The organism is Methylobacterium sp. 13MFTsu3.1M2 (assembly GCF_900112625.1).
Taxonomy (GTDB): Bacteria; Pseudomonadota; Alphaproteobacteria; order Rhizobiales; family Beijerinckiaceae; genus Methylobacterium.
Window position 1 is genome coordinate 56,941 of the sequence record NZ_FOMM01000011.1, and the last position, 173,485, is coordinate 230,425.

145 protein-coding genes, 1 tRNA gene and 2 pseudogenes are annotated in these 173,485 nt (G+C 72.8%); 66 read left to right on the plus strand and 82 right to left on the minus strand.

The window, feature by feature from the left end; translation table 11 throughout:
- Positions 1–261 precede the first annotated feature (261 nt).
- The 3 genes from BM314_RS11970 to BM314_RS11980 form a co-directional block, all read right to left on the minus strand.
- A complete protein-coding gene (locus tag BM314_RS11970) occupies positions 262–879 on the minus strand; it encodes a uracil-DNA glycosylase family protein (RefSeq protein WP_056523320.1) in 618 nt (205 codons plus the stop codon).
- 137 nt (positions 880–1,016) lie between these two features.
- Positions 1,017–3,212, minus strand: coding sequence for a xanthine dehydrogenase family protein molybdopterin-binding subunit (locus BM314_RS11975; RefSeq protein WP_091978261.1), 2,196 nt, complete (start codon positions 3,210–3,212; stop codon positions 1,017–1,019).
- A gap of 59 nt (positions 3,213–3,271) precedes the next feature.
- On the minus strand, positions 3,272–3,727 hold the full coding sequence (locus tag BM314_RS11980; RefSeq protein WP_020093218.1) for a (2Fe-2S)-binding protein: 456 nt from the start codon (positions 3,725–3,727) through the stop codon (positions 3,272–3,274).
- Between the two features lie 284 nt (positions 3,728–4,011).
- Between BM314_RS11980 and BM314_RS11985 the strand changes: the two genes are divergently transcribed.
- Positions 4,012–5,547: a sensor histidine kinase gene (locus BM314_RS11985; protein ID WP_020093219.1), complete on the plus strand. Its 1,536-nt coding sequence runs from the start codon at positions 4,012–4,014 to the stop codon at positions 5,545–5,547.
- A 27-nt stretch (positions 5,548–5,574) separates the two neighbouring features.
- On the opposite strand, the gene BM314_RS11990 is transcribed toward BM314_RS11985, so the two are convergent.
- The gene (locus tag BM314_RS11990; RefSeq protein WP_020093220.1) at positions 5,575–5,991 is read right to left on the minus strand and encodes an EVE domain-containing protein; all 417 of its coding nucleotides are present in this window, start codon (positions 5,989–5,991) and stop codon (positions 5,575–5,577) included.
- A gap of 224 nt (positions 5,992–6,215) precedes the next feature.
- On the opposite strand from BM314_RS11990, the gene BM314_RS11995 reads away from it, so the two are divergent.
- On the plus strand, positions 6,216–8,591 hold the full coding sequence (locus BM314_RS11995; RefSeq protein ID WP_091978262.1) for a bifunctional diguanylate cyclase/phosphodiesterase: 2,376 nt from the start codon (positions 6,216–6,218) through the stop codon (positions 8,589–8,591).
- Between the two features lie 25 nt (positions 8,592–8,616).
- Here BM314_RS11995 and BM314_RS12000 read toward each other — a convergent pair whose 3' ends face one another.
- The 5 genes from BM314_RS12000 to BM314_RS12020 form a co-directional block, all read right to left on the minus strand.
- Positions 8,617–9,615 (minus strand): NAD(P)H-dependent glycerol-3-phosphate dehydrogenase, encoded by a 999-nt coding sequence (locus BM314_RS12000; RefSeq protein ID WP_091926355.1) that lies wholly within the window; start codon positions 9,613–9,615, stop codon positions 8,617–8,619.
- Entirely contained in the window at positions 9,612–10,469 is an 858-nt protein-coding gene (locus tag BM314_RS12005; RefSeq protein WP_091978263.1) for a GNAT family N-acetyltransferase, read from the minus strand. Before BM314_RS12005 ends, BM314_RS12000 begins: the two co-directional genes overlap by 4 nt.
- Positions 10,466–11,530, minus strand: a complete 1,065-nt coding sequence (tsaD, locus tag BM314_RS12010) for a tRNA (adenosine(37)-N6)-threonylcarbamoyltransferase complex transferase subunit TsaD (protein ID WP_091978264.1) — start codon at positions 11,528–11,530, stop codon at positions 10,466–10,468. The genes BM314_RS12005 and tsaD overlap by 4 nt, the downstream gene beginning before the upstream one ends.
- A gap of 133 nt (positions 11,531–11,663) precedes the next feature.
- A complete protein-coding gene (locus tag BM314_RS12015; protein WP_010686190.1) occupies positions 11,664–11,873 on the minus strand; it encodes a TOBE domain-containing protein in 210 nt (69 codons plus the stop codon).
- 95 nt (positions 11,874–11,968) lie between these two features.
- A complete protein-coding gene (locus BM314_RS12020) occupies positions 11,969–12,307 on the minus strand; it encodes a DUF2293 domain-containing protein (protein WP_042670839.1) in 339 nt (112 codons plus the stop codon).
- A 102-nt stretch (positions 12,308–12,409) separates the two neighbouring features.
- On the opposite strand from BM314_RS12020, the gene BM314_RS12025 reads away from it, so the two are divergent.
- Entirely contained in the window at positions 12,410–12,712 is a 303-nt protein-coding gene (locus BM314_RS12025; RefSeq protein ID WP_020093227.1) for a hypothetical protein, read from the plus strand.
- Between the two features lie 111 nt (positions 12,713–12,823).
- Here the strand turns inward: BM314_RS12025 and rpsD are convergent, their stop codons facing one another.
- The gene (gene rpsD, locus BM314_RS12030; RefSeq protein ID WP_010686187.1) at positions 12,824–13,441 is read right to left on the minus strand and encodes a 30S ribosomal protein S4; all 618 of its coding nucleotides are present in this window, start codon (positions 13,439–13,441) and stop codon (positions 12,824–12,826) included.
- Between the two features lie 193 nt (positions 13,442–13,634).
- On the opposite strand from rpsD, the gene BM314_RS12035 reads away from it, so the two are divergent.
- The gene (locus BM314_RS12035; protein ID WP_091926353.1) at positions 13,635–14,114 is read left to right on the plus strand and encodes a GNAT family N-acetyltransferase; all 480 of its coding nucleotides are present in this window, start codon (positions 13,635–13,637) and stop codon (positions 14,112–14,114) included.
- Positions 14,115–14,244: 130 nt separating this feature from the next.
- Here the strand turns inward: BM314_RS12035 and BM314_RS12040 are convergent, their stop codons facing one another.
- Positions 14,245–15,879, minus strand: a complete 1,635-nt coding sequence (locus tag BM314_RS12040) for an alpha-D-glucose phosphate-specific phosphoglucomutase (RefSeq protein ID WP_091978265.1) — start codon at positions 15,877–15,879, stop codon at positions 14,245–14,247.
- Between the two features lie 217 nt (positions 15,880–16,096).
- Here BM314_RS12040 and BM314_RS12045 point away from each other — a divergent pair, with 217 nt between their 5' ends.
- Positions 16,097–17,209, plus strand: a complete 1,113-nt coding sequence (locus tag BM314_RS12045; RefSeq protein ID WP_091978266.1) for an alpha/beta hydrolase — start codon at positions 16,097–16,099, stop codon at positions 17,207–17,209.
- A gap of 55 nt (positions 17,210–17,264) precedes the next feature.
- Here the strand turns inward: BM314_RS12045 and scpA are convergent, their stop codons facing one another.
- From scpA to BM314_RS12090, 9 genes are all read right to left on the minus strand, one after another.
- Complete coding sequence (scpA, locus tag BM314_RS12050) at positions 17,265–19,430, minus strand: methylmalonyl-CoA mutase (RefSeq protein WP_056523306.1); 2,166 nt, start codon at positions 19,428–19,430, stop codon at positions 17,265–17,267.
- A gap of 117 nt (positions 19,431–19,547) precedes the next feature.
- On the minus strand, positions 19,548–20,267 hold the full coding sequence (locus tag BM314_RS12055) for an SURF1 family protein (protein WP_091978267.1): 720 nt from the start codon (positions 20,265–20,267) through the stop codon (positions 19,548–19,550).
- A gap of 74 nt (positions 20,268–20,341) precedes the next feature.
- Positions 20,342–20,746 carry a cytochrome o ubiquinol oxidase subunit IV gene (cyoD, locus tag BM314_RS12060; protein WP_091677584.1) on the minus strand — a complete coding sequence of 135 codons (405 nt, stop codon included), beginning with the start codon at positions 20,744–20,746 and terminating at the stop codon, positions 20,342–20,344.
- Positions 20,743–21,375: a cytochrome o ubiquinol oxidase subunit III gene (gene cyoC / locus BM314_RS12065; protein WP_020093234.1), complete on the minus strand. Its 633-nt coding sequence runs from the start codon at positions 21,373–21,375 to the stop codon at positions 20,743–20,745. Before cyoC ends, cyoD begins: the two co-directional genes overlap by 4 nt.
- 4 nt (positions 21,376–21,379) lie before the next feature.
- Entirely contained in the window at positions 21,380–23,380 is a 2,001-nt protein-coding gene (gene cyoB / locus BM314_RS12070; RefSeq protein WP_020093235.1) for a cytochrome o ubiquinol oxidase subunit I, read from the minus strand.
- A gap of 75 nt (positions 23,381–23,455) precedes the next feature.
- Entirely contained in the window at positions 23,456–24,688 is a 1,233-nt protein-coding gene (gene cyoA, locus BM314_RS12075; RefSeq protein WP_056523297.1) for a ubiquinol oxidase subunit II, read from the minus strand.
- Positions 24,689–24,827: 139 nt separating this feature from the next.
- Positions 24,828–26,159, minus strand: a complete 1,332-nt coding sequence (locus tag BM314_RS12080) for an MFS transporter (RefSeq protein WP_020093237.1) — start codon at positions 26,157–26,159, stop codon at positions 24,828–24,830.
- A 168-nt stretch (positions 26,160–26,327) separates the two neighbouring features.
- Positions 26,328–28,514, minus strand: a complete 2,187-nt coding sequence (locus BM314_RS12085) for a glycosyltransferase family 2 protein (RefSeq protein ID WP_091978268.1) — start codon at positions 28,512–28,514, stop codon at positions 26,328–26,330.
- The gene (locus BM314_RS12090) at positions 28,514–29,557 is read right to left on the minus strand and encodes a hypothetical protein (RefSeq protein ID WP_091978269.1); all 1,044 of its coding nucleotides are present in this window, start codon (positions 29,555–29,557) and stop codon (positions 28,514–28,516) included. The genes BM314_RS12085 and BM314_RS12090 overlap by 1 nt, the downstream gene beginning before the upstream one ends.
- Before the next feature lie 476 nt (positions 29,558–30,033).
- Between BM314_RS12090 and BM314_RS12095 the strand changes: the two genes are divergently transcribed.
- Positions 30,034–30,108, plus strand: a tRNA-Val gene (locus tag BM314_RS12095).
- Positions 30,109–30,325: 217 nt separating this feature from the next.
- Here the strand turns inward: BM314_RS12095 and BM314_RS12100 are convergent.
- Both BM314_RS12100 and BM314_RS12105 read right to left on the minus strand, forming a co-directional pair.
- Positions 30,326–30,544: a hypothetical protein gene (locus tag BM314_RS12100; RefSeq protein WP_020093240.1), complete on the minus strand. Its 219-nt coding sequence runs from the start codon at positions 30,542–30,544 to the stop codon at positions 30,326–30,328.
- A gap of 39 nt (positions 30,545–30,583) precedes the next feature.
- Positions 30,584–30,913, minus strand: a complete 330-nt coding sequence (locus tag BM314_RS12105) for a hypothetical protein (RefSeq protein WP_020093241.1) — start codon at positions 30,911–30,913, stop codon at positions 30,584–30,586.
- Positions 30,914–31,210: 297 nt separating this feature from the next.
- On the opposite strand from BM314_RS12105, the gene BM314_RS12110 reads away from it, so the two are divergent.
- The 5 genes from BM314_RS12110 (at position 31,211) to BM314_RS12125 (ending at position 34,888) form a co-directional block, all read left to right on the plus strand.
- Positions 31,211–31,714, plus strand: a complete 504-nt coding sequence (locus tag BM314_RS12110; protein WP_020093242.1) for a hypothetical protein — start codon at positions 31,211–31,213, stop codon at positions 31,712–31,714.
- Complete coding sequence (locus BM314_RS12115) at positions 31,711–32,208, plus strand: hypothetical protein (protein ID WP_056523291.1); 498 nt, start codon at positions 31,711–31,713, stop codon at positions 32,206–32,208. The genes BM314_RS12110 and BM314_RS12115 overlap by 4 nt, the downstream gene beginning before the upstream one ends.
- A 247-nt stretch (positions 32,209–32,455) precedes the next feature.
- Positions 32,456–32,593 carry a hypothetical protein gene (locus BM314_RS30570; protein WP_020093244.1) on the plus strand — a complete coding sequence of 46 codons (138 nt, stop codon included), beginning with the start codon at positions 32,456–32,458 and terminating at the stop codon, positions 32,591–32,593.
- Between the two features lie 170 nt (positions 32,594–32,763).
- On the plus strand, positions 32,764–33,543 hold the full coding sequence (locus BM314_RS12120; protein WP_020093245.1) for an SDR family oxidoreductase: 780 nt from the start codon (positions 32,764–32,766) through the stop codon (positions 33,541–33,543).
- A gap of 61 nt (positions 33,544–33,604) precedes the next feature.
- Positions 33,605–34,888, plus strand: coding sequence for an amidase (locus BM314_RS12125; protein WP_091978270.1), 1,284 nt, complete (start codon positions 33,605–33,607; stop codon positions 34,886–34,888).
- Between the two features lie 24 nt (positions 34,889–34,912).
- Here the strand turns inward: BM314_RS12125 and BM314_RS12130 are convergent, their stop codons facing one another.
- Positions 34,913–36,118 (minus strand): serine hydrolase domain-containing protein, encoded by a 1,206-nt coding sequence (locus tag BM314_RS12130; RefSeq protein ID WP_091978271.1) that lies wholly within the window; start codon positions 36,116–36,118, stop codon positions 34,913–34,915.
- Between the two features lie 233 nt (positions 36,119–36,351).
- Here BM314_RS12130 and BM314_RS12135 point away from each other — a divergent pair, with 233 nt between their 5' ends.
- From BM314_RS12135 to BM314_RS12150, 4 genes are all read left to right on the plus strand, one after another.
- Positions 36,352–36,702 carry a GCG_CRPN prefix-to-repeats domain-containing protein gene (locus BM314_RS12135; RefSeq protein WP_234082999.1) on the plus strand — a complete coding sequence of 117 codons (351 nt, stop codon included), beginning with the start codon at positions 36,352–36,354 and terminating at the stop codon, positions 36,700–36,702.
- 124 nt (positions 36,703–36,826) lie between these two features.
- Complete coding sequence (locus BM314_RS12140) at positions 36,827–37,081, plus strand: hypothetical protein (RefSeq protein ID WP_020093249.1); 255 nt, start codon at positions 36,827–36,829, stop codon at positions 37,079–37,081.
- Positions 37,082–37,146: 65 nt separating this feature from the next.
- Positions 37,147–37,749 (plus strand): nucleoside deaminase, encoded by a 603-nt coding sequence (locus BM314_RS12145; protein ID WP_091978272.1) that lies wholly within the window; start codon positions 37,147–37,149, stop codon positions 37,747–37,749.
- A gap of 246 nt (positions 37,750–37,995) precedes the next feature.
- Positions 37,996–38,799, plus strand: a complete 804-nt coding sequence (locus BM314_RS12150) for a class II aldolase/adducin family protein (protein ID WP_091978273.1) — start codon at positions 37,996–37,998, stop codon at positions 38,797–38,799.
- Between the two features lie 227 nt (positions 38,800–39,026).
- On the opposite strand, the gene BM314_RS12155 is transcribed toward BM314_RS12150, so the two are convergent.
- A complete protein-coding gene (locus tag BM314_RS12155; protein WP_091978274.1) occupies positions 39,027–39,926 on the minus strand; it encodes a LysR family transcriptional regulator in 900 nt (299 codons plus the stop codon).
- Positions 39,927–40,068: 142 nt separating this feature from the next.
- Here BM314_RS12155 and BM314_RS12160 point away from each other — a divergent pair, with 142 nt between their 5' ends.
- On the plus strand, positions 40,069–42,231 hold the full coding sequence (locus tag BM314_RS12160) for a malate synthase G (protein ID WP_091978275.1): 2,163 nt from the start codon (positions 40,069–40,071) through the stop codon (positions 42,229–42,231).
- Positions 42,232–42,434: 203 nt separating this feature from the next.
- Here BM314_RS12160 and flhB read toward each other — a convergent pair whose 3' ends face one another.
- Entirely contained in the window at positions 42,435–43,496 is a 1,062-nt protein-coding gene (gene flhB, locus BM314_RS12165) for a flagellar biosynthesis protein FlhB (RefSeq protein WP_091978276.1), read from the minus strand.
- Positions 43,497–43,600: 104 nt separating this feature from the next.
- Positions 43,601–44,296: pseudogene (locus BM314_RS12170) on the minus strand (FliG C-terminal domain-containing protein); the annotation flags it as partial.
- Positions 44,297–44,439: 143 nt separating this feature from the next.
- Between BM314_RS12170 and BM314_RS12180 the strand changes: the two are divergent.
- From BM314_RS12180 to BM314_RS12190, 3 genes are read left to right on the plus strand one after another with little or no spacing between them, the layout of a single operon-like run.
- Positions 44,440–45,687 carry a chemotaxis protein gene (locus tag BM314_RS12180; protein ID WP_091978277.1) on the plus strand — a complete coding sequence of 416 codons (1,248 nt, stop codon included), beginning with the start codon at positions 44,440–44,442 and terminating at the stop codon, positions 45,685–45,687.
- Entirely contained in the window at positions 45,684–47,252 is a 1,569-nt protein-coding gene (locus BM314_RS12185) for a flagellar hook-length control protein FliK (RefSeq protein WP_091978278.1), read from the plus strand. The genes BM314_RS12180 and BM314_RS12185 overlap by 4 nt, the downstream gene beginning before the upstream one ends.
- A complete protein-coding gene (locus BM314_RS12190) occupies positions 47,212–47,757 on the plus strand; it encodes a transglycosylase SLT domain-containing protein (RefSeq protein ID WP_091677548.1) in 546 nt (181 codons plus the stop codon). The genes BM314_RS12185 and BM314_RS12190 overlap by 41 nt, the downstream gene beginning before the upstream one ends.
- Before the next feature lie 236 nt (positions 47,758–47,993).
- On the opposite strand, the gene BM314_RS12195 is transcribed toward BM314_RS12190, so the two are convergent.
- Entirely contained in the window at positions 47,994–48,401 is a 408-nt protein-coding gene (locus BM314_RS12195; protein ID WP_042670689.1) for a hypothetical protein, read from the minus strand.
- Positions 48,402–48,599: 198 nt separating this feature from the next.
- Positions 48,600–48,791, minus strand: coding sequence for a hypothetical protein (locus tag BM314_RS12200; protein WP_091677546.1), 192 nt, complete (start codon positions 48,789–48,791; stop codon positions 48,600–48,602).
- 87 nt (positions 48,792–48,878) lie between these two features.
- On the opposite strand from BM314_RS12200, the gene BM314_RS12205 reads away from it, so the two are divergent.
- Positions 48,879–49,151 (plus strand): hypothetical protein, encoded by a 273-nt coding sequence (locus BM314_RS12205; protein WP_020093263.1) that lies wholly within the window; start codon positions 48,879–48,881, stop codon positions 49,149–49,151.
- 55 nt (positions 49,152–49,206) lie between these two features.
- Here BM314_RS12205 and BM314_RS12210 read toward each other — a convergent pair whose 3' ends face one another.
- Both BM314_RS12210 and BM314_RS12215 read right to left on the minus strand, forming a co-directional pair.
- Positions 49,207–49,833 carry a cell wall hydrolase gene (locus BM314_RS12210; RefSeq protein ID WP_056523258.1) on the minus strand — a complete coding sequence of 209 codons (627 nt, stop codon included), beginning with the start codon at positions 49,831–49,833 and terminating at the stop codon, positions 49,207–49,209.
- A gap of 136 nt (positions 49,834–49,969) precedes the next feature.
- Positions 49,970–50,296 carry a DMT family transporter gene (locus tag BM314_RS12215; RefSeq protein WP_020093265.1) on the minus strand — a complete coding sequence of 109 codons (327 nt, stop codon included), beginning with the start codon at positions 50,294–50,296 and terminating at the stop codon, positions 49,970–49,972.
- A 336-nt stretch (positions 50,297–50,632) separates the two neighbouring features.
- On the opposite strand from BM314_RS12215, the gene BM314_RS12220 reads away from it, so the two are divergent.
- Complete coding sequence (locus BM314_RS12220) at positions 50,633–51,862, plus strand: serine hydrolase domain-containing protein (RefSeq protein WP_091978279.1); 1,230 nt, start codon at positions 50,633–50,635, stop codon at positions 51,860–51,862.
- 49 nt (positions 51,863–51,911) lie between these two features.
- Here BM314_RS12220 and BM314_RS12225 read toward each other — a convergent pair whose 3' ends face one another.
- Positions 51,912–53,324, minus strand: coding sequence for a DUF4105 domain-containing protein (locus BM314_RS12225; RefSeq protein WP_056523253.1), 1,413 nt, complete (start codon positions 53,322–53,324; stop codon positions 51,912–51,914).
- Between the two features lie 623 nt (positions 53,325–53,947).
- Between BM314_RS12225 and BM314_RS12230 the strand changes: the two genes are divergently transcribed.
- Positions 53,948–54,376 carry a Ros/MucR family transcriptional regulator gene (locus BM314_RS12230; protein WP_020093268.1) on the plus strand — a complete coding sequence of 143 codons (429 nt, stop codon included), beginning with the start codon at positions 53,948–53,950 and terminating at the stop codon, positions 54,374–54,376.
- Positions 54,377–54,593: 217 nt separating this feature from the next.
- Here BM314_RS12230 and BM314_RS12235 read toward each other — a convergent pair whose 3' ends face one another.
- Positions 54,594–55,547 carry a PAS domain-containing protein gene (locus BM314_RS12235; protein ID WP_244539922.1) on the minus strand — a complete coding sequence of 318 codons (954 nt, stop codon included), beginning with the start codon at positions 55,545–55,547 and terminating at the stop codon, positions 54,594–54,596.
- 63 nt (positions 55,548–55,610) lie between these two features.
- Between BM314_RS12235 and BM314_RS30145 the strand changes: the two genes are divergently transcribed.
- From BM314_RS30145 to BM314_RS12245, 3 genes are all read left to right on the plus strand, one after another.
- Complete coding sequence (locus tag BM314_RS30145; protein WP_139237823.1) at positions 55,611–55,829, plus strand: hypothetical protein; 219 nt, start codon at positions 55,611–55,613, stop codon at positions 55,827–55,829.
- A gap of 489 nt (positions 55,830–56,318) precedes the next feature.
- Positions 56,319–57,254 carry a sugar kinase gene (locus tag BM314_RS12240; RefSeq protein ID WP_091978281.1) on the plus strand — a complete coding sequence of 312 codons (936 nt, stop codon included), beginning with the start codon at positions 56,319–56,321 and terminating at the stop codon, positions 57,252–57,254.
- Positions 57,255–57,363: 109 nt separating this feature from the next.
- Positions 57,364–58,158, plus strand: coding sequence for a DUF502 domain-containing protein (locus BM314_RS12245; protein WP_091978282.1), 795 nt, complete (start codon positions 57,364–57,366; stop codon positions 58,156–58,158).
- A gap of 336 nt (positions 58,159–58,494) precedes the next feature.
- Here BM314_RS12245 and BM314_RS12250 read toward each other — a convergent pair whose 3' ends face one another.
- Positions 58,495–58,818, minus strand: coding sequence for a hypothetical protein (locus tag BM314_RS12250; RefSeq protein WP_091978283.1), 324 nt, complete (start codon positions 58,816–58,818; stop codon positions 58,495–58,497).
- 297 nt (positions 58,819–59,115) lie between these two features.
- Positions 59,116–61,335 carry an ATP-dependent DNA helicase RecG gene (gene recG, locus BM314_RS12255; protein ID WP_244539923.1) on the minus strand — a complete coding sequence of 740 codons (2,220 nt, stop codon included), beginning with the start codon at positions 61,333–61,335 and terminating at the stop codon, positions 59,116–59,118.
- 98 nt (positions 61,336–61,433) lie between these two features.
- On the opposite strand from recG, the gene BM314_RS12260 reads away from it, so the two are divergent.
- Positions 61,434–62,318: an alpha/beta fold hydrolase gene (locus BM314_RS12260; RefSeq protein WP_091978285.1), complete on the plus strand. Its 885-nt coding sequence runs from the start codon at positions 61,434–61,436 to the stop codon at positions 62,316–62,318.
- A 281-nt stretch (positions 62,319–62,599) separates the two neighbouring features.
- Complete coding sequence (locus tag BM314_RS12265) at positions 62,600–63,814, plus strand: UbiH/UbiF family hydroxylase (protein ID WP_091978286.1); 1,215 nt, start codon at positions 62,600–62,602, stop codon at positions 63,812–63,814.
- A gap of 177 nt (positions 63,815–63,991) precedes the next feature.
- On the opposite strand, the gene BM314_RS12270 is transcribed toward BM314_RS12265, so the two are convergent.
- Positions 63,992–64,336 carry a hypothetical protein gene (locus tag BM314_RS12270; RefSeq protein WP_020093275.1) on the minus strand — a complete coding sequence of 115 codons (345 nt, stop codon included), beginning with the start codon at positions 64,334–64,336 and terminating at the stop codon, positions 63,992–63,994.
- A gap of 161 nt (positions 64,337–64,497) precedes the next feature.
- Positions 64,498–65,841 carry an AMP-binding protein gene (locus tag BM314_RS12275; protein ID WP_244539924.1) on the minus strand — a complete coding sequence of 448 codons (1,344 nt, stop codon included), beginning with the start codon at positions 65,839–65,841 and terminating at the stop codon, positions 64,498–64,500.
- A gap of 487 nt (positions 65,842–66,328) precedes the next feature.
- On the opposite strand from BM314_RS12275, the gene BM314_RS12280 reads away from it, so the two are divergent.
- A complete protein-coding gene (locus BM314_RS12280; protein WP_020093277.1) occupies positions 66,329–67,108 on the plus strand; it encodes an invasion associated locus B family protein in 780 nt (259 codons plus the stop codon).
- Positions 67,109–67,197: 89 nt separating this feature from the next.
- Here BM314_RS12280 and BM314_RS12285 read toward each other — a convergent pair whose 3' ends face one another.
- From BM314_RS12285 to BM314_RS12300, 4 genes are read right to left on the minus strand one after another with little or no spacing between them, the layout of a single operon-like run.
- Entirely contained in the window at positions 67,198–68,292 is a 1,095-nt protein-coding gene (locus BM314_RS12285; protein ID WP_091978287.1) for a DUF4424 domain-containing protein, read from the minus strand.
- Positions 68,293–68,304: 12 nt separating this feature from the next.
- Positions 68,305–68,643 (minus strand): heat shock protein HspQ, encoded by a 339-nt coding sequence (hspQ, locus tag BM314_RS12290; protein ID WP_012318638.1) that lies wholly within the window; start codon positions 68,641–68,643, stop codon positions 68,305–68,307.
- A gap of 47 nt (positions 68,644–68,690) precedes the next feature.
- Positions 68,691–69,068, minus strand: a complete 378-nt coding sequence (locus BM314_RS12295; protein ID WP_091978288.1) for a nuclear transport factor 2 family protein — start codon at positions 69,066–69,068, stop codon at positions 68,691–68,693.
- 10 nt (positions 69,069–69,078) lie between these two features.
- On the minus strand, positions 69,079–69,801 hold the full coding sequence (locus BM314_RS12300; protein WP_091978289.1) for a DJ-1/PfpI family protein: 723 nt from the start codon (positions 69,799–69,801) through the stop codon (positions 69,079–69,081).
- A gap of 53 nt (positions 69,802–69,854) precedes the next feature.
- Here BM314_RS12300 and BM314_RS12305 point away from each other — a divergent pair, with 53 nt between their 5' ends.
- Positions 69,855–70,838, plus strand: coding sequence for a GlxA family transcriptional regulator (locus BM314_RS12305; protein WP_091978290.1), 984 nt, complete (start codon positions 69,855–69,857; stop codon positions 70,836–70,838).
- Here the strand turns inward: BM314_RS12305 and BM314_RS12310 are convergent, their stop codons facing one another.
- The 7 genes from BM314_RS12310 to BM314_RS12340 form a co-directional block, all read right to left on the minus strand.
- The gene (locus BM314_RS12310; RefSeq protein ID WP_020093282.1) at positions 70,839–71,192 is read right to left on the minus strand and encodes an endonuclease domain-containing protein; all 354 of its coding nucleotides are present in this window, start codon (positions 71,190–71,192) and stop codon (positions 70,839–70,841) included. It lies immediately after the preceding gene.
- 353 nt (positions 71,193–71,545) lie between these two features.
- Positions 71,546–72,595 carry an HpcH/HpaI aldolase/citrate lyase family protein gene (locus BM314_RS12315; protein WP_091978291.1) on the minus strand — a complete coding sequence of 350 codons (1,050 nt, stop codon included), beginning with the start codon at positions 72,593–72,595 and terminating at the stop codon, positions 71,546–71,548.
- A 142-nt stretch (positions 72,596–72,737) separates the two neighbouring features.
- Positions 72,738–74,129, minus strand: coding sequence for a DUF2778 domain-containing protein (locus BM314_RS12320; RefSeq protein ID WP_091978292.1), 1,392 nt, complete (start codon positions 74,127–74,129; stop codon positions 72,738–72,740).
- 187 nt (positions 74,130–74,316) lie between these two features.
- On the minus strand, positions 74,317–75,669 hold the full coding sequence (locus BM314_RS12325) for an AmpG family muropeptide MFS transporter (RefSeq protein WP_091978293.1): 1,353 nt from the start codon (positions 75,667–75,669) through the stop codon (positions 74,317–74,319).
- A gap of 65 nt (positions 75,670–75,734) precedes the next feature.
- Complete coding sequence (gene mfd / locus BM314_RS12330) at positions 75,735–79,331, minus strand: transcription-repair coupling factor (protein ID WP_091978294.1); 3,597 nt, start codon at positions 79,329–79,331, stop codon at positions 75,735–75,737.
- 381 nt (positions 79,332–79,712) lie between these two features.
- Positions 79,713–79,943 (minus strand): hypothetical protein, encoded by a 231-nt coding sequence (locus tag BM314_RS12335; protein ID WP_020093287.1) that lies wholly within the window; start codon positions 79,941–79,943, stop codon positions 79,713–79,715.
- A 25-nt stretch (positions 79,944–79,968) separates the two neighbouring features.
- Positions 79,969–80,265: an FAD assembly factor SdhE gene (locus BM314_RS12340; RefSeq protein ID WP_020093288.1), complete on the minus strand. Its 297-nt coding sequence runs from the start codon at positions 80,263–80,265 to the stop codon at positions 79,969–79,971.
- Positions 80,266–80,455: 190 nt separating this feature from the next.
- On the opposite strand from BM314_RS12340, the gene BM314_RS12345 reads away from it, so the two are divergent.
- The 3 genes from BM314_RS12345 (at position 80,456) to BM314_RS12355 (ending at position 82,369) form a co-directional block, all read left to right on the plus strand.
- Complete coding sequence (locus BM314_RS12345; protein ID WP_020093289.1) at positions 80,456–81,433, plus strand: quinone oxidoreductase family protein; 978 nt, start codon at positions 80,456–80,458, stop codon at positions 81,431–81,433.
- A 9-nt stretch (positions 81,434–81,442) separates the two neighbouring features.
- A complete protein-coding gene (pncA, locus tag BM314_RS12350) occupies positions 81,443–82,069 on the plus strand; it encodes a bifunctional nicotinamidase/pyrazinamidase (RefSeq protein WP_042672749.1) in 627 nt (208 codons plus the stop codon).
- 99 nt (positions 82,070–82,168) lie between these two features.
- A complete protein-coding gene (locus tag BM314_RS12355; protein ID WP_056523028.1) occupies positions 82,169–82,369 on the plus strand; it encodes a hypothetical protein in 201 nt (66 codons plus the stop codon).
- Positions 82,370–82,417: 48 nt separating this feature from the next.
- Here the strand turns inward: BM314_RS12355 and BM314_RS12360 are convergent, their stop codons facing one another.
- The 3 genes from BM314_RS12360 to rimO form a co-directional block, all read right to left on the minus strand.
- Positions 82,418–82,642 carry a hypothetical protein gene (locus tag BM314_RS12360; protein WP_091978295.1) on the minus strand — a complete coding sequence of 75 codons (225 nt, stop codon included), beginning with the start codon at positions 82,640–82,642 and terminating at the stop codon, positions 82,418–82,420.
- A gap of 284 nt (positions 82,643–82,926) precedes the next feature.
- Complete coding sequence (gene dinB, locus BM314_RS12365) at positions 82,927–84,009, minus strand: DNA polymerase IV (RefSeq protein WP_020093293.1); 1,083 nt, start codon at positions 84,007–84,009, stop codon at positions 82,927–82,929.
- 212 nt (positions 84,010–84,221) lie between these two features.
- On the minus strand, positions 84,222–85,568 hold the full coding sequence (gene rimO, locus BM314_RS12370) for a 30S ribosomal protein S12 methylthiotransferase RimO (protein WP_091978296.1): 1,347 nt from the start codon (positions 85,566–85,568) through the stop codon (positions 84,222–84,224).
- Positions 85,569–85,925: 357 nt separating this feature from the next.
- On the opposite strand from rimO, the gene pabB reads away from it, so the two are divergent.
- The 6 genes from pabB to BM314_RS12400 all read left to right on the plus strand — a co-directional run bounded on the left by pabB (position 85,926) and on the right by BM314_RS12400 (position 90,258).
- Positions 85,926–87,299 carry an aminodeoxychorismate synthase component I gene (gene pabB / locus BM314_RS12375; protein ID WP_091978297.1) on the plus strand — a complete coding sequence of 458 codons (1,374 nt, stop codon included), beginning with the start codon at positions 85,926–85,928 and terminating at the stop codon, positions 87,297–87,299.
- A complete protein-coding gene (locus BM314_RS12380) occupies positions 87,296–87,910 on the plus strand; it encodes an anthranilate synthase component II (RefSeq protein ID WP_091978298.1) in 615 nt (204 codons plus the stop codon). The genes pabB and BM314_RS12380 overlap by 4 nt, the downstream gene beginning before the upstream one ends.
- On the plus strand, positions 87,897–88,760 hold the full coding sequence (locus BM314_RS12385; protein WP_091978299.1) for an aminotransferase class IV: 864 nt from the start codon (positions 87,897–87,899) through the stop codon (positions 88,758–88,760). The genes BM314_RS12380 and BM314_RS12385 overlap by 14 nt, the downstream gene beginning before the upstream one ends.
- A gap of 35 nt (positions 88,761–88,795) precedes the next feature.
- Positions 88,796–89,287: a DoxX family protein gene (locus BM314_RS12390; protein WP_085986781.1), complete on the plus strand. Its 492-nt coding sequence runs from the start codon at positions 88,796–88,798 to the stop codon at positions 89,285–89,287.
- 126 nt (positions 89,288–89,413) lie between these two features.
- Entirely contained in the window at positions 89,414–89,596 is a 183-nt protein-coding gene (locus BM314_RS12395) for a hypothetical protein (RefSeq protein ID WP_026604943.1), read from the plus strand.
- 116 nt (positions 89,597–89,712) lie between these two features.
- On the plus strand, positions 89,713–90,258 hold the full coding sequence (locus tag BM314_RS12400; protein WP_091677482.1) for a YciE/YciF ferroxidase family protein: 546 nt from the start codon (positions 89,713–89,715) through the stop codon (positions 90,256–90,258).
- A gap of 79 nt (positions 90,259–90,337) precedes the next feature.
- Here BM314_RS12400 and BM314_RS12405 read toward each other — a convergent pair whose 3' ends face one another.
- From BM314_RS12405 to BM314_RS12430, 6 genes are all read right to left on the minus strand, one after another.
- Entirely contained in the window at positions 90,338–90,667 is a 330-nt protein-coding gene (locus tag BM314_RS12405; protein ID WP_091677480.1) for a hypothetical protein, read from the minus strand.
- Positions 90,668–90,849: 182 nt separating this feature from the next.
- Positions 90,850–91,227 carry a hypothetical protein gene (locus tag BM314_RS12410; protein WP_091978300.1) on the minus strand — a complete coding sequence of 126 codons (378 nt, stop codon included), beginning with the start codon at positions 91,225–91,227 and terminating at the stop codon, positions 90,850–90,852.
- A 136-nt stretch (positions 91,228–91,363) separates the two neighbouring features.
- Positions 91,364–92,281, minus strand: a complete 918-nt coding sequence (mazG, locus tag BM314_RS12415; RefSeq protein ID WP_091677476.1) for a nucleoside triphosphate pyrophosphohydrolase — start codon at positions 92,279–92,281, stop codon at positions 91,364–91,366.
- A gap of 72 nt (positions 92,282–92,353) precedes the next feature.
- Complete coding sequence (locus BM314_RS12420) at positions 92,354–92,590, minus strand: hypothetical protein (protein ID WP_020093304.1); 237 nt, start codon at positions 92,588–92,590, stop codon at positions 92,354–92,356.
- Between the two features lie 127 nt (positions 92,591–92,717).
- On the minus strand, positions 92,718–92,963 hold the full coding sequence (locus tag BM314_RS12425; RefSeq protein WP_042672728.1) for a hypothetical protein: 246 nt from the start codon (positions 92,961–92,963) through the stop codon (positions 92,718–92,720).
- 130 nt (positions 92,964–93,093) lie between these two features.
- Positions 93,094–94,977 (minus strand): glycosyltransferase family 2 protein, encoded by a 1,884-nt coding sequence (locus BM314_RS12430; RefSeq protein WP_091978301.1) that lies wholly within the window; start codon positions 94,975–94,977, stop codon positions 93,094–93,096.
- Positions 94,978–95,022: 45 nt separating this feature from the next.
- Between BM314_RS12430 and BM314_RS12435 the strand changes: the two genes are divergently transcribed.
- The 4 genes and pseudogenes from BM314_RS12435 (at position 95,023) to BM314_RS12450 (ending at position 98,979) form a co-directional block, all read left to right on the plus strand.
- Complete coding sequence (locus tag BM314_RS12435) at positions 95,023–95,970, plus strand: transporter substrate-binding domain-containing protein (RefSeq protein WP_042672727.1); 948 nt, start codon at positions 95,023–95,025, stop codon at positions 95,968–95,970.
- 73 nt (positions 95,971–96,043) lie between these two features.
- Positions 96,044–96,257, plus strand: a pseudogene (locus tag BM314_RS30975) (hypothetical protein); the annotation flags it as partial.
- A 396-nt stretch (positions 96,258–96,653) separates the two neighbouring features.
- Entirely contained in the window at positions 96,654–98,360 is a 1,707-nt protein-coding gene (locus BM314_RS12445) for a lysine--tRNA ligase (RefSeq protein WP_091978302.1), read from the plus strand.
- Between the two features lie 7 nt (positions 98,361–98,367).
- Entirely contained in the window at positions 98,368–98,979 is a 612-nt protein-coding gene (locus BM314_RS12450) for a pyridoxamine 5'-phosphate oxidase family protein (RefSeq protein ID WP_091978303.1), read from the plus strand.
- A 123-nt stretch (positions 98,980–99,102) separates the two neighbouring features.
- On the opposite strand, the gene BM314_RS12455 is transcribed toward BM314_RS12450, so the two are convergent.
- From BM314_RS12455 to BM314_RS12465, 3 genes are all read right to left on the minus strand, one after another.
- On the minus strand, positions 99,103–100,002 hold the full coding sequence (locus tag BM314_RS12455) for a transglutaminase family protein (protein WP_091978332.1): 900 nt from the start codon (positions 100,000–100,002) through the stop codon (positions 99,103–99,105).
- A 115-nt stretch (positions 100,003–100,117) separates the two neighbouring features.
- Positions 100,118–102,655, minus strand: coding sequence for a circularly permuted type 2 ATP-grasp protein (locus tag BM314_RS12460; RefSeq protein ID WP_091978304.1), 2,538 nt, complete (start codon positions 102,653–102,655; stop codon positions 100,118–100,120).
- A gap of 163 nt (positions 102,656–102,818) precedes the next feature.
- Positions 102,819–106,097, minus strand: a complete 3,279-nt coding sequence (locus tag BM314_RS12465) for a transglutaminase family protein (protein ID WP_091978333.1) — start codon at positions 106,095–106,097, stop codon at positions 102,819–102,821.
- Positions 106,098–106,294: 197 nt separating this feature from the next.
- On the opposite strand from BM314_RS12465, the gene BM314_RS12470 reads away from it, so the two are divergent.
- Complete coding sequence (locus BM314_RS12470) at positions 106,295–107,491, plus strand: zinc-binding metallopeptidase family protein (RefSeq protein WP_026604947.1); 1,197 nt, start codon at positions 106,295–106,297, stop codon at positions 107,489–107,491.
- 80 nt (positions 107,492–107,571) lie between these two features.
- On the opposite strand, the gene mntR is transcribed toward BM314_RS12470, so the two are convergent.
- The gene (gene mntR, locus BM314_RS12475; protein WP_020093314.1) at positions 107,572–108,033 is read right to left on the minus strand and encodes a manganese-binding transcriptional regulator MntR; all 462 of its coding nucleotides are present in this window, start codon (positions 108,031–108,033) and stop codon (positions 107,572–107,574) included.
- A gap of 173 nt (positions 108,034–108,206) precedes the next feature.
- Here mntR and BM314_RS12480 point away from each other — a divergent pair, with 173 nt between their 5' ends.
- Positions 108,207–109,535 (plus strand): Nramp family divalent metal transporter, encoded by a 1,329-nt coding sequence (locus tag BM314_RS12480; protein ID WP_091978305.1) that lies wholly within the window; start codon positions 108,207–108,209, stop codon positions 109,533–109,535.
- Positions 109,536–109,568: 33 nt separating this feature from the next.
- On the opposite strand, the gene BM314_RS12485 is transcribed toward BM314_RS12480, so the two are convergent.
- On the minus strand, positions 109,569–111,257 hold the full coding sequence (locus BM314_RS12485) for a thiamine pyrophosphate-binding protein (protein WP_091978306.1): 1,689 nt from the start codon (positions 111,255–111,257) through the stop codon (positions 109,569–109,571).
- A 216-nt stretch (positions 111,258–111,473) separates the two neighbouring features.
- Here BM314_RS12485 and BM314_RS12490 point away from each other — a divergent pair, with 216 nt between their 5' ends.
- Together BM314_RS12490 and BM314_RS12495 are read left to right on the plus strand one after the other, a co-directional pair.
- Complete coding sequence (locus BM314_RS12490; RefSeq protein ID WP_170868094.1) at positions 111,474–111,908, plus strand: DUF1236 domain-containing protein; 435 nt, start codon at positions 111,474–111,476, stop codon at positions 111,906–111,908.
- A gap of 117 nt (positions 111,909–112,025) precedes the next feature.
- On the plus strand, positions 112,026–112,313 hold the full coding sequence (locus tag BM314_RS12495) for a hypothetical protein (protein ID WP_020093318.1): 288 nt from the start codon (positions 112,026–112,028) through the stop codon (positions 112,311–112,313).
- Positions 112,314–112,355: 42 nt separating this feature from the next.
- Here BM314_RS12495 and BM314_RS12500 read toward each other — a convergent pair whose 3' ends face one another.
- Positions 112,356–113,240, minus strand: coding sequence for a LysR family transcriptional regulator (locus BM314_RS12500; RefSeq protein WP_091978307.1), 885 nt, complete (start codon positions 113,238–113,240; stop codon positions 112,356–112,358).
- Between the two features lie 443 nt (positions 113,241–113,683).
- Between BM314_RS12500 and BM314_RS12505 the strand changes: the two genes are divergently transcribed.
- From BM314_RS12505 to BM314_RS12515, 3 genes are all read left to right on the plus strand, one after another.
- Positions 113,684–115,114 (plus strand): HD domain-containing phosphohydrolase, encoded by a 1,431-nt coding sequence (locus BM314_RS12505; protein ID WP_091978308.1) that lies wholly within the window; start codon positions 113,684–113,686, stop codon positions 115,112–115,114.
- 9 nt (positions 115,115–115,123) lie between these two features.
- Positions 115,124–116,149 carry a histone deacetylase family protein gene (locus BM314_RS12510; RefSeq protein WP_091978309.1) on the plus strand — a complete coding sequence of 342 codons (1,026 nt, stop codon included), beginning with the start codon at positions 115,124–115,126 and terminating at the stop codon, positions 116,147–116,149.
- Positions 116,150–116,354: 205 nt separating this feature from the next.
- Positions 116,355–117,704 carry an MFS transporter gene (locus BM314_RS12515; RefSeq protein WP_091978310.1) on the plus strand — a complete coding sequence of 450 codons (1,350 nt, stop codon included), beginning with the start codon at positions 116,355–116,357 and terminating at the stop codon, positions 117,702–117,704.
- 51 nt (positions 117,705–117,755) lie between these two features.
- Here the strand turns inward: BM314_RS12515 and BM314_RS12520 are convergent, their stop codons facing one another.
- Positions 117,756–118,466 carry a DUF1013 domain-containing protein gene (locus BM314_RS12520; protein WP_020093323.1) on the minus strand — a complete coding sequence of 237 codons (711 nt, stop codon included), beginning with the start codon at positions 118,464–118,466 and terminating at the stop codon, positions 117,756–117,758.
- 210 nt (positions 118,467–118,676) lie between these two features.
- Positions 118,677–119,372, minus strand: a complete 696-nt coding sequence (locus tag BM314_RS12525) for a TetR/AcrR family transcriptional regulator (RefSeq protein ID WP_234080757.1) — start codon at positions 119,370–119,372, stop codon at positions 118,677–118,679.
- Between the two features lie 57 nt (positions 119,373–119,429).
- Here BM314_RS12525 and BM314_RS12530 point away from each other — a divergent pair, with 57 nt between their 5' ends.
- Together BM314_RS12530 and BM314_RS12535 are read left to right on the plus strand one after the other, a co-directional pair.
- Positions 119,430–120,668, plus strand: a complete 1,239-nt coding sequence (locus BM314_RS12530; protein ID WP_091978311.1) for an HlyD family secretion protein — start codon at positions 119,430–119,432, stop codon at positions 120,666–120,668.
- Positions 120,669–120,694: 26 nt separating this feature from the next.
- Positions 120,695–122,287 carry a DHA2 family efflux MFS transporter permease subunit gene (locus BM314_RS12535; protein ID WP_091978312.1) on the plus strand — a complete coding sequence of 531 codons (1,593 nt, stop codon included), beginning with the start codon at positions 120,695–120,697 and terminating at the stop codon, positions 122,285–122,287.
- A 12-nt stretch (positions 122,288–122,299) separates the two neighbouring features.
- Here BM314_RS12535 and BM314_RS12540 read toward each other — a convergent pair whose 3' ends face one another.
- The gene (locus BM314_RS12540; RefSeq protein ID WP_020093327.1) at positions 122,300–123,340 is read right to left on the minus strand and encodes an ABC transporter substrate-binding protein; all 1,041 of its coding nucleotides are present in this window, start codon (positions 123,338–123,340) and stop codon (positions 122,300–122,302) included.
- 176 nt (positions 123,341–123,516) lie between these two features.
- Here BM314_RS12540 and BM314_RS12545 point away from each other — a divergent pair, with 176 nt between their 5' ends.
- Complete coding sequence (locus BM314_RS12545) at positions 123,517–125,193, plus strand: cache domain-containing protein (protein ID WP_091978313.1); 1,677 nt, start codon at positions 123,517–123,519, stop codon at positions 125,191–125,193.
- A 58-nt stretch (positions 125,194–125,251) separates the two neighbouring features.
- Here BM314_RS12545 and BM314_RS12550 read toward each other — a convergent pair whose 3' ends face one another.
- Positions 125,252–125,878, minus strand: coding sequence for a TetR/AcrR family transcriptional regulator (locus BM314_RS12550; RefSeq protein ID WP_026604950.1), 627 nt, complete (start codon positions 125,876–125,878; stop codon positions 125,252–125,254).
- A 105-nt stretch (positions 125,879–125,983) separates the two neighbouring features.
- Between BM314_RS12550 and BM314_RS12555 the strand changes: the two genes are divergently transcribed.
- Together BM314_RS12555 and BM314_RS12560 are read left to right on the plus strand one after the other, a co-directional pair.
- Complete coding sequence (locus tag BM314_RS12555) at positions 125,984–126,658, plus strand: PspA/IM30 family protein (RefSeq protein WP_020093330.1); 675 nt, start codon at positions 125,984–125,986, stop codon at positions 126,656–126,658.
- A gap of 48 nt (positions 126,659–126,706) precedes the next feature.
- The gene (locus BM314_RS12560; protein WP_020093331.1) at positions 126,707–126,982 is read left to right on the plus strand and encodes a YiaA/YiaB family inner membrane protein; all 276 of its coding nucleotides are present in this window, start codon (positions 126,707–126,709) and stop codon (positions 126,980–126,982) included.
- A gap of 92 nt (positions 126,983–127,074) precedes the next feature.
- On the opposite strand, the gene BM314_RS12565 is transcribed toward BM314_RS12560, so the two are convergent.
- Positions 127,075–127,944 carry a hypothetical protein gene (locus BM314_RS12565; protein WP_091978314.1) on the minus strand — a complete coding sequence of 290 codons (870 nt, stop codon included), beginning with the start codon at positions 127,942–127,944 and terminating at the stop codon, positions 127,075–127,077.
- 285 nt (positions 127,945–128,229) lie between these two features.
- Between BM314_RS12565 and treZ the strand changes: the two genes are divergently transcribed.
- The 5 genes from treZ to glgB all read left to right on the plus strand — a co-directional run bounded on the left by treZ (position 128,230) and on the right by glgB (position 144,284).
- On the plus strand, positions 128,230–130,035 hold the full coding sequence (treZ, locus tag BM314_RS12570; RefSeq protein WP_091978335.1) for a malto-oligosyltrehalose trehalohydrolase: 1,806 nt from the start codon (positions 128,230–128,232) through the stop codon (positions 130,033–130,035).
- Entirely contained in the window at positions 130,032–134,939 is a 4,908-nt protein-coding gene (locus tag BM314_RS12575) for a malto-oligosyltrehalose synthase (RefSeq protein WP_091978315.1), read from the plus strand. The genes treZ and BM314_RS12575 overlap by 4 nt, the downstream gene beginning before the upstream one ends.
- A 242-nt stretch (positions 134,940–135,181) precedes the next feature.
- Positions 135,182–138,577: a maltotransferase domain-containing protein gene (locus tag BM314_RS12580; RefSeq protein WP_091978316.1), complete on the plus strand. Its 3,396-nt coding sequence runs from the start codon at positions 135,182–135,184 to the stop codon at positions 138,575–138,577.
- Between the two features lie 149 nt (positions 138,578–138,726).
- Positions 138,727–142,005, plus strand: coding sequence for a maltose alpha-D-glucosyltransferase (gene treS, locus BM314_RS12585; protein WP_042672719.1), 3,279 nt, complete (start codon positions 138,727–138,729; stop codon positions 142,003–142,005).
- On the plus strand, positions 142,002–144,284 hold the full coding sequence (glgB, locus tag BM314_RS12590; protein ID WP_091978317.1) for a 1,4-alpha-glucan branching protein GlgB: 2,283 nt from the start codon (positions 142,002–142,004) through the stop codon (positions 144,282–144,284). Before treS ends, glgB begins: the two co-directional genes overlap by 4 nt.
- 233 nt (positions 144,285–144,517) lie before the next feature.
- Here glgB and glgA read toward each other — a convergent pair whose 3' ends face one another.
- Positions 144,518–146,056: a glycogen synthase GlgA gene (glgA, locus tag BM314_RS12595; protein WP_091978336.1), complete on the minus strand. Its 1,539-nt coding sequence runs from the start codon at positions 146,054–146,056 to the stop codon at positions 144,518–144,520.
- A 350-nt stretch (positions 146,057–146,406) separates the two neighbouring features.
- A complete protein-coding gene (locus tag BM314_RS12600; protein ID WP_091978318.1) occupies positions 146,407–147,993 on the minus strand; it encodes an alpha-amylase family glycosyl hydrolase in 1,587 nt (528 codons plus the stop codon).
- Between the two features lie 317 nt (positions 147,994–148,310).
- Between BM314_RS12600 and BM314_RS12605 the strand changes: the two genes are divergently transcribed.
- Positions 148,311–150,935, plus strand: coding sequence for a glycogen/starch/alpha-glucan phosphorylase (locus BM314_RS12605; RefSeq protein ID WP_244539926.1), 2,625 nt, complete (start codon positions 148,311–148,313; stop codon positions 150,933–150,935).
- A 46-nt stretch (positions 150,936–150,981) separates the two neighbouring features.
- Here BM314_RS12605 and BM314_RS12610 read toward each other — a convergent pair whose 3' ends face one another.
- From BM314_RS12610 to thrC, 8 genes are all read right to left on the minus strand, one after another.
- A complete protein-coding gene (locus BM314_RS12610) occupies positions 150,982–152,679 on the minus strand; it encodes a methyl-accepting chemotaxis protein (protein ID WP_170868095.1) in 1,698 nt (565 codons plus the stop codon).
- Between the two features lie 210 nt (positions 152,680–152,889).
- Positions 152,890–153,954, minus strand: coding sequence for an SGNH/GDSL hydrolase family protein (locus tag BM314_RS12615; protein ID WP_091978320.1), 1,065 nt, complete (start codon positions 153,952–153,954; stop codon positions 152,890–152,892).
- Positions 153,955–154,053: 99 nt separating this feature from the next.
- The gene (locus BM314_RS12620) at positions 154,054–155,001 is read right to left on the minus strand and encodes a ferredoxin reductase domain-containing protein (RefSeq protein WP_091978321.1); all 948 of its coding nucleotides are present in this window, start codon (positions 154,999–155,001) and stop codon (positions 154,054–154,056) included.
- A 29-nt stretch (positions 155,002–155,030) separates the two neighbouring features.
- Entirely contained in the window at positions 155,031–155,411 is a 381-nt protein-coding gene (locus tag BM314_RS12625; protein WP_020093344.1) for a hypothetical protein, read from the minus strand.
- A 154-nt stretch (positions 155,412–155,565) separates the two neighbouring features.
- Complete coding sequence (locus tag BM314_RS12630) at positions 155,566–155,979, minus strand: globin family protein (protein WP_091677354.1); 414 nt, start codon at positions 155,977–155,979, stop codon at positions 155,566–155,568.
- 67 nt (positions 155,980–156,046) lie between these two features.
- Complete coding sequence (locus BM314_RS12635; RefSeq protein ID WP_091978322.1) at positions 156,047–158,977, minus strand: EAL domain-containing protein; 2,931 nt, start codon at positions 158,975–158,977, stop codon at positions 156,047–156,049.
- A 191-nt stretch (positions 158,978–159,168) separates the two neighbouring features.
- Positions 159,169–160,464, minus strand: a complete 1,296-nt coding sequence (locus tag BM314_RS12640; protein ID WP_091978323.1) for a M16 family metallopeptidase — start codon at positions 160,462–160,464, stop codon at positions 159,169–159,171.
- An 88-nt stretch (positions 160,465–160,552) separates the two neighbouring features.
- A complete protein-coding gene (gene thrC, locus BM314_RS12645) occupies positions 160,553–161,965 on the minus strand; it encodes a threonine synthase (protein ID WP_091978324.1) in 1,413 nt (470 codons plus the stop codon).
- 220 nt (positions 161,966–162,185) lie between these two features.
- On the opposite strand from thrC, the gene BM314_RS29970 reads away from it, so the two are divergent.
- On the plus strand, positions 162,186–162,515 hold the full coding sequence (locus BM314_RS29970) for a hypothetical protein (RefSeq protein ID WP_107353635.1): 330 nt from the start codon (positions 162,186–162,188) through the stop codon (positions 162,513–162,515).
- A 68-nt stretch (positions 162,516–162,583) separates the two neighbouring features.
- On the opposite strand, the gene BM314_RS12655 is transcribed toward BM314_RS29970, so the two are convergent.
- Entirely contained in the window at positions 162,584–162,997 is a 414-nt protein-coding gene (locus BM314_RS12655) for a DUF4864 domain-containing protein (protein WP_091978325.1), read from the minus strand.
- 484 nt (positions 162,998–163,481) lie between these two features.
- On the opposite strand from BM314_RS12655, the gene rutA reads away from it, so the two are divergent.
- The 4 genes from rutA (at position 163,482) to rutD (ending at position 166,665) form a co-directional block, all read left to right on the plus strand.
- Positions 163,482–164,576: a pyrimidine utilization protein A gene (gene rutA / locus BM314_RS12660; RefSeq protein ID WP_091978338.1), complete on the plus strand. Its 1,095-nt coding sequence runs from the start codon at positions 163,482–163,484 to the stop codon at positions 164,574–164,576.
- 23 nt (positions 164,577–164,599) lie between these two features.
- On the plus strand, positions 164,600–165,385 hold the full coding sequence (gene rutB / locus BM314_RS12665) for a pyrimidine utilization protein B (RefSeq protein ID WP_280142550.1): 786 nt from the start codon (positions 164,600–164,602) through the stop codon (positions 165,383–165,385).
- Positions 165,386–165,499: 114 nt separating this feature from the next.
- Positions 165,500–165,886 carry a pyrimidine utilization protein C gene (rutC, locus tag BM314_RS12670; RefSeq protein ID WP_020093352.1) on the plus strand — a complete coding sequence of 129 codons (387 nt, stop codon included), beginning with the start codon at positions 165,500–165,502 and terminating at the stop codon, positions 165,884–165,886.
- Positions 165,883–166,665 (plus strand): pyrimidine utilization protein D, encoded by a 783-nt coding sequence (rutD, locus tag BM314_RS12675; protein ID WP_170868098.1) that lies wholly within the window; start codon positions 165,883–165,885, stop codon positions 166,663–166,665. The genes rutC and rutD overlap by 4 nt, the downstream gene beginning before the upstream one ends.
- A 7-nt stretch (positions 166,666–166,672) precedes the next feature.
- Here rutD and BM314_RS12680 read toward each other — a convergent pair whose 3' ends face one another.
- The 4 genes from BM314_RS12680 to BM314_RS12695 all read right to left on the minus strand — a co-directional run bounded on the left by BM314_RS12680 (position 166,673) and on the right by BM314_RS12695 (position 170,268).
- Positions 166,673–167,617: a DUF2142 domain-containing protein gene (locus BM314_RS12680; RefSeq protein ID WP_091978327.1), complete on the minus strand. Its 945-nt coding sequence runs from the start codon at positions 167,615–167,617 to the stop codon at positions 166,673–166,675.
- 76 nt (positions 167,618–167,693) lie between these two features.
- A complete protein-coding gene (locus tag BM314_RS12685) occupies positions 167,694–168,650 on the minus strand; it encodes a glycosyltransferase family 2 protein (protein WP_091978328.1) in 957 nt (318 codons plus the stop codon).
- The gene (locus BM314_RS12690) at positions 168,647–169,639 is read right to left on the minus strand and encodes a glycosyltransferase family protein (RefSeq protein ID WP_244539927.1); all 993 of its coding nucleotides are present in this window, start codon (positions 169,637–169,639) and stop codon (positions 168,647–168,649) included. Before BM314_RS12690 ends, BM314_RS12685 begins: the two co-directional genes overlap by 4 nt.
- Positions 169,636–170,268, minus strand: coding sequence for a PadR family transcriptional regulator (locus BM314_RS12695; protein WP_020093357.1), 633 nt, complete (start codon positions 170,266–170,268; stop codon positions 169,636–169,638). Before BM314_RS12695 ends, BM314_RS12690 begins: the two co-directional genes overlap by 4 nt.
- A gap of 339 nt (positions 170,269–170,607) precedes the next feature.
- Here BM314_RS12695 and BM314_RS12700 point away from each other — a divergent pair.
- On the plus strand, positions 170,608–173,485 hold a 2,878-nt coding region (locus BM314_RS12700; RefSeq protein ID WP_091978329.1), incomplete at its 3' end, for a glycosyltransferase.

Consider the following 173,485-nt stretch of genomic DNA (forward strand, 5'->3'; position numbering starts at 1 on the left):
GATCACGCGCCGGCGATGCCTGTCAATGCGGGCGGGTCCGGGCGACGCCGTCCCCGACCCGCCGTGCGCGCCCCGCCTCGCGCGCCGTCCTTGCGAGCGCAGCGAAGCAATCCAGGGCGGCGCGCCGGTCTCGGATTTGATGTGTCGCTGGATTGCTTCGCTGCGCTCGCAAAGACGGGCGCGACCCTTCAGTCCCGAGGGATATGGGATGCGCATGTCGTCGCTGTCGCGACGAGGCCCCGATGGCCCCTCATCCCGCCATCACCCCGCCATCACCCGCGCCACCTCGGCGCGCAGCACCGGCAGCAGCTCCGCCTCGAACCAGGGCTCGCGCTTCAGCCAGCCGTTGTTGCGCCAGGACGGGTGGGGCAGGGGCAGGACCCGGGGGCGGCGCGGCTCGGCCAGGATCTCCCGCCAGCGCCGCACCGTCCCGGTGAGGCCGCCCTCCATCCGTCCGAGGTGCCAGCCCTGCGCGTACTGGCCGATCACCAGGATCAGCTCCAGATCCGGCAGGCCGGAGAAGAGTTCCGCCCGCCAGCGCTCGGCGCATTCCCGGCGGGGCGGCCGGTCGCCGCCCTTGGCGTCGAGGCCGGGGAAGCACGACCCCATCGGGACGATGGCCACCCGGGCGGGATCGTAGAACCGCGCCGCGTCGAGGCCGAGCCAGGCGCGCAGCCGCACGCCCGACGGGTCGGTGAAGGGCTGCCCGGTGCGGTGGGCGCGGGTGCCGGGGGCCTGGCTGGCGATGCAGAGGCGGGCCGTGGCCGAGCCCTGGACGATCGGCCGGGGCTCCTGGGGCAGGGGCGGCCCGTAGCGGGGCGTGTCGCGGCAGAGGCGGCAGGCGCGCAGGCGCGCGGCGGTGTCGTCGAAGGCGGGCATGGCCCGGAGATGGCGTCGCGGCGCGCGAAAAAGAAACGGCGCGGTGTCGCGCCGCGCCGTCGTCAGTCGGGTCTCTTGCCTTGGGGGGAAGGCCCACCCTTCCTACGCCGATCCGGGCCGGCGGAACGTGCGTTTCCTCACGCGCCCTTCACGCCGGAGAGGTCGAGCGGCAGCGAGCGCAGGCGCCGGCCGGTCGCGGCGAAGACCGCGTTGGCGATCGACGGCCCGAGCACGGGCACGCCCGGCTCACCGATCCCGGTGGGCGCCGCCTGGCTCGGCACGATGTGCACCTCCACCTTCGGCATCTCGCTCATCCGGGTCGGCTCGTAGGCGTCGAAATTGTGCTCCTGCACCTGCCCGTCCTTGAGGGTGATGCGGTTGCGCAGCACCGCCGACAGGGCGAAACCGACCGCGCCCTCGACCTGCGCGCGGATCACGTCCGGGTTGACCGGAACGCCGACATCCACCGCCGCCACGATCCGGTTGACGCGGATCGCGGCGTCGTGCGCCGTGACGTCGGCCACCATGGCGACGTAGGAGCCGAAGGATTCGTGGACCGCCACGCCGAGGCCGCGGCCCGGATCCTGCGGCTTGGCGCTCCAGCCGGCCTTCTCGGCGGCGAGCTTGAGCACGCCGGACAGCCGCGGCGCCTGGGTCAGGAGAGAGAGCCGGTAGGCGACCGGATCGACGTTGGCGGCGTGGGCCAGCTCGTCGATCATCACCTCCATCACGTGGGCCGTGTGGGTGTGGCCGACCGAGCGCCACCACAGGACCGGCACGCCCTCGCGGCCGTTATGGACGCCGAACCGGTAGGCCGGCAGCGCGTAGGCGGTGTCGGAGGCGCCCTCCACGGTGGTGGCGTCGATGCCGTTCTTGACGATCATCGCCTCGAAGGGCGAGCCGATCATGATCGACTTGCCGACCATCACGTGGTCCCAGCCGACCACCGCGCCCTTGCCGTCGATGCCGGCCCGGACCCTGTGCAGCACGGTCGGGCGGTAATAGCCGCCGGCCATGTCGTCCTCGCGGGTCCAGACGAGGTGGAGCGGGGCCTTCTCGCCGGACGCCTTGAAGACGGTGGCGGCTTCCGCGAGGTAGTCCGCGGTGGGCGTCGCCCGGCGCCCGAACGAGCCGCCGGCCCAGTTGCTGTGCAGCCGGACCCGGTCGGCCGTCACGCCGAGGATCGCCGCCATGGTGGCCTGCTCGACGGTCTGGAACTGGAAGCCCGCGTAGACGTCGTAGCCGCCGTCGGCCCCCTTCTCGATCGTGGCGTTCAGGGGCTCCATCGCCGCGTGGGCGAGGTAGGGGAAGGTGAACTCGGCCTCGACGACCTTGGCGGCGCCCTTGAGCGCCGCCTGCGGGTCGCCGCGCTCGGAGGCCGTCAGGCCGGGACCCTTGGCGCGCTCGCGGTACTCGGCCAGGATCGCGTCGGACGAGCGGGTCTCGGCGGTGCTGTCGTCCCAGGCGACGGTCAGCGCCTCGCGGCCCTTCATGGCCGACCACGTGTCGCGGGCGATCACCGCCACGCCGGTCGGCACCTGCACCACGTCGAGGACGCCCGCGACCTTCCGGGCGGCCGCGGCGTCGAAGCTCTTCACGGTGGCGCCGAAGCGCGGGGCCCGGGCGACGAGGGCCGTGACCTGGTTCGGGCGGCGGATGTCGAGGGAGTAGACCGCCGTGCCGTTCGTCTTGGCGACGGAATCGAGGCGCGGCACCGTCTGGCCGATCAGCGTCCACTCGCTCGGGTCCTTGAGCCGCGGCTCGGACGGCACCGGCAGCGAGGCGGCCGAGGCCGCGAGCTCCCCGAACCGGGCCTGCCGGCCGGACGGGGCGTGGCGCACGAGACTGTCGGCGACCGTGATCTCGGAGACCGGCACCTTCCAGCGGAAGGCGGCCTCGGCCATCAGCATCTCGCGGGCGGCCGCGCCGGCCTTGCGCAGCTGGAACCAGGAATTGGCCACCGCGGTCGAGCCGCCGGTGCCCTGGATCGGGCCCATCAGGCTGTTGTTGTAGAGCGCCGCGTCGGCGGGGGCGAACTCGGTGCGGACGTGTCGCCAGTCGGCGCCGAGCTCGTCGGCCAGGATCGTGGCGAGCCCGGTCGTGTTCCCCTGGCCCATGTCGAGGTGCTTGATCACCACCGTGACGGTGTCGTCCGCGCCGATCCGCACGAAGGCGTTGGGCTGCGCCTTCACGTCGGCGAGGTTCGGGCCGGGCGCGGCGCGGGCGGGTTTCGGGTCGAGCCGGAACGCGACCACGAGGGCGCCGGCGCCCGCGAGCAGGCCGCGGCGGCTCGGACGGACGGGGAGGGGGTTCGGTCGACGGGCGTTCAGCATGGCGGCGAGGCTCCGGTCGGGACCGCGGGGGAGGGCGGGAAGGTGGGCGCCGGGACGGATCAGGCGAGGCTGCGCGCGGCTTCGTGAATCGCCGCGCGGATGCGCTGATAGGTGCCGCAGCGGCAGATGTTGCCGTCCATGGCGCCGTCGATGTCGGCGTCGGTGGGCTTGGCGTTGCCCGAGAGCAGGCCGATCGCCGACATGATCTGGCCGGACTGGCAGTAACCGCACTGGACCACGTCGAGCTTGCGCCAGGCCGCCTGGACGGCCTCGGCCACCCGGCCCGACACGCCCTCGATGGTCGTCACCTGCGCCGCGCCGACATCGCCCAGCCGCGTCTGGCAGGCCCGGACCGGCTGGCCGTCGAGGTGGACCGTGCAGGCGCCGCACTGCGCGATGCCGCAGCCGTACTTGGTGCCGGTGGCGTCGAGCCGGTCGCGCAGCACCCAGAGCAGGGGCATGTCGGGATCGGCGTCGATCGCGTGCGCGACGCCGTTGACGGTGAGATTCGGCATGGTCGGCGACCCTCTCTCGACGCGCGTGTCCGGGCGCCCCGGATCGCGGCGTGCGACCGCGCTCGGGCCGGCGGGCCTCCACCCGAGACTAGCGGGCGCGGGCCCCGACACGATGTGCGGCACCGCACGTCGATCCGACGGCACGACAGTCTCGATACAGCCCGCGATGCTTAAGATTGCAGGGATGTCGGCAGCCGCTTCTTAACATATCCGCCCCATCCTCACGGAGTGCTTCCCCGCCACCGCCGCCCGTCCGCGCATTCGAGCCGAGTTTGAAGACGCGCATGTCCGATCTCACCGTCGAGATGGTCCAGCGCGGTCGCGGCCCCTCGACGGAGGAGGCGGCGCGCCGCCGCGGGGTCGCCCGGGAAATCCGCTCGGCCCGGGAGAAGCTGACCTCGCGGACCGGCCTCGAACGGGCCTTCGACTACGAGCTGCTGCGCCACTACGCCCAGTACCGGGTCGGCGCGGGCATCCCGCTGGTGGGGTTCGCGGCGGTGCTGGCCGCGGCGTCGACCTTCTGGATCGCGCCGCCGGTGGCGGCGATCTGGGCGCTCGGCGTGGTCCTGATGATCTCGCTCAACACGACGTTGAGCCGGCGCTTCCTCCGCGCCGACCCGGCGACGATCCCGCTCGCCCGCTGGCGCCGCCGCTTCCTGGTCGGCGAGGTGCTGCAGAGCCTGTCGTGGGCCGCGATGATCGGGCTCGGAACCACCGGCGGCTGGACCTTCGCGCTGTTCGGCCTCGTCATCGCCTCCGCGGTCACCACCATGCTGGCCGCGACGGTGCCGCTCGCCGCCGTCGCCGCCCTGGTGCCGCTGGCCCTCGCCACCGCCTCGCTCGCGGCCTTCTCCCGCGGGATGGACCTGCTGATGCTGGTGGTGATGGCCGGCGGCGCGCAGGTCTTCTTCCTGGGGCTGTCCCGCCGCCTCTACACCTCGACGGTGGGCGCCCTGCGCTCCCGCGCCGAGAAGGACGCGGTGTTCGGCGAGCTGGAGCAGGCCAAGGCCAACTCGGACGAGGCCCGCCGCCGGGCCGAGGAGGCCAACCTCGCCAAGTCGCGCTTCCTCGCCACCATGAGCCACGAGCTGCGCACGCCGCTCAACGCCATCCTGGGCTTCTCGGAGGTGATGAAGAACGAGGTGTTCGGCACCCACACGGCGCCGTCCTACCGCGAGTACTCGCACGACATCCACGACAGCGGGATGCACCTCCTGAACCTGATCAACGAGATCCTCGACCTGTCGCGGATCGAGGCGGGGCGCTACGAGCTCAACGAGGAGCCGGTGCAGCTCGCCCACGTGGTCGAGGAGTGCCGCCACATGATGGGCCTGCGGGCCAAGGCGAAGAACCAGACTTTCCACGACCTCGTCGACGGCTCGCTGCCGCGGCTCTGGGCCGACGAGCGGGCGCTGCGCCAGATCGTCCTGAACCTCCTGTCGAACGCCGTGAAGTTCACGCCCCCGGGCGGCGAGATCTGGCTGAAGGTCGGCTGGACCGCCTCGGGCGGGCAGTACGTCTCGGTGAAGGACAGCGGCCCGGGCATCCCCGAGGACGAGCTCGGCACGGTCCTGTCCTCGTTCGGGCGCGGCTCGCTCGCGATCAAGACCGCCGAGCAGGGCTCCGGCCTCGGCCTTCCGATCGTGAAGGGCCTCGTGGAGCTGCACGGCGGGCAGTTCCAGCTGTCCTCCAAGCCCCGCGAGGGCACCGAGGTGGTGGTGACCCTGCCGGCCGCCCGGGTCATGGACACGCTGCCGCCGGTCGAGGTCGAGCCGGACTTCGTGGGCCCCGTGCGCGGCCCCCTCAACCGCGCCGCCTGAGCGGCCCGTCGGGCCGCGCGCCCCGGCTCAGCCGAGCCCGCCGAGGGCGCAGACCCGCGCCCACTCGGCCTCGGTCACCGGCTGCACCGACAGCCGGGAATTGTTGACCAGCACCATGTCGGCGAGCGCCGCGTCGGCCTTGATCGCCTCGAGCGTGACCGGGCTCGGCAGCGCCCGCACGGCCCTGACGTCGACCATGCCGAAGCGGCCGGTCTCGTCGGTGTGGTCGGGATAGTAGGCGCGGATCACCGCCACGATGCCCACCACCGCCTTGCCCTCGTTCGAGTGGTAGAAGAAGCCCTCCTCGCCGACCTGCATGGCCATCAGCTGCTTCTTGGCGAGGTGGTTGCGCACGCCGTTCCAGTGCGTGCCGGCCTCCCCGGCCGCGACCTGCTGATCCCACGACCAGGTCGCGGGCTCGGATTTGAACAGCCAGTACGCCATCGCTGAAGTCCCAGTAGACCGCCCGGCCGGGCGGCGCGCCCCGCCATAGCCCAGCTTCGCCTCCCGGGAACAGGCCGGTCCGGCCCCGGCCGCGCGCGGGACCGGCGGTCAAGCAGAACCCGCGTAGAACGCCGCAGCTCTGCTATCGCAAGCCTTGGGCAAATATTAAATTCTGCATGCAAATAGCCGTATAGCGCGTCACGCACCAATCGCCGGTTGCATACATGATCTCAGTCATCGGTTGCTTTATCGGTGAACACAACCTGTGGCTGGTAGGCCTCGCGGCCCTGGTCTGCGCGCTGGCGAGCGGCACCGCGATCGAGCTCCTCACCCATGCCGGCCGGACCGGCGGCCGCGGCCGCTACGTCTGGGTCGCGGTGGCCGCCGCCGCCGGGGGATCGGGGATCTGGGCGACGCATTTCCTGGCGATGCTCGCCTTCGAGCCCGGGCTGCCGTCGGGCTACGGCGTCGGGCTGACGCTCCTCTCCTACGTGGACGCCGTCGCGATCACCGGGCTCGGCTTCGCCCTGGCCGTCTCCGGCCGGGCGGTCCAGGCGGGCCTCGGCGGCGCCGTGGTCGGCGGCGGCATCGCGACGATGCACTACACCGGCATGGCCGCCTATCAGGTGGCGGGGCACCTCGCCTGGACTCCCGCGCTGGTCGTGGTCTCGGTCGGCCTCGGGGCGGGGCTCGGCGCCGCCGCCCTGGTGGTCGGCCTGTCGGCCACCACGTTCCGGGGTCGGTACGGCGGCGCCGCGCTGCTGATCCTGGCGATCTGCGGCCACCACTTCGCCGGCATGGGCGCGGTGACCCTGCATCCCGACCCCACCGTGGCGATCCCCTCGGGCGCGATCCGGAGCGGGTGGCTCGCCGCGGCCGTGGCGGTGGCGAGCTGCCTGATCCTGCTGCTCGCCGGCGCCGCCCTCGTGGTCGACCTGCGCGAGCGCCGCCGCGCCGATCTCGAGCGCGAGCGCCTGCGCAGCCTCGCCAACGCGGCCGTGGAGGGCCTCGTCGTCTGCCGCGGCGGCGAGATCGTCAGCGCCAACGAGGCCTTCGCCCGGCTCGCGGGCCTGGAGGCGGCCGTCCTGACGGGCCGGAGCCTCAGCGCCTACCTGCCGGACCTCGTGCCCGGCTCAGGGACGGCCGACCAGCCCCTGGAGACCGAACTCGTCCCGGCGGCGGGCGCCCCCATTCCCGTCGAGGTGATCATGCGCCCGGTCGCCGAGTACGGGCGCCTGCCGCACCACGCCGTGGCGGTGCGCGACCTGCGCGCGCGGCGCCGGGCCGAGAGCGAGATCCACTACCTCGCCCACCACGACGCGCTCACCGGCCTCGCCAACCGCACGAGCTTCCACGCCCGGCTCGAGCGCGCGATGCGCGCCGCGGACGCCCAGGGCGGCCGGCTCGCGGTGCTGTGCCTGGACCTCGACCGGTTCAAGGAGGTCAACGACCTGTTCGGGCACGCCGCCGGCGACGCGATGCTGCGCGACCTCGCGCTGCGGGTCGGCGGTCTCCTCGATCCCGAGCAGCTGATGGCGCGGCTCGGCGGCGACGAGTTCGCCATCCTGACGCCGCAGGCGGAGGGACAGGCGGAGCGGCTGGCCGAGCGAATCCTCGCCACCCTGGCGGCGGTTCCGGCCGCCTCCGGCCCGGTGATCGCCACCAGCATCGGCATCGCGGTCTATCCCGACGACGCCGCGGACCTGCGCGCGCTCCTGAGCCACGCCGACGCCGCCCTCTACCGGGCCAAGAGCGAGGGGCGCGGCACCTGCCGGCGCTACGACGCCAGCATGGGCGCCGAGATCCGCGACAGGCGCCAACTCGAGCACGACCTCCGCCACGCGGTGGCGCGGGGCGAGCTGGAGCTCGTCTACCAGCCGCAGAGCCAGATCGAGTCCGGCACGGTCACGGGCTTCGAGGCGCTGCTGCGCTGGCACCATCCGGACAGGGGCGGCATCTCGCCGGCCGTGTTCATCCCGATCGCCGAGGAGACCGGGGCGATCCTCGAGATCGGCGCCTGGGTGCTGCGGGAGGCCTGCCGGGCGGCGGCCGGCTGGCCGAACCCGCTGGCGATCGCCGTCAACGTCTCGGCGGTGCAGCTCCACAACCCGCACTTCGTCCCGTTCGTCCACGGGACCCTGTACGAATCCGGATTGCGGGCGGAGCGCCTGGAGATCGAGATCACCGAGACCGCGCTGATCCGGGATCCGGCCCGGGCGCTCCTCACCCTGCGCCAGCTCAAGGCCCTCGGCGTGCGGATCGCCATGGACGATTTCGGCACCGGCTACTCGTCGCTGTCGAACCTGCGCGCCTTCCCGTTCGACCGGATCAAGATCGACGGCTCGTTCATCAGGGCGGTCCACAGCAACCCGCAGGGGGCCGCGATCGTGCGCTCCGTCCTGGGGCTGGGGCGCGGCCTCGGGCTCGCCGTGGTGGCGGAGGGCGTGGAGACCGCCGAGGAGCTGTCCTTCCTGGCCGGCGAGCAGTGCCACCTCGCCCAGGGCTACCTGCTGGGTCGGCCGGCGCCGATCGCGCGCTTCGCGGCCCACACCCACGGTCAAGGACAAGGCCACGCTGTGCCGGCGGCCTCGGTGGCGTGACAGGGGTTGCGGGGCGGGGCCGGCGTCAGTCGGTCTCCCCGCGCAGCGGACGGGCCAGCAGGCCGGCGATCACGTCGTCGACGCTGGCGGTGCCCGCCACGATGGCGGCGACGGCCGCCGCCACCGGCATCTCGATGCCCCTGGCGGCGGCCAGCCCGGCCAGCGCCGCGGCCGTGAACGCCCCCTCGGCGAGCTTGCCGCCCGCGGCCTCGGCCGGGCTCGCCCCGGCGCCGAGGCGCTGGCCGAAGGCGAAGTTGCGCGATTGCGGCGAGGAGGCGGTGAGCACGAGGTCGCCGAGGCCGGAGAGCCCCATCAGCGTCTCGGGCCGGCCCCCGAAGGTGCGGGCGAAGCGCATCAGCTCGGCGAAGGCCCGGGCGATCAGCGCCGCCCGGGCGCTCTCGCCGAGCCCGCGCCCGGCCACGATCCCGCAGGCGATGGCGAGCACGTTCTTGCCGGCGCCGCCGATCTCGACGCCGCGCACGTCGTCGGTGTGGTAGAGGCGGAAGCTCGGTCCCGACAGCAGCGCGCTCAGGGCGGCGGCGCGGCCGGCATCGGCCGCCGCCAGGGTCACGGCCGTGGGCAGGCCGCGGGCGACGTCGATCGCGAAGCTCGGGCCGGACAGGACCGCCACGGGCGTTCCCGGCGGCAGGACCTGCTCGGCCACCGCGCTGAGGAAGCTGTCGCTGCCGCGCTCGATCCCCTTGGCGCAGAGGATGACCGGCCCGGCCGTCGCCAGGGGTCCGCGCAGGGATTCCAGCACGCCGCGCACGGTCTGGGCGGGCACGACCAGGAGCGTCGCCCGGGCACGGGCGAGGTCGGCGGCCTCGCCCGTCGCCCGGATCGCCGGGTGGAGCGGCACGCCCGGCAGGTAGCGCGGATTCTCCCGCTGGGCCTGCAGGGCGGCGGCGGCCCCCGGGTCGCGCAGCCAGAGGGTGACGGGATGGCCGGCCCCGGCGGCGGCGTTGGCCAGCGCCGTGCCCCAGGCCCCGCCGCCGACGACGTTGATCGGGGTCTCGGCGCTCATGCCGCTTCCTCCCTGTCGGCGCAGTCCAGCCGGTAGAGCACGTGGTCGCGCAGCGGCCCCTCCGGCACCGCCGGATGCGGGAATGTCCCGGCCGGGCGCATGCCGAGACGCTCCATCACGGCGCGGGAGCGGCCGTTGCCGGCCGCCGTGAAGGCCACGACGCTGCGGATCCCGCAGCGCTCCGCGAGGTCGGCGCGGGCGAGCCGCGCGGCGCGCGTGGCGAGGCCGCGGCCCCAGGAGTCCCGCGCGAGGCGCCAGGCCAGCTCGACCGTCGAACCGGGCCGGTCGCCGCCGGGGAAGGGCAGGGGCCGCAGGATCCGCATCGCGCCGGCGAAGCCGACGAACCGGCCCGCGTGTTCCAGGGCCCAGGGGCCGAACCCGTCCGCCACGAAGCGGCGGTCGAGGAGGCCGGCCTCGGCCTCGCTCTCCGTCGCGGTCCGGGTCCGGGGACAGTGGGCCATCACCGCCGGATCGGCGTTGAGCGCCGCGAACGGCGCCGCGTCCTCCGGGCGCCAGCGGCGCAGGGTCAGGTCGCCGTCGCGGAGAGCCGCGGGCACCGGCGCGAGGGCGATCTTGCCGCGCCACGCGAGCGAGCGGCGGTTGAGGAGGGCGAGATCCGCGCGCCCCGCGAGCACCGCCTCGCCGAGCGCGATCGCCAGCTCCAGCTGCGCGAGGGGCATGGTGGCGTGGGCGGGCGGGCGGACATGGTCGCGCCAGGCACCGCCGCAGGCGTGGTCCAGGAGGATGCGGGCGAAGCAATGGTCGAGCCGCACCGGCCAGCCCGGCCGGGCGGCCCCGGGCAGGCGGCGCTCCACCAGGTCCCGCCAGTGGGCGCGCCGGTCCGCCGCGCTCATCCGGCCGGGACCGCCGCGCGGGCCGGGGCGGCCGCCAGCGGCCAGCGGGGCCGCGCCGGGGCGGTGAGGTCGTCCACCAGCCCGAGGCGCAGGCGCTCCAGCCCGGCCCAGGCGATCATCGCGCCGTTGTCGCCGCAGAGGGGCAGGGGCGGGGCCACGAAGCTCAGGCCCGCCTCGCCCGCGAGGGACGCCAGCGCCCGCCGGACGGCGCCGTTGGCCGCCACGCCCCCCGCCGCCACCAGGGCGGTCGGGCGTCCGGCGACGTCCGAGAAGGCGCGCAGGGCGACCCGAGCGCGGTCCACCACCACGTCGACCACGGCGGCCTGGAAGCTCGCGCAGAGATCGGCGACGTCGCGCTCGGCCAGCGGGGCGATCCGCTCGGCCTCGATCCGCACGGCGGTCTTGAGGCCCGAGAGGGAGAAGTCGGCCTCGCGGCGGCCGAGCATCGGCCGGGGCAGGGCGAAGCGCTCGGGATCGCCGGCCTCGGCCACGCGCTCGACCTCGGGGCCGCCGGGATAGCCGAGGCCCAGGAGCTTGGCGACCTTGTCGAAGGCCTCGCCGATGGCGTCGTCGACGGTGGAGCCGAGGCGCACGTAGTCGCCGACGCCGCGCACAGCGACGAGCTGGGTGTGGCCGCCCGAGACCAGGAGCAGCAGGTAGGGGAAGGCGATGCCGTCGGTGAGCCGCGCCGTGAGGGCGTGGGCCTCCAGGTGGTTGACGGCGAGCAGGGGCTTGCGGGTCACGAGCGCCAGGGTCTTGGCGGTGACGAGGCCGACCAGCACGCCGCCGATCAGCCCGGGCCCGGCCGCCACCGCGATGCCGTCGAGGTCCCGGAAGCCGGTCCCGGCCCGGTCGAGGGCGCGGGCGATCAGCCGGTCGAGCACCTCGACATGGGCGCGGGCGGCGATCTCCGGCACGACGCCGCCGTAGGCCGCGTGCTCGGCGATCTGACTGAGCACCTCGTTGGCGCGGATCTGAGCGCCACCCTCCTCGTCGACCGACACCACCGCGGCGGCGGTCTCATCGCAGGTGGTCTCGATGCCGAGCACGGTCTTCTGCACGCGCGGAACTCCTTGTCCGGGCTCATCCTATCCGGCGGCGGCGGCGGCGCGAAGGCGGCCGGCCCCCGCCCGGGCCCGGAGCGTGGTGAATGGGCGCCGCCCTTCGTCCAGGAGGGCGGCGCGCGAGCCGTCGTCAGTCGACGGCGACCATGACGTCGGAGGCCTTGATCACCGCGTAGGCGGGACCGCCGGCGACGAGCTTGAGGGACTCGACGGCCGCGTTGGTGATCGAGGCGGTGACCACCTGGCCGGGGCTGATCTCGATCTTCACGTGGGAGGTTGTCGCCCCCTTCTCCACCGAGACGACCGTACCCTTGAGGACGTTGCGCGCGCTGATCTTCATGGTCTTCTGCCAATCTCCACGAGCGGCACCGGAACGGGCCGCGGGGCGGCCCCGGGCCGGTCTCCTACAGCATGGCGGAGCCCGGCGCGACCGCCTCAGCGCGGATCGGCCCCGGGCGCGCCGGGCTCGTCCTCGGGGACCGGCGCGGCGCCCCAGGCGGCGAGCGCGGCGTTGAGGTCTTCGAGGACGAAGTGCCGGGCGCTGTCCCGGTCGTAGCCTTCCGCGAGGAGTTCGTCGTAATCCGTGAAGACGTGGCGCGCGTAGGCCACGAGGGCGAGGCGGGCCGCCGTCTCGGGGGCGGCCCGGCGGAGGCCGGGGCTCGCCAGCGCCCGGTCGAGGGCGGCCTCCGCCTCGAAATCCGGCAGGCGCGGGGCGAGGCGGGCCAGGGCCGCGGCGACGGCCTCCCGGCGGTTCAGGGGCGGACCGGCGCTCACCGGGGATCTGCCGTCGGCATGATTTTAAAGGTGTGATCGGGTAGGATCGCCGCCAGATGAGGCGGGGCCGGCACAGGATCCTCCGCCGGGGAGATCACGTCCATGGCAATTCTTCGTCCCGCGCTGCTTCTCGGCCTCCTGCTCGGGGCGACGCCGGCGCTGGCCCAGAGCCCGGCTCCGGGCGCGGGCCCCGGCCCCGCCGCCCCGGCCGGCCCCATCGTGGGCGGCCGCCGGGTCACCCCCATGAGCCAGACCAAGCCGACGGGCAACGCCGCGGCCACCGGACTGCCGCAGCCCGTGAGCCAGGCCGAGATGATCAAGGCTCAGAAGGCCGCCGAGGCCCGCTCGAAGGCCTGGGACAGCAAGATGCGGCACACGATGGGCTCGATCTGCCACGGCTGCTGAGGCCCGCGCCCCGTCCCGGGTGCCGGAGGCCGGCCTTCGGGACTGAGGTATCGAAACGCGAAGGGGCCGCCCGAACGGGCAGCCCCTCCATCGGTCGCCGGGGCGACAGGATCAGCGGGAGTAGAACTCGATGACGAGGTTCGGCTCCATCTGCACCGGGTAGGGCACCTCGGACAGGCTGGGGATGCGGGTGACGCGGGCGGTCATCTTGGCGTGGTCGGCCTCGATGTAGTCCGGCACGTCGCGCTCGGAGAGCTGCGTCGCCACGATGACGATCTCGAGCTGGCGGGACGACTCCTTGACCTCGATGAGGTCGCCGGCCTTCACTTGGTAGCTCGGGATGTTGACGCGGACGCCGTTCACCTTGACGTGCCCGTGGTTGACGAACTGGCGCGCGGCGAACGGGGTCGCGACGAACTTCGCCCGGTAGACCACGGCGTCGAGGCGGCGCTCGAGCAGGCCGACGAGGTTCTCGCCGGAATCGCCGCGCAGGCGGATCGCCTCGGCGTAGTAGCGGCGGAACTGCTTCTCGGTGATGTTGCCGTAGTAGCCCTTGAGCTTCTGCTTGGCGCGCAGCTGCGTGCCGAAGTCGCTCATCTTGCCCTTGCGGCGCTGGCCGTGCTGGCCGGGGCCGTACTCGCGGCGGTTGACGGGGCTCTTCGGGCGGCCCCAGATGTTCTGGCCCATGCGGCGGTCGAGCTTGTGCTTCGCCTGAATCCGCTTCGACATATCTTCCGCGTCCTCTCGTGACGAGAATGAGGAACGCGCCCTCCTTTTCCCGGCCCATCGCGGTCCGGGACGACAGGGCGGGAGGATCCCGCCCACGGGTGCGCGTGAAAACGCGACGGGGCCCCGTGCGGAGCCCCATCGACGGGCGGGTCTTTAGGGGACGGACGCGCCGCGGTCAACCGTGAGAGGTCAGATGAACGAGTCAGTCGCGCTCCGGCGCGGTGCGCCCGCGGACGCGGACGCGATCCGGGCGCTGGTGGAGGCGGCCTACACGAAGTGGATCCCGGTGATCGGCCGCCTGCCGATCCCCATGCGGGCGGACTACGCGCAGGCTCTGCGGGACCACCGCTTCGACCTGCTGGTGGCCGGCCCGGATCTCGCCGGCCTGATCGAGACGCGGACCGAGGCCGATCACCTTCTGGTCGTCAACGTCGCGGTGCATCCGACCTTCCAGGGCCGGGGCTTCGGCAGCCGGCTGATGGGACGCGCCGACGCGGTCGCGGGCGAGGCCGGGCTGACGCGACTGCGCCTCTACACCAACAAGAAGTACACGGCGAACCTGCGCCTCTACGGGGCACTCGGCTACCGGGTGGAGCGGGAGGAGCTCTACGACGGACCGGGCCGGACCCGCGACGACGACGTCACCGTGCACATGGTGAAGGACCTGGTTTGAGGAAATCGGCGCCGGCCCTGCCGCCATCGCGCGCGCAGCGAAGCGACCCGGAGTCGCGCGCCGCCGTCGAGCGTGGCGCCTCTGGGTCGCTTCGCTCCCCGCGCAGAGACGGGTCGTCTCCCGGCTCCCCTCAGGTCACCACGCTCGGCTCAGGCCTTCCGGTGCGCGGCGCGATCTCGGCGATCGCGCGGGCTGCGGCGGCCACCGGGGCCAGCACCTCGGCCACGGCCAAGTCGAGCCGGTCCGGCGCGTTCTCGTAGCGCTCCAGGTAGACCCGCAGCGTCGCCCCGGCGGTGCCGGTGCCCGAGAGCCGGAACACCGCCCGCGCGTCCTCGGCGAAGCCGATCCGGATGCCCTGGCGCTCGGTGAGCGAGCCGTCGACCGGGTCGCGGTAGGCGAACTCGTCGGCCGTCGACACCGTGAGGTCGCCGATCCGCGTGCCCGGCAGCCCGGCGAGCTTCTCGCGGAGCGCGTCCATCAGGCCGTTGGCGGCGTCGGAATCGACCTCCTCGTAATCGTGGCGGGCGTAGTAGTCGCGCCCGTAGGCGCGCCAATGCGCCCGCACCAGCGCGTCGGCCCGCTCGCCGGTGGCCGCCAGGATGTTGAGCCAGAGCAGAACCGCCCAGAGCCCGTCCTTCTCGCGCACGTGGTTCGAGCCGGTGCCGGCGCTCTCCTCGCCGCACAGGGTGATGAGGCCCGCATCCAGCAGGTTTCCGAAGAACTTCCAGCCGGTGGGTGTCTCGTAGGCCTCGATGCCGAGGGCGGCGGCGACCCGGTCGGCGGCGCGGCTCGTGGGCATGGACCGCGCGACACCGGCGAGCCCGCCGGCGTAGCCCGGCGCCCGGTGGGCGTGGGCGGCGAGCAGGGCGAGGCTGTCGCTCGGCGTCACGAACAGGCCCGGCGCCACGATCATGTTGCGGTCGCCGTCACCGTCCGAGGCCGCGCCGAAATCCGGCGCGTCCGGGCCCTGCATCAGGTCGAACAGGTCGTGGCAGTGGACCGGGTTCGGATCCGGGTGGTGGCCGCCGAAATCCTCCTTCGGCACGGCGTTGACCACCGTGCCGGCGGGGGCGCCGAGCATCCCTTCGAGGATCGCCGTCGCGTACGGCCCCGTCACCGCGCTCATGGCGTCGAAGCGCATGCGGAAGCCGGAGGCGAACAGCCGCGACACCGCGTCGAAGTCGATCAGCGTGCGCATCAGTTCGGCGTAGTCGGCCACCGGGTCGATCACCGTGACCGTCATGGCGCCGAGGCGGGTGTCGCCGAGCGTGTCGAGGTCGAGGTCCGGGGCCTCGACGACGCGGTACTCGGTCAGCGCCTTGGCCCGCGCGAAGATCGCGTCGGTGACGGTTTCCGGTGCCGGGCCGCCGTTGGCGGCGTTGAACTTGATGCCGAAATCGCCCTCCGGGCCGCCCGGGTTGTGGCTCGCCGAGAGGACGATGCCGCCGAGCGCCTTGGCCTTCCGGATCACGCAGGAGGCGGCCGGCGTCGAGAGCAGGCCGCCCTGCCCGACCAGGACCCGGCCGAAGCCGTTTCCGGCGGCCAGCCGCAGCGTCTTCTGCACCACCTCGCGGTTGAGGAACCGGCCGTCGCCGCCGAGCACCAGGGTGGCGCCCGCCTTGTCGGGCAGGGTGTCGAAGATCGCCTGGACGAAGTTCTCGACGTAGTTCGGCTGCCGGAACACCGGCACCTTCTTGCGCAGGCCGGAGGTGCCCGGCTTCTGGTCGGGGAAGGGCGTGGTGGCGACGGTGGTCGGAGTCGTCATAAGCGGGCGTCTCCCGGGATCCTGCGCCTCAATGCCCGCCCGGAGGCGCGGCGTCACCAGCCCCGGCGACAGGGGCGGGCTTTTTTCACGCGGATTCGCCGGATCGGGCGACGGAACCCGCGGCCTGTCCGCCGCCTGCCGCTCCGGAGCGTTGCGCCCGCCGGTACCCGCCGGTTCAATCGCCCGAGCCGCCGGACAAGGCGGACCGGAGGAAACCATGGCGGACAGACCGATGCGGACAGATGCGAACGCGGCACGAATGGGCCGGGGCCTGGCCCGGCGCGAGTTGGTCGGGGCGCTCGCCGCCGGAGCGGCGCTCGCGGCCTCGGCGGCCCCTGCCGTCGCGGCTCCCGCGGCCCGGCTGGCCATGGAAGAGTTCCGCCTGCCCTGGAGCGAGCATGGCGTGGACATCTACGTGCGCAACAAGCGCCCGGCCGGCACCGACACGTTCCCGGGCGACCGGATCCTGCTCTACGTGCACGGCTCGACCTACCCGTCCTCCACGGCCTTCGACCTGCCGCTCGGCGGGCTGTCGGCCATGGACTACCTCGCGGGCCTCGGCTTCGACGTCTACTGCGTGGACCTGCCGGGCTACGGCCTGTCGGGGCGCCCGGCCGCCATGGACGCGCCGCCGGACGACAACCCGCCGCTGATGCGCACGCCCGACGCCGCCAAGGTGGTGGGGCAGGTCGTCGACTTCATCAAGAAGCGGCGCGGCGTCGAGAAGATCGACCTGATGGGCTGGTCCTGGGGGACCTCCACCATGGGGCTCTACACCAGCACCCACAACGACAGCGTCAACCGCCTCGTCCTCTACGCGCCGCAATGGCTCGCGCGCACGCCGGGCCTGATCGGCGGCGGCGGCAAGGTGGGGGCCTACCGCACCGTCAGCCGGGACAGCGCCCGGGCCCGCTGGCTGACCGGGGTGCCCGAGGACAAGAAGGCCGACCTGATCCCGGCGGGCTGGTTCGACCAGTGGGCCGACGCGACCTTCGCGACCGACGCGGCCGGGGCGAAGCGGTCGCCGCCGGTCCTGCGCGCGCCGAACGGCACGGTCGCCGACAAGGACGCCTACTGGGCGGCCGGCAAGCCGCTCTACGACCCGGGCGAGATCCGCGTGCCCGTGCTGATCATCCACGCCGAGTGGGACGCCGACCTGCCGAGCTACCAGGCCCAGGAATACTTCGCCAAGCTCACCCACGCCCCCTACAAGCGCTTCGTCGAGCTGGGGGAGGGCACCCATACGGTGATGATGGAGAAGAACCGCATGCAGTTCCTCCACGCCGTCGGGGCGTTCCTCACCGAGGCGGACCCGCAGGCGCTGAACTGAGGCGCTTTGGAATAAGGTCCGCGGCGGCCAGCCCGGCCGCCGCGGGAGGCTCGCCCTACTCCGCCGCCTGCCGGGCCGCGTAGCCCAGCCGCTCGTTCAGCGCGCGGATCAGCTTGGCTGCCGCCTCGGCGATCACCGTGCCGGGCGGGAAGATCGCCGCCGCGCCGGCCGCCGTCAGCGCCTCGTAGTCGCCCGGCGGGATGACGCCGCCGATGGCGATCATCACGTCGTCGCGGCCCTGCTCGGTGAGCGCCGCCTTCAGCTCCGGCACCAGCGTCAGGTGGCCGGCCGCCAGCGACGAGACGCCGACGATGTGGACGTCGTTCTCCACCGCCTGCCGGGCGGCCTCCGCCGGCGTGGCGAAGAGCGGCCCGATATCCACGTCGAAGCCGAGATCCGCGAAGGCCGAGGCGATCACCTTCTGGCCGCGGTCGTGACCGTCCTGGCCCATCTTGGCGACCAGGATGCGCGGCCGGCGGCCGTCGTTCTCCTCGAACGCCTCGACCAGCGCCCGGACTTCCTCGACCACTGGCGACATGCCCCCCACCTCGCGCTTGTAGACGCCGGAGATCGAGCGGATCTCGGCGCGGTGCCGGCCCCAGGCCTTCTCCAGGGCCTCGGAAATCTCGCCCACCGTCGCCTTGGCGCGGGCCGCGTCGACGGCGAGTTCGAGCAGGTTGCCGGTGCCGTCGGCGGCCTTCGTGAGCGCGTCGAGCCGGTCCGCGACCGTCGCCTCGTCGCGCTCGGCGCGCAGGCGCTTGAGCTTGTCGATCTGGAGCCGGCGGACGTTGCCGTTGTCCACCCGCAGCAGCTCGATCGCCATCTCGTCGTCGGCCCGGAACTTGTTCACGCCCACGATGGTCTGGCGGCCGGAATCGATCCGGGCCTGGGCCCGGGCCGCGGCCTCCTCGATGCGCAGCTTCGGGATGCCGGCCTCGATCGCCTTGGCCATGCCACCGAGCCCGTCGACCTCGCGGATGTGCTCCCAGGCGCGCGCCACCATGTCGGCGGTGAGCTTCTCCACGTAGTAGGAGCCGCCCCAGGGATCGACGATCCGGGTGGTGCCGCTCTCCTGCTGGAGGAACAGCTGGGTGTTGCGGGCGATCCGGGCCGAGAAATCGGTCGGCAGCGCCAGCGCCTCGTCCAGCGCGTTGGTGTGGAGCGACTGCGTGCCGCCCTGCGTCGCCGCCATCGCCTCGATGTTGGTGCGGGTGACGTTGTTGAACACGTCCTGGGCGGTGAGCGACCAGCCCGACGTCTGCGAGTGGGTGCGCAGGGCGAGCGACTTCTCCGACTTCGGATCGAACCCCTTCACGAGCTTCGCCCAGATCAGGCGCGCGGCCCGCATCTTGGCGACCTCCATGAAGAAGTTGGTCGAGATCGCCCAGAAGAACGACAGGCGTGGGGCGAACTGGTCGATGGTCAGCCCGGCCGCCAGCCCGGCCTTGATGTACTCGACGCCGTCGGCGAGCGTGTAGGCGAGCTCCAGGTCGTTCGTGGCGCCGGCCTCCTGCATGTGGTAGCCGGAGATCGAGATCGAGTTGAATTTCGGCATGTTCTTCGACGTGTAGGCGAAGATATCGGAGATGATCCGCATCGATCCCTTGGGGGGATAGATGTAGGTGTTGCGGACCATGAACTCCTTGAGGATGTCGTTCTGGATCGTGCCCGCGAGCTTCTGCGGCGGCACGCCCTGCTCCTCGGCGGCGACGATGTAGAGGGCGAGGATCGGCAGCACGGCGCCGTTCATCGTCATCGACACGGTCATCTCGTCCAGCGGGATGCCGGAGAACAGCGTGCGCATGTCGTAGATCGAGTCGATCGCCACGCCCGCCATGCCGACATCGCCCGAGACGCGGGGATGGTCGGAATCGTAGCCGCGGTGGGTGGCGAGGTCGAAGGCCACCGACAGGCCCTTCTGCCCGGCCGCGAGGTTGCGGCGGTAGAAGGCGTTCGAATCCTCGGCCGTGGAGAAGCCGGCATATTGCCGGATCGTCCAGGGCTGGGTGACGTACATGGTCGGGTAGGGGCCGCGCAGGAACGGCGCGATCCCCGGATAGGTGTCGAGGAACTCGATGCCCTCCCGGTCCTCCGGCCCGTAGCGGCCCTTCACCGGGATGCCCTCCGGCGTCATCCAGGGCTCGCCGAGCGCCGGGGCCGACACCGCGAGCGATTCGCCTGAGAACGGGACTTCGGCGAAGTTCGGGATGCGGGAGGTCATGGCGTTGACTCGTTGTGGCGTTTGTCACGCCATTATAGGGACCCGCTCGGAGCGGGCTACTCCCCTATCGGTCAAGCCTCGCGCGGAGGCCGCGCGGCGCCGGCGCCCCAGCAGGCCTCAGCGCGCCTCGGCGTCCCGGTCCCCCGGGCCGCGCCGCAGCAGGTAGATCACGGCGCCGGCGAGCATCAGCGCCATCCCGTACCACGTGATCGCGTAGACGAGGTGGTTGTTGGGGAAGGCGATCACCGTCAGGCCGCCCACCGGCAGGCCGCCCGGATTGGGTGTCGCGTCCGCGTCCACGAAGTAGGGGGCGACGTCGGTCAGGTCCCGGGCGGCGGCGATCGCCGCCACGTCGCGGGAATACCAGCGGCCGTCCTTCGGATCGTTGGCGCGCAGGAACGCCCCCCCGGGCTCGGTCAGCCGCAGGAGGCCGGTCACCGCGGTCTCGCCCGCGACCTGCCCGGCCGCCCGGGTCGCCGGGTCCCGACGGTCGCCGGGCACGAAGCCGCGATTGACCAGCACGACGGTCCCGTCCGGCCGCCGCAGGGGCGTCAGCACCCAGAAGCCGCCGCCCAGCTCGGTGACGGCCTGAACCAGGGTCTCGCGATCGTGCAGGAAGGTGCCGGAGAGCCGGACATGCCGGTAGGCGTCGTCGGGGCCGACGCGCGGCCACGCGGCGGCGCCGGGCGCCGGCACGGGCGGCGCGTGGACCCGGGCATCGACCCGGGCGATCAGGTCGAGCTTCCAGGCCCGCCGCTCCACCTGCCAGGTCCCGAGCCCCAGCAGCACCAGGAAGACGAGGCCCGCGCCGGCGCCGAACACGGCGCGCCGCAGCAACGAGAGCGGGGCCGGGGAGGGGCCCGGATCGGACCCCCCTCCCGACCCCGCGGGTCTCGAAACCGAACGCGCGCTCAGCGGGCGTTCTTCATGACGTCGTGGGCATCCATCGGCATCATGTTGTGGTTGAGGTGGTACATGACCCACACCGAGCCGGCGAGCATGATCACCACCAGCGTGATGGTGAAGATCAGCGCCATGAAGGTCCAGCCGCCCTCCGACTTCGTGCTCATGTGCAGGAAGTAGATGACGTGCACGACCATCTGGACGCCGCCGAGCGCCAGGATCACCAGGGTGGTGACGAGGCTGTTGTCGAGCACGTTGCCCATCACCAGCCAGAACGGGATCACCGTCAGGATCACCGACAGGACGAAGCCCGTCATGTAGCTCTGGAAGGTGCCGTGCCCGCCCTCGCTGTGGGCGTGGGGGTCGTGCGTGTCCTGACCGTGGCCGGTGAGGTGGTGTGCGTCGGCGCTCATTCGAGCACTCCCATCAGGTAGACGACGGTGAAGACGCCGATCCAGATCAGGTCGAGGAAGTGCCAGAACATCGACAGGCACATCAGCCGGCGCTTGTTCTCGACGATCAGGCCGCGCTTGCTGACCTGCACCATCAGCACGACGAGCCACAGGATGCCCATCGAGACGTGCAGGCCGTGGGTCCCGACGAGGGTGTAGAACGAGGACAGGAACGCGCTGCGCCAGGGCGGCGCGCCCTCGTGGAACAGGTGGACGAACTCCCGGATCTCCAGGGCCACGAAGGCGACGCCGAACAGGCCGGTGATGGCGAGCCAGATCTGCGTCTGCTTCACCCGGTCCCGGTCCATCTCCAGCATGGCGAAGCCGTAGGTGATGGACGAGAACAGCAGCATGGCGGTGTTCACCGCGATGCCCGGCAGGTCGAACAGCTCCTTCGGGGTGGGGCCGGCCGCGTAGCTGCGCCCGAGCACCCCGTAGGTCGCGAACAGGGTCGCGAAGATGAGGCAGTCGCTCATCAGGTAGAGCCAGAACCCGAGCATGGTCGAGCCCTCGGAATGATGGCCCTCCTCGTCGGTCTGGTAGAAGACCGGCGCCGCGGCGCCGGGGGGTGCAGTCTCCGCGTGCATCATCGGATCACGCCATCTCCAGTTCGCGCGTCCGCTGACCTTCCGTCCGACTGACGACGTCGGCGGGAATGTAGTAGTCGCGATTGTAATTAAAGGTGTGGGCGATCGCCACGACGAAGATCGCCACGAAGCTGAGGATCGCCAGCCACCAGACGTACCAGACCATGGCGATGCCGAAGGTGAAGTTCAGCGCCGCCAGGATCGCGCCGGCCGCGGTGTTCTTGGGCATGTGGATCGGCCGGTAGCCCTTGAGCGGGCGGTCGAAGCCGCGGTTCTTCATGTCCCACCACGCGTCGGAATCGTGGACCACCGGCGTGAAGGCGAAGTTGTAGTCCGGCGGCGGCGAGGAGGTGGACCATTCCAGCGTCCGGCCGCCCCACGGGTCGCCGCTGAGGTCGCGCAGCTTGTCGCGGTTCCGGATCGAGACCACGAACATGATGATCTGCGAGGCGATGCCGCAGGCGATCAGCGCCGCGCCGAAGGCCGCGATCACGAACCAGATCTGCAGCGACGGGTCGTCGAAGTGCTGCATGCGCCGGGTCACGCCCATCAGGCCGAGCACGTAGAGCGGCATGAAGGCGACGTAGAACCCGGTCACCCAGAACACGAGGGCCATCTTCCCCCAGAACTCGTCGAGCTTGAAGCCGAAGGCCTTGGGGAACCAGAAGGTCACGCCGGCGAACATGCCGAACAGCACGCCGCCGATGATCACGTTGTGGAAGTGCGCGATCAGGAACAGCGAGTTGTGCAGGACGAAGTCCGCCGGGGGCACAGCGAGCAGGACGCCGGTCATGCCGCCGATCACGAAGGTGACGATGAACGCCACCACCCACAGCATCGGCACCTCGAACCGGATCCGGCCGCGGTACATCGTGAACATCCAGTTGAAGATCTTCGCGCCCGTCGGGATCGAGATGATCATGGTCGTGATCCCGAAGAACGAGTTCACGTCCGCGCCCGAGCCCATCGTGAAGAAGTGGTGCAGCCACACGAGGTAGGCGAGGATGGTGATCACCACCAGCGCGTAGACCATCGAGGTGTAGCCGAACAGGCGCTTGCCGCAGAAGGTCGAGGTGATCTCCGAGAACACGCCGAAGGCCGGCAGGATCAGGATGTAGACCTCCGGGTGACCCCAGATCCAGATCAGGTTGAAGTACAGCATGGCGTTGCCGCCGAGGTCGTTCGTGAAGAAGTGCGTGCCGACGTAGCGGTCGAGCGACAGCATCGCGAGAACGGCCGTGAGGATCGGGAAGGCGGCCACGATCAGGATGTTGGTGCACAGCGACGACCAGACGAAGATCGGCAGCTTCATCATGGTCATGCCGGGCGCCCGCATCTTCACGATGGTAGCGATCAGGTTGATCCCTGAGAGCAGCGTCCCGATGCCGGCGATCTGCAGGGCCCAGATGTAGTAGTCGACGCCCACGCCGGGGCTCATCGCCGCCCCCGAGAGGGGCGGGTAGGCCAGCCAGGTGGCGCGGGAGAACTCGCCGACGAACAGCGAGACCATCACCAGCATGCCGCCGGCGACCGTCATCCAGAAACTGAAGTTGTTCAGGAACGGGAAGGCGACGTCGCGGGCGCCGATCTGCAGCGGCACGGCGAAGTTCATGAGCCCCGTGACGAACGGCATCGCCACGAAGAAGATCATGATCATGCCGTGGGCGGTGAAGATCTGGTCGTAGTGGTGCGGCGGCAGGAAGCCCTGCTGGTCGCCGAACGCGACCGCCTGCTGCGAGCGCATCAGGATCGCGTCGGCGAAGCCGCGCAGCAGCATGATGCCCGCGAAGATGCAGTACATGATGCCGATCTTCTTATGGTCGATCGACGTGATCCAGTCACGCCACATCGGCCCCCAGAAGCGGTAGTAGGTGATGACGCCGAGCACGGTGAGGCCGACGACGGCCACGCCGGCGAACGTCCCCTGCAGGATCGGCTCGTGATAGGGGATCTGCTCGATCGTGAATCGCCCGACGAGCAGCTGCTGTAGGTCCAGGTTTGCGAACATGGGATCGGCCCGTTCAGTGGGTTCGACGGCGACCGCCGGTTGTGTGTGTGGAGTCCGCTGTCAGCACGCGCGGCCTCACTGGTTCAGCTGCTTCGGGGCGATCTGGATGCCCCCGCTCCGACCCCCGCCGGAGCCCTGGCCCGTGGCGTCGGGCGGCGTCGTCTGGCCCCGGACGTCCGGGTTGCCCATGTCGGGCCGCGGCTGCATGCCCTGCGGCTGCGTCTGGCCGTGCGGCGCGGTCCCGGAGGCCGGCGCCGTCGCGCCCGGCCCCTCGACGCCGCGCTCGGCGAGCCGGTTGTCGTACCGGAGACGCGCGTAGTTCTCCGCGGCCTCCGCGCCGGTGGCGCCGCCCTGCGCGTCGATCTTCGCCATCTCGCCGACGCACATCTGGTCGGGCCGGGGGCACATGCCGATGATCCGGTCGTACAGGCCCTTCATGTAGGACTTGTAGAACCGTGCCGGCTCGGCCTCGCTCGGCTCCTCCAGCTTCAGGTAGGCCTCCTGGGTCAGCTCGCCGCCCTCGGCCTTGGCCTTGGCGATCCACTGGTCGAACTTGTCGTCGGTCAGGCCGTGGAACTTGAAGAACATGTTGGAGAAGCCGGCGCCGCTGTAATGCGCCGAGCGGCCCTCGTAGGCGCCCTCGCGGTTGATCACCGCGTGGAGCTGGGTCTGCATGCCCGGCATCGCGTAGACCATGCCGGCGAGCGTAGGCACGTAGAACGTGTTCATCACGTCGGTGGCGGTGATCTTGAAGCGGATCGGCCGGTCCACCGGCGCGGCCAGCTCGTTGACCGTGGCGATCCCGTATTGCGGGTAGAGGAAGAGCCACTTCCAATCCATGGCCACGGCCTCGACCTCGAGCGGCACCGTCCCGGCCGGGACGTCGCGCTTCGGGTCGATCTTGCTGAGCGGCCGGAACGGATCGAGGGTGTGGGTCCCGATCCACGTGAGGGCGCCCAGGGCGATGATGATCATCAGCGGCGCCGTCCAGATCAGCACCTCGAGCTGCGTCGAGTGGTGCCATTCGGGATCGTAGACCGCGTCCTGGTTGCTGGCGCGGTAGCGCCACGCGAAGATCAGCGTGAAGGCGATCACCGGGACGATGATCAGGAGCATCAGCCCGGTCGCCGCCAGCACGAGGTTGCGCTGCTGCTCGGCGACGTAGCCGGCCGGGTGCAGGACCACGAAGTTGCAGCCGCCGAGCAGGGTCAGGAGCGGCAGGGCGAGGAGCGGCAGGAGGCGCCGAGCGCGACCGCCTCGGCGGGTCGCGGTGTCGGTCCTGTCCGGTCGATGGATCGTGGATGTCACAGCACGCGTCTCGTCATCCCAGGCCGCTGCCGCGGCACTTCTGCCATGCCGCTGCCGCGGCGCTTCTGCCGTACCGCGCGAGGCGGCGTTCCAGTCAGCTCACGGGCGGGCCGGGCGGCCTGCGCCGCCGGCCGCCGACTCACATCTGGCGCAGTTCCGACCGGTCGGTGAACAGGGCCACGAGGCTGCAGACCGCGCCGGAGAGGAGGTAGACGCCGATCATCGCCAGGCCGTAGCGCTGCGACAGGAACAGGGCCACCAGGGGCGCGAAACCGGCCCCGATCAGCCACGCGAAGTCGGAGGTCAGCGCCGCGCCGGTGTAGCGGTAGCGGTTGCCGAGGCGGGCGCTCACCGCTCCCGCGGTCTGGCCGTAGGCGAGGCCGAGCAGCATGAAGCCGATCGTGACGTAGATGGTCTGGCCGATGGCGCTCTCGCCGAACAGGAGCGGCGCGATGATGCTGCCGACGGCGAAGAAGCCGATCAGCGAGCTGCTCATGATCAGGCAGTTGCGGCGGCCGATCTGGTCGGCGATCAGCCCCGAGGCCGCCACCGCGCCGGCGCACACGATCGCGCCGGAGAACTGCACGATCAGGAACTCGCCCGGCGAGCGGGTCGTGCTGTTCAGCGCGAGCCACGCGATCGGGAAGATCGTCACGAGGTGGAACAGCGCGAAGGCGGCGAGCGGCACGAAGGCGCCGCGGACCACGTCGCCGGCGTGGTGGCGGAACAGCTCCAGGGCCGGGACCGGGCGCAGCCGGTCGAGGTCCATCATCCGGGCGAACTCGTCGGTGGCGACGAGGCGCAACCGGGCGAACAGCGCGACCACGTTGATGGTGAAGGCGCAGTAGAACGGGAAGCGCCAGCCCCAGTCGATGAAATCGGCCTCGTCGAGATTGACGATGAAGAACGCGAACAGGGCGCTCGCCACCATGAAGCCCAAAGGCGCGCCGAGCTGCGGGATCATCGCGTACCAGCCGCGGCGCTCCCGCGGGGCGTTCATGGCGAGCAGCGAGGCGAGGCCGTCCCAGGCGCCGCCGAGGGCGAGACCCTGCAGGATCCGCAGGCCGGCCAGGATGTAGACCGCCGAGATGCCGATGCTGTCGTAGCGCGGCAGGAAGCTCACCGCCGCCGTCGACCCGCCGAGCAGGAACAGGGCCGTGGTCAGCTTGACGCTGCGGCCGTGGCGCCGGTCAATCGCCATGAACAGCACGGTGCCGAGCGGCCGGGCGATGAAGGCGAGGGCGAAGATCGAGAAGGCGTAGAGGGTGCCCTTCAGCGGGTCGACGAAGGGGAAATACACCTTCGGGAAGACCAGCACGCAGGCGATGCCGAACACGAAGAAGTCGAAGTATTCGGACGCGCGTCCGATCACCACGCCGATAGCGATCTCGTTGGGGTGGACCTTGTGGTCTCCCATCGCCTGCTGGGCGTCGCGCTCCAAGCCCGCGACCGTAGGGGTGTTCGCACTCATCTCTGATTGTCGCCCTCGCCGCGCGCCCGTGGGGACGCCTTGGCCGGAACTGCCTCTTGCGGCATGTCCAGAGGTACCGCAACCGGCTCCGGACGCAAGTTTACCCACTGACGCATGCATAGCACCGCGCGGTCGCGACCACCGGTGTCGCCACCGGGTGAGGACCGCTCACACGCGGTAATGGGCGGAATTCCGTGACAGGTTGATGTTGTAATAGGGGTCGGCACGCAGCTCCGGGCCCCAGCGGTCGAGCATGGTCAGCACCTCGCCCTCGAAGCGCTTCTGCTTCTCCGGCGTGTCCTCGGCCCCGCGGCTCTTCGACTCGTGATGAATCAATTTCGCGAAGGGGGTCCAGACGATCCGGTAGCCGGACCGGCGGATCTTCAGGCAGAGGTCGACGTCGTTGAAGGCGACCTTCAGGGCCTGCGCGTCGAAGCCGCCGACCTCCGCGAACACGTCCGCCCGCATGGCCAGGCACGCGCCGGTGACCGCCGAGACCTCGTGGGCGATGACCATGCGGCAGAAATAGCCCGGATCCGCGTCCGCGACGCCGAGATGGCTGTGGCCGGCCACGCCCCCGATCCCGAGGACGATGCCGCCGTGCTGGATCGTGTGGTCCGGGTAGAGGAGCTTGGCCCCGACGGCCCCGATCTCCGGCCGCACGGCGTGGCGGACCAGCTCGGCCAGCCAGCCGGGCTCGAGCACCTCGATGTCGTTGTTGAGGAACAGGAGCACCGCGCCGGTGGCCGCGGCCGCGCCGCGATTCGACAGATCCGAGAAATTGAACGCCCCCGGCACCGGCACGACGCGCACCCGCGGATCGTCCCGGTAGCGGGCGAACAGGGCGGCGGTCTCGGGCTCGCGGCTGTCGTTGTCGACGATGATCACCTCGATGTCGGGGTAGTCGGTCGCGCCGAGCAGCCCGTCGAGGGTCACCGACAGGATCTCGGCCCGGTCGCGGGTCGGGATGATCGCGGAGACCCGCGGCGGCGACGCCGGCAGCGGCCGGACCAGGCGGTTGAAGCCGCCGGGACCGCGCTCCGCGCGGCCGCCCCAGGGCGCCACGACCTCCTCCAGGGCGCGCAGGCGCGCGGCCTCCGCCCGGGCGAGCGCCCGGTCCGAGAAGGTCCCGGAGCCCTGCGCGGCGCGCCAGTGATAGAGCACCCGCGGGATGTGGCGGATGCGGGCGGGGTCGAGCCCGTCGGTCAGCCGCAGCAGCAGGTCGTGGTCCTGACTGCCCTCGAAGCCGGGGCGCAGGCCGCCGACGGCGCGCAGCGCCTCGGTGCGCACGACCGTGAGGTGGTTGATGTAGTTCTGGGCGTAGAGCAGCTCGCGGTCGAAGCAGGACTTGAAGTGCGGGTCGAACCGCCGGCCGCGCCCGTCGATCTTGTCTTCGTCGCTGTAGATCAGCACGAGGCCCGGGTCGCGGCGCAGCGCCCGGGCGACCTCGTAGAGGGCGTCCTCGGTGAGCGCGTCGTCGTGGTCCATGAAGGCGCAGACCGCCCCCCGGGCCATGCCCAGCGCGTCGTTGGTCGCCCGGGCGATGTGGCCGTTCTCCGTCCGGGCGAGGACGCGGATGCGCGGGTCGGCCTCGGCCGCCCGGCTCAGGATCCGCGGGATCTCGGGGCGCGTGGAGGCGTCGTCCACGGCGCACAGTTCCCAGTGGGGGTAGAGCTGCGCGCGCAGCGAGGCCAGGGCCGCGCGCAGCACCTTCGGGTCCGGATCGTGGACCGGCATCAGCACGGAGATCAGGGGCGGATCGGTCCAGGCGGCGATCTCGGCGGCGATCCCGTCCCGCTCCGCGCGGCGCAGGGTGTGGGTCCCGAGCCAGGCCTCGTAGCCGCTCACGCGCCGGTGGCGCAGCGCCCGGCCCAGGAAGCCCCGCGCGCGCACCTTCTTGCCGAGGATCCGCCAGGTGAAGGCCTGCACGGTCAGGCCGGGATCGCGCAGGAGCCCGCGGGCGGCCAGGACCGGCCGGGCGAGGCGGCGCACGGCGATCCGGCGCAGCCGGACCGGGACGCGCCCGGCCGGGTCGGCGACGCGCAGCTCGACGACGTCCTCGGGCAGGCAGCCGATCCACGCGAAGGCGCCGCCGCCTCGGGCCTCCTGCGGCAGCAGCGTGCCCGCCCGTCCGTCGGGACCGACGAAGCTGATGTCGGGGAGGGTGTCGCGGGCCTCGGCCGGGTCGTTGGACAGGATGATCTCGACCCAGCGGCCCGCGAGATCCGGCAGCGCGACGCGCAGCCCGTCGGAGCCCGCCCGCGCCGGGAGGGCGCGCCGCTTGCCCCAGAGCCCCGCGACCTGCGCCGTCGGGAGGCGGAGTTCGGGCACCGCCGGCCCGGTCGAACGCACCATCAACTCCAGCTCTTGTCGACCGAGGCCTTCACGGCATCCGACATGGCCACGTCGAACACGATCATGTCCTCGACCGCCTTGACGCTCTTCAGGCGCTCGGCCAGCGCCAGCGTCTCGGCCGGCACCGGCGGCGGCGTCGGGATCGGCGCGCCGATCCCGAGGCGGTCGAACAGCGTCGACGCGAAGGCGGGGAAGCGGGTCTTGTGGCCGACGATCCCGACCCGGGCGAGAATCTCGATCGCCGCGATCGAGTTGCCCGGATGCAGCCGGTCGTCCGGCATGCGGGTCCCGAGCTGGCGGGTCAGGGGGTTGTAGAGCAGCCGGTAGGCGGGCTCGGGCAGCATCCGGAAGAAGCGCTTGAGGCTCTTCACGTCGGAGAAGTCGTACCCGTCCGCGAAGGCGGCGGCCTCGGCCAGCGGCCCCAGGCGCCAGCTGCGCGCCGGATCGGCCGCATCCGCGGCCCGGGCCTTCAGCCAGCGCATCCGGGCCGCCATCTCGATCTGCGGTTCCTGGAGCAGGATGGCCGTGACCATCAGGTCCGGCGTCATGAAGTTCTCGTAGCGCGGGATGGTCACGGCGCCCGACAGGAAGGCCGACGGGGCGGCCGGGCCGGCCAGGACGCAGCTCAGGATCTCGTCCGGCAGCTTGTGGATGCCGAAGTAGCAGTGCTGGAAATACGGGAAGAGCGCCGTCTGGAGGACGGTCTCGGGCTCGATGCCGGTGTTGATCAGCATGGTCCGCAGCCGGATCTGACCCTCGACCGGCATGCGACGGTAGACCAGCACGTTGGTGTCGGCATCGTAGAGTTCGAGCCGCGGGATCTCGGACAGGCCCGGCACCTCGGCCTCGCTGACCACGAAGGTGCATTGCCCGGTGGCGTGCCAGCCGTTGCGCTTGAACGCCTCGTCGATGACGCTGGCCGGGACCTCGGCCACGCGTCGGCCGTCGACCGCGACCACGACCCGGCTGATGGCGAGGGGATTGTCCGGCACGATCCAGCCGCGGATCGAGTCGCCCTGATCGTGGTCGATGAAGTAGCGCATGTCCTGAAGCGTGAGGCGGCGGCATGCCGGCGCCGAGTGTCCGCCATGTGTCGCGGCGCGGCCGGATGCCGAGCGGCAGGGCCATAGCGCATTTTCCCGTCGGCGTGCACCATGGCGCGTTCGGCCCGGAGACGGATCCCGGCGGGTTGCCCCCGCCGGCTCGTTCTCCCCGTCTCTAAGCCATTGACGCAGAATGCGCTATCCGCGCGCGGCGCGGGGCGATCGGGTCGGCGCGCGCCGCGGCCGGACCATTGAGGGACGCGATCGATCGGCCTGGTCACGCAGGTTCCGCTTGCGCCCTCGCCGGGCAGCCGCTATAGGCCCCGCCCACCGGAGCCCGAACGGCGCCGGCCCGGACGCGCAGCTCGGGGGGAGAGCACTACCTTGACACGGTAGTCGGCACTCTCATAAGTTACTGAGCGGTCTGGACTATTTCGATGGCTTGCAGGTTCGTCGAACCTGATCGCGGTCGATACGGAGACGTAGCACAGCGGTAGTGCATTCCCTTGACATGGGAAAGGTCACAGGTTCGATCCCTGTCGTCTCCACCATTCGACGCCGTGACTCCCGGCCCGTCTCCAGATTGAACGCCCCAGACTGACGTCACGGCAGGATCGCCCACCGAGAGGGGTTCTCCGAACCCGTCGCGGCCTCCGGCATCGCGCCTGCCCGCTCCTTCCTCACGGCGTCGCTCGTGCCTCCTCTCGCGTGGCGAGACGGCGAGGCTCGAGCAGAACCGATGCCCGCCCCGTCGGCGGGACCGGGATCCTACGGGATCGCGGCGCGGGCGAGGGCCGCGCGGCGCAGCCGACAGGCGGCCTCCGTGACACGGCGCGAGCGGTCCCGTCCCGCGTCCGGCCGCGCGCGGTCGCAGGTCTTCGCGACCGCGTCCAGCACGGCCGAGGCCGCCGCCATGAGGGCCAGCGTCGTCGCCGAACCGACCGAGACCAGGAAGAAGATCGTTGCGATGACTTGCGGAGCGGTCATGACGCACCTCCTCGGGTGCTTCGCGGTGATGCGGGAGACTTATGGCCGGTGCGGCGGGAACAGCGTGCGGCCGAGCACGGGCCGTGTCGCGTCGGGCGCACCGCCCGCGGGCTCCGGACGGGGGGAGAACCTCAGCTCGATCGTCCGGCCCTCGCGCGCGACGACCTCGCAGGCCTGGTTCAGCAGCAGGGCGATCGAGACGAGCCGGACGGCCTGCGGTGGCACCGCCTCCGGCTGGACCTCGATCCGCGCCCCGGATGTCCTGAGCTCCCAGATCAGGCAGTCACAGCATTCCTGCGGGTGCCCGAAGAAGATCTGTCCGGTCTTGAAGGCCGGCCTCCAGGCCTCTTCCATGCGGTTCCCGGCCATCGCGATCTCCTGCAGAACAACCATTTCAGCCCGTACCGATGAGCTGAATACGCGGTCATTCCGGGCGCGAATTCCGTATCAAACAGCACATCCGGCGAGCGCGCCGGCAATCCTGCCGCCGGCTTCGATCCGGCGATCCGGGGCCCGGCGCGAGGCCCGCCCGGCCGTGGCCGCCGCGCGCGGATCGGCCGCCGTCATCAATTGTCCAATACCCGATCGCCCGTCGTTTAATCCTTCGTTAACCATTCTAAACAGCTTAGTCGGATCAGAATCGCGTACACAGGGAGCAGGGGATCCGTGAGCGAGCTGCAGAGGCTTCTGAGCGATCCTCGGTTCCGGCCCGCAGACAAGGCCAAGCGCGGCGCCGCGTCCGAACCCGACCTCGGCAACGTCCTGCGCGCCGTCGCGTCGCTGCACGCGCGGGCCGAGTCCCCGACACCGCCGGCCGCGCCGCGGGACTGGGACGCGCTGATCCACCGGGTGCAGACCGCCGCCCGCCAAGCGCGCGTGATCGAGGCCCAGGCGCGCGAGCGGGAGGCGCGGATCGAGCAGGTGCTGGATCAGGTCCGCGAGGAGGTCCACGCCTCCAACGAGCGCGCCCGGATGGCCGAGATGCAGGCGCGCGAGGCCCAGCTGCGCGCCGAGGCGCAGGTCGTCGCCGCCGAGGAGCGCGCCAAGGCGGCGGAGGCCCGCGCCCGCGCCGCCGAGGATCGGGCCCGGCAGGCAGAGGACTGGCTGGACCGTGTCCAACAGGCGATCCTGTCCGAGTTCTCGGACCTCACCGAGCAGGCCGCGGCATGAGCGCCGCCCGCGCGTGGGCCGAGCCGACGGCGCCCCATCCCCTGTCCGACCCGGCCCTGCCGCGCGACGGCCACGCCGACCCGATCGACCGGGTCGTGGCGCTGTTCTCCGGCGCCGCGGCCGCATCCCCCGCGCCCGCCTCCCCGGCGGCCGAGGATGACTGGTCGACCTCCCTGACCGCCGTGCGCGGCGCCGCGGCGCGGGTCCGCGCCCTGCAGGCGAGCGCCCGCGACTCCGTCCGGGAGGCTCAGAGTTCCGTGCGGGCGGCCGAGACGGCGCTCCGCGCGGCCGAGGAGCGGGCCCGCCACGCCGAGGCGCTCCTGCAGGCGGCACTCGCCCGGGCCGAGCGGGCCGAGGCGCAGGCCCGCGCGTCGGACGAGCGGGCCGAACGGGCGGAGGCCCAGCGGGCCGAGGCGCGGGCGTGGCTGCGCCGGATGCACGAGTGCATGGTCAACGAGTTCGGCGCCCTGTCCGGAGCGGCGGATCAGCCCTGAGCCGGCGCGCACCGGCCCCGGTCGCCCGGACATCCGGCCGGGATCGCGCGGACCCGCGATGCGTCGGCCTCGGCCGAGCGTCCGACGCCACCATGACGCGCGATGGCCGCCGCGACGCGGGCCGGCCGCGCAGATCTCCTCCGGGGTCCCGCAATTACGAGCACTCGCCTTAAGTCGTCGAAAACAATTCTCAGGATATGGAATTCTGATCTCGTCGCCTCGACACCGTCCGCCTGGCAGGATCGCCGTGACCCTCAGCCTCGTCCTCAGCACGTCCCTTCCGCTCCTCACCGGGGCGGTGGCCCTGCTGTGGGCGGGCTTCGTCGCTCCGGAGCGGGAGGAGCGTCCGGACGTGCCCGGCGCCCGCGACCTGCGCACGTGGTGAGCGCCGGATCCCGGTTCCGGCCGTGAGGCGCCCGCCGAACCGGCCCTCCGGAGGCGGAGAGACCCCGAGAGGCCCCGCGCCCCGTCCCGGGCCGCTTCCGGGGACGGCACCCGGCGCGCTATGACGCGCCGGACGCCCTCGCGGCGAGGGCCGGCTCACGGAGGCTTCCCATGGATCTCGGCTTGAGCGGACGCCGGGCGCTCGTCTGCGCGGCGAGCAAGGGACTGGGCAAGGGCTGCGCCCTGGCGCTCGCCCGGGAGGGCGTCGCGGTGACGATCACGGCCCGCACCGCGGAGACGCTGGAGCGGACCGCGGACGAGATCCGCGCCGCGACGGGCGTCACCGTCACCGCCGTCGCGGGCGACATCGCCACCGAGGCCGGCCGGGCCGCCGCGCTCGCCGCCTGCCCCGAGCCCGACATCCTGGTCAACAATGCCGGCGGCCCGCCCCCCGGCGATTTCCGCGAGTGGGACCGCGACGCCTGGATCCGGGCGCTCGACGCCAACATGCTGGCGCCGATCGCGCTCATCAAGGCGACGGTCGACGGGATGATCGACCGCGGGTTCGGCCGGATCGTCAACATCACCTCCGGCGCCGTGAAGGCGCCGATCGAGCATCTCGGCCTGTCGAACGGCGCCCGCTCGGGGCTGACGGGCTTCGTGGCCGGCCTGGCGCGCAAGACCGTGCGGCACGGCGTGACGATCAACAACCTGCTGCCCGGCCCCTTCGACACCGACCGGATCCGCGGCAACGCCGCCGCGGGGGCCGCCAAGGCCGGCACCTCCGTGGAGGCGTTCCTGGAGGCGCGGGCCCGCGACAACCCCGCCGGCCGCTTCGGCCACCCCGACGAGTTCGGCGCCGCCTGCGCGTTCCTGTGCAGCCAGCAGGCGGGCTTCATCACCGGGCAGAACCTGCTGATGGATGGCGGCGCCTATCCCGGCACGTTCTGACGCGGACCGGCCCGACCGGCCCTCCGCTTGCAGGGCCGGATCAGATCATGCGGTGAGGACCATGAGCGTACGCGAGACCCTCGAGGCCCGGCTGGCCCGGATCGCCGCGGGGGACCCGGCGGTCTTCACCCGCCTCTACCCGGAGCAGGCCCGCGCGGCGGCGGACGCCGCCGATGCGCGCCGCCGGGACGGGATCTCCCTCGGCCCCCTCGACGGCGCGATGGTCTCGATCAAGGACCTGTTCGACGTGGCGGGCGAGACGACGCGCGCCGGCTCGGTCCTCTTGGCCGACGCGGCGCCGGCGCGGTCCGACGCCCCGGTGGTCGCCCGCCTGCGCCGCGCCGGCGCGGTGATCCTGGGCAAGACCAACATGTCCGAGTTCGCCTTCTCGGGGCTCGGCCTCAACCCGCATTACGGCACCCCCGGCAACGCCGCCGATCCGGCGCGCATCCCGGGGGGCTCGTCCTCCGGCGCCGGGGTCTCGGTGGGGCAGGGGACGAGCGACATCGCGATCGGGTCCGACACGGGCGGCTCCGTCCGGATCCCGGCCTCGCTGAACGGCGTCGTCGGCTTCAAGCCGACCGCGAGCCGCGTGCCGCTGGAGGGGGCGTTCCCGCTGTCCTACGCCCTCGATTCCCTGGGGCCGCTCGCCCGGACGGTCGCGGATTGCGCGGCCGCCGACGCCGTGATGGCGGGCGAGGAGCCCGCGCCGCTGGAGGCGCTCGCCGTCGCCGGCCTGCGCATCGGCGTGCCGCGGGGCCTGCTGTTCACCGAGACGGAGGCGCCGGTCGCCGAGGCCTTCGAGCGGGTGCTGTCCCGCCTGTCCCGGGCCGGCGCCCGGATCGCCGATCACCCGATCGACGACCACCTCGCCGCCATGGACGCGGCGCTCCCGGACGGCTCCCTCGCGGCGATCGAGGCCGCGGCGATCCACGCCGACTGGCTGGACAGCGCGGCCGGCCGCTACGACCCGCGGGTGCATCGCCGCATCGTGGCCGGCCGGAATGCGACGGCCGCGGGCTACATCCGGACGATGCGCCGGCGGGCCACGCTGATCGCCGCCTTCGACCGGCACCTCGCCCCGCTCGACGTGCTGGCGCTCCCGGCGACCGCCGCGACGGCGCCGCTCACCGCCCCGCTGGCGGCGGACGACGCGGCCTTCCTGGCGGCCAATCGCCTGATGCTGCGCAACACCGCCTTCGGCAATTTCTTCGATCTCACCGGCCTGTCCCTGCCGATGCCGGGCCTGCCCCGGCCGGCCGGCCTGATGCTGCTGGCCCGGCACGGACAGGACCGCCGGCTCCTGGCGATCGGGGTCGGGATCGAGGCCGCGCTGGCGGGGTGAGCGCCCCGCGCGGCCCGGGCCCGCTCAGCGGATCTGGCGGGACAGCGCCACGCCGAGGCGCTCCGCGCCGATCTTCGGCTGGCCGCCGGCCACGAAGACGACGAGATCCTTGCCCGGATTGACGACGACCACGCTGTTGAAGCCGTCGGTCCCCCCGACCTTCAGGAAGACCGGCCGCTGGCCCGCGTCCGGGTCGCCGATCTCCTCGATCCAGGCCATGCCCTGCCGGAAGGTCTGTCCCTCCGGCTGGTAGAGCGGCGTCATCGCCTCGCGCAGCGCCCGGGTGAGCGCTGGCGGCACGGGCGCGCCGTTCACCGCCTCGTGCCCGAGCGCCGCCTCGCCGAAGGCGAGCATGTCGGTGGCGGTCGAGCGGAGCGCTCCCGCGGCGTACCACGCGAAGACCGGCCAGGGCATGACCGGCTGGCCCTCCATCCCGTAGCCCTGCGCGAGACGCGCGCGGTCGGCCGGCTTCACGGTGACCGCCGTGCTGGTCATCCCGAGCGGCCCGGTGATCCGCTCGTGCACGAGGCTCTCCCACGGCGCGCCGAGACGTTCGGAGAGAACGTAGCCGAGCAGGCCGATGCCGGCATTCGAGTACCGGTAGGGGGCGGGCAGGGCGCAGCCGCCCGCCTCGGATCCCTCCGGGCTCCAGCGCGACACCCAGGCCAGGAACGCTTCCGGCGGGTAGGTCCGGACGCTGCGCTCCGCCAGGGCACGCGGCAGGTCGCCCGGCAGCGTAGGCATCCCCGAGGTGAAGTCGGCGAGCTGCAGCGGCGTGATCTGGGCCGTGCAGGGCCGGAGCCGCAGGTTCGGCAACAGCTCCTGCAGCGGCGTGTCGGGACGCAGGCGGCCCGCATCGACGGCCTCGGCGAACAGTGCGGTCGTGAACACCTTGGTGATCGAGCCGATCTCCACGATCGTGTCGGACCGGTAGGGCGCGCCGCCGGCCCCGTTAAACCCGAAGTAGCTGCGCCGCCCCCGGTGGCTCACGCCCACGATCAGGCCCGGGATCGCCCCGCGCGCGACCCAGGCGCCGGCCAAGCGCTCGACGACCGCCCGCAGCGCGTCCACCTCCGCGCCGGCCGCGAGGTCGGCCGGGCGCCCGGCCCCCTCACCGAAGCCGTCCTGCGCGCCGCCGGGACCGGCGGCGAGCGCGAGGACGAGGGCGGCGAGGCCGGCCGTCACGATGGGTCGAGACCGTCCGCCGGCCCGACGATCCGTGCTGTTCATGGTCCTCCTCCCGATCCGTCACCGGCGCGCCAGGTGCGTCAGATTGGAACGGATGCATTGACGAACACTGAATACAGAACGGAAATCGCGCAGCTCATAAATGATGATGCGTAGTTGATACAGGTATTGACTGAATGCGGGCCATTGACATTAATCTTGGCTCGCAAGCAGCATGATGCACGATCCGGACGCGGACAGCGCGCCGGTCGCGGGAGGATCACGCCGTGCATTTCATGCGGATGATGGGGCTCGTGGCCCTTGTGTTGAGCGGCCTGGGCCTGGCGGGCCCGGCGTCGGCGGCCCCGCTCTCACCGGCGCCGCTGGCCGGCGACGCGAGCGGGCTGACCCGGGTCGGCTACTGGTGCGGGCCCGGATTCCACCTCAACCCGTGGGGCCGGTGCGTCCCGAACGCCCGCCGGTTCTACGGCCCGGGCCCGGCCTTCTACGGAGCCCGCTACTACGGAGGCCGGCGCTTCTACCGGACCTACAACTATCGCTGGCACCGCAATTACCGCTGGCATCGCAACTATCGCTGGCACCGCAACTATCATTGGCATCGCAGCTACCACTGGCGTCGCCGCTGACGAACGCGCCGGCGGCGCTCCGGACGGTCTCGCCCGGAGCGCCACCGGCCCCACATACCGCTTCCCAGATCCGCGGCCGGCCGAACAGCGGCCACCGCGGCGCCGTATTCGGAGACCTGTGACGATGCGCCTCCCGCTGATTGCCTTCGCGACCGCGATTGCCCTGACCACGGGGGCGGCGGCGCAATCCGTGCCGGAGCCACCCATCCAGAGCCCGCAGGACGCCGCCTGCCGCGAGCAGGCGCGGGCCCAGATCTTCAGCTACCCCAACCCGAACAACCTCAGCCTCTACGACCTCGGTTCGCAGATCTGGCACCTGTGCATGGCGTCCTATCACGGCCGCGGCCCCAACCCCGGCCGCACGGAGCAGCGCTTCTAGGACGGCCCCGGGCCGCGGTCGCGGCCGCCGGGACGGCCCCTCGAGACAGCTCAGCGGAACCGATCATGACGAGCAAGCTCCGCGGCACCGGGCCGCACGGCCACGAACCGCCCGTCGCGCCCGATGCGGGCCGGCGCGCGTTCCTCGGGGCCGCGGCGCTCGGCGTGGCGCTGTCGACCGGCGCGCGCCCCGCGTCGGCGACCACCGCCGCGCCGGCCACGGCCGCGGACGAGACCTTCATGCGGGCGGCCATCGCCGAGGCGCGCCGCGCCGACTTCCCGTTCGGCGCCGTCATCGTCGCGGAGGGCGAGATCCGCGCCCGGGGCCTGAATCTCGGGAAGCAGCAGCGCGATCCCACGGCGCACGGCGAGATGGTGGCGATCCGCCGCTTCCTCGCGGAGCACGGGCCGGAGGCGCTGCGGGGGACGACCCTCTACACGTCCGGCGAACCCTGCGCGATGTGCATGGGCGCGATCGTCTGGTGCGGGATCTCGCGCGTCGTATTCGCCGCCTCGCTGCAGCAGCTCGCCACGAAGATCGACCAGATCATGATCACCTGCACGGAGGTCGCGGACCGGTCGGCGTTCCGCCCGATCGCGATCACGGGCGGCGTCCTGGCGGAGGAGGCGCTCGCGCTCTTTCCGCCCGGCGACCGCCCGTCCAAGTAAGGGACTGGAAGACGGCTCGGGCGACCGCCCGCGCGGCCCGGCAATCCGGTGGGACGCGGCCGTCGCTCCCCCGGAGGTCCCGCCGCATCCCACCGGATTGCCGGGCCGCCCGCCCTGGTGCACCCTGCCGGCGATTCCCGGACCTCGCCCCGAGCCCCCGCCTCGGGCGCCCGGGGATCGCGGGACCGCCTGCGCCGGGCGGCGATCCCGGAGGGCCGACAGGGCCGACCGGCAGGGAGCCGTCGCATGAGCGCAGCCACACCGTCGACCGTCGCGGACCGGGATACGGACCCCGCCGATCGCGCCGCGATCCGCGCGATGCGCGTCGACCTCGCGGCCGCCTACCGGCTGATCCACCGGCTGGGCCTCGACGACAGCATCTACACCCACATCTCGGCCCGGCTGCCGGGCGCCGGGCACCGCTTCCTGATCAACCCCTACGGGATGCGCTTCGAGGAGGTGTCGCCGGAGAACCTCGTCACCGTCGACATCGACGGGAAGGTGCTGGAGGATCCGATGGGGCTCGGCATCAACCCGGCCGGGTTCACGATCCACAGCGCCATCCACGCCGCGCGCCACGACGCGATCTGCGTGCTGCACACCCACACGGTCGCGGGCGTGGCGGTCTCCTGCCAGGAGGAGGGGCTCCTACCCCTGAACCAGTGGTCGATGCAGTTCACGGGGCGCGTCGCCTACCACGCCTACGAGGGCATCGCCCTCGACCTCGACGAGCGGGAGCGGCTGGTGGCCGATCTCGGCGACAAGCCCGTGATGGTGCTGCGCAACCACGGCCTGCTGACCTGCGGCCGCACGGTCGGCGAGGCGTTCCGGCTGATGCACAACCTGGAGCGCTCGTGCCGGGCGCAGCTGGCGATCCAGGCGGCGGGCGCGCCGGTGATCCGGCCCTCCTCCGCCATCGCCACCAAGACCGCCGGGCAGTACGCCGCCGGCTACGACCGCGTCGTGGTCCAGGGGGCGCCCGACAACGAGTGGGCGGCGTTCAAGCGGATGCTGGCGCGGACGGATCCGGATTTCTTCGCGAACGGCTGAGGGCGGATCGGTCGCCAGCTGACCGATTCGGTCGACGCGCCCCTCTCCGTCATCGCGAGTGCAGCGAAGCGACCCAGGGCAGCGCGCGATCGGTGAGCGTGGCGCTTCCCTGGATTGCTTTGCTCCGCTCGCAAGGACGGCGGTCCCGCACGCATCGACAGGAGTTGGTATGAGACGTCCAACGGACATCTCATACCCTGCAGGAGCGATACGCCGCAGCACGGGCCTCACCCCTCCGCCCAGGCCCCGCTCGACCGGTAGGTCTGCTTGAGGAACGCGATGAAGGCCCGCGTCTTGGCCGGCACGAAGGCCCGGCTCGGGTAGACCGCGAAGATGCCCGCCGAGGCCGCCGCCGCGTAGGCCGGCAGCACCACCTCCAGCAGGCCGTCGCGCAGCTCCGCGTGCACGTCCCAGGTGGAGCGCAGCGCGATCCCGAGGCCGCCGATCACGGCCTCGCGCACCACCTCGTTGGAATGGGTGCGCAGCGGCCCCGACGCGCCGACCGTGCAGGGGCCCTCCGGCCCGACCAGCCGCCAGGGATTCTGGTTCTCGGTGGCGAGGCAGACATGGCCGCGCAGGTCGTCGAGGCTCCGCGGCCGCCCGGCCGCGTCGAGGTAGCTCGGCCGCGCGCAGAGGACCCGCTGCACCGGCGCGAGGCGCACCGCCGTCAGCCCGGAACTCTCCAGCGCGCCGACCCGGATCGCGAGGTCGTAGCCGCGCTCGACGATCGACTCGAAATCGTCGCTCAGCTCCAAGTTGAGCACGATGCCGGGATGGAGGGCGAAGAAGGCCCGCAGGTGCGGGACGATGTGCAGGCGCCCGAAGGAGCTCGGCGCCGTGACCCGGAGCGTCCCCCGCGCCCGCGTCGCCGTCTGCGACACGAGGCTCTCGGCCTCCGCGATGGCGTCGACGATCGGGGCGATCCGCTCGAAGAAAGCCGCCCCGACATCCGTGGGCGCCACCCGCCGCGTGGTGCGATGCAGCAGGCGCACGGCGAGCCGTTCCTCCAGCCGCTTCAGCCGCTTCGAGACCACCGCGACCGACAGGCCGAGCTCCGACCCGGCCTGGGTGAGGCTGCCGGTGCGGACCACCCGGGCGAAGATCTCTAGGTCGCTCTGGTCGTGCATTGTCAACGCTGCGGAAAAAATCAAATCCCTTTTGCCGCCTTTCTCGCGGATGCCAAGCGATCTATTGAGGAAACATCAAAAATTTTTCACGGCGCGTTCGATTTTTTCTGACGCGCGTCGCCACGCATCCCCGAGGATCGCCATGTCGAAGCTCGTCGTCGCCGAGGATCTCCGCACCTTCGTCTCCGAGGAAGCGCTGCCCGGGACCGGTCTCTCGGCCGACCAGTTCTGGTCGGGCTTCGCCGCGATCGTCCGCGATCTCGCACCGCACAACCGGGCGCTGCTCGACCGGCGCGACGGCCTCCAGGCCGACATCGATTCCTGGCACCGCGACCATCGCGGAGCGCCGCACGACCCGGCGGCCTACGCGGCCTACCTGACGCGGATCGGCTACCTGCAGCCGGAGCCCGAGACCGTGCGGGTGACCACCGAGAACGTGGACGCGGAGATCGCCGCCATCGCCGGGCCGCAGCTCGTGGTGCCGATCTCCAACGCCCGCTACGCGCTGAACGCCGCCAATGCCCGCTGGGGCAGCCTCTACGACGCCCTCTACGGCACCGACGCGATCCCGCAGGACGGCGAGCTCGCGCCCGGCGCCGGGTTCAACCCGGCCCGCGGCGCCGCGGTGGTGGCCAGGACCAAGGCGTTCCTCGACGCGACCGCGCCGCTGAGCGTCGGCTCCTGGGCGGATGCCGTGGGCTTCTCGGTGACGGACGGCCGCCTCGCCGCCGATCTCGGCGCCGGTCGCAGCGCCGGCCTGACCGGATCGTCCGCCTTCGCGGGCTACACCGGCGACGCCGCGGCGCCGACCGCGCTCCTGCTGCGCCACAACGGCCTGCACATCGAGGTCGTCATCGACCGCGCGAGCCCGATCGGCCGCACCGACCCGGCCGGCATCGCCGACGTGGTGCTGGAGGCCGCCCTCTCGACCATCATGGACATGGAGGATTCGGTGGCGGCCGTGGACTCGGCCGACAAGGTCGCGGTCTACCGGAGCTGGCTCGGCCTGATGCGCGGTGATCTGACCGCCACCCTGTCCAAGGGCGGCCGCACGGTCGAGCGGCGGCTCGCCGAGGACCGGACCTTCACGGCCCCCGACGGCGGGCGCCTGACCCTGCCGGGACGGTCGCTGATGCTGGTCCGGCATGTCGGCCACCACATGTACACCGACGCCGTGACCCTCGACGGCGCCGAGATCCCGGAGACGATCCTCGACGCGGCCGTCACCGCGCTGATCGCCCTGCACGACCTGAAGGGCACCGGTCCGCTCCGCAACAGCCGGACCGGCTCGGTCTACATGGTCAAGCCCAAGCTGCACGGTCCCGACGAGGTCGCCTTCGCGGTGGCGCTGTTCGGGCGGGTCGAGGCGCTGGTCGGCCTCGCGCCGCGGACGCTCAAGATCGGCGTCATGGACGAGGAGCGGCGCACGACGCTCAACCTCAAGGCGGCGATCGCCGCGGCGTCGGACCGGCTGTTCTTCATCAACACCGGCTTCCTCGACCGGACCGGCGACGAGATCCACACCTCGCTGGAGGCTGGCCCCGTGGTCCGCAAGGATGCCATGAAGGCGACCGCCTGGATCAAGGCCTACGAGGACGGCAACGTCGATGCCGGCCTCGCCTGCGGCCTGCCCGGCCACGCGCAGATCGGCAAGGGCATGTGGGCCGCCCCCGACCGGATGGCGGCGATGCTCGACGCCAAGGGCGCCCACCCGGAGGCGGGCGCCAACACCGCCTGGGTGCCGTCGCCGACCGCCGCGACGCTCCACGCGCTCCACTACCATCAGGTGGATGTCCGCGCCCGCCAGGCGGCGCTTGCCGGCCGGGCGCCCGCGACCCGCGCCGCCATGCTGACCCTGCCCCTCGCCGAGGGCGCGTTCGCGCCGGAGGCGGTGCGGGAGGAGCTCGACAACAATTGCCAGGGGATCCTGGGCTATGTGGTCCGCTGGGTCGACCAGGGCGTCGGCTGCTCCAAGGTGCCGGACATCCACGAGGTCGGGCTGATGGAGGACCGCGCCACCCTGCGGATCTCCAGCCAGCACATCGCCAACTGGCTGCGCCACGGGATCGTGGACCGCGACGAGGTCGCCGCGGCCCTGCGGCGCATGGCCGAGGTCGTCGATCGCCAGAACGCCGGCGACCGGGCCTACCGGCCGATGGCCCCCGGCTTCGACGGGCCGGCCTTCCGCGCCGCCGAGGCCCTGGTCTTCGAGGGCGCCGGCCAGCCGAACGGCTACACCGAGTTCGTGCTGCACCGGTTCCGCCGGGAGGCGAAGCGGCTGGACGCCCGCGTTCGGGCGGCCTGAGGCCGCTCCCGGATCCCGGACGCGCAGCGCCCCGAGACCGCCCCAAGACTGCCCCAAGACCGCCCCGGGCCCGCCGACGGCCTGCGCGGCCCGAAACGCCGCGCCGCGGATCTGCCAGGGTCCGCGGCCTCTGCCGGTCGGGACGGGCCGACCGGTCAATGCCGCTGCCACGCCGCTGCCACGCCTCGGCCACGCCGCGCCGGTCAGCGGCGCTTGCGGGTCATCACGTAGACCAGCAGGTTCGCCACCGCCCGGTAGAATTCCGCCGGGATCGCCTGGTTGACCTCGACATGGTCGTACATCGCCCGGGTGAGCGCCTTGTCGACGACGACCTCGATCCGGTGCTTCTCGGCGATCTCGCGGATGCGGAGGGCGATCAGGTCCGCGCCCTTGGCCAGAACCGTCGGGGCGTCGTTCTCGCTCTGGTCGTAGCGCAGCGCGATCGCGTAGTGCGTCGGGTTCGCCAGGATCATGGTGGCGCGGGGCACCGCCGCCATCATCTGCTTGCGCAGCCGGTCCTGCGCCAGCGAGCGCATCTTCGCCTTCACGAGCGGGTCGCCCTCGAGCTGCTTGAACTCGTCCTTCACCTCCTGCCGCGACATCCGCAGATCGCGCTGCCAGCGCACGCGGGTCCAGACCAGGTCGCCGGCGACCAGCGCGATCGTCGCGACGCTCACGGCCGAGACGAGGCGCACCGACAGGGTCAGCAGGAATTCGGGCAACCCGACTGGATCCACGAACATGACATTGACGATCTCGTGGCGATCCGCGTGCAGGACCATGTAGGACATGCCGCCGATCGCGAAGAACTTGAACAGATTTTTCCCGAACTCGACGAACCCCTGCAGACTGAAGAGCCGATTCCAGCCGGCGACGGGGGAGATGCGGGACCATTTCGGCTGGATCCGATCGAACACCACGCGCGGCGCGTTCTGGAAGATCGAGGCGGCGATGCCGGCCACGAGCAGGATGACCAGGACCGGCAGCAGGAAGCGGCCCATCTCCAGGGCGAGGGCGTGGACGAGGCGCATCGCGTCGTGGCTCGTCTCCACGCTGAAGTTGCGCGGCTGCTCCAAGATCAGCGCGAGCCTCTGCACCAGCGGCAGCCCCTGATCCCGCGCCACGAAGACCAGGAAGATCAGCAGTCCCAGGATGGAGGCGAAGACGGGCGCTTCCCGCGAGAACGGCGTGTTTCCTTCCGCGATCGCGTCGCTGATCTTCTTCTCGCTCGCCGCCTCGGTCTTGCTCTCCCTGTCCTCAGACATCGCGGCGCCCCGAACTCGGGCCGCCGACGGCACCGCGCCGGTCGGCCCGGCGGGACGCGTCCGCCGGAGCGGCGCCCCGGAGCCGTCCCCGACCGGGGACGGTGCTAGCGGAAGTAGGTCTCATCCGAGTCGGCCGGGGTGAGTTCGATCTCGCCGCGCGACGCCATTTCGAGCGCCTGGTCGGTGATCGCGCGGCGCGCGTCGAGCACGTCCCGCTGGGCGGCGGGCTCGCCTCCCTCCAGCTCGTGCTCGACGAGGCGCCGGGCGCGGGCGGTCAGCGCGCTGAGCACGACGTTCCGCAACGGCCCGTTCGTGCCCTTCAGGGCGAGGATGACCTTCTCGTGGGGAACCTGATCGAAGAGCGTCGTCCGCGCCCGCGGCGTCATGTGGATGATGTCGTCGAAGGTGAAGAGCAGGCTCTTCAGGATCTCGGCCGATTTCGGGCGCGTCTGCGTGAGGTTGTCCAGGACCTCCTCCATGCTCTGGCGCTCCATCTTGTTGACGATGTCGGCCATGCGCGAGTGGGTATCCGCCGCGGCATTGCGCGCCAGGTTGATCATGAAGTCCTCGTGGATGGTCTGCTCGATCATCTTCATGGTCGCGTCGACGATCGGCTTGAACGTCAGCATCCGCCGCATGACGCCGTTGCGCAGCGGCGCCGGCAACTGCGCCATCACCTTGGCGGCGCAGGCCGGCTTGACCTTGGACAGCACGAGCGCCGCGGTCTGCGGGTGCTCCTTGATCAGGTAGCCCGCCAGGGCGGTCTCGGACCCGTTGGAGATGCGGTCCCAGATCGAGCGGCGTACATGCTCACCCGGGCCGGGATCGACGAAGCGCGGATCTGGCGCGTCGAGGGCGCCGCGGACCGGACGCCGCGCAATGCCGCGGATCCGAAGGCTCCGGAGAACCGGCGGATCGAGATTCTCCTGCAGGGATCTCCAGGATGAAGGTGTCCCGGACCGGGCGGATCGTGGCGGCCGCCCTCGGCCTGCTCATCGCGGGGAGGGCCGCCCCCGTCGCCGCGGAACCGGCGGGCGGCCCTCCCGCCGCCCCGGCCGCCGAGCCGCAGGCGCCGACGGGCGATCCGGTGCAGTGGGTGCGCACGCTCCAGTTGCTGCAGGATCGGGTCGCCGCCGGCTCCCGGGCCGCCCACGAGAGCCAGCCGCTGCTGATCGCCCGGATCAACGCGGATCTCCTGGCCGCCCCGCCCGAGATCTGGGGCCGCCGGAGCAATCTCCGGGCCGCGATCACCTTCGCCCTCAGCGGCGGCGGTCCTTCCGTCCTGCGCCGGCTGACGGCTCAGGACGGCCTCGGCGAGCCCGAAGCGACGCTCGCGCGCGGGGCGCTCGCCTATGTCGAGGGGCGGGAGGCCGAGGCGCGGCGCCTGCTCCAGGACGTCGACACGACGGATCTGCCGCCGACGCTCGCGGGCGCCATCGGCCTGACGCAGGCGTCGCTCGCCGTGCCCGACCAGCCGATCCGGGCGATCGCCCTGCTCGACCGCGTCCGGGTGCTGCTGCCGGGCACTCTGACCGAGGAGGGCGCCCTGCGCCGCGAGATCTTCACCCTCGGTCAGATCGGCGACCTGAAGACGTTCGAGGCGCTGGCGATCCAGTACCTGCGCCGCTTCCCGCACTCGATCTACGCGGGCAACTTCCGGCAGCGACTGGCCTATCAGCTGACGCAGTTCGATATCGGCCACGACGCGGAGCGCTTCGCGACCCTCAACAGGATCCTGGACGAGCTCGGTCCCGAGAGCCGGCGCGACCTGTATCTCGTGGTCGCCCAGACGGCGATCCAGGCGGGTCAGACGGCCGCGGCGCGCCGCGCCAGCGAGAAGGCCCTCGCGCTGTGCGCGCCCGGAAGCGCGGAGGCGACCCGGGGCCAGCTCTACCGGGCTGCCGCCGAGATCGTGAGCCTGGCGACGTTCCAGTCCGGGTCGCGGACGCTGAGATCGCTCGACAGGGCCAAACTCACGGCCCGCGACCTGCCCCTCCTCGAGACGGCCCTGTCGACCGCCGAGGCGATCGGACGCGGGCTCGCCGGCCGGCCCGGCCTGCCGGAGGCCGACGCCGCCGCGAAGCCGGCGCGGGCGGCGCCGGATCCCGCCGACGGGCCCGCGAGCCTGATCCCGAAGGCGCAGGCCACGATCGACCGGATCGATCTGATGCTCAGCAAGGCGACCCCGTGAACACGATCTCCACCGCGGTCCAGAAACCCGTCCCCAAACCCGATCGGGATGTCGCACCGTCCCCGCATCCGGCGGCCGACCTTCAGGCGCTGCCGGATCCGGCGGTGCGGGGCGCCTTCGACCTGGTCCTGCGCGCGGTCTCAGGGGGAATTCCCGCGGCCCGACCCGAGACCGACGGGGGTGAGATGGACGAACCGGAGGGCGCGACCGGGGAGGATCGGCGGCCCGAAGCCGGCGCATCGCCCGCGCCGCCGCCGTCACCGGGCGATCCCGGCAGCGCCGCCGCGGCGCTCGCCGAGATCCTGAGCGCGGCCGTCCTGTCGGCCCGTCCGGAACTGCCCACGGGACACGGAACCGGTGCTCCGGGACCGGCCCCATCCGCCGCATCCCCGGCGGGCCCCGACGCGGCCCCGGAGACCAGCCTCGTGGGAAATCTCGAGGCGGCCCGCGCGGACGCGTCGCCGCGCGCCGGGCCGAGCCCGGGCACCCTGCTGCAGGGCGGCCCCCCGCAGGTCGAGGTCCTCGACCGGGCGGTTCACTTCAAGCCCGTCCTGCCCGAGGCGGCCCGCCACGCCCTCCCGGCCGCCGCAGCGGCAACGTCCCCGTTGCCGGCCGTCCCGAACGCGGCGGACGCTCAGCCTCGACCCGTCCGCCCGGGACCGGTGGCTCCGGCCGTCGCCGGGCCCGATCCTGCTCCGATCGCGCTGGCCGCCCAGATCGCCGCCCAGATTGCCGCGCAAGTCGCCACCCAGATCGCCGGGACGGTCGCCGGGAAGGTGAACGCAGCGCCGCCGAAGGCGACGGTCGCCCTCGCGACCGATCCCGAGCCTCGAGCCGGCGATGCGTCGGCCCGCGCCGATGCGTCGGCCCGCACCGCGACGGGGATCGATGGGCCGGGGGGGCTCACGGCACGCGAGGACAACCGTCCCCGCTCCGGCATCGCCGGACTCCTCCTCGCCCCCGCCGGCCGGCAGGGGCCGCCGGGCGTCCCCATCCCGGGTCCCGGCAACGGATCCGGGACCGAGCCGGCCCGACTCGCCGCCGTCCTGCCGACGATCGCGGCGGCCATCACGGAGGAGCTCGAGCGCGCAACCGCGGCCGGACCGGAGCGTCGCGTCGGCGCCGATCCGGCGATCCCCGCGGCTCAGGACGGGCCGCTCCGGGTGCTCAAGATCCAGCTCCGGCCGGAGAGCCTCGGGATCGTCACGGTGGAATTGCGGCTCGTCGACGGTCAGCTCGAGACCCATCTGCGCGCCGCGCGCCCCGAGACGGCGGCGATGCTGCAGCGGGATTCGGCGATCCTCACCGAACTGCTCAAGCACGCGCATTACCGGCCCGAGATCATTGTCGAGCCGGTTCGCCCCGGCGACGCCGGGTTCTCCGCGGGCGGATCACCGTCCCAGGGCCAATCCGGGCTCACCGACGGCGGCGCCCGGCCGGGTCACGGCGGGGACGGGCAGCGGCAGGCAGACCAGCGCGCGGCGCAGCGGCCGACGCTCGGCAGGCGCGACGGGGAGCGGACAGATGAGACGGTACGTCCTCGCGACGGCGGCGTTTATCTGTAGCGCCGCCCCGGTCGCCGGGACCGTGTGCGAGGCCGAGATGGGCCGTGCCGCGGCCCGTTACGGCGTGCCCCTCGGCGTGCTCTACGCGGTCGGCCTCACGGAGACGGGTAAGCGCGGCTCGCTCCAGCCCTACGCCATGAACATCGAAGGGGCGGCCTATTTCGCGACCGGGCCCCAGGACGTGCTGGCCCACTTCGCCGCGGCGCGCCGCCGGGGCGCGCGCCTGATCGATCTCGGCTGCATGCAGATCAACCACCACTATCACGGCGAAAAGTTCGCCTCGGTCGAGGCCATGATCGACCCGCGCACGAACGTGGACTACGCGACGCAATTTCTCCGGGATCTGAAGCGGCGGGAGGGCAGCTGGACGATGGCCGTGGCGCGCTATCATGCCGGCCCGCACAACAACGCCGCGCAGAAGATCTACATCTGCCGGGTCGTGGCCAACATGGTCGCCACGGGCTTCGGCCAGTGGACGCCGGCCGCGGCGCATTTCTGCCGGTGATCGTCCCGGCCGGGGCGGAAGAATGCGGACCGGGCCCCGCCAGGGAACCAACCGAAGGACCGGGCCCTTTCGGCAGAGGCCCCGTCACCGGCCCGGAGGAGCCGCATGACCGACGCCCCAGACCCGCCGGAAGGACCGCCCGGGAAGACGGCGCTGCTGGTTGTCCTCACCCTCACGGCCGTTGCCGCCGCCGCGTACGTTCTGATCCACATGGACTAGGTTGCCCGGCGACGCCCCTACAGGGTCCGACAATTCCCGTAGCTGACCTTGACGTCGTTGCGCTCCTCGGGATTGAGCTGCGCCTCGACGAAGTTCATCTTGTTGAGGTCGATCAGAAGGAAGTAGACGCCGTTCTGACACTTGATCGCGTTGCGCGGCGTGCGCTCGTTCAGCCGCGGCGAGGCCGTCTGGCACTCGTAATAGTCGGAGCGCCCGGCCGAGATCACGGTCAGCAGGCCGCCGCTGGAGACCAGCGAGAATGTCCGGGCCTTCTGGGATTGCGGTTTGGCGCCTTCGGGTGCGGCGACATCGAGACTGGTCGACGCCTCCACCGTACACGTCATCGGACGGCGCAGCTGGGGGACCGCGGGCGTGATGCTCAGCAGGAGGAGCGCACCAGCGAGCGCTACCCGTTCGGCGATCATCGGCGAGGGATCCGTGATTCGTGGGTAGTTTCTACCCAGAAGCTAGACCGTTATCCGTCCTTGTAAATGCCGCCTGCTCGGATCGGTGGGCCGATCAACAGATTTGCCGCCCGCTCCATTGCATCGCGCCAAGGATTACGGGCCAGGCCGGTTCTTCCGCCGGGACCCGATCCGACCGGAATGCCGGCGAAGCGCGCTCTAATCCTCCAGGGCGTCCGGATTGTCGTTGGCGGCCGGATCGGGATCGCGCCGCGCCGCGATCTCCGTACCGATCTCCATGAGCAGCAATCGGGACAGGAGCTGCATCGTCGCCGTGCCGTGCGCGGCCACGAGTTGATGGGCTAGGATCGTCGCCTCCACCATGCGGTCAAAACCGTCGTCGTCGGACATGGCGGTGCAGTAACCTGGTTGAATGCCGAGCATACAACTTAAAGGTAAGGATCCGGTTCGACCGCCCGCGCAGAAACAGGATTTCCCATGATCCCGACCGTCCAGGCCGACGCGCTCCTGGGGAGACTGGCCGAGGCCCTGGGGAGCCCGGTCGAGATCTTCTTCGCCGAATGCGCGCCGGCGACCGGGCGCACATCCGGGGACGCGTCGCCGGATTGCGACGCGCTGCCGACGCTGGAACTGCTCCGTCTGTGGGAATCGCTGCGGGAGCCGGTGCGCCGGGAGCGGGTGCTGGCCGCCGCCCGGCAGGAGGCCCGAACCCTGCGGGCGAGCCGCGCGGAGGACGCGGCGGCCGGCTGACCGGAGCTCACCGCGCGCAGATCCGGGACGCGGCTGTCGGATCGGGCCGTCTCGATCAGGGGCCCGCGGCGGGCGGCGCGGGTACGGCCGCGAAGGTCAGGGCCGTCGCGGGCAGGGCGGGCGTGGCCGGCCTGTCCTGCTGAGCCGGCTTCTCCGGCTTCTCCAGCTTGGCCGTTCGCCTGTCGCGCTTCTCGTAGAAGGCGTTGCCGCCGGCGACGGCCACGTAGTGCATGTTCGTGTAGGGGAAGCGGTGGCCCGCGGTGTGGAAGAACATCGCCTTCCCGACCTTCGGGTGCCGCTCGCCGGCCAGGACGGCGTCGGCGGCGTCGGCGACCTTCTGCAGGTCCTTCTCCTGCATCGGCTTGGTGAGGACGCCCGGCGCGAACTGGCCCGGCTGCCCGACCACCGCGCAGATGCCGCCCGGGAAGATCGCGTTCTCGAGCCGGTTCATCACGACCGTGCCGACGGCGACCAGCCCGTCGCTGTCGCTCCTGTTCGACTCGAAGTACATGGCGCGGCCCAGACAATCGCGCTCGGCGTCGCTGACGACCATCGGCGGCTTGCGGTCGGGGATCGATCCCGTCGTGAGCACCGGCGACGCGGTGTTGCAGGCCCCCAGGCCGCCGGCCGCCGCCAGAACGATCAGTGCAGGACCGACCTTCGTCCTCTCGCTACCCCGCATGCATCCGCGCTCCGTGCTCCTCCAGCCTGACCAGCCGGGCGGTGTTCCGCTCCGACCGGACGAAGGCCAAGCTTGACGGCACGTTCGCGGCGAGGATGTGGCGAGGCTGTCCCGTTTCGGGACCGGACCGGGAGCCTCAGTGCTGGCCCTGGCCCGCGGCCAGGACGGTCACGCCCAGGGCGATCACCCCGATGCCCACCAGCATCGTCGGGTTGAGCGCCTCGCCGTACAGCCACGCGCCGCCGAGCGCCGCGCCGATCATGCCGATCCCCGACCAGATCGCGTAGACCACGCCGATCGGCAGCATGTCCATGCTGGTCGACATCAGCCACAGGGCGGTGCCGTAACCGAGCGCCACGATCACCGTCGGCCCCGGGCGGGTGAGGCCGTCGGCGGCCTTCAGCGCCAGGGTGGCGGTCACCTCCGCGCCGATGGCGAGCCCGAGGATCAGGTACGGATTCATGGCACGGCGGACTTTCGGGCTGCGCGGGCTGGGTGAGTCGGGCGGTCGAGGCGTGTAGAACCAGGTTCGAATCGGACGCCCGCGCGGACGGGGCGGCGCTGGGCCGGCCCGGATCCGCGTCGAAACGGCCGCGGACGTCGGCGGCCGCCGGACACAAGGCCACAGATCCGTGAACATTTCCGAACCGGCGGCTCGCCGCTTCGCGGGCGACGGACCGGCCCGGCGCCGGGGCCGATTGGGGCTTTCGTTAAGGCCTGCTGATCATGGTGACCGCGCGCCGTCCCGCCCCGGGGCCGGCCGCGCGACAGCGACGATCCAGAGCGACACAGATCCAGCATGACCGCGTCCTTGGCGATCCCGGATTCTCCGGCCCGCGCGCGCCGGGGCCGCCGCTGGGGCGCGATCGCCGCGGCGGGCGGCGCCGCGATCGCGGGCTGCGCCTGGACCGCGGCCGCGCTGATCAACGTCCCCGATCCCGTCACCCTGACGGCGCTCGCGGTCATCGAGCCGTCGTCGGTGGGCACGTGGTTCCCGAGCCGGATCGTCCAGGCCCCGGCCCGGGCGAGCGACCTGCCGGCGCGGCCGCGCCCGATCCTCGACCGCGTCCCCTGGAAGGGGAAGACGGTCCCGCTGATGACGGTGCTGGAGGCGACCCACACCAACGCGTTCCTGGTGCTGCAGGACGGCGTCCTGATCCACGAGTGGCAGCGCGCGGGCACCGGACCGGAGACGCTGTTCCCCTCGTGGTCGGTGGCGAAGTCCATCGTCTCGCTGCTGGTCGGCGCCGCGGTGGCGCGGGGTCAGCTCGCCGAGACCGACCGGGTCTCCACCCTCCTGCCCGAGCTGCGGAACGGCGCGGTCTTCGGCCAGATCACCGTGCGCAACCTCCTCGACATGGCGAGCGGCATCGCCGTGCCGGAGAACTACGACCCCCGGCATCCCCTGACCGGCACCGCCGGCATGTACCTGACGCGCGATCTCACGGCCTTCGTGCGCGACAACGCCCACCTGGCGTTCAAGCCCGGCACCAAGGGCCGCTACCGCAGCATCGACACCGAGCTGCTCGGCCTGATCCTCGCCCGGGTCGAGGGCAAGCCGCTGGCCGACATCCTCTCGGAGCGGATCTGGAAGCCGATGGGCGCCCAGGCCGACGCCACCTGGAACCTCGACCGGCCCGGCGGCATCGAGAAGGCGTTCTGCTGCATCAACGCGACGGCCCGCGACTTCGCCCGCCTCGGCCTTCTGGTGGCCGACCAGGGCCGGTCGGGCAATCACCGCATCATCCCGGGCCGCTGGATCGAGCGGATCATGACGCCGGCCCGGCGCGACGTCGACGGCTGGCAGTACTCGGCCCAGTGGTGGCACGCCCCGGGCGGCGAGGACGACGACATCTCGGCGATCGGCGTCTACGGCCAGTACATCTACGTGAACCGCGCGACCGGCACGGTGATCGTGAAGCTCAGCGACCACGGCGCCGAGCAGGACGAGGTCGACACGCTGGCGGTGATGCAGGCCATCGCGGGCGACCTCGCCGCCGGCCGCCCCGCCGCCCGCAAGGACCCCTGAGCGGGCGACCGCGGTCCCGAGTCCCGATCGGGCCGGGATCAGGTCGGGATCAGGCTTCTGTCGGGCCAGCTCCCGGCACGGAGGGCTGCCGGGCGATCGGGCTCAGGGGCGCGAGGTCCCGCGCCCGCCAGTTGCGCAGGAGCCGCCAGCCGACCCGCTTCCAGGCGATCGACGGCACCGGCGAGGCCGGATCCACGAGGGCGCTCAGCGCCCGCGTGTAATCGAGCACGAGGCCCGGGGTCCAGGTCATGGACCGCGCCCCGTTGCGCAGGAAGGCCGCCGCCCAGAACTCCGGCGTGGTCAGCGCCGCCGCGAGCCGCCGCCAGGGATGCCCGCCGCGGCTGAACGCGCCCTCCACGGCGATGTCCAGCGCCCGCGCCACCGTGGTGGAGCAGTTGCGGCTGATGAAGTTGTAGGTGGTGTCGCGGCTGTACTGCGCCCAGAACGCCCGCAGCCGGGCGGCGTCGATGCCGTTCAGCGTCACCGCCACCGTCGCGGGGCACCAGTCCGCCACCTCCGCGGCGTGCGAGGGCAGGAAGCGCCCGGGCACGTCGTTCTCCGGGCCCGCGCGCAGGCTCGAGCGCAGGTTGGCGGGGGAGCGGTCGATCTCCACCGCGGGGTAGTGGCTGACGTAGAGGTCGTCGCCCTGCTGCAGGGCCGCGTGGCCGGTGGAGAAGCGCCCGGCCTTGTCGACGGAGGCGACGTAGCGCCGGATCAGCCGCTGGCCGGCGGGGGTGGTCGCCTGCCCGGTGGGCGTCCAGACATAGACCGTCAGGCTGCCGGGCTCGTCGCCGCCGACCGACACGGCCGGCTCGGCGGTGCCCAGGCGCCGGGTGCGCAGCCCGACCAGCGCGAGGTTGGCGCCGTTCAGGATCAGGAACATGCCGATGCAGTAGCCGACCGTGCCGGCGTACCAGGTCGGCCAGGGCTGGAGATGGAACAGGCCGAAGGCGATGCTGAGGCCGCCGAGGGCGACCGACATCCGCCAGCCAGCGAATTTCAGCAGGCCGGCGATCGTGATCCGGACGAGGCCGTCGACCACGAAGGCGACGCCGAAGATCATGGCGAGCAGGAAGGTGCTGTGCTTCGTGGCCATCATGATCAGCACGGCCATGACCGACAGCAGCGCGCCCTTGGCGAGGCGCAGGCGGCGCGCGGCACCGATCGCGGACGCGCCGACGAGGAGGGAACTCACGCCCTCGGCCAGGAGGATCAGGCCGAACCACCGGTCCGGGACGTGGAGCGCACCGTCAAGGGAATCGATCACCACCAGGAGGCCGAGCGACGACCACAGCAGGCCGGTGGCGGCGATGAGGTGCCAGTGACGGCGGACCGCGGCCCGGCCGACGAGCAGCATCCAGAGGGGCGGCATCCGGCCGCCGACCGCGTCCGCGGCGCCCGGTCCGGGCGCTTCGAGCGCGGAGAGCGCGCGCGGGATAGTGGTCGCACAGGGTCCGGACATAGGGGTCGCCCTCGATAGCGCGCGTCGACGGGCCTCTCGCACGGATGCCGCCGTGCCGTCACGGCCGGAACGAGGCTCCCAACGCGCGAGCGTTTCGCGACGCGCCCGGCGCGCACGATCCACGCCTTGCCTGAGAACTTTGTTAATCGCGGCCCGGTCGCGGCGCGAGAGGCCGTGGAGAAGCGCCACGGCCCCCGGGATCCCGTCGCGCGCCGCCCGACCGATGGTCAGCAGGGACGCGGGCCGCGGTCCGATCGACCCGTAACCGGGCGGCATCCGCGATCCGTCCCTGTCTCCGCCGCTGATTCGCGCCCCTGCAGCCCGTCATCGCGCGGCCGTTCGCAGTCATCGCGGACAGCCTCACGGACCGGAGGCCGAAACTGCGCACTGTTTGCGAGACGCCGCAGGCCTGGCAACCTCATGTTGCCTCGCAAGAACAGAAAATGTTCAAAGAACATCCTAAGATAAAGTATAGACAAAATAGACAGTTTTTGTATAGTTACGCGCCAATCTTGGCACACTCGAAGCAATTCGGCGCATGCTTGGGCGGTAAAAGCTGATCCTAGCCTCAGCTTTATCGATGCGCCGGTTTTCATGACTCGAATTTCGGTACTGGGGGATTCATGAACACCATCGATCTGAACGAAAAGACCTCGGACCTGAACACAGACCTGATCAAGTGCACGGCATCACTGGTCGCGGCCTACGTGTCTCGGAATGCGGTGGGCGTGGGCGACCTGCCGGTTCTGATCGACCAGGTGCACACGGCCATATCGGTGCTGCAGGGCGGCGGCTCGGGATCCGGTCCCGGCTGGACCGGCCCGACGGCGGCGCAGATCGAGGCTTCGATCCAGCAGGACGGCCTGATCAGCTTCATCGACGGCCGGTCCTACAAGACCCTGAAGCGTCACCTCACGGCGCACGGCCTCACGCCGGAGCGTTACCGGGCGAAGTACGGCCTGCCGGCCGACTACCCGATGGTGGCCCCGGGCTACGCCGCCAAGCGCTCGGAGATCGCCAAGGCGATCCAGCTCGGACACAAGGCGGCCTGAGGCGGCCAGGCCCGCACCGCCCTGGATCGGCGGCCCCGTCCGGGCCGCCGCGGGACACGGGCGCGGGGATGCCTGACGGCGGATCGCCCGATCCGCCCGTCCCGGTCTCCGCGCTGGGGTCGGGGGGGCCCAGGGGGCCAGCGCGGAGACCGACCCCGATGACCCGGTGGGCGGGGCAGGGCGGATCCCGCGAGCGCCCGCCGGTCGCGGGATCCGCTCAGACCCGGGCGACCGCCAGGGTCCCGTCATCGATGGGGACGAACCGGACGCTCGCCCGGCGCAGCGCCTCGACCGCGTGCAGGCGGGACCGGCTTCCCCGATGCTCGCTGTCCTCTTCCAGACGCCGCACGGTGGAATGCGACAGGCCGCTCGCCTGAGCGAGCTCCATCATCGACCAGTCGAGGAGCGCCCGCGCGGCCCGCAGGTGGTGGCCGCTCACGGAATGCTCCAGCCCCTCGTGCAGGCCGCCGGGGGGCGGGGCGTGGTTGCGGACGGGGTATTTGAGCCCGCAGCGCCCGAGATAGGTCCCGTCCGGATCCCAGACCGGCATCGTGAGGATCCGGAAGTGCCAGAGCTCGCCGTTGGCGAGGCGCTCGTGGGCGCCCCCCTGGAAGAACGCCCGCCGCTCGATCTGCTCCAGGGCCGCTGCCCGGAAGCCCGCGCGCTCCTCGGGAACGATCAGGATATACGGCTCGGCGCAGATCTCCTCCAGCGGGAGCCCGTGGACCTGGGCGACGGCGAACGGGATGTCCCGGACGCGGTCGAGCCCCATCGAGAAGGTCGTGATGTGCTCCGTGAGGTAGAGCGCGCTCTGCCGGCGGCGCTCTTCCTGCCGCAGGCGCGCCAACTGCTCGCGGTCGCTCACGTCGAGCGCCGTGCCGCTGAGGGCGACGGGCCGCCCCTCCGCCGAGACGCGCACCTCCATCGTCAGCGAGAGCGTGCGCACCGTGCCGTTCGTCCGGATCACCCGGACGATGACCTCGCGGGGCACGTGCCCCTGCCGGATGTCCGCCAGCGCCGGCATGAGAGGCCGGTCCTCGGGATGGATCAGGCTCAGCAACAGGTCGTAGCGCGCCTTCGCGGCGTTCGGAACGAGCCCGAGCAGCCGGTAGAACCCGGGCGACCAGACCTGCTCCTCGCCCGCGAAGATCCAGCTCCAGGCCCCACTCACGCCCCGACTTTCCGTGAGAGTCAGGAACTCTCCCGACGAGAAAGTCAGAGCGCTTAAAGCAGTATGGAACATCTCAGCACCGCTCGAACCGTATCACCGTTCCCGCCGTTCGGCCACGAGAATTTTTCCGGCACAACACTTCACCATTCATCCGGTATTTCTTCAGATACGGCACGTATCTCCATTGAGATGGCGCCCGCGATCGACAAACATCTTGCATCGACATTCCAGCCCGAGGCGATTTGTTCCCGATCGAACGGATTCGTTCCTGCCGCGCTGTGAACGGAGGTTTCCGGGATCCCCGACCGCATCCCGCCCCTCGGCGCGTTCGGCACACACCGTCACGACAGCAACGCGACCGGATCTCGCTCGACAATGACCCCTGTCGCGAAGGAGGTTCTCTGACCTTCGGTGTTTAAGAATGGTGATTTTCCGCTCCGGCATTGAATCAAACTTCATAAAAGCGTGACGTCGAGGTTCTATGACGAGTCATGCACGAATATTACAGATTTTATTGCGAATTCTATTGATTGTATATGATTAATAATCGGTCATTGTGCGAATATTACAATACATTGCCAAATTATCGATATGCACATCCCACGAAATCGAGCGACTGGCGCGCTGATCCTTGGATCGTCGAGGCTCCTCAGACGGGCGCGCGACGGGGCCATGCGAGCGCGGCCGGCGCGGCGAGGTCGGGACCGGTGGCGATTGACAGGCCGGGCCGTACAATGCGGGGACACGGGGTCGCGCACCGGGAGGAACCGCATGAGGGTCGCCTGCATCGGCGAGTGCATGGTCGAACTGTCCGAACGCCCGGACGGGAATCTGGTCCGGGGCTTCGGCGGCGACACGCTGAACACCGCGCTCTACCTCGCGCGCCTCGGCGTCGCGGTGGACTACGTGACCGCGCTGGGCGACGACATCTGGAGCGACGAGATGGCGGCGGCCTGGGGCCGCGAGGGCATCGGCCTCGACCGGGTCCGGCGCCTGCAGGGCCGGATGCCGGGCCTCTACATCATCCGCACGGATGCCGACGGCGAGCGCAGCTTCCACTACTGGCGCGACCGGGCCGCGGCCCGGGACCTCTTCACCGAGCCGGGCGCCGCCGAGACGGAGGCGGAGCTGGAGCGCTACGACCTCGTCTACCTGTCCGGCATCAGCCTCTCGCTCTACGGCGAGACCGGGCGCGCCGCCCTGTTCGAGACGCTGTCGCGCCTGCGGGAGCGGGGCGGGCGGGTCGCCTTCGACACCAATTACCGTCCCCGCGGCTGGCCCGACCGGGACGAGGCCTGGGCGGCCTTCCGCGCGGCCCTGGACCTCGCCGACGTGATCTTCGCCTCGGCCGAGGATCTGGACTGGCTGTTCGGCGCGGCGGGCGAGGACGAGGTGCTGCGCCACCGCGGCCGGGCCGAGATCGTGCTCAAGACCTCGGACGGATCCGGCCCCGTCGCCCGGGTGCTGCACGGCCGGGCCGACACCGCGGTGCCGGCCGGGCGGGCCGCGCGGGTCGTCGACACGACGGCGGCGGGCGACAGTTTCGCGGCGGGCTACCTCGCGGCGCGCATCGCCGGGCTGGCACCGGAAGCCGCCGCCGCCGAGGCGCACCGCCTGGCCGGGGCGGTGATCGGGCATCGCGGCGCCGTGATTCCCCGGGACGCGATGCCGGTCCCCGCCGCCCGACCGCCGGGTGCGGACGCCTGAGGGAGGCGGGGCCGCCCTTGAGGCGGACAAGCGCAACCGCTACCTCTCTGCCAGCGGGGGACGGCCCCGCAGCGTCATCGCCGCGCGTGGTGCGGCCGAGAGGGCACCCGTGGCGCCGATTCCCCCGCCGATCCAGGTTCCCGAGCCCGACGCCGCGGCGGGCGGCGGCACCCCGAAGACGCGGGTCAGCGCGCGCGGCCGGCTGCGCACCTATTTCCTCACCGGCATCATCGTCGCCGGCCCGCTCGCCATCACGGCCTACATCACGTGGTGGTTCATCGCGCTGATCGATTCGTTCGTGAAGCCGCTGGTCCCGGCGAGCTACCTGCCGGACCACTACCTGCCGTTCTCGATCCCGGGCCTCGGCCTCGTGATCGCGTTCCTGGCGGTGACCCTGCTGGGCTTCCTCACGGCGAACCTCGTCGGACGCTCGGTGATCGAGTTCGGCGAGGTCCTGCTGGCGCGGACCCCCGTGATCTCCGGCCTCTACAAGGGCCTGCGGCAGATCTTCGAGACGCTGTTCTCGGCCAACGGCACCTCGTTCCGCACGGTGGGGCTCGTGGAGTTCCCCGTGAAGGGCACGTGGTCGGTGGTGTTCCTGTCCGCCCCGGCGGCCCACGAGGTCGAGGGGGCGCTGCGGGCCCGGGGGGCGCCGGCGGACGACCTCGTCGGCGTCTTCCTGCCCTGCGCGCCGAACCCGACCACGGGCTTCTTCTTCTACCTGCCGCGCGCGGAGGTGGTGGAGCTCGCCATCAGCGTCGACGACGCCGCCAAGCTGGTGATGTCGGCCGGGGTGATCCAGCCGGAGGACCCGCAGGGCCGCCTCAACGCCATGGCGGCCACCTTGCGGGCGGCCCAGCAGGCCGGCGGACCGCTGCCCCGCCGGGAGCCGCAGGACGCGTGATGCGGCGCCCGGTCGCCGGCTTCGTCGCCGGCTTCGTCGCCGTCTCGGCGGCCTGAGCCACCCCGTCTCGCGCCACGGTGCAGGACGTCCCGCTGCCCTGGGTCGCTGCGCTGCGCTCGCGATGACGGCAGCGTCGACCGGAACCGTCGAAGCGGGGACGACCTCCGGTCCGCTCAAGGGGCCTTCCCGAGGCGCCGGCGCGCGATCCAGGCCTCCTGCGCGCCGAGCTCACCGCTCCTCGGCTTGCGGGAGACCGTGGGATTGGCGGCCATCGTCCACGAGAAAGGCCGTCCCGCGCACGCGGGACGGCCTCTGATAGTCGGGCTGCTGTTCGGCTCAGCGCTGCAGCGAGGCGGTCTGCGGCGCGATGGTCGGCGGCGTCGCCTGCGCGACCGTCACGGCGCTGCGGGGCGCCGCCGGGCCCCAGCCGGAGGCGCATTGCAGGGTGAGGGCGAGGCCCAGCGCGATGCAGAGCCCGTTGGCGGCCAGCCAGAAGGGCCGGGACGCCCGACGCACGGCGGCCTGCAGCTCGTCCGCGGTCTTGCCCGCCGCCTCGGCGGCGCGATCCGAGATCGGCAGGAGCCAGGGCTCGGTCGGCAGGGCGTGGGCACCGGCCATCTCGTGGGAGCCCGGCAGGCCTTGGAACAGTCCGTTCGACATGTCCGTCCTCCAGATTCGTCCGTGATGTCCCGGCTTACCGGGCCATTCGTTCATCTCCAGTTAAGGGAAGAATATGGCTGATGCAAGATCACGAGGCCTGTCCGGAGCCTCTCGGACCGCCCGTACGGCGCCGCCAAGCTTCCGCGCGATCCCGTCAAACCTCTGAAACGAAACACTTTTTCAGAGAGCCTGTGACATCGGCGCATCGGAGTACCGATCCGGTCGCGCGACGGCGATTCCGGATCCGGCCGTTCAGGAAGGCCGGACTTTCCTGAACGAATCCGTTCAGGAAACCGTTCATCCGGCCCCGATCAGCCGGATCGCGGCCTCCCGCTCGAACAGGTAGAGCAGCGCCCGCAGCGCCTGTCCCCGCGGGCTCTTGAGGCCGGGATCGCGCTCCACGATCATCCGCGCGTCGTCGCGGGCGGCCTCCAGCAGGGCGGCGTCGCTCTCCAGCCGCGCCAGCCGGAACGCCGCCATGCCGGATTGGCGGGTGCCGAGCACCTCGCCCTCGCCGCGCAGCTTCAGGTCGGCCTCGGCGATGCGGAAGCCGTCCTCGCTCGCGCGCATCATCTCCAGCCGGGCCCGGGACACCTGCCCGAGGGGCCCCCGGTAGAGCAGCAGGCACGAGGAGGCCTTCGAGCCGCGCCCGACCCGGCCGCGGAGCTGGTGCAGCTGCGCCAGCCCGAAGCGCTCAGCGTGCTCGATCACCATGATGGTGGCCTCGGGCACGTCGACTCCGACCTCCACCACCGTGGTCGAGACCAGGAGCTTGGTCTCCCCGGCGGCGAACCGCGCCATGGCGGCGTCCTTCTCGGGGCCGGGCATCTTGCCGTGGATCAGCCCGACCGCGTCGCCGAAGTGCTTCCGCAGATCGTCGAAGCGCTCGGCCGCGGCGGCGAGGTCGACGAATTCCGATTCCTCCACAAGGGGGCAGATCCAGTAGACCCGCTCGCCCCCGGCGATCGCCCGGGCGAGGCCGGCCACGACCTCGTCGATCCGCTCGGTCGGCAGCGTGATCGTCCGGATCGGCTGGCGGCCGGCGGGCTTCTCGTCGAGGATCGAGACGTCCATGTCGCCGAAGAAGGTCAGCGCCAGGGTGCGGGGGATCGGCGTCGCGGTCATGACCAGGAAGTCCACCGCCTCGCCCTTGGCGCCGAGCGCGAGGCGCTGGTGCACGCCGAACCGGTGCTGCTCGTCCACCACCGCGAGGCCGAGGTCGCGGAACGTCACCGCCTCCTGGAACAGGGCGTGGGTGCCGACCAGGATGTCGATCTCGCCCGCGGCGAGGTCGGCCAGCGTCGCCTTGCGCTCCGCGGCCCGGTCGCGGCCGGTCATCAGGCGCAGGCGTAAGGAGCCGGCCAGCGGCCTCAGCCGCTCGAAATGCTGCCGCGCCAGGATCTCGGTGGGCGCCATCAGGGCGGCCTGACGCCCGGCCTCGACCGCCGAGGCCATGGCGAGCAGGGCCACCGCGGTCTTGCCCGAGCCGACATCGCCCTGGAGCAGGCGCAGCATCCGCCGGGGCGCCGCGAGGTCGGCGCGGATCTCCGCCACCGCCCGGCCCTGCGCGCCGGTCAGCGCGAAGGGGAGGGCGGCCTCGAGGCGCCCGCTCAGGGCGCCGTCGCCGGCATTGACGCGGCCGGCCTTGCGCCGCTGGCGGGCGCGCAGGAGCGCCAGCGCCAGCTGCGAGGCGAGGAGCTCGTCGTAGGCGAGCCGCTTCCGGGACGGCGTCGCGGGCGGCGGCTGGAGCGGGTCCTCGGCCTTCGGGGGCGCCTCCTCGGGGCGATGCTCGAGGCGGAGCGCGTCCGCGAAGGCGGGCAGGCGGTTCCGCTCCAGCCAGGCCGGGTCCTGCCATTCCGGCAGGACCGGCAGCCGGTCGAGGGCCGCGACCGCGAGCTTGTTGATCGCCCGGGAGGTCAGCCCCTCGGTGGCGCCGTAGACCGGCTCGACGGCGGGGAGTTCCGCGAGGCCCGCCTCGTCCACGATCCGCGACGGGTGGACCATCTGGCGGGTGCCGTCCCAGAGGTCGATCCGGCCGGTGATGTAGCGGTGCGACCCGAGCGGCAGCATCTTCTCCACCCGGGCGCGGGGCATGCCGAAGAAGACCAGGGAGATGTCGCCGGAGGCATCCTCCACCAGCACCCGGTGCGGGCGCCGGCCGGGCCCGGCCTGGGCCGGGCGGTGCGCCACCACGGTGACGCCGATCGTCACCGGCTCGCCGGTGGGGGCCTCGCTGATCGAGCCCATGAGCTTCCGCGCCACGCCGCCCTGGGGCAGGTGGAACAGCAGGTCCACGACCCGGGCCTCGCGCTCGGGGGTGCCGAGCAGCTTCTCGATGAGCGGCGCCATCTTCGGCCCGATCCCCGGCAGGGCGCGGGCCGGCGCGAAGAGCGGGTCGAGGATGCTCGGCCGCAGGGGCGGGGCGACGGCAGGCGCGGGGGCGGCCTCCGCCGCCGGCGCCTCGGCCGCGTCGGAATCCTTCAAGGCCGGGTCCTGAGTCGCGCGTGCATCTGTCATGGCGGTTCGGCGGACATGGTGCCGGAGGCGCCTTATCATCCGGTGCATCCCGGCGCGCCAGTGCGGCAGGATGGAGACCGACCCCGGAGACCGAATCCATGGCCCGCGACTTCCTGCCGGGTTTCGACCGGCACCGGATCGAGACCGCGCCCGGCGTGACGATCAACGCCCGCTCGGCCGGGTCCGGGCCGCCGGTGCTGCTCCTGCACGGCCATCCGCAGACCCTGTCGACCTGGCTCCACGTCGCGCCGCGGCTTGCGGAGACCCGCACCGTCGTGGCCATGGACCTGCGCGGCTACGGCGATTCGGCCAAGCCCCCGGGCGGCGAGCGCCACGTCGCCTATTCCAAGCGCGCCATGGCGGCCGACGCGGTGGCGGTGATGCGCGCGCTCGGCCACGAAAGGTTCGCGGTGGTCGGCCACGATCGGGGCGGGCGCGTCGCCCACCGCCTCGCCCTGGATCATGCGCAGGCCGTGGAGCGGATCGCCGTGTTCGACATCGCGCCGACCGCGACCATGTACGCGCGCACCGACAAGGATTTCGCCACACGCTATTTCTGGTGGTTCTTCTTCATCCAGCCCTATCCCCTCCCGGAGACGCTGATCGGGGCCGATCCGGAATACTTCCTGCGCCACCACGTCGAGGGCCAGTCGAAGACCCCCGGCTCGACCCCGCCGGAGCTCTTCGCCGAGTACCTGCGCTGCTATTCCGACCCGGCGTGCCGCCACGCGATCTGCGAGGATTACCGGGCGGCCGCCGGGATCGACCTGGAGCACGACGCGGCCGATGCCGAGGTCCGGATCACCGCGTCGCTGCTGGCGCTCTGGGGCGCGAAGGGCGTAGTCGGCCGGACCTACGACGTGCTGGAGACGTGGCGCGAGAAGGCGACCGACGTCTCGGGCCGGGCGCTGGATTGCGGTCACACCCTCCAGGAGGAGCGGCCGGACGCGGTTCTCTCGGAGCTTGCGGCGTTCCTGGGTTGACGGGCTGCGGCGCCGTGGCCCCGCGTCGCCGGTCTTGGCAGATCCGCTGAAAAGCGCAGATACGAGACGTGCCGGGCTCGCGAACAGCGTCCCCGGTTGATGACTTCGACACCGCCGTCATCGCGAGCGGAGCGAAGCGACCCAGGGTGGCACCGCGCTTCCTGACGTCCCGCTGCCCCGGGTCGCTCCGCTCGCGATGACGGGGCCGCGCATCAACCGGAACCTTGGGAAGCCCGACGCCACACTGTCCCGAGTGGGACGCGTCGATCGTGCAGGACACCATGCCGGAGGACACCAACACCGTCTTCGAGGTCGCCGTGGTCGGGGCCGGGGCCGCGGGGCTCGCCGCCGCCCTGGCGGTCGCCCGCGAAGGGATCCCCACGGCGCTGGTCGGGCGCCACGCCCCGGTGGCGGACGGACGGACCGTCGCGCTCCTCGACGGGTCGGTGCGCTTCCTGGACGCGCTCGGCGCCTGGGAGGCGGTGGCGCCGCACGCGAGCCCGCTCTGCACGCTGCAGATCGTCGACGACACCGGCAGCCTGTTCCGGCCGCCGCCGGCGCGGTTCCGCGCCGCCGAGATCGGCCTCGACGCCTTCGGGTGGAACGTCGAGAGCGCCCGCTTGGTCGAGAGCCTGCGCGCCCGCGCCCGGGCGCAGGACAACCTCACCCTGGTCGAGGCGGACGCCGCCGGCGCCGTGCCCGGCGAGGCGGCCGCCCGCGTCGCGCTGGCGGACGAGCGTGCCGTCGAGGCCCGGCTCGTGGTGGGGGCCGACGGGGCCCGCTCGCCGCTGCGGGCCGCCAGCGGCGTCCGCGTGCGCGACTGGACCTACCCGCAGAGCGCCATCACCACGATCCTGGCCCACGCGCGCCCGCACCGCGACGTCTCCACCGAGTTCCACACCCGGTCGGGGCCCTTCACCCTGGTGCCGCTGCCCGGCGGCCACCGGTCCAGCCTCGTCTGGGTGACCGGGGAGGGGGCGGCCCGGCGGCTCGCCGCCCTCGACGACGCGGCGCTGGGGCAGGCGGTGGAGCGGCAGGCCCGGGCGATGCTCGGCGCCATGCGGGTCGACGGCCCCCGCGGCCTCGTGCCGATGCGCGGCCTCGCGGTGGCGACCCCCGTGGCCCCGCGGCTGGCGCTGATCGGGGAGGCGGCCCACGTCTTCCCGCCGATCGGCGCGCAGGGGCTCAATCTCGGCCTGCGCGACGCCGCGACCCTGCGCGACGCGGTGCTGGCCGCCGCCCGCGACCGCCGCGATCCCGGCTCCCGCGCCGTGCTCGACGGCTACGCGCGGGCGCGCCGCGTCGACACGGCCGCGCGCACCGCCGCGGTCGATCTCCTCAACCGCAGCCTGCTCACCGACCTGCTGCCGGTCGACGCGCTGCGCGGTCTCGGCCTGCTGGCGATGACGCAGCTCGGACCGCTGCGGCGCCTGGTGATGCGGGAGGGCGTGCTGCCCCGGATCGGCGCGCCGGAGCTGATGCGCGCGGCGCGCTAGGACCGTTCCCGATCGTCTCGCGCCAGCGGCGCCCCCTTTCCCGCGCGGGAGAGGGGACCCGCGCCTCGTGCGGCACCGGCAGTGACAGGGAGCGGTCGGACGGCGTTTCCCGGAGGCGGCCTCAGTCCCGGCGCGAGCGCCCGGACGCCGCGACCTCGGCGCGCGCCGGGGCGGGCCTCAGAGATCCGGCTGGGCGGCGACGTAGGCGCCGAGCCGGGTCGCGAGATCGACCGGGCCGCCGCCTCGGGCCTCGCCCGAATCACCGATGAGGATCACCGGGATGCCGCGCTCGCGCAGCTGGCCGCGGAGGCGGGCCGCTCGGCGGGCGTAGGCGGGATTCCGGCGGGTGGGCGCCTGGAGCAGCACGGCCGCCGGACGGGCGATCACGGTCAGGACGTCGTCGGCCGCCTCCATCGAGGCGGTCACGCTCGCGTATCCGAGGCTGGCCAGCTCGCCCGAGAGGGACCGGTCCACGGCGCGGACGCCGTCGTCGACCACGAGCACTTGTTGCAGCGCACCCATAAGCTTGAGCGGTACTCCATCCCGGACGGCTTGGAAAGATAGCCGTCACGACAATCCGATGCAGAACCCGCGAAGAGGCGGATCGGATCCGTCGGTTCGTGTGCAGATGCGAGATTATCCGCGCCGCCTGAGTGCCGGATGAACCGGCGATCGTCCGCCGTTCAGGCGGAGGGGACGGTCGCGACGGCGGCGGCGATCGCCGCGACCGCCCCGTTCGCGCGCCCGTCCACGCGCCCGTCCGCGCGGAGCGGGCGGAAGCCCGTGCTCCGCCACGCCAGGGGGTCCGTCGCCGGGATCGCGCCGCGGGTGAGCGGGGAGGCCGCACAGGCCGCCCCCCGGCAGGCGAGGTCGCCGTCGGCGCCGGCGGCGAGGTCCAGGAGATCGCGGGGCAGGAAGGCCTGCCCGGGCTCGGCCAGGGTCGCGGCGAGGTCGTCCGGGCCGGGGCGGGTCAGCACGAGCGCCTCACCCAGGACCAGCGAATCGAGGCGCTGCGGGCCCGCGGGCCCGGCGCCCCGCGGGGTCAGCCGGGCGGGCGCGCGGTGGACCACGTCGAGGACCCGGACGGTCCAGGGCAGCGGCAGGGCGGCGAGGGCCGATTCGACCCGCGCCGGGACCACCAGCCGGGTCGGAACCGGCCGCAGCAGGGCGGCGCGGAACCCGGTCTCGTCGAAGGGCAGAACGGTCTCCAGGCCGGCGCCGGCCGCCAGGGCGGTGCCCAGGCCGGTCACGAGGCCGCGCAGGTCGTGGCCGGGCAGGAGCGTCAGGACCCGCTCGTCCGCGGTCAGGGGCAGCGCGTCGAGATGGGCGGCGACCGCCGCCGCCAGCGCCGCGGCGGTGCGGTAGACCGGCCGGCCGGGATCGCCGCCCGCGAAGGTGACGAGGCCGCGGCCCGGCGCCGGCTCGACCACGCCCCGCTCCAGGGCCATCGCGTCGAGGCTGATCACACCGTCCGGCACGCTCGGGCCGAAGGCCGCGAGGTAGCGCAGGGCGAAATGGCGCATGGCCGCGCGGGTGAGGTCCTCGGCGGGCCGGCGCGCGCCGCGGCGGCCCTCCGTCAGCACAGCGACGAGGCCCGCGGCCTCGATCCCGGCGGAGAGCTCCGCCTCGTCCCAGAGGGCGGGCATCGCGCAGGGCAGGTGGCCGGCCGCCTCGACGGCGAGGTGGGCGAGGGCCGATTCGGCACCGCCCGAATACCACAGCCCGATCCGGCTGCCGGCCGGGAGCCGCCACGCGGCGATCCCGCGGGCGAGCCGCCCGACGATCTCGGCGGCGGCCGCGTAGGTCCAGGTGATGGACGGGCGCCCGCACCACGCGACCCGGTCCCCCGAATCACGCAGGAGGGTGCGCTGCGGGCCCGCCAGGGCGGCGGCGAACAGGCGGGTCGCGAGACCGTCGGACAGGCGTCCGGACAGGACTCCGGACAGGCCGTCGGGCGCGTCCTCGGATCGCGCGGACGCGTCCGGTGCGGCGTCTTCCGCCCACTCCGCCACCGCCAACGCGCTCAAACCCGCCGCCCCCGCCGATCCTGCAGAACGCCTATCATCTCGGCCCGACAGGGTTAACCGACCGCTAAGAGCGGCCGCGCCGCCGATCGCTGCCGATCGCTGCCGGAGGGCGTCCGGAAGGCCTTCGGCGGCGTCCGGCGGCGCGGCCCGATCACGCGCTCGTGCCTCGCGGCCGCGCAACGTCGCGCTTGCGGCCGGGCGGATGGGAGCCTATCGGGGGCCGGGCGCGGTCGGGACGGTTCCGACAGCTTCCCCGGCCGCGGTGTCATGCCTTCGCCTCATTCGAGGGGAAAGGCAGGCCGCCCGGTCGCCGGGGAGAGGGATGCGCGCAGACGGCGCCCGTCCCGCCCGATGGCCGGACCGATTCATCCGGAGTTCCGGGCGGCGCGCCAACGCGGCGGGCAGCCGGACGCTCCGGCGGACCTGCCGCCAGGCCGGCTCCGCATCCTGCCAGCCACACCACGTCTCTTCCAAGGGGTCAGAGCCGATGTCCTTCACCCGCACCGCGACGCTCGCCCGCGCCGCCCTCCTCGGCCTCGCGGGCCTCGGCCTCGCGGCCGCGCCGGCCCTGGCGCAGCCGAAGAAGCCCGCCGCGCCCGCGCCGGCCGCCCCGGCGCCGACCGCTCCGGGCACCCCCGCGGCCAACACCCCGGCCGCCCAGACGGGCCCGCAGATCGTCGCGGTGAAGTCCGAGCCGAGCCAGGCCGACTGGACCAAGGTCTGCGGCAAGGACCAGGGTTCGGGCACCGACATCTGCTACACGACCCGCGACTTCGTGTCCGACCAGGGCCAGCCGGTGCTGGCCGTGGCGGTCTACGAGATGAAGAACGCCGCCCAGAAGCAGGAGGTGCGCGTGGTGCGCTACCTGCTGCCGCTCGGCCTGCTGCTGCAGCCGGGCATCCGCTTCAGCGTCGACGGCCAGGCGGCGACCGCCGGCCGCTTCGCGGTCTGCTTCCCGAACGGCTGCTTCGCCGAGGCCGGCGGCGTCGATGCCGGCGTGATCGCCGCGATGAAGAAGGGCACGACCCTGAACGTCTCGGTCCAGAACCAGACCCAGCGCGAGGTCACCTTCGCGGTGCCGCTGGCCGGCTTCGGCAAGGCCTTCGACGGCCCGGCCATCGACCCGAAGGTCCTCGAGGAACAGCAGAAGAAGCTCCAGGCGGAGCTGGAGAAGCGCTCCGAGGATATGCGCAAGAAGCTCGAGCAGCAGCAGGGCGCCGCCCCGGCCGCCGGCGCGGCCCCGGCGCCGGCCCCAGCCGCCAAGTAAGCGCCATCGACCCGCCGCGCGGCGGGTCCGTACCGGGGGCCGGGCCGCGAGGTCCGGCCCTTCGCGTTCGAGCCGCCCGGCGACGGGACCTAACGCGTCCCCGGGGTCGCCGAAGCCGGCTGGACGATCAGCACGCGCAGGTCCTGGTCGGGCACGTAGTCCCGGGCCTCCCAGCGGAACGTGGTCGGCCCGGTCTTCCGGATGTCCGTGCGGCAGAAGCTGACGACCGCCTCCGGGCTGCCCTTGTCGACCGTCAGGGTGAAGCGCCCGATCGGCGCGGCCCAGTTGCGCGCCGTGGTGACGATGTAGGGCACCACGGTCGCCCGCAGGGAGCCGCCGGGATCCGGCGCCTTCGCGTGCAGGCGCCGGATCGCCGCGAGCCCCGCCTCGTCCAGGCAGTAGGTCGCCCGGTAGGCCGCGCGGGACGCCGCCTTCGGCTCGAGCAGGTGGAAGCCGGTCACCGGCGCGTAGCTGTGCGCGATGCGGACCTCCTGCCCGGGCGGGAAGGTCTGGAGCCAGTGGAACTTGGCCTCGCCGCGCCACAGCCCCTCGGTCATCCGGTCCGGCGTGTCGGGGACGTCGGGGAAGAGCCCGGCCTTGACCAGCGCGGCCCATTCGGGCGCGCCGATCCGCTTGGCCGCCGCGCTGATCGCCTCGAAGCGCAGCGGGTTCAGCGGCAGGCCGTGACGGCGCAGCAGGTCCGTCACCTCGCGCTCGCCCACGAAGGCGCGCTCCTCCAGCTCGGGCTCGAGGGGCTTGCCGTCCACCGTGACGGTGAAGCCGACGAAGTTCGGGCTGTCGGGCCGGGGCAGCGCCAGGGCCGAGAAGCTGAGTTCCCGCCCGTCGATCGGCGGCAGCGGGAAGGCGATCCGGACCGTGCGCGCCTCCTGAACCTGATTGCGGAACAGGTAGGACACGTCGATCCGGTCGCGGGCGATCGACAGGTCCTCGCTCACCAGCGCGATCCCGGGCTCGCGCCGCAGGACGAGGCCGCCGGCATCGAGTTCGGCCGCGCTGTCGTTGGCGCGCGCCGTGCCCGTGAGCAGGCCAGCGAGCAGGCCAGCGCGCAGGCCAGCGCGCAGGAACGCGGCGGCGAAGCGCGGTTTGGCGACTATCGGGCGGGCTCGTCCGACGGCACGGGCCGTCGCGGCAGACGAGCGCCCGCCGCTTGCCAGGACCTTCACGGACCGGGCGCCTCAGTTCGTGGCGCGGTCGCGCATCCGGTACGCGCCGGCGGCGTCGCGCTCGAACATCTCGGCGATGCCGGCGTGGCGCAGGGCCTCGCCCGACGTGTCGGGCAGGAGGTTCTGTTCCGACACGTAGGCCACGTACTCGGTCTCGGCGTTCTCGGCGAGCAGGTGGTAGAACGGCTGGTCCTTGCGCGGCCGGACCTCCTCGGGGATCGACAACCACCACTCCTCGGTGTTGTCGAACACCGGGTCGACGTCGAACACGACGCCCCGGAACGGGTAGATCCGGTGGCGCACCACGGCGCCGATCGCGAATTTCGCGGTTCTCAGTGTTACGTCCGACATGGTTCAACCCGTCCAGATCGGACAGATAGGTCCGATGACGGATCGTGTCACCCGGTCGCCGCGGAAGTCGGCGTTTCCGCGGCGCGGGCCAAGCGGTCCCGGACGGCGATCGCCTCCGGCAGCGGCCGCCACGGGACGGTCATCTCGGCGATGCGCCCGGCCGCGTCGAGGCGCCGCTCATCCATCCCGTCGAGCCGGTGCGGGCCGGCCGCCGCGCCGAAGAAGGCGGCGGCGTGCACGGGGCCTTCTAGGATCGCGCGGCTCTCGAAGGCGTCGACCACCGGCCGGATCGCCGCCGTCCCGCGCACGGGCTCGGCGGCGAGCGGGGTGTTGAGCACGCCCCCCTCGGCCATCTGCGCCAGCATGGCGTCCCGGTCCTTCGCCGCCAGGACGGCCGCGAAGGCGCGAACGCGGGTCAGGTCCATCGGAGGTCTCCTACGGGATCCGGATGCCGAGCTCGGTCGCGATCGCCCGGGCCGTGGCCTCGCGCCGGGCCGTGATGTCGGCCGCCGCCGCCCGCACCCGCGCCACGGTGTCCGGGGAGGCCGTGTGGGGCGTGCCGCTGTCGAAAGGGGGCTCGGGGGCGTACTGGATGCCGAGCTGGATGGTCCGGGCGGCCTCCTCGCCGCGCAGCGCGGCGGCGAGCTGCAGCGCCCCGTCGATGCCCGCGGTGACACCGGCCGCGAACACCCAGGTGCGCCCGTCCGCGTCGCGGTCGATCACCACGCGCGCGTCCACCGGCTCGGCGCCGAAGAACGGCAGCAGGTGCACGGCGTTCCAGTAGGTCGTGGCCCGCCGCCCGACCAGCAGGCCGGCCGCGCCGAGAATCAGGGCGCCGGTGCAGACCGAGAGGACGTGGCCGGCCCCGGCCGCCTGGCCGCGGATCCAGCCGAGCACGGCCGGGTCCCGCATCAGGGCCTCCTGGCCGGTGCCGCCCGGGACGTGCAGCACGTCGAGCCGCGGGGCTTCCGCGAGCGTGGCATCCGGCAGCATCCGGAGGCCGCGGACGTCGCGGACGGGCTCCGGGCCCGGCGCGTAGACCCGGTAGGTGCTGTTGGGCACCCGGGACAGGACCTCGAACGGGCCGGTGAGGTCGATCTGGTCCAGCCCCTCGAACAGGAGCGAGCCGATCTGCAGGTGGGTGTCGGGCGGGATCATGCCGGGTCTCCGTGGTGGACAGGGTGATCCTAGCGCGCCAGGATCTGGCCGAAATGCCAAAGAGCCCTCGTTTCTCGCCAGATCCGCCGCGCCCGGTCGAGGTGCTGGCCTTCCCGTCGGTGCAGCTCCTCGACGTGGCCGGGCCGCTCCAGGTCTTCGCCACCGCCAACGAGCACGGCGGCGCCGGGATGCCCTACGGGCCGCGGGTGATCGCGGCCGGCGACCCGGGGCTCACCGCCTCGGCGGGCCTGCGGCTGGTCGCCGACCCATTGCCGGATCCCGACGCGCCGGTGGACACGCTGGTGATCGCGGGCGGCCCCGGCGTCGTCGCGGCCTGCGACGACGCCGCTCTGGTGGCCTGGGTGCGGGCCCGGGCGGGCCGGGCCCGCCGGGTCGCGTCGGTCTGCACCGGCGCGTTCCTGCTCGGGGCGGCGGGGCTCCTCGACGGGCGGCGGGCCGTGACCCACTGGAAGCATTGCGGGGCGCTCGCCGCCCGCTACCGGCGCGCCCGGATCGAGCCCGACCCGATCTTCGTGCGCGACGGCCCGGTCTGGTCCTCGGCGGGGGTGACGGCGGGCATCGACCTGGCCCTGGCGCTGGTCGAGGAGGATCTCGGCCGCGCGACCGCGCTGACGGTGGCGCGCCACCTCGTGATGTTCCTCAAGCGCCCCGGCGGGCAGGCGCAGTTCAGCGCGGCGCTGGCGCTGCAGGCGGGCGAGGAGCGGTTCGGGCGGCTCCACGCCTACATCGCCGACAACCTGTCCGGCGACCTGTCGCTGCCGGCGCTCGCCGCGGCGGCCGGGATGAGCGCGCGCAGCCTGAGCCGGCATTATCACGCGGCGACCGGTCTGACCCCGGCCAGGGCCGTGGAGCGCCTGCGGGTGGAGGCGGCGCGGCGCGCGCTGGCCGAGACGGCGCAACCGGTCAAGCGCGTCGCCCGGACCTGCGGCTTCGGCTCCGAGGAGACGATGCGGCGCAGCTTCCTGCGGCACGTCGCGGCGACACCGCAGGAGTACCGGGCGCGGTTCGGCGGGTGATCACACGGTCTCGCGGCGTTCAAGAGCCGCCAGGATGGTCTCGCGCACGCCTTCAAGATGTTTGTGGATGTCCGCATTCGGGATGCGGAGGAGGGCGAAGCCGAGCGACTCAAGGATTTCGGTCCGCGCGGCATCCCGAGCGATCTCGGCGTCCGTCGAATGCGTCGCCCCGTCCACCTCGACGATGAGTCCGGCCTCGATGCAGGCGAAGTCGATGATGAATCGGTCGATCGGGTGCTGTCGGCGAAACTTCCAGCCGTTCAGGGCGCGGTTTCGCAGGACGCGCCAGAGCTTGGCTTCGGCCGAGGTTTGAGTGCGGCGCAGGTTGCGGGCCTGCGGGATTGACTTATTCACCGCCCGGCTCCGGCAGTTCGGCCGCTCATTCAGCGAATGATTTGGCCGTTCCGCTTGCGTGGGCCTGTCTCGACGAACCTCTCGGATCGGAGGTCGACGCTGGCGGCAAAGCGCGACGCGCCCCCTCTCCCGTGCGGGAGAGGGTTGGGGTGAGGGTCGAGAAAGTCCAGGATAGGGCACGCCGTCGACGCGCGTGTAGGCACACGCCTTCTTCGGACAGACTTGATCCCTCACCCTGTCCCTCTCCCGCACGGGAGAGGGGACCCGCGCTTCATCCTGCCGCTGCTGTGCCGCACACGATGCGCCAATCGAGTAGTCCGCACGGGAAAGGCGTATCGCGGGCTCGGTAACCCTCACCCCAGCTTGTACACTGCCGCCAGCTCCGGGTCCTTCGCGGCCACGAGCTTCGCCAGGTCCACGATGACCTTGGCCTGCTTCCAGGTGGCGTCGTCCTGCATCTTGCCGTCGAGCATCACGGCGCCGGTGCCGTCCGGCATGGCCTCGACGATCCGGGCCGCGAAGGCCACCTCGGCCGGGTCCGGCGCGAAGACCCGCTTGGCGATCGCCACCTGGCTCGGGTGCAGCGTCCAGGCGCCGGCGCAGCCCATCAGGAAGGCGTTGCGGAACTGCGCCTCGCAGGCGTCGCCGTCGGAGAAGTCGCCGAACGGGCCGTAGAAGGCCTTGATGCCGTTGGCCATGCAGGCGTCGACCATCCTGGCGATGGTGTAGTGCCAGAGATCCTGCTGGGCGGTGGCGCGGGGGGCATCGCCGGAGGGATCGCTGAGCACCCGGTAATCCGGGTGGCCGCCGCCGACCCGGGTGGTCTTCATGCCGCGCGACGCCGCGAGGTCCGCCGGCCCGAGGCTCATGCCGTGCATCCGCGGCGAGGCCGACGCGATCGCGTCGACGTTGGCGACGCCCTCGGCGGTCTCCAGGATCGCGTGGACCAGGATCGGCTTCGTCACCCCGTGGCGCGCCTCGAGCTGGGCGAGCAGCTGGTCGATGTAGTGGATGTCCCACGGTCCCTCGACCTTGGGCACCATCACGACGTCGAGCTTGTCGCCGACCTCGGCCACGATCGTGAACAGGTCGTCCAAGATCCAGGGCGAGTTGAGGGCGTTGATCCGGGTCCAGAGGCCGGTGCCGGTGGCGGCGAAATCGGTGGCCTGGGCCATGGCGACGAAGCCCTTGCGGGCCGCCTCCTTCTGGTCGGCCGGGACCGCGTCCTCCAGGTTGCCCAGCACCACGTCGACGGTCCCGGCGAGCTCCGGCACACGGGCCCGGACCTTGTCGTTGTGGGGCGGCACGAAGTGGATCATCCGCTCCAGCCGCACCGGCAGTTCGCGGAACGGGGCCGGCGCGCCGGTGGCGAGGGGCTGGAAGAAGCGGCGGGGCAGTTTCATCGGGTGCCTCTTGTCAGGGCTGGCGTCTGAGCCCCGTTAAGGCAGCTTGGGCGGGCGCGTAAAGCCGCGCCGCGCGGAAGTCATCTCGGACTTTCGTGACGCTCGGGCTTCCGGCCCGGCGCGCCGCAGGGCCCGCGGAGCCTCAGCCCCGGCCGCCCCGGCGCCCGGCGAGGCCGATCCGGTTGAGGATGCCGCCGCCGTCGCCGCTGCCGGCCACCACCACGAGGCGCCGGACCTCGCCCCGCAGGAAGGCCTGCAGGAAGCGGTTGTAGTCGCGGAACGAGACGCAGCCGTTCGAGGCGCCGGGCTGCCGCAGCATGTAGGTGTGGGCCAGCAGGCCGTCGCGGCCGTGGATCGCGGCGCTGCCGCCCACCGGGTTGAGCCGGATCGCCCGGACCCCGTGGAACAGGCGCTCGCGCTCGGTCAGCGTGTAGGTGCCGGGCGGGGTCGAGCCGCGCATGCGCAGGTGGACGTAGCGCGGGTTGTCCATGTGCTCGCCGAGGCCGGAATGGGCCTCCAGCACCTCGCCGGAGGGCAGCGTCACCGTGCGGGCGGTGATGTCGTAGACGGCCGTTCCGGCCACCGAATCGGGCTCCGGGCTGATCCGGGTGCGCGGCGCCTCCTGCGGCAGGGCGTCCGGGCTGGCATAGGCCAGCGCCTGACGGGGCTCCTGGCGGCTGTCCTGGCGGTTGTCCTGGCGGTTGTCCTGAGACGGCGCCGCGGCGCCGACGCCGAACAGCTTCTCGAAGAAGGACGGCTCCTCGGCCATCGCGGCGCGGAACACGTCGCGGGTCCGGGGCAGGGCGCGGCTCGCCACCCGCGCGGGCGGCGCCGGTGCGCGCCGCAGCTCGGGCGGGCGGGCCACCGGCAGCGGCACGAGGGCGGGAACGGGGGCGGGTGCGACGGCGGCGGGCGTGGGCTCGGCCGCGGCCATCCGGACCGGCGCCCCCGTCCCTTTCTCGCCGGTCCTCTCGCCGGTCCTGTCCGCGACTCTCTCGGCGACTTTCTCTGCAGCTTTGGCCTGGGCCATCCGGACCTGGGCGGCCCGCGCCCGCTCCGCCTGCGCGACCTGCCGGGCGATCTCCCGGACCGCCGGGGACGGGGCGGCGGCGGCGACCTGGAAGCCGGCGACCGGCGGGGTTTCGCCCCCGAAGGCCGTGGCGGTGCCGGCGCCCAGCGCCGGGCTCCGGTCGAGCATCCAGGCGAGGCTCGGCCGCGGCGCCGCCGCGGCCTGCGGGACCGGGACGGCGGCCGGCCCGGCCGCCGCGACGGACTCCGCCTCGGGGCGGGCCGGCCCCTGCGGGTGGCTGAACACGGCCCAGCCGGCGAGGCTCACGCCGGTGAGAGCGATGAGCGTCGTCAGCCGGGCGCGGCGACGGGCGCGCCGCATGGCGCTCGGGTAGGGCGCCCGGGTGCGGACGACCGGGTCGTAGGCGGTCTCGACGTAGCTGGGGCGCGGGGGCGCCGGTCGCCGGGATTCCGCGCTCGGATACGCGGTCTGGAACGCGGCGAGGGACAACGCAGCCTGGGCCATTCGGGAACTCGCGTACGCGCTTCCCCAGGGCAGCCGCCGCCGTTCGCCCGCGAGAGCCGTTCTCGCGCACGTGGCCCGGGTCACCCGTCTGGGGAGGACATCAACCGTCCACCCCATTAAGCCGTGCTGTGGTTAATCCCCGCTAAAGAGACAGTTTCCGCGGGCGTTCCCGTGTTGGGACACAGCCTCAGGTGGCCCGATTCGGCGCGTCCCCGGCCGCGTCGGCCGCCGGCTCCATCGGCCCGTGCCGGCGCGCGACCAGCAGGCAGAGCAGGGCCACCGGCACGCCGATGAGGGACGTGCCGACGAAGAACCACGCGAACCCGGTCCACTCGATCACGAAGCCCGAGAACCCCGCGAGCAGGCTGCCGGGCAGGGCGCAGAGCGAGGTCAGCAGGGCGTACTGGCTCGCCGCGTGGGCGGTGGCCGAGAGCCGCGACATGTAGGTGATCAGCACGATCGACGCGAAGGCGTAGGCGAAGCCGTCGATCCCGACGGTCAGCGCGAAGGTCCAGAACGCCGCGCCGCCGTGGCCGCCGTGCCAGGCGAGGTAGGCCAGCGCGAGGTGGGAGGCCGAGGCCGTCACGGTGCCGATGAGCAGGCTCGCCATCATGCCGATCCGCGGGATGATGGCGCTCGCCAGGAAGGTGCCCCCGAGCGCGATCCAGAAGCCGAACAGCTTCGTCACCGTCGCGATGTCGGTGTTGGTGTAGCCGAGCGTCTTGAACAGCGGGATCGCCATGGCGTTCGAGACGTAGCCGGGCATCCGGAAGCCCGCGACCAGCGCCAGCACCGGCAGGGCGAGCGGCCCGAGCCGGGCGAGGAGGTCGCGGATCGGCGCCCAGACGGTCTCGACGAAGCCGCCGGTGGCGGGGGTCTCGGGGACGGGGGGTTCGGGCGCCAGCAGGGCCGCGACCGTGCCGGGCGCCATGAGCGCGGCCATGCACAGGTAGGCCACGCGCCAGCCATACGCGTCGGACAGGTAGAGCGCGCCGGCGCCCGCCGCGAGGTTGCCGACCCGGTAGCCGATCTCCGACCAGGACGACATCAGCGCCTGCTGCTCGGGCGGCGCGGCGGTGATGCGCCAGCCGTCGATGACCACGTCCTGGGTGGCGCCCGCGACGCCGAGCGCCAGGGAGAACGCCACCGTCCAGGCGAGCCAGTGGGCGGGGTCGCCGAAGGCGACGCCCGCCAGCGCCAGGGCGACGAGGATCTGCGTGGCGACGATCCAGCCGCGGCGCCGCCCGAGCCAGCGGCCGATGAGCGGCGCGTCGTGGCGGTCGAGGAAGGGGGCCCAGAGGAACTTGAGCTTGTAGGCGATGGTGAGCTCGCTCATCAGCCCGATCGTGGCGAGCGGCACCTTCGCCTGGACGAGCCACGCCGACTGCGTCGCGTAGACGAGCAGGAACGGGATACCCTGCGCGAAGCCGAGCCCCAGCACCGCGGCGACGCGCCGGTCGGTGAACAGGGGCGTGAGGAAGGCGCCCGGGGCGGCCTTCACCGGCTCGGGCGCGCCGGTGATCGGCGCCGGGTCTGCCATCCACGCGTCTCCTCAAGCCGCCCCGCAGGATGAGGGGTCTCGCCGGGGCGCGACGCCCCCGCCCCTCACGCCGCCTTCTTCCCCCGCTCGGCGATCTTCACCAAGCTGCGCAGCACCTCGGTGGCAGTCTTGAGCCGGGCCGGGACCGTGTTCAGCTCGCGGACGAACACCACGCTCATGTCGGGCCGCACCTTCGCGAACGACGCCTGCTCGGCCACGTAGGCGACGAGCCCCTGCGGGTTGGCGTAGGAGCGGTCGCGGAAATGGACCACCACACCCTTCGGCCCGGCCTCGACCTTCTCGACGTTCGCCTTGAGGCAGAGGATCTTGATCGTGCCGATCTTGAGGAGCTGCTCCACCTCCGGCGGCAGCGGCCCGAACCGGTCGATCAGCTCGGCGCCGAAGCTCTCCATCTCGGCATCGTCCTGGATGGTGGCGAGCCGCCGGTAGAGCGCCAGCCGGACGCCCAGATCCTCGACGTAATCCTCCGGGATCGTGACCGGCGCGCCGAGCGCGATGGTCGGCGACCACGCCTCCTCGGGCACGTCCTCGATGCCGGCCTTGAGCGCCGTCACCGCGTCCTCCAGCATCTGCTGGTAGAGCTCGTAGCCGACCTCCTTGATGTGGCCCGACTGCGCGTCGCCGAGCAGGTTGCCGGCGCCGCGGATGTCGAGGTCGTGGGAGGCGAGCTGGAAGCCCGCGCCCAACGTGTCGAGGCTCTGGAGCACCTTGAGGCGCTGCTCGGCCTGGGCGGTGAGCTGGCGGTTCGCCGGGGTCGTGAACAGCGCGTAGGCGCGCGCCTTCGAGCGCCCGACCCGGCCGCGCAGCTGGTAGAGCTGCGCGAGGCCGAACATGTCGGCCCGGTGGACGATCAGCGTGTTGGCGGTGGGGATGTCGAGGCCGGATTCCACGATCGTGGTCGAGAGCAGGACGTCGAACTTGCCCTCGTAGAAGGCGGTCATCACGTCCTCGAGCTGGCCGGCCGCCATCTGGCCGTGGGCGACCGCGACCTTGATCTCGGACATCTCGGCGTCGAGGAATTTCTTGACCTCGGCCAGATCCTCGATCCGCGGCACGACGTAGAAGGACTGGCCGCCGCGGTAGCGCTCGCGCAGCAGGGCCTCGCGGATGGTCAGCGGGTCGAACGGCGTCACGAAGGTGCGCACCACCAGCCGGTCGACCGGCGGGGTGGCGATGATCGAGAGCTCGCGAACCCCCGTCATAGCGAGCTGGAGCGTGCGCGGGATCGGCGTCGCCGAGAGCGTCAGCACGTGGACGTCCGCCTGGAGCGCCTTCAGCCGCTCCTTGTGGGCGACGCCGAAATGCTGCTCCTCGTCCACGATGATCAGGCCGAGATCCTTGAAGGCGATGTTCTTCGCCAAGAGGGCGTGGGTGCCGACCACGATGTCGACCGTGCCGGCGATGAGCCCGGCGCGGGTCTGCTTCATCTCCCCCGCCGAGACGAAGCGGGAGAGCTGCGCCACCTGGACCGGCAGCCCTTTGAAGCGCTCGGCGAAGGTCCGGTAGTGCTGGCGGGCCAGCAGCGTGGTCGGAACGATCACCGCCACCTGCTTGCCGGAGATCGCCGCCGCGAAGGCGGCGCGGAGCGCCACCTCGGTCTTGCCGAAGCCGACATCGCCGCAGACCAGCCGGTCCATCGGACGCCCGGCATTGAGGTCGTCCAGCACCGCGTCGATGGCGTTGGCCTGATCCTCGGTCTCCTCGAACGGGAAGCGGGCGGCGAACTCGCCGTAGAGCCCCTCGGGCGCCTGCAGGGACGGGGCCTTCCGGACGAAGCGCTGGGCCGCGACCTTGATCAGCTCGCCCGCCATCTCGAGGATGCGGCGCTTCATCTTGGCCTTGCGGGCCTGCCACGCGCCGCCGCCGAGCCGGTCGAGGGCGACCTCGGAATCCTCCGAGCCGTAGCGGGTCAGGAGCTCGATATTCTCCACCGGCAGGAGCAGCAGGCCGCCGGTGTATTGCAGTTCCAGGCAATCGTGCGGGGCGCCGGCGGCGTGGATCGTCTTGAGGCCCACGAACCGGCCGATGCCGTGGTCGGCGTGGACCACGAGGTCGCCGGGCTGGAGCGCCTGCACCTCCAAGATCACGTCCTGGGGCCGCTTGGCCTTGCGCTTCTGGCGGACCAGCCGGTCGCCCAGGATATCGCCCTCGGAGACGACGGCGAGTTCGCCCGCGGTGAAGCCCGCCTCCAGGCCCCAGACGGCCACGGCCGCGTCGGTGCCGCGCTTGAGCGCGTAGACGTCGGTGAGACGGGTGATCGCCACGGGCTTCCTCAGGCCGTGGTCGGTGAGCACGCCGCAGAGCCGGTCGCGGGAGCCGTCGGACCACGCGCCCAGGATCACGTGATGACCGGATCCCTGGAGGTCGCGGATATGCGCCACCGCGGCGTCGAACACGCTGGCGGTCTCGTCGGCCCGCTCGGGGGCGAAGCTCCGTCCGGCCTTGGCGCCGCAATCGATCACCGCGCGCTCGGACGATTCGGGCTGCGCGAACGGGGTCAGCCGCGCCACGGTGGCGGTGGCGATCCGCTCCTTCAGCTCGTTCGGCATCAGGTACAGGGCGCGGGGCGGCAGCGGCTTGTAGGGGGCGACGCCGGCCTGCGGCGTCTTCATCGCGCCCTCACGGGCCTGGTAATAGTCCTGAACGAGGCTGATCCGCTCGGCGGCGGCATCCTCCACCTGCGGGTCGAAGACCAGCGGCACGCCGCCGAGATAATCGAACAGCGTGTCGAGGTGGTCGTAGAACAGCGGCATCCAATGCTCGAGGCCGGCGTAGCGCCGCCCCTCGCTCACCGTCTCGTAGAGCCGGTCGTCCCGCGTCGCCGCGCCAAAACTCTGGATGTAGTTCTGGCGGAAGCGCCGGATCGTCTCGGTGGTGAGCTGGACCTCGCTCATCGGCATCAGGTCCAGCGAGCGGAGCTGGCCGGTGGTGCGCTGCGTCTCCGGGTCGAAGGCGCGGATCGATTCCAGCGTGTCGCCGAAGAAGTCGAGGCGGATCGGCGCCGCAAGGCCGGGGGGCGACAGGTCGAGGATGCCGCCGCGGACCGCGTATTCGCCGGTGTCGCGCACCGTCCCGGTGCGCAGGAAGCCGTTGGCCTCGACCCAGGCGACCACGTCGTCCATCGCCACGACGTTGCCGATCGCCGCCGAGAACGCCTCCCGGGCGATGTGGGCCCGGGGCGGGACCCGCTGCACCAGGGCGTTGACCGTGGTGCAGAGGATGCGCGGCCTGTCCTCGGCCGAGCGGGTCCGGGCGAGGCGGGCGAGCGCCGTCATCCGGGCGGCGGCGACCGCCGTCGTCGGCGAGACCCGGTCGTAGGGCTGGCAGTCCCAGGCCGGCAGGCTCATCACGTCCATCTCGGGCGCGACGAAGCCGAGGGCCGCCTGGAAGGCCGCCGAGCGCCCGGAATCGCGCGCCACGTGGACCAGCACCGCCGGCGCGTCGACGGTGGGCGCCAGGGCGCGGGCGAGGTCGGCGAGCGCCAGCGCGTCGAAGCCCTCCGGGGCGTTCGCCAGGACCGGGCTGTCGCCGCGCTTCAGGGCGTCGATCGCCCGGGCGAGCGCGGAGGATTTCGGCAGCGCGAAGCGCGCGACCTGCGGCTTGGCGGCGGGGGCGGGGGGCTTCGGCTGAGGCTTGGCCATCGGGTCTTTCGCGGGAAATCCCGCCGGGCGCGTCAGGGGAGGAGGTCGGGTGGCGTTAGCCGATCGGGCCGCCGCGATAAAGCGTCCCCGCGGTCACGGCTGAACGCATCCTATATGGCGGTTCTGCCGCGGCATGGAACGGCTGTTCGGCCGCGCTTCGGGGACACGCATGGCCGGGCGCAGAGCACCTTGCGGATCGCCTCTCCCAGGGGGGAAGAGACGGCCCCATCGTCTTTGCGAGCGCTGCGAAGCAATCCAGCGGCGCCGCACCTTCGGACGTCGCGCTGCCCTGGGTCACGTCGCTGCGCTCGTGATGACGGAGCGGGCCGCATCGGCCGAGCTTTTCGATCGGATGCGACGGAAGCCCGCGGCTTACGCCCCTCAGGCGTCCGGCCCGACGATCTCCGCCAGCGCCGCCTCGACCCGGCCGCGGAAGAAGTCCGCGTTGGGCATGTGCTCGGTCATCGCGGCGGCGCGCGCCGTCGCCTGCCGCAGGATCTCGGCGCGGAGTGCCGGATCGGAGCGCTCCATCATCTCCAGCATGATGCGCACCACCAGCTCGGTGGCGATCGACCGGGCCGGGTGGTCGTAGTTGGGCTTCGGTTCGTCCATCGCGGGCTCTCTCGACCGGTCGCTCTCAGGAGTGGATCGGCGCGTCGTGCCGGTGGAACGCCCGCACCCGCCGCCAGACCGACGTGTCGTAGTTCGTGGGCGTCTCGACCTCGCCGGTCAGCCACTTGAACAGGTCGCGGTCCGGCACCTCGATCAGCGCCTCGAACTGGTCGAGCTCCGCCTCCGACAGGTCGCCGATCTCGGCATCGGCGAAGCGGCCCATGATCAGGTCCATCTCGCGGATGCCCCGGTGCCAGGCGCGGTAGAGGAGGCGGCGGCGGCGCGGATCGAGGTCGGCGCTCGTGCGGGTGGTGCCGGACATGGATGTCGGACCTCGGCTCAGGGAATGGCAGGGCCTAGATAGGCGTCCGGGTCCGGCGGATCCAGAACGGGGCCGCGGCCGGGCGGGTTACAACCGGGGCGCGAGAGGCCAAAAACGAATTGCCTCCGGCGGGCGGTCCGTTATCTCGGGCTGCAACGCCCCGGACGGGGCGGCGAGCGGGAGTCCAACGATGCCGAAGGCGATCCGGGTCTACGAGTACGGCGGTCCCGAGGTGATGCGCTTCGAGGACGTGCCCCTGGCCGAGCCGGGTCCCGGGCAGATCCGGGTCAGGCAGGCCGCCATCGGCGTCAACTTCATCGACATCTACTTCCGCACCGGCGCCTACAAGTCCCCGCACATGCCCTACACCCCCGGCAAGGAGGGCGCCGGCACCGTCACGGCGGTGGGCGAGGGCGTGACCCAGTTCAAGGCCGGCGACCGGGTCGCCTACGGCTCGGTGGCGGACGGCTGCTACGCCGAGGAGCCGGTGATCCCGGCCTCGGCGGCCGTGCCGATCCCCGACGGGGTCGACGAGAAGACCGCCGCCGCCATGATGCTCAAGGGCCTGACCGTCGAGTACCTGCTGCACCGGACCTACGCGGTGAAGCCCGGCGACACGATCCTGTGGCAGGCCGCCGCCGGCGGCGTCGGCCTGATCGCGTGCCAGTGGGCCAAGCACCTCGGCGCCACCGTGATCGGCACCGCCGGCAGCCCCGAGAAGGCGGAGCTCGCCAAGCAGAACGGCTGCGACCACGTCATCCTCTACCGCGAGGAGGACGTGGCCAAGCGCGTGCGCGAGATCACCGGCGGCAAGGGCGTGCCGGTGGTCTACGACGGCGTCGGGCAGGCGACCCTGATGGGCTCCCTGGACAGCCTCGCGCCGCTCGGCCTGCTGGCGAGCTTCGGCTCGGCCTCCGGGGCGATCACCGGGCTCGACCTCGGCCTGCTGGCCCCGCGCGGCTCGCTCTACGTGACGCGCCCGACGCTCGCGACCTTCTCGTCGAACCGCGCCACCCTGGAGGAGGCGGCCGCCCGCCTGTTCAAGGTGGTCCGCGACGGCGCGGTGAAGATCGCGGTCAACGCCACCTACCCGCTGGCCGAGGCGCAGCAGGTGCACCGCGACCTCGCGGGCCGGGAGACCACCGGCTCGATCGTGATGCTGCCGTAGGGACCGATCGTGACGCCCGGCAACGCCGACCTGCTCCTCGTCGTCGACGTGCAGGTCGACTTCCTGCCGGGCGGGGCGCTCCCCGTCCCGGGGGGCGACGCGGTGATCGGCCCGATCAACGACCTCCAGCACCGCTTCCGGCACGTGGTGCTGATGCAGGACTGGCATCCGGCCGATCACGTCTCCTTCGCCGAGACCCATCCGGGGCGGGCCCCGTTCGAGACCGTGACGCTGCCCTACGGGCCGCAGGTGCTGTGGCCGCGCCACTGCGTCCAGGGCAGCCCCGGGGCCGCCTTCGCGCCGGACCTCGCCACCGACCGGGCGAGCCTGGTGGTGCGCAAGGGGCTGGATCCGCGGGTCGACAGCTACTCGGCCTTCCTGGAAGCCGACCGGGCCACGCGCACCGGCCTCGCCGGGGCGCTCCGGGAGCGCGGCATCACCCGCGTCGCCGTGTGCGGCCTCGCCACCGATTTCTGCGTCGCCTGGAGCGCGCTCGACGCGCGCGACGCGGGGTTCGACGTCCTCGTGGTGGCGGACGCGGTGCGCGGGATCGACGTGGACGGGTCGCTCGCGCGGGCCTGGGCGCGGATGGAGGCGGCGGGCGTCCGCCGGATCGCCGCGGCGGAGATCGGCTGAGGGCGTGCGGGGACCGGGAGGCGAACCGCCGCACGCCGCGCGGGAGACCGGCCCCGCGCCGACGCGTTGGCCCGACATCAGCATCCGACAGGAGCCTGCATGTCATCCAAGCACCCGAAGACCGACACGCCCACGGACGCCGACCTCAAGGGCAATCCCGGGATCGGCACCTCGAAGGGGATGAGCGGCGCCGACCCGGCGGATCTGCAGGCGGATTCGACCTTCGAGGGCGACGTCGACAACGAGACGAAGCTCGACGGCGGCGTCGACCCCGACCACCGGCCGCGCAAGAACGCGTGACCGAGAACGCGTGACCGGATGCCCGGGCCGGTGCGGCCCGGGTCGATCTCAGCGACTGCGCGCCGGCGCCTTCGGCCGCTGCGGTGCGGGGGCCGCGGGCCTGGCGCTCGGGCCGCCTGCCGGAACGTAGACCTGGGCCGGGCTCGCGGTGTAGCCCCGGAGCTGGGCCGCGTTGGCGGCCCCGAAAGCGGATGTGCCGTCCGCGCGGGCGGCGCCCGCCGCGAGGGCCGATAGAAGCGCGGCGGCCAGGGCCAGGCGGGCGTGCTTCGGCATCGACAGGGTCCTCGTGTTCGCGCGGGCTCGAGAAACCCTGATCCAGACTGGATCGCTCCGCTCTGCGATCGACCCGGCCTTCCCGACGTGCGGAACCGCACAGGCGCCGTGTCGTGCATGACGGCGGCGGCACTATCGCTTTCCGGTTGATCGCTTCCCCACCGTCGTCGTTGCGAGTGGAGCGAGGCGATCCAGGGCAGCGCCACGCTGACCGATGTCCTGCTGCCCGGGGTCACTTCGCTGCGCCCGTGATGACGGAGCGTGGGCCTGCCCCTGAGGCCGTGTCAGAGCGCCAGCCCGAGCTGGAGCGGCGCCTCGGGCGCGTCCTGCGCGAAGCCCGACAGCGACACCCCGATCAGCCGCGCGCTGCGGCGCAGGGGGAACAGGCCGGCGAGCAGGTCGAGGCCGATCCGCTCCAGGGCGGCCCGGTCGGCCACCGGCACGGCGAGGGACTTCGCCCGGGTGACCTGCGCGAAATCCGAGAACTTGAGCTTCAGGGTCACGGTCCGGGCGCGCATGCCCTTGGCGTCGGCGCCCGCCCAGACCTTGTCGAACAGCGGCGCCAGCCGGGCGGCCAGGACCTCGAAGGCGGCCGTGTCGTCCGAGAAGGTGGTCTCGGCGCCGATCGACTTGCGCACCCGGTGGGCGCGCACCGGCCGCGCGTCGATGCCCCGGGCGACCGCGTGGTAGTAGGCGCCCGCGGAGCCGAAGGTCTCGCGCAGGCGCTCCGGCGTCCAGGCGCGCAGATCCGCCCCGGTCTCGATCCCGAGCCGCTTCATCTTCGCCTCGGTGACCGGGCCGACGCCGTGGAACCGGCCGATCGGCAGCGCCGCCACGAAGTCCGGCCCCATGGCGGGGGTGATGACGAACAGGGCGTCGGGCTTGCGGTGGTCGGACGCCACCTTGGCGAGGAACTTGTTGTACGAGACCCCGGCCGAGGCGATGAGTCCGGTCCGTTCCAGGATCTCGGCCCGGATCGCCTTCGCCACGGCCGTCGCCGTCGGGAGGCCCAGGAGGTTCTCGGTGACGTCGAGATAGGCCTCGTCGAGGGCCACCGGCTCGATGATGGCCGTGTGCCGGGCGAAGACCGCCCGGATCTCCTCGGAGACCGCCCGGTAGACCTCGAAGCGCGGCTTCACGAACAGCAGGTCCGGGCACAGCCGCCGCGCGGTGGCCGACGGCATGGCGGAGCGGACACCGAATTTTCGGGCCTCGTAGCTCGCAGCGGCCACCACCCCGCGCTCCCGGGAGCCGCCGACCGCCAGCGGCCGGCCGCGCAGCGACGGGTCGTCGCGCTGCTCCACGGAGGCGTAGAACGCGTCCATGTCGATGTGGATGATCTTTCGGAGCGCGACCTCCGGATCCATCGCCGCCTCGGAGATCCGCCGTGTGTTCCCGATCTGTTCCGAAAAAGCGCGGCGGGACGGCGGGGTCAAGCTGCGCCGGACGCGGCGTCAACAGGAGTCCAGGCCGCGCCCGTCATCGCGAGCGCAGCGAAGCGACCCAGGGCAGCCGGACATTTCCGAGCGCAGCGCATCCCTGGATTGCTTCGCTCCGCTCGCAAAGACGGAGCCTGCCGTCAGGCGACGCTGCCGTAGAGGTCGTAGGCCTCGGCCCGGTCGATCTTCACCGTGACGATGTCGCCGACCCGCACCGGGCGCCGGAACGCGGCGTGGACGGTCCCGTCGATCTCCGGTGCGTCGGCCTTGGACCGGCCCCGCGCCACCCCGCCCTCGACGGAATCGACGATGACGGGCAGCCGCTTACCGACCTTGGCCCGCTGCAGCCGGAGCGCGATGCCGTTCTGGGTCTCCATGAACCGGCGCTTGCGCTCGGCCTTCACCGCCGGCGGCACGAGGTCGCCCAGCGCGTTGGCGGTGGCGCCGGCCACCGGCTCGTACTCGAAGCAGCCGACCCGATCGAGCTTGGCCTCCTGCAGCCAAGCGAGCAGCTCCTCGAACTCGGCCTCGGTCTCGCCGGGGAAGCCGACGATGAAGGTCGAGCGGATCGTGAGGTCCGGGCAGGTCTGCCGCCAGCTGCGGATCCGGTCGAGCTGGCGCTCCTGGTTGCCGGGGCGGCGCATGCGCTTGAGCACGGAGGGGCTCGCGTGCTGGAGCGGCATGTCGAGGTAGGGGAGCACCTTGCCCTCGGCCATCAGCGGGATGACCTCGTCCACGTGCGGGTAGGGGTAGACGTAGTGCAGCCGCACCCAGGCGCCGAGCTCGCCGAGTTCCTTGGTGAGGTCGTAGAACTTGGCGCGGACCTGGCGGTCGCGCCACGGGCTCTCACTGTAGCGGATATCGACGCCGTAGGCGCTGGTGTCCTGGCTGACGACCAGCAGCTCCTTCACGCCGGCCTTCACCAGCTTCTCGGCCTCGCGCAGCACGTCGGCGGCGGGGCGGCTGACGAGGTTCCCGCGCAAGCTCGGGATGATGCAGAAGCTGCAGCGGTTGCTGCACCCCTCCGAGATCTTCAGGTAGGCGTAGTGGCGCGGGGTGAGCTTGATCCCCTGCGGCGGCACGAGGTCGAGGAACGGGTCGTGGGCCGGCGGCACCGCCTCGTGGACGGCCGCCACCACCGACTCGTAGGCCTGGGGCCCGGTCACCGCCAGGAGGTCGGGGTACTTCTCGCGGATCTCCTCCGGCTGCGCGCCCATGCAGCCGGTGACGATGACGCGGCCGTTCTCCGCCATGGCCTCGCCGATGGCCGAGAGCGACTCCGCCTTGGCGGAATCGAGGAAGCCGCAGGTGTTGACGATCACCACGTCGGCGCCGTCGTGCCGCCGGGCCAGCTCGTAGCCCTCCGCGCGCAGGTGGGTGAGGATCCGCTCGGAATCGACCAGCGCCTTCGGGCAGCCCAGCGAGACGAACGAGATTTTCGGGGCGGCGCCGGGAGCGGGGCCGCGGGGAGCGGGCGTGGCGGTCATGGCATTCGGGTCGGACAGTCCGGCGGGGCGATCGGCCGCCCGGCGCGCGGGACCAGGAATTCGGGGTCGCGCTCCTATACAGGCTCCCGCGCCTCCGCGCGAGGCCGGCCGCCGCAGGGGTGCCCGGCCCTGCGCGCGAGCCTGAGCTCTGACAAAGATCCTATCGCTACGGCAAAGCTTTGCGGCCGGCTCCTCAGACCCCACATCAGGATTGGGCGGCGCGGCCCTGCGCCCCGGACACGGCCCGCCCGCGCGCGGCGGCGGGGCCTGCGTGGAACTGCCGCTTCCCCCGCGGCATCGCCTGTGCGACGGCAGCGGATGACGCACAGCCCGAGGATAACGGCCCCGAACCCGGTCATGTGGACCCGAGAGATCCCCTTCATCGATCCCGTCGCGGCGGCGGCCCGGCTGCGCGCCCTGCCCGGGCTCGCCTTCCTCGACAGCGCCATGCGGCACGACCCGCTGGGGCGGCACTCGATCGTGGCCGCCGACCCGTTCGCGCGGTTCCGCTACCGCGACGGGCGCGCGACCCTCGACGGGAGGCCGGTGGCGGGCGGCCCGATGGCCGCGCTCCGGGCCTGCCTCGAACCCTACCGGCTCGAGGCAGGCCCGGAGCCGTTCCCCGGCGGGGCGATCGGGTACCTCGCCTACGACCTCGGCGCGGCGCTGGAGCGGGTGGCGCCGCCCGCCCGGCGGGCGGGGCTCACCGACGACATCGCGCTGAACCTCTACGACACCGCGCTGGTCGTCGACCACGCCGCCGGCACGGGCCGGCTCGTCGCCACGGGTTTCCCCGAGACCGCGCCGGACGCGCGGCGGGCCCGCGCGGAGGCGCGGCTCGCCCGCTTCGCCGACCTGCTCGGCGGCGCGGAGCCGCCGGTCCCGGCCCCCGCCCGGCCGGCCCAGCCGCTCGCGTGGCGCTCGAACTTCGACCGCCAAAGCTATGAAGAAGCAGTCGAAAAGGTCCGCGCCTACATCCGGGCCGGCGACATCTACCAGGCCAACATCGCCCAGCGCTTCGTCGCCGACCTGCCGGCCGGCTTCGACCCGTTCGCCCTCTACCGGCGGCTGCGCGAGACCAACCCGGCGACCTTCGGGGCCTACCTGGAACAGGAGGGCCTGACCGTCGCCTCGTCCTCGCCGGAGCGGTTCATCCGCCTCGACGGGCGGCACGTGGAGACGCGCCCGATCAAGGGCACCGCCCGCCGCCTCGACGACCCGGCGGCCGACCGGGCGGCGGCCGAGGCGCTCCAGGCCAGCGTCAAGGAGCGGGCCGAGAACGTCATGATCGTCGACCTGCTGCGCAACGACCTGTCGCGGGTCTGCCGGCCGGGCACCGTCGCCGTGCCGACCCTGTGCGGCCTGGAGACCTACGCCAACGTCCACCATCTGGTGTCGGTGGTGACCGGCGACCTCCGCGACGGGCTCGACGCCCTCGACCTCCTGGAAGGGACCTTCCCGGGCGGCTCGATCACGGGCGCGCCGAAGATCCGCGCCATGGACATCATCACGGAGATCGAGGGCGACGCGCGGGAACTCTACTGCGGCGCCATCGGCCGGATCGGCTTCGACGGGGCGCTCGACACGTCGATCGCGATCCGCACCGTGTTCATGGACGACCGGCAGGCGGTCCTGCAGGCCGGGGGCGGGGTGACGCTGCTGTCGGAGCCCGGCCCGGAATACGACGAGACCCTGGCCAAGGCCGCCCGCGTGTTCGAGGCCTTCGCATGATCCTCGTCCTCGACAATTACGACTCGTTCGTCTTCAACGTCGTCCGTTACCTGGAGGAGCTCGGCGAGACGGTCCGGGTCGTGCGCAACGACGCGCTGGACGTCCCCGGCATCCGGGCGCTGGAGCCGGAGGCCCTGGTGGTCTCGCCCGGGCCCTGCACCCCCGCGGAGGCCGGGATCTCCCTGCCGGCGATCCGCGACCTGTCGGGCGCGGTGCCGATCCTCGGCGTCTGCCTCGGCCATCAGGCGATCGGCGCGGCCTTCGGCGGCACGGTCGCGCGGGCACAGCGCCCCCTCCACGGGCAGATGACGCCGATCGCCCATACCGGCGAGCGCCTGTTTTCCGGAATCCCGGCGCCGATGCCGGTCGGGCGCTACCACTCGCTGGTCGTGAATCCCGGCCCCGACATGGAAAAGCACCTCTCGGTCGACGCGGTCTCGCAGGAGGGGGAGGTGATGGCGCTGTCGCACCGGACCCACCCGACCTACGGCATCCAGTTCCACCCGGAATCGGTCCTGACCGAGGGCGGCCACGCCCTGTTCGCCAATTTCCTGGATCTCGCCCGCGCGTGGCGGGAGAGGCCGGAGGGGCGCCGCGATGCTGTGGCGTGACGGGGCGCTTCTGCTCGGAACCACGGCTCCGCTCGACCACACCGACCGCGGCCTGACGCTCGGCGACGGCCTGTTCGACACCGCACTGGCGCTCGGCGGCCGCGTCGCCTTCGAGGACGCCCATATCGCCCGGCTCGTGGCCTCCGCGGAGACGCTGGGGATCCCCGCCGAACCCGAGCGGATCCGTGCGGCCATGCGGGACCTCGCGGGTCAGGGGGAGCGGCTCGCGATCCGGACCACGCTGACGCGCGGCTCCGGCCCGCGCGGCCTGAGGCCGCCGGACGCGCCGAACCCGACCCTGTTCGCCACCGCGGCCGCGAGCGCCAGGGCCGCGTCCTTCGCGCCCCTGCGCCTGTGGCCGACGGCCATCGCCCGCAACGACACCTCCCCCGCCGCCCGCCTGAAGACGCTGGGCTATCTCGACGCGGTGCTGGCCGCCCGCGAGGCCGCCGCCGCGGGGTTCGACGAGGCGCTGTTCCGCAACACCCGGGGCCGCGTCGCCTGCGCGGGCACCGGCAATCTCTTCGCCCTGTTCGGCGCCAATCTGGTGACGCCCCCGCTCGGGGACGGCGTGCTCGCCGGCATCGTGCGGGCGGAGGTGCTGGGTCTCGCCGCCGGATGCGGGCTGCGGGCCGAGGAACGGTCGCTCGGCCTGCCCGATCTCCTCGGCGCGGAGGCCGTGTTCCTGACCAACTCCCTGCGGCTCCTGGCCCCCGTGACGGCCATCGGCGACACGGCCTTCCCGAGCGCCGGCCCGGGCGCCGGCCATCCGGCGGTGACCCGCCTCGTGGCGGCCCTGCGCGCCCGCGTGGCGCAGGCCTGCGGCGTCACGGAGGACGCGGTCGCGTGACCGAGGGAGCGATCGAGGGAGCGATCGAGGCGTCAATCGAGACTTGGCGGCGCCGGCTGCGCTACGCGCTCGCGGCGATCTACGGGTTCATCGGCGTGGTCCACCTCGTGGCGACCGACGCGATGCTGCCGCTCATGCCCGACTGGGTGCCGCAGCCGCGGCTCGTCATCCTGGCGACCGGCCTGTGCGAGATCGCGGGCGCGGTCGGCCTCCTCACCGGGCGGTTCCGCCGGGCGGCCGCGCTCGGCCTCGCCCTCTACGCGGTCTGCGTCTACCCGGCGAACCTCAAGCACGCGTTCGAGCACGTCCACGTCGAGGGCATCCCGGATTCCTGGTGGTACCACGGGCCGCGGCTCGCGTTTCAGCCGGTCTTCGTCTGGGCGGCGCTCTGGGCCGGCGGCCTGATCGACTGGCCGTTCGGCGGCCGCCGCGGGTCCGGACAGGGCGCGACCGAGATCTCCGGTGATCCGGCACGGCCGCCGAAAGGTCCGGGTCCCGACGCGCCGGCAACCATCCGCGAACCTTGATCACAGGATCCCGGGATCCCCGGATCCCGGCAGGCTTTGATCCCAGGATCCTGGCCGATTGACCGGCCGGAAGCCGCCGCGCGGGCCGGAAGACCGGTCGGCCCGGCGGCGATACGGGCGGACGACATGCCGAAGCGCCGCGACCCGGGCCGATCGCCCCCGCCTCCGCCGGACGCGGTGCCGGAGACCGTGCCGGACCGCGACGCGGTGGAGCGCGCCCTGGAAACGGTCCTCGACCGCCTGCGCCCGAAGCCGGGCGGCGCGCCGCGGGGCAGCCGGAAGCCGCGCCCGGACGGGGCGGGCGGCTGAGCCCCGAAAGGTTCCTCCACAGGGCGAAGATATCGCCCGGATACGGCCGGCCGGACCGGAGTTCCCCGGAGGACGCCGCCGAACACGGCGTGTGGACCCCAGCGGAGACAGACCGAATGGCCAAGCAGAAGACGCTGCAGGACGCCTTCTACGAGACCCTGAAGGACGTCTACTACGCCGAGAAGCAGTCGGTGAAAGCCCTCAAGAAATCCGCCAAGGCGGCGGAGCACGACGAGCTGCGCCAGGCCTTCGAGACCCACGCCGAGGAGAGCGCCCAGCAGGTGGAGCGCCTGACGCAGGTCTTCGAGATCATCGGCAAGCCGGCCCGGGCCAAGACCTGCGAGGCGATGCAGGGCATCGTCTCGGAGATGGAGGAGGACCTCGACGACTTCGCCGACAGCCCGGCCGCCGACGCGGTGCTGGCCGCCTGCGCCCAGGCGGTGGAGCACTACGAGATCGCCCGCTACGGCACCCTGAAGACCTGGGCGGCCCAGCTCGGCTACGCGGACGCCGCCGAGCTCCTGGACGAGACCCTGCAGGAGGAGAAGCGGACCGACGCGCTGCTCTCGAAGATCGCCGAGTCGATCAACGCCGCGGGCGAGCCGGGCGGGGCGGAGCCGGACGCGGAGCCGTCGAAGGGCCGGGGGAAGAAGGCCGCCTGACCGCGGACCGGCCGCGCGGGCGGGCCGGCGCCCCCGGGCGCCGGTTCGCCGCGGCCCCGGGGGCGACGTCAGTTCGCCGTCAGTTCGTCTTCTCGATGGCGCTCAGCGGCGTCCAGTAGCAGCGATCCTGCGTGTCCTTCAGGGCGAGGCAGCCGTAGCTCATCGTCCGGGACTCGAGCCGGACCTCCTCGCCGGGCTTGAACGACCGGCACTCGCCGCTGGCGAGGCTGCCCTGCAGCAGCTGGCCGAACCCGGACTCGTCGCCCGCCATGACCAGCTTGAACAGGCGGTCCGTGACCTCCTGGGTGTGGCAGCCGAACCGCTCCTGGAGGATCGTCTCGGCCGCGGCGGGCCGGGACAGGGCGGCGGTGACGGCGAGGGCGGCGAGGACGGGCAGGGTGAAGCGCATGCGCGGAACATATCCGCGCGCCGCGACGTGTCGAGCCCTCGCCGCGCGGGGGCGCCGCGGAGGATCGCCGCGGGGATCGCCGCGGGGATCGCCGCGAAGGCAGCCGCGAAGACAGCCGCGAAGACAGCCGCGAAGGCAGCCGGCCCGGTCGGGCGGCGCGTCCGGGCGAGGGCCGATCCGCGCTACCCGGCGACGGGCCTGACCACGACGTCCTCGGCGTAGACGAGGGTTGCCATGACGCCGGACCGGATCCGATCGAAGACCGCGTCGAGATCCCCGACGCTCTGCATCAGCACGGCGCACGAGAGGGCGACGATCTGCGGGGTGCGCTCCGTCCCTTCGGCGAGGAACTCGCGGATCGCGTCGACGAGGGACGTGGTGGCGTCCGCCTCCTCGGTGGCACCGAGGACGTGCAGGCAATCCTGCCGCAGGGACACGAGATCGCCGTCCACGACCGAGACCCATTGCCGGTCGTGATCGTAGATGAGCCAGCGCACCGACCCCGCCGCCACGGGGGCCAGTCCCGCGAGGTAGCGCCGAGCGGCCGCGTCGTCGAACATGGCACGGGTTTAACGCCCGCCCGCCGGAACGCCAACGCGTCGGATCACCGTTTCGGAGCCCGACGGATCCGCCGCGACGAGCCGGCATCTCGGGCCGCGAGCGGGCAGGGCGGGGCGGGGCGGCCTGACAGCGCCGCTACGCCTGTCCCGCCGCCTCGTCGCGCTTGGCCGCCTGCCACGCCGCCTCCATGGCGGCGAGGTCGGAGCGGCCGAGGGCGCCCCCGGACGCCGCGAGATGCCGCGCCATGGCGGCGAAGCGCCGCTCGAACTTGGCGGTGCCGTCGCGCAGGGCGGTCTCCGGGTCGATCCCGGCGTGCCGCGCGAGGTTCGCCACCGAGAACAGGAGGTCGCCGATCTCCTCGGACAGGGCCTCCGGGTCGCCCGCCGCCAGGGCCTCGGCGACCTCGTCGGTCTCCTCGCGGACCTTGTCGACGACCTGGGCGGCGTCGTCCCAGTCGAAGCCGTAGGCGGCCGCCCGCCGGGAGATCTTCTCCGCCCGGGCGAGGGCCGGCAGCGCCCGCGCGACGCCGCCGAGGGGGTCGGGCGCCGGGTCCGGCGCGAGCCCCGCGTCCCGCCGCTCCGCCTGCCGGGCCGCCCGCTCCTGCGCCTTGATCGCCGCCCACTGGGCCTCGACCGCCGCGGGGTCGCGCAGGGGCGAGCCGGCAGGCAGGGGCGCGCCGTCCGGGGTGAAGACGTGGGGGTGGCGCCGGACCAGCTTGTCGCCGATGGCGCGGGCCACGTCGTCGAACGCGAAGGCGCCCCGCTCCTCGGCCATGCGGGCGTGGAACACCACCTGGAGCAGCAGGTCGCCGAGCTCGTCGCGCAGGTCGCCGAGGTCCCCCCGCGCCACCGCGTCGGCGACCTCGTAGGCCTCCTCGATCGTGTAGGGCACGATGGTGGCGAAGCTCTGCGCCACGTCCCAGGGGCAGCCGGCGACGGGATCGCGCAGGGTCGCCATCAGGCGCAGGAGCCGGCCCAGGGGCGCCTCCGCGGCGGGATCGGCGTCCCGCCCCCCGCTCGCCCCGGACCGGCCCGCGTCGCGTGTCTCGCTCATGCGGACGGGGTTAGCGCACGGCGCGGCGCAGGGAAATGCGTCTCGCGGATCGCCGGTCCTCAGCGCCGGTCCTCAGACCCGGCTCGGGTCGCGCTCGCGCACCTGCTCGGCCTGCAGGCCGTTCAGGTAGCCGGTGAGGCGGCCGCTGACCGCCGGGTCGGCGCACTGCACCCAGAGCGGCGCCGGGAGGGCGCGGACGGGCAGGCGCAGCAGGAAGGCCTCGGCCGAGAGGGCCGCCTCCCGCTCGGAGGCGGCGGCCAGGAGGCGCGCCCCCGCCTGCGTGCCGATCAGGATCGCGATCGTGCTCATGGCAGCTCTCCCGGCAGCTCGCTCGGCCGCGCTCTCGGCCTCTCCGGGCCGCGCCCGTGCGGGACAACGGCGCGCGGGCCGCGGGCGTTGCACGGCGCGCCGATCCGCGCGGGTTCCGTCGGGGCCCTCAGCTCGTCGGCCGGACGCAGAGCGGCTCCCGGGCCAGCGCCAGGGTGAACGACCACAGGATCCGGCCGAGGGAATCGGTCAGCACCGCCCCGGTCAGGAGCATGTTGGCGGCGGTCCGGCACAGGTCGCGGGCGCGGCGGATCGCCGCCTCCGCGTCGTCCGCCTCCAGGCGGTCGCTGGCGAAGGCGAGGCCGCAGCGGCCGTCCGCGTGCTCGAGGGTGCGTCGGAGGTGATAGGCCGGCATCGCTTGGACCACCGCGAGGCGAATCACCGGCCGCCCGCGGCGCGGGCGGGAGCCGGCTGGCCAAGCTAGCGGCCCGGCGCGGGCCCGCGACTGATCCAGATCAAGCCGACGCGCATCCGCTGCCGCCCGGTCACGTCCCGGTGTCGCAGGCTGTCGCAGGGTACGCCCGCCGCCGGCGGCCGCTGCGGGAGGTCCGCGCGAGGCCGTGCCGGGTCTTGTTCCAGCGCAGCGGCGCCCGGACCAGCTCGATCAGCGCCAGCCACGCGGCGAGGCTGACCAGCAGGAAGTAGACCGGCATCCACGGGACCGACCGGGCGAGGTCCCCCCAGCCGCGCCGGGCGCAGCCGACGAGGGCGGGCAGGACCAGGGCGGCGAGTCCCGTCCCGAACAGCGTGATGGCGAGCCCCGTGGAGAGGTTGTCCAGGAAGACGGGGGCGGCCGGGATGTCCCGGACCAGGAAGGACCACGCCGCCGCGGCGAGGCAGGCCGGGTAGGCCAGCGCCGAGACCACCGTCCCGGGGACCAGGGCGGCGGCGCAGAGCGTCTCCAGGCCGCCGAGCCTGCGGGCGTTGGCCAGCGGGTGCCGCCCGTGGGTGAGGCTCGTCTGGACCAGGCCCTTAAGCCAGCGGGTGCGCTGGCCGAGCCAGGGCCCGAGGCGGGCCGGCGCCTCCTCGAAGGTCGGGCTGGGAAGGTCGCCGACGGTGTAGCCCGCCAGCGCGAGGCGCAGGCCGAGATCCGCGTCCTCGGTGACGTTGTGGGCGTCCCAGCCGTGCAGAGCCCGCACCACGTCGGTGCGCAGGTGCATCGAGGTGCCGCCCAGCGGGACCGGCAGGCCGCAGCGGGCGAAGGCCGGGTTCAGCACGTCGAACAGCCCGGCATATTCGAGGGCGAAGGCACGGGCGAGGCGCGAATCGCCGGCATTGTCGATCACGAGCCGCCCCTGGAGGCAGGCGGTCCGCGCGGGCAGGCGCGCGAACAGGGCGGCCGCCAGCCGCAGTTGCCCGGGATCGGGCACGTCCTCGGCGTCGTAGACCGTGATCAGGGTGCCGCGAGCCAGCGGCAGCGCGGCGTTGAGCGCCCGCGGCTTGGTGCGCGGGCCGCCCGGCGGCACCGTGATCACCTCGAACCGGGCCGGGAGGGTGTCGCGGGGGAGGGCCGCGGCGGTCTCCGCGTCGTCCGCCTCGAGCAGCAGCTTGATGTCGAGCTTGGCGGCCGGATAGTCGAGGGCGGAGAGCGCCCTGAGCAGGTCCGGCACCACCGCCGCCTCGCGGTGGAGGGGGACGAGGATCGTGTAGACCGGCAGGTCGGCCTCGGCGAGGGGCACCACCGCCTCCGCGGCGACCGGAGCCGCGATGGCGAGGGCCGCGATCCGCAGGGTCGCCATGGCCAGGAACAGGACCTGCCCGGCCGTCATCACCGCGCGCGCCAGCGGGGCCGGCAGCGCCGCGCACAGGCAGAGCGCGGCGGTCCCGCCGAGGGCGAGGACCAGCAGCCAGCGGAAGGCCGGCTCGGGGGCGGCCGCCCACTCGGGGCCGTGCCGCCGCAGGTCGTGCGCCGCGTGATCCGCCACCTGCCCGGGCACGGACGCGAACACGGCCTCGCGCAGGCGGGTAGGGCTGGTGATCGCCGGCACGGCGGCGTGGCCAGCGGCGCGGCCGGCGGCGTCGAGGAGGTCCGCGATCGCCCGCCCGCGGGGCGCCAGGACCCAGGGCGCCACCGCGCCCGGCGCCAGCGGCGCGAGGCCGGCCACGAGGCTGTCGGGGAAGCGCAGGCCCAGGCCGAACGGGATCGGGCCGTCGAGGTAGGGGGCGCCGAGCGCCCGGGCCAGGGCCGCGTAGTAGGCCGATTCCGCGATCAGGCCGGCATTCATCAGCGCGGTCGCCGCGTCGGTCCCGGCCGCGGCCGCCGCGGCGGCGGCCCGGGCCAGCAGCCGCGCATCGACGCCCTCGTCCAGCAGGAAGGCGATCTCCGGCGGCAGGCCCTCCGGCCCCGCGGGCGGGCGCTGGAACGACACGCCGCGCGCTCCCCCGGCGGCCCGAGGACGTGGTAGAGGAGGGGGGTGAGCCAGTCCCCGCCCCCGCGCTCCGAGAGGAGCACCGCCCCGTCCCCGTCGTCAAGAGGCGATAGGACAGCCATCCCATCCCGGATCGCGGCGGCCGCGGTCGCGGCGCTCCTCGCGGGGCCGGCCGCCGCCGCGGCGCCCCCGGCCGCGCCGGCCACGGGCGTCACCGCCACCCCCGCCGTCACGATCCCGGATTTCTGGAACCCGCGCAGCCGGGGCGAGCGCGTGGAGGCGCCGCAGACCGGCCGGGCGGTCCGCTTCCTCACGGACGACGAGTTCCCGCCGCTGCACTTCGCCGGCCCCGACGGCAACCCGACGGGCTTCGTGGTCGAGCTCGCCCGGGCGGTCTGCGAGAAGCTGACGATCACCTGCACGGTGCAGGCGCGCCGCTTCGACACCCTGCTCGACGCCCTCGACGGCAAGCAGGGCGACGTGGTCGCGGCCGCCATCCCGCTGACCGCGTCCCTGCGGTCGCGATTCCTGGCGACGCGGCCGTATTTCCGCTGGCCGGCGCGCTTCGCGGCCCGGGCCGACAAGGGCCTGCCGGTCCCCTCCGCGGCGGCGCTCGCCGGCCGCAGCGTCGGGGTCATCGCCGGCAGCGCCCACGCGGCCTACCTCAAGGCGTTCTTCCCGAAGGCCGTACCGAAGGACTTCACCGATCTCACGGCGGCCGAGAGCGCGCTCAAGCGCGGCGAGATCGACTACCTGTTCGCCGACGGCCTCAACCTCGCCCTGTTCGTCGGCGGCCAGGACGCGGAGAGTTGCTGCGCGCTCACCGGCGGCGACTACCTCGAGAACCGCTATTTCGGGGAGGGGATCGGCCTGATCACCCGCCAGGAGGACGCCGCCCTCTCCCGGGCGCTGGACGACGCGCTCCAGCGGGTCTGGGACGACGGCAAGTACACCGAGCTGTACCTGCGGTTCTTCCCCGTCAGCCCGTTCTGAGGGCTTTCGTCGCCACCAGGAATGGGGATCCTGCTGCCGGGCTTCGGTTGTCGGACGGCACGCGGACGGCACCGTGGCGGATCTGCTCGAGCAGGCGGTGGCGAAGGCGCGACCCGTCCCCGGACCTTCAGGACGAGAGCGCGCGGCTCATGCTGGCCTTCGCGGGGGACGAGGCCCCGGTTTACCGGTTCACCCCGGAGGAAGAGGCGGAACTCGACGAATCCGGGGCCGCCGAGGCGCGCGGCGATCGCGCCACCGATGCGGAGATCCGCGCCATCTGGGCCAAGGTTCGGCGCCGAGAGCCTGTTCGACTCGGGACTTCCCCTCCTCGCCCTCATCCTGAGGTGCCGCGCAGCGGCCTCGCAGGAGAGCTCCAGCCAGCGCAGCGGTCACTGGAGGGCTCCTTCGAGGCCTCCGCTGCGCTGCGGCACCTCAGGATGAGGGCGAGATTCGGAGATCCGGGATTCGCGACTCGGCCTGGCACGCGCAGGAAGCCGAGCGGATCGGGCGTGCGTCTGCCAACCCGAAACCGGCCCACGCTGTCATAGGCCGCACGCACTGGCCTCACGCGCGAGCCCGCGATGGAACCCCGCATTGCACCTCCGGGCGTTCCGCTCCGATGCGAACCGCTCTAGGGTGCGCGCTCCCCAACGCGTTCAGCCCTGAAGATCGTCTCCAACGACATGCCCGCCGCTCCCCCAGCCCTGACCCTCGACGCCGACGTGATCGAGGCCGCCGCCAACGCCGCCGCCTGGCCCTTCGAGGAGGCGCGCAAGCTCGTGGCGCGGCTGGAGAAATCCGGCAAGACCGAGGTGCTGTTCGAGACCGGCTACGGCCCGTCGGGCCTGCCGCATATCGGCACGTTCGGCGAGGTCGCCCGCACCTCCATGGTGCGCCACGCCTTCCGGGTGCTTACCCGCGACGCGGTGCCGACCCGGCTGATCGCCTTCTCGGACGACATGGACGGGCTGCGCAAGGTTCCCGACAACGTCCCGAACCGGGAGATGCTGGCCGCGCACCTCAACCAGCCGCTCACCCGCGTGCCGGACCCGTTCGGCACCCACGACAGCTTCGGCGCGCACAACAACGCCGAGCTGCGCCGCTTCCTCGACGCCTTCGGCTTCAGTTACGAGTTCCGCTCGGCGACCGAGTGCTACCGCGCGGGCGTGTTCGACGCGACGCTGCTGCGCGTGCTGGAGCGCTACGATTCCGTGATGGAGATCATGCTGCCGTCGCTGCGGGCCGAGCGCTCGGCGAGCTACTCGCCGTTCCTGCCGCTCCACCCGGTCACCGGCCACGTGATGCAGGTGCCGATCGACGAGGTGAGGGCGGAGAGCGGCACGATCGTGTGGCGCGATCCCGCCACGGGCGAGCGCTACGAGACTCCGGTGACCGGCGGCCACGCCAAGCTGCAGTGGAAGCCCGACTGGGCGATGCGCTGGGTGGCGCTCGGCGTCGATTACGAGATGGCCGGCAAGGACCTGATCGACTCGGTGAAGCTCTCAGGCAAGATCGCCCGGGCGCTCGGCGGCGAGCCGCCGGAGGGCTTCAACTACGAGCTGTTCCTCGACGAGAAGGGCCAGAAGATCTCCAAGTCGAAGGGCAACGGCCTGACGATCGACGCGTGGCTCACCTACGGCACGCCGGAATCGCTCGCCCTGTTCATGTACAACAAGCCGCGCGAGGCCAAGCGCCTGTTCTTCGACGTGATCCCCCGGCACGTCGACGAGTATATCGGCTTCCTCGACCGCTACGCCGGCCAGGACGCGAAGCTGCGGCTGGGCAACCCGGTCTGGCACCTCCACGCCGGCACCCCGCCGGAGCCCGAGCGGGTCGAGGGCGCGAGCCTGACCTTCGCGATGCTGCTCAACCTCGCGGCGGTCGCCAACACCGAGGATCCGGCGGTGCTGTGGGGCTTCATCCGCCGCTACGCGCCGCGGACCGGGCCGGAGACCCATCCGGGCCTCGACCGGCTGGTGAAGCACGCCCTGAAGTACTTCTCGGACTTCGTGCGGCCGGCCAAGACCTACCGGGCGCCGACGCCCGAGGAGCGGGCGGCCCTGGAGGACCTGTCGGAGACGCTGGCCGAGCATGCCGGCTCCACCGATCCCGAGGCCCTGCAGGCGGCGGTCTACGAGGTCGGCCGGCGCCACTTCCCCGACACGTCCGGCAAGGCCAAGAGCCCGGACGGGCGGCCCGGCGTGTCGCAGGCGTGGTTCACGAGCCTCTACAACGTGCTGTTCGGCGAGGCGCGCGGACCCCGGTTCGGCTCCTTCGTGGCCCTCTACGGCGTCGACGAGACCCGGGGCCTGATCGCCTCGGCGCTGTCGGGGGCGCTGGTCGCCGAGCACGAAGCCTTCGCGGCCGGCAAGGCCGCCCCGGTCGCGTGAGGGCGCGATGATCGTCGACGATCTCGCCGCGCTGGAGGCGCTCTACAGCGCGCCCCTGGCGCCCGCCTCGACGGTGAAGGTGGCGGCCGCGATCACGCCGGACTACGCGGCGCTGATCGCGGCCTCGCCCTTCGCGGTGCTGGCGACCGCCGGCCCTGAGGGGCTCGATTGCAGCCCGCGCGGGGACCGGCCGGGCTTCGTGCGGGTCGCCGACCCGCGCACGCTGATCCTGCCCGACCGGCGGGGCAACAACCGGATCGACTCGCTCCGCAACGTCGTGCGCGACCCGCGGGTGGCGCTGCTGTTCCTGATCCCGGGCTCCGGCACGACGCTGCGGGTGAACGGCCGGGCGGTGATCTCGGCCGACCCGGACCTGCTCGCCTCGTTCCGGGTCGACGGCCACGCGCCGCGCACCGCCCTCGTGATCACCGTCGCGGAAGTGTACTTCCAGTGCGCCCGGGCGATCATCCGGGCCGGGCTGTGGGATCCGGAAGCCCGCGTCGACCCGGGAAGCCTGCCGACGCCGGGGGCGATCCTGGCGGCGCTGACCGCGGGCGAGATCGGCGGCCAGCGCTACGACGCGGAATGGCCGGAGCGGGCGGCCAAGTCGATGTGGTGAGGGTGGCGTCCGCGACATCCCCGTCCTTGCGGGCGGAGCGGAGCGATCCGGTGTCGCGCCACCTTCGGGGATGTCGCGCCGCCCTGGGTCGCTTCGCTGCGCTCGCGATGACGGAGCGTCACCTCACCCCACCAGCGCGAGATCCCGCGTCTCGGTGTCGGGGATGACGTCGACCTCGACCTTGAGGCGCTGCTTGCCCGAGCCGCTGACGATGCCGTCGACCGGCGCCACGTCGCCGTAATCGCGGCCGCGGGCCACCACGATGTGGTCGTCCCGCACCGCGACGCCGTTGGTCGGGTCGAGGCCGAGCCAGCCGGCGCCGCACCAGACCGCCACCCAGGCGTGGCTCGCATCCGCCCCGCGCAGGCGCGGCCGGCCGGGCGGCGGCACCGTGCGCAGGTAGCCGCTGACATAGGCCGCGGGCAGGCCCATGCCGCGCAGGGCCGCGATCATCACGTGGGCGAAGTCCTGGCAGACCCCGGCCCGGAGCGCGAAGGAGTCGGCGAGCGGCGTCGAGACGGTGGTGGCCTTGGAATCGAAGCGGAAATCCCGGCCGATCCGCAGCATCAGGTCGTGGGCCGCCCCGTAGGCGCTGCGGCCGGCGGCGAAGCTCGGCCGCGCGTAGTCGGTGATCGCGGGCAGCAGCGGCACCCGGCCGCTCGGGAACAGGAAATGCACCGGCGCCCGGCCGCCGAGGTCGCGCCCGGCGAGAACGGCGTCGCGGACCCGCTCCCAGGCCATCCCGGATTCGGGCGGCGGCGGGGCCGGGCGCTCGACCCGCACGGTGGAGAGCGCCTCGACGCTGAAGGTGGTGTGGGGCGTCTCCAGGGTGATCGCCACCGCGTCGATCCCGAGATAGTCGCTCCGCATCACCGCGCGGGCGGGGCTCGGGTCGATCGTGACCGCGCTCGCCAGCACGCTCTGGCCCTCGCAATCCTGCGGCTTGAGCCGCAGGGTGCAGCGGGCGAAGTGCACCGGCCGGCCGTAGCGGTAGGCGGTGCGGTGGCGCAGCGTGTAGATCATCCCGGCCACCGCCCATCGCGACGTCCGTCGCCTGCGGTCGCCGGCAAGCGCGAAGGCGCGCCGCAGCCCGTGCTGCGGATCGTCCTTGAGGCGGCAGCGTCAAGGACACACAGCATCAAGCCAGCCCCGTCAGCTTCTCGGGGCGCAGCGCGTTCGGCCCGGTGGGGAAGTAGCGGGCCGCGATGCCGTCGGCGAGGCGCTCGAGGTCGGTCGCGAGCGCGGTCAGGCGCACGGCGTCGAAATCCGCGGCCTCGCCGCTGCGCAGCTCCGCCAGGATCCGGGTCGCGAGGCGGCAATGGGGCTCGGGGATCCCGTCCGCGGCGAGCGCCGGCAGGTCGGCGAGGTGCCGGGTGATCGCCTCCGCCTGGAAGGCGATCGAGCGCGGGTTGTAGGGGTCGAGCAGCACCATGTCGCGCACGGGGTCGAGGGCCGCCCCCTGCAGGTAGCGCCGCCCGTAGCTGATCTGCGAATCGCACAGGGACAGTATCACCCCGAGGCAGCCGGGGGTCGCCTCGTCGTTGGCGAAGGCCAGCGCGAAGGCGCCGGTGTTGATCGCCCGCTCGATCCGCCGCCCGAGCTCGATGAAGTGCCAGCCCTCGGCGCGGCTCATGTTCTCGTGGGTGAGGCCGGCGAGCGCCGCGAGCTGGCTCAGGGCCCGCTCGGCCCGGCCCGCGAGCTGCGACTCGGTGAAGGCCCGCTCGGTGTTGAGGGACAGGAACTCGTTCAGGTCGGCGAGCACCCGCCACGCCTCGCCCGACAGGCGGGCGCGGAGCGCGGCGGCGTTGCGGCGGGCCGCGATGACGTGGGACCGGGCCGAGCCCGGCCGGTCGCGCCCGGCCAGCGCCTCCTGGGCGAGGCGGGCGGTGGGCAGGTCGGCCGCACCGATGGCGCCCCACTCGTGCAGCAGGGCCCGGAGCGCCAGGGCCGCCGGCGTGTCGAGGGCGCCCGAGATGTCGGTCCCGACGGCGTCGCCGACGCTGCGCAGGTGGGCGAGCACCAGCCGGATCACCGCCTCGCCGCGCTCCAGGTAGCGGCCGAGCCAGAACAGGCCGTCGGCCGCCCGGGCGGGGAGGTGCCCGCCGACCCGCCGCACCCGCGGCGCCGCCTGCGTGCCGATCAGGGGCGCGGCGACCGGCTCCTCGGACAGGACCCAGACGTCGGCGGAGCGGATGCCGAGCCGCAGCTCGATCGGGTCGACGTCCTCGCGCTCCGAGACCCGGCAGAAGCCGCCGGGCATGACCTGCCAGCCGAGGGGCGTCCGCGCGGCGAAGACGCGGACCACGAAGGGGCGGGGCGTCAGGAACAGGCCGTCCGGGCCGCGCTCCCAGCCCGGCATCGTCGAGAGCGGCGCCGCCTCCTGGGCGACGTAGTCGAAGGGCCGGTCGCGCAGGGCCGCCACGACCCGCTCGCGCTCCGCCGCCAGGACCGGGCCGGCCAGGATCGCGTCGCGCCCCGCCCCGCGCTGGGGCGTGGCGGCCGGGCGCAGGGTCAGGCTGTCGAGGTTGGCCCGCGCGTGCGCCAGGCCCTCGAGGTCGCCGCACCACCACGTGCGCGGGTGGCCGAGCCGCAGGGGCTCACCGAGGACGCGCCGGGCGATGCCGTCGAGATAGGGGGCGAGGGCGGCCGACTCGACGAGCCCCGCGCCCGGCATGTTGGCCATCACCAGGGAGCCGTTGCGCAGGGCGTCGAGGATGCCGGGCACGCCGAGGCGCGAGGCCGGGTTCAGCTCCAGGGGGTCGAGGAAGTCGGCGTCGATCCGCCGCCACAGGGCGTCGGCCCGCTTCAGGCCCGAGACGGTGCGCACGTGCAGGCGCCCGTCGCGCATGACGAGGTCGTCGCCCTCCACCAGCATCAGGCCGAGGTAGCGGGCGAGCGCCGCCTGCTCGACGTAGGTGCTGCTGTAGGGGCCGGAGGTCAGCAGGCAGATGCGCGGGTCGGCGCGCTCCGCCCCCAGCGCCAGCCCGTCGCGGAACGCCTGGAAGAAGGCCGGCAGGCGCTCGACGTGGAGGTCCTGGAAGAAGTCCGGGAAGGTCCGGGCCAGGACCATGCGGTTCTCCAGCGCCCAGCCGAGGCCCGAGGGCGCCTGGGTCCGGTCGGCGAGCACCTGCCAGCGCCCGTCCGGTCCCCGGCCGAGATCGGCCGCGTAGAGCTTGAGGTAGTGGCCGCCGGGGGGCGCGACCCCGTGGAGCGGGTGCAGGAACTCGGGCGTGCCGGCCACGATCGCGGCGGGGAGGAGCCCCTCGGCGACCAGCCGGCCCTCGCCGTAGGCGTCGGCGAGGATCGCCTCCATCAGCTCCGCGCGCTGGACGATGCCGGCACTCAGCGCCGCCCATTCCGGCCCCTCGATCACCAGGGGCAGGCAGCCCAGCGGCCAGGGGTGCTCGCGCTGGTCGCCGGCGATGCGGAACGAGATGCCCGCGTCCCGGATGTGCCGCTCCGCCGCGACGAACCGGGCCATGATCTCCGGCTCGGTGAGGCCGCCGAGACGGTCGAGCAGGCGCGGCCATGCCCCGCGGGGCGCGCCGTCGGGGCCCAGGAACTCGTCCGGCCGGCCGGGGGCGGGGCGGTAGCCCGCGCTCCAGCGGGCGACGCGCTCGCGCGCGCCCTCCGGCCGCTCGGCCCGGCCGCGGCTGCCCGCGAGCGCCGCCTCCATCACGGATCCCGGGTCATCGCGGCTCGCGGATCCACGCAGCGTGGACGACGACGCGGCCGCAGAGCGGAGCGCGGGTCCCTCTCCCGCACGGGAGCGGGGGCGGGGGCGCGTCGCGCTCTGTCGACCGCGCCGGTGTCCGCCCCGGATGTCCGAACATCGCGGGTCATTGCGGGGCCGGCGTCCGCAGGTCGAGGGTCAGCGGGAACTCGGCGCTCGATTCCGGGCGGGGCATCTCCATCCGGCCCGGCGTGTGGCCGTTCGGCTGGAAGCGGGCGAGGCGCCGCCCCTCCGCCTCGTAGGCGTTGACCGGGTGGGTCTCGTAGTTGCGCCCGCCCGGATGGGCGACGTGGTAGCGGCAGCCGCCGAGGGAGCGGCCGCTCCAGGCGTCGAGGATGTCGAAGGTCAGCGGCGAGTGCGCGGGGATCGTCGGGTGCAGGGAGGAGGCCGGCTGCCACGCCTTGAAGCGCAGGCCCGCCACGGCCTCGCCGCCGCGGCCGGTGGAGGTCATGGGCAGGCGGCGGCCGTTGCAGGCGATGACGTGCCGCTCGGGCACGAAGCCCTCGACCCTGACCTGCAGCCGCTCGACTGAGCTGTCCACGAAGCGCACGGTGCCCCCGCTGGTCCCTTCCTCGCCCATCACGTGCCAGGGCTCCAGCGCCTGGCGGAGTTCCATCCGGACCCCGCCCTGCTCGACCGTGCCGAAGACCGGGAACCGGAACAGGGCCTGCGCCTCGAAGGCGACCGGATCGAAATCGTACCCCGCCGCCCGGAGATCCTCCAGCACCGCGAGGAAGTCGGACCAGAGGAAATGCGGCAGCATGAACCGATCGTGGAGGTTCGTGCCCCAGCGGACACAGCCGCCGGTCTGCGGCTCGCGCCACAGCCACGCCACGAGGGCGCGGAGCAGGAGCTGCTGCGCGAGGCTCATCCGCGCGTCCGGCGGCATCTCGAAGGCGCGGAACTCCAGGAGGCCGAGGCGCCCGGTCGGGCCGTCCGGCGAGTACAGCTTGTCGATGCAGATCTCGGCCCGGTGGGTGTTGCCGGTGACGTCGACGAGGATGTTGCGGAAGATCCGGTCGACGAGCCAGCGCGGGATGTTGGGCGCGTCCGGGGCCGGCACCTGGGCCAGCGCGATCTCCAGCTCGTAGAGCCCGTCGTGGCGGGCCTCGTCCATGCGCGGCGCCTGGCTCGTGGGCCCGATATAGAGGCCCGAGAACAGGTACGAGAGCGCGGGGTGGCGCTGCCAGTAGAGCACGAGGCTCTTGAGCAGGTCGGGCCGGCGCAGGAACGGGGAATCGTCCGGCGTGACGCCGCCCATGACCACGTGGTTGCCGCCGCCGGTGCCGGTGTGGCGCCCGTCGGTCATGAATTTCTCCGCGCCGAGCCGGGTCTGGCGGGCCTCGGCGTAGAGGTCGGTGGTGATGGCGACCGCCTCCCGCCACGAGGCGGCCGGGTGGACGTTCACCTCGATCACGCCGGGATCGGGCGTCACCTTGATGACGCCGATCCGCGGGTCGTAGGGCGGCTCGTAGCCCTCGAGGTGGATCGGCAGCTTCAGCGCGGCGGCGGCCGCCTCCAGGTGGCCGGCGAGCTCCAGATACTCGTCGGCGCGCTGCACCGGCGGCATGAACACCCGCACCACCCCGTCCCGGGGCTCGAACGACAGGGCCGTGCGCACCGCCACGCCGGTGACGCCGGCGCCGTTGACCACCGTGGCGCCTTGATGACCGTTGGGGAGGGCGGCGCGGGGCTCCAGCGGGTCCTGCGGCTGGTAGTAGGGGTAGTGCTCCGGCGGCACGTAGGGCAGGGACGACAGCGGCAGGCGGAAGCCCACGGGCGAGTCCCCCGGCACCAGGAAGGCGGCGCCGCGCCGGAAGTCCCACTTCTCCGAGATCCAGACGCGGTCGGGCTCGCCGCCCTTGCCGGTGGGCAGGCTCGCCAGCGGCAGGACGTAGCCGGCCGCCTCCCCGAGGCCCCGCGCGTAGACCCGCCTGATCCGGGCGTCGAACTCCACCGAGCCCGACTTGGCGTCGGCCGGCGTGACGTTGACCGGCAGCTCCGCGGTCTTCCGCTCCCAGAGCTCCCCGTCCTCGAAGGCCGGGAAGACGTAGTCGGCGAGGCCGAGGCGGCGGGCCAGCGCGTCGGCGAGCGCTTCGGCCTGCGCGATGGTGGCCTGGCCTTCCTCGCCCACGATCATCTCCGGGGCGATCAGGTCCGGATTCTGCCAGATCGGCTTGCCGTCCTTGCGCCAGTAGAGCGCGAAGGCCCAGCGGGGCAGGCTCTCGCCGGGATACCACTTGCCCTGACCGTAATGGAGCAGCCCCCCCGGGCCGAACCGGTCACGCAGGCGCCGGATCAGCTGGTCGGCGAGCCCGCGCTTGGTCGGGCCGACGGCCGCGATGTTCCACTCGGGCGATTCGAAATCGTCCACCGACACGAAGGTCGGCTCGCCGCCCATGGTCAGCCGCACGTCCTGCGCGGCGAGGTCGGCGTCGACCCGCTCGCCCAGCGCGTCCATGGCGGCCCAGACGTCCTCCGAGAACGGCTTGGTGATCCGTGGCGTCTCGGCGACGCGGGTGATCGTCATCGCGAAGTCGAAGGTGGTCTCGGCCGGCTCCATCGCCCCCGAGATCGGCGCGGCGGAGTGGTAGTGCGGCGTCGCGGCGAGCGGGATGTGGCCCTCGCCGGTGAGCAGGCCCGACGTGGCGTCCATGCCGACCCAGCCGGCGCCCGGCAGGTAGACCTCGGCCCAGGCGTGCAGGTCGGTGAAGTCCGCCGACGCGCCGGTCGGCCCGTCGACCGCGGTCGTGTCGGGCACGAGCTGGATCAGGTAGCCGGAGACGAACCGGGCGGCGAGGCCGATCCGGCGCAGCACCTGCACGAGCAGCCACGCCGAGTCGCGGCAGGAGCCGCTCTTCAGCCGCAGGGTCTCGGCGGGGGTCTGCACGCCCGGCTCCATGCGGACGCCGTAGGCGGTCTCCCGGGCGATCAGGCCGTTCAGCGCCACCAGGAACTGGACCGTGCTGGTCTCCTCCGGGAGACGGGCCAGCAGCGCCTCCATCTCGGGACAATCCGCGTCGACGGGCGTGAGATACGGGGCCAGCTCCCCGGCGAGGGCGGGGTCGTACGCGAAGGGCCGGACCTGGGCGTAATCCTCCACGAAGAAGTCGAACGGGTTGATCACCGCCATGTCGGCGGTGAGGTCGACCTCGATCCTCAGCTCGTCGGTCTTCTCGGGGAAGACCAGGCGGGCGAGCCAGTTGCCGCTCGGATCCTGCTGCCAGTTCAGGAAGTGGTTGGCGGGCGTCACCGTGAGCGCGTAGGCCGGGACCTTGGTACGGGCGTGGGGGGCCGGGCGCAGGCGGATCACCTGGGGCCCCAGGCTGATCGGCCGGTCGTAGCGGTAATGCGTGACGTGGTGCAGGGCGGCTCTGATCGACACGATGGCTCCGTCGAAAGGATCGAACGCGGTCGCGCTGCCGGTCCCTGGCGCCGGCGCCCACCGCACGGTTATGCGACACGGATCGCGCAACAAGCAATTTCCGTGCGTCGCCCGGCCGTCCGGGCCGCTGGCAGGAACTTTGCCGCCCGGCCCCGCTTGACCGGCAGGTGGGCCGGCCGCCGGCCCGGGACCGCGCGATGAAGATCTTCCAGTGCCAGGCCTGCGACCAGCCGGTCACCTTCGAGGCGACCGCCTGCGAGAGCTGCGCGCGGCCGCTGGGCTACGCCTGCGCGGTCCACGAGGTCTCGGCGCTGGAGCCGCAGGGGCTCTCGGCCCACCCGCTGATGGGCGGCGCGCAGATCTTCCACGCCTACGCGGATCCCGGCCGGCGCTACCGGCTGTGCAACAACGCCCTCGCGCAGGCCTGCAACTGGCTGGTGCCGGAGGACAGCCCCGACATCTACTGCACCGCCTGCCGCCACAACCGCGTGGTGCCGGACCTGTCGCAGCCTTGGAACCTCGCCCGCTGGCGCCAGATCGAGGCGGCCAAGCACCGGCTGTTCTACTCGCTGCTGCGCCTGGAACTGCCGCTCGCCACCCGCGCCCAGTACACGGACGGGCTGGCCTTCGACTTCCTGGTCGACCCGTCCGAGAGCGTCTCCGGCGGGCCGCCGGTGCTGACGGGCCACATCAACGGCCTGATCACCATGAACATCGCCGAGGCCGACGACGTCGAGCGGGAGCGCCGCCGGATCCTGTTCGGAGAGCATTACCGCACGCTGCTCGGCCATTTCCGGCACGAGATCGGGCATTACTTCTGGTACCTGCTGGTGCTGAACAGCCCCGACTGGGACGCCTTCCGGGCGCTGTTCGGCGACGAGCGCCGCGACTACGTCCAGGCGCTGCAGGACCACTACGCGAGGGGCGCCCCCGCCGACTGGGACGAGGCCTACGTCTCGGCCTACGCCACGGCCCATCCGTGGGAGGATTTCGCCGAGACCTTCGCGCACTACCTGCACATCGTCGACACGGTGGAGACCGCCTCGACCTTCGAGCTGCACGTGCGCCCGCGCCTGCGCCAGCGGGGGCCTTCCGGGCCGCAGGCGCCGACAGTGATCGACTTCGACCCGTACAACACGGCCGACCTCGACCGGCTGATCGCCGCGTGGCTGCCGCTCACCTACGCGATCAACTCGCTGTCCCACAGCATGGGCCAGCCGGCGCTCTACCCGTTCAAGCTGACACCCGCGGTGATCGCCAAGCTCGCCTTCGTGCACGAGCGGGTCTACGCCTCCCGCACCGGCACCCTGCCGGATGCCGGCGCGGCGGGCGCCGAGATGCTCCGGGCGGTGATCCTGGGCCTGCGCCAGAAGGTGGCGGCGCCGACGGCGTGAGGGTGGCGGTCGCGGCAGACACGCCGTCTCTGCGAGCGTCTCCGCGAGCGGCGCGAGGCGACGACGGTCGGAGGGGCGCCTCACGCCCCCCCGTGCCGCTCCGCGAAGGCGCGGAACGCCGCGAGCGTCTCGGCGCTGACGTGGTGCTCGATCCCCTCCGCGTCCCGCCGCGCGGTCTCGGGACTCACGCCCAGCGCGCACAGGAAGCGCTCGACGATGCGGTGGCGCTCCCGGGCCTGGGCGGCGAGCCGGCGGCCGGCCTCGGTCAGGAACACGCCGCGATAGGGCCGCTGCTGGACGAACCCGTCCTCGCACAGGCGCTTCAGCATCTTGGCGACGGTCGGCTGCGCCACGCCGAGCCGGGCCGCGATGTCCACCTGCCGCGCCTCGCCGCCGTCGCCGATCAGGTCGTCGATCAGCTCGACGTAATCCTCCACGAGTTCCGAGCGCCGGGCCTCGCGGGCCTGGCGGAAGCTCTCCACGTGGCGCTCGGGATCGACCAGCGCGGTCTCGGGCGAGCCCGGCTCGGACGGTTCCTGCATCGGCTCTCCCCCACCGCGGCCCGCGCGGGCCGCCCCGACCCCTGTCTAGCAAACACCGCCACCTCGAGGGGAGTCCCGCGGGGCCGATACCGGCGGCCGCTGCCAGCCCCTTGAATCCTGGCCGCGAACCCTGAATATAGCCTCCGCTATATCTTTGAGGAGAGGGTTCGAGCATGGTGGCGCCGAACGCCGCGACGGCCCCCGGGCGCGCCGCGCCCGGGGCGATGAGCCGGCGGACCGAGGGCGCGATCCGCGACGTCCTCGACGGCCGTCCCGGCGGCCGGGCCCGGTTCCTGCTGTTCGCCGGCCCCGCCGTGACGGCGTCGATCGCCTACATGGACCCCGGCAATTTCGCGACCAACATCCAGGCCGGCGCCCGCTACGGCTACGGCCTGCTCTGGGTGGTGCTGCTCGCGAACCTGACGGCGATGCTGTTCCAGGCCCTGTCGGCCAAGCTCGGCATCGTCACGGGCAAGAACCTCGCCGAGCACTGCCGGGACGCGACGACGCGGCCGGTGCGCCTCGCCCTGTGGGGCATCAGCGAGGTCGCCGCCATGGCGACCGACCTCGCGGAGTTCCTCGGCGGCGCGATCGGCCTGTCGCTGCTCACCGGCATGCCGCTCATGGCCGGCATGGCGATCACCGCGGTGGTCACCTACGCGATCCTGCTCCTGGAGCACGAGGGCTTCCGGCCGCTGGAGATCGCCATCGGCGCGATGGTCGGCACGATCGGCCTCTGCTACGCGGTCGAGCTCCTGATCGCGCCCGTGGCCTGGGGCGAGGCCGCCAAGGGCCTCGTCACCCCGCGGATCCCGGACGCGCAGGCGCTCACCATCGCGGTCGGGATCATCGGCGCCACCGTGATGCCGCACGCGCTGTTCCTGCATTCGGGCCTGACCCAGGGCCGGGGCAATCCCCGCACCGAGGCCGACCGGCGCCTGCTGGTCCGCTACTCGAACCGCGAGGTGGTGGTGGCGCTGCTGCTGGCGGGCCTCGTCAACATGGCGATGGTGATCATGGCGGCGGCCGCCTTCCACGTCGGCCACAGCGAGGTGGCGGAGATAGGCGAGGCCTACCGCACGCTGACGCCGCTCCTCGGGCCCGCCGCGGGGGCGGCCTTCCTGGTGTCGCTGCTCGCCTCCGGGATCTCCTCCTCGGTGGTGGGCACGCTCGCCGGGCAATTGGTGATGCAGGGCTTCACCGGCTGGCGCATCCCGCTCCTCGTCCGCCGGCTCGTGACCATGCTGCCGGCCTTCGCGGTGGTGGCGATCGGCGTCGACCCGACGCAGGCGCTGGTCCTGTCGCAGGTGGTGCTGTCGCTCGCCCTGCCGGTGCCGATGGTGGCCCTGGTGGTGTTCACCCGGCGCCGCAGCGTGATGGGGCCCTTCGCCAACGGCCAGCTCACCCAGGCCGCGGCCGTGGCGGGGGCCGCCCTGGTGCTCGCCCTCAACATGGTGCTGCTGGCAGTCGCCTTCGGGGTGCCGGTGCCGGGACTGGAGTGAGAGCCCCGCCGGCAGCCCTGACGACGGCCCCGCTCAGGTCGCCCGCACCACCACCTCCACGAGGTTGGCGCCCCCCGAGCGGATCCCGGCCTCGATCGCCGGGGCGATGTCGGCCGCCCGGGTCACCCGCCGGGCGGGCACGCCCATCGAGGCGGCCAGCGCCGGGAAGTCGATCCGCGGGTCGGTGAGGTCCATGGCGATGAAGCGGTTGGCGCGCACCGAGGCGTAGTGCGCCTGGCCCTTCATGAAGGTTTTGAGGATGTTGTACTCGGCGTTGTTGATCACCACGAAGGTGACCGGCAGCTTCTCGTGCGCCGCCGTCCAGAGGGCCTGCGGCGAGTACAGCGCGGCCCCGTCGCCGACCACGCAGACCACGGGCGCCCGGTCGAGCCCGAGGGAGAAGCCGACCGCGGCCGGCATGCCCCAGCCGAGCACGCCGCCGCGCATCGCCGCGTACTGGTGCGCCGAGGGGCTGTCGAGGAAGGTGCGCAGGTGGGTGAGCGTCGCGGGCGCCTCGTCCACGATGGTGGTCTCGGCCCCGACCGCGCGGGCCACCTCCCGGGCGGCGACCAGCGGCGCGATCACCGGATCCTCGAAGGCCGCGTCGGCGGCGGCGGCGAGCTTCGCCCGGCGCTCGACCCGGGCGGTCACCGCCCCGGCGCGCAGGCCCGCGAAGGCGTCGGCCCGGTCGGCGAGGCGGGGCGCGAGCAGCGGCAGCAGGGCGTCGAGGGAGGCGCGGATGTCGCCCACCGTCGACAGGCAGGTGGCGTAGGTGCGCCCGAGGTCGCGCACGTCCGCCGAGAGCTGGAACACCTGCACCCCCGGCGGCACCGCCGAGACCTCCGAGTAGAGCACGGTGATCAGCGACTTGCCGCCGAGCGCGAACACCGCGTCGTAGCGCCCGAGGATGTCGGCGATGGCGTCGGCCCGGGTCGGCAGGTTCCCGGCCCAGAGCGGGTGCGCGGTGGGGAAGGGGATGTGGGCCGGCCAGGACGAGCCGTAGACCGGCGCCGCCAGCAGGTCGGCGAGCGCCACCATCTGCACCGAGGCGTCCGAGGCGTCGATCTCGTCGCCCGCGATCAGCGCGAGGCGGCCCGGCGCGATGGCGGCGAGCTTCTCCGCGAGGCGGTCGAGGGAGCCCGCCACGGCCCGCTGGTCGATGGTCGAGGTCTCGCCGGCCGGCACCGCCGACAGCGCCTCCATCACGTCCATGGGCAGGGACAGGAAGACCGGCCCGGAGGGGGCGGCCCCCGCGTCGTGGAAGGCCCGGCGCAGCAGGATCGGGATCTGGTCCGGGCTCGTCACCTCGCGGGCCCACTTCATCACCGGGTCGGCGATGGCGACCAGGTCGCCCATCAGCAGCGGGTCGGTCAGGGCGTGCCGGAGATCCTGCTGCCCGGCGGTGACCACCAGCGGCGTGCCGGAGACCTGGGAATTCACCAGCCCGCCCATGGCGTGGCCGAGGCCGCCCGCCGTGTGCAGGTTGAGGAAGGCGGGCCGGCGGGCGCCCTGCGCGTAGCCGTCCGCCATCGCCACGGCGGTCGCCTCCTGCAGGGCGAGGATGTAGGCGATGTCCGGCGCCTCGGTGAGCGCGTCGATGAGCGGCAACTCGGTGGTGCCGGGATTGCCGAAGATGTAGCGCACGCCCTCCGAGCGCAGCACCTCCACCAGGAGGTCGGCGCCCCGGCGGCGGCCGGCGGTCTCCACGGTCTCGATCGGCATGCCCTGTCCTCTCCGACGGAATCAGCCGGAGGCTACCCCATGGGCGGACCGGGGCAATGCCGGCGCCGCCCCGCGCCGCCCCGCGCCGGGCGGCAACTGACCGGCAACTGACCGGCAACCGATCGGCAGCCTTTTCGGCGTAGCCTCCGGCCGGGACGCGCCCGCGCCCCCGGGCGCAGGCCCGCCGATCCACGCCACCGACCAGGACGACACATCATGCGGATCGCGGCGCCCCTCGCGCTCCTCGCCACCCTGGTGGCTCCCCCGATAGCCCTCCTGAGCCTCGCCGCGGACGCGCGGGCGCAGGGGCTCGAGCGCGGGGCCCAGGAGGGCGCCTCGCGCGGCGAGGAGATGGCGGGCCCTCTCGGGGCGATCGTCGGCGGCGCGATCGGTGCGGCCGTGGGCACCGCCAACGGCATCCTCGGCGTCGACCGGCGGGAGCGGTTCCGCATCTACGCCCGCGGCGAGCGCCGCCCCTCCATCGCGCTCGCGGGACCCGTGCGGGTCGGCACGGTGCTCCCGGAGGACGGCATCGTGTACTACGATGTCCCGCGGGAGTTCGCCCTGCCGGATTACAGCTACACGATCGTCAACGACCACCCGGTCCTCGTCGACCCGCGGTCGCGCCGGATCGTTGAGGTGATCGACTGACGGCCCGGGCGGCCGGCCGGGGATCCGGCGCGAGGGAGAGGGCGAGCCGATGCCGAGAAGGGTGGGGATCCGGGCGGTGCTCCCATCGGCGCTCCCGGTGACGGGCCTGGTGACGGGATGAGCGCGCGCGACGCCGCGGATGCCGGACGGCGGCACTGGTTCTACGACAGCCGGATCCTGGTCTGCACGTTCTGCCTGCTCGCGGTCATGGTCATCTTCTGGCAAGTGAGCCGGTTCGAGGGTTTCCAGCCGATCTTCACCTGCGCGCGAAATCAGGACGTCGATCGCGACCTGCTCTCCGTCGGGATGCGCGCCTGCATGGGCGACGCGCCCTCGCAGGCCGCCCAGGCGCGCTGCATGCACGTCGTCTACCTGCTGGCCTGCACGGACGAGCGGTGGCGCTGACGTCGCCGCGCGCGGGCCCGTCCGCGGCGGGGCGGGTTCCGCTCAGGCGCGCAGCTCCGCCACGAAGGCCCGGATGAACGGCGGCAACCCGTCGAGGTCGCGCAGGCACAGGGTCAGGTCGCGCCGCGCCCAGGCGTCGGCGAGGGGCACCACCGCGAGGGCGAGGCCCTGCGCGGCGCGGGCGGCGGCGCTCTCGGGCAGGATCGCCAGCCCGACCCGGGCCTCGACGAGACGGCAGACGGCGTCGAAGTCCCGGAGTTGGACGCGCAGGCGCATCGGTCGCCCCTCGCGCACCGCCTGGGCGACGAGGAAGCGGCTGATGGCGCTGCGCCGGTCGAGGCCGACGAGGTCGTGGCCGAGCACCTCGGCGAACGGGATGGTCCCGCGCGCGGCCAGGGGATGGTCCCGGGCCGCCACCAGCACGAACCGGTCCTCCCGGAACGGGAAGGTCCGCAGCGAGCCGGTATCCACCGTGCCGGACAGGATGCCGAGATCGGCCGCCCCCTCGGCCACCAGCCCGACGATCTCCTCGGAGGTGCGCTCGTCGATCTCGACGCCGATCCCGGGGTGATCGGCCAGGAAGGCCGAGAGCGCCTCCGGCAGGAATTCGGTGAGCGCGTTGGTGTTGGCCAGCACCCGGATCTGCCCGAAGGCGCTCCCCGAGAAGGCCGCCATCTCCTCGCGCAGGCGCTCCACCCCGGCCAGGACCTCCCGGGCATGGACGAGGAGCGCGCGCCCGGCCGGGGTCGGGCTGACGCCCTGCCGGCCCCGGGTCAGCAGGGCGGCGCCGAGGGATTCCTCCATCAGCCGGATCCGCGTCGAGGCGGCCGCCAGGGCGAGGTTCGCCCGCGTGGCCCCGTGGGTGATCGAGCCGGCCTCGACCACGTGCCGGAACAGGCCGAGATCGACGAGATCGAACCGCATCATCGCGAAGGCGCCTCCCGCCGCGCCGTCCGGCCGGCGCGTCCCGGGCCGCCCGGGACCCGTCCTGATCCGCGTCTCCGTCGGGGGGCTTGGCGACCGCGTCAACCCCGCCATCCCGGGGCCGCGCCGGGGCCGCCGCGGCGATCCCGGTTACAGACACGCCGATCCCTCAGGCGCCCCGGAGCGGGCGAAGCCAACTCTCCGCGGGTCGATCGCCGCGGCCCCACCGGTCTCCGACAAACGAAGACCCGAATTCGCACCCGCCAAGGCTCCGAGTAAAGTAAATCTCCTCAATATAGCCGAGAACGACGATTTACCGCCCGTTAATGCCGCATCCTTCAATGCTGCTCGACAGTCTTGCGAGGCGTCGCGGCGATGGTTCCTGTGTCGACATACCCGGTCCAGCGGCCGCCCCGGGATCGCCTGCGCCGGCCCGGGAGCCGCTGATGGACGCGCTCCTCGTCGACGACAGCGCCACCATGCGGATGCGGCTGCGCCTCCTGCTGGAGGCCAAGCCGGACGTGTCCGTCACCGATCACGGCGACCCGGTCGCCGCGATGGTCGAGGCGCGGACGCGGGCCTTCGACCTCGTCCTGGTCGACTGCCACATGCCCGACATCGACGGGATCGCCTTCATCCGGGAGATGCGGACCATCCCGCACTACGCGCAGGTGCCCATCGTGATGGTCACCAGCGACATCTCGGACGCGGTGCGGCTCGCCGCCCTGGAGGCGGGGGCGACCGATTTCCTCGACAAGTCCATGCGGGGCGTCGAGCTCACCGTCCGCCTGCGCAACATGATCCGGCTCGCCCGGGCGGTGCGGCGGCTGGCCGAGCAGGCGGCCTGGCTCGACGGCGAGGTCGAGGCCGCCCTGCGCCACATGCGCGAGCGCGAGGAGGAGATCATCTTCCGCCTCGCGCTCGCGGTCGAGTACCGCGACAACGACACCGGCGATCACACGTGGCGGGTGGCCCGCTACAGCCAGATCGTGGCCGAGGGGCTCGGGCTGGCGCCGGAGGTCTGCCGCAACCTCTACCTCGCGGCGCCGCTGCACGACGTCGGCAAGGTCGGCATCCCGGACGGCGTCCTGCTGAAGCCCGGACGGCTCGACCGGGACGAGTTCGACCTCGTCAAGACGCATCCGGCGATCGGACGGCGCATCCTGGGCGGCAGCGCCTCCGAGCTGATCCGGCTGGCCGCGGAGATCGCGGAGTATCATCACGAGAAATGGGACGGCGGCGGCTACCCGCACGGGCTCGCGGGCGCCGCCATTCCCCTGTCGGCCCGGATCGTCGCGGTGGCGGACGTGTTCGACGCCCTGACCACGGCGCGGCCCTACAAGGACGCGATGTCCTTCGACGCCGCCCTGGACTGCATCCGCGCCGAGAGCGGCCGCCATTTCGACCCGGCCTGCGTGGCGGCGTTCTGCGCGCGCTTCGCGGACATCCGCGTGGCCGGCGGCCAGAACCGGTCGGCGGTGCGGCCGAGTGCCGGGCCGGTCACGGAACCCTGGGCGCGGGTCCCGACCCTGCTCCGCGAGGTCGCCCCCGCGGCGCCCGTACCGACGGGGTGGTGCGCCGACGCCCTCGACACGCTCCTGGTACCGTCCCCGGCACCGTCGGCGAACCCGGACGCGTCTGCGCCGTTGATCCCCGACCCGCACGGATCGCGGACGGAGCCGGACCATGACCCCGACCTGGAAGACGCTGCCGCAGATCGCCCTGGCGCACGGGATCTCCCTGGAGGATGCCCAGCGCCTCGTGGACGGGGCGAACTGCCCGAAGGTGTTCCGCGCGGACGGCACCGTCTACCTCATCTGAGCCCGTCTCATCCGACTCCGTCCCGGGCGGATGACGCGCATCCCGGCGCGCCCTAACCTGCCGGCATGCGCATCGTCCACACGCCCGATTCGAGCCGGCACGATCCCGAACGCTACATGCGGCGCGGGGCACCGATCCCGCATCCCGAGCAGGCGGCCCGCTACACGATCCTGCGGGACGCGGCGCTGCGGGGCGGCCACGACCTCGCCGAGCCGGCCGATCACGGCCTCGAGCCGATCCGGGCGGTGCACGATCCGGACTACGTGGCGTTCCTGGCCGAGGCCTGGGCGCGCCGGGGCGAGATCCCCGACATCGGCGACGAGATCCTGACCGGGGCCTTCGCCCGGCCGCAGATGCACCGGAAGCCCGCCGGCCTCCTCGGGCGCCTGGGCCTCTACACCGCCGACACCTCGACGCCGATCCGCGCCGGCACCTGGGCGGCGGTCTACGGATCGGCGCAGTGCGCGGTCGCGGCCGCCGACGCTGCGCTGGCGGCGGGGCACGCCTACGCCCTGTGCCGCCCGCCCGGCCACCACGCCTACGCGGATTCCGCCGGCGGCTTCTGCTTCCTCAACAACAGCGCCATCGCGGCCGAGCGGATGCGCGCCGCGACCGGCGGCCCGGTGGCGATCCTCGACATCGACGTCCATCACGGCAACGGCACGCAGGGGATCTTCTACGCCCGCGCCGACGTGCTGACCGTCTCGGTCCACGCCGACCCGTCCGACTACTTCCCGTTCTTCGCCGGCTACGCCGACGAGACCGGCGCCGGGGCGGGGGCGGGGTTCAACCGCAACCTGCCGCTGCCGCCGGGCTCGGGGGACGCGCCCTGGCTCGAGGCCGTCGAGGCGGGCCTCGCACTGATCGCCGCGCACCGGCCCCGGGCGCTCGTGGTGGCGCTCGGCCTCGACGCCGCCGCGGACGACCCGATCGGCGCCCTCGCGGTCTCCCGGGGGGGCTTCGTCGGGGCGGCGGAGCGGATCGCCCGGGCCGGGCTGCCCACGGCGCTGGTCCAGGAGGGCGGCTACCTCTGCGCGGCCCTGCCGGACAACCTCGCGGCCTTCCTCGCCGCCTTCGACGCCGCGCGCTAGGCCGAACGCCGCGGGCGCGCAGAAGGTGCCCAGTGCAAGGTGCGCAGTGCAAGGTGCGCAGTGAAGCTGCGCAGTGAAGGCGTGATGCGATCGTGATCGCCGGGGCGCCGGATCGGCCGCCCGGATATGGTCGACCCGATGCCACAACCGACCTATCAGGGCGGGGCGGGCGCCGCAGACGCGTCCCGGGCGGGAGGAGCGGGCGATGGACGCGGGCGACGTGGGCATGCGCGAGGCGGCCGGCGCACCGTGGCACGCGGGTCTCACCCGGCGCCACTGGCGGATCCTGTGGGGCAGCTATCTCGGCTGGATCTTCGACGGCTACGAGGCGGTGGCCCTGGTCTACGCCCTGCGCCCGGCGCTGGCCTCGATCCTCACCCCCGAGCAGGCCCAGGCGCCGGCCTTCTACGTGGGCCTCGCCATCGGCATCACGCTGCTCGGCTGGGGGATCGGCGGCCTGATCGGCGGGATCGCGGCCGACTACATCGGCCGCAAGCGCATGATGATGGTGTCGATCCTGGGCTACGCGCTGTTCACGGGGCTCACCGCCTTCGCGGAGAGCTTCACGCAGCTCGCCGTCCTGCGCTTCATCACCGGGCTCGCCATCGGCTCGGAATGGTCCACCGGCATCGCCCTCGTGGCCGAGACCTGGCCGAACCGGGCCCGCCCGAAGGGCTGCGGCTTCCTGCAATCGGGCTTCGGCGGCGGCGCGGTGCTCGCCGCCATCGTGTGGGCCGTGCTCGCCGCCACCGAGCCCCTGGGCGCGGAATCCTGGCGGATCCTGTTCGCGCTGGGCGCGCTGCCGGCCTTCGTGTGCCTGTACCTGCGCCGGGCGCTGGAGGAATCCGAGCAGTGGATGCGGGCGCTCAAGGCGCAGCGCTGGGCGGCCACCGCGGAGGACGCGGACCGGGCCCCGCGGAGCGCGCGGCGCCCGTTCTCCCTGACGGAGATCTTCCGCGAGCCCGAGAGCCGGCGGCGGGTCCTCCTCGCCACGCTCCTGTCCTTCGTCACCACGGTGGGCTGGTGGGCGGTCTCGTCCTGGCTGCCGGTCTACACGGAGGGGCTCGCCAAGGCCGCGGGCGCGCCGGCCAATGTCTGGGGCCCGCGCATGGGCATCGTCTACAATATTGGGGCGATCACCGCCTACGTGATCTCGGGCTTCGTGGCCGACGCGATCGGGCGCCGCGCCTTCCTGCTCGTGACCTATGCCGGCTGCATCGCCACGTCGCTCGCCTGCTACCTCTGGACCGGCGGGCTGGTGCCGTTCATGGCGCTCGCCTTCCTGAACGGGTTCTTCACCCTGGGCTTCGCCTTCTCGTGGATGGCGATCTACCTCGCGGAGCTGTTCACCCCGGCGGTCCGGGCGACGGCGTCGAGCGCGGTCTTCAACGGCGCGCGGCTGATCGCCTGGATCTTCCCGATCATCGCCGGCCAGATCGTGACCGCCTTCGGGGGCGTCGCCGCGGCGGCGCTGACCCTGTCGAGCGTCTACGTGATCGGCCTCGTCGTGCCGTGGTTCATGCCGGAGACGCGGGGCCGGCCGCTGCCGGAATAGGTCGGTCCGGCCCCCGCTCGGTCGGAGCGGGGGCCGGTCCTAGTCCTGGTCCTAGTCCTCGTCGTCCTCGTCCTGGTGCCGGCCCTTGAGCTTGGCGAAGACCGAATCGGCGTCGAGCCGCTCCTCGCGGCCGCCGTGATCGTCCTCGTGGTCCCGCTCGTCGGCGTCGCGGGCCGTGGAGACCTCGGTCGGCAGCAGCGAGGCGCCGGACTCGGCCGCCACCGCGGCCGGGCGGTCGGCCGCCGCGCGCTGGACCTCGAAATCGAGGTTGATCTGGGTGGTCAGGCCGAGGGTGACCGGGTCCATCGGCTGGAGCGAGCCCGAGTTCCAGTGGGTGCGCTCGCGGATCTGCTGGATCGTCGACTTGGTGGTGCCCACGAGCCGGATGATCTGCGAATCCTTCAGCTCGGGGTGGTTGCGCAGCAGCCACAGGATGGCGTTCGGCCGGTCCTGGCGGCGGGAGAGGGGGGTGTAGCGCGGGCCCTTGGTGGTGCGCTTCACCTCCGGCAGCTTCACCTTCGAGACAGCGGGCTTGAGCTTGTAGTGCGGCGCCTTCTGGGCCTTCTCGATCTCGTCGCGGGTGAGCTGGCCGGTGGAGACCGGGTCGAGCCCCTTGATGCCGGCCGCGACCTCGCCGTCGGCGATGCCCTTCACCTCCAGCGGGTGCAGCTTGCAGAAATCGGCGATCTGCTCGAAGGCGAGCGAGGTGTTCTCGACCAGCCAGACGGCGGTCGCCTTCGGCATCAGCGGACCCTGGGACATGCTTCTCGTGCTCCGGCCTGGCGGGACGGGGGCCGGGCATCGGGCCGCGGGCTCCGGATGACCGATCCGGATGTCCCGTCTCACGCTGTCGAATGGGGATGACGCACTATAGGCCCGGGCGGGGAGGGGCGCAATCGCGGGTTGGACCCGTTCGGAGCCCGGCGTGCCGATTCTACCGGCGGCCGGATCACCGGCGCCGACTGGTCGCCCTCAGCGGGGGCGCACCCCGTCGAGGAACAGCCGCACCGCCGCCTGCCGCCGCCGCTCCTGCGCCTCCGGGTCGGTGGCGATGCCGTAGAGGGTCGCCTGGGACGACCGGCCGAGGACGAGGCTGAGGAACAGGTCGGCCGCGATCTCCGGATCCGCCACGGCGATCCGCCCGCGCCGGGCGAAGGCGTCGAGCAGCTGCGCCACGGCGCGCACGCCGCGCAGCCAGCCCTCCTCGTGGGCGAGGCGGGCGAGTTCGGGAAACTGCAGCGCCTGGGCCACGAGGTTGCGCTTGAGCATCGCCGCGCCCGGCGACTGGCCGTGGGCCAGCAGGGTGCGGCTGAGATCCTCCAGGGCGGTCTCGACGTCGTCGCTCCCGCCCTGCGCGGCCTGGGCCTCGGCCGCGGCGGAGAGCGGCGCCAGCCACGCGGCGATCCGCTCGCGCAGGACCGCCTCGAACAGGGCCCGCTTGTCGCGGTAGCGCGCGTAGACCGTCGGCTTGCTCATCCCGGCGGCCTCGGCCACCGCGTCGATGGAGGTGGCGTCGAAGCCGCGCTCTAGGAACAGGGTCGTGGCGACGGCGATCAGGTGCGCCTCGCGCCGGGCCGCCTCCGCGCGGGTCGGCCGGCCGCCGCGCCGCGGGCCCGCCTCCACCCGCTCGATCTCCGTGACCGTCACCCCGCGATCCTCCTTGCTCACCACCGCCGTTCGTCCTATTAAAACGATACCGTACCGTTTTGATTCTGGCCAGACCCGATGGACGCACGTCGCAGCGACAGCTTCAAGAGCGCCGACCCGGTCGCGGGTGCGCCGGTCACCGCCCCGACCACCGCGGCTGTCACGCCCCCGGTCTCCGCGCCGGTCCCGGCCACCGTCTCCGCACCGGCGCCGCGCCGCCGCCGCGCGCGGATCGTGCTGCCTCTCCTCGGCCTGCTCGCGCTGGGCGGGGCCGGGACCTACGGCTGGCACTGGTGGAGTGTCGGGCGCTTCCTCGAGGTGACCGACGACGCCTATCTCCAGTCCGACAAGGTCACGGTGGCGCCGCGCATCGCCGGCACCGTCGCGGCGGTGCTGGTCGGCGACAACCAGCCGGTGAAGGCCGGGGACGTCATCGCCCGCCTGGACGACCGGTCCTACCGGGTCCAGCTCAGGCAGGCCGAGGCCGAGGTCGAGAAGGACCGGGCGCAGATCCTGGGCGTCGCCTCGGCGATCGTCCAGCAGCGGGCGCAGGTCGCCTCGTCGCGGGCCGACCTCGCCAACGCCGAGGCCGCCCTCACCTTCGCGCAGCAGGAATACACCCGCTACCAGAACCTGCTGCAGACCGGGTCCGGCACGGTGCAGCGCCAGCAGCAGGCGGAGTCCGACCTGCGCCAGCGCCACGCCGCCCGCGACAAGGCCGCCGCCTCGCTCGACGCCGCGCAGAAGCAGATCGACAGCCTGCAGGCGCTCGAGGCCAGCACCCGCGCGAGCCTGGAGGGCGCGCAGGCCAAGGTCGAGGGGGTGAGGCTCGACCTGAGCTACACCACCATCGTGGCGCCGATCGACGGCGTGGCCGGCGACCGGGCGCTGCGGATCGGGCAGGTCGTCTCGGCCGGCACCGGGCTCCTGACCCTCGTGCCGATGGGCCGCGACATCTACCTCGTGGCGAACTTCAAGGAGACCCAGACCGGCCGCATGGTCGAGGGCCAGCGCGTCACCTTCACGGTCGACGCCTTCGGCGACCACGCGTTCCGGGGCCGGATCGAGAGCTTCTCCCCGGGCACCGGCTCGCAATTCGCGCTGCTGCCGCCGGAGAACGCCACCGGCAACTTCACCAAGGTGGTGCAGCGCGTGCCGGTGCGCGTCGCCCTCGACCCGTCGGATCCGCTCATCGCCCGCCTGCGCCCGGGCCTGTCGGTGGAGGCCACGGTCCACACCCAGGATCCGGTCGAGCCGGTGCGGCCCGCCCGGCCGAGGCCCGCTCCGGCCCTCGTCAGCGAGGCCCTGCCCCGATGAGTCCGGCCCCGATGAGTCCGGCCCCGATGAGTCCGGCCCCGACGAGCCCCGTGCCGGCCGTGGCCGTGCCCGAGGCGAAGGCGAGCGCCCGGGACTGGCTCGCCGTGTTCGGCGCGATCCTTGGCGCCTTCACGGCGATCCTCGACATCCAGATCACCAACGCGTCGCTCGCCGACATCCAGGGGGCGCTCGGCGCCTCCACCGAGGAGGGCAGCTGGATCTCCACCGCCTACCTGATGGCCGAGATCATCGTGATCCCGCTCACCGGCTGGCTGTCCTCGGTGATCGGCCTGCGCCGCTACCTCGCGGTGAACACCATGCTGTTCACCGCCTTCTCGCTGGCCTGCGCGCTGTCGACGACCTTGGGCCAGATGATCCTGTTCCGGGCCGGCCAGGGTTTTACCGGCGGCGTGCTGATCCCCACCGCCATCGTGATCGTGCGCACCCGGCTCTCGAAGGCGCAGCAGCCCATCGGCATCGCGCTGTTCGGGCTGACCGCGACCTTCGCGCCCGCGATCGGCCCGACGGTCGGCGGCTGGCTCACCGACAACCTGTCGTGGCACTACATCTTCTACCTGAACCTGATCTTCGGACCCGTGGCGGCGGCGATCCAGCTCGGCGCCTTCGACAGCGTGCCGGCGCGCTGGGGCGAGCTGCTCAAGGGCGACTGGATCGGCATCGGCCTGATGGCGATCGGCCTGCCGGCCCTGACCTACGTGCTGGAGGAGGGCCAGCGCAAGGACTGGTTCGGCTCGCAGGTCATCGTGAACATGTCGCTGCTGGCGGTGGCCGGCATCGCCGGCTTCATCGTCCGCGAGCTCACGACCGAGCGCCCGTTCATCAACCTGCGGGTCCTGGCCAACCGCTCGGTCGGCGGCGCCTGCGTGCTGATGACCGTGCTGGGCGCGGTCTCGTTCGGGTCGATCTACATCATCCCGGTCTACTGCGCGCAGATCCAGGGCTACAACGCCCAGCAGATCGGCTACGTGGTGATGTGGTCGGGCCTGCCGCAGCTCGTCCTCTTCCCGATGATGCCGCTGCTGATGCGGACCTTCGACGCCCGGGTGCTGGTGGTCACCGGCACGCTGTTCTTCATCGCGAGCTGCTGGATCAACGTCGGCCTGACCCACGATGTCGGCGCCGACCAGCTGATCCTGCCGCAGCTGATGCGGGCCGTCGGCCAGCCGCTCTTCACCATCCCGCTGTCGCAGCTCTCCACCGTCGGCCTCGCCCCGCGCGACACCGCGGACGCCTCCGCCCTGTCGAACATGATGCGCAACCTCGGCGGCTCGATCGGCATCGCCTTGCTGTCGACGATGATCGACCGGCGGGAGCACTTCCACTTCTCGATGCTGGCCGAGGCGATCACCGTCAACGCCACCCGCACCCAGGACCGGCTCGCGGCGCTCGCCGCCGGGATGCACACCCGCATCGCCGACCCGCTGGCCGCCAAGGGCGTCGCGCTGGGCCAGCTCGCCGCCCAGGTCCGCCGCGAGGCCTACGTGATGGCCTACGCGGACGGGTTCTGGCTGGTGGGCGTGAGCCTCGTGGCGAGCCTCGCCGTGGTGGCCATCCTCAAGAAGCCGCAGCGCGCCGCCGGGCCCGTGGAGGCGCACTGAGCGGCCGGGGTCCTACCGCCCCGGCAGGTTGTGGACGATCGGGAAGAACGTGTCCTTCCAGTCCTTGGGCTCGGTCTTGATGGTCTTCATCGCGTAGAAGTGCCGGGCCTGGAGCATGATGCCGTAGGGCGTGGTGGAGAAGTTCGTCCCGGGCTCCTTCATGATCTCGACCAGGGTCTCGGGGGGCGTCTTCTCGTTGGTGGCCGCGACGTAGTCCTTGGCGGCCTTCAGCGGATCCCGGGCGATCTCGGCATTGGCCTCGTCGATGGCGGCCACGATGGCGGCGGCGAGCTTCGGGTTGCGGTTGTACCAGCCGGTCCGGGCGTAGAAGATCGCGTTGCTCACCGGCTCGCCGACCATCTCGTAGGAATTGAGCACCTTGTGGATCGCCGGGTCCTGCAGCTCGCGCTGCTGGAACGGCGGCAGCGAGAAGTGGCTGTTGACCTCGTTGTGCGGGCTCGCCAGCGCCGCCACGGCGTCGGGATGGCCGAGCTGGACGGTGAGCGGGTCGAGCTTGGTGGCGTTCTCGGGCCCGAACGCCTTCTTGGCGGCGATCTGCAGCAGCACCGCCTGGGACGAGACCTTCACGGAGGGCAGGGCGATCTTGTCCTTGGACGAGAAGTCCTTGAGTTCCTTCACGTCCGGATTGCGGGTGAGCAGCATCATCGGCGTGGTGCCGACCCCGCACAGGCCCTTCACGTCGCCCTTGGTGCGGTCGTTGAGCAGCAGCATGTTGGTCGAGCCGCTGTCGACGATGTCGATGTTGCCCGAGAGCAGCGCGTCGTTGCCGGCGGCGCCGCTCGTCAGGTTGACCCACTCCACCGTGACGTCCCCGAGGCCCGCGGCCTTGGCGTGCTTCTCGATCAGCTTGTGCTGCTCGGCCAGCACCGCGGGCAGGTAGACGAAGCCCGGCTGCCGGCTGATCCGGACCTTGGCATCGTCGGCCCGGGCGGGGGTGGCGAGCGCCAGCCCGGCCAGCAGGAGGACCGATCCCGCCCGCAGGAGCCGACGGCGGCCCGGCAGCAGCGAGCCCGTCCGAGACGTACGCACCATGACGCTTCTCCCTGTGGCCCGGCGCGATCCTGAGCGGCGCCGGGCTTTCGTTGGACGGGGAGTGGACAGGCTCGAGCCGGCGCGCGCAAGGCCGTCTTCACGCTCCGCTAACGCAGAAGCTGCAAAATATCGCAGGTTGAAATCATCTTCTTGCAATCATCATCGCGGGGGCGTGGGTGAAGATCGGGCTCGGAGCGAAGCTCCACACCATCACGGCCACCGCGCTGGTCGGCATCGTCGCGGTCTCGGGCATCGGGCTCGTCAGCCTGAAATCCCAGGTCGAGCAGGACCGGATGGCCAAGACGCGGAACCTCACGGACGTCGCCTACGGGGTCGCGGCCTATTTCGAGGGCGAGGAGCGGGCCGGGCGCCTGTCCCGGGCGGACGCGCAAGGCGCCGCGATCCGGGCCCTCAAGGCCCTGCGCTACGACGACAAGGAGTACTTCTGGGTCAACGACATGCAGCCCCGCATGGTCGCCCACCCGATCAAGCCCGAGCTGGAGGGCAAGGATCTCGCCGCCGTGCAGGATCCCACCGGCAAGCGCCTGTTCGTCGACTTCGTCGAGACGGTGAAGCGGCAGGGGCAGGGCTTCGTCGACTATTACTGGCCGAAGCCCGGCGCCGACGCCCCCGTGCCGAAGCTCTCCTACGTGCGCGGCTTCGCCCCCTGGGGCTGGGTGATCGGCACCGGCATCTACGCCGACGACACCGCGGCGATCCTGCGGGACGCGGCCTGGAAGGCGGCGGCCGGCATGCTCGTGGTGGTGGCGCTGATCGGCCTGCTCGCGGCGCTGATCGGCCGGCGGCTGACGCGGCCGCTGCGCGCGCTGAACGGCGCCATGCACCGCCTCGCGGCCGGCGAGACCGCCGTGCCGGTGCCGGCACGGGAGCGCCGGGACGAGATCGGCGCCATGGCGGGCGCCGTGCAGGTGTTCAAGGACGCGCTGATCGCCAAGGCCGAGACCGACGCCCGCGCCGCCGCCAGCGCCGACGGGGATGCCCGGCGGGCCGCCGCCCTCGACCGGCTGACCCGGTCCTTCGAGACCCGGGCCGGGACCCTGAGCCGCGGCCTCGCGACGGCGGCCGCCGACCTCGAGGCGACGGCGCGGACGCTGACCGTCACGGCCGCCCACACCACCGAGCGCACCGGCGCGGTGGCCGCGCAGGCGGCCGGCACCTCCGCCGACGTCCAGACCGCCGCGGCGGCCACCGAGGAGATGTCGGCCTCGGTCCAGGAGATCGCCGGGCAGGTGAACCGCGCCTCGGAGATCGCCGGGCAGGCCGCGATCAGCACCCGCCAGGGCGAGGCGACCGTGCGGGCGCTCGCCGCCGGCACCGAGAAGATCGGCGACGTGGTCGGGCTGATCGCCTCGATCGCCGGCCAGACCAACCTGCTGGCGCTCAACGCCACGATCGAGGCGGCCCGCGCGGGCGCGGCCGGGCGCGGCTTCGCGGTCGTCGCCTCCGAGGTGAAGGCGCTGGCCGAGCAGACCGCCAAGGCGACCGAGGAGATCTCCGGCCAGATCGGCCGGATCCAGGGCGAGACCCGGGACGCGGTCGCGGCGATCGGCGCGGTCGGCCGGACCATCGAGGAGATGCGCGGCATCGCGGTCGGGGTCGCGGCCGCCATGGAGGAGCAGAACGCTGCCATCCAGGAGATCGTCCGCGGCGTGGCGAGCGCCGCCACCGGGGCGCAGGGCGTGTCCGAGAACGTCGTCGACCTGCGCCGCGGCGCCGACGAGACCGGCAGCGCCTCCGAGCAGGTGCTGGCGGCCGCACGCGACCTCACCCGCGGCTCGGACGAGCTCGACCACGCCGTGAAGGCCTTCCTGGCGGAGATCCAGGCTGCCTGAGGGCGCGGCCTGAGGGTGGCCTGAGGGGCGGGGCCCCCGCGGGCGGGCAGGACGGCGCTCAGCCCGCGGAGAAGCCCCGGACCGCGGCCCGCACCAGCGCGTCGATCATCGGCCGCACGTCGCTGACCCCGAGGGGACCCAGGCTGCCGAGATCGGCGAGATAGGTCATGCCGTGGACGCTGGACCACAGCGCCCGCGCCATCACGGGGATCGCCGCCTCGCCGAGGCGGCCACCGTCGCGCAGCACCCCCTCCAGGATCCCGAACAGGGCCGCGATGTCGGCTTGCACCGAGTCCGGCGCCGCCACCGTGCGCCGCTCGAAGATCGCCGCCCAGGCGGCGTGGTGTTCGGCCGCGAAGGCGAGATACGCGTCGGCCAGGCACAGGAGCCGCGCCTCCGTCTCCCGCGACGGACAGGCTGCCAGCGCCCCCGCGAGGGTGTCCCGGAGCCGGCGCATGGTGACGGCGTTCGCCTCCAGGCGCAGCACTTCCAGGCTGTCGAACTGCGTGTAGACCGAGCCGACCGCCGTGCCGGCCCGCTCCGCGACGCCGCGGGCGGTCAGCGCCGCCGCGCCGCCCGCGTTCAGGATCGCCACCGCGGCCGCGATCAGGGCCTGGCGATCGGCCGCCCGATCGCCGGGCTCCTTCCGCGGCCGCCCTCTCACTTTTTTATGAACTTCGTTCATTTTATCCCTTGCGGCCCGGCGCGTCCCGTGTTTACTTGTTTCATGAACGACGTTCAATCAAATCCGGACGCGGTCCGGCCCGTCGTTCCCGCGAGGTGAACCGTGATGAGGACCCTCTCCTTCCTGATGCGCGGCGTGATCGCCGACAACGCCCAGGCGATCCACGACGCCCATGCCGTGACGATCCTGCGCCAGCAGATCCGGGACGCCGCCGGCGCCCTGGCGACCGCCCGGCGGGAACTCGCCGTCGCCATGGCCTACCACGCCGCCGAGGCGCGCGCCCTCGACGCCATCGGCACCCGCATCGACACCCTGTCGGACGGGGCGCGGCGGGCGCTCAGCGACGGGCGCGAGGATCTCGGGACCGAGGCGGCGATCCACATCGCCGCCCTGGAGGACGAGCGGGCCGACCGCCGGGCCGCCGCCGAGCGCTTCGCCGCGGAGGTCGAGCGGCTGAAGGGCCTGGTCGCGCAGGGGGGCGAGCGCCTGCGGGACCTCGACCGCGGGCTCCAGACCGCCCGCACCACCGAGGCGCTGCGGCGGGCCGGACTGGAGGGCCGCCGGGTCACGACCCTGTCGGCGGGGGCGCTCGGGGAGGCCGAGCGGACGCTGGCGCGCCTGCGCGAGCGGCAGGCGGCCGAGGCGGACGTCGCCGCCGCGCTGACCGCGCTCGAGGCCGAGGCCGCGGGCGGGATCGAGGCCGACCTCGAGGCGGCGGGCTACGGCCGCCCCCGCACCGACCCGCGGGCCGTGCTCGACCGCCTCAGGGCCGGCGCCTGACCGGCGCCGCACCGCTTCCCCTTCGATCATTCCTCAGGAGACCGCACCATGACACCGCAGATGCCCCATACCGGCGCCTGGAAGACCTTCACGCTGGTCAGCTTCGCCGTCGCCGCCGCCATGCTGACGTTCGGCATCTTCTTCCTGCCCGCCGACATCTGGATCAAGGGCTACCTCGCCATGGCGTCGCTGTTCCTCACGGGCACGACCTTCACCCTGGCCAAGACCCTGCGCGACGAGCACGAGGCGAAGCGGCTGATCAACAAGATCGAGGACGCCGCCACGGAGCGCGTCCTGCGCGAGGTGGTGCCGGGTCGGCTCTGAGGCCCGGCAGGCCCGCGCCCCGACCCGGGCGGCGCGCGTCCCGGGGCGGGGGAGGCGGCGCGCGGCGGAGCGCGGCCCGCTCCCCGGAGCCCTCAGGCCGCGGCGTTCAGGAACCCGGCCACGACCCGGGCGAATTCCGGGGTCCGCAGGTAGCCGTAGGATTTGTGCCGGTTCTCGGCGCCGTCCGGCCTCCGGTAGGCGTTGATCACCGGCACGTCCCGCACCCGCACCCCGGCGGCGTTCGGCGCGTAGAGGGCCGCGAGGTCGTCGCCCACCGTGGCGATGTCCTGGCGGTCCATCAGGTTGTTCCAGGCAGCGAGCGCCGCAGGCACCCGGAGGTCGCCGTGCTCGTCGGCGAGCTTCAGCTTCAATTCGGCGAGCCCGAGGGGCGCGCCGAGGGTGACGAGGTCGCAGCGGGGCATCGGCGTCCCGTCCGCCTCGGCGGCGCGCAGCACGTCGTAGGCGATCAGGCCGCCCATCGAGTGCGCGGCGATCAGCACGGTGTCGGATGCGGCCGCCGCCAGGGCATCGCGCAGGCGCGCCCGCGCCGCCGCCCGGAAGTCCGCGTCCTCGTAGTAGCCCCAGAGGTCGTCGAGGCGGTATTCCAGGATCAGGTCGTCCACCGGCGTCAGCCCGGCGGCCTCCTGCAGGTGCGACAGGCCGCGGTAGATCCGGTCGGTGAGGGTCGGCTCGGCGCGCTCCGGCTCCCCCGCTGGGGAGGGGAACGGCCCGAGGCCGTGATCGGGGCGGTAGGGCTCGCGGTTGCGGTCGCCCGCGAGCGGCTGCGGGTAGCGCAGGTCGGCCCAGTAGACGAAGGTGAAGGGCAGGTCGGGCTCCGCGACCCGGAGCCCGAGATTGCGGTCGAGCCCCTCGTGGATCGCGGCGCGCCACCAGGCGGCCTTCTCGTCCCGGGGCGGCTTGTTGGCGAGCCCGTGGATGCCGATGATATGCGCCCGACCCAGTGTCCGCTCCCAGACCGACGAGAGTGCCGGCCGGGCAAGATAGGGCCGCCCCGCGCGGACGGAACTGCGGCTTAGTTTCCGCGCGGCCCGCCGTCACGCCGCTGCCCTCCGCCGTCACCTGGCCGTCACCTCGCCGTCACGCCCGCCGATACCCCATTGCCACGCGGCCGCTCCGCCATAGCTGCGCTGCGGGAACCGGATCGGGCCCGGGGCCTTCTCCCACGACAGATGATCCTGCCGCGCTTGCGTCCCGGTCGCGCGGCCAATGACGAGGACGGTGGCCCGATGCGGCGCGCCCACAGCATGGATTTCGGGGCCGAGATGGTCGGGGGCGGCGTCCGCTTCGCCCTCTGGGCGCCCACCGCCCGGAGCGTCGACCTCGTCGTCGACGGCGTCGACCACCCGCTGCCCGAATCCGGCGGCGGCTGGCGCCGCACGGCCCTGCCGGGGGTGAAGCCCGGCGCCCGCTACGGCTTCCGCGTCGACGGCGACCTCGTCGTGCCCGATCCCGCCTCCCGCTTCCAGCCGGACGACGTCTCGGGCCTCAGCGAGGTGATCGACCCGCGGAGCTTCGAGTGGTCCGACGCGGGCTGGACCGGGCGACCCTTCGAGGAGGCGGTGATCTACGAGTGCCATGTCGGCACCGCGACGCCGGAGGGCACCTATGCCGGCCTGCAGGCCCGGCTGGCCGACCTCAAGGCGCTCGGCGTCACCGCCCTCGAGCTGCTGCCGCTCGCCGACTTCAAGGGCTCGCGCAACTGGGGCTACGACGGCGTCCAGCCCTACGCGCCGGACGGCGCCTACGGTCGACCGGACGACCTCAAGCGCCTGATCGACGCCGCACACGGGCTCGGCCTGATGGTCTATCTCGACGCGGTCTACAACCACTTCGGGCCGGCCGGGAACTACCTCCACGCCTATGCCGGGACGTTCTTCACCGAGCGCCACCAGACCCCCTGGGGCGCGGGCATCAACTTCGACGGCAAGGAGAGCGGCGCCACGGTGCGGCAGTTCTTCATCCAGAACGCCCTGTACTGGCTGGAGGAGTACCATTTCGACGGCCTGCGCTTCGACGCCGTCCACGCCATCCTCGACGATTCGCCCCGCCACTTCCTGGCCGAGCTCGGCGAGACGATCCGGAGGATCTTCCCGAACCGGCAGATCCACCTGATGCTGGAGAACGAGGCCAACCAGGCCCGCTGGCTGGAGCGCGACGCCGCCGGGCGCCCGAAGATGCACGACGCCCAGTGGGCCGACGACCTGCACCATTGCTGGCACGTCCTGCTCACCGGCGAGGACGCCGGCTACTATAAAAGCTTTGCCGACAAACCGGTCGCCCACCTGGCCCGCTGCCTCGCCGAGGGCTTCGCCTACCAGGGCGAGCCCTTCCCGACGCTCGACAACCACCCGCGCGGCGAGCCCTCCGGGCACCTGCCGCCCTCCGCCTTCGTGACCTTCCTGCAGAACCACGATCAGGTCGGCAACCGGGCGCTCGGCGAGCGGCTCAACCACCTCGCGGATCCCAAGAAACTCGACCTCGCCCGGGCCGGGCTCCTCCTGGCACCGCAGATCCCGATGCTCTGGATGGGCGAGGAATGGTCGGCCTCGGCGCCGTTCCTGTTCTTCGTCGACTTCGCGCCCGACGCGGACCTGAACAAGGCGGTGCGCGACGGCCGCCGCCGGGAGTTCAAGAGCTTCGCGGCCTTCGCGGACGACACCTCCAAGATCCCGGACCCGACCGAGGCCGAGACCTTCGCGGCCTCGAAGCTCGACTGGTCCGAGCGGGAGCGCTCGCCCCACCGCGAGGTGCTGGCCGAGACGACGCGGCTCCTGGGGCTGCGCCGCGACGTGGTCGTGCCCCTGGCGAAGTCCGGCTACGACGGCGCCGCCGCCGCGATGCCGCGCCCGGACGTGGTCGACTGCACGTGGCGCTTCGGCGCCGGCACCCTGCGCTTCGTCGCCAATGTCGGGACCGAACCCTTCGCGCTGGATCCGGGCGGTGCCCGGCCGGTCTGGACCAACGCCCCGGACGGGGCCGGACGCGATCTCCCGTCCTGGACGGGCGTGTTCCTGACGGAGTCCCGCGCGTGAGCCGCCTCGAGACACTCGCCGACCTCGTCGGCGTCGCCCCCGGCTACACCGACGCCTTCGGCCAGCCCGTCGAGACGTCGCTGGAGGTGCGCCGCGGCCTGCTGGCGGCCCTCGGCTTCGCGGTGGAGGACGAGGCGGCGATCGCCGCGAGCCTCGCGGAGGTCGAGCGCCTGCGCCGCGGCCTGATCCCGCCGCTCCTGCCGGTGGAGGCCCGCCGGGCCGCCCGGGTGCCGGTGCGCCCGCAGGACGGCGCGCCCCACACCCTGGTCTGGCGCCTCGTCGACGAGCGCGGCGCCGCTCGCGAGGGCCGGGCCAACCCGCAGGGGTCGGAGCCCGGCTTCGAGCTGCCGCCGCTGACCCCGGGCTATCACCGCCTCACCGTCCAGGCCGGGCAGACCCGCGCCGAGGCCTGGGTGATCGCCGCGCCGCAGCGCTGCTGGCGCCCGCGGCCCTACACGGAGGAGGGCGCCTCCGACTGGGGCATGGCCGCCCAGCTCTACGGCCTGCGCTCGGCCACCAATATCGGCATCGGCACCTACGCGGATGCCGGCGAGGCCGCCCGCGAGGCCGCCCTGCGTGGGGCGGCGTTCTTGGGGCTCAGCCCGGTCCACGCCCTGTTCGGCTCCGACCGGACCAAGATCTCGCCCTACTCGCCCTCCTCGCGGCTGTTCCTGGAGACGCTGTTCATCGCCCCGCGCAGCCTGGCGGGGCTCGCGGGCTCCCGGGCCGAGGCGCTGCTCGCCGAGCGCGCGGACGCGATCACGGCTCTGCGCGAGGCCGCCCTCGTCGACCACCAGGGCGTCCACGACGTGCTCGACCCGGTGCTCCGGGCGCTCTGGGCCGAGTCACCGGCCCGGGCCGGCACCGACGCGGGCTTCGAGCAGTTCCGCCAGGAGGGCGGGGAGGATCTCGAAGCGCACGCCCTGTTCGAGGCGCTGTCCGAGCATTTCCGGGGGCAGGGGGCGCACTGGCTGGGCGACTGGCCGGAGGCGTATCGCCGCGCCGGCACGGAGGCGGTCCGAGCCTTCGCGGCGGGGAACGCGGACCTCGTCGGCTACCACGCGTGGCTGCAGTACCTCGCCGACCGGCAGCTTGCCGAGGCCTCCGCGGCGGCGCTTGGGGCCGGCATGCGGGTCGGGCTCTACCGCGACCTCGCGGTCGGCGCCGACCGGGGCGGCTCCGAGATCTGGTCGCATCCCGAGCGCTTCGCCGACAAGGTCTCGATCGGCGCGCCGCCGGACCTGCTCGCACCGAAGGGCCAGAACTGGGGCCTGCCGGCCTTCGATCCGCTGGCGATGGAGCGCGACGGGCTCGCGGCCTTCCGGGCCCTGGTCCAGGCCAACATGCGCCACGCCGGCGCGATCCGGATCGACCACGCCTTCCAGCTCGCCCGCCTGTTCCTGATCCCGCTGGGGGCGGGGGCCCAGGCCGGCGCCTACGTGGCCATGCCGTTCGAGCCGATGCTGGCGGTGCTGCGGCTGGAGAGCCACCGCAACAAGTGCCTCGTCATCGCGGAGGATCTCGGCACGGCGCCGGAAGGCTTCTCCGACGCGCTGATGCGGGCCGGGGTGCTGAGCTACCGGATCCTCGCCTTCGAGCGCGAGGCCGACGGACGCTTCAAGCCGCCCTCGGCCTACCCGCGGGACGCGCTCACCGCCATCACCACCCACGACCTGCCGACCTTCGTCGGCTGGTGGCGCGGGGTCGACACCGACACCCGCCAGTCGCTCGGCCTCTACGATCAGGAGCGGGCCGAGGTCGAGCGGGGCGAGCGCGTCGTCGAGCGCCGCCGCCTCGCCGAGGCGCTGGCGGCCGAGCAGCTGCTGCCCTCCGCCGAGCCGCCGGATTCCGCGCCCTTCGAGGCCGCCGCCCGCTACCTCGCCCGCGCGCCCGCGATGCTCACCGCCGTCCAGTACGAGGACGTGGTCTCGGAACTCGCCCAGGCCAACGTGCCCGGCTCGACCGAGGGCTACCCGAACTGGCGGCGCAAGCTCGACCGGGATCTCGTGGACATCGCCGCCCCCGGCGGGCCGCTGGCGAAGCTCGCGGCGTCCCTCTCGGCCGAGGCGCGGGGCCCGCGCTCGGGCGCCGCGCGGCTCGCCGCGCCGCCGCCGCGCGCGACCTACCGGCTGCAGTTCCACAAGGACTTCACCTTCGCGGACGCGGGCCGGATCGTCCCCTACCTGCACCGGCTCGGGATCAGCCACGTCTACGCCTCGCCGCTCCAGAAGGCGCGGCCCGGCTCGACCCACGGCTACGACATCGTCGATCACGGCGCGATCAACCCGGAGCTCGGCGGCGAGGAGGGCTTCATCGCGCTCTCCGAGACGCTCCACGCCCACGGGATCAAGCTCCTGCTCGACATCGTCCCGAACCACATGGGCGTCGGCGGCTCCGACAATCCGTGGTGGCTCTCGGTGCTCGAATGGGGCTCCCTGTCGCCCTTCGCCGACGCCTTCGACATCGACTGGCAGCGGCTCGGGGCCGGGCGCAACCTCGTGATCCCATTCCTCGGCGACCGCTACGGTGAGGCCCTGGAGAAGGGCACGCTAGAATTGAAGTTCGACCCCGAGAAGGGCGCCTTCAGCGTCTGGCACTACGAGCACCAGCTGCCGATCCGCCCCTTGAGCTACCCGACCATTCTCAACCGGGTGATCGCCGCGATCGGGGCGGTGGACGACGACACCACCGCGGAACTGCTCGCCATCTCCGAGCGGCTGCGGGCGATGTCGATCGATACCGACGAGACCCGCCGCAAAGGCTTCCCCGAGGAGGCCGAGGGGCTGAAGCGCCGGCTCGCCGAGATCTACGGCGTGTCGCCGCTGATCCAAGAGGCCACCGCCAGCACGCTGGCGCTGCTCAACGGCTTCAAGGGCCGCCCGGACAGTTTCGGGCCGTTGCACCGGCTGCTGGAGGCGCAGGCCTACCGGCTGGCCCACTGGCGGGTGGCGTCGAGCGACATCAACTACCGCCGCTTCTTCGACGTGAACTCGCTCGCCGGCCTGCGGGTCGAGCTGTCCGACATCTTCCACCGCTCGCACGAGACCGTGTTCCGGCACGTCCGCGAGGGCCGGATCGACGGCCTGCGCATCGACCATATCGACGGCCTCGCCGACCCGCTGGGCTACGCAAGGGCGCTCCAGGCGGCTGTCGGACCGGGCTTCTACGTCGTCGTCGAGAAGATCCTGGAGCCGGGCGAGCGGCTGCGGCCCTGGCCGGTGGCCGGGACCACGGGCTACGACGTGCTCAACCAGCTCGACGGGATCCTGGTCGACAAGAGCCGGCGCGGGAAAATCGAGCGGCTCTACACCTGGGCCACGGGGTTCGACGAGCCCTACGGCTTCCAGCTCCGCGCCGCCAAGGCCGAGATCCTCGAGATCAGCTTCGCGAGCGAGCTGGAGGTGCTGACCACCGACCTCAAGGAGGTCGCCGACGCCGACCGGCGCACCCGCGACTTCACCGTCAACGCGCTCCGCCGGGCGCTGATCGAGATCATCGCGCGCTTCCCGACCTACCGGAGCTACCTGCCGTCGGATCTGGAGGAGGGCGAGGTCGAGCCCGAGGATGTCCGCCTGATCGAGAGCGCCGTCGCCAAGGCCAAGCGCTGGTCGAGCCTGCCGGACCGCTCGGTCCACGACTTCGCCGCCGACGTCCTGCTCGGTCGGGTCGAGACGGCGGGCCCCGGCCGGCCGGACCCGCGGGTGGTGCTGCGCTTCCGCCGCCGGTTCCAGCAGCTCACCGGCCCGGTCATGGCCAAGAGCCTGGAGGACACGCTGTTCTACCGCTACGCCTGTCTCCTCGGCCTCAACGAGGTCGGCGGCGATCCGGGCGAGTACGGGATCGACGCGGAGCACTTCCACGATCTGCAGATCGCCCGCGCCCGGGACTGGCCGAGCGCCATGATCACCACCGCGACCCACGACACCAAGCGGGGCGAGGATGCCCGCACGCGGCTGCTCGCCCTCTCGGAGATCCCCGAGGAATGGGCCAAGGCCTGGGACTTGTGGCAGCGGGTCGCCGGCCCGCACCTCGCCCGGATCGACGGCGAGCCGGCCCCGGACGCCAACGACCAGTGGATGTTCTTCCAGGCGATCCTTGGCGCCTGGCCGCTGGATCTGCTGGAGCGGGACGAGGCCGGGGCGATCGCGGATTTCCGGGACCGGCTGATCGCCTACGGCGAGAAGGCCATGCGGGAGGGCAAGCGCCGGTCGAGCTGGGTCAACGTCGACGAGGTCTACGAGGGCGCGGTCAAGCGGCTGTTCACGGCGCTGATCGCCCCGGGGTCGGATTTCCTGAGCGAACTCCGGCCCTTCGCCCGACGGCTCGCCCATCTCGGCATGCTGGCGAGCCTCGGCCGGACGGTCCTGAAATGCACCCTGCCGGGCCTGCCCGACACCTACCAGGGCACCGAGATCTGGGACTTCTCCTTCGTCGACCCCGACAACCGGCGCCCGGTGGACTACCCGGCCCTGGAACGGATGCTGGAGGAGGGCGGGGCGCCCGCGGACTTGCTGGCGCACTGGCCGGACGGGCGGGTGAAGCAGGCGACGCTGACACGGCTCCTCGCGGAGCGGACCGAGCGTCCGGATTTCTACGCCAGCGCCGCCTACGAGCCCGTCGCCGCGACGGGGCCGCGGGTCAACCACGTCATCGCCTACCGGCGGACCGATCCGAGCCTGGAGGGTGGCGACCTGTTCGTCGCCGTGCCGCGGCTCTTCGCAGGCTTGGTCGGTGAGGCCGGCTGGTCGGGCGAGGCGTTTGCCGGCACCCGGGTGGATCTCGGGACGGGGACTCGCTGGCGGGATCTTGTCTTCGAACGGGTGGTTGAGAGCGACGGGGAGGGCGCCGATCTCGGCGACCTCCTGCGCGACCTGCCCTACGCGGTGCTGCGGCGGGAGCCGTGATCCCTCCGTCATCGCGAGCGCAGCGAAGCGACCCACGGCAGCGCAGCCTGGATCAGCGTGGCGTTGCTGGATTGCTTCGCTCCGCTCGCAAGGACGAGGGCGGTTCTGCCGGTGCCGCCTCCGCAGCCCTGTCACGCAAGTCTGCTGAGACACGTCTCTGCTGAGACACGTCGGACCGGATCGCGAGGCACACCGGGGCGGTTCGGGCGTTACGATCCAGAGAACGGGAGCCGAAGGGCCGCATGAACGCACCGACCAAAGCCGCCGCGACATCTGGAGCCGAAGCCGTCCTCCCGGCCTCGCTGGCCCCCCGGGCCGAGGGGCCGCGGATCTACAACCTGTTCCCGCTCCTGGTCGGGCGCGTCTCGGACTGGACGGCCGAGTTGCCGCGGATCGCCGCCCTCGGCTTCGACTGGGTCTACCTCAACCCGTTTCACCAGACCGGCGGCTCGCGGAGCCTCTACGCGGTCGCCGATCCCGAGCGCCTGGACGAGCGGTTCCGCGACCCCGACGGCACGCCCGACGACGAGCAGATCCGCCGCTTCTGCACCGCCGCCGCGGCTCTGGGCCTGTCGGTGATGACCGACCTCGTGATCAACCACACCGCCGACAACGCCCGGCTCGCCACCGAGCGGCCCGACCTGTTCATGAAGGAGCCCGACGGCTCGATCATGCACCCGGCCGCCGTCGACCCGGACGACCCGTCGATCCGCACCGTCTGGGGCGACCTGGCCGAGCTCGACTACCACACCCCCTCCGCCCGGGACGAACTCACCCGGATCTGGGGCGCCTACGTGGCGCATCTCCAGGGCCTCGGCGTGAAGGGCTTCCGGTGCGACGCCGCCTACAAGGTGCCACCGGAGACCTGGCGGGTGCTGATCGGGCAGGCCAAGAGCCAAGACCCCGCCTGCCTGTTCGCCGCCGAGACCCTGGGCTGCACCTTCGAGGAGGCCCGGGCCACGGCCGGCGCCGGCTTCGACTACCTGTTCAACTCCTTCGCGTGGTGGGACCTGAGGAAGCCCTGGGCGCTCGAGCAGTACGAGCGCCTGCGGGTGCTGGCCCCCTCGATCGCCTTCCCCGAGAATCACGACATGACGCGGCTCGCCGCCGAGATCGGCGGCGGCCCGGAGGCGGTGGCGGCGCACCTGCGCACCCGCTACGCGCTCGCGGCCTTCTTCTCGGCCGGCGTGCTCATGCCGATCGGCTACGAGTGGGGCTACCGGCGGGCGCTGCACGTGGTCGAGACCACCCCGCGCGACCGCGAGAATGAGACCGGCATCGACATCTCCGCCTCCATTCGGGCGATCAACGCCCTGCGGGCGGAGCTGCCGGCCGCCAATGTCGAGGGCGCGCAGATCCGGATCTCGGCCCCCGACAGCGATCTGGTGGCGCTCGCCCGCTTCGACACCGGCCACCCGGCCTCGGCGCGGCACGGGTTGATCGTGCTCTACAACCCGACCGACCGGCCGGTGCCGGTCGAGGCCGGGTCGCTCATCGCCCGCACCGGCGGGATGCTCGGCGCCTTCGTCGACCGGACCCCGGAGGCCGAGCCGATCGCGTTCCATCCCGGCAGCGCCATCGACCTGATGCCGGGCGAGCTCCGCATCCTCGCGGCCAGCGCCCAGCAGGTCGCCCGGCTTCCCGCGCGCGGCACCCCGGACGGGGAGGGGCGGGTGGTGATTGAGGCCGTGAGCCCCGAGATCGACGGCGGCCGCTCGCCGGTGAAGCGGATCGTCGGCGAGTCCCTGCGGGTCGAGGCCGACATCTTCTCCGACGGCCACGAGATCATCGACGCCGCGATCCTGTCGCGGGTCGCCGGCACCGAGGCGTCTGGAGGCGAGACTTGGCGCGAGGACCCGATGGTCTTCGTCGACAACGACCGCTGGGCCGGGCACTTCCCCCTCGAGCGGAACGCCCGCTACGAGTTCACCCTGATCGCGTGGCGCGACGCGTTCTCGTCCTGGGTGCGCGACACCCTGAAGAAGCGCGCCGCCGGCGTCGACGTGCGGCTCGAGACGATCGAGGGCGTGGCGCTCGTCGGGACCGCGGCCTCGCTCGCCCGGACCCGCGGCGGCCGCGACGCCGAGCGCCTTGCCGCGCTCGTGGCCGCGCTGGCCGCCGAGGAGACGGGCTCGGCCGCCCAGCTCGACCGGATCCTTCAGCCCGAGGCATCGAGCCTCGTGCGCCGCAACGCCGAGCGGGTGAACCTGACCCAATACCCCGTGACCCTGCCGGTGATCGCCGACCGCCTCGCGGCCCGGTTCTCCGCCTGGTACGAGATCTTCCCGCGCTCCCAGTCGATGGACGTGAACCGCCACGGCACCTTCGACGACGTGATCCGGCGCCTGCCCGAGATCCGCGAGCTCGGCTTCGACGTCCTCTACTTCACGCCGATCCACCCCGTGGGCCGCACGAACCGCAAGGGGAAGAACAACACCCTCAAGGCCGAGCCCGGCGATGTCGGCTCGGTCTACGCGGTGGGCGCCGAGGAGGGCGGCCACGAGGCCGTGCATCCCGACCTCGGCACGCTCGCGGATTTCGAGCGGCTGGTTGCGGCGAGCCACGCCTACGGCATGGAGATCGCCCTCGACTTCGCGATCCAGTGCTCGCCGGACCATCCCTGGATCAAGAACCACCCGGAATGGTTCGAGTGGCGCCCCGACGGCACCCTGAAATTCGCCGAGAACCCGCCGAAGAAGTACGAGGACATCTCGAACGTCCACTTCTACGGGGGCGCCCTGCCCTCGCTCTGGATCGAGCTGCGCGACATCCTGCTCGGCTGGTGCGCGCGCGGCGTGCGCATCTTCCGGGTCGACAACCCGCACACCAAGCCGATCCCGTTCTGGGAATGGGTGATCGGCGAGGTCAACGGCCGCTACCCGGACGCGATCTTCCTCGCCGAGGCCTTCACCCGGCCGAAGATGATGAAGAAGCTCGCCAAGGCCGGCTACCAGCAGAGCTACACCTACTTCACGTGGCGCAACACCAAGCAGGAGCTCACCGACTACGCCCTGGAGCTGGCCGGCGAGATGGGCGAGTACTACCGCCCGAACTTCTTCGCCAACACCCCCGACATCAACCCGTACTTCCTCCAAACCAGCGGGCGGGCGGGGTTCGTCATCCGCGGCACGCTCGCCGCGACCCTGTCGTCGGTCTACGGCATCTACAACGGCTTCGAGCTGTGCGAGGCCGCGCCGTACCCGGGCAAGGAGGAGTATCTCAACTCCGAGAAATACGAGCTCAAGGCCTGGGACTACGACCGGCCCGGCAACATCCGCGAGCACATCGTCAAGCTAAACAAGATCCGGCGCGAGAACCCCGCTCTCTGGGATTTCCGCAACGTGACCTTCACGGGCGCCTGGAACGACAACATCATCGCCTACGCCAAGGCGACGCCGGAGCGCGACAACTGCGTCTTCACCATGGTCAACCTCGACCCGAAGAACCGCCAGGAATGCACCTACGAGGTGCCGCTCTGGCTGTTCGGCCTGCCCGACGACGGCGCCGTCGAGGTCGAGGACCTGCTCCAGGGCTACACGTTCGAGTTGCGCGGCAAGACCCACCGCATCGCCCTCGATCCGGCCGAGCGATCCTGCGTGATCTGGCGCCTCCGGGCGCCGCGGCGGGTTGCGGGCTGAGGCCGCGCGTGGCACTCGGCCATGGCCCTTGAATGCGGCGGCGGGAATTCCCGTCGCCGACCCTCGCACCCGCGCGGCGGCCCGCCGCCCGCGCCCCGGCCGGGTCCCCCGCCGGTCCCGTCAGACTCGACCGATGAGGCAGCGACGCGATGATCGATCGCAGCGACCCGCAATGGTACCGTGACGCCATCATCTACCAGATCCACGTCAAGTCGTTCTTCGACTCGAACAACGACGGGATCGGGGATTTCGAGGGCCTGACCCAGCGCCTCGACTACGTGCGCGATCTCGGCGTGACGGCGATCTGGCTGATGCCGTTCTATCCCTCGCCGCTGCGCGACGACGGCTACGACATCGCCGATTACCGGGACATCAACCCGTCCTACGGGACCATGGAGGACTTCAAGGCCTTCGTGGAGGCGGCGCACGAGCGCGGTCTGCGGGTCATCACCGAGCTCGTCATCAACCACACCTCGGACCAGCACCCCTGGTTCCAGGCCGCCCGCGAGGCCCCTCCCGGCTCGCCCGAGCGCGACTTCTACGTCTGGTCGGACACCGACGAGCCGTACAAGGACACGCGGATCATCTTCCTCGACACCGAGGCGTCGAACTGGACCTGGGACCCGGTCGCCAAGCAGTATTTCTGGCACCGGTTCTACAGTCACCAGCCGGATCTCAACTTCGACAACCCGAAGGTGCTGGAAGCGGTCATCGACGTGATGCGCTACTGGCTCGACATGGGCGTCGACGGCCTGCGGCTCGACGCGATCCCCTACCTGATCGAGCGCGACGGCACGAACTGCGAGAACCTCGCCGAGACCCACGACGTCATCAAGGCGATCCGCGCCGCGCTGGACGCGAGCTACCCCGACCGGATGCTGCTCGCCGAAGCCAACCAGTGGCCCGAGGAGACCGCGCAGTATTTCGGCGACGGCGACGAGTGCCACATGGCGTTCCATTTTCCGCTGATGCCGCGGATGTACATGGCGATCGCCCGGGAGGACCGGCACCCGATCACCGACATCATGCGCCAGACCCCGGAGATCCCGGAGGGCTGCCAGTGGGCGATCTTCCTGCGCAACCACGACGAGCTGACGCTCGAGATGGTCACGGCCGAGGAGCGTGACTACCTCTGGTCGTTCTACGCCGCCGAGCGGCGCGCCCGGATCAACCTCGGCATCCGCCGACGCCTCGCGCCGCTCCTCGAGAACGACCGGCGCAAGATCGAGCTGATGAAGTCCCTCGTCCTGTCGATGCCCGGCACGCCGGTGCTCTACTACGGCGACGAGGTCGGCATGGGCGACAACATCTACCTCGGCGACCGCGACGGCGTGCGCACGCCGATGCAGTGGTCGCCCGACCGGAACGGCGGCTTCTCCCGGGCGAACCCGCAGAAGCTGTTCCTGCCGGCGATTCAGGACCCGATCTACGGGTTCGACGCGATCAACGTCGAGGCGCAGACCCAGGCCCAGACGAGCCTGCTGAACTGGACGCGGCGCATGATCGCGATCCGCAACAACAGCGTCGCGCTGGGGCGCGGCACCATCCAGTTCCTGTACCCGTCGAACCGGAAGGTGCTCGCCTGGATCCGCGAGCACGAGGACGAGCGGATCCTGTGCGTGGCGAACCTGTCGCGCGCGCCGCAGGCGGTGCAGCTCGACCTGTCGGAGCTGCGCACCGCGGTGCCGATCGAGCTGACCGGCGGCACCGAGTTCCCGCCGATCGGCGACCTGCCCTACCTGCTGACCCTGCCGTCCTACGGCTTCTACTGGTTCTCCTTGAGCGCCGCCCGGTCGGGGGTGATCGGCCCGCAGCAGGAGCCGCCCGAGCTGTTCACCCTCGTGCTCACCGGCGGGATCGAGACCCTGATGAGCGGGCGCGAGCGCGTCGCCTTCGAGCGCACCGTGGTGCCGCCGTTCCTGACGAGCCGGCGCTGGTTCGGCGCCAAGGGCTCGCGGATCAAGGCCACGAAGGTCGTCGACTGCGCCGCCCTGAAGGACGTCGACGGCAGCGCGCGCTTCCTGCTGCCGCGGCTGCAGGTGCAGCTCGCCAGCGGCGAGACCCAGGAATACTTCGTGCCCGTGGGCGTCGAGGAGGGCCGCGAGGACGAGACCCTCATGCCCTTCGCGGTGGCGCGGGTGCGCCGGGGGCCGCGCACCGGCCTGCTCTACGGGGCGGCCGGCTCCAACGACTTCGCCGCCTGCCTGATCGACGACATGCGGCAGGCCCGCGAGATCCCCACGGAAACCGGGCGGCTCGTCTTCGCCGTCACCTCGGCCTTCGACCCGGACGTCACGGTCGACGTGGCCGACATCCGCCGGCTCTCGGGCGAGCAGAGCAACACCTCGATCGCCATCGGCTCGAAGATGATGCTCAAGCTGCTGCGCCGCCTGCAGCCAGGCCTGCACCCCGAGATCGAGGTCGGGCGCTTCCTCACCGAGAAGGCGGGGTTCTCGAACACCCCCGCCCTGCTCGGCACCCTGGAGCATGTCGCCGAGGACGGCACCCGGACCGCCCTGGCGGTCCTGCAGAAGTTCGTGATGAACCAGGGCGACGCCTGGACCCTGATGCTGGAGGGCCTGCGCCGGGACTTCGAGACCGTGGTGCTCACGCCCGAGAGCGAGGCCGCGACCCCCGAGGAGGCGTTCCAGGCCCACCGGCCCTGGGCCGACCTGCTCGGCCGGCGCACCGCCGAGCTGCACGCGGCGCTCGCCATCGAGACCGACGACCCGGCCTTCGCGGCCGAGCCGTTCACCGGGGACGACCTCGCCGTGCTGGCGCGCGACGCCCGCCACCAGGCCGAGCGCGCCTTCCGGGCGCTCAAGGGCCTCGCCGACCGCGGCCTCGACGCCGGCAAGCCGGCCTGCGCGGAGCTCGGCCAGCGCCGGGGCGAGGTCGAGGCGCTGATCGCCGCGCTCACCGAAGCGCCGGTCCGGGGCGCCCACAAGACCCGCATCCACGGCGACTACCACCTGGGCCAGGTGCTGGTCGCCGAGAACGACCTGATCATCGTCGATTTCGAGGGCGAGCCCTCGCGGCCGGCCGACGAGCGCCGGGCCAAGTCGATGCCCCTGCGGGACGTCGCCGGGCTGATGCGCTCCTTCGCGTACGGCGCCGAGACGGTGATCCGGGAGATCACCGCGCGGTTCGCCGATTCCGAGGAGCGGGCGCGGGACGCGGCGACCGCGTGGCGCGGCATGATCGAGGCGGCGTTCCTCGCCGGCTACGAGACGGCGGTCGAGGGCTCCCGGGCGGCGGTGACCGATCCGGAGAGCCGGACCCGTCTGCTGCGCCTCTGCCTGCTGACCAAGGCGCTCTACGAGGTCGACTACGAGGCCAACAACCGGCCGGACTGGATCGAAATCCCCGCCCGTGGGGTTCTCACCATTCTGGACACGGACGGACACGAGCCCGGAGCATCTGAATGACGGCGATCGACGAGACCTTCGCACGACGGGCCGACCCGGGCGCGGGGACGGCGCGGACCGCGGATGTCCCGGACTCCGGCGCCGCGCAGCCGCCGAGCGTCCACCCGGACGCGATCGCCGCGCTGATGGCCGCCAACCACGGCGACCCCTTCGCGGTGCTCGGGCCCCACAGGGTCGGGCCGAAGGCCTGGGAGGTGCGCGCCGTGCTGCCCGAGGCGCGGGCCGCCACCCTGGTGATGGATGGCCGCACCGCGCCCTTCGAGAAGCGCCACCCGGACGGGTTCTGGGTCGCGAAGGCCGAGGGCGAGCACCGGCCCCTCTACGAGATCGAGGTCGAGTCCTGGGACGGGACGAAGCGCCGCCGCTACGACCCCTACGGCTTCGGCTCCTCGATCGAGCAGTACGACGTGGCGGCGCTCCGCGAGGTCGGCACCAACCTCGTCTACCGGATGCTCGGCGCCCAGTCGGGGCAGCTCGACGGCATCGACGGCTTCCGCTTCGCCGTCTGGGCGCCCAACGCCCGCAAGGTCAGCGTCGTCGGCGACTTCAACGACTGGGACGGGCGGCGCCACCCGATGCGCCTCTGGCAGGACGGCGGCATCTGGGAGCTGTTCGTGCCGGGCCTCAAGGCCGGCGTGCGCTACAAGTTCGAGATCCGCGGCCCCGACGGATCCCTGGTCCCGCTCAAGGCCGACCCGGTCGCCTTCGCGGCCCAGCACCCGCCGGAGACCGCCTCGGTCACCCACGGGTCGAGCGACTTCGACTGGCGCGATTCCGGCTGGATGAGCACCCGCGGCGCCAAGGACCCGCGCCACGCGGCGATCTCGATCTACGAGGTCCATCTCGGCTCCTGGGCGCGGGTGCCCGAGGAGGGCAACCGCTACCTCACCTACAAGGAACTCGGCGACCGGCTGATCCCCTACGTGAAGGATCTGGGCTTCACCCATATCGAGATGCTGCCGATCACCGAGTTCCCGTTCGACGGGTCCTGGGGCTACCAGCCGGTCTCGCTGTTCGCGCCGACGAGCCGCTTCGGAAGCCCTGAGGACTTCGCCGCCTTCGTGGACGCGGCCCACGAGGCCGGAATCGGCGTGCTGCTCGACTGGGTGCCGGGCCACTTCCCGCTCGACGCCCACGGGCTCGGCCTGTTCGACGGCACGCATCTCTACGAGCACGCCGACCCGCGCCAGGGCTTCCACCAGGACTGGGGCACCTACATCTACAATTTCGGGCGGACCGAGGTCGCGACGTTCCTCGCCGCCAACGCCCGGTTCTGGCTGGAACACTACCACCTCGACGGCCTGCGCGTGGATGCCGTCGCGTCGATGCTCTACCTCGACTACTCGCGCCGCCAGGGCGAGTGGATCCCGAACCGCTACGGCGGCAACGAGAACCTCGACGCCATCGACTTCCTGCGCAAGACCAACGAGGCGACCTACAGCCACGCCCCGGGGACGATCACGGTGGCGGAGGAATCGACCTCCTGGCCGGGCGTCTCGCACCCGACCTACACGGGCGGCCTCGGCTTCGGCTTCAAGTGGAACATGGGCTGGATGCACGACACCCTGCATTTCATGCAGGAGGATCCGATCCATCGCCGCTACCACCACCACAACCTGACCTTCGGGCTGCTCTACGCCTTCTCGGAGAATTTCATCCTGCCGCTCTCCCACGACGAGGTCGTGCACGGGAAGGGCTCGCTGCTCGGCAAGATGCCGGGCGACCGCTGGCAGAAATTCGCGAATCTCCGGGCCTATTACGGCTTCATGTGGGGGCATCCCGGCAAGAAGCTGCTGTTCATGGGCGGCGAGTTCGGCCAGGAGCGGGAGTGGAACCACGACAACAGCCTGGACTGGCACCTCCTGGACGATCCCCTGCACGAGGGCGTCCAGAGCGTGATCCGCGACCTGAACCGGCTCTACGTCTCGACCCCGGCCCTCTACGGCCGCGACGTCGAGCATACCGGCTTCCAGTGGCTGGTGGCGGACGACCAGGACAACAGCGTCATCGCCTGGGCCCGCAAGGGTGCCAAGCCCGGCGAGGTGGCGATCGTGGTGTCGAACTTCACGCCGGTGCCGCGCGAGGGCTACCGGATCGGCGTGCCGCAGGCGGGTTTCTATCGCGAGGCGTTCAACTCGGATGCCGGGGTCTACGGTGGGTCCAACCTGGGCAACCAGGGCGGCCGCCACACCGACGATCAGGCGAGCCACGGCCAGGGTCAGAGCCTGTCGCTGACCCTGCCGCCGCTCGCCACGATGATCTTCCTGCTGGAGGGGTGAGGGGCCGCGCGGCGGAACCCGGGATCCGGACCCGCCGGCGCGCCGCGTTCCGCGCCGACAGCGGGTCCGGATCCCGCCTCCGATGACCGCTCCGGGTCCGGGCTCGCCTGCGGAGCCCAGCGAGGCGGCGCGCCGGGAAGCGCCCGCCCCGCTGGCAGGGATGATCTGACCCGAACGGGCTCACCCGCCTCGCGGAGCGGAAGAGAAGAGAAGAGAGGGGCCGCGAGAAGTCCCTACGCCGCCCGCCAGCGCAGCCCGACGCTGTTGCCGATGGCCCGGCCGTAGAGCCCGGCGTAGTTGTCGGCGGCCTGGTCCCAGCCGAAGCGGGCCGCCATGGCCCGCCGCCGCATGGCGTTGAGGCGCTTCTTCTGGCCGAAGGCCTCCAGCGCCCGCCGCACCGCCGCCCCGAAGGAGGCGGCCGAAGCCTCCCCGAAGGTGAAGCCCGTCACGCCGTCCTCGACCGTGTCGGCGAGGCCGCCGGTCCGGCGCACGATCGGCAGGGAGCCGAAGCGCTGCGCGTACATCTGGGCGAGGCCGCAGGGCTCGAAGCGCGAGGGCATCAGCAGGAAGTCGCTGCCGGCGAACATCCGCCGGGCCTGCGCCTCCTCGAAGCCGACATGCACGCCGACCGCGTCGGGATGGCGCTGGGCGAGGCCGCGGAGCGCCTGCTCGAACCGGCCCTCGCCCTGGCCGATCACCACGAGCTGGCCGCCCCCGGCCACGATGGTCTCGGCCGCCTGCAGGCTCAGGTCGATGCCCTTCTGGTGCACGAGGCGCGACACGATGGCGAAGAGCGGCCCGCGGGAGACCGCGAGGCCGAATTGCTGGCGCACCGCCTCGGTGTTGGCGCGCTTGCCCTTCCAGTCGTCGATCTCGAAGCGCGTGGCGAGGTGCGGGTCGGTGGTCGGATCCCAGCTCTCGTCGATGCCGTTCAGGATGCCGGCGAGCCGGCCCTGGCCGGCGCGGGTGCGCAGCAGCCCGTCGAGGCCGCAGCCCAGCTCGGGCGTCTGGATCTCCCGCGCGTAGGTCTCGCTCACCGTGGTGACCTGCGAGGCGTAGAAGATGCCGGCCTTCAGGAAGGAGAGCTGTCCGTAGAACTCGGCGCCGTCGACCTGGAAGGCCGAGTCCGGCACGCCGAGCCGGGGCAGGGCGTCCCGGGGGAACAGGCCCTGGTAGGCGAGGTTGTGGATGGTCAGCACGCTCGGGACCCGCCGGCCGCGCCACGCGAGATAGGCCGGCGCCAGGGCCGCCTGCCAGTCGTTGAGGTGCAGGATGTCGGCCGCCCAGTCGGGATCGGCGCCGGTGGCGAGGTCCGCCGCCGCGAGGCTGAGGCGGGCGAAGCGCAGGTCGTTGTCGCCGAAATCGCCGTGCTGGTCGCCGTAGGGCGTGCCGTCGCGCTCGTAGAGGTCGGGGCTGAGCAGGACGTAGATCCGCAGGCCGTCGGCCGCCTCGACCAGGCCGAGGTCGCAGGCGGGAATGCCCGCGAAGCCCTCGAGGCGGGCGACGACCGGGATCTCCGGGAAGGCGGCCCGGACCTGCCGGTAGCCCGGGATCAGGACGCGGATGTCGTAGTGCGGGACCAGGGCCCGGGGCAGGGCGGCCGAGACCTCGCCGAGGCCGCCGGTCTTCACGAAATCCGCCATCTCGGGCGTCGCGTAGAGGATGCGGCGGCGCAGCGAGGCCGGCCGGGCCGGAACCGGTACGGGACCGACGCCGTTCCCCTCGCCGGACGACCACTCGGCGAAGGGACCACCACGGCGCGCATCGAGCATCAGCATTGATCCTGGCCGGGCGGAATGCCCCGGTCTGGCAGTCGACCGGGCAGGCACGGCTGTCACGATCTCAACCACGGCCAATGCTCCTTCGCCGCGACGGTTCCGTTGCGACGCACAAAATAGGCCACCGTGGTGATTAAGCGTCACTTACCTATGTGGCATCGCAGCGAGAAATCGCGCCGCCACGGCGGATTTCGGCCGCTGGATACAGATCTTCGGCCCGGAACGACGGCGCCCGGCGTAACCGGACGGGTCCCGCTCGTCCGTCTTCGACCGATCGGCGGTGCCCGCCGAGCCCCTGATTCGGTCCCCGGCCTGACGGGTGCCGGAGCCGGGGCGGCCTCGCGTCACCCGGCGCGGCGCAGAATCACCCCCTCGGCGGGCTCCAGCGCGAGGGTGAGGCCGGCCGGCTCGCCCGCGCGCCCCGGACGGGTCGAGAGCAGCACGGTCCAGGCCCCCTCGGGCAGCGGCAGGTCCTGCGACGCCGCGCCGAAATTCAGCAGCACGCGCAGGACGGCCCCGTCGGCGAAGCGCTCGTAGGCGAACACCTCGGCGATCCCGAGCGGCACCTCGCGGTAGCCGCCCACGGCGAGCGCCGCGTGGTCGCGGCGCAGGGCGAGCAGCCGCCGGTGCAGGGTGAGCATCGAGCCCGGATCCGAGCGCTGGCTCTCGACGTTGCAGGCTGCCCAATCCGCCGCCAGCGGCAGCCAGGGCTCGGCGGTGGAGAAGCCGGCCTGGGGACTGTCGTCCCACTGCATCGGCGTGCGCTCCGGGTCGCGGCCGTGCCCGGGCTCGTTGTGCTCCCAGGGATCCCGGGCGCGGTCGGGCGGGATCGGCACGTGGCCGAGGCCGATCTCGTCGCCGTAGTAGAGGGTCGGCGTGCCTCGAAGGGTCAGCAGCAGCATCGCGGCGATGCGGGCCTGCGCCGGCCCGACCCGCGCGGCGATGCGCGGCTGGTCGTGGTTGCCCAGCACCCAGTTCGGCCAGCCGCCCTCGGGCAGGGCCGCCTCGTACTGCGCCACGAGGTCGGCCACCGCGTCGGCCCGCCACGGGGTCTGGATCAGCTGGAAATTGAACGGCAGGTCGGCCCCGGTCAGGTCCGGGCCGTAATAGGCGACCAGCCGCTCCACCGGCAGGTAGATCTCGCCGATCAGCACGCGCTCGCCGTACTGGCGCAGCACCGCCCGCATCCCGGCGATCACGTCGAAGATCTCGGGCCGGTCGGCGGAGTAGACCTGGGTGAAGCGGTTGATCTCGGGCGAGCCCGGCGCGTAGTCGGGATTGGCCGGGTTGTCGCGGAATCCCGCATCCTTCATCAGGTGCCAGATCACGTCGACCCGGAACCCGTCGACCCCGCGCTCCAGCCAGAAGCGGAGCACGTCGTGCATGGCCGCCCGCACCGCGGGGTTGCGCCAGTTCAGATCCGGCTGCTCCGCCAGGAAGGCGTGGTAGTAGTACTGGCCGGTGGTCTCATCCAGCGTCCAGGCCGGGCCGCCGAAATTCGACAGCCAGTTGTTGGGCGGGCCGCCGCCAGGCGCCGGGTCGCGCCAGATGTACCAGTCCCGCTTCGGGCTCGCGCGCGACGACCGGCTCTCGGAGAACCAGGGATGCGCGATCGAGGAGTGGTTCGGCACGAAGTCGAGGATCACCTTCAGCCGGCGCCGATGGGCCTCGGCCACGAGGGCGTCGAAATCGGCCAGCGTGCCGAACAACGGGTCGATCCCGCAGTAATCGGCCACGTCGTAGCCGAAATCGGCCATGGGCGAGGGGTAGACCGGCGAGATCCACACGGCGTCGACCCCTAGCCATGCGAGGTAGTCCAGCCGCGCCGTGATGCCCGGCAGGTCGCCGACCCCGTCGCCATTCGTGTCCTGAAAGGAGCGCGGGTAGACTTGGTAGACGGTCCCGCGCTTCCACCAGACGGTGTCGGTCATGCTGCGCCCCTCGCATCGGCGGCCCACGCTTAACCGCTGACCCGCGCGCTGGCGACCGGCGATGGATGCGCTCAGAGCGCGCGCCGCGCGCGAAACGCCCCGACGCGGCGTCGCCCAGGGAATGGCTGCGGCCCCCAAAACCTGTGCGCATGCCCCTTGTGCAGGGCGACGCCGCGCGGCTGTGCCTGGAATGTCACGCCGCCCTGCCATATCTCCTCCGCCGTGCCCGTGCGCTCCGCCGGAGCGGCGCTGCCACGACTTCGCCGGAAGCCGACCGCATCGTCGGACGCTTCGGGGCACGGATCGCCCGTCCGTTCATGCGGCGGCAATCCATCAAAAGAGATAATCCGCCCACGATACCCCCGGCGCTAGAATCCGGGGCGACGACTTTGGGGGACCCGCACGTGTTGAACGATGTTCTGACCCGGCCTGTGCCACAAGATGTCTCGCGCGACGAGCGCGCAACCGAGGCGCCCGCCCCGGCCGCCTGGACCGCCCCGGTGCTGTCCGGCAGCGGCGACGCGGTGGTGGACCTGCGCGAGGCGATCCGCGCCAAGCTCACCTTCACGCTCGGCCGCACGCCCGAGACCGCCCGCCCGCGCGACTGGTTCGCCGCGACGGCGCTGGCCCTGCGCGAGCGGATCGTGGCCGCCGCGCTGGCCTCCGAGCGGAGCGTGCCGAACAAGCGCGTCTACTACCTGTCGCTGGAATTCCTGATCGGCCGGCTGATGTCGGACGCGCTGAACAATCTCGGCCTCACCGAGACGACCCGCGGCGCGCTCCGGGAGCTCGGGATCGATCTCGACGCCGTGCAGGACGCCGAGCCCGACGCGGCGCTGGGCAATGGCGGCCTCGGGCGGCTCGCCGCCTGCTTCATGGAGAGCATGGCCAGCATCGGCATCCCGGCCATGGGCTACGGCATCCGCTACGACCACGGCCTGTTCCGCCAGTCCTTCGAGGACGGCTGGCAGCGCGAGGCGCCGGAGACCTGGCTGGCCGAGGGCAACCCCTGGGAATTCGCCCGGCCCGAGGCGACCTACGCGATCGGCTTCGGCGGCACCGTCACGCTGTCCTCGCCGGAGGAGGGCGTGATCCGGCGCCACTGGCAGCCGGCCGAGACCGTGCGGGCGGTGGCCCACGACGTGCCGGTGGTCGGCTGGCGCGGCCGCCACGTCAACGGCCTGCGCCTCTGGAAGGCCGAGGCCGGCGAGCCCGTCGACCTCGCCCGCTTCAACGGCGGCGACCATGTCGGCGCGGTCGCGGCGCGGATGCGCGCCGAGGCGATCTCGCGGGTGCTCTACCCGAGCGATTCCTCGGCCGAGGGCCAGGAGCTGCGCCTGCGCCAGGAATACTTCTTCACCGCGGCCTCGATCCAGGATCTCGTGGCCCGCCACGTGGCCGAGCGCGGCGACGTCCGGTCCCTGCCGGACCACGCGGCGATCCAGCTCAACGACACGCACCCGGCCATCGCGGTGCCGGAGCTGATGCGCGTCCTGCTCGACGTCTACGGCCTCTCCTGGGAGGATGCGTGGCACGTCACCACGCACACGCTGCACTACACGAACCACACCCTCCTGCCCGAGGCCCTGGAGACCTGGCCGGTGGAGCTGATGGAGCGGCTGCTGCCGCGCCACATGCAGATCATCTACCTGATCAACTGGATGCACCTGGAGGAGCAGGCCAAGCACGGCCGGCAGGAATCGGCGGATGCCGCGGCCTACCTCGCGTCGATCTCGCTGATCGACGAGTCGCACGGGCGGCGGGTCCGGATGGGGCACCTCGCCTTCCACGGCGCGCGCCGGGTCAACGGCGTCTCGGCCCTGCACACCGACCTGATGCGCTCGACGGTCTTCTCCGACCTGCACGCGCTGGATCCGGACAAGATCGTCAACAAGACCAACGGCATCACCTTCCGCCGCTGGTTCCACAACGCCAATCCCGGTCTCACCCGGCTCGCCGTGGAGACGGTGGGCGCGGGCGTGCTCGACAATCCCGAGCTGCTCCGGGGCCTGGAGGCCCACGCCGAGGATCCGGCCTTCGTGGCGCGCTACGCGGCCGTGCGCCGGGAGCGCAAGGAGGCCCTGGCGGCGATCATCGCCGAGCGCACCGGCATCGACGTGGATCCGGCCGCTTTGTTCGACATCCAGGTCAAGCGCATCCACGAGTACAAGCGCCAGCTCCTCAACGTGGTCGAGACCGTGGCGCTCTACCAGGCGATCAAGGCCGAGCCGCACCGGGACTGGACGCCCCGGGTGAAGATCTTCGCCGGCAAGGCGGCGCCGAGCTACGTCCAGGCCAAGCTGATCATCAAGCTCGCCTGCGACGTCGCCAAGGCGGTGAACGACGATCCCGAGGTCGCGGACCGGCTGAAGGTGGTGTTCCTGCCGAACTACTCGGTGAGCCTCGCCGAATCGATCATCCCGGCCGCCGACCTGTCGGAGCAGATCTCCACCGCCGGCATGGAGGCCTCGGGCACCGGCAACATGAAGTTCGCCCTCAACGGCGCCCTCACGGTGGGCACCCTCGACGGCGCCAACATCGAGATCCGCGACCATGTCGGGGCGGACAACATCTTCATCTTCGGCCTGGAGGCCGACGGCGTCCGCGCCCGGCAGGCCGAGCCGGACTACGCGGCCCGGGCGATCCAGGCCTCGCCGCGGCTGGCCGCCGCCCTCGACATGATCGCCTCGGGACGGTTCTCGCCGGAGGAGCCGGGCCGGTTCCGGCCGCTCACCGACGACCTGCGCCGGCGCGACCAGTACCTGCTCACCGCCGATTTCGACGATTACTGGCGGGTGCAGCGCGCCATCGACGCCGCGTGGCGCGATCCCCGCGGCTGGTGGGCGAAGGCGATCCGCAACACGGCCCGCATGGCGTGGTTCTCCTCCGATCGCGCCATGCGCGAATACGCCGAGGAGATCTGGCGGGTCCGCCTGGGCTGAGCCGCCACCGGCCCGCTCCCGCGCGGGAGCGGGCCGCGCGCCGCCCTCAGGCTGCGCGCACGTCGGCCAGGAACCGCCCGACCTCCGCCGAGAGCCCCTCGGACTGACGGGACAAGGCGGTGGCTGCCGTGAGCACGTGGTCGGCCGCGACCCCCGTCCGCTCGGAGGCCTCGGCCACCCCGGCGATGGTGCCGGTCACCTCCGCGGCGCCCCGCGTTGCCTGGGCGATGGTGCGCACGATCTCCCGGGTCGCGGCGCCCTGCTCCTCCACGGCCGCGGCGATCGCGATCGCCACCCCGTTGATCTCGCGGATCCGGTCGATGATCGTGCCGATGGCGCCGACCGCGGATCCGGTCACGCCCTGGATCCGGCCGATCTGCGCGGCGATCCCGTCGGTCGCCCGCGCGGTCTTCTCGGCCAGGGCCTTCACCTCGCCCGCCACGACCGCGAAGCCGCGGCCGGCCTCGCCGGCGCGCGCCGCCTCGATGGTGGCGTTGAGGGCCAGCAGGTTGGTCTGTTCGGCGATGGACGCGATCAGCCGCACCACGTCGCCGATCTCGGAGGCCGCCTGCCGCAGCTCGGCCACGAGCCCGGCGGTCTGGTCGGCTTCGCCGACCGCCTGCTGGGCGAGTTCGGACGAGCCGCCCGCCTGACGGCCGATCGCCTGGATGGCGCTGCCGAGCCGCTCGGTCGCGGCCGCCACCGCGCCGATGTTGACCGCCGCCGCCTCGGCCGCCAGCGCCACCGCGCCGGACTGGCTGGCCGTCTCCTGGGCGGTCGCGGTCATCTGGTGGGCGGTGCCCTCGAGTTCGCCCGCGGCGGTCGAGACCCGATCCACGATCCTGGCCACCGCCGCCTCGAAGGTCCGGGCGAGACCGATCGTGGCCTCCTTGCGGGCCGCGGCCGCGGCGGCGTCCGCGCGCCGCCGGCCCTCGGCTTCCGCCTCGGCGTTGCGGATGATCAAGCTCCGGATCGCCTCGACCGCCCGGCCGACCGCTCCGATCTCGTCGCCGCGCCGCGCCTCCGCGATCGTGGCCGCGCCGTCGCCCTGCGCCACGCGCCGCAGCGCGGCGACGAGGCGGTGGAGCGGCCGCGTGACACCGACCACGACGATGGCCGCGGAGAGTCCCAGGGCGACGAGCAGGCCCGCCACCGTGGCGCCGATCAGGACCGTCCGGGCCTGCTCGGCCCCCTGCTGCGTGGCGATCTTCGCCTCGCCGAGGCGGGCCGCCGCCGCCGCCTCGTACGCCTGGGCCGCGCGATCGAACTGCGCCCGGACCTCCCGGCTGGCGACCACGCCGACCTGGATCGCCGCCGGCCGGTCATTCCGGAGCGCGAGGTAATTGGAGCGGTCGAGCAGGTCGAAATAGTCCCGGGCGACGGTGCCGATCTGGCGCTGCAGAGCCGCGATCTCAGCGCGCCGCGAGCCCTGTTCCAGCGTCTCGATGCCGTCGGCCACGGCCTTGACGGAGGCGTCGTAGCGCTTGCGGAAGAGGGGGATGTCGCCTTTCGGCTCGCCGATGATGAGGTTGCGGTTCATGAGCGCCGCATCGACGAATTTTTCGCGGACACGTGAGAAGATCTCGAGCCTCGCGAAATAGTAATCCACCAAAAATCTATCTCTCTCCTCGATCGCTCTGAGTTCTCTGAGCGAGTACGCGGCAGAGGCAGCGCACACGATCACCATGAACAAGAGCGGCGCGGACATTTTTACATGCAGGTTCGCATCGCGCAGGATCCGCATTCCGTTCGATCTCCGCCGGCGTCACCGGCACAGCTTATCACACGCTACGAACAGGAAGCCACGATCGATCAGATCACTCTTCGCGCGCATGAGTACGCGAACCGATACAGAGACTGAATTGATAATTACAGAGATCGATAAATCGAATGCCATAATGGTGCGTTATTCAAACGCTGGTGCCTGCATGACTATGCCCGAACGGGGCCGGGGTCAGGCGCCTCGGACGAGCCCGAGCCGCAACCCGACGCGGCGCAGGCCGCGCCGCAGCCGGTGAAGCTGGCGGGCGGCGCGCGGGGCGAGGCCGAGTCTGCGCCGGCAGACGACGTGCGACACGCGCCCGATCCGCGGGCCCGGATCCGGCACGCCCTTGCGCAGGGCGATGTCCGGGCGTTCCGCCGACTGCGCGATCGTCAGCGCGCGCGCCGCCGGGAGGGTCACGCTGCGGAACATCGCGCGCGTGTAGTAAGAGAACTCGTCGTAGGCGACGAGGGTCCGCGCGCGCCCGGTCGCCGGATCCTCGACCGTCAGCGTGCCCGCCCGCGGCCCGTAGGTCACGAGGAGCCCGATCACGTCGCGGGGGCGTCCCAGGGGAACGGCGACGCGCGTGCCCTCCGGGATCTCCAGGAAGTCCAGCGGGATGCCGTTGCGGCGCAGGGCGAACCCGCAGGTCAGGCCGGGGAGGGCGCGCAGCGGCAGGGCCTCGAACCGGCCCGGCAGGGTCCGGAACCGGTCGATATAGGCCCGCCCCGGCGGCGGCGCGCGCAGGAAGCTGTAGACCAGGGTGCCGTAGAGGTCGGCGCCCGCCGGCGTGACGTGGGTCGCGTCCTTCAGCAGGTAGGTGATGTCGCCCGCGCCCGCGGCCGCCACCGGGGCGGCGATGTCGAGATAGGGGATCCCGTAGAGGGCGCGGTACTCCGCCAGCAGGCCGGCGACGGGCTCGGCCGCGTAGTCGACGCCGCCCTGGTGGAGGTTGAGGAAGGCGACGGGCAGGTCCCGCCGGGCGGTCGCCGCGAGGATGTCGTCGAGATAGGCCCGCATCGTCGCGCCGTCGAAGTAGCGGACGTTGCCGGTGAACAGCTCGAGGAGGACGCGGTCGCAGGGGAGCGCGTCGAGGATCTCGTCGATCAGGGCGGCGATGGAGGGCAGGGAATGGCCGCCCCAGCCGCTGCGGAGGAAGGTGACCGGGCGCCCCTCGGCCTCGGCCAGGGCGTTGGCCCGCTCGACGTAGCCCGGCAGCTCCGTGACGCTGTAGCCGAGGCAGAGGACGCGGATCATCGGGGCTCGGATCGGACTCGGATCGGGCTCAGGACCGGCCCCGTGCGGCCGCGCCGGCGCCGGTAGCAGCCGGGCGCCGCCGCGTCGAGGCGACGGCGCTCAGTCGATCACGATCGGGTAGCAGCGGGCGCCCACCGAGGCGGCGAGCACCTGCACGGCGCCGACCGTCGAGACGTCGCCCGCCACGTGGACCACGTCGGTGGCGCGCAGGCTCGGCAGGTGGGCGCTGAGCGGGCCGGAGCGCACGTCCGGCGGCCGCTGGCGGCCGCGATCGGCGCAGAGCACGATCCGGCCGACGCCGGTGCGGCGCAGCCAGTCCAGGCTCTCGCGCATGTAGAGGTCCAGGGCGTCGCGGGCGCCGATGGCCAGGGCCATCTCGCGGGCGGGCTCGACGTAGCGGGCCGCCCGGGCGATCGCCCAGATCGCGCCGAAGCCGGCGCCGGCCGCCACCAGCACGAGCCGGCCGCCCCCGGGGCGGTACTGTCCCCGGCCGACGGGGCCCTTGAGGCGCACCGGCTGGTCGAGGCGGAGCCCGTCGAGCGGATCGCCCTCGGGGTCGCGGGCGACGTGGAACACCACGTCGTTGATCTCGGTCGTGCCGTCGACCCGCAGGGTCGGGGACAGCGTCCGCGTCGGCAGCCCCGCGAAGGTCACCAGCGCCTGGTGGCCGGGCTCGCCGGTCGGGCGCCGGGTCAGGGTCGCGACGATCTCGAGGATGCCGGGACTGAGCCGGCGGATCTCCGTGACCGTGCCCTTGCGGACGGCGACCGGCGGCGGCGGCGCCTCCTCCTGGCCCTGGATCGGGGCGCCGGGGAGGGCCGGGCGCAGGGCCTCGGCCCGGGCCCGGCGGGCCGGATGGCGGCGGCCGGACGGCGCCGCGCTGCCCTGAGCGATCCCCTGAGCGATCCCCTGGCCGGCGAGCAGGTTGCCGGACTGCGCCTGCAGCGGCGCGATCATGCCCTCGGCCAGCGCCGCCTCCAGCGGCGTGTCGCCGGTCGAGACGCGGACCGACCGACCGTTGACGACGAGCGAGCAGCGCGCCCCCATGGCTCTCCCCCGCATGCCCTGGTGACGGATCAGCGGGCGCGGATCAGGAGCGAGTCGACCAGGGCCGCCCAGCGCTCGCGGGTCGCGCGGACATCGTCGGTCGGGGCCGATTCGGTCAGGAGCTGGCGCTGCGCCCGCAGCGACTCGACCTCCTGCCGCTGGGCCCGGAGCACCGCCTTCATCACCTGCAACTCGGTCTCGAGGCGGACGATCGCGTCGGCCTCGGCCAGCGCCTCCGCGTCGTCCGCGGCCTCGTCGGCATAGGCGTCGGCGAACGCGTCGACGCGGCGCGGGTCGCGGAGGGGCATCCGGGTCCGGACCTGCTGCTCCAGCCGGACCGGCCGGGCCATCAGGCGACGCACGAGGTCCGAGCCGCCCGCCTGCTGGTAACGCCGTGCCGCCTCGGCCATCCGACCCATCCCCATCGCGGGCGCTGGAGGGCCCGCCTATCAACAGGAGCTTGATCGGACATGGTTAAGGCGAACTTAAACCGATCCGCGACTTTCGCCGGATCGGAGCCCTGCGGCGGCCCTCAGGCCATCCGCACGCGCGCTCGCGCGCCGCTCACGCGGCGTCCGCGGCCGCCGCCTTCATCACTTGGGCAACCAGCGCGTAGGTCTGGGTCCAGGCCTCCCGGACCTCCGGGGTGAAGTCCGCGCCGAGGCCCTGCTCCAGGGTCCACAGCAGGGCCGCCCCCACAGGCGCGTAGTGGGCGTCCTGCGTGCCGTAGGCCACGTGCTTGCGCCCGAGATCCTGGAGCGCGGGCACCACGGTCTCCGGATGGTTCAGGTTGGCCACCGCCAGCCCGAGCATGGCCATCAGCTTCTGCTTCTGCTCCGTCATGTCCGCGGGGAAGAGGGGGCGCACCTGCGGGGCGACCGCGAACAGGCGGCCGTAGAACAGGTCGGCCGCCGTCCCGGCGATCGGCCGCACCTTCGCGAAGCTGTCCTGCACGAGCCTGATCTGGTCCGGAGTCATCGCGTCACCTGCCGCCGCGTGGATCGTTGGTCGGCAGGATACCGGACTGGCCCGTCGGGACCGAATCTCAGGCCGCTTCCGGGGCGGCCCCGACGATCTGGCGGGCCTGCAGCATGGTCATCGGCTCGCCGAAGGCCGGGCCGAGGGCGTACTCGCAGCCGAGACCGGCGAGCGCCTGGGCGTCGGCCTCGGACTCGCAGCCCTCCGCCACGATGGCGAGGTTCAGCTCGCTCGCCATGCGCACGATGGAGCGCAGGATCGCGGTCTGCCCGGTGCCGATCTGGCGCACGAAGGTCGCGTCGACCTTGATCGTGTCGAACGGGAAGCGCTGGAGATAGGAGAGGGCCGAGTAGCCGGTGCCGAAATCCGACAGGCACAGGCCGGCGCCGAGGTCGTGGATCCGCGCCAGCATCTGGGCGGCGTATTCCGGGTTCTCCATCACGAGGCTCTCGCTGAATTCCAGCTTGAGCGAGCCGGGCAGGGCCCCGGAGCGGGCCAGCACGGTCTTCACGTCGTGCAGGAGGTCGTGGCGCAGGAGCTGGCGCGAGGACAGGTTGCAGGCCGCGAAGATCGGCGGCTCGACCTCCAGGGAGCGCTGCCACGCCGCGAGTTCGAGAGCCGTGCGCTCCAGGGCGAAGATGCCGAGATTGACCACGAAGCCGCTCTCCTCGGCGAGCGGCAGGAAGGTCGAGGCGGGGATGCGCCCGAGCTTCGGGTGGTCCCAGCGCAGCACGGTCTCGAACCCCGCCACGGTGCGGTCCTCGAGCCGCACCACCGGCAGGAACAGCACCCGCAGCTCGTTGCGCTCGATCGCCTTGCGCAGGTCGCTCTCCAGCATCAGCCGGTCCGAGCGGTCGGTGCGCATGTGGGCGCGGAACACCTCGATCCGGTCGCCGCCGTTGCGCTTGGCCTGGATCATGGCGATCTCGGCGCTCTTGAACACCTCGTCGCGCTTCAGGTTGGCGCCGGCCTCGTAGAGGGCGAGGCCGATCGAGACGGTCAGGAAGATCTCCCGGTCGGCGTAGGTGATCGGCGTGGCGATCGCCCGGCGGATCATCTCGGCGAAGGCCAGGATCCGGTCCGGGTCGCGCTCGGAGAGCAGGATCACCGCGAACTCGTCGCCGGCGACACGGGCCAGCGTGTCCTGCGGGCGCAGCAGGCGGCCGAGGCGGCGCGACAGGGTCAGCAGGATCGAGTCGCCCGCCGACAGGCCGATCGCGTCGTTGATGCCCTTGAACCGGTCGACGTCGAGGACGATCACGGTGGGCTTGAGGCGCTGGTCCTGGCCGGCGAAGGCCAGCGCCGCGTCGAGGCGGTCGCCGAACAGCTCGCGGTTCGGCAGGCCGGTGAGGCTGTCGTGCACGGCGTCGTGGAGCAGGCGCTCCTCGGCGGTCTTGATCTCGGTGACGTCCGCGATGGTGCCGACCACCCGGATCACCTCGCCGTCGGCGCCGATCACCGGCCGCGCCTTCAGCCGGTACCAGAAGAACGTGCCGGCCTCCGAGCGCAGGCGGAAATCGTGGACGATGCGGCCGCGCCGCTCCTCGATCACCGTGTCGAGGGCGGCCGAGTAGCGCTCCACGTCGAAGGGGTGGAGCGCGCCCAGCCAGTTGGTGGCCGGCCCCTCCAGGGTGCCGCGGGCGAGGCCGAGCTGGCCCTCGATCTCAGGGCCGACGAAGACCCGGTCGGCTGGCACGTCCCAGTCGAACACCACGTCGCCGGCGCCGGTCAGCGCCAGCGCCCGCCGCTCCGTGTCGGAGACCAGGCTGTGGCTGAGGCCGCCGCCCGCGAAGGCGTGCTGGAGCACCGTGAAGCCGATCAGCATCACGATCAGCACGAGGCCGCCGATCAGGGCCGGCTGCACGAGGTCGCTGCCGATCTGGCCGGTGACCGCGAAGCCCGCCGCCGTCACCCAGACGACGAGCAGGAGCCAGGTCGGCACCAGCAGGATCGCCCGGTCGTAGCCGTTATGGGCTGCGAGGTAGACGATCAGCAGCAGGCCGATCCCGGCCACCGCGGCGATCGAGATCCGCGCCACGCCCGCCGCCACCGGCGGGTCGAACACCGCGAGCCCGACGAGGCCCGCCAGGAAGGCGAGCCAGAAGAACGCCACGTGGCTGTAGCGCACGTGCCAGCGGGCGAGGTTGAGATAGGCGAACAGGAAGACCAGCAGCGTCGCCCCGAGCACCGCCTCCGCGGAGGCGCGGTAGACCCGCTCGGCGAGCTCGGTGACCGGGAACACCCGCTGCAGGAAGCCGAAATCGATGCAGGCATAGGCCAGCACCGACCACGCGAGCGCGGCGGCGGCCGGGAAGATGATCGCGCCCTTGACCACGAACACGATGGTCAGGAACAGGGCCAGCAGGCCGCTGATCCCGATGATGATGCCCTTGTAGAGGGTCAGGCCGGCGGTCTTGCGGCGGTAGGCGTCCTGGTCCCAGAGGCGCAGCTGGGGGACGTTGGAGCCGCGCAGCTCGGCCACGTAAGTGACGGTGGCGCCGGGATCGAGCGTGATGGTGAACTGGTCGGCCTCCGGGTTCTCGTCCCGCTCGGGCCGGATGCCCTGGCTCGCCGTGATGGCGGCGATGCGCGAGCCGCCGAGATCGGGCCAGATCACCCCGGAATCGACCAGCCGGAAATGCGGGGCGACCAGGATGCGGTCGATCTGCTCGTCGGTGTCGTTGGTGAGCGCGAACACGATCCAGTCGGGCCGGGCGCCGGCGTCGCGCGCCTTCACGACGATGCGCCGGACGATGCCGTCCTTGCCGGGCGCCGTGGAGATCTGGATCAGGTCGCCGTCGGAGCGGTAGCGCTCGATCGCGGTGGTCAGGTCGATCACCGGCGCGTCGAGGGTGACGCGGACCGCCTCCACGGCCTGGGCGGGCGGGCTCGCGGCGAGCGTGAGCGCGAGGGCACCGACGAGACCGCCGACCAGGGTCAGGAGGAGGGCGAGGATGCGCAAGGGTGTCTTGACTTCCGGCCGTGCGAGCTTCGGCATCGGCCGCCCGGGCGGCCTCGATCGATAGGCGCGGACCTGACCTGGGGCAAGGTCGCCCCGGGGCCGGTCCACCGCCCGCGGATCGCGCCCCTTTGCGGCCAAATCAAGTTGGGCGGGGCGGGGTCCGGCCGTTGCGGGGGGTCTCCGCTCGCAAAGACGCTGGCGGCGATCGGCCCGATCCGCAAGCTGCCCTACGCCCCCCGGAGCGCGCCCGCGATCCTGTCGAGGGCGGGCAGCTTGCGGATCGGGCCGATCGCCGCCAGCGTCGGCGTGCCCTGCAGCATCGCGGCCGCCGCGGCGCGGACGTCCTCGACCGTGACGGCGTCGACCTTGTCGATCACCTCCCCGGCGGGAATCACCCGGCCCCAGGCCAGGATCTGGCGGGCGTTGCGCTCGATGCGCCCGCCCGGCGTCTCCAGGGCCGAGAGCAGGGAGACCTTCAGCTGCGCCTTGGCGCGGGCGATCTCGGTGGCGTCGAGGTCGCGGGCCGCCCGGGCGGTGGCCGCCAGGGTCACGTCGACGAGTTCGGGCAGGTCCGCCCCGGCGGTGCCGGCGCCGATTCCGAACAGGCCGCAATCGGAGAAGGGCCAGTGGAAGGCCTGGATCTCGTAGGCGAGGCCGCGGGTCTCGCGCACCTCCTGCCAGAGCCGCGAGGTCAGGCCGCCGCCCAGCACCTGCGCGAACATGTGGAGCGCGTAGTAGCGGTCGTCCCGGAAGGAGAGGCCCGGAAGGCCGATCACCACGTTGGCCTGCTCGAGCTTGCGCGGCATCCGCCGCTCACCGCCGCCGTAGATTCCCGGCACCGAGGCGGGGGCGGTCTTGGCCGGCAGAGCGCCGAAATGGCGCTCGGCCGCCGCCACGATCGCCTCGTGGGTCACGGCCCCGGCGCCCGCCACGACGATGCGGTCGGGCGTGTATTCCCGGTCGAGATAGGCGCGGATCCCGGCCTCGTCGAAGCTCCGGATCGTCTCGGGCCGCCCGAGGATCGGCCGGCCGACCGGCTGGTCCGGGAAGGCCGCCTCCGTGAAGGCGTCGTAGACCACGTCGTCCGGCGTGTCCTCGACGGCGGCGTATTCCTGCAGGATGACGCCCTTCTCCCGGGCGAGCTCGCCCGCGTCGAACACCGAGTCGGTGAGGATGTCGCCGATCACGTCGAGGGCGAGGCCGGCATCCTCGCCGAGCACCCGGGCGGTGTAGCTGGTGCCCTCCGTGGAGGTGGCGGCGTTGATCTCGCCGCCGACATTCTCGATCTCTTCCGCGATCTTCTGCGCCGACCGGGTGCGGGTGCCCTTGAAGGCCATGTGCTCGATGAGGTGGGACAGGCCCGCCTCGTCGGCGCGCTCGTTGCGCGAGCCGGCGCCGACCCAGACGCCGAGGCTCGCGGTGGCGACACCGGGCATCGGCTCGGTCACCACCGTGACGCCGTTTGGAAGCCGCGTGGTGCGCAGGGACGGCGAGGCGGCGTGGGTGGAGAAATGCTGGTTCATCGACGCCTCGTCGCGGAGGGGGCCGGATGCGGCGCGGGTCCCTGCTCCCGCACGGGAGAGGGGACGCGTCGCGTGACGCGCGCCGGGCTCACGCACCCCTCGTGATGCGGGCGCGCTCGCGGATGAGTGCCTCCAGGGCGGCCTGGTCGTTGGCGACCCGGGTCAGGCGCTCGGGCCGGTCCATCAGGTCGGCGAGGTGCGGGGGCAGGGGCGGGCGCAGGCCGCCGGTCGCCCGGGCGACCGCGTCCGGGAACTTCGCGGGATGCGCGGTGGCGAGCGCCACCACGGGGGTCGCCGGGTCCCGCTCCAGGAGCCGCCGCCCGGCCCGGACGCCGATGGCGCTGTGGGGATCGAGCACCACGCCGGTGGCGGCCTGGGTCAGGGCGATCTCCGCCATGACGTCGGGCTCCGGCACCGCCACGGCGTCGAACTCCGCCCGCACCGTCGCCAGCACCTCGGGGTTCAGCGAGAACCCGCCGGACTGCTTCAGACCGGCCATCAGCCGCGACAGGGACGCGGCGTCGCGCCCCAGCGCCTCGAACAGCAGCCGCTCGAAGTTCGACGAGATCTGGATGTCCATGGAGGGCGAGGTGGTGGGGACCACGCCGCGCAGCTCGTAGGCGCCGTGCTCCAGGGTCCGCACCAGGATGTCGTTGGCGTTGGTGCCGATCATCAGCCGCTCGACCGGCAGGCCCATCTGCTTGGCGACCCAGCCGGCGAGCACGTCGCCGAAATTGCCGGTCGGCACCGCGAAGGAGACCGGGCGGTGGGGGGAGCCCAGCGCCACAGCGCTGGTGAAGTAGTAGACCGCCTGCGCCGCGACCCGGGCCCAGTTGATCGAGTTGACGCCGGACAGCCGCACCGCGTCGGCGAAATCGGCGTGCTGGAACAGGGCTTTGACGAGGTTCTGGCAATCGTCGAACGTGCCGTCGACGGCCAGCGCGTGGACGTTCTGCGCCGGCACCGAGGTCATCTGCCGCCGCTGCACCTCCGAGACCCGCCCGTGCGGGTAGAGGATGAACACGTCGACCCGGTCGAGGCCGCCGAAGGCCTCCACGGCGGCGGAGCCCGTGTCGCCCGAGGTCGCGCCCACGATGGTGGCGCGGGCGCCGCGCTCGGCCAGGACGTGGTCCATCAGCCGCCCGAGCAGCTGCATCGCCACGTCCTTGAAGGCGAGCGTCGGCCCGTGGAAGAGCTCCAGCAGGAACAGGTTGTCGTCGAGCTGGGTCAGCGGGCAGACCGCCGGGTGGCGGAACGTCGCGTAGGCCGCGTCGATCATCCGGTCGAGGTCCGGCCCGGCGACGTCGCCGTCGATCAGCGGGCGCAGCACCCTTTTGGCGGCCTCCGCGTAGGGCCGGCCCGCCAGGGCGGCGATCTCCGAACGGCCGATCTGCGGCCAGGTCTGCGGCACGTAGAGCCCGCCGTCGCGGGCGAGGCCCGCCAGGAGCGCGTCCGAGAACGAGAGCGGCGCGGCCGCGCCGCGAGTCGAGACGTGGAGCACGGGGTCCTCCGAGGGAAGGCGCCCCCTCTACACGATGCCGGCGGACCTGTCGAAAGCCGAGCGCCGCCGCTCTGGCTGCCGGGCGCGCACGGGGCGGGGCCAGCGGTTTAACCGAGGCTGAACGGGCCGGTTCAGGGCCGGTTGCCCGGCCGCGTCCTAGAGCCGGACCGCCCCGCGGCCCTGAGCCGCCGGGGCGGATCCCGTCTCGGAGAGAGCCGACATGACCCGAATCATCGCCCTCGCGGGCGTCGCGGCACTGCTGTCCGGCACCGTCGCCTTCGCGCAGGCCCCGCCGCCGCCGCCCGGCGGCCCGAGGCCCGGCCCCGAGGCCGGCGCGCCACCCCCGCCCCCCGGCGACCCGCGCCGCGGTCCCGGCCCGGACGGCCCCCCGCCGCCTCCGCCCCCGCCTCCGCCGTCGCGGGCCGCCCACATCGTGCTGGAGCGCGGCGACGCGCGGGTCGACGTGAAGTGCGCCGACGACGACACGACCAGGGCCTGCGCCGACGTCACCCTGCAGATGCTCGAGAAGCTCGGGACGTTCCGGCCCTGAGCCCGGCCTCCGCGCCCGCCGCGCCGGCGGCGGGCGCCCCTCGGGGGCGCGCTCTCCTGCGCGCGTCCTCAGGCGCGCGTGCCGGGCGCCTTGGTGAGGCGGCAGCCGGTGATGCGCCACTGCCCGTCCGCGTCGCGGGCGAGGCTGTACTCGGCCGTCCAGTCGACGCCGTACTCGTCCTGGATCGCCACAGACTGGACCACGCCCGCCGGGTCCGTGTCCCGCGCCTCGCCGAACACGAAGCTGCGGTGGCGGTAGACCGGACGGTACTGGTTCCGGACCATGCTGATGAACAGGTCGGCATTCGGGAACAGCTCCCGGATCCCCGGCGCGGCCTGCTCGTAGGCGGTCTGCGCGTCGTCGCGGCCGAGCGCCTGCTCCTGCTTGGCGATGACCGCCCGGGCCGCCGCGCGCCCCGCCTCGTCGGCCGCCACCGGCCCCGCGAGGCCGAGGACGAGGAGCAGGGCGGGCCACGCGCGCATCGCTGTCACTCCGGCAAGGTCCGGCAAAGTCCGGCAAGGTCCGGCAGTGTCGGACCGAGATCCATCATCGTCACGGGAAGATGGTCTCCGCCACGCCCACGACAATGTTCGTGATCGGTCCGCGATCGGTCCGCGATCGGTCCGCGATCGTGCCGACGATGATCGCCGCGCCGTCACCGGTCATCGCGCCGCGCGGACGTCGCGGCGCTCAAGCGCGCTCAAGCGCGGTGGAACGCGTCCCGGCGGACGGGCGCGGCCGGTCGGGACGCGCGCACGGGTTGGGCAGGCATCGCGCTCTGGTTGTGCAAGTCGCTGGAAAGATGGGCATTTTCGCGCCCGACGGGCGGCGCGGGTTTGACCCTCCGCCGCTGTTTTGCGAGCCTCCGGGCGTCGACTCGGTTCCGGGGGAACCGACCGGGCGGAGCGCGGGACGATGATGCAGAGCCACGCGGACGACAGCGCCGATGCCCGTCCGGCACCGGCCATGAGCGTCGGGGTGTTCATCCCGATCGGCAACAACGGCTGGCTGCTGTCGGAGAACGCCCCGCAGTACCGCCCGAGCTTCGCGCTCAACAAGGCGATCACCCTGAAGGCGGAGGGCTACGGGCTCGACTTCGCCCTGTCGATGATCAAGCTCCGCGGCTTCGGCGGCAAGACCGAGTTCTGGGACCACAACCTCGAATCCTTCACCCTGATGGCGGGGCTCGCCGCCGTCACCACCCGGATCCGGCTGTTCGCCACCGCGGCGACCCTGTGCCTGCCGCCCGCCCTCGTGGCGCGCATGGCCGCGACCATCGATTCGATCTCCGACGGGCGCTTCGGCCTGAACCTCGTCACCGGCTGGCAGAAGCCGGAATACGACCAGATGGGCCTGTGGCCGGGCGACGAGTATTTTGCCAAGCGCTACGACTACCTGGCCGAGTACGCCCAGATCCTGCGCGACCTGTGGGAGACGGGCGCCAGCGACCGCAAGGGCACGTATTTCCAGATGACCGATTGCCGGCTGAGCCCCCGGCCGCAGGCGCCGGTGAAGATCATCTGCGCCGGTCAGAGCGGCGCCGGGCTGGCCTTCACGGCCCAGTACGCCGACTACAATTTCTGCTTGGGCAAGGGGATCAACACGCCGACCGCCTTCGCGCCCGTGGTGGAGAAGCTCGCCGAGGCCGGCGCGCGGACCGGGCGGCGGGTGACCGCCTTCGCGCTGTTCATGATCATCGCCGACGAGACCGACGACGCCGCCATTGCGACCTGGGCGCACTACAGGGCGGGCGCGGATGCCGAGGCGATCGCGTGGCTCGGCGTCCAGGGCGCGGCCGACACCAAGTCCGGCAGCGACACCAACGTGCGCCAGCTCGCCGACCCGACCTCGGCGGTGAACCTCAACATGGGCACCCTGGTGGGCAGCTACGCCAGCGTGGCCGCGATGCTCGACGCCGTCATGACCATCGACGGCGTCGAGGGCGTGCTGCTCGTCTTCGACGATTTCCTCAAGGGCCTCGACGATTTCGGGACCCGGATCCAGCCCCTGATGCGGTCGCGCCGGCACGTGACGGCGGCGGCACTGCCCGAGGTCGCCTGATGGACCGCCCGATGGACCGACCGATGGATCGCCAGATGGATCGCCCCGCCGGTTACCGCGACGCCCAGGGCCGGCACGGCGGCGTCGTCCTGCCGGCCCGCCCGGAGCCGATCGCCCTCGATCCCGCGACCACGGTCCTCATCGTGGTGGACGTCCAGAACGCCTACGCGAGCCCGGGCGGCTACCTCGACCGGGCCGGCTTCGACGTCTCGGGCACGGGCCCGGTGATCGCCCGGATCGCCCGGGCGGTGGCGGCGGCGCGATCCGCCGGCATCCCGGTCCTGTGGTTCCAGAACGGCTGGGACCCGGCCTATGTCGAGGCCGGTGGCCCGGGCTCGCCGAACTGGCACAAATCCAACGCCCTCAAGACGATGCGGCGGAATCCTGAAGCGAACGCGCAGCTCCTCGCCAAGGGATCCTGGGACTACGCGCTGGTGGACGCCCTGAGGCCGGAGCCCGGCGACATCGTGATGGGCAAGCCGCGCTACAGCGGCTTCTACAACACGCCCCTCGACAGCACCCTGCGGGCCCGGGGCGTGACCACGCTGGTCTTCACCGGCATCGCCACCAACGTCTGCGTCGAGTCGACGCTGCGGGACGGGTTCCACCGGGAGTATTTCGGGATCGTGCTGGCCGACGCCACGCACCAGGCGGGGCCGGAGAGCCTGCAGCACGCGGCGCTCGCCAACATCGAGACCTTCTTCGGCTGGGTCTCGGACGTCGCCGCCTTCGAGGCCGCCCTCGGGGCGTCCTCACACGCCGGCATCGATACATCCGGCGGTACATCCGGCGGCGATCTGGCCGGATAAGTGCATCGCGCCCCCGGCCGGTGACCGGCAGGGTGCGCGAAGACCGCCGCGACGCGGCCTCCCGCGCGGCCTGCCCGGCCGGGCCCAAAGGTCGCGCGCGGGAGGCGCAGGGGAATGCCCAAGCAGGTCGTGATACCGCCGGGGACCGGCAAGCCGCTGGCCCCCTACGTGCCGGGCACCCTGGCCGACGGGATCCTGTACGTCTCGGGCACGCTGCCGCTCGATGCGGAGGCCAACGTGGTCCATGCCGGCGACGCGGCGGCCCAGACCCGCCACGTGCTGGAGACCATCCGGGGCGTGGTCGAGGCCGCGGGCGGCACCATGGACGACGTCACCTTCAACCACGTCTTCCTGGCGGACTGGGCCGACTACGCGGCGATCAACGCCGTCTACGCCGAGTATTTCCCGGGCGAGAAGCCCGCGCGCTACTGCATCCAGTGCGGCCTCGTGAAGCCCGAGGCCCGCGTGGAGATCGCCGCGATCGCCCATATCGGCCGCTGATGGGCCCGCTCCCCCACGCGGTGGCCGGCCCGGCGGGCGGGCGGCCGGTGCTGCTCTCGCCGGGCCTCGGCGGCGCGGCGGGCTACTTCGCGCCGCAGATGGCGGCCCTGACCGCGCGGTTCCGGGTCGTCACCTACGACCACCGCGGCACCGGGCGCTCGCCCGGCCGGCTCGCGCCGGACCACGACGTTCCCGCCATGGCGCGGGACGCGCTCGGGGTGCTGGACGCGGCCGGGATCGACCGGGCCGACGTGGTCGGCCACGCGCTCGGCGGCCTGATCGCCCTCCAGATGGCGCTGGACGCCCCCGGGCGGGTCGGGCGCCTCGTCGTGATCAACGGCTGGGACGCGATGGACCCGGCCACGCGCCGCTGTTTCGCGGCCCGCCGGGCGATCCTGGCCGGGGGCGGGCCGGAGGCCTACGTGCGGGCCCAGGCGATCTTCCTGTACCCGGCCCCCTGGCTCTCCGCGGAGGCCGAGCGGGTCGAAGCCGACGCGGCGCAGGCCCTGGCGCATTTCCCCGGCGCCGAGACCGTGCTGACCCGCATCGCCGCCCTGGAGCGCTTCACCATCGCGGACCGTCTCGGGTCGATCGGCCACGAGACCCTGGTCATGGCCGCCCGGGACGACGTGCTGGTGCCCTACACCCGGTCCGAGCGGCTGGCGGCGGCGCTGCCCAAGGCCCGGCTCGCCCTCGCCCCGGAGGGCGGCCACGCCCACAGCGTCACCCGGCCCGAGGCCTTCAACCGGGCGCTCCTGGAGTTCCTGGACCGGGACTGAGCGCCCGCTACGCCCGCAGCGCGATCATCGGCAGCACCACCGCGTCGAGGGCGGCGGCCAGCACCGGGAGCAGGGCCGGCCAGCGCAGGGCCGCCGCGGTACCGATCCGCCCCCGGGCGAAGGCCAGGATCAGCATCGGCGCCAGCGGCAGCAGGTCCCGGGCCTGCATCCCCCCGAGGCCGCCCGCCGGGGCGAGGGCCCGCGGCAGCACCGCCAGCCAGAGGCCGAGGAGCGCGCAGCCCGAGAGCCACAGCCGCTCCGCGGGGGGGGGCAGGGGGCCGCGCCGCAGCGCGACGGGCGGCACCAGCAGCGCGGCGGCCCAGACCCCGGTGAGGAACCCGGGCAGCGGGACGGGCAGGGACACAAATCCGCCCCCCGCCGCGCCGGGGGGCGGAAGCCCGGGGCTCGCGGCCGGCAGCAGCGCCGGCAGGAGAGCCGACAGGAGAGCCGGCAGCAGGGCGAGCGCGGCGAGCGGCAGCCGCTCCCGCCAGGCGCGGACGCGTCGCCCCGGGGGCGGGAACGGCACCAGCAGCATCCCCACGAGGGGCGCGCAGGCCGGCCGCGCCAGCACCACCAGGGCGATCGCCAGCGCCGCGCCGGCGCGGCGCACCGAACCGTGCCGGCCCGTCATCGGCCGGGGGCTGAGCAGCGCGGCCGCGAGCGCCGCCAGCGCGAGGACGGGCCCGTCCGGTCCGGAGGCAGCCGCGAGCGAGGCCGGGAAGCACAGCAGCGCGAACAGCGCGGCCCGTCCCCGGGTCGCCAGGGCCAGGGCGGCGAGCCCCAGGCCCAGGAACGCCGCGATGCCGGCGAGCCGGCCGCCCACGGCGAGGGCGGAGGTGGACGGGGACTCGCCGGGCAGGCCGATCCAGGCCAGCGCGAGGCAGGCCGGGAAGCCGAGGCCCAGGAAGGCAAGGGCCCAGAACCGGCCGTCGCCGGTGATCGGCAGGCTCACGGCCGCGTCCGGGTCGATCGGGCGGCCGGCCCCTGCGCGGCGGGCGCGCGGACAGGGCGCGGCATCGCCGGCCCGCTCAAGCGGCGGGCCGCACGCGCGCGGCCCGCAGGAGGTCCGGCACGAGCCCCGGCAGCGCCGCGGCCAGGAGGCCCGCCGCCCGCAGGACCTCCGCGGCCTCCCGGGGGGAGCGGCGGGCGAGAGCCAGGGCGAGCCGCAGGGGCACCTGCGCGCCGAAGCTCGCCGCCGCCAGGCCGAGGGCCGTCGCGGCGCCGTGGTGCTTGCCGGCGTAGAGGATCTGGCTGCGCAGGAAGTAGAACAGCCGCCGCGCCCGCACCTGCCGGGTCGTGCCCTGGCCGACATGGCGGGCGACCGCCCCGGCCACGTGCCGCACCGCGAAGCCCGCCGCCCGGGCCCGTTCGCAGAGGTCGGCATCCTCCCAGTAGACGAAGAAGCGCGGGTCGAACCCGCCGAGGCTCCGGAACAGGTCGCGGCGGATCATCAGGAAGGCGCCCATCACCTGGTCGACGGCGCGGTCCTCCGCGTGGTCCCACTCCAGCAGGAAGTGCGGCCGCACGAGGCCGAGGCGGTCGAGCGCCAGGGCGCGGCCGAGGAGGCCCAGCGCCGAGGGCGCCCGGGCGCAGGAGCGCGCGGTCCGCCCGTCCGGGTCGACGAGCCGCGCGCCGACGATCCCGGTCCGCGGGTCGGCCGCCAGGGCGGCCAGGGCCACGCCGAGCGCGTCGGGCGCGACCTGCGTGTCCGGGTTCAGGAACAGGATCGCGGGGGCGTCGCCGGCGGCGGCGCCCTGGTCGCAGGCCCGGCCGAAGCCGAGATTCGCGGTGTTCTGGATCAGCCGGAGCGGGCGGGGCAGGGCGGGCAGGGTCTCGGTGGAGCCGTCCGTCGAGGCGTTGTCCACCACGGTGACCTGCACGGCCGCGGCGTCCCGCGCGGCCGCGAGGCTCGCGAGGCAGGCGCGCAGCAGGCCGCCGCCGTTCCAGTTGACGATCACGACGTCGAGGGCAGGGCGGTCGGTCACGGCAGGTCCCGGGGCAGGTCCCGCGGCAGGTCCCGGGGCGGCCCGAGGCGCCCGAGGGCGCCGTCGCGCGCGGCCGCGAGGAGCCTGAGCAGCACGGCGGGCCGGAAGCCCGAATCCGCCCAGTACAGCCCGGCCTGGAGCGGCAGGTAGGCGGCCTGGGCGAGTTTCCAGCGCGGCGGCACGTGCGGCAGCCGCCACGCGTAGATCGCGTTGCGCAGGTAGGTCGCCATGCGGAACAGGGGCTGGCGCGGCATCGTGATCCCGAAGGCCCGGATCGTCCCGCCGCCCACGCGGTGCGGGATCGCGACGGCGTCGGCTCGGTAGCAGCCGTAGCCGAGGCTCCAGGCACGGAAGCACCATTCGAGCTCGACCCCGTCGATGAAGAAGTCGCCGCGGAACGGCCCGACCCGCGCGAAGGCGTCGAGGTCGACGAGCGAGCCCGAGGTCGCCAGGAACTGCACGGGAGCGAGGCCGTCGCGTGCCGGCGCGCCGGGACGGGGCGGGTAGGCCGGCGCCTTGTGGCCCGGTGCCGGCGCGGGCGCCGGGCCCACCACCGCCGCCGGGATCCCGGCCTCCCGCAGCCGGTCCCGCGCCGCCAGCAGCGCGGCGGCGAGATCCGCGGGCGGCTCGGCGTCCTGGTCGAGGAGGAGGAGGATCCCGCCCCCCGCGGCGCGGGCGGCCGCCGCGATCCGGTTGAGCGCCTCGGCGATGCCGAGATTCGTGCCCGCCGACAGCAGGGTCACGCCGGCCCGGGCGAGCTGGTCGGCCGTCCCGGCCGGGAGGCCGCCATTGTCGAAGGCGATCACCGCGGCGTCGCCGGCCGAGGCCAGGGCCCGGACGCGCGCCACCTGGTCCGGCCGCGGCCGGAACAGGGTGATCCCGAGGACGAGGCTGCCGAGCCGCGGGTCGGGCACCGGCCGCGTCCCGGTGACGGGTCCGGTGACGGGTCCGATGACGGGTCCGGTGACGGGCGCGGGACGGCCCGTCACGCCCGCTCCACCGCGGCGGTCGCCGCCTCCAGGGCCGCCGTGATGGCGGCGGCCTGCTCGGCGCTGAGCGGGCCGCGGGCGAGCCGCATCTGCAGGGCGAGCTTCAGCCCCTCCTTGGCGCGCACGACCGAGGGCGGGGGACCGTCGCCCCGGGCGGCCTCGGCCTCGGCCATCCGGGCGAGGATCGCCTCGAGGGTCGGGCGGTTGCCGTCCAGGAAGGCCTGCCCCTCGGGCGTGATCGCGTGCAGCCGCTTGGTGCCCTCCCCGGGGGTCACCGTGACGTGGCCGAGTTCCTCCAGGAGGGTCAGCGTCGGGTAGACGGTCCCGGGGCTCGGGCTGTAGGCGCCGCCGACCCGCTCCTCGATCGCCTTGATGATCTCGTAGCCGTGGCGCGGCTTCTCGGCGATCAGGTGGAGGATGACGAGGCGCAGGTCGCCGTGGGCGAAGAAGCGCGCGAGGTCGCCGCGGCCGCCGCGGCCGAACATCCGGCGGTCGCCGGGACCGCGACCCGGGTGGCCGTGGGGCCCGTGCCGTCCGCGGGGGTCGCCGCCCATCGGCCCGCGATGGGCGCGGACGCGGAAGGCGTCGAAGGGATCGGCGTGCAGGCCGTCCGAGACATAGGGATGCATGGAGACGACTCGATTTCGATATGACGAATTTTCAGATATATCGAAATACGGTCGGCAGCAAGGCCCCTCCGCCGGTCCGCGGCATGACCCGCGGCATGGCCCGCGGCGCGGACGCCGGCGGCGCCCCGCGGTTTACGGATTCGGCCGGTTCCGCTAGTGCGACTTGTGTCCGACAGGACGATCGCTCCCGCGCCGCCTCGCGCCTCCGACGCTGCCCGCCAGCTGCCGCCCATGACCCGATCAGAGCCCCGCGCCTCGACGGCGCCCGCCCGGCGGGCGGCCGATGGATCCCGCGCCCCGTGACGGCCCGCGGCGAACGCCCCTCCGCAGAGTCCTGAGATGCGCCGCGACTCCGACGGGACCGGCCGGATCTCGGCCCTGACGCGGATGCGACGCCGCCTCGGCCGGCTGCGCGACCCGCTGGCCACGCCGGCGGCGCTGCACCGACGCTGGGCGGGCGCCGCGACCGGCGCGGATCTCGAGGCGCGCCTGATCGCCGCCCTGGCCCCGCACTTTGACACGGCGTTCTACGCGAGCTGGTACGGGATCGCGGCCGACCCGGTGCGCGACTACCTCGTCCACGGCTGGCGCGCGGGCCGCGACCCGCGCCCCGACTTCGACTCCGCCGCCTACCTCGCCGCCCATCCCCACCTCGCCCGCGCCGGCATCAACCCGCTCCTGCACGCCCTCGCGCGCCGCCGCGCCGGACGTGAAGGGGAGGGGGAGGCGGCCGCCCTGCCGAAGCCCGACACGGCCGAGGCCCACCGCCTCGCCCGCCGCCTCGTCGACGGCGCCTTCTACCTCGCCGGCAACCCCGACCTCGCCGCCGCCGGCGTCGACCCGGTCGACCACTACATGGCCTCCGGCTGGCGCGAGGGCCGCGAGCCGGCGCCGCACTTCGACACCCTGGCCTACTGCCTCAGCCGCGGGATCACCTTCGCCACCCGGAACCCGCTGGTGCACTACGTCCTCCACGGCGGATCGGCCCGCCCCGACCCGGAGGCCGCGCTCGCCCTGCGGGTCGAGACCCTCGCCCCCTACTTCGACGCCGCCCATTACCGGCAGCGCCTGCCCGGACCGCAGGCCGAGGCGCTGGCCGATGCCCCGGACACGGCGCTGCTGCGCCACTACGTGGCGGAGGGCTGGCGGGCGCGGATCGGCCCGCGGCCGGACTTCGACCCGGCCGGCTACGTGCAGGCGCGGGCCGGCAGCCGGGCGGTCGCGGACGACCCGTTCTTCCGCTACGTCGCCGAGACCCGGCTGACGGGGGCCGAGCCGTTCGCGGGGCCGCACCGGCTGAACCTGCCGGCGGTGGACGCGGCGTGGTACCGGGCGACCTACCCGGACGTGGGCGGGCGCGAGCCGTTCCTGCACTTCGCCGAGGCGGGCTGGCGGGAGCTGCGCGATCCCGGCCCGGGGCGCTCGACGCTGGCGGCGCTGCTGCGGGTCTGCGGGCTGCGGCCGGCGCGGGCGCCGGTGGAGGACACGGGCTGGCTCGGGGCGATCGGGCAGGAGACCCTCGAGCGGGACGCGTTCCTGGACCTGCAGGCGCGTCTGGTGGCGGGGCATTTCGACCACGGCTTCTACCGGGCGCGCTACGGCCTGTCGGAGGCGCAGGACGCGGTGCGCGACTACTGCGACACCGGCTGGCGCGCGGGCCGCAACCCCAGGCCCGACTTCGACGGGCAGGCCTACGCCGACGCGCATCCCGGGATGCGCGAGACGGGCCTCGCGCCCCTCGTCCACCGCCTCGCCACGGCGCTGATGCACGGCACCGACATCGCGGCCGGTGCCTTCCACCCCCGCTACGGCACGCCGGATTCGCGGGAGGCGGCGCTGGCCGACGAGGCCCGGACGGTCGCGCCGTTCTTCGACGCCGCCTTCTACGCCAAGCGCAACCCCGACGCCGCCGACGCCCCGCTCGCCCACTTCGTCGCCTACGGGCAGCACGAGGGCCGGGACCCGAGCAAGACCTTCTCGATCGCGTTCTACCGGGAGACCTACGGGCACCTGCTGGGTCCCGGGGAGTCGCCGTTCCTGCACTACGTGCGCACCGGCCGGGCCGCCGGGCTGATGGGCTGCCCCGAGGATCTCGGCACCTACCCGCCCATGGAGGCCCCGGCGGCCGACGACTGGGACCGCCTGCCCCGGGCCCTGCCCATCGCGCAGGCCCGCGTCGTCGTCATCGTCCCCGTCTACAAGGGCCGCGGCGAGACCCTGCGCGCCCTCCACGCCTGCCTGTCGGCACCCCAGGCCACCCCCTTCACCCTGCTCGCCGTCAACGACCGCTCCCCCGACCCGCAGCTCACCGCGGACCTCGCCGCCCTCGCCGGCCGCGGCCTGTTCCACCTCGTCGAGAACGAGCGCAACCTCGGCTTCGTCCGCTCGGTCAACCGCGCCCTCGGCCTGCGCCAGGGCCGCGCCGTCGTCCTGCTCAACTCCGACGCTGAAGTCTTCGGCGACTGGCTCGACCGCCTCGTCGCCCACGCAGAACACAACGCCGAACACAACGCCGAGCCTCGGGCCGGGTCCGGCACGGAAGGAGGGGCAGAGGCTGGGGCAGGGGCCGGGGCCGGGGCAGGGATGGGCGCGGGGCTGCCCGTGGGCAGCGTCACGCCGCTGTCCAACAACGCCACGATCTGCTCCTACCCGCGCTTCAACGCCAACAACACCATGCCGCTGGAGATCGCCCGGCCCGACCTCGACCGCGTGGCCGCGCAGGTCAACCGCGGCCGCGCCGTGCCCGTGCCCACCGGCGTCGGCTTCTGCATGTACATGACCGCCGCCGCCCTCGACGCCGTCGGCGACCTCGACGCCGAGGCCTTCGGCAAGGGCTACGGCGAGGAGAACGACTGGTGCCTGCGCGCCATCAAGGCCGGCTTCGTCAACCTGCTCGCCGAGGACGTGTTCGTCCACCACGCCGGCCAGATCTCGTTCGGGCTCGACGCGGGCGGCGAGTACGACCAGGGCCAGGCGGCGCTGCTCGCCAAGCACCCCGACTACCCGGCCCGCGTCGGGCAGTTCGTCCAGGCCGATCCCGGCCGGCGCGGGCGGGCGCGGCTCGACCGGGCGCGGCTGGCCCGGCACTTCGCCGGCCGGGCGCTGCTCTACGTGACGCACAGCTGGGGCGGGGGCATCCAGCGGCACATCGACGACATGGTCGCGCAGGCCCGGGCCGAGGGCCTGAGCGTGGTGCTGCTGCAGATCGACCGGACCC

Excerpts from the sequence above, each read along its gene's own strand:
- BM314_RS11970 (WP_056523320.1), bottom strand. The coding sequence starts at position 879 with ATGCCCGCCTTCGACGACACCGCCGCGCGCCTGCGCGCCTGCCGCCTC.
- BM314_RS11975 (WP_091978261.1), bottom strand. The coding sequence starts at position 3,212 with ATGCTGAACGCCCGTCGACCGAACCCCCTCCCCGTCCGTCCGAGCCGC.
- BM314_RS11980 (WP_020093218.1), bottom strand. The coding sequence starts at position 3,727 with ATGCCGAATCTCACCGTCAACGGCGTCGCGCACGCGATCGACGCCGAT.
- BM314_RS11985 (WP_020093219.1), top strand. The coding sequence starts at position 4,012 with ATGTCCGATCTCACCGTCGAGATGGTCCAGCGCGGTCGCGGCCCCTCG.
- BM314_RS11990 (WP_020093220.1), bottom strand. The coding sequence starts at position 5,991 with ATGGCGTACTGGCTGTTCAAATCCGAGCCCGCGACCTGGTCGTGGGAT.
- BM314_RS11995 (WP_091978262.1), top strand. The coding sequence starts at position 6,216 with ATGATCTCAGTCATCGGTTGCTTTATCGGTGAACACAACCTGTGGCTG.
- BM314_RS12000 (WP_091926355.1), bottom strand. The coding sequence starts at position 9,615 with ATGAGCGCCGAGACCCCGATCAACGTCGTCGGCGGCGGGGCCTGGGGC.
- BM314_RS12005 (WP_091978263.1), bottom strand. The coding sequence starts at position 10,469 with ATGAGCGCGGCGGACCGGCGCGCCCACTGGCGGGACCTGGTGGAGCGC.
- BM314_RS12015 (WP_010686190.1), bottom strand. The coding sequence starts at position 11,873 with ATGAAGATCAGCGCGCGCAACGTCCTCAAGGGTACGGTCGTCTCGGTG.
- BM314_RS12025 (WP_020093227.1), top strand. The coding sequence starts at position 12,410 with ATGGCAATTCTTCGTCCCGCGCTGCTTCTCGGCCTCCTGCTCGGGGCG.
- rpsD (WP_010686187.1), bottom strand. The coding sequence starts at position 13,441 with ATGTCGAAGCGGATTCAGGCGAAGCACAAGCTCGACCGCCGCATGGGC.
- BM314_RS12035 (WP_091926353.1), top strand. The coding sequence starts at position 13,635 with ATGAACGAGTCAGTCGCGCTCCGGCGCGGTGCGCCCGCGGACGCGGAC.
- BM314_RS12040 (WP_091978265.1), bottom strand. The coding sequence starts at position 15,879 with ATGACGACTCCGACCACCGTCGCCACCACGCCCTTCCCCGACCAGAAG.
- BM314_RS12045 (WP_091978266.1), top strand. The coding sequence starts at position 16,097 with ATGGCGGACAGACCGATGCGGACAGATGCGAACGCGGCACGAATGGGC.
- scpA (WP_056523306.1), bottom strand. The coding sequence starts at position 19,430 with ATGACCTCCCGCATCCCGAACTTCGCCGAAGTCCCGTTCTCAGGCGAA.
- cyoD (WP_091677584.1), bottom strand. The coding sequence starts at position 20,746 with ATGAGCGCCGACGCACACCACCTCACCGGCCACGGTCAGGACACGCAC.
- cyoC (WP_020093234.1), bottom strand. The coding sequence starts at position 21,375 with ATGATGCACGCGGAGACTGCACCCCCCGGCGCCGCGGCGCCGGTCTTC.
- cyoB (WP_020093235.1), bottom strand. The coding sequence starts at position 23,380 with ATGTTCGCAAACCTGGACCTACAGCAGCTGCTCGTCGGGCGATTCACG.
- BM314_RS12080 (WP_020093237.1), bottom strand. The coding sequence starts at position 26,159 with ATGAGTGCGAACACCCCTACGGTCGCGGGCTTGGAGCGCGACGCCCAG.
- BM314_RS12085 (WP_091978268.1), bottom strand. The coding sequence starts at position 28,514 with ATGGTGCGTTCGACCGGGCCGGCGGTGCCCGAACTCCGCCTCCCGACG.
- BM314_RS12090 (WP_091978269.1), bottom strand. The coding sequence starts at position 29,557 with ATGCGCTACTTCATCGACCACGATCAGGGCGACTCGATCCGCGGCTGG.
- BM314_RS12100 (WP_020093240.1), bottom strand. The coding sequence starts at position 30,544 with ATGACCGCTCCGCAAGTCATCGCAACGATCTTCTTCCTGGTCTCGGTC.
- BM314_RS12105 (WP_020093241.1), bottom strand. The coding sequence starts at position 30,913 with ATGGCCGGGAACCGCATGGAAGAGGCCTGGAGGCCGGCCTTCAAGACC.
- BM314_RS12115 (WP_056523291.1), top strand. The coding sequence starts at position 31,711 with ATGAGCGCCGCCCGCGCGTGGGCCGAGCCGACGGCGCCCCATCCCCTG.
- BM314_RS12120 (WP_020093245.1), top strand. The coding sequence starts at position 32,764 with ATGGATCTCGGCTTGAGCGGACGCCGGGCGCTCGTCTGCGCGGCGAGC.
- BM314_RS12125 (WP_091978270.1), top strand. The coding sequence starts at position 33,605 with ATGAGCGTACGCGAGACCCTCGAGGCCCGGCTGGCCCGGATCGCCGCG.
- BM314_RS12130 (WP_091978271.1), bottom strand. The coding sequence starts at position 36,118 with ATGAACAGCACGGATCGTCGGGCCGGCGGACGGTCTCGACCCATCGTG.
- BM314_RS12135 (WP_234082999.1), top strand. The coding sequence starts at position 36,352 with ATGCGGATGATGGGGCTCGTGGCCCTTGTGTTGAGCGGCCTGGGCCTG.
- BM314_RS12140 (WP_020093249.1), top strand. The coding sequence starts at position 36,827 with ATGCGCCTCCCGCTGATTGCCTTCGCGACCGCGATTGCCCTGACCACG.
- BM314_RS12145 (WP_091978272.1), top strand. The coding sequence starts at position 37,147 with ATGACGAGCAAGCTCCGCGGCACCGGGCCGCACGGCCACGAACCGCCC.
- BM314_RS12150 (WP_091978273.1), top strand. The coding sequence starts at position 37,996 with ATGAGCGCAGCCACACCGTCGACCGTCGCGGACCGGGATACGGACCCC.
- BM314_RS12155 (WP_091978274.1), bottom strand. The coding sequence starts at position 39,926 with ATGCACGACCAGAGCGACCTAGAGATCTTCGCCCGGGTGGTCCGCACC.
- BM314_RS12160 (WP_091978275.1), top strand. The coding sequence starts at position 40,069 with ATGTCGAAGCTCGTCGTCGCCGAGGATCTCCGCACCTTCGTCTCCGAG.
- flhB (WP_091978276.1), bottom strand. The coding sequence starts at position 43,496 with ATGTCTGAGGACAGGGAGAGCAAGACCGAGGCGGCGAGCGAGAAGAAG.
- BM314_RS12180 (WP_091978277.1), top strand. The coding sequence starts at position 44,440 with ATGAAGGTGTCCCGGACCGGGCGGATCGTGGCGGCCGCCCTCGGCCTG.
- BM314_RS12190 (WP_091677548.1), top strand. The coding sequence starts at position 47,212 with ATGAGACGGTACGTCCTCGCGACGGCGGCGTTTATCTGTAGCGCCGCC.
- BM314_RS12195 (WP_042670689.1), bottom strand. The coding sequence starts at position 48,401 with ATGATCGCCGAACGGGTAGCGCTCGCTGGTGCGCTCCTCCTGCTGAGC.
- BM314_RS12200 (WP_091677546.1), bottom strand. The coding sequence starts at position 48,791 with ATGTCCGACGACGACGGTTTTGACCGCATGGTGGAGGCGACGATCCTA.
- BM314_RS12205 (WP_020093263.1), top strand. The coding sequence starts at position 48,879 with ATGATCCCGACCGTCCAGGCCGACGCGCTCCTGGGGAGACTGGCCGAG.
- BM314_RS12210 (WP_056523258.1), bottom strand. The coding sequence starts at position 49,833 with ATGCGGGGTAGCGAGAGGACGAAGGTCGGTCCTGCACTGATCGTTCTG.
- BM314_RS12215 (WP_020093265.1), bottom strand. The coding sequence starts at position 50,296 with ATGAATCCGTACCTGATCCTCGGGCTCGCCATCGGCGCGGAGGTGACC.
- BM314_RS12220 (WP_091978279.1), top strand. The coding sequence starts at position 50,633 with ATGACCGCGTCCTTGGCGATCCCGGATTCTCCGGCCCGCGCGCGCCGG.
- BM314_RS12225 (WP_056523253.1), bottom strand. The coding sequence starts at position 53,324 with ATGTCCGGACCCTGTGCGACCACTATCCCGCGCGCGCTCTCCGCGCTC.
- BM314_RS12230 (WP_020093268.1), top strand. The coding sequence starts at position 53,948 with ATGAACACCATCGATCTGAACGAAAAGACCTCGGACCTGAACACAGAC.
- BM314_RS30145 (WP_139237823.1), top strand. The coding sequence starts at position 55,611 with ATGGAACATCTCAGCACCGCTCGAACCGTATCACCGTTCCCGCCGTTC.
- BM314_RS12240 (WP_091978281.1), top strand. The coding sequence starts at position 56,319 with ATGAGGGTCGCCTGCATCGGCGAGTGCATGGTCGAACTGTCCGAACGC.
- BM314_RS12250 (WP_091978283.1), bottom strand. The coding sequence starts at position 58,818 with ATGTCGAACGGACTGTTCCAAGGCCTGCCGGGCTCCCACGAGATGGCC.
- recG (WP_244539923.1), bottom strand. The coding sequence starts at position 61,335 with ATGACAGATGCACGCGCGACTCAGGACCCGGCCTTGAAGGATTCCGAC.
- BM314_RS12260 (WP_091978285.1), top strand. The coding sequence starts at position 61,434 with ATGGCCCGCGACTTCCTGCCGGGTTTCGACCGGCACCGGATCGAGACC.
- BM314_RS12265 (WP_091978286.1), top strand. The coding sequence starts at position 62,600 with ATGCCGGAGGACACCAACACCGTCTTCGAGGTCGCCGTGGTCGGGGCC.
- BM314_RS12270 (WP_020093275.1), bottom strand. The coding sequence starts at position 64,336 with ATGGGTGCGCTGCAACAAGTGCTCGTGGTCGACGACGGCGTCCGCGCC.
- BM314_RS12280 (WP_020093277.1), top strand. The coding sequence starts at position 66,329 with ATGTCCTTCACCCGCACCGCGACGCTCGCCCGCGCCGCCCTCCTCGGC.
- hspQ (WP_012318638.1), bottom strand. The coding sequence starts at position 68,643 with ATGTCGGACGTAACACTGAGAACCGCGAAATTCGCGATCGGCGCCGTG.
- BM314_RS12295 (WP_091978288.1), bottom strand. The coding sequence starts at position 69,068 with ATGGACCTGACCCGCGTTCGCGCCTTCGCGGCCGTCCTGGCGGCGAAG.
- BM314_RS12300 (WP_091978289.1), bottom strand. The coding sequence starts at position 69,801 with ATGATCCCGCCCGACACCCACCTGCAGATCGGCTCGCTCCTGTTCGAG.
- BM314_RS12305 (WP_091978290.1), top strand. The coding sequence starts at position 69,855 with ATGCCAAAGAGCCCTCGTTTCTCGCCAGATCCGCCGCGCCCGGTCGAG.
- BM314_RS12315 (WP_091978291.1), bottom strand. The coding sequence starts at position 72,595 with ATGAAACTGCCCCGCCGCTTCTTCCAGCCCCTCGCCACCGGCGCGCCG.
- BM314_RS12320 (WP_091978292.1), bottom strand. The coding sequence starts at position 74,129 with ATGGCCCAGGCTGCGTTGTCCCTCGCCGCGTTCCAGACCGCGTATCCG.
- BM314_RS12325 (WP_091978293.1), bottom strand. The coding sequence starts at position 75,669 with ATGGCAGACCCGGCGCCGATCACCGGCGCGCCCGAGCCGGTGAAGGCC.
- mfd (WP_091978294.1), bottom strand. The coding sequence starts at position 79,331 with ATGGCCAAGCCTCAGCCGAAGCCCCCCGCCCCCGCCGCCAAGCCGCAG.
- BM314_RS12335 (WP_020093287.1), bottom strand. The coding sequence starts at position 79,943 with ATGGACGAACCGAAGCCCAACTACGACCACCCGGCCCGGTCGATCGCC.
- BM314_RS12340 (WP_020093288.1), bottom strand. The coding sequence starts at position 80,265 with ATGTCCGGCACCACCCGCACGAGCGCCGACCTCGATCCGCGCCGCCGC.
- BM314_RS12345 (WP_020093289.1), top strand. The coding sequence starts at position 80,456 with ATGCCGAAGGCGATCCGGGTCTACGAGTACGGCGGTCCCGAGGTGATG.
- BM314_RS12355 (WP_056523028.1), top strand. The coding sequence starts at position 82,169 with ATGTCATCCAAGCACCCGAAGACCGACACGCCCACGGACGCCGACCTC.
- BM314_RS12360 (WP_091978295.1), bottom strand. The coding sequence starts at position 82,642 with ATGCCGAAGCACGCCCGCCTGGCCCTGGCCGCCGCGCTTCTATCGGCC.
- dinB (WP_020093293.1), bottom strand. The coding sequence starts at position 84,009 with ATGGATCCGGAGGTCGCGCTCCGAAAGATCATCCACATCGACATGGAC.
- rimO (WP_091978296.1), bottom strand. The coding sequence starts at position 85,568 with ATGACCGCCACGCCCGCTCCCCGCGGCCCCGCTCCCGGCGCCGCCCCG.
- pabB (WP_091978297.1), top strand. The coding sequence starts at position 85,926 with ATGTGGACCCGAGAGATCCCCTTCATCGATCCCGTCGCGGCGGCGGCC.
- BM314_RS12380 (WP_091978298.1), top strand. The coding sequence starts at position 87,296 with ATGATCCTCGTCCTCGACAATTACGACTCGTTCGTCTTCAACGTCGTC.
- BM314_RS12385 (WP_091978299.1), top strand. The coding sequence starts at position 87,897 with ATGCTGTGGCGTGACGGGGCGCTTCTGCTCGGAACCACGGCTCCGCTC.
- BM314_RS12395 (WP_026604943.1), top strand. The coding sequence starts at position 89,414 with ATGCCGAAGCGCCGCGACCCGGGCCGATCGCCCCCGCCTCCGCCGGAC.
- BM314_RS12400 (WP_091677482.1), top strand. The coding sequence starts at position 89,713 with ATGGCCAAGCAGAAGACGCTGCAGGACGCCTTCTACGAGACCCTGAAG.
- BM314_RS12405 (WP_091677480.1), bottom strand. The coding sequence starts at position 90,667 with ATGCGCTTCACCCTGCCCGTCCTCGCCGCCCTCGCCGTCACCGCCGCC.
- BM314_RS12410 (WP_091978300.1), bottom strand. The coding sequence starts at position 91,227 with ATGTTCGACGACGCGGCCGCTCGGCGCTACCTCGCGGGACTGGCCCCC.
- mazG (WP_091677476.1), bottom strand. The coding sequence starts at position 92,281 with ATGAGCGAGACACGCGACGCGGGCCGGTCCGGGGCGAGCGGGGGGCGG.
- BM314_RS12420 (WP_020093304.1), bottom strand. The coding sequence starts at position 92,590 with ATGAGCACGATCGCGATCCTGATCGGCACGCAGGCGGGGGCGCGCCTC.
- BM314_RS12425 (WP_042672728.1), bottom strand. The coding sequence starts at position 92,963 with ATGCCGGCCTATCACCTCCGACGCACCCTCGAGCACGCGGACGGCCGC.
- BM314_RS12445 (WP_091978302.1), top strand. The coding sequence starts at position 96,654 with ATGCCCGCCGCTCCCCCAGCCCTGACCCTCGACGCCGACGTGATCGAG.
- BM314_RS12450 (WP_091978303.1), top strand. The coding sequence starts at position 98,368 with ATGATCGTCGACGATCTCGCCGCGCTGGAGGCGCTCTACAGCGCGCCC.
- BM314_RS12455 (WP_091978332.1), bottom strand. The coding sequence starts at position 100,002 with ATGATCTACACGCTGCGCCACCGCACCGCCTACCGCTACGGCCGGCCG.
- BM314_RS12460 (WP_091978304.1), bottom strand. The coding sequence starts at position 102,655 with ATGGAGGCGGCGCTCGCGGGCAGCCGCGGCCGGGCCGAGCGGCCGGAG.
- BM314_RS12470 (WP_026604947.1), top strand. The coding sequence starts at position 106,295 with ATGAAGATCTTCCAGTGCCAGGCCTGCGACCAGCCGGTCACCTTCGAG.
- mntR (WP_020093314.1), bottom strand. The coding sequence starts at position 108,033 with ATGCAGGAACCGTCCGAGCCGGGCTCGCCCGAGACCGCGCTGGTCGAT.
- BM314_RS12480 (WP_091978305.1), top strand. The coding sequence starts at position 108,207 with ATGGTGGCGCCGAACGCCGCGACGGCCCCCGGGCGCGCCGCGCCCGGG.
- BM314_RS12485 (WP_091978306.1), bottom strand. The coding sequence starts at position 111,257 with ATGCCGATCGAGACCGTGGAGACCGCCGGCCGCCGCCGGGGCGCCGAC.
- BM314_RS12490 (WP_170868094.1), top strand. The coding sequence starts at position 111,474 with ATGCGGATCGCGGCGCCCCTCGCGCTCCTCGCCACCCTGGTGGCTCCC.
- BM314_RS12495 (WP_020093318.1), top strand. The coding sequence starts at position 112,026 with ATGAGCGCGCGCGACGCCGCGGATGCCGGACGGCGGCACTGGTTCTAC.
- BM314_RS12500 (WP_091978307.1), bottom strand. The coding sequence starts at position 113,240 with ATGATGCGGTTCGATCTCGTCGATCTCGGCCTGTTCCGGCACGTGGTC.
- BM314_RS12505 (WP_091978308.1), top strand. The coding sequence starts at position 113,684 with ATGGACGCGCTCCTCGTCGACGACAGCGCCACCATGCGGATGCGGCTG.
- BM314_RS12510 (WP_091978309.1), top strand. The coding sequence starts at position 115,124 with ATGCGCATCGTCCACACGCCCGATTCGAGCCGGCACGATCCCGAACGC.
- BM314_RS12515 (WP_091978310.1), top strand. The coding sequence starts at position 116,355 with ATGGACGCGGGCGACGTGGGCATGCGCGAGGCGGCCGGCGCACCGTGG.
- BM314_RS12520 (WP_020093323.1), bottom strand. The coding sequence starts at position 118,466 with ATGTCCCAGGGTCCGCTGATGCCGAAGGCGACCGCCGTCTGGCTGGTC.
- BM314_RS12530 (WP_091978311.1), top strand. The coding sequence starts at position 119,430 with ATGGACGCACGTCGCAGCGACAGCTTCAAGAGCGCCGACCCGGTCGCG.
- BM314_RS12535 (WP_091978312.1), top strand. The coding sequence starts at position 120,695 with ATGAGTCCGGCCCCGACGAGCCCCGTGCCGGCCGTGGCCGTGCCCGAG.
- BM314_RS12540 (WP_020093327.1), bottom strand. The coding sequence starts at position 123,340 with ATGGTGCGTACGTCTCGGACGGGCTCGCTGCTGCCGGGCCGCCGTCGG.
- BM314_RS12550 (WP_026604950.1), bottom strand. The coding sequence starts at position 125,878 with ATGAACGAAGTTCATAAAAAAGTGAGAGGGCGGCCGCGGAAGGAGCCC.
- BM314_RS12555 (WP_020093330.1), top strand. The coding sequence starts at position 125,984 with ATGAGGACCCTCTCCTTCCTGATGCGCGGCGTGATCGCCGACAACGCC.
- BM314_RS12560 (WP_020093331.1), top strand. The coding sequence starts at position 126,707 with ATGACACCGCAGATGCCCCATACCGGCGCCTGGAAGACCTTCACGCTG.
- treZ (WP_091978335.1), top strand. The coding sequence starts at position 128,230 with ATGCGGCGCGCCCACAGCATGGATTTCGGGGCCGAGATGGTCGGGGGC.
- BM314_RS12580 (WP_091978316.1), top strand. The coding sequence starts at position 135,182 with ATGAACGCACCGACCAAAGCCGCCGCGACATCTGGAGCCGAAGCCGTC.
- treS (WP_042672719.1), top strand. The coding sequence starts at position 138,727 with ATGATCGATCGCAGCGACCCGCAATGGTACCGTGACGCCATCATCTAC.
- glgB (WP_091978317.1), top strand. The coding sequence starts at position 142,002 with ATGACGGCGATCGACGAGACCTTCGCACGACGGGCCGACCCGGGCGCG.
- glgA (WP_091978336.1), bottom strand. The coding sequence starts at position 146,056 with ATGCTCGATGCGCGCCGTGGTGGTCCCTTCGCCGAGTGGTCGTCCGGC.
- BM314_RS12600 (WP_091978318.1), bottom strand. The coding sequence starts at position 147,993 with ATGACCGACACCGTCTGGTGGAAGCGCGGGACCGTCTACCAAGTCTAC.
- BM314_RS12605 (WP_244539926.1), top strand. The coding sequence starts at position 148,311 with ATGCGGCGGCAATCCATCAAAAGAGATAATCCGCCCACGATACCCCCG.
- BM314_RS12610 (WP_170868095.1), bottom strand. The coding sequence starts at position 152,679 with ATGCGGATCCTGCGCGATGCGAACCTGCATGTAAAAATGTCCGCGCCG.
- BM314_RS12615 (WP_091978320.1), bottom strand. The coding sequence starts at position 153,954 with ATGATCCGCGTCCTCTGCCTCGGCTACAGCGTCACGGAGCTGCCGGGC.
- BM314_RS12620 (WP_091978321.1), bottom strand. The coding sequence starts at position 155,001 with ATGGGGGCGCGCTGCTCGCTCGTCGTCAACGGTCGGTCGGTCCGCGTC.
- BM314_RS12625 (WP_020093344.1), bottom strand. The coding sequence starts at position 155,411 with ATGGCCGAGGCGGCACGGCGTTACCAGCAGGCGGGCGGCTCGGACCTC.
- BM314_RS12630 (WP_091677354.1), bottom strand. The coding sequence starts at position 155,979 with ATGACTCCGGACCAGATCAGGCTCGTGCAGGACAGCTTCGCGAAGGTG.
- BM314_RS12635 (WP_091978322.1), bottom strand. The coding sequence starts at position 158,977 with ATGCCGAAGCTCGCACGGCCGGAAGTCAAGACACCCTTGCGCATCCTC.
- BM314_RS12640 (WP_091978323.1), bottom strand. The coding sequence starts at position 160,464 with ATGAACCAGCATTTCTCCACCCACGCCGCCTCGCCGTCCCTGCGCACC.
- BM314_RS29970 (WP_107353635.1), top strand. The coding sequence starts at position 162,186 with ATGACCCGAATCATCGCCCTCGCGGGCGTCGCGGCACTGCTGTCCGGC.
- BM314_RS12655 (WP_091978325.1), bottom strand. The coding sequence starts at position 162,997 with ATGCGCGCGTGGCCCGCCCTGCTCCTCGTCCTCGGCCTCGCGGGGCCG.
- rutA (WP_091978338.1), top strand. The coding sequence starts at position 163,482 with ATGAGCGTCGGGGTGTTCATCCCGATCGGCAACAACGGCTGGCTGCTG.
- rutB (WP_280142550.1), top strand. The coding sequence starts at position 164,600 with ATGGATCGCCAGATGGATCGCCCCGCCGGTTACCGCGACGCCCAGGGC.
- rutC (WP_020093352.1), top strand. The coding sequence starts at position 165,500 with ATGCCCAAGCAGGTCGTGATACCGCCGGGGACCGGCAAGCCGCTGGCC.
- BM314_RS12695 (WP_020093357.1), bottom strand. The coding sequence starts at position 170,268 with ATGCATCCCTATGTCTCGGACGGCCTGCACGCCGATCCCTTCGACGCC.